This is a genomic window from Pantoea sp. ICBG 828 (assembly GCF_002928355.1).
Classification (GTDB): Bacteria; Pseudomonadota; Gammaproteobacteria; order Enterobacterales; family Enterobacteriaceae; genus Pantoea; species Pantoea dispersa.
Window position 1 is genome coordinate 110,768 of record NZ_POWN01000006.1, and the last position, 205,191, is coordinate 315,958.

Genomic DNA, 205,191 nt, shown 5'->3' on the forward strand with positions numbered 1-205,191 from the left:
AAGGTTGGTCTGCACGGTAAGGAAGAGAGTTTTCCACGCCGGCTTTCCGGCGGTCAGCAGCAGCGCGTCGCAATTGCCCGGGCGCTGGCGATGCGTCCGCAGGTGATTCTGTTCGATGAGCCAACCTCGGCGCTGGATCCTGAACTGGTGGGCGAGGTGCTCAGCACCATCCGCGCGCTGGCGCAGGAGAAACGCACTATGGTGATCGTCACGCATGAGATGAGCTTCGCGCGTGACGTCGCCGATCGCGCCATCTTTATGGATCAGGGGCGCATTGTGGAGCAGGGCCCGGCTAAAGCGCTGTTCAGCAATCCGCAGCAGGCACGCACCCGGCAATTTCTCGACAAGTTTCTTAATCAATAATTTCTCCGGGCCGGTTCGCTGGCCCGAATTATTTTTCCTCTAGCAAAATATTAAATACCACGCTTACCTTTTTGACGCATTAATAAATTTATTTCCCGGCGATATAATTAATGCTGGTTTACTCCGCTGCGGAATGTTCTTAATTTCCACGCGGCATTACGTGCGCGGCGCACCGTCAATTTATGCCATGAAGGCTTAAATAACAGCTATTCACGGCTAACCCGCCGGGCGGTCAATTTATCTCTGGTACTGTAAAGTATTGTTATATCAGGACCAGCGAAAAAGTTTTAGGAGTTTCGCTAGAGTCAGCCCCTGCTGCTTGTTGAATAATCGTTGAATAACCATAAAGGCTTCACTGCCTGTTTCTTCATTCTTCTCCTTTAAGACCTACACCGCAGCAGGAGTCAAAAATATGAATAACGCCAGGAAAGAAGATATTGCATGGGTGAATACCCTGAAAGGGGTGTGCATATTGCTGGTGGTGCTGTATCACACCGTATTACCCGGCTTTGAAGGCACGGTTAAATATCTCAGCGCCGGCTGGATCCCGGCGGAAATATGGGTGCAGTTTAATACGGTGTTATCACCGTTGCGTATGCCCGCCTTTTTCTTCGTCTCCGGCCTGCTTGCCACCAACGGCATTCTCAACCGGCCGTGGAAACAGGTATTTACCAGCCGCATTACTAATCTGTTCTATCTCTATGTGCTGTGGGGCTTTATTCAGTGGTGGTCGATTGTCGGCATTTCGACTGAAATCACCGGCCAGCGTATCTCGCAGAACCTCAACGCGGCTTACGCCGGTTCGCTGCTGGAGTTCCTTAAGCTGACCTTCCTGGCGATGAGTACCTCGTGGTACCTGTACGGTCTGGCGATCTACTTCCTGTGCGCCAAAATCTTCCGCCAGCACAAAGTGGCGCTGCTGGTGGCGGCGGTGGTGCTGAATTATCTGGCGGTGGAGAAGATCATTCCCTACTGGGGACCGCAGAGCGTGGCGCAGTATTTCCTGTTCTTCCTGCTGGGCGCGTTCTGGAGCCCGCTGATGTTGCGCCTGAGTCAGCTGCGCCGCGAGAACCTTCTGCCGTGGGCCGCGCTGGCCGCGCTGTCCGGCCTGCACGTGATTTTTGGCCTCGATAAGAGCCTGTTCATGTGCATCATCGCGGTGCTGGTGAGCGTGGCGGCGTGCCGCTGGCTCAACGCGCACTTCAGCATGCGTTACTTCAACTGGATTGGCCGCAACACGCTACAAATCTACGTTATCCACCGCATTTTTATTGAGTTCTTCGGCATGTCAGCGATTCTGTTTGCGCAGCGCCATCATCTGTTTGAACAGGCGTGGTTTGCGCTGCTGTGGGCATGCTTCTATCCGCTGGCGATTGTCGGTATCTGTTCGCTATGTTCGGTAGCGGTGTGGTCGCTGACCAACCGCGGGCTGGGGCAGTCGCTGTTTGTGTTCCCGACGCTGATTGGTTTGAAACGCAGTAAGTCGGTGGCGTGATGTGCGCAGGTAAGTTTTACAGTGGTACAAAAACGAGGGCACGTTTCGTAGCGGCGCGATTCTTCGCACAATGAATAGCGCCGCTACGGCCTTATTGCAACTTGCGGTGTCCTTCACCGATCTCCATTACGCCATCCATGGCGATCCTGCTTTACTTAACCAATGGTCATCAGGCTGGCGTTGCCGCCGGCGGCCGCGGTATTGACGCTCAGCGAGCGCTCAATCAGCAGACGTTCCAGCAGCAGATTGGTCTCGCCGCGGGCAAAGCCCTGCACTGACACAATCGCGCCTTCGCGGGCGGCAATCTGTTCGCACAGGCTGCGCAGCTGATCGGCATCGCCGTGATAGATCACCGCATCAAACTCCGCCGCCAGCATATCTTTCGCCAGCGTGATGCGTGCCTGCACCGCGGCCGGCAGCGACTGGCGCAGGGTCCGATGCAGTTCGTCATCCTGCCACAGTGCCTGGCTACCGACGCTGGTGACCGCCGCCAGCTGAATCAGCGCATCCTGCTGGTTATCTGCGATACACAGCACCCGATCGCGCGGCAGCAGCGTAAAGGTGTTGCGCTCACCGGTCGGGCCCGGCAGCAGTCGCACGGTCCCGGCCTGGCTCAGTGCATCGTAGCGCTGACATAGCGCCAGCAGCTCCGGCTTATCCTGTGCCCAGCTCTGCAATGCCTGATGCGCGCTCAGCAGCGTGGTGCGCACGCTGCTGTCCACCGGCCGTTCGGCATCCTGACGATCAAAGGTGATGCGCAGGGCGCCATCCGGACGATGGGCCAGCAGGCGGTAGAGATAGAGCGGACCGCCGGCTTTCGGACCGGTGCCCGACAGCCCTTCGCCGCCGAACGGCTGCACGCCGACCACCGCGCCCACCATGTTACGGTTAACGTACAGGTTGCCGACTTTCGCCCCGGCTGTTACCTGCGCAATGGTTTCATCGATTCGGGTATGCACGCCGAGCGTCAGGCCATAGCCCGAGGCGTTGATCTGCTCAATCAGCTGCGGCAGGTTGTTGCGCGCATAGCGCACTACGTGCAGCACCGGACCGAACACCTCTTTATCCAGATCGCTGACCTGATCGAGCTCAATCAGCGTCGGTTTGATAAAGGTGCCGCTGTGCCACTCTTTGCTGTCCTGCGGATGCTCCTGCACCGCCTGATACACGGTAAAGCCTTTATTGCGCATCGCCTGGATATGGCGCTCGATGTTGGATTTGGCTTCAGCGTCGATCACCGGACCGACGTCGGTCGACAGACGCTCCGGATTGCCCATGCGGCATTCGGCCATGGCACCACGCAGCATCTTCAGCGTGTGGTCAGCCACATCGTCCTGGATGCACAGCAGACGCAGCGCCGAGCAGCGCTGACCGGCGCTGTCAAAGGCGGACGCCACGATATCCACCACCACCTGTTCGGTGAGCGCTGAAGAGTCGACGATCATGGCATTCATGCCGCCGGTTTCGGCGATCAGCGGCGTCGGGCGACCCTGCGGATCGAGGCGGCCAGCCAGGTTGCGCTGCAGCAGGGTGGCGACTGCGGTTGAGCCGGTGAACATCACGCCGCGCACCCGCTCGTCGCCGGTCAGCTGCGCACCCACCGTTTCGCCCTGGCCGGGCAGCAGTTGCAGCACGCCGGCCGGTACGCCGGCATCCAGCATGATCTGCACCGCCTGCGCGGCAATCAGCGGCGTCTGCTCGGCGGGTTTCGCCAGCACGCTGTTGCCGGCCGCCAGGGCGGCGGCAATCTGGCCGGTGAAGATCGCCAGCGGGAAGTTCCACGGGCTGATGCACACTACCGGACCGAGCGGGCGATGGGTTTCGTTATCGAAATCGTCACGCACCATGCCGGCGTAGTAATAGAGGAAGTCCACCGCTTCGCGCACTTCGGCAATGGCGTTGTTGTAGGTTTTACCCGCCTCACGCACCAGCAAACCAATCAGCTGCTGCATCTGATCTTCCATCGTCTGGGCGGCACGTTCGAGGATCGCGGCGCGCTCCTGCGGCGGCGTGGCGAACCAGATCGGTCCGGCATTCACCGCGGCATCCAGCGCACAGGAGACCTCTTCAGGAGTGGCTTCCCGCACGCTACCGACGATATCCGCCGGCGTGGCCGGGTTGATCACCGCGCGGCTGCTGCCGGTGCCCAGCTCGCCATCAATGATCGGCTGAGCCTGCCACGGCTGGCTGGCGCTGGAGAGCAGGGCGCTGGAGAGCGACGCCAGGCGGTGTTCGTTGGCCAGATCCAGACCGGCAGAGTTAACACGCTTGTCGCCATACAGATCGCGCGGCAGCGGAATCTTCGGATGCGGCAGGCCAGTTGCGCCTTCTGCGACAGCCATTTTCTCCACCGCAGCCACCGGATCGGCCACCAGCTCGTCAATCGGCAGCGTGTTGTCAGCGATGCGGTTGACGAACGAGGTATTGGCGCCGTTTTCCAGCAGGCGACGCACCAGGTAGGCCAGCAGCGTTTCGTGGGTACCGACCGGCGCATAAATCCGGCACGGCCGGTTCAGCTTGCCATCGGCCACTTTGCCCACCACCTGCTCGTACAGCGGTTCACCCATGCCGTGCAGGCACTGGAACTCGTACTGGCCAGGATAGTAGTTGTTGCCCGCCAGCTGGTAGATCGCCGCCAGGGTGTGGGCGTTGTGGGTGGCAAACTGAGGATAAATCAGGTTAGGCACCGCCAGCAGTTTACGCGCACAGGCGAGGTAGGAGATGTCGGTGTATACCTTGCGGGTGTAAACCGGATAGCCTTCAAGGCCTTCCATCTGCGCGCGCTTGATTTCGCTATCCCAGTAAGCGCCTTTCACCAGACGGATCATCAGACGGCGGCGGCTGCGCTGCGCCAGATCCACCAGCGCATCAATCACAAACGGACAGCGCTTCTGATAAGCCTGAATCACGAAACCGATGCCGTTCCAGCCTTCCAGCTCCGGCTCAAAACAGAGTTTTTCCAGCAGATCGAGCGACAGCTCCAGGCGATCGGCTTCTTCGGCATCGATGTTGATGCCGATGTCATACGAGCGCGCCAGCAGCGTCAGCGATTTCAGGATCGGATAAAGCTCTTCCATCACCCGCTCATACTGCGCGCGGCTGTAGCGCGGATGCAGCGCCGACAGCTTGATGGAAATGCCCGGACCTTCATAAATGCCGCGCCCGTTGGAGGCTTTACCTATGGCGTGAATCGCCTGCTGATAGGAGATCAGATAGGTTTTGGCATCGCTGGCGGTGAGTGCCGCTTCACCCAGCATGTCATACGAATAGCGGAAGCCTTTCTCTTCCAGCTTGCGCGCGTTGGCCAGCGCCTCGGCGATGGTTTCGCCGGTGACGAACTGTTCGCCCATCAGGCGCATCGCCATATCCACGCCTTTGCGGATCAGCGGTTCGCCACTCTTGCCGATGATGCGGTTCAGCGATTTAGACAGGTTAGCTTCATTGTGCGTAGAGACCAGACGACCGGTAAACAGCAGGCCCCAGGTGGCGGCGTTGACGAACATCGACGGGCTGCGGCCCAGATGGGACTGCCAGTTGCCGTTGCTGATTTTATCGCGGATCAGCGCATCGCGGGTGGGCTTGTCAGGAATACGCAGCAGCGCTTCCGCCAGACACATCAGCGCTACGCCTTCCTGAGACGAGAGCGAGAACTCCTGCAGCAGGCTTTGCACCATACCGGCGCGTCCGGTTGCCCCTTTTTGGTGCCGTAGCTTGTCCGCCAGGCTGTATGCCAGCTGGTGGGTTTTCTCTGCCAGCGGGGCAGGGAGACGCGCCTGCTCCAGCAGCATCGGCACCGCATCGGTCTCCGGACGACGCCACGCGGCGGTGATGGCCGAGCGGCTGACCGACTGCGGCAAAATATGTTCGGCGAAGTCGAGGAAAGGCTGGAAACTTTCTTCCGGCACGCGCTCATCGTCTGCGGCATCATTCAGCTGCAGCGGGATCTCCGCCAGCGTTTCTCCCGCTTCCAGCTGGCCGAGATAGTTAAAAATTGCCTGCTTGATCAGCCAGTGCGGCGTGCGGTCAATCTTTTGCGCCGCCAGTTTAATGCGATCGCGGGTGGCTTCATCCAGCTTCACCCCCATGGTGGTGGTTCCCATGATTTCCTCGTCCTCAAAGTGTGAATCAACTTCAGCGTGGGCTGCACTATCACTCATGTTGCAACTTTGTGCAACCGTGTTAAATGTGACCTCGGTTGCACGTTTTTAACCGGCTTTTTTGTTAACGCAGCAAAAGCGGCACAGAAGTTGCTGCAAGAATCTCGCCAGAGTTGCAACCCACCGCAACGGGACGCATCCTGGCTGACATCAGGTGCAACTTAAAATGTGAACAGGCGCAACCTGTGAGCATGAAAAATGCAAAGTCAGGTGAAACCCAGGTAACAGCTGTGTTAAATGCATTGTGCGCGTCGCACCTTTGCGGCAGGATACCGCGCCTTATGAGAAATCGCTTTCTCTGGATGCGGTAAAGCCCTGACGTTATCCCGTTCCGGTAACGCAGGAAAAAAGATTTCTCTTAAGAGATCAAATAATAAGTGGAGAGACAGATGACAGTAAGTACACCGATGCTGGTGACATTTATCATTTACATCCTCGGGATGGTGTTGATTGGTTTTATCGCGTACCGCTCAACCAAAAACTTTGACGACTATATTCTGGGCGGTCGCAGCCTGGGCAGTGTGGTGACCGCGCTGTCGGCCGGGGCCTCGGACATGAGCGGCTGGCTGCTGATGGGACTGCCGGGCGCGATTTTTCTCTCAGGGATCTCTGAGAGCTGGATTGCCATCGGCCTGACGATTGGCGCGTGGCTGAACTGGAAAATTGTTGCGGGTCGCCTGCGCGTGCAGACCGAGCATCACAATAACGCCTTAACCCTGCCGGACTTTTTCACCAGCCGCTTCGAAGACCACAGCAAAATTCTGCGCGTCATCTCGGCACTGGTAATCCTGATCTTCTTCACCATTTATTGTGCCTCGGGCGTCGTGGCGGGTGCGCGCCTGTTTGAAAGCACCTTCGGCATGAGTTATGAAACCGCACTGTGGGCCGGCGCGGCAGCAACCATTCTTTATACGCTGGTGGGCGGCTTCCTTGCGGTGAGCTGGACCGATACCGTGCAGGCCAGCCTGATGATTTTTGCCCTGATTCTGACGCCGGTGATTGTGATTATCGCCGTCGGCGGACTGGATGATTCGCTGGCGGTGATTGAAGCGAAAAGCCTGGAAAACCTCGATATGCTGAAGGGCCTGAACTTCGTGGCGGTGATTTCACTGCTCGGCTGGGGCCTCGGCTACTTCGGCCAGCCGCACATTCTGGCGCGCTTCATGGCCGCAGACTCGCACCGTTCTATTCGCACCGCGCGCCGCATCGGCATGGCCTGGATGATCCTGTGCCTGGCCGGTGCTGTTGCGGTGGGCTTCTTCGGTATCGCCTATTTCCAGAACCATCCGGAGCAGGCGGCGGGCGTAAGCGAAAACGGCGAGCGCGTGTTTATCGAGCTGGCGCGCATTCTGTTCAACCCGTGGATCGCCGGTATTCTGCTGTCGGCCATTCTGGCGGCGGTGATGTCGACCCTGAGCTGTCAGCTGCTGGTGTGCTCGAGCGCGCTGACTGAGGATCTGTATAAAGGGTTTCTGCGTAAAAATGCCAGCCAGAAAGAGCTGGTGTGGGTTGGCCGTTTAATGGTGCTGGTGATTGCGCTGGTGGCAATTGCGCTGGCCTCCAACCCGGAGAACCGCGTGCTGGGGCTGGTGAGCTACGCCTGGGCAGGCTTTGGTGCCGCATTCGGTCCGGTGGTGCTGTTCGGCGTGTGCTGGAAGCGTATGACGCGCAACGGCGCGCTGGCCGGCATGATTATCGGGGCCGTTACGGTGCTGATCTGGAAGCAGTACGCCTGGCTCAACCTGTATGAAATCATCCCGGGCTTCCTGTTTGCCAGCATCGCGATTGTCGTGGTGAGCCTGGCCGGCCGCGAACCGTCGGCTGAAGCGCAGCAGCGTTTCGATGCCGCCGAAGCGGAATACAACACCAAATAACGGTGATGGTCTGAGTAAAGCGGGGAGCGCGAGTGCCGTGCTCCCCGCAGTTTTCATGTCTCGTCCTCTGCGCACGATTTATCGCGCAATCTGTCACTCCGCCCTGACTTTCCCGCATCTCTACCTGACCCGCAAAAGCAAAATTAATTTCGCGCGGTGACTTGTATTTTCATCCGCGATAATGATAATCGATATCGTTCGCACTTTACGTATTTTTACCTTAGGTTTACCCTCCTTAACATTCAAGAGGTTGGTGATGTTCGTTCCCTTTCTCATTATGCTGCGCGAAGGTCTCGAGGCAGCGCTCATCGTCAGCCTGATTGCCAGCTATCTCAAACGCACCCAGCGCAGCCAGTGGTTCCCCGCGATGTGGGCCGGCGTGTTTATTGCTGCGGCGCTGTGCCTCGCGCTCGGTATTTTCATCAACGAAACCACCGGTGAGTTCCCGCAGAAACAGCAGGAGCTGTTCGAGGGCATCGTGGCGGTGATTGCCGTGGTGATCCTCACCTCAATGGTGTTCTGGATGCGCAAGGTGTCGCGCAATATCAAAGCTACGCTGGAAAAATCCGTCGATCAGGCGCTGCAGAAGCCGGGCGGCAGCGGGTTGCCGCTGGTGCTGATGGTGTTTCTCGCCGTGGCGCGTGAAGGGCTGGAGTCGGTGTTCTTTCTGCTGGCGGCCTTCACCCAGGATGTCGGCTATGCGCCACCGATTGGCGCAGTGCTGGGTCTGGCGACCGCCATCGTGCTGGGCATGCTGATTTACTACGGCGGCGTGCGTCTTAACATGGCGCACTTCTTCCGCTGGACCAGCCTGTTCATCCTGCTTGTGGCGGCCGGACTGGCAGCGGGGGCGATCCGCGCCTTCCACGAGGCGGGACTGTGGAACCACTTCCAGGCGACCGCGTTTGACTTCAGCAACACGCTCTCTACCCATTCGATCTTTGGCACGCTGCTGGAAGGCATTCTGGGTTATCAGGAAGCGCCGAGCGTCAGCGAAGTGGCGGTATGGCTGATTTACCTGATCCCGGCGCTGCTGCTGTTTTTCTTCCCGGCGCGTCCGGCACCCAGCGCCGCACGGTCGGTGCGCTAACTTTTCGCAGGCGCGCGTGCGCCTGTACCTTCATGTAACAGGGATATGACTATGACGATTCGCTTCCGCCGTAAGGCGCTGTTGCTCTCCATGCTGGCGCTGTCCGGTGCCGCTTCTGCCGCTGCCGTACCGCAGGTCACGGTGACGGTCACTGACAAGCAGTGCGAGCCGATGTCGCTCAACGTGCAGGCCGGTAAAACCCAGTTCATCATCAAAAACAACAGCCAGAAAGCGCTGGAGTGGGAAATCCTCAAAGGCGTGATGGTGGTGGAAGAGCGCGAAAACATCGCGCCTGGCTTCAGCCAGAAGCTCACCGCCAACCTGGAAGCGGGTGAATATGACATGACCTGCGGCCTGCTCACCAATCCGAAAGGCAAGCTGGTGGTCAGCGGTGACAGCCAAACCGCCAGCAATGGCAAGCCAGACGTGCTGCAGCTGGTCGGGCCGATTGCCGATTACAAAGTCTACGTGATGGCAGAAGTGAGCGCGCTGGTGGCCGGCACCAAAGCCTTTACCGACGCGGTAAAAGCCGGTGACGTGGAAAAAGCCAAAGCGCTGTATGCGCCGACGCGTGTGCACTATGAGCGCATCGAGCCGATTGCCGAACTGTTCTCTGATCTCGACGGCAGTATTGACGCGCGTGAAGATGACTTCGAGAAAAAAGCGGAAGATCCGAAATTTACCGGCTTCCACCGGCTGGAAAAACTGCTGTTCGCCGACAACACCACCAAAGGCGCGGACGCGTTCGCTGACCAGCTGTATAAGGATGTGCAGGATCTGCAAACCCGCGTCAGCGAGCTGGCCTTCCCGCCAGCGAAAGTGGTCGGTGGCGCGGCAGGCCTGATTGAAGAGGTAGCGTCCAGCAAAATCTCCGGTGAGGAAGATCGTTACAGCCGTACCGATCTGTCCGATTTTCAGGCCAACATCGACGGCGCACAGAAAATCGTTGATCTGCTGCGTCCTCTGCTGCAAAAAGCCAATCCGCAGCTGCTGGCGAAAGTGGACGCGAACTTTAAGAAGGTGGATGGCATTCTCAGCAAATACCGCACCAAAGACGGTTTTGCCTCCTATGAAAAGCTGACCACCAGCGACCGTAATGCGCTGAAAGGGCCCATCACCACGCTGGCGGAAGATCTCTCCCTGCTGCGCGGCACTTTAGGTCTTGATTAATCATGAGTAAAAAAAATGACGCGGCGCAACCGTCGCGTCGTCGTCTGTTACAGGGATTAGGCATGCTGGGTGGCGCGGCGGCACTGGGCGGCGGCTGTCCGTTCCATGCCGCCAGCGCGGCAGAGAGTTTCTCACCCGGCACGGTTGCACCCGACGCGCGCCAGCAGGCGCAACCGTTTTACGGCGCTCATCAGGCCGGCATCCTGACGCCGCAGCAGGCATCTATGATGCTGGTGGCGTTTGATGTGCTGGCCGGTGATAAAGCCGAACTGGAACGCCTGCTGCGGCTGCTGACGCAGCGCTTTGCCTTTCTCACCCACGGCGGACCGGCGCCGGCGGTGCCCAATCCGCAGCTGCCGCCGCTCGACTCCGGCATCCTGGGTGCGGACATTGCGCCCGATAACCTGACCCTGACGCTGTCGGTGGGGCATTCACTGTTCGACGAGCGCTTCGGGCTGGCCGCGCATAAGCCCAGCCAGCTGCAGACGATGACACGCTTTCCCAACGATTCGCTCGACGCCGCACAGTGTCATGGCGACCTGCTGATTCAGATCTGCGCCAATACCCAGGATACGGTGATTCACGCGCTGCGCGATATCATCAAGCACACGCCGGATCTGCTGGCGGTGCGCTGGCGGCGCGACGGCTTCATCGCCGATCACGCTGCACGCAGCAAAGGGCGCGAAACGCCGATCAACCTGCTGGGTTTCAAAGATGGCACCGCCAATCCGGATACCCACAATGCGCAGTTGATGGACCAGCTGCTGTGGGTGACACCGGAACAGCAGGAACCGGCGTGGACGCACGGCGGCAGCTATCAGGCGGTGCGCATCATCCGTTTTCACGTTGAAATGTGGGACCGCACGCCGCTGGGCGAGCAGCAAACCATTTTTGGTCGTGAGAAGTTGTCCGGCGCGCCGCTGGGCATGCAGCACGAGCACGACGTGCCGGATTACGCCCGCGATCCGGACGGCGAGATTATCGCGCTGGATGCGCATATCCGGCTCGCCAATCCGCGCACGCCGCAAACCGACAGCAGCCTGATGCTGCGGCGCGGCTACAGCTATTCCTCGGGGATTACCGGGGCAGGGCAGCTGGATATGGGGCTGCTGTTCGTCTGTTATCAGCACGATTTAAGCAAAGGCTTTATTACCGTGCAGAAACGGCTGAACGGCGAAGCGCTGGAAGAATATATTCGTCCCATCGGCGGCGGATACTTTTTTGTCTTGCCCGGTGTGGCGGACAAAAATCATTATCTGGGGCAGCCGTTGCTCGAAGCCTGATTAATTAATATACAGCGCTTGTCCGCCGTTTGCGGTGCCAGGCGCTGCTGTTAAGCCCGCCTTAAATTTCTCCTGTCTCGCTGTAATGTCCGAATTTTCTGAAACAGTTTGTTAAGTGCTGAATTACCTATCTTACTGAATATTAATATTAATTTAATTTAAGCGCACCGGGCTGATGCAGCGCCACGCGGGTTTTCTTTGCCGTAAAGTAAAAATAGTGTTGCAAATCGGCGGAAATATGATGAACTTTAGTCATAGCGTCGTCAGTTGTGTGGCTAAGTCCACTGGAGTTCGCGCATGGCCCGGTCCTTATACGGACAGTTAAATACACTTCAGCTAGCGCAGTACGCTGCGGGGGATTGCCTCCCGCGTGAGAATCCTCTTCACTTTTCTTTTATCGCCTTCGAATTCTTTTCCGATGTTTACCGGTGCGCGGCAGCGTTTCGGCGTTGTTGCACACTTTTCTCACTGGCTCGATACGGCTTACAAGGAAGCCAACAAAACCTCTAAAGCGTTCAAATCATCGCCGCGGGTGATCCGCCGCGATAAATGAAACCAACTGTAAGGTGCCACTATGGGAAGACAGAAAGCAGTGATCAAAGCGCGTCGTGAAGCCCGCCGAGTGCTTCGCAGTGACTCTCGCAGTCATCGTCAGCGTGAAGAAGAATCGGTCACTTCGCTGGTGCAGATGGGTGGGCTGGATGCAATTGGCATGGCGCGCGATGTGCGTGACCGGTCACCAATTGAGGCCAGAAACGATGCTCAGGCGCACTATCTTAACGCCATAGAAACGAAACAGCTGATATTCGCGACCGGTGAAGCCGGCTGCGGTAAAACCTGGATCAGCGCTGCGAAAGCAGCCGAGGCCCTGATCAATAAGGACATCGAAAGGATCATTGTGACGCGCCCGGTTTTACAGGCGGATGAAGATCTCGGTTTCCTGCCAGGAGACATCTCCGAGAAATTCGCTCCCTATTTCCGACCGGTTTACGACGTTCTGGTTAAACGTCTCGGCGCTTCCTTTATGCAGTACTGCCTGCGACCCGAAATCGCCAAGGTAGAGATTGCGCCCTTCGCTTATATGCGCGGACGTACCTTTGAGAATGCGGTGGTGATTCTGGATGAGGCGCAAAACGTCACCGCTGCGCAGATGAAGATGTTCCTGACCCGCCTGGGCGAAAACGTCACCGTGATTGTCAACGGTGATGTCACCCAGTGCGACCTGCCCGCCAGCGTCAAATCTGGCCTTGCCGATGCGCTGGCGCGCTTCGAAGAGGATGAGATGATTGGCGTGGTGCGTTTCGGTAAAGACGACTGCGTTCGCTCGGCACTGTGCCAGCGCACGCTGCATGCTTACAGTTAACCTTGAAAAAATAGCTAATCTCAACCCGGCTGCGGCCGGGTTTTTCATTGCTATGCTTACGGGACGAAAAAGGGCGGAAACGATGAGCGGAGAAAGTCATGCACTCTCTTGATGTGCAGGTGGTAAGGATGGCGCAGCAGTGGGCGGAAGCGCAGCCGGTGTGGCTGTGTACCGTGCTCAGCACGTACGGATCATCGCCGCGCCCGCCGGGCGCGATGATGGTGATTCGCGCCGATGGGCGCTACAGCGGTTCCCTTTCCGGCGGCTGCGTCGAGGAGAATTTTATCACCCGCGTTCAGCAGCAGGCGTTCTCTGCCGCCAGTCAACGGGTGCGCTACGGTGAGGGGGGCGACATGCCTGACCGCGCGCTGCCGTGCGGCGGCGTATTGGATATTCTGGTCGAACGGTTGCCTGCCGGTGCCGCCACGCTGGGCTACTTACAGCAGCTGGAGGATGCGCTGACCGGCGCGCGAGCCATCACCAAACGCCTGACGCTGCCGCAGCCGTGTCACGCGCTCGAACCGGCGCCTTATACCCGGCGCACCCGTACCCAGGTCACTGACAGCGAAATCGTTCTGACCCTGAGTGCCGCGCCGCGCCTGATCCTTGCCGGACTCTCCAGCGTCGCCGTTTACTGTGCCAACTTCGCGCTGGCGCTGGGATTCGAAACCATTGTCTGTGAACACCGTGAAGAGGTGCTGAGCAATATGGCGGCCGAACTGGCACCGGACGTCAAACTGGTGCAGCAGTTTCCGGCGGTTTATCTGGAACGCGAGGGCTGTCATGCCGCCACGGCGATCCTCTCGCTGACGCATGATGCGCGTATTGATGATCTCACCATGATGGAAGCGGTCAATCTGCCGGCATTTTATCTCGGTGCGATGGGCTCGCAGCGTAACAGCGCAAAACGCAAAGCGCGCCTGAGCGCGATTGCGGAGCTGACGCCGGCGCAGTTGCAGCGCATCCACGCTCCGGTTGGGCTGGATATCGGCAGCAAAACCCCGGCGGAAATCGCGCTGGCAATCATGGCGGATATTGTGCGTCACAAAAATGGGTTAGCGGCAACGGATGTGCTCAGCCCGGTGCACGCGGCGTCTGAATGATCACATCACTCACCCCACGAAAAACCCGGATGCACCAGGATGCCAGCAGACGGGCAAACGGCTATGCTAAATTTTCGCGCCGCAAATAATCAATAAGCTGTGCTTTATGTTTCATGATGTGATCAACGCTTGCGCTTTACCGGTAACATCTTATCTTCAGAGAAGCGTGTACAAACACCTGAACTGAGAAGGGGTATTTATGGCTAAGCGTTATTTGATTAAATCAATTGAAATTACAGCAATTATTGTCTTCGCGCTGGTGATCGCCTGGCTGGCCGTCACGGGCATCCTGTCATCAACCGGCCTCGATCATGCGTGGCCTTATCCACATCAATAACTGAGTCCAGCACCAGGGAAATCAATTACGCTTAAATATAAACAGAATAAATTATCTAACCTGTACACCCGTATCAGCGGCGATACCGTATCACCACACAGGGTTTCGGTGTCAGATTTGCCGCGTATAAATCAGCGACGTTCGGGAAAAGCGTTATGCTGTTATTCGAAATCCGCATGGCGGCTGAACATGCTCTCGCTGGTTTCACCGCACTGATGCATGATTTCAAGCACCATGGCGTCACAGGTGATGAAGCAAAGCTGCTCAAAGGCCGAGCCCATTGGCTGCGAGAATCGTCCGGCGCTGCGTGCGTTATCGGTTTTAACGTTGCCGGGTAACACCAACACGCATTTGGCCAGTCTGCCGATGCCTGAATCTGCTTTCAGGGTAATCAGCGCCACATCGACACCGCGCTCAACGGCGTTCAGCGCCAGCGCTTTCAGGCTCGCGGTTTCGCCACTGCCAGAACCAATAATCAATAAATCGCCAGGTCTGGAGTGGGGTGACGAGATTTCACCCACCATGCTGACAGAGAAACCCAGATGCAACAGGCGGTTAGCGAACGCGCGGATAGCAATGCCGCTGCGCCCGGCGCCCTGCAGGAAAATGTGTTTCGCGCTGCGAATATGTGCGATCAATGCCTGCGCCTGGCTCTCGTCTATCTGCCGGGCGTTGTGCGCGAGTTCGGTAAGAATATGGGATACGTTTGACTGAACGGCCATATCAACGCTCTCCCGTCAAGTGAGCGTTCGTCCGTCTCATTAAACAGCGAAAAGAGTGGCCGGAACATGGCCGGTGCTTTTTCAGTCTGGTCATAGCGCATTCCCTCTTAATTCAAAGACATCATCAGTGGATGAAAAGGATACCCTGCAGAATTTCCGCTAAGAGTACACGGTCCGCTGCCCACGCGATATTGCAGCGAAAGGGGATCTTTCGATTATGCGTCCTGTGGCACAAAAGCACCTGGAGAACAGACAAATAAAAACACCCAGCTGTTAAACGGGCACTTTTATATAAATGATGGCGGTGAGGGGGGATTGATGTCACCCGGCACATCCCTGTGCCTCGCCCTCCGGGTGGCTTGCAGCCATGCAAAACGGCTATCCTGCCGTTTTGTCGCTTCGCTCACCCTGCGGGCAGCGTCGCAGGCTCCGCTGTCCAACTGGCATGCGCCAGTTGTCGAACCCCCATCGGGGATTCTCATCCCCCCACGCGTGGAGAATATAAATGAAAAAAGCCCGTACTTGCGTACAGGCTCTTCTCTGAATGATGGCGGTGAGGGGGGGATTGATGAGCTTCGCTCACCCTGCGGGCAGCGTCGCAGGCTCCGCTGTCCAACTGGCATGCGCCAGTTGTCGAACCCCCAATCGGGGATTCTCATCCCCCCCACGTCTGGAGAATATAAAAGAAAAAAGCCCGTACTTGCGTACAGGCTCTTCTCTGAATGATGGCGGTGAGGGGGGGATTCGAACCCCCGATACGTTGCCGTATACACACTTTCCAGGCGTGCTCCTTCAGCCACTCGGACACCTCACCACATTTTGTTTGCTGACCGCACTGGGTCAACGGGGCGCTACTATAGGGAGTTCAGCGATAAGGGTCAAGGGCTATTTTCTCCTTTTTTTCTATTCGCTTAACCTCTGCGCAGATTGCCTTAAGCCTCTCCACTTTGCCGGCTTTGTCATCAAAATATTCCTTAACTGACACAAAAGTGTCACCGCACTGTCGCAGACTTGTCGGCGGAAACATTTGGTTATATCTACGGATAAGGATGCTGATAAATGAAACGCTTACCTCTTTTCACGCTCTCTCTGCTGGCTTCACTCACCACCACGTCCGCGCTGGCAGAGAGCGCCAGCTATCAACGCGCCGCCATTGGCGATATTACCCAACACGGCGGCGCGCGTCGCCTGAGCGGTGACCAGACCGAGGCGCTGAAAGCCTCATTGAGCAATAGCACGGCGAAGAATGTCATCCTGCTGATTGGCGATGGCATGGGCGATTCCGAAATCACCGCGGCGCGCAATCAGGCGATGGGGGCCGGCGGCTTCTTTCCCGGTATTGATGCGCTGCCGCTCACCGGCCAGTACACCCATTACTCGCTGGACAAGAAAACGCACAAGCCAAACTACGTAACGGATTCTGCCGCGTCGGCCACCGCCTGGGCCACCGGCACGAAAACTTATAACGGCGCGATTGGCGTCGATGTCAACGGCACAGATCAGGTCACGCTGCTTGAGCTGGCCAAAGCAGCCGGCAAAGCCACCGGCAACGTCTCCACCGCAGAACTGCAGGATGCCACGCCGGCCGCGCTGATGGCGCACGTTACCTCGCGCAAATGCTACGGCCCGGAAAAAACCACTGAGCTGTGTCCGGGTAACGCGCTGGAGCAGGGCGGGAAAGGATCGATCAGCGAGCAGCTGCTGCAAACCCGTCCCGACGTCACGCTGGGCGGCGGCGCCAAATCCTTCGCTGAGCGAGCTAAAGCGGGCGACTACCAGGGTAAAACCCTGCGCGAGCAGGCCGAAGTACGGGGATTCCAGCTGGTCGATAATCTCGCCGCGCTGAATGCGGTACAGCAGGCTAATCAACAGACGCCACTGCTGGGGCTGTTCTCGGAGGGCAACATGCCGGTGCGCTGGCAGGGGCCAAAAGCCAGCTATCACGGTAATCTGGATAAACCGGTGGTGACCTGTGAGGTCAACAAAGATCGTCCGGCATCAATGCCAACCCTGGCGCAGATGACGCAAAAAGCCATCGACCTGCTCAGCCACAACAGTAAAGGTTTCTTCCTGCAGGTGGAAGGCGCATCGATCGATAAGCAGGATCACGCCGCAAACCCGTGCGGTCAGATTGGTGAAACCGTCGATTTAGATGAGGCGGTGCAGGTGGCGCTGGCGTATGCGCGCGAGCACGGCGATACGCTGGTGGTGGTAACCGCCGATCACGCGCACAGCAGCCAGATCGTCGAAAACGGCACTAAAGCGCCGGGTCTGACTCAGGCGCTCAACACCAAAGATGGCGCGGTGATGACCATCAGCTACGGTAACTCGGAAGAGGATTCCCAGGATCACACCGGCACCCAGCTGCGCACCGCGGCCTACGGTCCACACGCGGCGAATGTGGTCGGCCTCACCGATCAGACCGACCTGTTCTTCACGCTGAAGCAGGCGATGGCGCTGAAGTAAGCGCGTCAGTGCGGGCGGATGCGCAGCACCAGCAGCCCGCCCAGCACCAGTCCGCCAGCGGCCAGCAGCAGCGCGGGGTGCAGGGAAGCAAAAATCTGCACGCTGGCGGCGGATATCAGCGGCCCGATCAGCTGGCCAGTGGCATAGCCTGACGTCAATATCGCCACGGTTTTTGCCACGCTGATATTGGAGACGGCGCGCGCCAGCTGCATCGACAGCTGCATAATCGAAAGAAACCCCAGCCCGACTATCACCGTTGAGATCAGCAGCCCGTTCACGCCCGGGATGAGCACGCCGCTGGCCACGCCCAGCCCCTGCAGGATCATAATCCACGCCAGGCTGAGGCGCGTATTCAGGCGCGCTGAAAACAGCATAATTAGCACCACACCAGCCACTGCGCAAAGTCCAAACAGCGGCCAGAAAAGCGCTGCCAGCTGACCCTGAGCAAACAGGCTATGCGCCATTTGTGACAGAAACGTCGCGGGCAAAATGTAGCCGAAACCGGCCAGCGTATAGGCCAGCCATAGCCGTTTCACCTCGTGACCCGGAGCCGCCGACGCACTTTCCCGCTGCCGGGCTGGGAGCGACGCGGGCAGCGCGCGCCACACCAGCAGCACACCAGCCAGCGCGACCACGCCGTAGAGTTGCCAGGCGCGATCGTCATTCAGGTGTAACCGGGTGATAAGCCACGCCAGCACGCCGCTCAGGGTGATGCCAGCTCCCGGGCCGGCAAATACCGCGGCGGACATGCGCGGGGCCTGCTGCTGTGCCAGCACCATCTGCGTCCAGGAGGTGACGATAATCAGGGCCCAGGCACCACCGATACCCGCCACCACACGGAACAGGCACTGCAGCACCCAGGCATGACTAAAGCCGGAGAGCAGGGTCACCAGCGCGGTGGCCAGCAAACCGGCCTTCAGGTAGCGCGCGTGATGGGCAGTGATCCGGCTCACGTGCAGTGCGCCCAGCAGATAGCCGATATAATTCATCGCCGCCAGCACGCCAGCGCTGGAGAGCGTCAGGTGACCGTTGGCGATCATCAGCGGGATCTGCGGCGTGAGTGAAAAGCGGCCGATACCCATTACCACAATCAGGGTCACTATGCCGGTGAGCATGGTGATCAGGCTCACCCGGGTGTGCCGGACTGCTTGCCGTCCGGCGGAAACTGAATCTGCTGACATACTTTGCTTTACTCCGCTGAGATACCTTACTCTGTCCGGTGATAGTAAATGTCAATCAGTCAGTGAAAAATGGGGTGGTTTATCCTATGACTACAGGTCATACCCAGGCCGTAAAATCGCGTGGTGAAGATGTGAAAAACTTCCTTACCCGCCAGCGCGCGCGTATTGATCCGCAGATCTATGGCTTCAGCCGGCAAAACCGGCGCGTCAGCGGACTGCGGCGCGAAGAAGTGGCACAGCTGGCGGCGGTCAGCGTCAGCTGGTACACCTGGCTCGAGCAGGGCCGCGACATTAGTATTTCGCCCGCCGCGCTGCAGCGTATCGGCAAAGTGCTACAACTCTCGGTCACCGAGCAGGAGTATCTTGAAGCGCTGGTGTTTGGTAACGCACATTCGCAACCTTTCAGTCATGAATTGCCGCCTGAGGTGAGGGCGATGGTGGATGCGCTGGACCCACATCCGGCGTTTGTGCGCCGCGCCAACATGGATATTGTCTACTGGAATCCGGCAGCGCAGTCGCTGATTGTCGACTGGGCGGCCCTGCCTCCGGCGGATCGCAACTCGCTCAAGCTAATGTTCATCAGTGAAGCCTACCAGCAGCGCATTCATGGCTGGGAAGAGGCGGCGCGCCATACGCTGTCGGCGTTTCGCGCCGGTTATGCCGCCAGCAATCAGGCGCAGGAATTCGAGGTGGTGATCGAGGATTTGCTGGCGCGCAGTGCTGGGTTTCGCACGCTGTGGAATGACCATGATGTGGGGAAAATCGGCGCGGGCAATAAAACCCTGATTGATGTCGAAGGGAGGATGCAGACATACACCTTTACCTCACTGCAAATTGAGCAGGCACCGGGAATGCATCTGATCTTCTATCTGGCGCATTAGCGCGGCGCGCGCAGGTCGGGCGCACGCCGCCGGGGAGGTTACAGACCGCGCTGTGCCATCAGGCGTGCGAGGTCAACCAGACGGTTGGAGAAGCCCCATTCGTTATCGTACCAGGCAAGGATCTTCACCAGGTTGCCACCAATCACCAGCGTCGATAAGCCGTCGATAATCGATGAGCGCGCATCGCCCTGATAATCGCTGGAGACCAGCGGCTCATCGCTGTAGCCGAGGATACCCTGCAGCGGACCCGCAGCAGCAGCGGCTTTAAAGGCGTCATTCACCTCTTCGGCCGTCACGTCGCGTTTCAGCGTCACCGTCAGATCCACCACCGACACCACCGGCACCGGCACGCGCAGCGAGTAACCGGTTAAGCGGCCTTCCAGTTCCGGAATCACCCGGCCGAGCGCTTTAGCTGCGCCGCTGGAGTAGGGCACAATCGACAGCGCCGCCGCACGCGCGCCGCGCAGATCTTTCTCTGGCTGGTCATGCAGCGCCTGGCTGTTGGTATAGGCATGGGTGGTGTTCATCAGACCGTGCTCAATACCAAACGCCTGATGCAGCACCTGCGCGGCGGGCGCCAGGCCGTTAGTGGTACAGCTGCCGTTGCTCACTACAAAGTGCTGTTGCGGATCGTAGCGCTGGTCGTTGACGCCCATCACAATCGTCAAATCATCATTTTTGCCCGGCGCAGAGATGATCACGCGTTTGGCGCCGCCGTGCGTGATATGCACCGCGGCCTTGTCACGCTCGGTAAAAAAGCCGGTGGCTTCGATGACGATATCCACGCCCACTTCACGCCAGCGAATATTGGCCGGATCGCGCTCGCTGAACACCCGCACTGGTTTGCCATCAATGCGCAGCTCGCCGTCGCCAGCGCTGACTTCTGCCGGCAGCCGACCCAGCAGGGAGTCGTGCTTCAGCAGATGCGCCAGCGTTTTGCTGTCGGTGAGATCGTTAATCGCCACAATATCGATGTCGCTGCTGCCCAGCGCGGCGCGGAATACGTTACGTCCGATACGGCCAAAACCGTTAATGCCTACCTTGATCATGACTGACTCCTTAGTGAAGTTACTGCAGTCACTTTAGGCCGGAGGCGCGCTGGCGTAAACGACAAAAAAGGATCACTTTACGCCATTTTGCGGCTGTGAAAGCGCTGGCGATATTCGTTGGGCGTGAGATGCAGCTGGCGCTCGAAGCTGCGCCGCAGGTTGATACTGCTGCCAAAGCCGGTGGCGATGGCGATGCGTTCCAGCGTCTCGCGCGTCTGCTCCAGCCGTTCGCGCGCCGCCGCCAGCCGCGCTTCAGCCACATAGCGCGCCGGTGAAACGCCGGTTTCGCGGCTGAACACGCGGGTAAAGTTACGCGGGCTCATCGCCACCTGGGCCGCCAGTTTCTCCACCGACAGGTCTTCCGCCAGATGGGCGGCGATCCAGCTCTGCAACTGAGCAATCGGCCCCGACTCGCTGACGGACTGCAGGTGAAAGCGGCTGAACTGCATCTGGCCGCCGGGACGACGCAGATACATCACCATATCCTGTGCGATGTCGCGCGCCACGCTGAAACCAAAATCTTCCTCTATCAGCGCCAGCGTCAGATCGAAGCCGGAGCTGACGCCGCCGGAGGTCCAGATTGGGCCGTCCTGAATATACAGCGGGCCGCCTTCAACCTGCACGCGCGGATAGCTGGCCTGCAGCGTGTCCAGCAGACGCCAGTGGCTGGTGGCGCGCCGGCCATCCAGCAATCCCGCCTCCGCCAGCAGCATTGCCGCCCCGCAAATCGACACCACGCGGCGCGCCTGCGGGGCAGCCAGCTTAATCCAGTCCACCACCATGTTGCGTTCTTCGGGGTTATCACCGCGGCCGGTAATCATGATGGTGTCCCAGCGTTCGCGCGGATCGAGTTCAGCCAGTTTGAGATCGGCGAGCAGATTGAGGCCGGACTGGCCGTGGATCACCTGGTGCGGCTGCGTGGTCGCAATGCTGATACGATAGCGTGCGCCAGCGACGCCCACCGGCAGGTGCAGGTTGGCGTGCATCAGGATGTCGGCGATACCCGCCGCCTCGAACAGCATGCCGCCGTCCGGGACAATAATCAGAAAGGTTTTCATGGCGTAAAATGTACCTGCGCCACGAAAGAAGTCAATGCAGCAAGGGCTATCAGGCGCGCGAGCTGAATACCCGGCCGCGGCCATCAGACGGGGCGCTTCCGGCAGCACCGTACAGGCGCTGGTCGGCACCGGCCTGTTGCACCAGCTGATTGAGCTGCTGCGTTTTGCTGCGGTGCATCTCCAGCAGCTGATGGACACGCTGGTTATGCTGGTTGTTAGCGTGCACCTGTTCAAGCACCTTGCGCCACTGCGCCGCCAGCGCGCTGTCGGTTGCGTAAGGCGCCGCGACACCCTCAGCCTGTTCACCGGCACGGCGGCAGTCGTCATAGTGCTGTAGCGTCGCCAGCAGCTGACTTTTGCTGTCGGTGAGTAATTGCAGCGAGACCGGATTGATCTGGCTGCGGTTAAGCTGCGCCACTTCCTCTTTTAATACCAGCGCCAGTTCGGCCAGTGCGGTCTGCATCTGCTGCAGCACGCTGCTCAGGGTGTCCCCGGTGGTCGTCATCGTACTTATCCGTTAAACATTTCATCGACCAGCGCGGCAGCGATCTGGTCGGTATCAAGGGTATAGCTGCCGTCATTCAGCGCGGCACGCAGCGCATCCAGACGGGCGCTGTTGATATCGCGGCTGTCATCTGCGGTGGCCTGCCGGGCGTAGCTGCTCAGGCTGACGTGATCGTCACTGCTGCGCACGCTGCGGGGTTCGGCACGCTCGCGCGCTGACGGTGCGGTGCGCAGGTCGGCCAGCGTGCTGATGCTCTGCACCGGCGACGTGGTTTGCGTTCTGTCAATGCTCATAGATAGGTCCTGTTTTTTCGCGGCTTTACTGTTTCTATCGGGACAAACGAAAAAATCTAAAATTTATTACGGCAGGCTGAGTAAAATTTTTCCGTCCGCACTCACCACGCCCTGCAAGCGCTGACCGGCGGCGGTTTTCACCGCCAGCGTCTGGCCGATCGCCGCGTTATTCAGCGCCTTGCCTTTGCTGCGCAGGCGAAAGCCCTGGCCCTGCGCCACGATATCGACCTCTTCTCCCTGACGTATACGCCAGCTGCGGCGCAGCTGGCCCTGGGTCAGAACCTGTCCCGCAGCCAGCGCGCGCAGCGTGACCTGACCGATTAGCGCCTGCTGCCGTAACAGCGCGCCGGGCGGCAGCGCGGCGAGATCGCCGGAGACGCGGCGCAGATCGTCCGCGCGCAGCGTTTCCCCCGGAGCCAGCGTGCGCTGCGCCACATACCAGCTGCCGGTGGCGCTGACCTCAACCTGCAGAAAATAGCGCCGGCTGCCGCACTGTGCGGTCAGCGTGCGGTTACCCACCATCCGCGCCGGCTGGCCGGCTGCGCTGAACTGCGGCGCGGCGCACAGCGTATCCAGCGCCTTACCGCGCGACAGCAGCCGTACCTGCTGGTGTACCGCCACGTCTGCGGCAATCGGCTGATGCTGCTGCACCCAGGCGCTGAGCTGGTTTTCCAGCGTGCTTTGTGCTGAAACCAGCGGGGCGCAGCACAGCAGCGCCACCGTCAGCGCCAGAGGTGGTGAAGGAAACGCATTCATCGCGAAATAACCTGAAAAAAGAGGACGCCAGTATAAAGCAACCGCCGCTTAATGAATGGCGGAATATGGTCGCACTTCTGCGGTTGATTAACTGCTTTACACGCGGCTGGCGTAGCGGGAAAAGTTATCCGGCTAATTGCGGATATTTGTGCGATTTCTTCGCAGTATAAAAATTGTTAGCGGGGCCACTAGAATGCACGCGTCAATTTTTAACGGCGGAAAGGTGAGCGATGCTGGATAAGCTAAGTAATGCGCTGCATTTTCAACAGCAGGCGCTGGGTTTACTCAATCAACGGCAGCAAATCCTGGCGGGTAATATCGCCAATGCCGATACGCCCGGCTATCAGGCGCGTGATATTGATTTTACGCAACAATTAAAGGCGCGCCTACAGGCGGATAGCGTAAATAACAGCAGCCTGACGCTGGCGATCACCGCGAAAGGACATATTGCCGCGCAGACCAGCGTGCTGCCGGATGCCAGACTCTTATACCGCGTGCCGGATCAACCCAGCGCCGACGGTAATACCGTAGACATGGATCGTGAACGCGTGCAATTCGCCGACAACAATGTGAAATATCAGTCATCGCTGACCTTTCTCAACGGGGAAATTAAAAAAATGATGAGCGTGCTGCAAGGATAATTTGTTCCATGTCAATTTTCTCTATTTTTGATATCACCGGTAGCGCCATGTCGGCGCAAAGCAAACGCATTAACGTTAGCGCCAGTAATATCGCCAATGCCGACAGTATCGCCGGACCCGACGGCGAAGCCTACCGCGCGCGCAGCGTAGTGTTTCGCGTCAAACCGCAGGCCGGCCAGCAGACTGGCGGCGTGGAGGTGACGGAGGTGCTGGAAGACAGCACGCCGGACCGGCTGCACTACGAGCCGGACCACCCGCTGGCCGACGACGCCGGTTATGTGCACATGCCGAACGTCAACGTGGTCAATGAAATGGTGAACAGTATTGCCGCCTCGCGCAGTTATCAGGCCAACGTTGAAGTGATGAATTCGGCAAAGTCCCTGCTGTTAAAAACCCTGACTATCGGTCAGTAAGGAACGAAGATGGCCGTCAATCCGGTGATGAACGGAAATAACAATGTCAACGGGACGCGCGGCGGCACCAGCGCGGATGATTTGACGCAAAGCTTTATGACGCTGCTGGTGGCGCAAATGCAAAACCAGGATCCCACTAATCCGATGGATAATAACCAGCTGACTTCACAACTGGCGCAGTTTAATACCGCCGCCGGCGTCGAGAAATTAAACAGCACGCTGGAGAGCGTCGGCATGTTAGTGGGCAGCATGCAGCAGTTAAATGTGGCGGAGTGGGTCGGACGCGACGTCTATATCGAAGGCGACACCCGCGTCGGATTCGGCGATGACGCAAATCATGACTTTGCTTTTGCGCTGGGCAGCGATGCCGAAACGGTAAAAGTGAATCTGCAGGATGCCAATGGCAATACCTATACCGCCGAACTGAAAAATGTCAAAGCCGGCGTCAATAAATATACGCTGGACGATTTAACCAACTTCCAGCCCGCCACTCCGCCGGCTGACGGCGAATATAGCGTGACCTATTCCGCGTCTACCACCGAAGGGGACGCACCGGAAATTCAGTCGCTGAAAAAAGCCAAAGTAGAGGGCGTTTCTTTTACCCCGACCGGCGCATTAATTCAGCTGGGCAAAGATGGCGCGGTAGGCATTGGCGACATCGTGCAAATTCTTTAATTTCTTTCGCGATTATACGAGTTATTCATTATGGGCTTTTCTCAGGGTTTAAGCGGTCTGAATGCCGCCTCGCAGGCGCTGGATGTGGTCGGCAACAATATTGCCAACTCACAAACCGTCGGCTTTAAATCGGGTTCGATCACCTTCGGCGATGTGTTTGCCGGTTCGCAGGTCGGCATGGGCGTGCAGGTGCTGGGCGTCAACCAGAACTTCGGCGACGGCATTCTCAGCCAGGGCAACAGCAATCTGTCGATGGGCATTCAGGGCAACGGCTTTTTTCGCCTGACCGATGCCGCGGGCAAAATTTTCTACAGCCGCAACGGTGAGTTCACCAAAGACGCCGACGGCTTTATCACCAACAACGGCCTGTACCTGACTGGCTATCAGGCCACCGGCACGCCACCCAGCATTCAGCCGGGCTCGCCGCTCGGACCGATCCAGATCCCGGATACGCAGATGCCGGCCAAAGCCTCCACCAGCGGTAGCCTGCAGGGCAACCTCAACTCCAGCGACGACAACAAAGTGCTGGCCGACTTCGACGCCAGCGATGCCAGCACCTACAACTTCGCCAGCGTGGTGGAAGCCTACGACAGCCTCGGCAACAAGCACACCGTGGATGTTTATTACATCAAAACCGCCGACAACCAGTGGACAGTGAAAACCCGCGATACCTCAGCGCCCGGCAACCCCGAGTTCCAGGAAACTACGCTGCAGTTCAACAGCGCAGGGGAGCTGACCACCACGCCGGCGGAAGTGGACATCATTGGCGCGGCCTTTAAGGGCGGCGATCCGCTTAACTTCAAACTGGATCTGAGCGGCATGACGCAGCAGGCCAGCGACACCGCGATGGAGCCGGCAAAAACTGACGGCTATGAGCCAGGCAAACAGAATGGCTACACCGTCGGCGATAACGGCCAGATCATCGCCTCCTACAGCAACGGCCAGCAGCAGCTGATTGGTCAGGTGGTGCTGTCGAATTTCACCAATCCGGGCGGACTGGCGTCGCAGGGCAATAACACCTGGTCGGCAACGCCGGAATCGGGCCAGGCCACCAACGGTCTCTCCGGTACCGGCAACCTCGGCAAGCTGCACGGCAGCGTGCTGGAGGCGTCCAACGTCGATTTGGGCAAAGAGATGGTCAACATGATCGTCTACCAGCGTAACTACCAGTCCAACTCGCAAACCATCAAAACCCAGTCTGAGCTGCTGCAGACGCTCTCGACGCTGCGGTAAGGGCGGCTATGGATCGCGCGATTTATACCGCCATGGGGGCCGCCAGTGCCGCCATGGATCGCCAGTCGGTTACCGCCGGCAATCTGGCCAACAGCAGCACGCCGGGCTTCCGCGCCCAGCTCAGCGCCACGCGCGCGGTGCCGGTCACCGGTCACGGTGTGCTGACACGCACGCTGGCTACCGCCACCACGCCGTGGCATGCCAGCCAGCAGGGGCCGGTGCAGCAAACCGGCCGCGAGCTGGATGTGGTGCTGCCGGCCGAAGGCTGGCTGGCGGTGCAGCGTGCGGACGGCAGCGAAGCCTACACCCGCAACGGCAGCATTGAGGTCGACAGCGAAGGGCAGCTGCGCATTGCCGGTCTGGCGCTGCTGGGTGACGGCGGACCGCTAACGGTGCCGCCGCAGGCCACGCTGACCGTCGCTGCCGATGGCACCGTCACCGCCCGCGGCGCGGGCGATCAGGCCAATGTGCTGACGCCGGCAGGCCGGCTCAAACTGGTCAGTGCGCCAATCAACAGCCTGCGCCGCAGCGATGACGGCCTGTTTCTCGCGGATAGCGGCGAACTGCCGGCCGATGCGGCGCTGCGGCTGACCAGCGGCGCGCTGGAGGGCAGCAACGTCAGCCCGGCACAGGCGATGGTCGAGATGATCGCCACCGCGCGCGGCTTCGACATGAACATGAAACTGATCGGCAGCGTGGATGAAAACGCGCGCGCCGCTAACCAATTACTGAGCGCGGGCTAAACCGCGCTTCCGGGAGTCAACTGATGATTCGCTCGTTATGGATTGCGAAAACCGGCCTCGAAGCCCAGCAAACCAACATGGACGTGATCTCCAATAACCTGGCCAACGTCTCGACCACCGCCTTTAAGCGCCAGCGGGCGATGTTTGAGGATCTGCATTATCAGACGCTGCGCCAGCCTGGCGCGCAGTCTTCCGAGCAGACCACCATCCCGACCGGCCTGCAGCTTGGCACCGGCGTGCGTCCGGTGGCGACGCAGCGCATTCACAGTCAGGGCAACCTGAGCCAGACCAATAACGCCCACGAAGTGGCGATTGAAGGTCAGGGCTTTTTCCAGGTGCAGATGCCGGATGGCACGCTGGCTTACACCCGCGACGGCTCGTTCCAGCAGGATCAGAATGGTCAGATGGTCACCGCCAGCGGCTACACGCTGATGCCGGGCATTACGCTGCCGGCCGAAGCGGACAAGCTCACCATTGGCGTAGACGGCATGGTCAGCGTCACGGTGCCGGGCCAGACCGCACCGGTGGTGGTCGGGCAGATCTCGCTGGTGACCTTCACCAACGATGCCGGACTGGAGAGCATCGGCGAAAACCTGTATCGCGAAACCCAGTCTTCCGGTGCGCCGAATGAGTCGACGCCTGGTCTGAACGGCGCGGGCAAGCTGAAACAGGGCTATATCGAGGGATCGAACGTCAACGTCGCTGAAGAGCTGGTGAACATGATCCAGACGCAGCGCGCCTACGAGGTCAACAGCAAAGCGGTCTCCACTTCAGACCAGATGCTGCAACGCCTGACGCAACTTTAATGTGCTGGCCGCAGCGCGCGGCCGCCTGACGATCCGCTATGAAACCGTACTCAACAACTTTTTCCGTCGCGCTGGCGCTGTGTCTGGTACTCAGCGGCTGCAGCGTGATGCCGCACGCGCCGTTGGTGCAGGGCGCGACCTCGGCGGCGCCGGTGGTCACACCGGTCAGTGTCACCAATGGCGCTATTTTCCAGACCGGCCAGGCGATGAATTACGGCTATCAGCCGATGTTTGAAGATCGCCGGCCGCGCAACGTCGGCGATACGCTGACCATCCTGTTGCAGGAGAACGTCAGCGCCAGCAAGAGTTCTTCCGCCAGCGCCAACCGTAACGGCAGCGCCGGGCTGGGATTTGATGCGGTGCCGCACGCACTGAGCGGTTTGCTGGGCGGCGATCGCGCCCGGGCGGAGATGAGCGGCAAAAATGATTTCAGCGGCAAAGGTGGCGCGGCGGCGCGTAACACTTTCAGCGGCACGCTCACCGTCACCGTTACCGAACTGCTGGCCAACGGTAACCTGCGCGTGGTGGGCGAAAAGCAGATTGCCATCAATCAGGGCACTGAATTTATCCGTTTCTCCGGCGTGGTGAATCCGCGCACCATCAGCAGCGGCAACACCGTGCCGTCCACTCAGGTGGCGGACGCGCGTATTGAGTACGTCGGCAACGGCTACATCAATGAGGCGCAGCAGATGGGCTGGTTGCAGCGGCTGTTCCTTTCTCTCTCTCCGCTATAGGCACCGACCAATGAACACCTTTCTGATGCGCTGTCTGCTGCTGATGCTGCTGTGCAGCGCCACAGTTCACGCCGAACGCATTCGTGATATCGCCAGCATTCAGGGCGTGCGCAGTAATGCGCTGATGGGCTATGGCTTAGTGGTCGGTCTGGATGGCACCGGCGACCAGACCATGCAGGCACCGTTCACCGGTCAGAGCCTGAATAACATGCTGTCGCAGCTCGGCATTACCGTGCCGCCCGGCGTCAATATGCAGCTGAAAAACATCGCGGCGGTGATGGTGACCGCTGAGCTGCCGCCGTTTGCGCGCAGCGGTGAGAAGATCGACGTAGTGGTTTCATCGCTCGGCAATGCAAAGAGCCTGCGCGGCGGCACGCTGCTGATGACGCCACTGAAAGGTGCCGACAACCAGATTTACGCGCTGGCGCAGGGCAACCTGCTGGTGAGCGGTGCCGGCGCACAGAGCGGCGGTAACCGGGTACAGGTCAATCAGCTCAACGGCGCGCGTATTGACAACGGCGCGACGGTCGAACGCGAAGTGCCGCTGGATTTTGCCGGCCAGGGCGAGCTGCGCCTGCAGCTGCACGAGGAAGATTTCAGCGTGGCGCAGCAGGTCAGTGACGTCATTAACCGTCGCTTTAGCGGCGCGGCACAGGCCGAAGACGCGCGCAGCGTGCGGCTGTATGTACCTGCCACACCGGCGGCCAAAGTGCGTTTCCTCGCCGAGGTGCAGAACCTGCCGCTGCGGGTGGCGGTGATGGATGCCAGAGTCATCGTCAATTCGCGCACCGGTACGGTAGTGATGAACCGGCACGTCACGCTGGATGCCTGCGCGGTGGCGCAGGGCGATCTCACGGTAGAAGTGTTCAATAACCGCGAAGTCAGTCAGCCCGATACGCCCTTCGCCGGCGGCGAAACCGTGGTGACCAATAACACCGAAATCTCAGTGCGCGAGCAGGGCGGTTCGCTGCAGCAGGTTAATACCAGCACCGATTTGAACAACGTGGTGCGCGCCTTAAACCGTCTCGGCGCGACGCCGAATGACCTGATGTCAATTCTGCAGTCAATGAAAAACGCCGGCTGCCTGCGCGCCCGGCTGGAGACCAACTGATGACCGCGCCACACCGTTACGCCGCGTTTGATGTGCAGGGGCTGAGTGCGCTGAAAGGCCAGATGCGCACCGACGGTCGCGGAGCGATGCAGAGCGCCGCGCGGGAAATGGAAGGTCTGTTTGTGCAGGTGATGCTGAAAAGCATGCGTCAGGCCAGCTTCGGCGGCGGTTTGCTGCAGAGCCAGGCGGGCGACATGATGACCTCCCTGTACGATCAGCAGCTGGCGCAGCAGGTGGCGGGACGCGGCGAGCTGGGGCTGGCGCAGATGATGCTAAAGCAGATGGGCGAGCTACCGCAGACGGTGAAGCAGACTGCAGGCACCCGTGTGCCGGAGGTGATGCAGCGCCTGAGTCACAGCCTGGCGCCACAGCCGGCGCAACCGGCGGTGACCTTGCTGCCCGCGCTGGTGGCACCGCTCAACAGCGCGCCGGGCGGCGATCGCCACGACTTTATCCGTCAGCTGATGCAGCCGGCGCTGGCGGTGGCACAGCGTACCGGCATCGATCACCATCTGATTATTGCTCAGGCGGCGCTGGAGTCCGGCTGGGGCCGGGGCGAAATCCGCACCGCCAGCGGCGAGCGCAGCTACAACCTGTTTGGCATCAAAGCCTCTCCCGACTGGCAGGGCAAAACCACCGACATCACCACCACCGAGTTTATCGATGGCGTCGCGACCAAAACCCGCGCCGCGTTCCGCGTCTATGACTCTTTCAGCGAGGCGCTGAGCGATTACGCGCGCTTCATCGCTGACAACCCGCGCTACCGGGCGGTCACCGACGCCGCCAGCGGCGAGCAGGCGGCGCAGGCGTTGCAGCACAGCGGCTACGCCACCGATCCGCACTACGCCAGCAAACTGATCAGCATTATGCAGCGGGTAAAAAGCACGGTGAGCGCCAGCGTCAGCGCTTATCAAACCGATCTCTCAACGCTGTTCTGATTTTTTATTTCAGAAATTTCTGTAATCACCGATGGGTTGAGTAGGGATTTGTCTCAATTTGACCGATTGTACGGGGAAACCATGAATCTGATGTATCTGGCCAGAAATGGTCTGGGCGCCGCGCAGACGGCACTGCACGTTGTCGGCAATAACCTGAGCAATGCCATGACCCCCGGCTACAGCCGCCAGAGCGCGCAGTTCGGCGAAGCCGGTGGCCGTACCACCGCCAACGGTTTTTTTGGTTACGGCACGCAGATCAACGGCATCGAACGCGCTTACAGCGGGTTTGCCAATCAGCAGCTGCGCGACGCCAACAGCAGCTTTATGCAGCATGACGGCCGGCTGTCGCAGCTCAGCCAGATTGACAAGCTGTTCGGTGACGACAGCGCTAACTTCTCGGTTTCCCTGAATAATCTGTTTAAAGGGCTGGAGACGCTGAATGGCGATGCCTCCAGCGCGTCGGCGCGCCAGGCGGCTTATCTGCAATTCACCGCGCTGACCTCGCAGCTTAACACTCAGGGCCAGGCGCTGAACGGCCTGCAGAAAAGCAGTAACAGCCAGATTGAACAGAGTGTCACCGACATCAACGACGTCACGCGTCAGCTGGCCAGCCTGAATGAAGAGATTGGCAAGATTCACGGCCAGACCGGCAATCTGCCGGCCGACCTGCTCGACCTGCGCGACGGCCTGCTGAATAAACTCAGCGGCCAGGTGGGGATTCGCGTCAGTGAAAACAGCGCTACCGGGCGGGTCGACGTCACGCTGGAAAACGGCTTCCCGCTGGTCAACGGCCACAGCGCTTATACGCTGTCGACCGCGCCGTCGGCGGAAGATCCGCTGAAAACCGTGGTGATGTACCGCGATTCCGCCGGTAACGAGCAGCGGCTGGATGAGAGCAAGTTGTCGCACGGCAAACTCGGCGGCCTGTTTACCTTCCGCAATAACGATCTGCTGCAGGCGCGTGATGAACTGAACCAGCTGGCGCTGCAGATGGCGCAGCGTTTCAACACGGTGAACCGTGACGGTTACGACGCGGCGGGCAAGCCCGGCGGCGATATCTTCACCATTCCGCAGCCGGTGGCGCAGGCCAACCGCAACAACCGCGGCAGCGCCACGCTGGACGTCGGCTTCAGCGATATCAGCCAGGTGCAAACCGGCGGCTACACCCTGAGCATGACCGACAGCGGTGACTGGCAGGTGAAAAGCCGCGATGGCCGCGTGGTGCCGCACACGGTGGATGCCAATACCGGGGCGCTGCAGTTTGACGGCCTGAGCATCAGCGTGACGCCGGGGGCCAGTCCGGGCGACAGCTTTAGCCTCAACCCGCTGGATAACGTGGCGGCGCGCCTGCAGGTGGCGCTGAGCAACGGTGACGGCATTGCCGCCTCGGGATCCGCCGATGCCGACGACAAAACCAACAATGAAAACCTCAAAAAAATGCTGGCGATCCAGACCGAAGCGCTGGTGGGCAAAGCAACGCTGAGCGAAGCCTATTCCAGCCTCGTCGGGCGCGTCGGCGCCACCGCCTCGGCAGCAGAAAGCGATGCCACCCAGAGCGCCAAAGCGCTGGAAGCGGCGGCGATGGAGCAGCAGGCGATCGCCGGCGTCGATCTCAACGAAGAGTACATCAGCCTGCAGATGTACACCCAGTACTACCAGGCCAACAGTCAGGTGTTGCAAACCGCGAACACATTGTTTGACGCGCTGTTAAGCCTGTGCTGAAGCGCAATCATTTAAGGGAGGCGGAAATGCGTCTGAGCACACTTTTCCAGTATCAAAACAATCTCAACAGCTTTTCGCGCGGCGTCAGCGCCGGTAACGAGATCTACAACCGGCTGGCCAGCAATAAAAGCGTGCTGACGCCGTCGGACGATCCGGCCGCGGCGGCGCAGGCGGTGCTGTTACAGGACGCGCTGGCGCAAATCGGCCGTTTCGACAGCGCCCGCCAGTCGGCGCGCGCGGCGCTGGAGCTGGAGGACCACACGCTGGGTTCCATCGGCAACGTGCTGACCAAAAACCTGACGGAAAAACTGGTGCAGGCGGGCAACGATGGCGTGTCAGATGCCGACCGCGCCGCGCTGGCCACCGAACTGGAAGGCATTCGCAACAGCCTGCGCGATCTGGGCAACGCGCGCGACGGCCAGGGGAATCCGATCTTTGCCGGCTACAAAACCGGTCAGGCACCGTTTGACGACAGCGGCAACTATCGCGGCGGCGACACTGCGCTGTCAGGCCAGGTGGCGGACAACGTGGAGATGGCGCTGGGCCATACCGGGCGCGAGCTGTTTATGAGTGGCAGCGCCGACGATCTGTTGCAGCAGCTGGATAAAGCTATCGCAGCACTGAAACAGCCGGTTAACGATGACGCGGACCGCAGCGCGCTGCGCAGCACGCTGGAGGAGGTCAGCGGCTCGGTGCGCAAAGGCATCGATAACCTCGGCAAGCTGCAGGCGGAAGTCGGTACCCGACTGCAGCAGCTGGACGCGCTGGATCAGTCGGCGGCCACCCAGCAGCTGGATCTTACCGCGCGGCTGGAGCAGACCGTGGGCTCGGATTACGACACTCTGATCGGTCTGATTGGCCAGTCGAAAATGTCAGAATTCTCGCTGAACGCCTCGATGATGGTGTTTCAGAGCATGCAAAAAATGTCGCTGTTCAACATGACGCGCTAAGGCTTCATCTTTCACCAGACGCCGGAGCGGCGTCAGAGGACACTATGTTTAAGAATCTCAAAATTGCTACCGCGATCACCAGTATCATTGCCTTTTTCACCGCCATGCTGGTAGTGGCGCTGGCGTTCAGCGTGCTGAAAGCGGTCTCCAACAAAGCCAACTTCGAAGAGGCGCAGGTCTCGACCGTCAACAATAACGCGATGCAGGACGCGATGTTCAACCTCAACGGCTCGCTGGCGCAGATCCACAGCATGCTGTTGCAGAAGGCGCTCGAGCGGCCGGTCAGCCAGCAGGCGGTTGAGCAGGTACGTGAACGCCTGGTACTGGCGCGTCGCGGCATGGATACCTACATCGGCACGCCGTTTAACAGTGACGAAGAGCAGGCTGCAGCCAATGCGCTGGATAAGCAGTTTGATCTGGTGATGGCGATTGCGCAGAACAACCTCAACTCGCTGGATAATCCGCTCAGCGTGATTGAGGGGCTGCGTCATGAAATCGACAACCGTAATCTGATGCGTGAAAGACTGGCGCAGTACAGTGAAATTAATGATCGCTACAACCGCCAGCTGATCGAAACGGCTGAAGGTGATTATCGTCAGATGGTCGGCATGGCCATCGTGATGCTGCTGATCTCGGCGCTGCTGCTGCTGCTGGCGCGCATCTGGGTGAAGCGCGTGCTGGTGACGCGCATGGCGGAAACAACCGTTTCTATTCAGCGCATCGCACAGGGCGATCTGACGCAGCGCATCGACGCCGGTAATGAAAACGAGCTGGGCCTGATGCTGAAAGAGCTGGAGGCGATGCGCCTGTCATTAATCAGTACCGTCTCCGGTATCCGTGAAGGGGTAGGGCGCATTTACGCCAATGCGCAGGAGATCGCCAACGGCAACAATAACCTCTCGTCGCGCACCGAAGAGCAGGCCTCGGCGCTGCAGCAGACTGCCGCCAGCATGGAAGAGATCAAAACCACCGTGCGCCAGAATGCTGATAACGCGCATAACGCGCGTCAGCTGGCCGACAGCGCCAGCAAAAACGCGCGCAGCGGCGGCGAAGTGATGACGCGACTGGAAGAGATCATGCAGCAGATCAGCAAGAGCTCGCGCCAGATCGCTGACATCAACGGCGTGATTGACAGCATCGCCAACCAGACTAACATCCTGTCGCTTAACGCCGCGGTGGAAGCGGCGCGGGCCGGTGAGCAGGGACGCGGCTTTGCGGTGGTAGCGGAAGAGGTGCGTAACCTGGCGCGCCGCAGTGCCGACGCGGCGAAAGAGATCAATGAGCTTATCGTCAACACCGTGGCAATAATGGAGACCGGTACGCTGCAGGTCAGCAATGCCAGCTCGGTGATGCGCGACATCGTCAGTTCGGTCAGCCAGGTCACCGATATCATGGGTGAAATCACCCTTGCGTCAGACGAGCAGAGCGCCGGTATCAATCAGATCGCCCAGGCCGTGAATGAGATGGATCTGGTGACGCAGCAGAACGCCACGCTGGTGGAAGAGGCGGCGGCGGCGGCCAGCAATCTGGAGAGCCAGTCGGAAACGCTGGAGAATATTGTCAGCCAGTTTGCGCTGGATAATCAGCCAGCGGCGTTTAGCGCCAGCAAACCGCTGCCGGCGCTGCGTCCGGTAAAACATCAGGAAGCCGAGTGGGAAACATTTTAATTTATTCCTGCTAACTATGTTATTCCCGCCCCGATAAAGCAGCGGAATGCGCAATATTATAACGCCTTATCACGCTTTGTAATATTGCGCCTCTCCGCAATAATGGCTCTCCGGTTTACAGGAGAATCAGACATTGTGAACGGTATTTACACCTCCAGTGGCGTTGAAAATAAAAATGACCTGTGGAAGCGTTACGGACATTTAGTCCGTCAGGAAGCGCTGCGTTTGCAGGTGCGCCTGCCGGCCAGCGTGGAACTCGACGATTTAATTCAGGCCGGCTCGCTGGGTTTTTTATCCGCCATTGACAGCTTCGATCCGAAAAAAGGCGTGGCAATAAGTGCCTATATTATTCAGCGCGTGCGCTGGGCGCTGATGGATGAATTACGCGAGCGTGACTGGGTGCCGCGCCGTGTACGCACCCATGCCAGAGAAATGGCCGCGGTCATTCAGCGGCTGGAACAACAAACCGGGGCCGCGGCGGAAGAAAAAGAGATTGCGCGGGAAATGGGTATCAGCCTGCAGGAATATCACGCCATGCTGCATGATACCAATCTCAGCCAGATCTATTCGCTGGACGAACTGCAGGAAGAGTTTGCCGATGCCTTTGAAAAGCCGGAAGCCGAGCACGAGCAGCTCAATCCACTGCATGGCCTGCTGCAGCAGAATATGGCGGCGCGTATCAGTGCGGAAATTAAATTCCTGCCGCAGCGCGAGCAGCTGTTGCTGAGCCTCTATTATCAGCAGGAACTGAATATGCGTGAGGTCGCATCGCTGCTGGATCTCACTGAAACGCGGGTGAGCCAGTTGCACAGCCAGGCTATCAAGCGTTTACGCGCCAGACTGGATGCCCGCGAGGCGCGGTAATCGGGTAAGAAAAGACCTTTTCCCCGATTAATCCTAAAGAGTTAGGGCGCCATTTTGCAGCCGGGATTAATGCTTTAATAATGCTATCTTTGACAAATTAATCTTACATTAAGCTTGGTAATCATAAGGTTAGAGCGGTATTTAAGGTTTGTCTTATTTCTTGTTTTTGACAGAATCGATGCGCTACCATTTGCTCAGACATTCAGCTGAACCGATTCATTTTATAACTGCATCATTCAGCCGCTGTCACAGTACGAATACGGTACGATGGGGTTTGCGCAACGTGAAATGTTATTAAATTGGGATGTTTGTAACGTTTCTTCGAATCATCGGCATAACGCATTTACATGTCAGAGCACGTTTTCACCGTGAGCATTATTCTGCTCAGGACGCACTGCATCTGAATGCCTGGAATAAGACCTTAGCGCCGGATTAATCACCTGGCCTGTCAGGAAATCGTCATGACTCACGATAACGAACATATTCAAAGCATCCACGATATTAATCTTTCCTATTTATTACTGGCACAACAACTGATTCGTCAGGACAAAGTCGCAGCAGGTTTTCGCCTCGGCCTGAATGACGCTACCATCGATATGCTGAAAAATCTGCCGCTGCCCAAGCTGATTAAACTGGCTTCTACCAATCAGCTTATTTGCCGCCTGCGGGTCGATGATGATGTGGTGATTGATAACCTGACCAAAGATTCGCGTATTGAAGCGCTGCAGCAGATTCACACCGGTATTATTCTGTCGACCAATTTACTGAACTCACTGAGTGAAACCAGTGCCGCGGCACAATAAGGCAATCGTCATGAACGAGAAAAGTATTCTTAATGAAGTGCGTGAAGTGAATATTGCCATGGAGCTGATTTCACTGGGTGCACGCATGCAGGTGCTGGAGAGTGAAACCCAGCTGAGCCGTCGTCGTTTACTGAAACTCTATAAAGAACTGCGCGGCGAGCCGCCGCCGAAAGGCATGCTGCCCTTCTCCGAAGACTGGTTTATGGCGTGGGAACAGAATATTCATTCGTCGATGTTTTACAATATTTACCTCTATCTGCAAAAAACCGAACATTTCCGGCCGATTGAGGCCACGTTAAAAGCCTACCGTCTTTATCTCGAACAGTGTCCGGCCACGCCCGGGGAAAAACAGGTGCTGGGGCTGACCCGCGCCTGGACGCTGCTGCGTTTCATTGACTGCGGCATTATCCAGTACAAGCAGTGCGACTGCTGCGGCGGCGGCTTTGTGGTGACCAAAGACAGCGCGCGCGATCCCTTTGTTTGCAGCCTGTGTTCTCCGCCGTCACGTGCGGTAAAAAAATATCCTGACGTGGTGCACAACCAGTGCAGCGCGCCGTTTGCCGCCCTGCAATGGCACGCCGGCTAATCCCGGCGGCGCGGCAGTTACTTTGAAGGAAGTCACGTGTTAGTTCTTCTCGGTTATCTGGTGGTTCTGCTCACGGTGTTTGGCGGCTTTGCCCTGACCGGTGGCCAGCTCGGCGCGCTGTATCAGCCCACCGAGCTGTTAATTATCGGCGGTGCCGGTGTCGGTGCCTTTATCGTTGGCAACAATGGCAAGGCGCTGAAAGCGGTGCTTAAAGCCGTTCCCTCGCTGCTGCGCGGCTCACGCTATAACAAAGCCATCTACATGGATTTGATGGCGATGATGTTCCTGCTGCTGAGCAAAAGCCGGCGCGGCGGATTAATGGCGCTGGAAAAAGACATCGAAGATCCGGCCAACAGTCAGATCTTTTCCGCCTATCCGCGCCTGCTGGCCGACAAAACGCTGCTGAATTTTCTGGTCGATTATCTGCGCCTGATGGTGAGCGGCAACATGAATGCCTTTGAGATCGAAGCGCTGATGGACGTCGAGATTGAAACGCTGGAGCACGAGCATGAAGTGCCGGCGCACAGCCTTAACAGCATCGGCGACGCCTTTCCGGCGTTTGGCATCGTGGCGGCGGTCATGGGCGTGGTCAACGCGCTGGCTGCGGCGGATCGTCCGGCGGCTGAGCTGGGCATCCTGATTGCGCACGCCATGGTCGGTACCTTCCTCGGCATTCTGCTGGCCTACGGTTTTATCCTGCCGCTGGCTTCACTGCTGCGGCAGAAGAGCGCCGAGCACATCAAAATGCTGCAGTGTATTAAGGTGATGCTGCTCTCCAGCCTGAACGGCTATGCGCCGCAAATCGCCGTCGAGTTTGGCCGCAAGACGCTGTTCTCCACCGAGCGTCCGGATTTTGTCGAGCTGGAAGAACATGTCCAGCAGGTGAAGTTTAACGATAGCGGCAGTGCGGAAGAGAAATCATGAATTCCCCGCCTCCCATCATTGTGGTGCGCAAGCGCAAACCGAAGAAACACGCCCATCACGGTGGCTCCTGGAAAATCGCCTACGCCGACTTTATGACGGTGGTGATGGCGTTTTTTATGGTGATGTGGCTGCTCTCCACCGCGACGCCGGAGCAGCGTCAGGGCATCGCCGACTATTTCAAGACGCCGCTGAAAGTGGCGCTGTCGCACGGCGACAAAGCCAGCCTGAGCAGCAGTGCCATCCCCGGCGGCGGCGAGGATCCGATGAAGCAGGAGGGCGAGGCGCTGCGTTATAAGCTGGAGCAGATTGATCAGCAGCAACAACAGCAGGCGCTGCAGCACAGCCTTGAGCAGCTGCAGGCGCTGATGCAGCAGGACCCGCGCCTGACGCCCTATACCTCCAACTTACGTCTCTCGCTGACGACGGATGGCCTGCTGATTCAGATTGTCGATACCCGCGATCGGCCGATGTTTCGCATTGGCCAGGCGCAGGTTGAACCCTGGATGCGCGGCATTCTGCAGGCGATTGTGCCGGTGCTGAATGCCATTCCCAACCAGATTAGCGTGACCGGTCATACCGATTCACTGCCCTACAGCGGCGGCGAGGCCGGTTACAGCAACTGGGAGCTCTCCAGCGATCGCGCCAACGCCTCGCGCCGGGTGATGGTAGCCGCCGGCCTGGCCAGTCAGAAATTTTTACGCGTGATTGGCAGCGCCAGCATGCTGAGCCTGAGCGATCTGCCGCCGGATGATCCGACCAACCGGCGCATCAGCCTGCTGGTGCTCAGCGCGCTCAAAGCGCGCGCCATCGTGGCGGAAGACAGCGCGGCTGCGGTAGATCCGCAGGTCGCTGCCACGCTGCGCACGCTATCACCCGCGATTTCACCGCAACCCATGCCCGCCTCTGAACAGTAAACAGGTTACCCCGAATGGACGTCAGTGATTTTTACCAAACCTTCTTTGAAGAAGCCGACGAGCTGCTGGCAGATATGGAACAACATCTGCTGCGGCTCGACGTGGCGGCGCCTGACAAAGAGATGCTTAACGCGATTTTCCGTGCCGCGCACTCCATCAAGGGCGGCGCCGGCACCTTTGGTTTTATCGTGTTGCAGGAAACCACGCACATTATGGAAAACCTGCTGGATGACGCGCGGCAGGGCAAGCTGTCGCTCACCAGCAACATCATCAATCTGTTTCTGGAAAGCAAAGACATTATGCAAAGTCAGCTCGATGCGTATAAAGCCTCGCAACAACCCGATCAGGCCAGTTTTCACGCCATCTGCGAAGCGCTGCGCCAGATTGCGCTGGCGGATAAACAGCCGCCGGCCGAAGTGGTTGAGCCGCAGCCGGTCGCGGTTGTGGTTCCGTCCGGCGCTGATGAGCAGACGCTGATGGTGACGCTGCGCGAGGTGGCGCAACACGAACAGGCGCTGCTGCTGGAAGAGCTGGCGCACCTCGGTGCGGTGGTGCAGCAGGCGAGTAGTGACACGCAGTTGCAGGTTGAATTGCGCAGCACGGCGTCGGCGGAGGAGATCAGCGCGGTGCTGTGCTTTGTGCTGGACGCCGGACAAATCAGCGTCAGCGTGAAAGCGGAACCGGTTGCTCCGGTGCTGAGCGCGCCGGCCAGCGCGGTGGCGGAGACGGTCAGCGCGCGCCAGGCAACAGCCGCACCGCGCGCCGCTGCAGCGGAATCGGGCAGTATTCGCGTCGCGGTGGAGAAGGTCGATCAAATCATCAATCAGGTCGGCGAGCTGATCATTACCCAGGCGATGCTGTCGCAGCTGTCCGGGGTGCTCGATCCGGCGCATCATCATGCGCTACTCAGCAGTATCGGCCAGCTGGAGCGCAACGCGCGCGATCTGCAGGAGTCGGTGATGTCGGTGCGCATGATGCCGATGGAGTACGTGTTCAGCCGTTTTCCGCGTCTGGTGCACGACCTCGGCGGCAAGCTGCAGAAAGAGATTGAGCTGACGCTGAAGGGCGGTTCTGCCGAGCTGGATAAAAGCCTGATTGAACGCATCATCGATCCGCTCACGCATCTGGTGCGTAACAGCCTCGATCACGGCATCGAGCCGGTTGAGGTGCGCGTGCAGAAGGGTAAACCGGCGAAAGGCAACCTGACGCTGTCGGCGGAGCATCACGGCGGCAATATCGTCATTGAGGTGACCGATGACGGCGCCGGGCTGAACCGCGAGAAGATCCTGGCGCGCGCCCACAAGCAGGGGTTAAGCATCAGTGATAACGCCAGCGATGAAGAGGTGTGGATGCTGATTTTTGCCGCCGGCTTCTCGACCGCCGAGCAAGTGACCGATGTCTCCGGACGCGGCGTCGGCATGGACGTGGTGCGCCGTAACATTCTGGCGATGGGCGGGCACGTCGAGGTACATTCCGAAGCCGATCGCGGTACCACCATCCGCATTATTTTGCCGCTGACGCTGGCGATCCTCGACGGTATGTCGGTGATGGTTGGCGATGAAGTCTATGTGCTGCCGCTCAGCAGCGTGATGGAGTCACTGCGTCCGTCTGACAGCATGCTCAACCGCCTGGCGGGCGATGAGCAGCTGCTGCAGGTGCGCGGTGAGTACCTGACGCTGATTGAGCTGAAGCAGGTGTTTGCGATCCCCGGTGCGCCGCGCCAGACGCGCGACAAGATTGCGGTGATAGTGCAGAGCGCCGGCTGCCGCTATGCGCTGCTGGTGGACCAGCTGATTGGCCAGCATCAGGTGGTGGTGAAGAACCTGGAAATGAACTATCGCAAAGTGCCGGGTGTTTCCGCCGCCACCATTCTCGGCGACGGCAGCGTGGCGCTAATCCTCGATGTCGTCGGTCTGTCGACGCTGGCAAAAAGTCAGAAACTCGAACACAAACACGGTTAAGCCTGAATGAAAAATGAATGCGGGAGCACGCAATGAATCTGGTCGGTACAGATAAGCTGGTGGTCGATAATAAGATGGGTCACGAATATCTGATTTTTACCCTCGGCAATGAAGAGTACGGTATTGAAATTTTAAAGGTGCAGGAGATTCGCGGTTACGATCGCGTCACGCGCATTCCTAACGCACCGGAGTTTATTACTGGCGTGACTAATCTGCGCGGTGTGATTGTGCCGATTGTCGATCTGCGGGTGAAATTCCAGCTCGGTGCGGCGGATATTAATCAGGATACGGTGATCATCGTGCTGAATTTGCACGAGCGTATTGTCGGCATTGTGGTTGATGGCGTGTCGGACGTGCTGGCGTTAAATGATGAGCAGATTCGTCCGGCACCGGATTTCTCTGCCACGCTGTCGACCAAATATTTGCTGGGTCTCGGTTTGCTTAATGAGCGCATGCTGATTCTGGTGGATATCGAGAAGCTGTTAAATAGCGAAGAGATGCAGATTATTGCGCGCCTGGCAGAAAACGCGCAGGCCTGAGTTGTTTGTTCTGACCCTGATGCCGCATCGTGATAGTACGGTGCGGCTTTTTTTATGTCTGGCGTATTGCGTGTCGGGATCGGCTACCCGTGCGCTTGCCGGGCAACTCCTCGCGCCGCTGCGCGGTACCTGCGGTTTTCCCGCCACGCCGGACGGACCGGCCGGTATCGGTCATCCTGACCGGCCCGGCCTGATTCCCGCGTCCTGCGGGAATCTCCTGGCGTGACGTAAAAACCTCAGCGCTGCGGCGCCCTTGCAACCGCACGGGTAGTCGCTCCCCCATCATTCCGTGCAGTTTGCGGCATAAAATAATGTTGCCGGCGGATTATCGCGGGCAGCATTTTTTAAGCCGGTCAGACGGGTGTTTGACGGTCGCCATAAATGGCGATCCTACAGCGTATTGCGGTGTTTATTAGGGGATTGCGGTGTGTATTGACGGTCACCATAGATGGCGAGCCTACAGAGGATTGCGTTGTGTATTGACGGTCACCATAGATGGCGAGCCTACAGGGGATTGCGTTGTGTATTGACGGTCGCCATAAATGGCGACCCTACAGGGGATTACGGTGTTTATTGATGGTCGCCATAAATGGCGACCCAACGGCGGATTGCCGTGTTTTTGGTGATCACCAGAATGGCGACCCAACGGCGGCTGGCCGTGTTTTTTGTAGGGTGCGCATTCATGCGCACCGTCAGGCAGGTCAGTGATTAACGCAGCAGAGACAGCACGTTCTGCGGTACCTGGTTGGCCTGCGCCAGCACTGAGGTACCTGCCTGCTGCAGGATGTTGGCGCGGTTCATGGTGGAAACTTCTGAAGCGAAGTCCGCATCCAGAATACGTGAACGGGATTCCGCCAGGTTCGTCACGGTGCTGTCGAGGTTGGTGATCACCGAGGCAAAACGGTTCTGAGTCGCACCCAGGTGTGAGCGCAGGGTATCAACCTGTGCCAGCGCGTCATCCAGATCTTTCAGCGTGCTTGGTGCAGCCAGCTGAATTTGCTCTTCAGTTGCATCGGCGCCTTTCGCGAAGGTCACGGTGCCCGCGGCATCAAACGTTGGCGTCATGACAGTGGCCACATCAGCGCCTTTATCATCTTTACCAATCGCCACAAATACATCTTTACCCGCATCGTCGGTGTATTTATAGATATCACCTGAGCCGGTGGCGGTGAAGGCTGCATCTTTCGCCGCTTTCAGCGTGGCGTCATCCAGCTTCACTTCCACGTCGTCAGCGCCCGCTTTGCCTTTCAGCGTGGTACCCGCCGCCAGTTTGGTCGAATTAGAAATATTCGAGATATCCAGCTTGTCCAGGCCCAGGGTTTCGGTGTTCATTTTGCTCAGGTTGATCTCGATGGTTTCGCCATCGTTTTTGCCTACCTGGAACTTCAGAGACTGATCTTCGCCCAGCACTTTCACGCCGTTGAATTCGGTCTGCTCAGAGATACGGTTGATTTCTGACAGGCGCGAGCTGATCTCTTCCTGGATTGACTTACGGTCAGACTCAGAGTTGGTGCCGTTCTGCGCCTGCAGCGCCAGACGACGGATATTCTGCAGGTTATCGTTCACCTCATTCAGCGCACCTTCGGTGGTCTGCGCGATGGAGATACCGTCGTTGGCGTTACGTGATGCCTGTGACAGACCGGTGATGCTGGCGGTGAAACGGTTGCTGATGGCCTGACCGGCGGCATCGTCTTTGGCGCTGTTAATACGCAGGCCGGAAGAGAGGCGCTGGATCGCGGTGCCCAGAGAGCCCTGAGATTTGTTCAGGTTGTTCTGAGCAACCATGCTGAGTGCGTTGGTATTAATGACCTGGGCCATGATGTTTCCTTATTGAATTAAAATAACCACAACGTGCTGAGAAAATACAATGCGTCGCGCTGACGCTTACCTATTCCATCGGTGCCGGATGAATTCCCTAAAATATTTTTTCAGCAAAAAATTGCACGCTGTATCAAAGCCGGGAAATGCGCGCACTTCTGGCGCTAATTAAGCGCTTTGTTTTTGGTGGTGAGAAATTAATAGCCGGATAAGCGCGCGACTCTGCGGCGGCGGTGAATTTTTATGTCCAGGCGAAAGGGAAAAAATTAAACTTATTGGCGCAATCCCCGATGTCCTTAATAGACACAGCGAATTGCTGCACACCTCGATTATAGGGAGAATCATATGGCAGGCTTCTCATCGCTCGGTATCGGCTCCGGCATTGATACCGGCGCAATGCTGGAACAGATCCAGCAGGCAGAGCTGACCCGATTAAAACCTTACGCCACTCTGCAAACCAATTATCAGGGCAAAATATCCGCGTGGGGGCAAATCAGCAGCGCGCTGGATAAATTAAAAGACAGCGTAAAGGGATTGACCGATAACGGCTTCAGCACGCTGACGCCGGGCAAAAACGACGCCTTCACCGTGACCCTCGGGAAAGGCGCCAGCGCCAATACTCATAAAGTGGTGGTCCACGAGCTGGCCGCCGCGCACAAACTGGCGACGGCGGGACAGGAGAAAAAGGATCAGCTGCTGGGCGGTGATGAGGCAACACGCACCCTGACCATCACCACCGGTGACGGTGAAAAGCTGGATATCGAGCTGAGCAAAGATGAAACTTCGCTGGAGCAGATCGCCAAAAAAATCAACAAGGCCGATGGCGACGTCACGGCCTCGGTGCAGCGCACCGATTATGGCTACCAGCTGGTGCTCACCGCGAAGAAATCCGGAGAAGACGGCAGGATGTCAGTTGCGGTGACCGGCGACGATAAGCTGGATGGCCTGCTCAATACCGACCCAAACATTGGCACCATCGAAGAGAAAGTCGCGGCGAAAAATGCCGAACTGAGCGTCGACGGCATCAAATACACCCGCTCCAGCAACAATATCTCCGACATCATCGATGGCGTGACGCTGGAGCTCAAGGCCAAATCCAAAGATCAGACGGAAGGCGAACAGCTCACCCTGACCAAAGATAACAGCGCCATCAAAACCACGCTGAAGAGCTTCGTCGAGCAGTACAACGCGCTGCAAAAACTGGTGGGCACTGCCAGCAAGTTTGACCAGGACGGCGCGAAAAAAGACGGCGGCGGCAGCAACGGCGTGCTGATGGGTGACATCATGCTGCGCGGCATGATGAGTGAAATCCGCACCTCGATTAACGGCGTGGTGGGTGAGGGCACGGCAGATGTGTCGTCGCTGGCCGATATTGGCATCACTATCGACACCGCCAGCGGCGAAATGCGCCTCGACGAGAAAAAACTCGATGCGGCAGTGGCCGATCATCCCGAAGCGATCGGCGAAATGTTCATGGGGCGGGGCGAAAAAACCGGCATCGCCGGCCAGCTCAACGCCATCTTCGATCAGTACCTCGGCGATGGCACCTCAAAGGATAAAGGCGCGATCAAGCTGGCCACTGATGGGCTGGATGAGCAGGTCAAGCGCATGCAGGAGCAGATTGATCGTACCCAGGCGCTGATCGACAAAAACGTCGAGCGCTATCGGCAGCAGTTTATCGCGCTGGAAAAGACCATGGCGCAGATGAACAGCATGAGTAACCAGCTCTCCTCGGTGATTGCCACCCTGTGATAGCTTCCGCGGCGGCGCACAGCGCCGTCGGTCAGATAACGGAGTCATTATGTATTCACCGGCCGGACGGCACAGCTATGCGCGACTGGATCTGGAAACCCAGCTGGCGGGCGCGTCACCGCATCAGCTGATTACCATGCTGCTGGATGGCGCGCTCAACGCCATGCAGCGCGCGCGCATCTACTTTGAGAAAGGCAACGTGGCGCGGCGCGGCGAAATGCTGTCGCGCGCCATCAATATCATCGATAACGGTCTGCGCCCGGCGCTGGATCATGAGGTCGGTGGTGAAATCGCACAGCAGCTGGAGAGCCTGTACGACTATGTCTCGCGCACCCTGCTGAAAGCCAATCTTACCCATTCAGCGGCAGAACTGCCCGCCGCGATTGACGTTATCGCCACGCTTTCCCGCACCTGGAAAGAGATTGAACCCAAGGTAAAAGCGACCCGCCATGGCTAATTCCCGACTGACATCTGAATATGAACAGATTTTTTTACTGAACCTGTCGCTGCTGGAGATGGCGCGTCAGGGCAGCTGGCAGGACTTCTCCCGGCTGGCAGAAAATTATGTGGTGCAGCTCAATCAGCTGATGCAGCACCAGCCGGCGCTGGAAGCGTGCGAGCGTGAAGAGCTGAAGCAGATTCTGCAAACGCTGCTGGATAATGAAAACGAGATGATGCAGGCGCTGAGCCAGCGGCTGACGACGCTGAAGCAGGAGATGGTGACGCTGGGACGCGGCAAACAGTGTACCCAGGCGTATGCCAGCCTGTTGCCCACACGCATGCACTAACGCGCAGGGCGTTTTATCTGCCGTTTAAAGCGGCTGATAAAGCGTCTTGCTCCTTAACGATAATTCACCGTCAGCTGATTACTGACGATCTGCACCTGCGGTAACAGCGCGCCCTTAGTGGCCACGCTATAAACAAAGCGAAACGGACCGGCCGCCGCAAAGTGCGCACCGGGCCGCAGCGTGCCCTGTAATCCCTCCAGCCTGAGACAGCGATCCACGCTGCACAGCTTAATACCCAGTCCCGGCGGTGCCGCGCGCAGTAGCGTAATCCGCCAGCTGAGCTGCGTGACGCTAGCCGCAGGCGGCAGCGCGCGCGGTGCGCGCAGTTCGGGCGTGGTCAGCAGCTGACCGCCGACCTGCAGCTGACCACCCGCCCGCGTGGCCTGCCACGACCCGGCGGCCTGCGCGCCGAACGGCAGCGCGCTGATCAGCAGCAGCAGGGCGCGCTTTTTCACTCCGGACCGCCAATCAGATAGGTCATGCGCACGCTGCGGTTACTGCTGATCTCCTGGCTGGCCAGTACCGCCAGCTGCGGAAACACGCGGCGCAAAAAGCGCGACAGCATCAGACGCAGCGGCTGATTCACCAGCAGCACCGGCGGTGCCCCAATCGCTTCCTGTTGCAGGATGGCTTTCTCCGTATGTTTGATCAGCTTTTCCGTGATGCCGGGCTCAATCGGGCTGCCGTTCTGCGTAGCCTGAATCAGCAGGCGCTCAAGATTGAGATCCAGGCCAATCACCTGCAGTTCATCATTCCCCGGGAACCACTGCTGGGTAATGGCGCGGCCGAGCCGCACCCGCACCTGGGCAGTTAAGTCGTCGGCATCGCTCAGCTGCGGCGCAAATTCAGCCAGCGTGTCGATGATGGTGCGCATGTCGCGAATCGACAGCTGTTCGGTCAGCAGATTCTGCAGCACTTTATGGAAGGTGGTGAGTGAGATCACACCGGGGATCAGATCCTCAACCAGCTTTGGCATCTCTTTGGTCAGGCGGTCCAGCAGCTGTTGCGCCTCCTGTCGGCCAAACAGCTCCTCGACGTGGGTGGCGATCAGCTGGTTAAGGTGAGTGGCGATCACCGAACTGGGATCGACCACGGTGTAGCCAAGCGTCTGCGCCTGCTCGCGCATCACTTCATCAATCCATACCGCCGGCAGACCAAACGCCGGTTCCTGGCACGGCGTCCCGGCGATGTCACCTTCGGCGCAGCCGGGATCGATCGCCATCCAGCGATCCGGGAAGCTTTCGCTGCGGCCAATTTCAACGCCTTTGAGCAGAATGCGGTAGTGCGTCGGCGGTAAATCGAGGTTGTCCTTCACGTGCACCGACGGCGGCAGAAAACCGCGTTCCTGGGCAAATTTCTTGCGGATGCCGCGAATACGCGTCAGCAGCTGGCCCTGCTGGTCACTGTCGACCATCGGGATCAGCCGGTAGCCGACCTCCAGCGCCAGCGTATCTTCGATCTCCACATCCGACCAGGAGGCTTCACTCACCTGCGCGGCCTCGGCACTTTTCGCCTCGGCGGCGCGCTGCGCTTTATCCTGGGCGGCTGCATCCGGCTGGCCCTCTTTGCCGCGCAGCCACCACGCCAGCGCCAGCAGCGCGGCGGTAAACAGCAGAAACACCAGGTTCGGCATGCCGGGAATCATTCCCAGCAGGCCAATTACCCCGGCCGCCAGCACCATTACGCGCGGATTGCGGAACAGCTGGCTGACCATCTGTTCGCCGACATCCTGCTCGCTGGCCACGCGCGTCACAATCACGCCGGCTGCGGTAGAGATGATCAGCCCGGGGATCTGCGCCACCAGGCCGTCGCCGATGGTCAGCAGGGTATAAGTCGTGGCGGCATCGCCGAAGCTCATGTCGTGCTGGCCGACGCCAATCACCAGCCCGCCGAGAATATTGATGGCCATGATCAGCAGCCCGGCGATGGCGTCGCCGCGCACAAATTTGCTGGCACCGTCCATCGAACCGTAAAAATCCGACTCCTGCGTGACGTCCTGGCGACGGCGGCGCGCCTCCTCTTCGCCGATAATGCCGGCGTTCAGGTCGGCATCAATCGCCATCTGCTTGCCGGGCATGCCGTCCAGCACAAAGCGCGCGCCGACTTCGGCAATACGTCCGGCGCCTTTGGTGATCACCATAAAGTTAATGATGATCAGAATGACGAACACGATAATGCCGATGGCAAAATTGCCGCCCACCAGAAAGTGGCCGAACGCTTCCACTACCTGACCGGCCGCACTGTCGCCGGTATGGCCGTTCATCAGAATCACGCGCGTCGAGGCGATATTCAGCGCCAGCCGCAGCAGCGTGGAAAACAGCAGCACGGTGGGGAAGGCGGAAAAATCCAGCGTGTTCTGGGTGAACATCGCCACCAGCAGAATCATCAGTGACAGCACGATGTTAAAGGTAAACAGCAGATCCAGCACAAACGGCGGCAACGGCAGAATCATCATCGCCATGATGGTCATGATCAGCACCGGACCGGCGAGGATCTGCCACTGCGTCTGGCGCAGATTGGGCAGGCGAAGTTTGGTGGTTAAACTGGACATCACTCAGGGTTCTCACGGGCAAAATCCAGCGCCGCGGGCACCGGAAGATTAGCAGGGGTTTGCGGCGCCAGGCCGTAGCCTTTACGCCAGCGGCGCAGGCTATAGACCCAGGCCAGCACTTCCGCCACGGCGGTATACAGACTGGCGGGGATGGCTTCACCGATTTCGCAGTGGCGATAGAGCGCCCGCGCCAGCGGTGGCGCTTCCAGCATCGGGATGGCATGTGCGCTGGCTGCTTCGCGGATGCGCAGCGCAATCTCGCCCGCGCCTTTTGCCAGCACCACCGGCGCGGCCATCTTGTCTTCGCTGTAGGCGAGGGCCACCGAATAGTGCGTCGGGTTGTTGACGATTACGTCGGCTTTCGGCACATCGGCCATCATGCGGCTGCGCGCGGCGTTGCGCTGGATCTGGCGAATGCGTCCTTTCACGTGCGGGTCGCCTTCGCTCTGTTTGAATTCGTCGCGAATCTCCTGGCGGCTCATGCGCAGCTTTTTCAGGTGGCTGATTAGCTGCCAGAAGATGTCGTAGCCGACCATCGGCAGCGCGGCCAGCACCACCAGCAGCAGGCAGCGCGACAGCAGGCGCAGGCCGTCGTGCACGCCGCTGCCGAGCGGCTGCCACAGCAAATGGATAAAGGCGTTTTTGTTGGCCAGCAGAAACACGCCGCAGGCCACCGCCGCCAGCGTCACTTTCAGCACGCCTTTCAGCAGTTCGCTCAGCGTTTGCGCCGACAGCATGCGCTTCAGGCCTTTCAGCGGCGACAGGCGGGTGACATCCAGCCTGATGGCTTTCGCGCTCAGCGTTACGCCGCCGAGCAGGGCCGGGGCGCACAGGGCGGTGAGCAACAGACCGGCCGCCAGCGGCAGCATGGCCAGCAGCGCCAGCTTAAGTAGCGCACCAGCCTGCAGCAGCATCTGCTGCGGGTCGAACGCACTGGCGCGCTCAATCTGCAAACCCTGCTGTAACAGCGCCAGCAGCTGATGCGCCAGCCGCTCGCCACCCAACAGCAACAAGCCCCAGCCCACCAGCAGCAACAGCACCGAGGTCAGCTCGCGCGAACGCGGGATCTGTCCTTCTTCCCGTGCCTTTGCCAGCCGCTGGGGCGTGGGGTCTTCGGTTTTTTCGACGTCGCTCTCGTCTGCCATGTTTCAATCCGGACGCTTAAAACCCGAGGGAATCCAGCAGGTCATCCACCTGCTCCTGGGTCGCCACGACGCCGGCGCGTGACTGATCGATCTGCGGGCCATTCTTCAGGCTGGTGTTGTGCAGCATGGCGCTCGGCAGAATCTCCGGCATGTTCTCAATCAGCACCTGAATCAGTTCGTTCTCAACGCTCTCAATCAGCGTCATCATGTTCTGAATCACCTGACCGGTGAGATCCTGGAAATCCTGCGCCATCATGATCGCCATCAGCTGCTCGTTGGTTTGCCGGGTAATTTCCGGCGTAGCGGCGAGAAACGCGCGGGTGTCGATCACCAGTTCGCGCGCCTGCGACAGCGGCTGCGGCTCGTCAAACCAGGCATCCCAGCGCGCGGTCAGGGCGCTGGCACGCTCGCCGAGCTCGACCTGCAGCGGGCGGGCGATCTCGACGCTGGTCAGCGCGCGATCCGCCGCCTGCGAGGTTTTGCCCACCACATAGTTGAGACGCTCGCGCGTGTCCGGAATCGCTTCGGCCACCTCCATGATGGCGCGATCGAGACCGAGGTTGGCCACGCTGTCGCGCAGCTGGCGCGTCAGTTGTCCGATACGGGAAAAAATCTCTTTGAAGTTATCGGTGGCTTCTTTGTTTTGTGCCCCTTCCATCGTTACCACCCAAGTTTTTCGAAGATTTTGCCGAGTTTTTCCTCGAGCGTGGCGGCGGTGAACGGTTTCACCACGTAACCGCTGGCACCGGCCTGCGCGGCGGCGATGATGTTCTCTTTCTTGGCTTCGGCGGTCACCATCAGCACCGGCATGGTGCGCATGGCGGCGTCGTTACGGATAGCGGTCAGCAGCTCCAGACCGTCGAGGTTGGGCATGTTCCAGTCGGTGATGACGAAATCGATATTGCCGCCGCGCAGCTTGTTCAGCGCATCCTGGCCATCTTCCGCCTCGTCAATATTGCTGTAGCCCAGCTCCTGCAGCAGGTTGCGCACAATGCGGCGCATGGTGGCAAAATCATCTACCACTAAAAAACGCAGGTGGGGGTTGGCCATGAAATCATTCCTCTTAATCAATTAACGGGTTATCGCGCCTGCGGCACAGCGCCGGCACGGTTAAGCAGCTGTTGTCCAATCTGCGGCAGGTCAACGACTTCGCAGGCAGCATTAAGGGCAATTGCTTCGCGCGGCATGCCGAACACCACGCAGGTTTTTTCACTCTGTGCCAGCGTCCAGGCGCCGGCCTGACGCATCGCCAGCAGGCCGCGCGCGCCGTCCGATCCCATGCCGGTAAGAATGGCACCGACGGCGCGTTTGCCAGCCACGCTGGCCACCGAGTGAAACAGCACATCCACCGACGGGCGATGGCGGTTGATCGCCGGCTGCTGATTCAGGGCAAGCTGATAGTGGCCGTTGCTGCGCGCCAGCGTCAGGTGATAATCACCCGGTGCGATGTAGGCATGGCCCGGCCGCACCGTTTCGCCATCCTCGGCCTCTTTCACCGTGATGTGGCACAGCAGGTTGAGCCGCTGGGCAAACGAGCGGGTAAAACCGGGCGGCATGTGCTGGGCGATGACGATGCCGGGGCAGTCGGCGGGCAGGGTGGTCAGCACGCGGCGCAGCGCTTCAGTGCCGCCGGTGGAGGAGCCAATGGCAAACAGCGTGTCGCGCGCGGCGCGTGACGGCATGGTCACCGGCGCGGCGGGCGGCAGCGATTCCTGGCGGCGCAGCCGCACCTGAGCGGCCGCGCGGATTTTCTCGCACACCAGCTCGCTGTACAGCGCCATGCTTCCCGGCTGGCGCAGTTCCGGCTTGGCGATAAAATCGACTGCACCGAGTTCCAGTGCCGTCAGCGTGGTTTCTGACCCCTGCGTGGTGAGCGAGGAGATCATGATCACCGGCATGGGGCGCAGGCGCATCAGGCGCTGCAGAAACTCCAGTCCGTTCATGTGCGGCATCTCAACGTCGAGCGTCAGCACATCCGGGTTGTACTGCTTGATTAGCTCGCGGGCGATCAGCGGATTGGCGGCGGTGGCCACCATCTCCATGTCCGGCTGCTGGTCGACGATGCGCGTCATCAGGTTGCGAATCAGCGTGGAGTCATCCACGCACAACACTTTGATTTTGTTCATCCGCGCGCTCCGGCGAGGCAATACACCGACTGACCGCGCAGGCGGAACGGGCCGTTGAGCTGGTTAAAATGTTCGGAGTGGCCGGCAAACAGCAAACCCCCCGGTTTCAGCAGGGTGGCGAAGCGCCGCATCAGCGTTTCCTGCGTCGGCTGATCAAAATAGATCATCACGTTGCGGCAGAAGATGGCGTCGAACGGGCCGGGAATCTCCCACTGCGCGCTCAGCAGATTAAGCGGCTGATAGTGAATCTGGCTCAGCAGCTCCTGGCGTATCTTCACCTGTTGCGCATTGATGCCGGTACCGCGCAGCAGATAACGCTTTTTTTGCTCCGCGGTCAGACTGTGGATATCGGCGAGACGGTAAATGCCCGCCTGGGCGCGCTGCAGGACTTCGGTGTCGATATCGGTGGCCCACACGCGCGGCCCGGCCAGCGGACGGCCCAGCACGCCGTCCAGTGTCATGGCGATGGAGCAGGGCTCTTCGCCGGTGGACGCCGCGGTACACCACACGTTGTAGCTGCTGCCGCGCTGGCGGGCGTGCTCGGCCAGCAGCGGAAAATGGTAGGCTTCACGGAAAAAGGAGGTCAGGTTGGTGGTCAGCGCATTAATAAACACCTGCCACTCGTCGCTGTGGCTGTCCGCTTCCAGCCGGTCGGTATAGGCGGTGAAAGAGGCGAGACGCAGCTCGCGCAGTCGCCGCGACAGCCGGTTATACACCATGTCACGCTTCTGCGGGCTCAGCACAATGCCAGCGCGCTGGTAAATCAGCGCGCTAATCTTAGACAGTTCCCGGTCGGTCAGTGCGGTCTTAACCTGATGCTGAACCGGACTGGGTTTCAGGGTATTTATATCGGTCATGAAAAACCTATCCGCAGGCGGAGAATATCAGCCTCGGCTAATAAGCTGCTGCGTTAAAAGTGGAGAATGAATAAGCGTGCCTGGGTGACATTACTGGCGAAATAATGACGGTGAATTACACCGCCATATTCATTATTTCCTGGTAAGCGCTGACCATCTTATTGCGCATTTGTATACCAAAGGTTAATGCCATCGCGGCTTTTTGCCCGCTGATCATCACATCGTTTAATTCCACACCGGCATCGCCCAGCATAAAGCGCTGACTCTGCTGCTTTGCCTCAACCTGTAAATGATTAAGCTGCTGCAGGCTGCTGGCGAGCGCGTCGCCAAAGGCCGGCACACCGCTGGCGGGCGCGTCCGGCGCGCGACGCGACGGTTCAGCCAGCTGTGCTGCCTGGCTTTGAATTTGACTGACTACCGATTGCATTGCTGAAAAGGACATGCCTTTAATTCCTGTATGCCGGAAATAAACCTTTTATTTGACGATAAAATCCTAACACCGCGTTGTCGAATGGGAAAAATGCGATAAGCCGACAGAAGTTTCAGCTTATTACTGCTTAAAAAAACACGCGCTTAAACCATAATAGGCACCAGATTATTTCCCTTCACCGGACTTACGCTGAATTGTGGTGCTGTTACGCAATACCGCAATGGTTTGCGTTGTTTTACACAGGGTTTCGGCATGAATGCCAATATAAAAGCACATACACCTCCTGCCATTAGCGCGCTGCTGGCCCGCCTGCGTACCAGCCCGAAACTGGTGCTGGCGTTCAGCGTGGCGCTGGCGATAACGCTCACCATGGCGACCTTTTTCTGGGCGCAGGCCCCGCAGTATCACGTGGTGTTCAGCCAGGTCAGCGATGAGGACGGCGGCGCGATTATCAGCGAGCTGAGCAAGATGAACGTGCCTTACCAGTTCAGCCGTGAAGGCGGGGCGATCATGGTGCCGGAAGCGCAGGTGCATGAAGTGCGTCTTAAACTGGCGCAGCTCGGCCTGCCCAAAGGTGGCGCGGTCGGCTTTGAGCTGCTGGATCAGGAGAAGTTTGGCATCAGCCAGTTCAGCGAGCAGGTGAATTTCCAGCGCGCGCTGGAGGGCGAACTGGCGCGCACCATCGAAGCGCTGGGGCCGGTGCGCAGCGCGCGCGTGCACCTGGCGATCCCTAAACCGTCGCTGTTTCTGCATGAGCAAACGCCGCCGTCTGCCGCCGTCACGGTGCATCTGAACAATGGCCGCACGCTGGACGATAGCCAGGTCAGCGCCATCACCCATTTGATTGCCAGTGCAGTGCCGGCGCTCAACGTTGAGCAGGTGACGGTGGTCGATCAGCGCGGCAAGCTGCTGACGCAGAGCGGCAGCGAGGCGGTGCAGACCTCGCAGCGTCAGTTCACGCAGGCGATCGAAGCCGACTATCAGCAGCGCATCCAGACCATTCTGGCCCCGCTGGTGGGCAGCAGCAACGTGCGCGCGCAGGTGACCGCCCAGCTGGATTTCACCACGCATGAGCAGACCAACGAGCAGTATCAGCCGAACAGCGCACCGGAAAAAATGGCGATCCGCAGCCGTCAGAGCAGCCGTGCCGAGCAGGGCAATGGCCAGCCGGTGGGCGGCGTACCGGGCGCGTTAAGTAACCAGCCGCCGCCGCCGGTCAGTCTGCCAATCAACAATCCACCGGCAAAAGAGAATAAAAGCGGCGACAAAAAAGAGAGCAGCAGCACCGCCACCGTGCTGCCGGCGCAGCCGTACAACAATCGCCACGACGATACCACCAACTTTGAACTCGACCGCACCTTGACCCATACGCGCAGCAACGCCGCGCGCATTGAGCGGCTGTCGGCGGCGGTAGTGGTGAACTTTCTGCCGGCCAAAAACGGTGAGGCAGAGAGCGTGGCGCTGAGCGACGCGCAGGTGGCGCAGATTACCGCGCTGGTGAAAGAAGCGATGGGCTTCTCGGCAACGCGCGGCGACAGCGTCAATATCGTGAACTCCCCGTTCAGCGAGCAGGATGACGCACAGCGCGTACCGCTGTGGCAGGAGCCGGCGTTGATCAATCTGCTGATCTCAGCCGGACGTTATCTGCTGGTGGCGCTGGTGGCGTGGCTGCTGTGGCGGAAAGCGGTGCAGCCCGCTCTGCAGCGTCATCACGATGTGCAGCAGCAGCGGCTGGCGCTGGAACAGCAAGCGCGCCATGAGCAGGAGCATGCCGCGCAGCGGCGGGCTGAACGCGACGAACAGCAGAAAAGCGCGCAGCGCGTCGAGACCGAAATTACCGCTCAGCAGCTGCGCGATCTGGCGCAGCAGGAGCCGCGCGTGATCGCGCTGGTGATCCGCCAGTGGATGAATAAGGAACGCACCCCGTCATGAATGCCTCAGAAAAAAGCGCCATTGTGATGCTCACCCTCGGTGACGAACTGGCGGCCAACGTCTTTAAATATCTCAATACCCATGAGGTGAAGCAGATCAGCAGCGCGATGCTCAATCTCGGCGGGTTTACTCATGAGCAGATCGCGCAGGTGCTGCGCGAATTCAGCCAGGAGTCGAGCGAATACGCGGCGCTGAGCCTCAACACCAGCGAATATCTGCGCAACGTGCTGATCAAAGCGCTGGGTGTCGAACGCGCCTCCAGCCTGCTGGATGACATCCTCGACTCGTCCGACAGCGGTAACGGCATCGAAACCCTCAATATCATGGAGCCGCAGGGCGTATGGGAGCTGATCCGCGACGAACATCCGCAAATCATCGCCACCATTCTGGTGCACCTCAACCGCAGCCAGGCGGCCGATGTGCTGAGCAAGTTCGATGAACGCGCGCGCAATGACATCATGCTGCGTATCGCCACCTTTGGCGGCGTGCAGCCGGCGGCGCTGCAGGAGCTGACCGAAGTGCTCAACAACCTGCTGCACGGCCAGAGCCTGAAGCGCAGCAAGCTGGGCGGCGTGCGCCCGGCGGCGGAGATTCTGAACCTGATGAAAGCCCAGCAGGAAGAGGCGGCGATCGATGCGGTGCGCGACTTCGACCAGGAGCTGGCACAGAAAATCATCGACGAAATGTTCCTGTTCGAAAATCTGGTGGACGTGGAAGACCGCAGCATCCAGCGCATCGTGCAGGAAGTGGATCACGAATCGCTGATTGTCGCGCTGAAAGGCGCCGACGCGCCGCTGCGCGAGAAGTTCTTCCGCAATATGTCGAAACGTCAGTCCGATATCATGCGCGACGACCTCAAATCACGCGGGCCGGTGCGCATGTCGAAAGTGGAAGCCGAGCAGAAAAATATTCTGCTGATTGTGCGCCGCCTCGCCGAGTCAGGCGAAATCATGCTGGGAGGCAACGACGATGCCTACGTCTGATAGAGCGACGTGGACGCGCTGGCAGCCGGACAATCTGCTGGCGGATCTGACGCCGGAGAGCGTGAGCGCGCCGCTGCAGCCTCCCGCCGATGCGCCCGCCACTGAACATCTTGAAGCCGAGCTGCGCCAGCTGCGGCAGCAGGCGCAGCAGCAGGGCCTGAGTGACGGTCAGCGGCGCGGGCGCGAAGAGGGTCACGCGCAGGGCTATGAGGCCGGTTTCCTCGAGGGGCAGCAAGCCGGTTACGCGCAGGGGCTGGCAAAGGCGCAGGCGGATCTGCAGGCGCAGGGCGAGCAGGCGCGCGCGCTGCTGGCCAGTTTTCAGGCCACGCTGGAACAGATCAACAAACTGATTCCGGCCCGCCTGCTGCAGCACGCGCTGGCGGCGGCGCGCCAGATTGTCGGCGACAGTCTGGTAGCCAATCCGGCATTGCTGAGCGACCAGCTGCGCCGCTATTTACAGGAAGATCGCTGGCTGCAGCAGGATGCCGTGCTGGCGATCCATCCGCAGGATTTGCCGTGGGTGCAGGAGTACCTTGCCGCGTCGTGCCAGGCGCTGCGCTGGGAGATCCGCACGGACGACAGCATGTTGCCGGGGGGCTGTCGCCTTACCTGGGCCGAAGGCGAACTGGATGCCACGCTGGAGCGGCGCTGGCAGGCGCTGTGTCAGTTAAGCCGTGAGGATCTGGTGCCATGAGTGCGTACATTAGCCAGTGGCTGGAGGTGCTGGACCGGCGCGAGGCGCAGCTGCAGCAGCTCACCCCGGTGCGCCAGTGCGGCCGGCTGACGCGTGCTACCGGGCTGGTGATGGAAGCGGTCGGCCTGCAACTGCCGATTGGCGCAGTGTGCCAGGTTGAACGCCGCAGCGCCAGCGGCACTGAAAGCGTCGCCTGTGAGGTGGTGGGCTTTAAAGAAAAACTGCTTTACCTGATGCCGCTGGAGCAGGTGGACGGCATCGTGCCGGGTGCCGCGCTGTGGCCAGCGGAGAACGGCACCAGCGCGTTTGACGGCAAACAGCTGCCGCTGGGCCCGGCGCTGCTGGGCCGGGTGCTGGATGCCAGCGGTCAGCCGCTCGACGGCTTGCCTGCGCCACGGGATGCGCCGCGCGGCGCACTCTATACGCCGCCGTTCAATCCGCTGCTGCGCGACCCGATTAAGACCGTACTCGATGTCGGCGTCTGCGCCATTAACGCGCTGCTTACCGTCGGGCGCGGCCAGCGCATGGGGCTGTTTGCCGGCTCCGGCGTCGGGAAAAGCGTGCTGCTCGGCATGATGGCGCGTTTTACCACCGCTGATGTGATCGTGGTCGGGCTGATCGGCGAGCGCGGCCGCGAAGTCAAAGACTTCATCGAAAATATTCTCGGTGCCGACGGTCGTCAGCGTGCGGTGGTGATCGCCGCGCCGGCCGACGTGTCGCCGATTCTGCGTATGCAGGGTGCCACCTACGCCACGCGCATCGCCGAAGATTTTCGCGATCGCGGCCTCAACGTGCTGCTGATCATGGATTCCCTGACGCGCTATGCCATGGCGCAGCGCGAGATTGCGCTGGCCATCGGCGAACCGCCAGCCACCAAAGGCTATCCGCCGTCGGTGTTTGCCCGTTTGCCAGCGCTGGTGGAGCGCACCGGTAACGGTCTGGCAGGCGGCGGATCGATCACCGCGTTCTATACCGTGCTGACCGAGGGCGACGATCAGCAGGACCCGATCGCCGACTCGGCGCGCGCCATTCTCGACGGCCATATCGTGCTGTCGCGGCGGCTGGCGGAGGCCGGCCACTATCCGGCGATTGATATTGAAGCGTCAATCAGCCGCGCGATGACCGACCTGATTTCGCCGCAGCGTTTTCAGCAGGTGCGGCGCTTTAAGCAGATGCTGTCCAGCTGGCAGCGTAATCGCGACCTGGTAAGCGTCGGCGCTTACGTCAGCGGCAGCGATGCGCTGCTCGACCAGACCATTGCGCTCTATCCGCAGATGGAAGCGCTGCTGCATCAGGGTATCGATCAGCGCTGCGATCTGGCCAGCGCCCGCGCGCAGCTTGACCAGCTTTTCCCGGACCTTCCGGTGCATGATGAGGTAACACCATGAGTACGCTCAATCCGATGGATTTTCTGCGTGAGCAGGCGGAGAAAAAAGTGCAGCAGCGGGTGCAGGCGCTGGGCGAAGCGCAGCAGCACTGGCAGCAGGCGACGCAGCAATTAACCCAGCTGGAGACCTACGAACGCGAATACCAGCAGGCGCTGCAGCAGCAGGTTACCGGTGCCGGCATGTGTATCGCCGATCTGATCAATCACCAGTCGTTTATCCATTCGCTTAACCAGGTGGTGGGGCAGCAGGTGCAGCAGGTGACCCACTGCCAGCATCGGGTAAGCCAGAGCCGCGTGCTGTGGAGCCAGGAAAAACGGCGCCTTAACGCTTATGAAACCCTGCAGGCGCGCGCGACGCAACGTGAGGCGCAGCGGCTGCAGCGGCAGGAGCAGAAACTGATGGATGAGTTTGCCCAGCGCGCCGGCAATAAAGGCGGTGAAACATGCCTGTGATGCCGCTGCTTACGCTGCTGACGCCGGGTAATCTGGCCGGTCGCGGCACAACCGGCAAAACGCCTGATGCGGCGTTTTCCGCCCTCCTGACGCAACGGCTGGGCAGCCCGGAGACGACAGTGTTGCCGCAGGCGCTGCCTGAAGTCGCGTCGTCTTTAACGCCTGCGCGCATCGCGGAAGAGGGTGCCGAAGCGGAAGACGCACCGCTGCCAGTACCAGCCCAGCTGGATGCCAGCGTACTGCAACAGCTGGTAGCGCAGCTGCCTGTGGCCTCAGCCGTCACCGAACACCCGACGCCAGCGACCACCGAAGCGTCAGTGTCGGCGCCACAGAGCATGCGACTGCCGGTGGCGACGCGCGCGACGCCGGATATGAATCCTGACAGCGCAGCCGCACACCCGCTGGCAGCAGACAGTACGCCAGCACCGCCCACGACGCCGTGGTCGCCTGACCCGATGACGGTAACTGACACCCGTGACGCAGTGCCGCTGCGCGACATGGGCAGCCCGGACAGCGCGCCTGCGCTGACGGCGCTGCCCGGCGCGGCGCGCGCCACCAGTGACAGTGCGCCTGCGGCGGAACCGGTGCTGCGTGCTCAGCTGCAGGATGCGCCGGGCAGCGAACCCTGGCAGCAGGCCATCGGCCAGCAGCTGAAGGTGATGGTGCAGCAGGGCGTCCACCGCGCCGAGCTGAAGCTGCACCCGGAAGACCTCGGTACCGTGCAGGTGTCGCTGCGATTGCAGCAGGATCAGGCGCAACTGCTGGTGCTCAGCGATCATCCGCAGGTACGCGCCGCGCTGGAGGCGACGTTGCCGCAGCTGCGCCATGCGCTGGCGGAGAGCGGTATTCAGCTCGGTGAGAGCAGCGTCAGCACCGGCAACTTTGAGCAGCAGTCACAGCGGCACACCACCGCTTCGCCAGATTCCGCGCGCCCGTCCGACGGTGACGCGGACAGCGCCGGGGTAACGTCCGCGACGCTGAGCGTTAATCGCGTCGCGACAGGCGCAATCAGCACCTTCGTCTAGCGGCGTTATCAAACGGCGAATAGCGCTCAGGAATGAAATTTTATCCCGGTATAAGCCGCGACGGTCGCTGTAATACAATAGCGGCCGCACTGATTCATATTCTGACCGCTATTTCAAAAGGCACTTTTATTCATGGTTAACCCTAAAACGCCGGCAGCCGGCCGTAAAAGCTCGCCCGTCATGATTATTGCGCTGATTGCGGCGCTGGCTGCCTGTGGCATGGCGGGTTATTTGCTGGTGGAATTTAAACAGCTTAGCGGCACGCTGGCCGGACAAAATAATCGCGCGCCGGCGGAAAAAAATCTTCCGCCCGCCGAACCGCTGTATGTGCCGCTGAAAACCTTTACCGTAAGCCTGAAGCCGGTTACGCCAAATGATAATCGGGTGATATATATAGGCCTGACCATGCGGGTGGAAAATAAAGAGTCCAAAAGCCTGGCGGAAAAAGTGCTGCCGGAGATTCGCAGCCGCATTAATTTATTACTGACCCAGCACAGTGCCGACCAGCTGGTCAGCGCCGAAGGCAAACAGTCGCTGTTAAACAGTATTGCGCAGTCGCTGGCGCAGCCCATTACATCCGGCCAGCAGTTACAGGTCAGCGATATTTTATTAAATGAATTTATTATCCGGTAATGTCCATGTCTGACAGTTTGCTCTCTCAGGCTGAAATTGACCGTCTGCTCAACGGCGGCGGCAGTGAGGACGATGACCGCGCTGCCCAGACCCGCGACGATGGCATTAAGCCGTACGATCCCAATAAACAGCGTCGGGTAATCCGCGAACGTTTACAGTCGCTGGAGATGATTAACGAGCGCTTTGCCCGCCAGTTTCGCATGGGATTATTTAATCTGCTGCGGCGCAGCCTCGATATTACCGTCGGCGCAATCACTTTACAGCCTTATCTGGAATTTGCGCGTAACCTGCCGGTGCCGACCAATCTTAATCTGGTGCATTTGCATCCGCTGCGCGGCTCGGCGCTGTTTGTCTTTTCACCCAGCCTGGTGTTTATGGCGGTGGATAATCTGTTCGGCGGCGATGGGCGTTTTCCCACCAAAGCCGACGGCCGGGAATTCACCCCGACCGAACAGCGGGTGATTTCACGCCTGCTGAATATGGCGCTGAGCGGTTATGAGAGTGCGTGGAGTACGCTGTTTAATATCAAAACCGAATATATTCGTACCGAAATGCAGGTCAAGTTCACCAATATCACCTCTTCACCCAACGATATTGTGGTGACCACGCCGTTCCATGTGGAAATTGGGTCCCTGCACGGCAGCTTCGATATTTGTATTCCGTTCAGCATGATTGAGCCGCTGCGCGAATTGCTCACCAACCCGCCGCTGGATAACTCGGTGATGGAAGATGCGCAGTGGCGCACGCTGCTGGCCTCGCAGGTGCGGGAATCGGCGCTGGAGCTGGTGGTGAACATGGCGGAGATTCCGACCCGCCTGTCGGCCGTGATGAATATGCAGGTGGGCGATGTGATTCCGTTTGAACGCCGCAACAGCGTCGAGGCCAGCGTGGATAACGTGCCGGTGTTCAGCGCCCGCTATGGCTGCATCGAACAGCACTATGCGCTGCAGATCGAACAGATGCTGAACTCGCGTTTTACCGTTTTGAAGAAAGGATAACCGTCCCATGAATGACAGCCTCAATGTGCCTGGCGCTGACCTCTCCGCCGACGATCTCTGGGCGGCGGCGATGAACGAGCAGGCGTTGGCCGACGCGCCGGCAGGCAAAAGCAGCGCGACCGTTTCCGATGAGCTCCAGCTGATCCACGATATTCCGGTCAAAATGACCGTGGAGCTGGGGCGCACCAAAATGACCATTAAAGAGCTGCTGCGCCTGAGTCAGGGCTCGGTGGTAACGCTGGAAGGGCTGGCGGGGGAACCGCTGGATATTTTAATTAATGGCTATCTGATCGCACAGGGCGAAGTGGTGGTGGTGTCCGATAATTTCGGCATCCGCATCACCGAGATCATCACGCCATCCGAACGCATGAACAGGCTGAGCCGCTGATGAACGCGAGTGAACCTCTGGCGGGTAATTTAATTATGCAGGTGGGCGGCACGCTGGCGCTGATCGTACTGCTGATCATCGGCGCAGGCTGGATTTTGCGCCGCAGCGGTGCGCTGCGCCGTCTGCCGCAGGCCAGCGCCACGTTGCAGATTACAGAACGCCATACCGTCGGCCAGCGCGAAAGGCTGCTGGTGGTGGAGATGCACGACCGTCAGCTGCTGATTGGCGTCAGCGCCGGTCAGATCAGCTGCCTCGCCAGCTTTGACAAACCACAGGCAGAGGTGCAGCCGTCGCGCACCGCGGCGGATTTTCGCAGCACGCTCGGTGACCTGCTGAAAGGGCGCAAGGCGTGACACGCTGGGGCACGCGCGCGCTGGCGTTAAGTTTACTCCTGGCCTCGCGCCCGCTGCTGGCGGCGAATGGCGATCTGGTGCTGACGCGCGCCGGCGAGCAGAGCTGGTCGCTGCCGGTGGAAACGCTGGTGCTGCTGAGCGGCATCACCTTCCTGCCGGCGATGCTGCTGCTGATGACCGGTTTTACCCGCATCATTATCGTGCTCGGCCTGCTGCGCAACGCGCTCGGTACCCAGTCGGCACCGCCCAATCAGGTGCTACTCGGGCTGGCGCTGTTTCTCACTTTTTATGTGATGTCGCCGGTGTTCAATCGTATCTACGATGAAGCCTGGCAGCCGCTCTCCGCCAGCCAAATCAGCATGGAAACCGCGCTGCAAAAGGGCGTACAGCCGCTGCGTGAATTTATGCTGCAGCAGACGCGGCAGTCCGATCTGGCGCTCTACGCCAACATGGCGAAGCAAAGCCATTTTGCCAGCCGCGAAGATGTGCCGCTGCGTATGCTGCTGCCGGCATTTGTCACCAGCGAGCTGAAAACCGCCTTTCAGATTGGCTTTACGGTCTTCATTCCGTTTCTGATTATCGACCTGGTGGTGGCCAGCGTGCTGATGGCGCTGGGCATGATGATGGTGCCACCGGCCACTATTTCGCTGCCGTTTAAGCTGATGCTGTTTGTGCTGGTGGATGGCTGGCCGCTGCTGCTGGGCTCGCTGGCGAAAAGTTTTTTTAGTTGAGGAACGCATGACGCCCGAAAGTATTATGAGTCTTGGCCACGAGGCGATCAAAGTGGCGCTGCTGATTGCCGCGCCGCTGATGCTGGTGGCGCTGTTCACTGGTCTGCTGGTGAGCATCTTTCAGGCCTCGACGCAGATCAACGAGATGACGCTGTCGTTTATCCCCAAAATCCTCGCAATCGTTGCCACCGGTATCGCGCTCGGTCCGTGGATGCTGAATCTGTTTCTCGATTATACCCGCACCCTGTTTGGCAGCCTGCCGTATCTGATTGGTTGACCATGCTGACGCTGCCGATGGAGAGCCTCACGGACGCGGTCAATATCTATTTCTGGCCGTTTGTGCGCCTGCTGGCGCTGTTTCACGCCGCGCCGGTATTCAGCGAAAAGGGCATCGATCGCAAAACCAAAATCGGCCTGGCGCTGCTGATCACCTTATTGGTGGCGGGTGAGCTGCCGCCGCAGCCGGTGCCGCTGTTTTCGCTAAACGGCCTGTGGCTGGCGCTGCGCCAGCTGGTGATCGGGGTCGCGATGGGATTCAGCATTCAGTTTATGTTTGTGGCGGTGCGCATCGCCGGTGAAGTCATCGGCCTGCAGATGGGCCTGTCGTTTGCCACCTTCTTCGATCCTTCCAGCGGCAGCATGCCGATCATCGCCCGGTTGCTGAATGTGCTGGTGACGCTGCTGTTTCTGACGTTCAACGGCCACCTGTGGATGCTGCGTATCGTGACCGATAGCTTTGTTGCTCTGCCGATCAGCGATGCCCCGTTCAACGGCCAGATCTTTCTCTGGCTCAGCACCTCGGCCGCCGCCATCTTTGCCTCCGCGCTGATGCTGTGCCTGCCGGTGATGATGGTGCTGCTGTGTATCAACCTGACGCTCGGCGTGCTCAACCGCTTTACGCCACAGCTGTCGATCTTTGTAGTGGGTTTTCCGCTCACGCTGACCAGCGGCCTGGTGGCGCTGTGGGTGATCACTGGCGCTATCGGTCCGTGGTTCGAGGCGCTGATGGGCGAGAACTTCGCCCGGCTGGTGCTGCTGGTGCAGGGATTGCGCTAATCAAGGCCTCAGCATACACGCACCGGACGTAAAGTTAACCGTTAGATATAACTGTGCGGTAATATATTTGTTCAGTCATAGGTAAAATAAAACAGTGCGTTACCACTAAATTTACCGGATGCATCGTTACCGCTGTAATTTAATACTGAGCTCAGGGTAAAAGGCACCGGCACGCCACCCTGTGGAATAACGAGCGGGATATCCTTGTTACCATCCTGATTATTAATCAGAATACGTGATTTAAGGCCTGGGATATCTTTGAATTCAATTACATTGCTGGATGTGTCTTCCATGTTCGCTGCCCGCAATCGCACTGAATAGGGGGCGGTACAGGTTACCGAGCCGGTAACGCTGGCCGTATTGCCATTAATTTGCGAGCTGGAAATAGCGCCATGCTGGAGATGGTAATTCGTTGTATCAAGCTTACATTTAATTTCCGGATGTTCATTACCTATGCAGGTATTTGATAGAAACGTACCATGCTGAAGGTTATATCCGTTATGTGTTAATTCTGTTGAATAAATTAATTGTGCGCAACGATAATCTGGGTTGTACATATCGCTAGAAGCAAGTGCGATTTCCGGTGTAGAAAATGGTATAGGGAGAGTGTGCAATACTGCGCTACGTACATCGCCATAAGTTTTTACCTTCTTTAGCTCAGGAACATCATAAGAATCAAAAATTCTATATGCAGAAAAGCCTACCATTTGATTATTTTGAGACATTTTGACAACAAAATAAATAGCACATTGCGCTGTGCAATCATCATATACTGGTTGGTTATCCTGTGCGCTTGGGGACCAGGCCTCAATGTGCGCCCTTCCATAAAGACCGAATGGATATTCTATTCGGACGTCACTCATCCGCACAATTGCTTCAGCTTGTACGGTGTTGCTAAATAACATTGCCAATAAAAATGGGAGGATGATGATTTTTTTTCATATATACCAGCTTTACCTTTTAATTCAGGGTAACACGATGTTCATGGTTGCCGTGGCATTGAACTCGCCGGCGGTAAGCGTTTTATCAGGCGCGCCCGCAGGTTCCACTAACAGATCTGGGTAATCAGGATAGGTAAAACGCAGCTTTTCACTCAGCGCCAGCGGCTGCAGCGTCGATTTCCTGACATAAAACCGTAGACCCAGGTTTTCATTGGTGGTAGCCAGCAAACTGGCAGAAAAAGCGGCTGATTTACCGCTGATAAAAAAATCCGGTGTCACATTACTTTCGCATTGTAAGCTGTATTTCACCGGCACCAGGTTTTTACCCGGCTGCAGCTGTGAAATCAGAATCTCGCCCATCTCGACAATCACCGGCTGATTATTGTTAATCACGCAGGCTGCGGACTTCAGAATCTCACCGCTCACGGTGATTTGCGCCAGATCATTCTCAGCGACTGCGGGTGTCAGCAGAAAAAACCAGAGGAGACAACCTGAGTAGCCAGAAGCAGGGAATTTCCTGAGCGAATACAGCATGAATAATTTTCTCAACGACGAACAGTGGCAAGTTGCAGGCAGACTAGCGACACCACGAGGTTAACTCAACGATTAAACGAATAATTCACAACTTCTCTATTATGAATTAAGAATTTAACTGAGGTGAAATTGTTTCAGGCTATGAAAGCGACGTGAAAGGTTATGAAATTAAGTGAATTGTCGTAAAATTGCCAGCAGGCTGGCGCAGCGTCTCATCAGGCACTGCGCCGGTGAACCAGTAACGGACGGGTATTCAGTTATATTCAACCACCAGGAAGTTCAGGCCGCGTTGGCGGGTAATCTGCGCTGTGCCTAATGCGTAAGGCAGCTTTCGTGTCGCCTGATTAACCTGCAGGGTTTCGCTCTTTTTAATCCCTTCGCGCGTGCAGTTCAGCGAGACGCTGCGCGTCACGGCATACTCACAGGAGGGTTCAACGATCGCGCCGACGAAGGTGATTTGACCGTCGGCGGCAAGGGTGGCGTGGCTGGCAAGTAAAGCTATCATCGGTAACAGCAATCTTTTCATCACAGAGGCCCTTTTATTCGTAAAGAAATAATCCGATTTGCATCGTCTTACAGATTCATAGTGCGGCACAGCCACCTGTTTCTTAAATCGCAGCGTGCCCTTCGCCCGCGAAATTTAGTCAGTTGAATATTAGTTTCATCTGGCCAGCGCGGGATATCGGTACCCATCAGCGTAAGCAGATAAAGGCTATTTCTGCATTAAGCACCGCTATTATATTAGTAAGCAACCAGGATTAATCAGACGAGTAGATGGGAAAAACGCTTCATAATGGCAGGATTGAGTACTGTTGCGTGACACTGATTATCCTGCTTCCCGCAGTAATAAGAAATTTGAAACAGCCGTGTTGCAGCAACGCGCGCTGAATGAAACAGTATGATACAGTGAATTTTCTTCCCCGATGGACATGACTCTCCCTGTTCGGCCGTTACGGATATCTCGCTTTTAAGTTAAATCATATTTGATCACTGGCTTTTACTGGACGATTATGGTTGGTTTTAGCAGGGGCATCCAACCACAAAGGAGAGATTAATAGCAGAATGTGATTTATTGCCACCTGAATGGCTTGATGTTTTTTTTGTGTCAATGATGTGACCATTGTTAATGGGGAATATTGCCGGCGTTTGTTATTTTTTTAATCAAAGTAAGGAGCAATCGATGAAAAATATTACGCTAAAAGAGGATGTTCTGGGATCTTATCTTCCGGGGTATTTTGCTATCACGATAAACTCGGATACAGATTTCAGGACCGTGAGCGAAGAGGACGCTTCAACATTAGTACATGAGTACATTCACTTTTTACAAAATATTTCCACAGTTAGCGGTTTAACAATACTCAGTTGTGTCGGCTCCTGGGTAGGTCATCTTACACATGGCATCTATCATAATAATAAACATGGAGAGCTTGTACGCAAGTTCCCCTACTATGGTGATGATAACCATTCGGCACAATTTATTGAGACATTTGACGCCATTATTATTTCTTTATATGGAGATAGGGAGAAGCCGGTACTGGACATACTGGCTGATAAGTATGCCGTGAGTAACGTCTCGCTATCCCCTTTTAGCGATAACGACGTATTTGATGAAATCACCCCTATGCCGGCTCGTTTTAAACATTCTGGCCGGTGTCTTGTTGAATATTCATATGTGGGAGCGACGAAAGGTGCAACACAGTTCCCAACTCTGACAGTCGATGTGGGAGCTATCTGTATCTATGAGTTCATGGCACATTCGATCCAAAAAAAACTGTATGAAAAAACCGCTGAACCGCCTAAAGTGCCCTATCTGGTAGTGAAAGATGTGGCTAATTTTATTTCAGGCTATGTGGTGAATGATGATATTCTGGTGGCAATTTGTGAACTGACGCTACAGTCACCGTTCCCCGGAGAAGAACTCTACAAAATCCTCAATGGTTTCAATGATCAAAATATTGACCTGAATACGATTAGTAAAGAACAGCTGATGACGCTTTGCAATTCAACTTATTTCATACAGGAAGATTATGATTTGATTGAAAATAATGTAGCCAATTCAGCTGGCGAAATGAAAAAATATACCAGAAAAATGCTGTTAGAACGACAAATCGAAGAGGTGAAAAAAGACTTCAGAGTATTTCTACAAGGTAATGACGATTTAGAAAAAGCTTATGGTGCGTTAGTTTATCTGCTGGACACCATACATTCTTTTCGGGGTGATGATTTACTGCCGATTTCAGAATTAATGTTTCTTGAGAAAGATGAAGCCTTTACTTATCTAAATGGAATAATCAAAAAAATCGGTATGCCATTGCTATTTAACAACAACGGTTATGTTGGCCAGGGCATTGCGACAAAGGATTGTGATGAGCAATTCTTCCTGTTTTACACTTTATATCAATACATCCGGGTTTTCATGTATGGTAAAAAGACTTGTGACCTGATAAATAGCTGTAAAAATTATCAAAACAATTGTGTTAATGAGAATTGTTCATCAAACCCTCATTTGAAAGGACGTGAAAAATGGCTGTGTACACTTGGTCAGCTAATAAAATTTTGGGGATTGAGCAAGTATCAATTTGAATAATTTTTTATGACTGATAGTAATAAAAATCCACGCAATTGCGTGGATTTTATTTTTTGCGGGTTCATGAGATAAGTGGAACCTCATGACACCCTGGAAGCCAATCAGACGTTAAACAGGAAGTTCATCACATCGCCATCTTTCACGATGTACTCTTTACCTTCTGAACGCATTTTGCCGGCTTCTTTCGCGCCCTGTTCACCTTTGTATGTGATGAAATCTTCGAACGCGATGGTCTGAGCGCGGATAAAGCCTTTTTCGAAGTCGGTGTGGATTTTACCGGCTGCCTGCGGTGCGGTCGCGCCAACCGGGATGGTCCAGGCACGCACTTCTTTCACGCCTGCGGTGAAGTAAGTCTGCAGGTTGAGCAGGGCATAACCGGCGCGGATCACGCGGTTGAGGCCCGGCTCTTCCAGACCCAGCTCGGCCATGAATTCGTCGCGCTCTTCATCTTCCAGCTCGGCGATGTCCGATTCCACTGCCGCACAGACCGGCACCACCACTGAGCCTTCGGCTTCAGCAATCGCGCGCACCTGGTCGAGATATGGGTTGTTCTCGAAACCGTCTTCATTGACGTTGGCGATGTACATGGTCGGCTTCAGCGTCAGGAAGCTGAGATAACGGATCGCTGCTTTCTCATCGGCGTCCAGAGCCAGCGAGCGCAGCATACCGGCGTTTTCCAGATGCGGCAGGCACTTCTCCAGCGCGGCCAGTTCCGCCTTAGCATCTTTGTCGCCGCCTTTGGCTTTCTTCTGGCAGCGCTGAATGGCACGTTCGCAGGTGTCGAGATCCGACAGCGCCAGCTCGGTGTTGATGACATCAATATCTTCCGCCGGGTTTACTTTACCGGAGACGTGGATGATGTTGTCGTTTTCAAAGCAGCGTACCACGTGGCCGATAGCTTCAGTTTCGCGGATGTTGGTCAGGAACTGGTTGCCCAGGCCTTCACCTTTGGACGCGCCTTTTACCAGACCGGCGATGTCCACGAACTCCATGGTGGTTGGCACCACGCGCTGTGGCTTAACAATCTCGCTCAGCTGATCGAGGCGCAGGTCAGGCATCGGCACCACGCCGGTGTTGGGTTCGATGGTGCAGAACGGAAAGTTGGCTGCTTCGATACCCGCTTTGGTCAGCGCGTTGAACAGGGTGGATTTACCGACGTTCGGCAGGCCCACAATACCGCATTTAAATCCCATGATCTTACCTTTCTCACTGAGTGTGCAGCGCTGGCAGACAGCGCCGACTGATTCAAAAATTTTCGCGCATTATACACAGAATTCCCTGCGGCGGCGCGGGAATTGGCTTAGCTGGCTTTGAAGGCGTGCAGGCGGTTCATCGCCTTAATCTTGTCTTCTTTTAGCCACAGCTCGGTGCAGCGCACCGCTTCGTCGACCGCCTCGTCAATCAGCTTCTGCTCGCTGGCCGGTGCCTTGCCGAGTACAAATCCGGTGACCTTGTTACGATCGCCCGGATGGCCGATACCGACGCGCAGGCGATGAAAATTGTTGTTATTACCGAGCTTGCTGATGATGTCTTTCAGGCCGTTATGACCGCCATGGCCGCCGCCCTGTTTGAATTTCGCCACGCCTGGCGGCAGGTCCATTTCATCGTGTGCCACCAGAATCTCTTCCGGCGTAATGCGATAGAACGTTGCCATCGCCGCCACCGCTTTGCCGCTCAGGTTCATAAAGGTGGTGGGCACCAGCAGGCGCACATCCTCGCCGGCCAGCGACAGGCGCGCGGTGTAGCCGAAAAATTTCGGCTCCTCTTTGAGGGACTGATTATGGCGCGAGCAAAGTAAATCCACATACCAGGCGCCAGCGTTATGGCGCGTTGCCGCGTATTCAGCGCCGGGATTGGCCAGCCCCACAATCAGTTTAATGCTGCTCACGATGTTTATCCTGTCTCGCTACGAAAGGGCGATAGTTTACTGCCTGCCGGCAGGGATGACAAAGGGCGCAATGACAGATTAATGACCAAAGGTGACTAATCAATTTCTATCGAAATCAAGGTGCTGGCGGTAAAGTTTTGTCAGACATTGTGAAGGATGTGTGATCCTGTACGCATCTTAACCGCCAGCCATTGCCTAAACTTATGGCCAGTTAACCAAACGTGCTGTTTTCTGCGTTGCTGAAAAGGATGGAGGTGAATCATGAAACGTCAACACTGCCGCACCGTCGGTAATGGTTTGATGTGTCTCGGCTTGTTAACCATGGTGCTCGGGGTGGGGTATTCCATCATTAACCAGCTACCGTCGGTCAACCTGCCACAGTTCCTCGCGCATGGAGCGATGTTCAGTATTTTCGTGGGTGCGCTACTGTGGCTGGTCGGCGCACGCGTCAGCGGGCGGGAGAGGGTGGAAGACCGCTATTACTGGCTGCGTCACTACGGTGACAAACGCTGCCGTCGCGATCACCACTCAACGCACTAACCGGCTTCCGCCATTGCCGCCTGCGGCGTCTGATAACCTTCGACGCGGTTACGTCCGGCGGCTTTAGCGCGATACAAGGCTTCATCAGCCAGCGCCAGCAGGGCGGGAAACGCCTGATGCCGCTGGCTGGCAGTGGCAAAGCCAATGCTCACCGTATAGCCGATGTCGTTGGGTAGCGACAGCTGTGTCGCCAGCCGGATACGCTCACATATGCGCTGCGCCTGCTCACTGTCGCCAGGAAGCAACGCGGCAAACTCCTCACCGCCCAGCCGGGCAAACTGACCTTCAACCGGTATTAACGCTTTTACCACCTGACAAAAATCGACCAGCACCCGATCCCCCTGCTGATGGCCATAGCGATCGTTGATGCTTTTGAAATGATCGAGGTCGAATAGCACAGCACTGTAAATATAAGGCTGCGGCAAACGTGCGTGGCGCAGCAGCAGTTTTTCTGCGGCTTCAAATAGCGCGCGCCGGTTCCAGACGCCGGTAAGCGGATCGTGTAGCGACGCCAGCTTATGGGCGATCTGCGTGCGCTCATTGACCATCGCCAGGATAGTGAATGTCAGGCCGATGACGAAGAGGATCGACTCCAGAATCACATACACCGAAAAGCCGGAACCGCCAATGGCACCCGGTACCGGGGTAGCCACCGCATCGTCAAGGAAAATGCGTGCCAGATGGAACAGTAAGTGGATCCACAGCAGTATCTGCGCGGGCCAGAAAGTGACGGTCAGCGTGGCGCGCGCCTGCCACAGCAGACGAATCAGCGCGGCGGTAAAGATGATGCACAGCAGGCACATGACCAGCACGCGTTTCGGCTGGCCGTGATAGAACTGCGGAAAGGCACAAAGCAGCGCCCACAACAGCGCGCCAGTGATCCAGCAAAAACCGAGCGGAAGGCGGCAAAAAGTACGAAAGGCGTTGAGCAGGGTGCCGTAGGCCAGCAGCATGATGACATTCCCGACCGCCACCGGCAAAAAGTGCAAACCGGCGCTGCGCAGGCTGCTGAGCAGCACGGCGGCAAGCGTCAGTATTAGCGTCAGGGTGGTAAAACCCAGCACCCGGTGGTACTGCGCCCCGACCCAGGCAAAAATCAAAATAATGCTCAGAAACCCCAGCACGTAGAGCTCGCAAATAAACAACGTATAAATGTCGAGTGGCATGGTGGTCGGAGTTCTCAGCAAAAGTGTGGTGAAAAATATCACTAATCACTGGACCGCTAAAGCCCGGATGCGCTTGTCTGATAAAAAGAGTGGAAGGCGGGGAGATTGGCGTATTTTGAGGCCATTTATCGCGCAAATAGTGGCGGCGGAAGCGGCTTTATCGGGATGTTACTCCGCGCACACGCAATAAAAAACCGGGCAGGGCGCCCGGTTTTTTGCGAACAATTAATGTTCGAACATCGCCGAAATCGATTCTTCGTTGCTGATACGACGAATGGCTTCGGCCAGCATGCCAGACAGCGTCAGCGTACGCACGTTAGGCAGTGACTTCATCTCTTCCGACAGCGGAATGGTGTCGCAAACAATCACCTGATCAATCACTGACTTGCGCAGATTTTCCACCGCGTTGCCAGAGAAGATTGGGTGGGTGGCGTAAGCGAACACGCGTTTCGCGCCGCGCTCTTTCAGTGCTTCAGCCGCTTTGCACAGCGTACCGCCGGTGTCGATCATATCGTCGACCAGTACGCAGTCACGACCGGCAACGTCACCGATGATGTGCATCACCTGCGACACGTTCGCACGCGGGCGACGTTTGTCGATGATGGCCATGTCGGTGTCGTTGAGCAGTTTGGCGATAGCGCGAGCGCGCACTACGCCACCGATGTCCGGCGAAACCACAATCGGGTTTTCCAGACCAATCTGCAGCATATCTTCCAGCAGAATCGGGCTACCGAACACGTTATCCACCGGGACATCAAAGAAGCCCTGGATCTGTTCAGCGTGCAGGTCAACCGTCAGTACACGGTCCACGCCGACGCTGGAGAGGAAATCAGCCACAACTTTGGCGGTAATTGGCACGCGGGCAGAACGCACGCGGCGGTCCTGACGGGCATAGCCAAAGTAAGGGATTACAGCAGTAATACGACCAGCAGAAGCCCGACGCAGTGCGTCGACCATCACAACCAGCTCCATCAAGTTATCATTGGTGGGGGCACAGGTGGACTGGATGATGAAAATATCACCACCGCGTACATTTTCATTAATCTGTACACTTACTTCGCCATCGCTGAAACGGCCGACAGCGGCGTCTCCGAGGCTGGTGTAAAGGCGGTTGGCAATACGTTGTGCTAGTTCCGGGGTGGCGTTACCAGCAAATAGCTTCATATCAGGCACGAGAAGAACCTCAGGCTTGGCGTCCAGAGAATGAACCGCTCAAAAATAACCGGCGAATACATTTGAGCCTGTTCATACGGGTGTGTTAATGCGTCACGTGCAGTGTCTGGAACAGGGTGACACTGTCACGTTTACGCTTAGAGCCCGGAAAGGGTACGCTGTAACGGCGAGAGATTAAGCCCACGCGCCACAAATCCGCACATCCATTTCGGGGCAAGCTCCAGCACCTGACGAGCAGCGGACTCGGTGTCAAATTCAGCAAACACGCAAGCGCCGGTCCCTGTCAGGCGCGACGGCGCGTATTCTAGCAGCCAGGAAAGCAGCGCATCAACCTCACGAAAACGTTTTCTTGCTACCGCTTCACAATCATTGTGAAAAGGACGCTGCAACAGTTCATCTAATGTGCGTATTGGTGAATCGCGCGTCAGTTCAGGATCGCGAAACAGATCCGGGGTAGCGATGCTGACACCAGGATGCGCCACCAGATACCATTTTTCCGCAGGATTTGCGGGCTGCAATTGCTCGCCGACCCCTTCGGCAAACGCCGCGTGGCCGCGCACGAATACCGGCACATCGGCACCGAGACGCACGCCAAGCGTAGCCAGCTCATCCACGCTGAGCTGGGTGCGCCACAGATGGTTCAGCGCCACCAGCACCGTCGCTGCATCAGACGAACCACCGCCCAGACCACCGCCCATCGGCAGGCGCTTCTCCAGCGCGATCCGGGCACCGGCCTGCGGCGGCAGCGTGCCTTTGTCCGCCGCTGCGGCGCGCAGCGCCAGCGCCGCCCGCACGATCAGGTTGTCTTCATCGGCCACGCCGTCGAGCGGCGTCAGCAGGGTGATACTGCCGCTGTTATCCGGGATAATCTCCAGGGTGTCGCCAACATCGAGAAACTGAAACAGCGTCTGCAAATTGTGGTAGCCGTCTGCACGACGGCCGGTAATGTAGAGAAACAGGTTGAGCTTTGCCGGCGCGGGCCAGGTGGTGATCATTGTGTGGTCCAGCTATCCATGCGCAGTTTGATGCGCTGACCGCCTTCGGTCAGTTCGAGGTTGGCCGGCAGCGGCGGGTTCACCTTGCTGTCGTAATCGCTGATATTCACCTTCCACTGCTGGCCGTTGCGGCTGTAGGTCAGGCTTTGCAGCTGATAATTGTTGTTCAGCTGATAGTCGCTGGCGTCGCCAGGCAGACCCATCATCCACTGACGCAGGTTCGCCAGCGGAATATCCATGCCGGTGAGCTGGGAAATCATCTTCTCCGCGTCGTTGCTGACGTAGCGTTTGCCTTTGTTATCGACAATCTGCACCACCGAACCCTGCGCGTCGAGCTGCAGTTCTGTGCTGCCGAGCGGGTTAGTCAGCAGCAGACGGTAACGGTCTGCAGCAGTTTGCTGCCAGTTGAAGCGGGCATAAACCTTCTGCTTATCCGACAGATAGGCAAACGCGCCGCGCGTCTGGTACTGGGTAATTTTCGCTACCGCCTGCTGATGTTGCTGCCACTGCGGCGATGTCGTGCTGGGACCGGGACCTTGCTGGGGTTTGTTGATGCTACAGGCAGCCAGCAACACGCTGGCAAGGGGCAAAAGGCGCAACAGCTGGCGCGGGGGCAAATGCATCACGTGGTCGTCTCCTCAGACACGTTTTTACGTCGTAACCGGTAACGCTAACCATCCGTCTCTGTGCCGTCAATGGCGATGTCAGGATAATTGCGCACGATCAGTTTAATCTTATTACAGTCATAGGCTTTGTATGGCTTTTCTTGATCTGTTGCATCTTGTAGAATGCGCAGCACAAAACCTGACAATTATTGGGACTTCCCAACCCGAATCACCATGACGCTGCTTGCTCTCGGAATCAACCACAAAACCGCACCTGTTGCGCTGCGCGAACGTGTTTCGTTCACGCCAGACACGCTGGACCAGGCGCTGAACAGCTTGCTGTCTCAGCCGATGGTGCAGAGCGGGGTGGTGCTTTCTACCTGTAACCGGACGGAACTCTACCTCAGCGTAGAGCAGCAGACCGATCTGCAGGAGCAGTTGGTGCGCTGGTTGTGCGAGTATCACGACTTACGTGAAGAGGACGTGCGCAACAGCCTGTACTGGCATCAGGACAACGCGGCAGTCAGCCACCTGATGCGCGTGGCCAGCGGGCTCGACTCGCTGGTGCTGGGCGAGCCACAGATTCTCGGTCAGGTCAAAAAAGCCCATGCTGACTCCTCGCGCGACCATGCGCTGAGCAGCGAGCTGGAACGCATGTTCCAGAAAACCTTCTCGGTGGCCAAGCGCGTGCGCACCGAAACCGAAATCGGCGCCAGCGCGGTGTCGGTCGCCTTCGCTGCCTGCTCCTTAGCCCGTCAGATTTTCGAATCACTCAGCAGCGTTAACGTGCTGCTGGTTGGTGCCGGTGAAACCATCGAACTGGTGGCGCGTCACCTGCGCGAACACAGCGTGCGCAAACTGATGATCGCCAACCGCACGCGCGAACGCGCACAGCTGCTGGCGGACGAAGTCGGCGCCGAAGTGATTGGCCTTGCCGATATCGAAACCCGCCTGGCCGATGCCGATATCATTATCTCCTCCACCGCCAGTCCGCTGCCGATTATTGGTAAAGGCATGGTGGAACGGGCGCTGAAGGCGCGCCGCAACCAGCCTATGCTGCTGGTCGATATCGCCGTGCCGCGCGATGTCGAGCCGGAAGTGGGCAAGCTGGCTAACGCCTACCTGTACAGCGTGGATGATCTGCAGGCGATCATCGAGCAGAACATGGCGCAGCGCAAAGCGGCGGCGGTGCAGGCGGAAAGCATTGTGGTGCAGGAGAGCGGTGAATTCATGGCCTGGCTGCGCGCGCAAAGTGCCGGTGAGACCATCCGCGAATACCGCGCGCAGGCTGACGACGTGCGCGCCGAGCTGCAGGAGCGCGCGCTGGCGGCGTTGCGTCAGGGTGCTGATGCCGAAAAAGTCTTGCAGGAGCTGGCACACAAGCTCACCAACCGTTTAATTCATGCACCAACCAAATCACTGCAGCAGGCCGCGCGCGACGGCGACAGCGAACGCCTGCAGATCTTACGTGACAGCCTCGGTTTAGAGTAATCTGGTCTGTCACGACCTATCACTGGGATACCCTCTATTAGATGAAGAGCTCGATTGTTGCCAAGCTGGAAGCGCTGCAGGAACGCCATGAAGAAGTTGAAGCGTTACTGGGCGATGCCGGCGTGATTGGCGATCAGGACCGTTTCCGCGCGTTATCACGTGAATATGCCCAGCTGAGCGACGTCACCCGTTGTTTCCGCGAATGGCAGCAGGTGCAGGAAGATGTCGAAACGGCTGAAATGCTGCTCGACGATGCGGAAATGCGCGACATGGCGCAGGAAGAGTTGAAACTATCGCGCGACAAGCGCGAGGTGCTGGAACAGCAGCTTCAGGTGCTGCTGCTGCCGAAAGATCCCGACGATGAACGTCCGTGTTTTATCGAAGTGCGTGCCGGTACCGGTGGCGACGAAGCGGCGATTTTCGCCGGCGATCTGTTCCGCATGTACAGTCGCTATGCCGAAGCGCGTCGCTGGCAGGTGGAGATCATGAGCGCCAACGATGGCGAGCATGGCGGCTACAAAGAAGTCATTGCGCGTATCACCGGTGATGGCGCCTATGGCCGCATGAAGTTTGAATCCGGCGGCCATCGCGTGCAGCGCGTGCCGGAAACCGAATCGCAGGGGCGCATTCACACCTCCGCCTGTACCGTGGCGGTGATGCCGGAGCTGCCGGAAGCCGAACTGCCGGACATCAATCCGGGCGATCTGAAAATTGATACCTTCCGCTCTTCCGGCGCGGGCGGTCAGCACGTTAACACCACCGATTCGGCGATCCGTATCACCCACCTGCCAACCGGCATCGTGGTGGAGTGCCAGGATGAGCGTTCGCAGCACAAAAACAAAGCCAAAGCGCTGGCGGTGCTGGGCGCACGTATTCATGCGGCGGAAATGGCAAAGCGCCAGGCGGCGGAAGCCTCGACGCGGCGTAACCTGCTAGGCAGCGGCGACCGTTCCGACCGTATTCGTACCTATAACTTTCCGCAGGGGCGCGTCACCGATCACCGCATCAACCTGACGCTCTACCGCCTCGACGAAACCATGGAAGGCAAGCTGGATACGCTGATCGAGCCGATTGTGCAGGAGTATCAGGCTGACCAGCTGGCCGCACTGGCCGGGCAGGAGTGATGAACGTCCGGCGCTGGCTGCAGCAGGCGCAGGCTGCGTTGTGCGGAGGCGATAGCCCGAAGCGCGACGCGGAAATTCTGCTGGGTTTTGTCACCGGCAAGTCGCGCAGCTGGCTGGTTGCGTTTGATGACAGCCCGCTCGATGATGCGCAACTGGCCCAGCTGGAGACGTTACTGGCACGCCGCGTGCGCGGTGAGCCGATTGCGCATCTGGTGGGCGAACGCGAGTTCTGGTCGCTGCCGCTGCGCGTCAGTGATGCCACGCTGATTCCGCGTCCGGATACCGAAGTGCTGGTGGAGCAGGCGCTGCTGCGGCTGCCCGCGACGCCCTCCGCGGTGCTCGATCTCGGTACCGGCACCGGCGCCATTGCGCTGGCGCTGGCCAGCGAGCGGCCCGATTGTCAGATTACCGGCTGCGACCGCATCGCCGCCGCGGTTGCGCTGGCGCAGGACAACGCCCAGCGCCTGCACCTCACCAACGCCGGATTTGTGCTCAGCCACTGGTTCGACGATCTGCCCGCCCAACGTTTCGATCTGATTGTCAGCAATCCGCCTTACATTGATGCCGCCGATGAACATCTGCAGCAGGGCGACGTGCGTTTTGAGCCGCTCAGCGCGCTGGTGGCGGAGGAGGCCGGGCTGGCCGATTTACGATTAATCATTGAACGCGCGCCGCACTGGTTGCAGCCGCAGGGTTGGCTGCTGCTGGAACACGGCTGGCAGCAGGGCGAGGCTGTACGCGCGCTGCTAACCCGTAATGGCTTTCAGGCGGTCACCACCGTTGAGGATTACGGCGGCAATCCGCGCGTCACGCTTGGACAACTTACTTAAGGAAGCACTATGGCCAGCTGGTATCCGCTGATAAAAAATTTCCATCTGCTGACAGTCGCGATCACCATCACACTGTTTCTGCTGCGTTTTTACTGGCTGACCACCGGATCTGCCCTGCTGCAGCGCCGCTGGGTGCGCATTGCGCCGCACATCAACGATACATTCCTGCTGCTCAGCGGTGCACTGCTGGTGCTGATTACCCACTTTTATCCGTTTACCCCACAAGGAAGCTGGCTGACGGAGAAGCTGTTAGCGGTTATCATCTACATCGCCTTAGGTTCCGTGGCATTGAGTCGTCGCCCGCGCAGCATGGCGACCCGCTGGGTCGCCTGTTTAGTCGCCGTGGTCGCATTATTACTGGTGATTAAACTGGCGATGACCAAAATGCCGTTATTGGGGATAGTATGACCTCGCCAGTGCAACTTGATTACAGTGAAACACCGTTAAGTGAAGCGGTGATTGGCGCGACCTGCGCCATACGCAATGATTTTTCCGCGCCTTCCGTCCAGCAGCAGCTGGCTGACCTGGTTGAAGAGGCGCGGCGCTATGTCAGTAGCGAACAGGATGCGGATCTGCAGCTGGAGAAGCTGCTCGATCTGTTTTACCAGCAGTGGGGCTTTGGCGGTGCCAGCGGCGTCTACAATCTGTCAGACGCGCTGTGGATCGATAAAGTGCTGAAGAGCCGGCAGGGGACGGCGGTATCGCTCGGCGTGATTCTGCTGCACATTGCGGATGAGCTAGAGCTGCCGCTGATGCCGGTGATTTTCCCGACGCAGCTTATTCTGCGTGCTGACTGGCTCGACGGTGAAATGTGGCTGATCAATCCGTTTAACGGTGAGACGCTCGACACCCACACGCTGGAAGTGTGGCTGAAGGGCAACATCAGCCCGACGGCAAAGCTCTACTCTGACGACCTCGACGAAGCAAAAACCGTCAGCGTGATGCGCAAAATGCTCGACACGCTGAAAGCGGCGCTGATGGATGAGAAGCAGATGGAGCTGGCGCTCAACGTCAGCCAGGTGCTGTTGCAAATCGACCCGGACGATCCCTATGAGATTCGCGACCGCGGTTTGATTTACGCCCAGCTGGAGTGTGAGCATATCGCACTGACCGATTTGACCTATTTCGTTGAACAGTGTCCTGAAGACCCGGTCAGCGAGATGATTAAAGTGCAGATCCACGCAATTGAACAGAAACAGGTGACGCTGCACTAAGCGTCCCCCGACATTTAAGGAAAGGGCATGACACAGAAAGTAGTGAGTATCGGCGATATCAAGGTCGCAAACGATCTGCCATTTGTTCTCTTCGGCGGCATGAACGTGCTGGAATCCCAGGATCTCGCCATGCGCATCTGCGAACATTACGTGAAGGTAACCGACAAGCTCGGCATTCCGTATGTGTTCAAAGCCTCTTTTGACAAAGCCAACCGCTCTTCCATCAAGTCTTACCGTGGTCCCGGCCTCGACGAAGGCATGAAAATTTTCCAGGCGCTGAAGCAGGCGTTCGGCGTGAAAATTATCACTGACGTGCACGAAAGCTGGCAGGCGCAGCCGGTCGCCGATGTGGTGGACGTGATTCAGCTGCCGGCCTTCCTGGCGCGTCAGACCGATCTGGTGGAAGCGATGGCGAAAACCGGTGCCGTGATCAACGTGAAGAAGCCGCAGTTCGTCAGCCCAGGCCAGATGGGCAATATCGTCGATAAGTTTGCCGAAGGCGGCAACGACAAGGTGATTCTGTGCGACCGCGGCAGTAACTTCGGGTATGACAACCTGGTGGTTGATATGCTCGGTTTCAACGTGATGAAGAAAGTCACTAACAACAGCCCGGTGATTTTTGACGTTACCCATGCGCTGCAGACGCGCGATCCGTTTGGCGCGGCTTCCGGTGGTCGTCGTGCGCAGGTTGCCGAACTGGCGCGTGCGGGCATGGCGGTAGGCATCGCCGGTCTGTTCATCGAAGCGCACCCGGAACCGAACAGCGCCAAATGCGACGGCCCGTCCGCGCTGCCGCTCGATAAGCTGGAACCGTTCCTGGCGCAGATGAAAGCGATTGACGATCTGGTCAAAAGCTTCCCGGAGCTGGATACCAGTAACTGATTTGTCATAGCAACAGCAAAGGCACCCGCGGGTGCCTTTGTAATAGAATGGTAAATTCTGTCGCAGGCGCTTAACAACGAAGGGATTACATAAAGTATCAACTGAAATTGACCGTCAAAACCATCTAAAATATTTCACGTAGATAGCACCCATGGCAATGACCCAGAGTAGAGTCAATAACAGCCCATAATGAGGGAAAAGCGCTGTCAAAAGTATTCCACCTGCTACTGCCGCAATCACCGGTATTAGTGAAAAAAAAGACTGACTTAACCATGCATAGAACCAGGAAAAGATTCGTTTCATTTTGTCAGTAACCGTTCTACTAATGCCAATATTTGCTCATCATTTGTTGAGCCGGATTTGTTTAAGTAAATAATTTTAGACATTTCAGGTTCTATGAGATAATAAAGCATTTCTAATTTCTGTTGATACAGATCGAAATAATACTCCGGATCCGCAAATTTCAAATGCTGAGCTGCTGTTGCAGCGATTTGTATTTTCCCATAAAATTTTAAAACTGTGACACTATAAAGCGATGTCCGGTCAATCACATCAACCAGCGAGCTCTTAAAAACTTTAGATTCGGTAACTATGCGCGCGATAAGAAATGAAATGGTGAGTTTTGAAGCTTTACCGCTTGTATAATTAGCCGCCTTTTCAGCAAGTTGGCGCACCAGATTTTGAACATTATGTTCACTGAGACGCGCAAGTTTTTTCTAAAGTAGATTTCAACCATATCAAGGATGACATCATGTCGTGAAAAAACCTGTGGCAGAGCTGAAAACATACGAACATCTTCACTTCTCAGTCGTTTACATACATCTTTGTAATCATCAAAAACGCAGGAACTATACCAGCTAGCTCTTTCAATTCCCGAGGCAACCGTAGTACTGACGGTTCGCGTTTCTTCACGCAGTTGCACCAGTGCTTTTTCAAAATTGAGTGCAATTGTACGATCAGCCTGAAGCTTCAATTTCAGATACGACATGGTTAATCATCCCTTACTGTAAAAATCCTTAATAAACGATTATATACTCATCACATCTTGTTGCAAGGAGCATGCATGGAAATGAAACGGATACTATTACTAATTGTCTTAACATTAGGCTACGCAATTGTTATTCCTGAGATCATGTTCAGGTTCCTTTCCGAATCATCGTATATGCTGTCAGGTAAATTAGTGAACCCTTTTCATGTTTTTTTATCGACCATTGATGCGTTGATTATCGCAACTATTTTATTATCTGCTTTTCTCTCATGGTTGACATTAAAGCTGATAGCGTCCATCGCTAAGCGGTAAGGTTTTAATGTACAAGCAGCATTTTGATACGGTGTCGGGGCTGAAAATAATGTAAGTCAATTGACGTATGGATTGTTTACAGGCAATCATAAACAATGACTGGCAGCCAGAGTAAATGCAGTGAACATTTTAACTTCTTCGGGTAAACAGAATATTAGCAATAAACTATTCGATTTAAGGCTTAATTTTTAGCAAATAGCTGGCAGGGCCAGATGTGCTAACGGCTGTTATTAAGCCGTAAAGATATCTTTATCCAGGTGCGCATAAATGCGCACCCTACATTGTACGGTCGCCGCTCATGGCGACCGATTCACCTGATGCGCACCCTGCGCTGTAGGGTCGCCATTTATGGCGACCGTTTCACCTGATGAGCATCAAGGCGCACCCTGCGCTGTAGGGTCGCCATTTATGGCGACCACTTCATTCCACGTTACAGCATAATCGTCAGCAGATAGCCGGCAAACAGGGCCAGATGCGCTGCGCCGTTGAGCACGTTGGTGCGGCCAGTGGAGAACGAGATGTGGCACAAAATCAGCACCGCGCTCATCACCACCATATGCGGCGGCTCAAGGCCGAAAATCAATTGCTGACCGGTCAGGGTGGCGATAATGGTCACCGTCGGCACCGTCAATGAAATGGTGGCCAGCACCGAACCGAAAAACAGGTTCATCGCGCGCTGCACCTGATTCATCAGCACCGCCTTGATTGCGCCCAGACCTTCCGGCGACAGAATCAGCAGCGCGACGAGGAAACCGGTAAACTGCTCCGGCGCGTTCATTTCAGTGAGCAGCATTTCCAGCGAGTTGGCGTTCATCTTCGTCACGCTGATCACCGCGATCAGATGCACAATCAGCCACGCGGTGTGCCACAGCGAGCTGTGCGCGGAAGGCTTACCGTGGTGCGGGTCGCCATCATCGCTCTCGTCTTCATGCTCGTAAACAAACAGGCTCTGGTGGGTTTTGGTCTGAATCAGCAGGAACACGCCGTACATCGCCGCAGAGATCGCCGCAATAATCAGCGCCTGCGCGGTGGTGAAATTGCCGCCGGGCAGGGCATTGGGAAACACCAGCACCAGAATCGCCAGCGGGAAAATGGCGATCATGTACTGCTTCACGCCGGCCAGGTTAACGTACTGGGTGGCAAATTTACGCCCGCCAAGCAGCAGGGCACAGCCCACCAGTCCGGCGGTAACGATCATGATGATGGAGTAGAGCGTATCGCGCATCAGCGCGGGCGCTGCATCGCCGGTCGCCATCAGCGCCGAAATCAGGCTCACTTCCAGAATGACCACTGACAGGCTGAGGATCAGCGAGCCGTAAGGTTCACCTAACCGGTGCGCCAGAACGTCGGCGTGACGTACTACGCTGAAGGCGCTGCTTAAAATCGCTACCAGCGCCAGCAGATTGATGCCAATTACCGGCAGAAGCGCTGTCTGGCCGCCAAAAAAGCTCAGCACCGCCAGCGCCAGAATCGGGAAAATCAGCGAATACTCGCTGTGTCGGGTCTTCTCATGTCCAGCCATGCGCCATCCTCTTCGGCAAAAAGAACAAAAACAGGCAATTGCTGCCTGATAAATATAGTGACTCATCTGACGAAGCGCAGTGTAACTTTTCACCACTGCTGACGCAGATTTTTTACGCGTTTTTACTTTTTGTCATTTTTCTCTGAACGAAGAGAAATTCGCGTTAATCAGCGAATTAGCCCTTTTCATCAGCAGGTTAATAGTGCGTGTTTCTCATCTATCCTGCGTGAAAGGAGGAAGAACAGAACTGAATCATCTGGCCTTATCCTCACTACCTGTCTTTTTTGCTGGCAGAAGTATGAAATAGCAGGTTTGCGTTTTTGCCGTTCTCTTCCAGACTTATACAGGGAACCTGAAACAGGAGGAACTATGCCTTATTCATCGAACCGGGAACTGCCGGACAGCGTGCGCCACGTGCTGCCGGGCCATGCGCAAACCATCTACCAAAAGGCGTTTAACAGCGCCTGGGATCAGTATAAAGATGAAGACGATCGTCGCGGTGATGAATCGCGCGAGCAGGTGGCACACAAAGTCGCCTGGGCAGCGGTCAAAAAAGAGTACGCCAAAGGCGAGGACGACAAGTGGCATCCTAAACACTAGCTCCCGCGCGGGCCACTGCGGCCCGCTTCACACTTCTCCGCGCTTCGTTCAAGAATCCTGCCAGGCAGCCGATGCTATTTACAGATAATTTCCCCTTTGTGATCGGGGTCAATCTTGAAACGTTTATGGCAAATGCATTACTGTCTTGTCTTAAGTCGACGCCGCGGGCGCCGCCTGTAAAATCGCAGATTCAGGGAGCCATAACGACAGGAAGGTCAGCGCAGTAGAGGAGATCGCAGTGTTAACCCGGGAATTCTTACTAAAAGCGGATTGCAAAACTTCATTTGGTGATATTGACGAAGCGCTGCTGTGGAGCTGTGAGAAGCGCGCCGCGTCGCTCTGCGCCACGCTTGCCTGTCGTCCCGATCAAAGCCCGGTGTGGATCTTCGGCTACGGTTCCCTGATGTGGAACCCGGTCTTTGAAGCGGAAGAGGTGGCGACCGGACGGCTTGAGGGCTGGCATCGTGCCTTTTGCCTGCGACTGACCGCCGGACGCGGCACCGTTGCCGCACCGGGACGGATGCTGGCGCTGAAAGAGGGCGGTTCTACCAGCGGTCTGGCGTTTCGCCTGCCGGAAGCGCGCCTGCATGAAGAGCTTGAGCTGCTGTGGAAACGGGAAATGATCACCGGCTGCTATCTGCCCACCTGGTGTGAACTGACGCTGGAGGATGGCCGCACGGTTACGGCGCTGGTGTTTATCATGGATCCGCGTCATCCGCTGTATGAAGCCGACTCCTGCCGCAGCACCATTGCTCCGCTGATCGCTCAGGCTAGCGGTCCGCTCGGCAGCAACGCGCAGTATCTGTTCTCGCTGGAACAGGAATTGGGCAAACGCGGCATGCAGGAAGAGGCGTTAACGCGCCTTGCGGCCGAAGTGCGCGCGCTGCAGCAGAGCGCCGCGCGCGGCTAACCTCAATTACCCGGATTAATCAGCCAGGTGCCCGGCTGGTTAATCGTCAGCATCTGGCTGCGCACCTGGCTGCCGTGATGCACTTCAATACGATAGCTGCCTGCCGCCAGATTCAGCGAGGCGAAACCGCTGCTGGCGGGTTTCACATCCTTCGCTTCGCCGTTCAGTACGATATTTTCCCCTGCCTGCAACTGCAGATAAACCGTCGCCATGGTTGGTGCGCTGCTGGCGGGCGCGCTGCCCGCTGATGGGGTCGCCGCCGGGGCGCTGCTGGCCGCCACCGGCGGTGCGTCGCTCGGGCGATTGGCTTTCCACACTACGACCACCACGGCAAGCAACGCCACGGCAGCGGCGGCGAGCAGGGCAGGCGACAAACGGCGCACATTGCGCGGCGTTACCGGTTCAATCGCGGCGGCGGCATGATTAACCGCCATTACCTGCGGTTCCGGCACGGCCGCTACCGGCTCCGGCACGGGCTGGCTCTCCGCGGTCACCGGGAAGGTCGTCACCAGCGCTTCGACATCGCTCACCGGCAGATCGATCAGCCGGGCAAAAGCATCAATACTCTGTGGACGGTCTTCCGGCTTCATCGCCAGCGCGCAGTCGATCGCGTGCAGCAGCGGCAGCGAATACCCCTCAGGCTTGCGCTCCACCAGCGGCTGGTAGTTATCTTCAATGCAGCGCACCACGCTGACCGGCGGCGCGTGGCCGGTGATCAGCGTATGCAGCACCGCGCCCAGCGCGTAGATATCGGTCCACGGTCCCTGTTCGACTTCTCCCTCTTCGCTGTACTGCTCAATTGGCGCGAAGCCCGGCTTGAGCATGATCTCGGTTTCATCCGACAGGTTGCCAATCTCTTTGCGCGCCGAGCCAAAGTCGAGCAGCACCGGCAGTTGGTTTTCCTGAATCTGAATGTTATCGAGCGAAATATCACGATGCAGGTAACCGGCGGTGTGAATGGTGTTGATGGCACCAAACAGCGGCGGCAACAGACGGCGAATCCACGCTTCGTCAATGCTGTCCGGGCTGGTGAGCTGCCACTCTTTCAGCGTCATGCCGCTGTAGTAGAGCGTGCCCATGTAAGCCGTGCCGTTCTCTTCCCAGAAGCGCAGGACGTGCAGCAGACCGGGATGATTGAAACGCGCCAGCAGCCGTGCCTCCTGAATAAAGCTGTTGCGTCCGGCATTAAACAGTTTCTGGAAGCGCTCGCCGCGCAGTTCCAGCGCCAGATCCGCACCGCGTACCGCCAGTGACACCGGCATGTACTCTTTGATGGCGATGGTGCGTTCCAGCTGATGATCCCAGGCGCGATAGACAATGCCAAAGCCGCCGCCGCCGATCACTTCCTTGATTTCAAACTCGTTAAACCGGTAGCCCGCAGGCAGGGCATTGGGGGTATGATTTTCGTTTGCCGACATAGTGAGCTCTCTGAACACGTCCTGTAGCGCCCCGTCACGCCGGTGACGGCGGGCAACAACCGCTAATTAATTAATGTTACGCCAGGCACCAATTGCCGGATCGGCCAGATCGGCGTGCAGGGTGTCAATCAGTAACACAGTCACTTTTTGCTGTGGCATAAACTGCGGCGACCAGATGCCGCGTAAGCTATCAACCCGCGATTTCACCGCTTCGCTATCCGTGCCGGTGTTTTTATCCATTTTAATCAGCAGCGTGCCGCTGAAACGCCAGACGTGCTGCTGAGCATCAAACGGCAGCACCAGCCAGCTATCACTGGCATCGGGCCGCGTGACAATCATGCGCTGTTTGTTCACCGCTACCACCTCCAGCGGCGTGCGGGTCAGCGTAAGATCGGCGATGGGATAACCCTGCAGGAAGGTTACCGTCTGGCTGCGCGTTTTGCCGTCACTCAGCAGCGTCATCGCCGCCGGACCTTCCAGCCAGCCCTCGGTTGAGCAATGCTGCTGCGGGTTCTCAGGGATAAACAGCGAACCGCCGTTTTCATCCCACCAGGTACGGAAATGGCAGCCGCCGGGCAGGGCGAAGTGCTGCAGCGGCGTGCTGTCGGCCGGACGCGATAAATCCAGCGGCGCTGCGGTATTGGCGCTGGCGCTGGCGGTCGCGTCATTAAGGATGATTGGCCGCCAGTTCTGCAGTTTTGCCGCGCTGCCATTAGCCAGCACGCTGCCCTCTTTGCTGGTCATCTGCCAGGGGATCTCATCCAGCAGGCCGCACTGGTTCGCCAGCAGCGTACCGACGCGCGGCAGGAAGCTGGTAAGAATGCTGGTGTCGCTGCTTTTACCGGACACGATGCGCAGCGGCAGCGTCTCTTTACACCAGTCGTCGGGCGCATTACTGGCAACGTTATCGATATAGACTTCCAGCGACAGGCTGGGCGAGTAGACCACCCGGTAATCTTCCGCCTGCGCATTCAGGGCCAGTAACAGGGCGGCAACGCCCGGCAACCACAGTTTCATAATGATCCTTGCAATCAATAACGTGACGGCAGAAAACGTGCCGCATCAGCCTGGGAATAAAGCAGCGTCGCGTCCTGCGGTTCGCCAATCCAGATTGCCAGAGCGCTGAGATTGTCGCTTTTAACACTGCGGTTTACGGCCTGTTCCATCAATGCCAGCCACTCTTCGCAGGCGTTCACCATGCGCAGTGCCTGTTCCATTTCGTCGGTGGTGAGGTTGAGCCAGAAACCGTCGGTACAAACCAGAAATGCGTCACCATCGGTCAGCTCAATCACCTCGCTGAAGGTGGCCGGTCGGGCCGGCTCAATACCCAGCGCATTATAAAGTAAATTACTGTTAATGCCGGTATTTTCATAGCCGGCTTCGCGCAGCTGCTGCGCCAGACTGTGGTCACGCGTCACCTGATGCAGCACCCCGTGGCGGAAGTGATAAACCCGGCTATCACCAGCGTGCGCCCACCATGCGCGCTGCGTTGTGCGGTCAATAAACAGGGCGGCAAGGGTGGTGCTCATGCGCGAAAAATTCGGATTGTTCCCCTGGGCGCTGACCAGCGTTTGCTGACACTTTTCTATCGCCGCGCGTGTACTCTCCGGCGTGAACGTGTCGTTTTGCTGCAGCTGCGTCAGCAGGGTATCGCGCACCAGCTGGGCCGCATAATCGCCGCCGGGCAGACCGGCCACGCCGTCGCACACCAGAAAACAGGCTTTCTGTTCATCGACTTCGGCACCGGTGCGATCCTGGTTTTCGTCACGCATACCCTGCTGGCAGCGGCTGGCAAACTTCATCTTCATGCGTCTTCGGTCCGCGTCTGGGAATCTTTGTACTGATTCACTTCCATGTCGTAGGCATGCAGAAAGGCTTCACCAAACAGGGTGTGGAAGTCATCTTCAATCTCGCCCGCGGTGCGCTGATAGTGACGGAGAAAATAGTCCCACAGCGCCGCTTTGCGTCCGCCGCTGAACGGCATCTTAGGCAGCACGCCGTCTTTGCGCGCTTCCTCTTCCAGACGCTGCGGATTAAACGACTGCAGCATCGCGGCAATGATGGCGCGAATGCCGGCAATCATCCCCAGCTGATGCGCCTGTAAATCCACCAGCGCATCGCGCACCGCCGCTTCCGGCGGCATAAAGCCAGGCATCTGGCTCTGGTACATCTGCATCAGCACGGTTTTGCCGGAGGGCAGAATTTTAAACGGGTTGTTGGCTTCGTTAAGGATCATCGTCATGTCGGCTTTCACGCCGCGTTTGAGGATGGAGCGCGAAGAGAGCAGGGCAACCGTACCCTGCGAAAACAGGCTGAGCATGCGGCCGGTGACGCGCATCTGCTCTTCGGTGATCGGCGTCTGGTGACCATTATTCAGGCCCATACCTTCCAGTAGCGCGGCGATCAGTTTGTCCTGATCGGCGTCTGCCAGCACGGCTGGCATCACGGGCGCATCGCTTTGCGGATCGATCGCCAGGCGCGCGTCCGGGCGGCGTTCGTGACGCGGACTGTCGCTCTGCGGCAGGACTTCCGGTTCCGGCACGTTTTCGTCCTGCTGCATACCCAGCGGATCGGCGGCGCTGTCAGCAAAAAACGCCAGCGGATCATCCTGCGGTGCGTTCTGACACGCCGGGTCGCGCACTTCCAGGCCATATTCGCCAATCTGCAGCGTATCGCCGTGGCGCAGCCGCACCTGCGAGCCGCGTTGTAGCGCCACGCCGTTCAGCACCACCGAAGTGACGCTGCCCTGGTTGGTCAGGCGGCACTCGCCGTCTGGCGACAGGTGCACCAGCGCCTGCAGGCGCGAGATAGCGCGCGATTCGTCGGGCAGCACCAGGTCGTTATCCTGGCTGCGGCCGATAGTCCCGCCAGGCGGGCTAAACGCGACGGTTTTGGCGGGCACATCCGTATTGCACTGCACAATGGTAAATTGCATGAGTCATCCCGTTAACAAGGCAAGCGCACTGGCCTACTCAAACATCGGTGGATAGAGGCCATTACGTCCCGGCTGGGCACCCGCCGCCGGGTTAAACAATAACGAAAAAAGTTGCGCGGTGAGCGGGCCACTGTGTTTATGCGTGGCGTGGGCAAAGCCGTCACTGCGATTACTCCACCAGTAGCTAATGTGCTGTTGGGGATCAAAACGGTCGGCCACTTCACGCCAGCTCAGGGTGCAGGGCAAATCGTCAAAACCAATCACATCCATGATGTCGCTGCGCTGCTTATCCGGCAGCAGCAGCGGAGCCAGCTGCTGAATCTGCGTCTCCAGCGCGTCCGGGCTGTGGCGATCGCGCACCGCCTGCCACAGCAGCGCGCCGAGTTCCTGATACCAGTCGCCGGAGATCGCCAGCTGTGAAGCATGCCACGCGCTGAGCGGGATGCTGTGCAGCGCCAGCAGCGGCCACGCACGGCCGACGCGATCGCACGAGGGCAGCAGACAGCCCAGCTGCACCTGCTGGCGCAGCGGCGATAGCGGCAGGACAAAATTCCATACCGGCGCGCGTAAAAACTGTTGCGTACTGGCCTCTTCCTGCTGATGCCAGTGGATTAAGCCTTGTTGAAACCAGTGGCTCCACGGCGTCACCGTGGCTTCACTGAGCCGCTGGCGCAGAAAATCACCGGTGGCCGGTAATTTGCCATACCAGCCCGGCGCGGTGTAACTCGCCATGGTTACCTCACCATTACTCACTGTGTCCGGTCAATCGCTGCGATACGGTGTGTGGCGCAACCGCCAGCATACGGCCATTCTGACCGGCATTTTTCAGATTTTCCGCAAGCTTACGCATCATCAGCGCATTGTCGCGCGCATAAGGCGACGACTGAATCTGCTGATCGAGCAGCTGGCTAAGGTGCCAGTCAAGCTGCTGCAGATCGCGCGCGCTGACATTGTCCGGCAGCGTGCGCTGCAGATTTTGCATCAGCCAGCCGCGCAGAAATTCGCCGTCATAGTTACGCGGCTGATACAGCATCTGATAAGCGCGCAGCGCATTGCGGCTGTAGTCATTGTCGGTGCCGGGATCGTCACGCAGCAGGTTGGTAATTTGCTGGGCCACGCGCGGCAGCAGTAAAGACTTAAGCGCATTTTGATAAAGCACCCATGCGGCATCGCTCACCTGGTTACCGCGATACAGTCCAGCGCGCATGGTAAGCGGTGGATTGTCGAGAGAAAAATGCGCCGACAGCGGCAGTTTCACCAGGTTATTTAAGAAGGGTAGCAGATCAAAAATATTATCGGCTGGCTGATGAATAACCTGCTGACTTTGCGCGGTAATCGGCCCGATACGCGCCGCGACCTGATCGAGATAACGCTGATTCTGTACGTAGCTGGTGAGCCACAAACCGGAGAGCAGCACCAGCGCGCCGGTGAGCGCGCCGTAACCGATCCAGTGCAGCAGCCGGTTACGATACTCCCAGTGACGGTTGCTGCCGGCAAGGCCGCTTTCGCGGAACACCAGGTCGCTTAACAGGTCGCGAATAAAGAAGCTCTGGCCTTTGGTACCCGGAATCGGATTGCTGCGGTTAACGCTGTCCCATGCGGCAAGGCTCGACTCGCCGGTGTGTGGCAGCTGTAGCTTACGGTTGAGTTCGCCCATGATGCGGTCAAACGGCAGGCCTTCCTGGGTACCGCTGGTAAAGAACAGGCCGCGCGCCGACCAGGCAATCTCATCCTGATGGCGGGAAAATACCACGTCGAGATATTCGTTGAGTAACGGACGCAGCGAACTGAACTCCTGCGGGAACAGAAAGCTGTCGGCACGCTGGGTGAGATCGCGCTCGCCGGCCATCACGTCGGCCAGCTGCTGCTGCAGACGCTGCTCCAGCTGCTGAAAGCGCTCGCTAAAGCTGCGGTGCCAGTCATCTTTATGCGGCTTGCCCGGTTCCCACGGGAAGGTGAAGCCCCAGATGGCATCGCGCTGCGGCTTACTCAGGTTGCCGTAAAAGCTCATAAACCCTTTCAGCAGGTCGGTTTTGGTGACCATCACATACACCGGGAAATGAATGCCGGTTTGCTGATGCAGCTCGACCATGCGGCTGCGCAGCGCGCTGGCCTGGGCGTGACGTGCCTCGGCGGAATCGGTCAGCAGGTCGGCCACGCTGATGGTCATGATCACGCCGTTGATTGGCTGGCGCGTGCGGTAGCGCTTAAGCAGTTTTATGAAGTTATGCCACTCGGCGCCGTCGCGCGCGCGCTGGCTCTCCTGCAGTGCGTAACGGCCTGCGGTGTCGATTAAGACGGCGCTGTCGGTGAACCACCAGTCGCAGTGACGCGTGCCGCCGACGCCGCGTACCGCCTCTTTGCCGAGGCTGTCGGTTAACGGAAACTCCAGGCCAGCATTCAGCAGCGCGGTGGTTTTACCGGCACCGGGCGCGCCAATCATCACGTACCACGGCAGCTGATACAGATAGTGACTCTGAAAACGCGCCAGCCAGCTTTTCTGATGCCGGCGACCAAACTGGGTGCGTTTCAGCCGCAGCGCAGCTTCACTGAAGCGCTGGGTCAGCAGCGTCTCGGTCGCCTGGCGATCGGACGCTTCTTCGTGACTCATTTCCTGCAGGCGATTGAGCAGTTTGCTGTTAAACCAGCCGCGCCAGATGGCAGGAATAAACTGGAACAGCACCCAGCAGAAATAGAGCAGGCCGACCGCCAGCTGGCGCGGGAATACCGGCTCCAGTGGACGGGTGTCACCCCAGCTCCACAGCGGACCGAGCATCCACAGCACGCAGCTCAGCGCCGTGACGCCAATCAGGCCCCACAGCAGGCGATGGGTTAACAGATGTTGGAGTGATGCGCGCATCACTGGCCTCCCTGATGATTGCCGAGGGTTTCCGGTGCCGCAAACAGGGTGATCTCCACCCGGCGATTGCGGGCGCGGTTTTCATTGCTGTCATTGGGTAAGAGCGGATTGCTGTCGCCGCGGCCTTCGGCTTTAACGCTGTGACCGTCCGCCAGCTGCGTATTCAGCAGTTGCGTAACGGCACGGGCGCGGGCGAAGGAGAATTCATAGCTGGAGGCGAACCGACCATCCACCGGACGATTATCGGTATAGACCGATACCAGCACCGTGCCTTTTACCGTCTTCATCGCGCTGGCCACGTGCGCCAGCAGCGCGCGGCCAACCTGGTTCACCACCGTACCGTCCGGCGCAAACAGCTTGTCCGCAGGGATGATCACTTTGCTGCCAAAGGCACCGTCGCTCACTTCCAGCTGGCCTGCGGCAATCACATCGTTAAGACGCTGATGCAGATCGAGCAGCGCCTGCGGTGAGGTGGGGCGGCGCCCCGGCATGATTTGTGGCAGCGGGGTTTGATAGATGGCGCGCAGCAGCGGTTCGGCCGCATTGCCCAGCCGCCAGTTGAGCCCGCTGTAGATCAGACAGGCAATCAACGTAGCCAGCGTGACGCAGGCCCACAGTGGCACCATTGGTCGCGTCAGGGTGCTGACCAGCGGATGGACTTCCACCAGCGGCGCGCGCGGTGGTGGTGCCGGGCGGATTTCCGCAATCAGCTGCGCCAGCCGTTTACGGATGCCTTCACACTGCGCGCGTCCGCTGTCGCTGGCGCGATAGCGCCCTTCGTAGCCCAGCAGCAGGCAGTAGTGAATCACTTCCAGCAGCCATAAATGCTGCTGCGGGCTTTGCGACACGCGCGATAGCAGCTGGAACACTTTTTCGCCGCCCCAGCTTTCGTTATGAAAGGTCACCAGCATGCCGTTGCCGGACCAGACGCCGCGCGTGCCCCAGGGGGTTTGCGCCGCCGCTTCGTCCAGCACGCTACACAGGCAGTAGCGTGCACCGATGATCATCTCAAACGGCAAACCCGCCTGCTTGCAGCGTTGCTCGAACTGGCGGATCTCTTCAATCAGTAGCTGACGCAGGCCAGCGGGATCGTCGTGCGTCGCCGCCTGCCGTATACGCACGACGGCATTCAGAATCGGGGCTGCGGCATTCAGCAAAAGGTTATCGTTGCCCGCGACAATGCCATCGCGGGCAAGGGAGTCCTGAGTCATTAAATCTCGATTATCCTGGCAATAACGGAACGGTTAGCCCGCAAAGCAGCGGTGTGCTGCGGGCAATATGCGCCGGATTGCATCATCAGTCTAAGATCCAGGTCGCGGTATCATTTGTGCGGCATGCTTTACTAGCGCCGCCCACGGCCACGCAGACCTGTTTAGTACGACGGGGACGCGGCCGGTCGCTGCGCAGCGTGGCGTCATAGCGGCTGCTCTCCACGCCAGCTTTGGGGGGCACATAGCCAATCAGCTGACCGCTGGGTTCTTCTGCAATCGCCAGCCAGTTGTGCTCGACGCGACCCAGCACCTCAAAGGTTTGGGCGTTATCCAGATAACGCACCACTTTGCCGCCGTAATCCGGCAGGGTCATCACAGAGGCGGCATACAGCGCGCGAAAGCTCTCATTCACCGGGGTAAATTCACCGGGTGCTGCCACTGCATGACGATGAACCAGTTTTACGCCGTTCACTTCGCTGGTGACCAGGGTGTCATCCGTCACGGGCGGTGGAGGCGCTTTACATCCCGCCAGCGTTAAAGCCGCCAGCAGCGTTAGCAAGAGACTCTTATTCACCATGATCCTCAAATTTTCATCAGTATCGCTGCAGAGTTGTATCCGGCACGCACTCAGCGGGCGGGCAGATTATGCAGTGAGAAGGCCACTAAAAAACAGTCAAATTACAGAAAGATAGTGCTGACTTAAGTCTACCTAAGACTTTTGAGAATTCAAACCATTGCACCGCGGCAAATCCCGTGCTACCGGGCGAAAAAACGCCTTAACGGCACGCCGCGATCGTTCTGGCTGGGACGATAGATAAGCTGCATTAATTTATTTGCGTAAGCAAGCGCGGCTGGCGTGCGGCGCGACATTTGCCCCCTGATGGTGCTTAGGGGAATTGGTAAATAAGATTTATCTATTTTTTTGGGTAAAAAAAGATTGCGCGGCGAAACAATTTTATGATTTTCAGAATTTCCGGGCGCAGCTGCGTTAGTAACCCAGCCAGTCCGGCACGGCTTTTGCTTGGCTGCGCCACTTAACCCGTATTACGCAGCAAAGGTCGCGGAACCGTTCGCTGGTGATTGGCCCGCACCAGGTTAGCGCAGGTTCTGATTTCACTTATGGCTAAATAAACCCATCTTTTTCTCGCTTAATCCGCGCTTTAGACCCGAAGGGTTTTGGCATCCTATGCTCAGAATTCCTGCCAGCTGAGGTATGTCGTGGCTGAAGAGAGCAACGAGGACAAAACAGAATCGCCCACCCCCCACCGACTTGAGAAAGCACGGCAGGAGGGGCAGATTCCGCGTTCGCGCGAGCTGACTTCGGTACTGATGCTGCTGGCCGGGCTGCTGATCATCTGGCTGGGCGGCCACAATATGGCGCAACGGCTGGCCAGCATGGTGGCCACCGGCTTCCGCTTCGACCACGGCATGGTCAACGACGATAAAATTATCGTCTCGCACATCGGCAACCTGGTGATGCAGGCGGTGATCGCGCTGCTGCCGCTGATGGCCGGGCTGGTGATCGTTGCCATCGCCGCGCCGATGATTCTTGGCGGAATCAACATCAGCGGAAAATCCATCAAATTCGATTTCAAAAAGCTCAACCCGTTACCGGGCATTGCGCGCATGTTCTCCGGTCAGACGTGGGCGGAACTGGTGAAGGCGATCCTCAAAGCGGTGCTGGTGGCGCTGGTGGCTGGCTGGTATCTGTGGAGTCACTGGCAGGAGATGCTGCGTCTGATGAGCGAATCGCCGGTGAATGCGCTGCAGCATGGCCTGTCGATGACCGCCATCAGCTGCGCGCTGGTGATGCTGGGTCTGATCCCGATGGTTGGCTTTGATGTGTTCTGGCAGCTCTACAGCTACTTCAAAAAGCTGCGCATGACGCGCCAGGAAATTCGCGATGAACACAAGCAGAACGAAGGCGACCCGCACGTGAAAGGGCGTATCCGCCAGGCGATGCGTGCCGCCGCCCGCCGCCGCATGATGGCCGACGTGCCGAAGGCGGACGTCATCGTGACTAACCCGACGCACTACTCGGTGGCGCTGCAGTATCAGGAAGGCAAGATGAGTGCGCCGAAAGTGATTGCCAAAGGCGCCGGTGACATTGCCCTGCGCATTCGGGAAATCGCTAAAGAGCATCGCGTACCGATTCTGGAAGCACCGCCGCTGGCGCGTGCGCTCTATCGTCATACGGAAATTGGCCAGTTTATTCCCGGCGCGCTCTATGCCGCCGTGGCAGAAGTGCTGGCGTGGGTCTGGCAGCTGCGACGCTGGAAGCGTGAAGGCGGCCTGATTCCAAACAAACCAAAACATCTGCCGGTCCCGGCAGAGATGGACTTTGCAGGAGAGAACACCAACCATGGCTAATCTGGCCGAAAAGCTGCGTTTACCGGGCAATTTTAAAGACACGCAATGGCAGGTGCTGGCTGGTCCGGTGCTGATCATGCTGATCCTGTCAATGATGGTATTGCCGCTGCCGGCGTTCATCCTTGACCTGCTGTTTACCTTCAACATTGCGCTGTCCATCATGGTGCTGCTGGTGGCGATGTTCACCCAGCGCACGCTGGAATTCGCTGCCTTCCCGACCATTTTGCTGTTCTCAACGCTGCTGCGTCTGGCGCTGAACGTCGCCTCAACGCGTATCATCCTGCTGGAAGGGCATACGGGTGCTGATGCCGCCGGGCGCGTGGTTGAAGCCTTTGGTCACTTCCTCGTGGGCGGTAATTTCGCCATTGGTATCGTGGTGTTCATCATCCTCGTAATCATCAACTTCATGGTCATCACCAAAGGTGCCGGACGTATCGCCGAAGTGGGCGCGCGTTTCGTGCTGGATGGTATGCCCGGCAAGCAGATGGCGATCGATGCCGATTTGAACGCCGGCCTGATTGGTGAAGACGAAGCCAAACGCCGGCGCACCGAGGTGACCCAGGAAGCAGATTTCTACGGCTCAATGGATGGTGCCAGTAAGTTTGTGCGCGGCGACGCCATCGCCGGCATCCTGATCATGGTGATTAACGTGATCGGCGGCCTGCTGGTGGGCGTGGTGCAGCACGGTATGGATCTCGGCCACGCCGGGGAAACCTATACGCTGCTGACCATCGGTGACGGCCTGGTGGCGCAGATTCCGGCGCTGGTGATCTCGACCGCTGCCGGTGTCATCGTTACCCGCGTCAGCACCGATCAGGACGTCGGCGAACAGATGGTGGGCCAGCTGTTTAACAATCCGCGCGTGCTGATGCTGAGCGCCGGCGTGATTGGCCTGCTGGGCCTGGTGCCCGGCATGCCGAACTTTGTGTTCCTGCTGTTCACCGCGGCGCTGCTCGGCCTGGCCTGGTGGCTGCGCGGCCGCGAAATGCAGCCGAAGAAGCAAAGTGAAGCCTCCAGCGTGGTGAAAACGCAGGAGACGCCGGCCACGGTCGAAGCCTCGTGGACCGACGTCCAGCTGGAAGATTCGCTTGGCATGGAAGTGGGCTATCGCCTGATTCCGATGGTCGATCATCTGCAAAACGGCGAGCTGCTCGGGCGTATCCGCAGTATCCGTAAAAAGGTGGCGCAGGAGGTTGGCTTCCTGCCACCGGTGGTGCACATTCGTGACAACATGGAGCTGCCGCCGGCGCGCTATCGCATCCTGATGAAGGGCGTGGAGATTGGCAGCGGCGATGCTTATCCGGGACGCTGGATGGCGATCAACCCGGGCACGGCGGCGGGCACGCTGCCGGGTGAAGCGACGGTGGACCCGGCGTTTGGGCTCGCGGCCATCTGGATCGACAGCGCGCTGAAAGAGCAGGCACAGATTCAGGGCTACACTGTAGTGGAAGCCAGTACCGTGGTGGCGACCCACCTTAATCACCTGATCGGCCAGTACGCCAGCGAGCTGTTTGGGCGTCAGGAAGCGCAGCAGCTGCTGGACCGCGTCACCCAGGAGATGCCAAAGCTGACGGAAGATCTGGTGCCGGGCGTGATTACCCTGACCACGCTGCACAAAGTGCTGCAAAATCTGCTGACCGAGCGCGTCTCGATCCGCGACATGCGCACCATTATCGAAACGCTGGCCGAACATGCGCCGGTGCAGAACGATCCGCAGGAACTGACCAGCGTGGTACGCGTCGCGCTGGGCCGCGCGATTACCCAGCAGTGGTTCCCGGGCAACGGCGAAGTGCAGGTGATTGGACTGGATGCCACACTGGAACGTCTTCTATTGCAGGCGCTGCAGGGTGGTGGCGGTCTGGAACCGGGTCTTGCCGATCGACTGCTGATGCAGGCGCAGGCCGCGCTGCAGCAGCAGGAGATGACCGGTGCGCCGCCGGTGCTGCTGGTTAACCATCCGCTGCGGGCGCTGCTGGCGCGCTTCCTGCGCCGCAACCTGCCGCAGCTGGTGGTGCTGTCCAATATGGAGCTGACCGATAACCGGCAGATCCGCATGACTGCTACCATAGGCGGCAAATAATGCGCGGCGTGACGCTCTCATGGCTGCTGGCAGCGCTGCTGGCGCTGCCGCTAACGGGCAAAGCCGCCAGCGGTGCGTGGCAGGCCAGCGCCAGCGGCCCGAGCCTTGGCGTGCGCGGCAACTGGCTGCTGTCGCCGGCGCTCAAAGCGCCCTCGGCGGCTCCAGGGACTATTTCGCTGGTGAACTGGCGCTACACGCTGAGCCGCCCGGCGCCATCTGGTCTGGTGGTGCGGCTGTGCGCCAGCCAGCGCTGCGTGGAGCTCGACGGCGCCAGCGGCAGCACACGCGGTCTCGCCAACGTGGCAGCCGATGAAACGCTGCATCTGGCTTTCGGCTTTCAGGGGCAGGGCGCGTTGCCGCCCGGCCTGCGGGTGGTGAGCAGTGAAGTGATGGTCAATTACCAATAGCAAATAGCCAATAGCCAATAAAAAACCCGCCGCAGCGGGTTTTTTTAAGCTTACATTCGCTCGACGGTTTTGATGCCCAGCGTATCCAGCCCCTGCTTCAGGGTTTTCGCCGTCAGCGCCGCCAGCTGCAGACGGCTATTGCGTACGTTTTCCTCTTCGGCGGAGAGAATCGGGCAGTGCTCATAGAAGCCCGAGAACAGACCGGCCAGATCGTACAGATAAGCACACATCACGTGCGGCGTGCCGTCGCGCGCGACCTGGGTGATGGTCTCTTCAAACTGCAGCAGACGGGTCGCCAGCAGCGCTTCGCGCTCGTCAGTCAGGATGATATCACCGTGCAGGCTGTCTGCCTCAATGCCCGCTTTACGGAATACCGAGAGCACACGCGTGTAGGCATACTGCATGTACGGCGCGGTGTTGCCTTCAAACGCCAGCATGTTGTCCCAGTCGAAGATGTAATCGGTGGTGCGGCTTTTCGACAGGTCGGCGTATTTCACCGCGCCAATGCCGACCACTTCCGCCAGCTCTTTCAGCTCTGCCGCGCTCATCTCCGGATTCTTCTCGCTGACCAGCGCATGGGCGCGCTCAACGGCTTCATCCAGCAGATCGGAGAGTTTGATGGTACCACCGCTGCGCGTCTTGAACGGACGGCCATCTTTGCCCAGCATCATGCCGAACGCATGGTGCTCCAGCGGCACTGACTCCGGCACGTAGCCCGCTTTGCGCACGATGGTCCACGCCTGCTGCAGATGCTGATGCTGGCGGGAATCGATGTAGTACAGCACGCGATCGGCATGCAGCGTTTCGTAGCGATATTTGGCGCAGGCGATATCGGTGGTGGTGTAGAGATAGCCGCCATCCTTCTTCTGGATGATCACGCCCATCGGTTCACCTTCCTTGTTTTTGAACTCATCAAGGAAGACCACGGTGGCGCCTTCGCTGGTCACTGCCAGCCCTTTTTCGCGCAGATCGGCGACGATGCCCGGCAGCATGTCGTTATACAGGCTTTCACCCATCACATCCTTACGCGTCAGGGTGACGTTAAGGCGGTCATACACCTGCTGGTTCTGACTCATGGTGATATCCACCAGCTTTTTCCACATGGCGCGGCAATATTCGTCGCCACCCTGCAGTTTCACCACGTAACCGCGGGCGCGCTCGGCGAAGGCTTCGTCTTCGTCATAGGTGCGTTTCGCTTCGCGGTAGAAGGCTTCCAGGTCGGCCAGCGCGATATCTTCATGATGCTCGTTCTGCTGCTTCTCCAGATAGGCGATCAGCATGCCAAACTGTGTGCCCCAGTCACCGACGTGGTTAGCGCGGATGACGTGATGACCGAGAAACTCCTGGGTGCGCACTGCGGCATCACCGATGATGGTGGATCGCACGTGACCGACGTGCATCTCTTTCGCCACGTTAGGCGCCGAGTAGTCAATCACGATAGTCTGAGGTGTCACTTCGCTGACGCCCAGGCGTGGCAGCTGTAGCGCCTGCGCGGCCTGCTGTGCCAGCCACTGGCGGTCGAGGAAGATGTTGATAAAGCCGGGACCGGCGATGTCGACTTTGCTGGCGATGCCAGCCAGATCCAGATGCTGAACTACCTGTTCAGCCAGCTGGCGCGGCACCTGACCGAGCTTTTTCGCCACGGCCATGATACCGTTCGCCTGGTAATCGCCGAACTGCACTTTTGCAGACTGACGAACCTGCGGTTCGCAATCGGCCGGTGCGCCTGCCGCCACCATCGCCTGACTGACTTTATCGGAAAGAAGAGCCTGAATATTCACCGCGTTACCTTCATATGCTGAAAAGGCCCGCCAGCTGAGGGCGAGCCGATGTCGTCATCCCGCGTGCATGTCGGGACGGAAAAAATAAGAGGGGAAGTATACGTGAAATGTTGGGGTGCGTCAGCAATCGGTTATGGCTGCCGGTGGACGCAGGCCCGCGCGCCGGTTAACGGCGGCGCGGGTGGCGACGGGGATTTTTAACGCTTTTGTCTTCACGCACCTTCCAGTGGCGGGAAATTGCAAATCCCATCAAGGCTATCAGGACCGCGACAACAATGAGCATAGACATAGGGCCATTCCTTGTAGTTGTGAAACCCAAATTTATAAGAAAGGGTCAGCTACTGCAATTGATTGACGGGTAAATAAGAGTTATCTCATTGTATTAACTATTGTTAATAATAACAGTTGGTTAAGGCACTTTTATAAAGTAACGTGTGGACCTGATTACGCGATTAATCCGAAAGAGAGGGGCGGTTTATGCGGTTTTTGAAGGTTTTTGGCGTGAAATCGGATGAATCCGAGCATTTTGTCAAGCGAAAGCTGCGGCAGCCCTGTTTTTTTATTGATTAAAAGATCTGAACTGAGTTTGAGGTATTTAACGTATGAATCTGGATTTTCCTTCAGAACTGAGTGACTTAAAACAAGACCTGTCCCGATTTGAACAGGCTTTGCAACATTTTGCGGCACGCCTCGGCCTGGATCTCACGCAGCATGAGGCGGACCACGTGGCAGTGCGCTGTCACCAGTTCGCCACGGCAGAACGCTGGAAAGCCGGGTTACTGCAAATCGGCGATCAGTTTTCCGAAGCGATGATTAATGGACGGCCGATCTGCCTGTTTAAGCTGCATCATCCGCTGCGCATTGCGGGCTGGCAGGTGGATGTGATCGAGCTGCCGTGGCCCGGTGAGAAGCTGTATCGCCATGAAGGCTGGGAGCATGTGGAAATTGTGTTGCGCGGCGAGCCGGAAACGCTGGGCATGCGTGCGATGGCGTTGCTGGCAGACGAGGCGCTGACGCAGCCGGGCATCGCGTTTAAAACCAGCACGCCGCAGGGCGAAAATGAACGTTTGCCCAATCCGACCTTAGCGGTGACGGACGGGCAAACTACCATCAAGTTTCATCCGTGGCGGCTGGAGGAAATCGTTGCCAGCGAACAGGCTTAGCGCCGCGCTGCCACCGCCTGCTGCAGGCGCGATACCGCCTGCTGCAGGGTGGCGTGCGTGCAGCCAAAGTTGAAGCGCACGAAGCGATCGTCGCCAAAATCACGGCCCGGCGAGAAACCGAGACCGTGTTTTTCGAAATACAGCGCCGGGCTGGCAACATCCAGCTGGCTGGCGTCAATCCAGCCGAGGTAGCTGGCCTCTGGCGCGACCATGCTGAGTTCCGGCAGCGCATTCACCTGCTGCACCAGCCAGTCACGATTGGCGCGCAGGTAAGCCAGCTGGTCTGCCAGCCACGCATCACCGCCGCGCCATGCGGCTTCCGCCGCCACCAGCGCCAGAATATCCACGCCCGGTACGATGCCTTCACGCACCTGCTTAAAGCGTTTCCGCAGTTCGGGATGAGGGATAATGGCCATGGACGCACCCAGCCCGGCGATGTTGAAGGTTTTAGACGGCGAAATCAGGGTAATGCTGCGCTGGGCGGCGTCTTCGCTCAGCGAGGCAAACGGAATGTGCTGTACGCCAGGCGTTAACAGCAAGTCACAATGGATTTCATCGGAGCACACCAGCAAATCGTGGCGTTGGGCAAAGGCCAGCTGCGCCTCCAGCTCATCACGGCGGTAGACGGTGCCGCCCGGATTCTGCGGATTGCACAGCATGAGCAGGCGCTCGTTGCCCTGCATCTGGCTGTCATCCAGCTGCATCACCCAGCGATCCTGCTGTAACTGCAATGGCAGATTGACCTGAGCGCGCTGCGCCAGCCGCGCCGCCGCGCGAAACGGCGGATAAATTGGCGTCGGTGCCACGGTGCTTTGCGACGACTCGGTAAATGCCCGGACCGATAAATTAAGTCCGCTCACCACGCCCGGCAGCAACACAATCCATTCCGGCTCAATCTGCCAGCCATAGCGCTGGGCTAAGCGGGAAATAGTGATATCAATCAAACCGTGCGGCGTCGCGCCATAGCCGAAAACACCGTGGTCGGCACGCTGTTTAATGGCCTCAATGATGCACGGCGGCGAGCGAAAATCGGTGTCGGCAACCCACAAAGGCAGCACATCGCGATCAACATATTTGTGCCATTTCAAACTATCGCTGTGACGACGGTCTATCCCTTGATCAAAATCGAATGCCATAGTGCGCTTTCCACGTAAACTGTCTGAATGAGCAGACTAACTGATGCACTCCTCCCGAGCCAGCAGTCATGAAAAGGAGCAAGATATGACGAAACTGGAAATTTGTTGCTATGGCATCGACTGCGCAATGACTGCGCAGGCGTCCGGTGCCGATCGCGTGGAGCTGTGCAGTGCTCCGCGTGAAGGCGGACTGACACCTTCGGCGGGTATGCTGGAAGCCGCACAGCGTGAACTGACCATTCCGGTCCACCCGATCGTGCGGCCGCGCGGCGGCGATTTTTGTTACACCGCACGCGAATTTGAGGTGATGAAATCGGACGTGGCGCGCATTCGCGAGCTGGGTTTTCCTGGCCTGGTGATTGGCATGCTGGACGAAGATGCGCACGTCGACACGGTACGCATGCAGCAGATTATGGCGCTGTGCGACGGCATGGCGGTGACTTTCCATCGCGCCTTTGATTTGTGCCACAGCCCGAAGCGTTCGCTGGAGGTGCTGACTGATTTAGGGGTCGCCCGCATTCTGACTTCCGGTCAGCAGCAGAGCGCTGAAACCGGAATTGCATTATTACGGGAACTAAATGAATACAGCACCGGTCCAATCATTATGGCAGGGGCAGGCGTGCGCCTCAGCAATCTGCAAAAGTTCCTCGACAGCGGATTGCAGGAAGTCCACAGCTCCGCCAGCCGTGCCGTCGCGTCACCGATGCGCTACCGTAAAGCCGGTGTCTCGATGTGTTCTGAAGCGGAAACCGATGAATTCAGCCGCTCCTGTGTCGATGGCGATGTCGTCGAAGCCATGAAGAGCATGATGCAGATGAGCGTTGACCGGGTCGCCTGACCCGTACCAATTTTGCCGCGCAGCACGCCGAAAACCTGACGTGATGTTTGCAAGTACCAAACCCCAGTTCCTTGCTGGGGTTCTTTTTGTCTGCCGCTTCGCCATGAATAGCGCATTGGTGAAAAAGATGCTTTGATTACTCTATGGCTTAACGCGCGGATAACGCTGATGAAATCCCTCCCTTATGCTGTTGTGATTCTGCTGTTCCCCGTTGCCGGCGCGGCGCTGGCCGCCAGCAGCACCTGCCCGCCGCTGAGCAAAAACATCACCAGCAGCAACAACTGGATTATGCTGGGCGGCGATGCCAAAGGCGCGGTGCGCCAGGTGGTGGCCGGGGAGTTTGGTAAAGACGTCAACTCGCAGAAGCGCGTGCTCGGGCAGTTTGACCAGTGCGGCGATCTGATGGTGGCTGACATCACCTATGACAAAAGCGAAGGCAACGTGGTGCTGAGCATGGAGCAGCATATCGCGCGCGTGCAGCGCGGCTGGGTGGCTGACTATGCTTATCTGGTTAAAGTTACCCGCGCGGGCAAAGAGGAAGTGGTGGATAACCGGCAAGGCACCATCAGCTGGCAGATGGGGCAACACGGCAACATCATCAGCGCCTCGGACAAATTCACCAGCATGGGGAAAGAGGGCTTTACTGATACCACTTACCGCTACGATAAACACTTCCGGCTGGAAAAAAGTATTGCGCGCGGCAGCGATGAACTGACCAACGGCGAGAATACCTGGCGCTGGAATCCGCAGGGGCTGGTGGTGGCATCCACCAGCGCGCGCAGTAAAGATACCTACAGCTACGATAATCAGTGGCGCGAACTGCGGCTGCACGGCACCTCGACCACGCCGGTCAGCACTTTGCGCTCGGTGGATGAGTGCCAGCTGTGGGACGAGGTGGGCAATTGCACGCTGAGCTATTTGCATGAGACCGAAGTGTTTGCCAAAGGCACCATTGAGCGGCATCTGAGTTCGGCCTACAAATATCAGTACTGGGATCGTCCGGCGACGGACAATTGATGCGCCGTCGCGTATGCTGTTCTGTGCACAACCCGGGAGCCCATCATGACACTGATTATTTCATTCCTTTTCGCCATTACCCTGCTTACGCTGACGCCCGGCTTCGATACCGCGCTGGTGCTGCGTTCGGCGGCTGCGCAGGGCTGGCAGCGTGCCTCGGCGACGGCATTGGGCGTTACGCTCGGCTGTCTGGTGTGGGGCGTGGCGGTCGGGCTGGGCTTAGGCGCGCTGCTGCTGGCTTCGGAAATGGCTTATAACCTGCTGAAAGGCATCGGTGCCGTGTACCTGCTGTATCTCGGCGTCAGACTGCTGCTTAACCCGCGCAGCACGGTGGCCAGCGGGCAGGAGGGGCAAAAGCGGGAAGAGCGCTATCTGACCTGCTTTGCGCGTGGCCTGACCGGTAACCTGCTCAATCCCAAAGTCGGGGTCTTTTACGTCACTTTCCTGCCGCAGTTTATCCCGGCCGGCGGATCGGTGGCGCTGTGGTGCACACTGATGGCGCTCACCCACATGGTGATTGGCTTAGTGTGGAACGCGGTATTGATTAGCGGCAGCCAGTACTTTGCTGGTCATCTGCGCCATCCGGCAGTGTTAAAAGTGATGGATCGCCTGACCGGCTGCGTGTTTATTGGTTTCGCCGCGAAGCTGGCGCTGTCGCGGCGTTAAGCGTTACGGTTTACGCGCCACCAGCACGGCACGTAGCGGGGCGGGATAGCCTTCAATCGTTTTGCTGCTGTCGTGCGGATCGAGGAACTCCGCCAGCGATTCGCTGGTCATCCAATCGGTGCGACGCTGCTCTTCCACCGAGGTGATGGCGTAATCGGCGATGCGCACATCAACAAAACCGCACTTCTCCAGCCAGTTTTTCAGCGCCGCCGCAGACGGAATGAAGTAAACGTTGCGCATCTGCGCGTAGCGTTCACCCGGCACCAGCACCGCGTTTTCATCGCCTTCAATCACCAGTGTTTCCAGTACCAGTTCGCCGTCGCTGACCAGCTGATTTTTCAGCTGCAGCAGATGGTCGAGCGGCGAACGTCGGTGATAGAGCACGCCCATGGAGAACACGGTATCGAACGCCTGCAGCGCCGGTAGCTGCTCAATGCCCAGCGGCAGCAGATGCGCACGGCGATCGTCACCCAGCAGCTTACGCACCGCTTCGAACTGGCACAGGAACAGCTGCATCGGATCGATACCGACCACCAGCTGTGCGCCGGCACCAATCATACGCCACATGTGATAACCGCTGCCGCAGCCCACATCCAGCACGGTTCGACCGGCCAGCGAAGAGATATGCGGCAGCACGCGGTCCCACTTCCAGTCGGAGCGCCATTCGGTGTCGATGTCGCAGCCGTAGAGCGAAAACGGTCCTTTGCGCCACGGCATCAGGTTACGCAGCAGCTTTTCGATGCCGGCGCGCTGGCGATCGGTTAACGCGTCATGCTGCGCGCTGACGCTGTGCAGCAGATCGAGCTGCTGCGGCACCAGCAGCGGCAGATTGTCGACCGACTTCTCCCAGTTGCGAAAATGTCCGTGCAGGTTTTCACGCTGCCAGGCGGCGACCTGCGCCGGCAACACTTCCAGCCAGCTGGCGAGCGGACCGGTGGCGATTTGCTGATAAAAACGGCCAAAATCAATCATTTCAACGCCACCAGTGAGCCAAAGTTAAAGCACTGGAACCACAGCTCGGCGTGGGCAAAGCCAGCGCTTTTCAGACGGGCTTTATGCGTTTCCACGCTGTCCGTCAGCATCACGTTCTCCAGCATGCTGCGCTTCTGGCTGATCTCCAGCTCGCTGTAGCCGTTGGCGCGCTTAAAGTCGTGGTGCATGTTGAACAGCAGTTCGCCGACGTCGGCATCTTCAAAGCTGAACTTTTCCGACAGCACCAGCGCACCGCCCGGATTGAGGCCGGCGGCGATTTTCTGCAGCAGCGTCAGGCGCGCGTCCGGCTCAAGGAACTGCAGGGTAAAGTTGAGCACCACCAGTGAGGCGTTTTCGATGTGGATATCGCGGATATCCGCTTCCAGCACCTGCACCGGCGTAGCGGCGCGGAAGGCGTCGATGTGACGGCGGCAGCGTTCCACCATCGCCGGCGAATTATCGACGGCAATAATCTGGCAACCCGGTGCCTGAATATTGCGGCGCACCGCCAGCGTGGCCGCGCCCAGCGAGCAGCCGAGATCGTAAACCTGGCTGTTGGGCTGCACAAAGCGTTCTGCCAGCATGCCAATCATCGAAATGATGTTGGAGTAACCCGGCACCGAGCGCTGAATCATATCGGGAAAGACTTCAGCCACGCGCTCGTCAAAGGTCCAGTCGCCCAGTTTATCGATGGGCGCGGAGAATAGCGTATCGCGGTCAGACATAATGAATTATCCGGAGAGAAAACGGAAAGGGCGCTATTCTGGCAGAAACTGCTGCAGGCTGCACCCGTTTCCCTGCTTTTAGAACAGGCTGGATTGCTGTGGCCAGGCGGGCAGCGGGCGCAGCGTCGGCTCCAGCTGTTGCAGCTGCGGCCACAGCGCCTGCAGCAGCGGAAACACCGCGCCCATATCCGGCGTGTGGATGAACAGCAGCGGGTCGCTGTCGTGCTGCCAGTCCGCCAGTTTTTGCTGCCAGACATCAAACAGCGGCAGGCTCTCCTCCACGCTGTCGCTGCCGATAAAGCGCACCATCGGCTGTCCGGCAGTGCGCACCGCGTGCGTCGGCACGCGCGGCTTTTGCGCGCGCGCATGCACGGCGGCCGGGCTGAGCGAGGCAGAGGCGTGCACCGGACGGCTGTCGAGAATCACCCGATTTACCCCGCGCTGATGCAGGCCGCGATTCAGCGCGCGCTCGGCTTCGCCTTTAGCAAAAAAGGCCGCATGGCGCACTTCCACGCCATAGTGAAAGCTGCGCGGCAGGCGATCAAGAAACGCCCATAAATCTGTCAGCTGCGCCGGTGAAAAAGCGGCGGGCAGCTGCAGCCAGTACTGGCCGATGCGCTGGCTGAGCGGATCCAGCAGGCGCAGAAATTCATTCACCAGCTCATCGCAGTTCTTCAGCGCCGCTTTGTGGCTGATGGTGTCAGGAAATTTAAAGCAGAAGCGAAAGGCGTCGTCAGTCATGTCATACCAGCGCTGCACCACTTCCGGTTTGGGCAGCGCGTAAAGCGTGGTGTTGCCTTCGACGCAGCCGAACAGCCGGGCGTAATCCGCCAGGGTTTCGATACCCAATACTCTCCAGTTGGCGTGCTGCCACTGCGGTAATCCAATACGAAGTGTCAAAACTGCTCCTGCCTGCTGTGGCGCAGAAAATGCGCCGTACGTTACCCGGTTTTGCCACGGGCAGGAACCGATCGCGCGGCAAACGCTGACGATTTGTCCGCTTTGCGCGGGATCTGCTTATCCTGCCTGCCATTTTCCATTATAATAGCCGCCTTTTTTGCGGCAGCATCTCAGAAGGTTACGCGGCCTGATGCTGTCTGGCAGCAGCGGCGAAGTTAAAAGGATACGTTATGCGTACAGAATATTGCGGACAGCTCAATCTGTCTCATGTGGGTCAGCAAGTTACTCTCTGCGGCTGGGTCAATCGCCGTCGCGATCTCGGCAGCCTGATTTTTATCGATATGCGTGACCGCGAAGGCATCGCGCAGGTGTTTTTCGATGCCGATCATCAACAGGCTTTCCAGCTGGCGTCTGAACTGCGTAATGAATTCTGTATCCAGATCACCGGTACTGTGCGTGCGCGTGAAGAGAAAAACCGCAACAGCGACATGGCCACCGGTGACATCGAAGTGTTCGCCCATGAGCTGAACATCATCAACCGCGCAGAACCGCTGCCGCTGGACTCTAACCAGACCAACAGCGAAGAAGCGCGTCTGACCTATCGCTACCTTGACCTGCGTCGTCCGGAAATGGCGCAGCGTCTGAAAACCCGTGCCAGAATTACCAGCTTTGTGCGCCGCTTTATGGACGGTGAAGGCTTCCTCGACATCGAAACCCCGATGCTGACCAAAGCCACGCCGGAAGGCGCGCGTGACTACCTGGTGCCGAGCCGGGTGCACAAAGGTAAATTCTACGCGCTGCCGCAGTCACCGCAGCTGTTTAAACAGCTGCTGATGATGTCTGGTTTTGACCGCTACTATCAGATCGTCAAATGCTTCCGTGACGAAGACCTGCGTGCAGACCGTCAGCCGGAGTTCACCCAGATCGACGTGGAAACCTCGTTCATGAGCGCTGAGCAGGTGCGCAGCGTGATGGAGCAGATGATCCGTGAACTGTGGCTGGACATCAAAGGCGTCGACCTCGGTGACTTCCCGCAGATGACCTTCGCCGAAGCGATGAATCGTTACGGCTCCGATAAGCCAGACCTGCGTAACCCAATGGAGCTGGTAGACGTTGCTGACCTGCTGAAAAGCGTTGAATTCCAGGTGTTCGCCGGCCCGGCAAACGACCCGAAAGGGCGCGTTGCGGCGCTGCGCGTGCCGGGCGGTGCCGCGCTGACGCGTAAGCAAATCGACGAATACGGCAGCTTTGTCGGCATTTACGGTGCCAAAGGTCTGGCGTGGATGAAGATCAATGCGCGCGCCAGCGGTTTCGATGGCGTACAGAGCCCGGTGGCCAAATTCCTGACGCCGGAGATCGTTGAAGCTATTCTGCAGCGTACCGACGCGCAGGACGGCGACCTGATCTTCTTCGGCGCCGACCGCGCCAAAGTGGTGGCGGATGCGCTGGGTGCACTGCGCCTGAAAGTGGGCCGTGATCTGCAAATCACCAATGATAAAGCCTGGGCCCCGCTGTGGGTGGTCGACTTCCCGATGTTCGAAGAGGACGACGAGGGCGGCCTGGCGGCGATGCACCATCCGTTCACCTCGCCAAAAGCGCTGACGGCGGAACAGCTGGCGGCCGATCCGACGCAGGCGGTGGCGAACGCCTACGATATGGTGATCAACGGTTATGAAGTGGGCGGCGGTTCGGTGCGTATCCACAGCGGCAATATGCAGCAGACGGTGTTTAGCATTCTGGGCATCAGCGAAGAAGAGCAGCGTGAGAAGTTTGGCTTCCTGCTGGATGCGCTGAAGTTCGGTACCCCGCCGCACGCAGGTCTGGCATTCGGTCTTGACCGTCTGACCATGCTGCTGACCGGCACCGATAATATCCGCGATGTGATTGCGTTCCCGAAAACCACCGCGGCGGCCTGTCTGATGACCGAAGCACCAAGCGAAGCCAATCCGGCGGCGCTGGCGGACCTCGGTATCCAGATCGCGCCGAAGAAAGTCACTCCAGAGACGAAATAATGGGCTATAAACACCCGGTATCGGTGCTGGTGGTGATTTTTGCGCAAGATACCGGCCGGGTGTTAATGCTGCAGCGGCGCGATGACCCCAGCTTCTGGCAGTCGGTTACCGGCAGCCTGGAGCCGGGCGAAACGCCGGCGCAAACGGCGCAGCGCGAAGTGGCTGAAGAGCTGGCGATTGATATCGCCGCAGAGGGGCTGGTGCTGGAAGATTGCCACAAACAGATTGAGTTTGAGATCTTTCCGCACTATCGCCATCGTTATGCGCCGGGCATCACGCATAACCGGGAACACTGGTTCCGGCTGGCGCTGCCCGCCGAACGCCAGCCAGTGCTGAGCGAGCACCTCGCCGCACAGTGGCTGACACCGGCCGCCGCCGCCGCACTAACCCGCTCGTGGAGTAATCGTCAGGCAATCGACGAATTTATCTGAATGCCCGCCACCGCGCGTTTTACCGGTGGTTTTTCGTTAAATTACAGACATACGGTGTAAGTCGAAAGATTTGCACCGCTAAAATAGAACAGTCAGGCGTCATCAGCGCAGCAAGGTTGTTCACCGCCAGCGCACAGCAACCGGAGCGTACATGAGTACGTGAGGATTGCGCGCACTGCCGGGGAACAAGATTGCCAGCAAGATAGCCTGCACCCTGTTAAAGATCGGAGAATATGTAAGATGGCTGGACACAGTAAATGGGCGAATACAAAGCACCGCAAAGCGGCTCAGGACGCCAAGCGCGGTAAAATCTTCACCAAAATCATTCGCGAGCTGGTGACAGCGGCCAAGCTGGGCGGTGGCGATGCCGGCTCCAACCCGCGTCTGCGCGCAGCGATGGACAAAGCCCTGTCCAACAACATGACGCGTGACACCATGAACCGTGCTATCGCGCGCGGCGTCGGCGGTGAAGATGACAGCAACATGGAAACCATCATCTATGAAGGTTACGGTCCGGGCGGCTCTGCGGTCATGGTGGAGTGTCTGAGTGATAACCGTAACCGTACCGTGGGCGAAGTGCGTCACGCCTTCAGCAAAACCGGCGGTAACCTCGGCACCGACGGTTCGGTATCTTACCTGTTCAGCAAGAAAGGCGTGATCTCCTTCGCACCAGGCCAGGACGAAGATGCCGTGATGGAAGCGGCGCTGGAAGCGGGTGCAGAAGATGTCGTGAGCTATGACGATGGCGCGATTGACGTCTTTACCGCGTGGGAAGAGCTGGGCAGCGTGCGCGATGCACTGGAAGCCACTGGTCTGAAAGCCGACAGTGCTGAAGTGTCGATGATTCCATCAACCAAAGCGGAACTGGATGCCGAGACGGCACCTAAACTGCTGCGTCTGATCGACATGCTGGAAGATTGTGATGATGTGCAGGAAGTTTACCATAACGGTGAAATTTCTGATGAGGTAGCGGAAACGCTGTAATGGCGTTACGCACCCCCCTGCAATACGGAGACGCGCTATGGCGATAATACTCGGGATTGACCCCGGCTCGCGCGTCACCGGCTACGGTGTCATCCGCCAGACCGGCCGCCAGCTCAGCTATCTGGGCAGCGGCTGTATCCGCACTAACGTCACCGATCTGCCTTCCCGCCTCAAACTGATTTACGCTGGCGTCAGCGAAATCATCACCCAGTTCGCGCCGGATTACTTCGCCATTGAGCAGGTGTTTATGGCGAAGAACGCGGATTCGGCGCTCAAGCTGGGGCAGGCGCGTGGCGCGGCGATTGTCGCAGCAGTCAACCTTGATCTGCCGGTGTTTGAGTATGCGGCCCGTCAGGTGAAGCAGACGGTAACCGGCATCGGTAGCGCGGAAAAAAGCCAGGTGCAGCACATGGTGCGCACGCTGCTCAAACTGCCGGCCAATCCGCAGGCGGATGCCGCCGATGCGCTGGCCATCGCCATCACCCATTGCCACGTCAGCCAGAATGCGGCGCGCATGAGCGACAGCAAACTGGTGCTGACGCGCGGACGTTTGCGATCCGGTTAGCAAAAGCGTGGCCATTCAATAGGCTGGATATGCATCCAGCCTTTTTTATGATATACATAGCCGACATTTTACCTCCAGCAGGCGCGCGGTTGAGCGCGGTGTGGCAGGAGGTCGATGATTCAGACGCTTACACATACACTAAGGAATTGCTCAGGTGATTGGTCGTTTACGAGGCATTATTCTGGAAAAACAGCCACCGCTGGTGCTGATTGAGGCGCACGGTGTGGGTTACGAAGTGCACCTGCCAATGACCTGCTTTTACGAGCTGCCGGACATCAACCAGGAAGCAATTATCTTCACCCAGTTTGTGGTGCGGGAAGATGCGCAGCTGCTGTTCGGGTTTAACAGTAAGCAGGAGCGGGCGCTGTTCCGTGAGCTGATCAAAGTCAACGGCGTCGGGCCCAAACTGGCGCTGGCGATTCTTTCCGGCATGTCAGCGCAGCAGTTTGTCACGGCGGTGGAGCGCGAAGAGATCGCCTCGCTGGTGAAGCTGCCGGGCGTGGGCAAGAAAACCGCTGAGCGTCTGGTGGTTGAGATGAAAGATCGCTTCAAAGGCATGCACGGCGACCTGTTTGGCGGCGACTCGGCGTTTACCCTGACCACGCCGTCGGCACAGCAGGATAACAACGACGCCGAGGCTGAAGCAGTTGCGGCGCTGGTAGCGCTGGGTTATAAACCGCAGGAAGCCAGCCGTATGGTCAGCAAGGTTGGCAAACCAGATGCGGATTGTGAAACCCTGATTCGCGAAGCCCTGCGCGCTGCTATTTGAGGTAATGCATGATTGAAGCCGACCGCCTGGTCTCGGGCAGTTCTTTCACTGAGGAAGAGAGCCTCGACCGCGCTATTCGCCCCAAACTGCTGACGGAATATGTCGGGCAGCCGCAGGTGCGCGAGCAGATGGAGATTTTCATCCAGGCCGCCAAACTGCGCGGCGATGCGCTGGACCACCTGCTGATCTTTGGTCCGCCCGGGCTGGGCAAAACCACGCTGGCCAACATCGTGGCTAATGAGATGGGCGTCAATCTGCGCACCACATCCGGACCGGTGCTGGAAAAGGCCGGTGACCTGGCGGCGATGCTCACCAACCTTGAACCGCACGACGTCCTGTTTATCGATGAAATTCATCGCCTGTCGCCGGTAGTGGAAGAGGTGCTGTATCCGGCGATGGAAGATTATCAGCTGGATATCATGATCGGTGACGGACCTGCAGCGCGCTCGATCAAACTGGATTTGCCGCCGTTCACCCTGATTGGCGCTACCACCCGCGCAGGCTCACTCACCTCACCGCTGCGCGATCGCTTTGGGATTGTGCAGCGCCTGGAGTTCTACAATGTGCCGGATCTGCAGCACATCGTCGGACGCAGCGCCGCCTGCCTGGGACTGACCCTGAGCGAAGAGGGCGCGCTGGAAGTGGCGCGTCGTGCGCGCGGCACACCGCGTATCGCCAACCGCCTGCTGCGCCGTGTACGTGACTTCGCCGAAGTGCGCGCCAGCGGCAACATGAGTGGCGAAGTGGCCGCCAGCGCGCTGGATATGCTCAATGTGGACAATCAGGGCTTCGACTATATGGACCGCAAGCTGCTGCTGGCGATCATTGACAAGTTCATGGGCGGTCCGGTGGGGCTGGATAATCTGGCGGCGGCGATTGGTGAGGAGCGTGAAACCATCGAGGACGTTATCGAACCGTTCCTAATCCAGCAGGGCTTTATTCAGCGCACGCCACGCGGCCGGATGGCCACGCAGCACGCCTATAAGCATTTCGGCATCAGCCGCGAAGAGTAACCGGCGTCACGCCGCCGGTTTTTTTGCCATGCTGATAATGAACAGTACCGCAGCACACAGCACCACCGACGGACCGGCCGGAGTGTCGTAGCTGGCAGAGAAGGTCAGGCCACCGGTGACGGCAATGATGCCGATGAGCACCGCAAAGCCGGCCATCTGTTCTGGCGAACGCGAGAAGCGTCGCGCCGTGGCGGCCGGAATGATCAGCAGTGAAGTAATGATTAGTGCGCCAACAAATTTCATCGCCACGCCAATGGTCAGTGCGGTTACCAGCATCAGCATCAGGCGGGTACGCTGAATGTTTACGCCGTCCACCTGCGCCAGCTCCGGACTGATGGTCATCGACAGTAGCGAACGCCATTGCCACGCCATCACCACCAGCACGATTGCCACGCCGCCCGCCATCAGCGACAAATCATCCGGGGTGATCGCCAGCAAATCGCCAAACAGATAGGCCATCAAATCAACGCGAACGCCCTGCATCAGACTGACCACCACCAGACCCAGCGACAGCGCGCTGTGCGCCATAATCCCTAACAGCGTATCGATCGCCAGATGCGGGCGTCGCTCCAGCCACACCAGCCCGAGCGCCAGACAGACGGTGACCAGAATCACCGCATAATAGGGGTTCACGTTGAGCAGCAGACCAAACGCCACGCCGAGCAGAGAGGCGTGGGCGAGGGTATCGCCAAAATAGGACATGCGGCGCCAGACGACAAAAGAGCCGAGCGGACCGGCCGCCAGGGCCAGCAATACGCCGCCCAGCCAGCCGGGTAATAACAGTTCAATCATGACGGGCCGTTTCCTTTGCGCAGAACAATGCGTCCCTGTAAATCGTGACGGTGATTATGGTGATGGCGGTAAATCGCCAGCTGCTGTGCGCCGCGCGGGCCAAACATGGCGATAAATTCCGGATGCTGCGAAACGGCTTCCGGCGTGCCGGAACAGCAGATGTGATGGTTGAGGCACAGCACTTCGTCGGTCTTTGCCATCACCAGATGCAGGTCGTGCGACACCATCAGCACGCCGCAGTTGAGCTCGCGTCGCAGTTGATCGATCAAATCGTAGAGCGCCACCTGACCGTTAACATCCACGCCCTGCGTCGGTTCGTCCAGCACCAGCAGCTGCGGCTGGTTGAGCAGGGCGCGCGCCAGCAGCACGCGCTGCGTTTCGCCGCCAGACAGTTTTTGCAGCGGTGACTGCAGCAGATGGCCGGCCTGAACCCGCTTCAGCGCCGGCAGAATATCGTCACGGCGACTGCCGCGCGTCAGACGCATAAAGCGCTCAACGCTGATCGGCAGCGTCGGATCGATGTGCAGCTTTTGCGGCACATAGCCAATACGCAGCCCCGGCGCGCGGCGGACGCTGCCGCTGTCTGGCGTGAGCAGGCCGAGTACCGTGCGCACCAGCGTGGACTTGCCGGCTCCATTGGGACCCAGCAGGGTGAGAATTTTGCCCGGCTGCAGCGACAGGCTGATGCCTGCCAGCACCGCGCGCTGGCCAAACTTCACCGAAATGTTTTCGAGTGTAACAAGTGACGACATGATATTTACGGGTTGCATTGAATTTCGAATGTTATAATATCACATTCCATCACCTGGTCACGATGGAATGACGCATTATGTTACACAATAAAAAGCGCCTGGCTTTTACCCTTTCTGCGGCGACGTTAAGCCTCGCCACCACGTTTTCCGCGCAGTCTGCGGTGGTGGCTTCAATCAAGCCTCTCGGATTTATCGCAGCCGCCATTGCCGATGGCATTACGCCGGTTGAAGTATTGCTGCCGGACGGTGCCTCAGAGCACGATTATGCCTTACGTCCATCCGATGTAAAACGTATTAAAAACGCTGACTTAGTCGTATGGACCGGTCCGGAGATGGAAGCCTTTCTGACGAAGTCCGCCGGAGAGTTACCGGCCAGTAAGAACCTCGAAATTGCCGCCTTGCCTGGCGTAAAACCGCTATTGATTAGCGGCGGTGAAGATGAGGACGAACATGAGCACGGTCACGATCACGACCATGACTCAGACAATTCTGAGAACCAGGACCCGTCTCATTCTCATCATCACCACGGCGAGTTTAATATGCACCTGTGGATGTCGCCGGAGATTGCGAAACAATCTGCTGTTGCAATCCATGGAAAATTATTGGAACTTATGCCGCAAAGCAAAGCCAAACTTGACGCCAACCTGCAGCAGTTTGAGGCACAATTGGCGGACACAGACAAACGGATTGGCGCACAACTCGCGCCGGTACGGAACAAGGGTTATTTCGTTTTTCACGACGCTTACAGCTACTTTGAGAAACATTACGGTTTATCACCATTAGGTCATTTTACCGTCAATCCTGAGATCCAGCCGGGCGCCCAGCGTTTACATCAAATACGAACACAGTTGGTTGAGCAGAAAGCAGTCTGCGTTTTTGCTGAACCACAATTCAGGCCGGCGGTCATCGATGCCGTGTCTCGCGGAACCAGCGTGCGTAAAGGCACCCTCGACCCGTTAGGCATGGGAATCAGCTTAACCAAAGACAGCTACGTGAAATTCCTCTCACAGCTGTCAAGCCAGTATGCGAGCTGCCTGAATGGAGCATAGAGGAATAGGTAAAAGTGCAGCAGATAGCCCGCTCTGTCGCCCTCGCATTTAATAATTTGCCGCGCCCCCACCGCGTTATGCTGGGGTCACTCACCGTTGTTACACTGGCCGTCGCTGTCTGGCGGCCTTACGTCTATCATCCCCGCGATGTTGCGCCCATCGTGAAAGACATCACGCTGGACAAAAACGAGCTGCGCACGCTGCTGCCGGAAGCCAGTGAACCGATCGATCAAACCACGGCGGAACCGGAAGACGAGATACCGTCGGATGACATCGACAAAGACGTACCGGTCAATCCCGATCAGCATGACTACACCGTTTCCTCAGGCGATACGCTGAGCAGCGCGCTTAATCAGTACGGTATCGATCTCGGTGACATCAACGCGCTGGTCAGCAGCGACAAGAGTTTGCGTAATCTGCGCGTGGGACAGCAGCTGAGCTGGACGCTGGATGCTGATGGCGCGCTGCAGGATTTCACCTGGGAGATCGATCGGCGTGAAACCCGCACCTATGCGCGTCAGCCGAATGGCAGCTTTAAGATGCAGCAGGAGATGCAGAAGGGTGAATGGCAGAACAGCGTCCTGAAAGGCGAAGTGCGCGGCAGTTTCGCCGCCAGCGCCCAGCGCGCCGGCCTGACCAGCGCCGAAACCAGCAGCGTGATTAAAGCCATGCAGTGGCAGATGGATTTCCGCAAACTGCGCGCCGGCGATGACTTTAGCGTACTGATGTCGCGCGAGATGCTGGACGGTAAAAGTGCGCAGAGCCAGCTGCTCGGCGTGCGGCTGCGCACCGGCGGTAAAGATTACTACGCGTTCCGCGCGGAAGACGGCAAGTTCTACGACCGCAACGGCTCCGGTCTTGCGCGTGGCTTCATGCGCTTCCCGACGGTGAAACAGTACCGCGTCTCGTCAAACTTCAATCCGCGCCGTCTCAATCCGGTAACCGGGCGCATCGCGCCGCACAAAGGCGTCGATTTTGCGCTGCCGATTGGTACGCCTGTACTGGCCGTCGGCGATGGCGAAGTGGTGATCGCGAAAAACGGCGGAGCCGCTGGCAACTACGTCGCGATCCGTCACGGTCGTCAGTACATGACCCGCTACATGCATCTCAGCAAAGCGCTGGTGAAACCGGGACAGAAAGTGAAACGCGGCGATCGCATCGCGCTGTCCGGTAACACCGGCCGCTCCACCGGACCGCATCTGCATTATGAAGTGTGGATCAACAACCAGGCGGTCAACCCGCTGACGGCGAAGCTGCCGCGCATGGAAGGGCTGACTGGTAAAGATCGCAGCACCTATCTGGCGCAGGTGAAGAGTTATCTGCCACAGCTGACGCTGAAATAACGTTAATTTCCGGGCAAACGCGCAAAAACCGACGGATTCTTCGTCGGTTTTTTGCTATCTGGCCTGTGAAGATTGCAAAATTACCTGCCGTCACTATTATTGAGCCGTCATTGTCAGAGGCGAGTGCATGGAAACCCGAAAAAAAAATAACAGTGAGTTTATTCCCGTTTTTCAACGTTCTTTTTTAAAGCCGAAATACTGGGGCAGCTGGCTGGCGATTGGTGCGCTGGCCGGTATGGCGATGCTGCCGGCAAAGGTGCGCGATCCGGTGCTGGGCGGGCTGGGTAAGTTTGCCGGCAAGCTGGCGAAAAGTGCGCGCCGCCGTGCGCTGATCAATCTCTACTATTGCCTGCCGGAGCTCAGCGAAGCGCAGCGCGAAGAGATTGCTGATCGTATGTTTGCCACCGCGCCGCAGGCGATGGTGATGATGGCCGAGCTGGGGATGCGTAATCCTGAACGCGTGCGCCAGCGCGTTGAGTGGCACGGCCGCGAGATCATCACGGCGCTGCAGGAGAATCATGAGAACGTGATTTTCCTCGTGCCACACGGCTGGGGCGTGGATATTCCGGCGATGCTGCTGGCCTCGGAAGGCCAGATGATGGCGGCGATGTTCCACAATCAAAGCGATCCGCTGATGGATTATATCTGGAACACCGTCCGTCGCCGTTTCGGCGGCCGCATGCACGCGCGCAACGACGGCATCAAACCGTTTATCGCCTCGGTGCGTCAGGGCTATTACGGCTACTATCTGCCGGACCAGGACCACGGTGCTGAGCACAGCGAGTTTGTCGATTTCTTTGCTACCTATAAAGCGACATTGCCGGCGGTCGGGCGTCTGATGAAAGTGTGCCGCGCGCGCGTAGTGCCGCTGTTCCCGGTGTATAACAGCGCGACGCACAAGCTGGAGATTTATGTGCGCCCGCCGATGGACGATTTGCTGGATGCCGATGACACTACGCTGGCGCGGCGCATGAACGAAGAGGTGGAAATCTTCGTGCGCCCGCATCCGGAGCAGTACACATGGATTCTCAAACTGCTGAAGACGCGTAAAGAAGGGGATATTGAGCCTTACGCGCGTAAGGATTTGTACCCGCGTAAATAGCTAACGCGTGCTGAACCGTGCCGCCCGGCACGGTTCATCATCACTCATTCGACGCTTGTCAGGCAACTGCGCCGCTTGCGCTCGCGCAGGAACAGCGTCACCAGGCCAAACCACAACACGCCGGCGACGAAGTTGATTGCGCTGAACCACGGCGTACCGCCGCTGAAATAACCGCTTTTTGCCACTTCAATCCCTGCCGCCAGCGTCAGAATGCTGATCATCCCCAGCATCGCGGCGATGCTGCCTTTGCCTTCGCTGCTGGAATAGAGCGTCAACCGGTACAGCCCGGCGTTGACCATCCCGGCACCAAACGCATACAGGCTAAGGCCGGCGGTGAGCAGCAGGTAACTGTGGCTGTTGAGCAGGTTCGCCACCAGCGCGATGCTCAGGCCGAGCAGAATCGGCCAGGCGGCAAATTTTACCGGTTGCTCGATGGCCACGCGTCCCGCCAGTTTACCCAGCGTCAGGTTACCGGCAATCATCGCCAGAAACACCGGTAATTGCAGTAATGCATACTGCAGGCGGGATAAGCCCTCTTCATGCATCAGAATCACCGGCGACAGCGCCACCCAGGTAAGAATCGGGATGAACACCAGGCCGATAGCGAAGGAGCCGTACATCACCTGCTTATCGCGTGCCAGCCGTCCATAGCCGCGCGCCAGGTTCGGTAACGCAATGGAGTGGCTGCGATCGCCGGCGGTTTCCGGCATGATGCGCCACAGCACCACAAACGCCAGCAGGCTGCAAACCGCAAACAGCCAGAACATGCTGCGCCATTCGCCCACCGTGAGCCAGGCGGCACCGGCCAGCGGACCCGCCAGCGGTGCCAGCAGTGCCACGTTAGCCATCAGCGCCATCATGCGCACAGCTAACGCCTCGTCAAACGCCTCCTGCACTGCGGCATAGCTTACTGCGCCAATGAAGCACAGGCTGATGCCCTGGATAAAGCGCAGCGTGACGAACTGCTCGATGTTGCTCACCCAGGTGGTGAGAACACAGGCAACGGCAAAGAACAGAATGCCGAACAGCAACACCGGACGTCGGCCATATTTATCCGACAGCGGACCGAGCAGCCACTGCAGCACCACGCCGCCCATCAGATAGGCAGTGAGTGAGGTGGATACCCATTCCGGGCCGACGTTAAACTCGGCGGTGACCAGCAGCATGCCGGGCTGAATCATGTCATGGGCGATGTAGGTCGCGAACTCAAACAGCACCAGCGCGAGCGGAAACAGCAGCACGCGCCCGGTGAGTTGACTGATGGGTTGATAGCGGGCCATCTGGCCTCCTTGTCAGTGAAAAATAAAACGCGACTGCCAGGCAGTCGCGTTTGTCCATGTTGTTACAGCCGCTGTCAGGAGGTGCGTAAAACTCAGTCTACGCGCAGGACACGGCTGGTGTTGGTGGTGCCGGTTGTCGCCATCACGTCGCCCTGGGTGACAATCACCAGATCGCCGGAGACGAGGAACCCTTTGTCGCGCAGCAGATTAACTGCATCGTGCGCGGCGGCGACACCATCGTTGTTGCTGTCAAAGAACACCGGCGTCACGCCACGGTACAGCGCGGTCAGGTTCAGGGTACGTTCATGACGTGACATTGCGAAGATCGGCAGACCCGAAGTGATGCGCGACGTCATCAGTGCGGTACGGCCAGATTCGGTCATGGTAATGATGGCCGACACGCCCTGCAAATGGTTAGCGGCGTACATCGCCGACATGGCAATCGCTTCTTCGATGTTGTCGAACTGCACGTCCAGGCGGTGTTTGGATACGTTCACGCTTGGAATTTTTTCCGCGCCAAGACACACCTTCGCCATCGCCGACACGGTTTCCGCCGGATACTGACCGGCCGCCGTTTCCGCCGACAGCATCACCGCATCGGTGCCGTCCAGCACGGCGTTTGCCACATCCATCACTTCCGCGCGGGTCGGCATCGGATTTGTGATCATCGACTCCATCATCTGGGTAGCAGTAATGATGGTGCGGTTCAGCTGACGCGCACGACGAATCAATGCTTTCTGAATGCCCACCAGCTCCGGATCGCCAATTTCCACGCCGAGATCGCCACGCGCCACCATCACCACGTCGGAGGCGAGGATGATGTCATCCATCGCTTCCTGCGTTGCCACCGCTTCAGCGCGCTCCACTTTCGCCACCAGTTTGGCGTCGCAGCCGGCATCGCGTGCCAGACGGCGCGCGTAGTTCATGTCTTCGCCGTTACGCGGGAAGGAGACCGCCAGATAGTCGACGCCAATTTTCGCCGCGGTAATGATATCCAGCTTATCTTTTTCAGTCAGCGCTTCGGCTGACAGGCCGCCGCCGAGCTTGTTGATGCCTTTATTGTTGGAGAGCGGGCCGCCGACAGTCACTTCGGTGAAGACTTTCACCCCCTGAACTTCCAGCACCTTCAGCTGCACACGACCGTCGTCCAGCAGCAGGATATCGCCCGGCACCACATCTTCCGGCAGGCCTTTATAGTCGATACCGACTTTCTCTTTGTCGCCTTCGCCTTTGCTCAGGTTGGCATCCAGCAGGAAGCGGTCACCGACATTGAGGAAAACTTTGCCTTCTTTGAAGGTTGATACGCGAATTTTAGGGCCTTGCAGATCGCCGAGAATGGCGACGTGACGACCGAGTTTGGCCGCAATCTGCCGCACTTTATCGGCGCGCAGTTGATGATCTTCCGGGGTGCCGTGGGAGAAATTGAGTCGCACAACGTTAGCGCCCGCCGCGATGATTTTTTCGAGGTTGTTGTCGCGATCGGTGGCGGGGCCGAGGGTTGTAACGATCTTGGTTCTTCTGAGACGTCTGGACATGAAGGACTCCGTTGACAAAGTATCGTGTCGATCACAAGTGACACGCAATGGTCACTCATTCTATATGATCGAGGGGCTGTGATTCGACTCACATTGTGAATGTGATGTTAATTATTTTGCTGTGCGCGTGATTCCGTCGCCGGCTTTTCGAGGCGCGACGCTTTCAGCGCCTCTTTTACCCGTTTGAGATTCTCGCGGAAAGCGGTACCGCGCTCCAGGGTAAAACCGGTTGCCAGCACGTCAACCACGGTGAGCTGCGCCAGGCGGGAAACCATCGGCAGATAGATGTCGGTATCTTCCGGTACATCCAGCGTCAGCGCCAGCGTGGCTTCATCTGCCAGCGGCGATCCGGGCGAGGTGATAGCCAGCACGGTGGAAGCGTTTACACGCGCCAGGCGAGCCAGTTCTATCATATTTTTGGTGCGGCCAGTATGCGATATCAGAACAAACACGTCATTTGGTCCACTATTTATGCAACTCATGCGCTGGATCACAATATCCTCGGACCAGATGACCGGCAGATTAAAACGCAGAAATTTATTGGTGGCATCATGCGCCACCACCGCCGAGGCGCCCAGACCAAAGAAGGCTACTTTATGCGCCTGCGACAATGCCTGCACCGCCTGAGCCACCACCTGCATATCCAGTTGCTGACGCACGCGGCTGAGTCCCGCCAGCGCGGAATCAAAAATCTTGTGGCTGTAGCGTTCTACGCTGTCATTTTCTTCGACATCGCGACTGACCCAGCTCGGTCCTTTGGCCAGACTCTGTGCCAGCTGCAGCTTGAAATCGGGAAAGCCGCGCGTGCCCATGCGGTGACAGAAGCGGTTCACCGTCGGTTCGCTGACCTGCGCCGCCTGTGCCAGCGTGGCAATGCTCGAGTGCATCGCCTGCTGCGGCGCGGCCAGAATCTGTTCTGCCACTTTGCGTTCTGATTTGCTCAGCGCGGCCAGCTGCGCCTGTATTTGATCCAGCATGTTGTTAACCCGATGACCATCAATCACTTTTTTTGCGTTCACCCGTGCGTGAAATCGCTGCCAATTATGCGGAATATACCGTGTAATAGCCTGACGTACGCAGCGGCGGACAAATGTAACCGCGCTTTTTTTGTCATACTTTGATCGCTGCCGGGTTTTCGCCCGACAAACATCGAAACAGAAAAAGGCGCGTTAGCGCACTTCGCAACACGTTAAATGCGCCCCGGCGGTGCAGGATAATCACCTGTAACCGACCGCAGCCGGGTTGTCCTGGCGCGGTGAAAAAAGTACATTGTGCTGTAAGAAAATTACAATAAGGACCCGGCAGGATGAGGACGCTCAGGCCGGGTATATCCTGCAACGAGGAGAGGAAAATGGCGGTAACACAAACAGCCCAGGCATGCGATCTGGTGATTTTCGGTGCCAAAGGCGATCTTGCACGCCGGAAACTGTTGCCTTCACTGTATCAGCTGGAGAAAGCCGGTCAGATTCACGATACCACGCGCATTATTGGCGTGGGTCGCGCGGAGTGGGACAAAGAGGCCTACACCAAAGTGGTGCGTGAAGCGCTGGAAACCTTCATGAAGGAGAAGATTGACGAAGCGCTGTGGGACAAACTCAGCGGCCGTCTCGACTTCTGCAACCTCGACGTTAACGACACCTCGCACTTCTCGAAACTGGGCAAGATGCTGGATCAGAAAAACCGCGTCACCATCAACTACTTTGCCATGCCGCCGAGCACCTTTGGCGCCATCTGTGAAGGCCTGGGCGCCGCTAAACTCAACGCCAAACCGGCACGCGTGGTGATGGAGAAGCCGCTTGGCACCTCGCTGGAGACCTCGCAGGAGATTAACGACAGCGTCGGTAAATTCTTTGATGAAAGCCAGGTGTTCCGTATCGACCATTATCTTGGTAAAGAGACGGTGCTCAACCTGCTGGCGCTGCGTTTTGCCAACTCGATTTTCGTCAATAACTGGGACAACCGCACCATCGACCACGTGCAGATTACCGTGGCGGAAGAGGTAGGTATCGAAGGCCGCTGGGGTTACTTCGACAAAGCCGGCCAGATGCGTGACATGATCCAGAACCACCTGCTGCAGATCCTGACCATGATCGCCATGTCGCCGCCGTCCGATCTCAGTGCTGACGCGATTCGTGATGAGAAGGTGAAAGTGCTGCGCTCGCTGCGCCGCATTGACCAGACCAACGTGCGCGAGAAAACCGTACGCGGTCAGTACACTGCCGGTTTTGTGCAGGGCAAAAAAGTGCCGGGCTACCTGGAAGAAGAGGGGGCTAACAAGCAGAGCAGCACCGAAACCTTCGTCGCCATCCGCGTGGATATCGATAACTGGCGCTGGGCGGGCGTGCCTTTCTACCTGCGCACCGGTAAGCGTCTGCCGACCAAGTGCTCAGAAGTGGTGGTGTACTTCAAAAACCCGGAAATGAACCTGTTTAAGGACTCTTACGCCGAGTTGCCGCAGAACAAGCTGACGATTCGTCTGCAGCCGGACGAGGGCGTGGATATTGAGATCCTCAACAAGGTGCCGGGTCTCGATCACAAGCACAAGCTGCAGACCACCAAGCTGGATCTGAGCTACTCCGAAACCTTCAATCAGTCGCATCTGGCGGATGCCTACGAGCGTTTGCTGCTGGAAACCATGCGCGGCATTCAGGCACTGTTTGTGCGCCGCGATGAAGTTGAAGCGGCGTGGACCTATGTCGATTCGATTATTGAAGCGTGGAATGCGGATGGCGACGCCTCCAAACCGTATCAGGCCGGCACCTGGGGCCCGGTCGCCTCGGTGGCGATGATCACCCGCGACGGCCGCTCGTGGAACGAGTTTGAATAACCACCCCTGCATCGCTGACTGAGAAGTTTATATTTACGCCCCTGCGCTGTTCGCCAGGGGCGTTTTGTTTTCAGTCAGCAGGGTTTATCCTGGTTGCCATTAATGGCAACCCTACAGAATGGTGCGCAATGATGCGCAAATGATAATGCTAAGGAAACGTATGGAAACGCTATTGCGCAATAAATGGAGTTCTGTCGGTATGCTGCTGGGGGCCATAGCATTCATGCTGGTTGCAGTTCACTTTACATTCGGCCCGTTCCAACATCGTCCCTCAATTGAGCAGGTGGTAGCAGAACAGGTTGCCGCAGTGAAGAAAGGTGTTCTTGCCGGACTAAAAGGGGAGAACGTGCAAAGTTCTACATCGAAAGCCAGCAAGATGGACATCGATGGGCTGCTTACCATTACGGATGTCGTGCTGGCGGCTATTGCCCTGCTGCTGGCCGCGTTTGGTGGTATGCGCAAAGAGAGCCGCTGGAGTATTTACGGCGCGCTGTTTTTCGCAGGTGCCACTCTGACGTTCCATGCCATCGTGGCTGGTATGGCTCTGGTCAGTGCACTGGTGTTTTTATTAATTGTTTTAGCGGTTGTCTCACTGGTGCTGGGTTAAAACTGCAGACGCAGGCATCAGGCTCAACTTGCGAGCGGATACAGGTCATCACAAAAATGAACCGCGGTTTCAAAAATTGATGATATCCAATAGACGTCCGTCCGGCCAATCTTGTATGGTAGAGCTCACTTTCTGACAGCTGGACCGCGCGTCGGGCTGTCTCTCCTGAGGAAACGTAATGAAGAACTGGAAAACGAGTGCGGAACAGATCCTGACTACCGGCCCGGTTGTGCCGGTGATTGTCATCAACAAGCTGGAACATGCGGTGCCGATGGCCAAAGCGCTGGTCGCAGGTGGCGTACGCGTGCTGGAAGTGACGCTGCGCACGCCGGTAGCAATGGATGCGCTGCGGGCAATGATCAAAGAAGTTCCGGAAGCGATTGTGGGTGCCGGCACGGTGATCAATACCCAGCAGCTGAAAGAAGTGACCGACGCCGGTGCGCAGTTTGTCATTAGCCCGGGGCTCACCGAACCGCTGCTCAAGGCGGCGGTGGAAGGCCCGGTGCCGCTGATTCCAGGCATCAGCACCGTGTCGGAACTGATGGTCGGCATGGATTATGGTTTGCGCGAGTTCAAGTTCTTCCCGGCAGAGGCGAACGGTGGCGTCAAAGCGCTGGCGGCGATTGGTGGTCCATTCCCGCAGGTGCGTTTCTGCCCGACCGGCGGCATTTCACCGGCCAACTATCGTGACTATCTGGCGCTGAAAAGCGTGCTGTGTATTGGCGGCTCGTGGCTGGTGCCAAACGATGCGCTGGAGAGCGGCGACTGGGATCGCATTACGCAGCTGGCGCGTGAGGCTGTGGCAGGCACGGCTTCACCCCGCTGATCGCGATTAGCGCTGCCGCGTAACTGCAACGCGGCAGCGGTCAAATTTTGCGGGTGGTGATGGCGCTGCGTCACCACCCGGTCAATCATCCCTGAACCTGCACGGCTGCGGCGCTGGCAATGGCGCGGGCCACGGCATCATCGGTGCTGTCACCGGTCGCCAGCGCGACACCCAGACGGCGCTGCCCCGCAATTTCCGGCTTACCAAACAGACGCAGCTGCAAACCGGCGCCAAGTGCGGCTTCCACATTCACAAACTGCACGTTGTGGCTATCGAGCTGTGGCAGGATCACCGCCGAAGCAGCCGGTCCATACTGGCGAATGCCGCCAATCGGCAGGCCGAGGAAGGCGCGCACGTGCAGCGCGAACTCAGAGAGATCCTGCGAAATCAGTGTCACCATACCGGTATCGTGCGGACGCGGAGAGACTTCGCTGAACACCACCTCGTCGCCGCACACAAACAGCTCCACGCCAAACAGGCCGTAACCGCCGAGCGCTTTCACCACGTTAGCGGCGATATCCTGCGCGCGCTGCAGGGCCAGTTCGCTCATCTGCTGCGGCTGCCAGGATTCCCGATAATCACCGTCTTCCTGACGATGGCCAATTGGCACGCAGAAATGGATGCCGTCCACCGCGCTGATGGTCAGCAGGGTGATTTCAAAATCGAACTTCACGACGCCCTCAACGATCACCCGGCCCGCGCCCGCGCGTCCGCCTTGCTGCGCGTAATCCCAGGCGTGATCCAGCTGGCTGGCTTCGCGAATGAAGCTCTGGCCTTTACCGGAGGAGCTCATTACCGGTTTCACGATGCAGGGAAAACCGATCTCGTGCGCGGCCGCGACGAAACGCGCTTTGCTGTCCGCAAACTGATAGGTTGAGGTTGGTAACGCCAGCTCTTCGGCCGCCAGACGGCGAATGCCTTCGCGATTCATGGTCAGACGTGCAGCACGGGCCGTCGGCACCACTTTTTGCCCCTGTGCTTCCAGCTCCAGCAGTTTTTCGGTGGCGATGGCTTCGATTTCCGGCACCACAAAGTGGGGCTGCTCCTGCGCAATCAGCGCCGCCAGTGCGTCACCGTCCAGCATGTTAATGACGTGGCTGCGATGCGCAACGTGCATCGCCGGGGCATCGGCATAGCGATCAACGGCGATCACTTCCACCCCGAGACGCTGACACTCCAGCGCCACCTCTTTGCCCAATTCACCTGAACCTAACAGCATGACACGCGTTGCGGCAGGACGCAGCGCGGTTCCGAGAGTCGTCATAATTTCACCTTAGCAGTCAAAATGCGCGCGCAGTATAAACGAAAACGTTTGCGTACTCACGCATTGCGCACGTCCGGCTTTGCCATACTTTGCCGGCTCTGACGTTAACTGACACAGCGTGCGGCAGCATAGTGAGCGGAAACTTAAACAGGAGTTAAACGATGAGTAACTGGCTGCAGCAAATTCAATCGGTTCTGGCAAAGAAGGGCGGTGACGGCAAATCAGGCGGCCTGAGCGATATGCTGGCACCCGGCGCGCTGGGTGGCCTGGCGGGTTTACTGGTTGCCAGCAAATCGTCGCGCAAGCTGTTAACCAAATACGGCGGCACCGCGCTGCTGGTCGGCGGCGGGGCGGCGGCAGGCGCGGTGCTGTGGAATAAATACAAGCAGCGCGTGCGGGAAACCCATCAGGATGAGCCTGCGTTTGGCCAGTTGCAGACGCCGCTCGACCAGCGCGCGGAGCGACTGGTAACCGCGCTGGTGTTTGCTGCGAAAAGCGACGGGCACATTGACGATCGCGAGCGCACGGCCATCGAGCAGAATATCCATCAGGCCGGTTACGGTGCGCAGGCGGAAGCGCTGATTCAGCAGGCAATGAACCGTCCGCTCGATCCGCAGTGGCTGGCCGCCGACGTGAAAAACGAAGAGGAAGCGCTGGAACTCTATTTCCTTAGCTGCGCGGCGATCGATGTCGATCATTTCATGGAGCGCAGTTACCTCTCCGCGCTCGGCGATGCGCTGAAAATCCCGCAGGACGTGCGCGACGGTATTCAGCGCGACATCGCGGCGGAAAAAGCGGCCTGAGTCACGCCGGAGGCGGTTGCGGCGGCCTCCGGTTACACTTCGCGTGCGTTTCCGGCTTGGCTTCCTCTGCCAGAAGTGCCACGCTTGCAGGATGTCGTCTTTCAGGGAGAAACTCTGTAATGAATCAGCCGCAAGCGAAAAAAATCCCCCACCACATGACGTTACACGGCGAAACGCGCACCGATAACTATTTCTGGCTGCGTGATGATGACCGGCAAAATCCCGAGGTACTGGCTTATCTGGAGGCGGAAAACCGCTACGGTAAAGCGATGATGGCTTCTCAGGATGCGCTGCAGGATCGGGTGCTGAAGGAGATTATTGACCGGCTGCCGGCGCAGGACCATTCGGTACCGTATGTGAGAAACGGCTACCGCTATCAAAGCCGTTACGAAGCCGGCAATGAGTACGCGGCCTATTTCCGCCAGCCGGTGGATGCGCCCGCCGACCAGCCGTGGCAACTGCTGCTGGATGGCAACCAGCGCGCCGCGCACAGTGACTTTTACACCATGGGCACGCTGGATATCAGCCCGGATAACCAGGTGATGGCGCTGGCGGAAGATTTTTTATCGCGCCGCCAGTACGGCATCCGCTTTCGTAACCTCAACAGCGGCAGCTGGTATCCGGAGGTGCTGCGCGACGCGTCCTCCAGCGTGGCGTGGGCCAACGACTCACGCACCCTCTACTACGTACGCAAGCATCCGAAAACGCTGCTGGCTTATCAGGTGTGGCGTCACGAACTGGGGCATCCGCAGTCGGAAGATCAGCTGGTGTATGAAGAGCAGGATGAGTCTTTCCACCTCAGCGTGCATAAAACCACCTCGGAACACTTCATCCTGATCGCGCTGTTCAGCACAACTACCAGTGAAATTCTGCTGATTGACGCGGAATATCCGGACGCACAGCCGCAGGTGTTTTGTCCGCGGCGGCGCGATCATGAATACAGCATCGATCACTATGATCACCAGTTCTTCATTCGCTCCAACCGCGACGGCAAAAATTTCGGCCTGTACCGCAGCGCGTGGCTGGCTGAAGATCGCTGGCAAACCCTGATTCCGCCGCGCGACCACGTAGTGATGGAAGATTTCCAGCTGTTTCGTAACTGGCTGGTGGTCGAAGAGCGCCAGCGCGGAGTAAATACCCTGCGCCAGATTAACTGGGCGAGCGGCGAGAGTTACGGTATTGCCTTTGACGATCCGGCCTATGTCACCTGGCTGGCCTACAACCCCACGCCGGAAAGTGACACGCTGCGCTACGGCTACTCGTCGATGACGACGCCGACCACGCTGTTCGAACTGAACATGGAGACCGGCGAGCGGCGCATCCTCAAGCAAACCCCGGTGCCGGGCTTTGATTCTGCCGACTACAAAAGTGAACACCTGTGGATCACGGTGCGCGATGGCACGGAAGTCCCGGTTTCGCTGGTTTATCACCGCAAACATTTTCAGCGCGGTGCCAATCCACTGCTCGCCTACGGCTACGGCGCGTATGGCAGCAGCATGGAGGCCAGTTTCGGCACCAGCCGCATCAGTTTGCTGGAGCGCGGTTTCATCTACGCGATTATCCACGTGCGCGGCGGCGGCGAGCTGGGCCAGCAGTGGTATGACGATGGCCGGCTGCAACATAAAATGAACAGCTTCACCGACTTCATTGATGTCACTGAAGCGCTGGTGGCGAAAGGCTACGGCAACCCGCAGCAGCTATACGCGATGGGCGGCAGTGCCGGGGGCTTACTGATGGGCGGTGTGCTGAATATGGCGCCGCAGCTGTTTCACGGCGTGATCGCTCAGGTGCCGTTTGTCGATGTGGTCACGACCATGCTCGATCCGTCGATTCCGCTGACCACCGGTGAATATGATGAGTGGGGCAATCCGGAGCAGGCGGAATTCTATCGCTACATCCGCCAGTACAGCCCGTATGACAACGTGACGGCGCAGGCGTATCCGCACCTGCTGGTGACCACCGGGCTGCACGATTCGCAGGTACAGTACTGGGAGCCGGCGAAGTGGGTGGCAAAGCTGCGTGAGCTGCGCACCAACGATGCACTGCTGTTACTCTGCACCGATATGGATTCCGGCCACGGCGGCAAATCAGGACGTTATAAATCCTATGAAGGCGTGGCGCAGGAGTTCACTTTCCTGATCGCCCTGGCGCAGGGCACGCTGCCGCCGCGCAGCGATTATTGAGTATCCTTAACGTATTTGCGCAGCGTCTGCCGCAGCGGCGCGCGCAAATCACGTACGTTTTCCAGTACCCAGCGCAGATAGCCCGGATCTTTACGCGCGATGCTGCCGATGCTCTGACCGCGATACTTACCAAACGGGAACACCTCGTCACTGACCGGCGCCGGCTGGCAGCGACTCACCATCTCGCTGGCGCTCCAGCCGGAGGTTTCCATAATGCGGATCAGCAGCGCGGCGGTGACGTAGCAATCGTACAGCGCGCGGTGCGCGTGCAGATCATCCGGCGGCGACACCTCGAGTTTGAGGCTGTGGCGCAGCGCCTGATTACCGTATTTAATGCCCGGCCACAGCTGGCGCGCCAGCGTCATGGTGCAGATCCATTCGCCCGGCATCGTCGGCAGCATGCGCCGGTCAAAGCTGGCGTTATGCGCCACATAGTGCGGGCTACCGTGATAGCGGCCAATCGCCTCTTCGATGGTCGGTTTGCCTACCACCATGGCTTCAGTGATGCGGTGCACCGCCATCGCCTGACGACTGATGGGCCGGTCCGGGCAGATCAGATCGCTCATCGGATTGACGATCTGGCCGTCAATGACATCCACTGACGCCACTTCCACCACGCCGCCCTGCAGGCCACAGGTTTCCGTATCGATTACGCGTAACATAAATTATTTCTGCTTAGGTTCGTAGGGCAGGCGGGAGAGGCTGAGCGATGCCTGGCGATAGGCCATCAGGCGCTGACGGAACCAGTCGCGCAGCGCTTCCGGCTGCTCGCGCTCCACCATCTCGGCGATCACCGGCATGTTGTAGCGCTCTTTAAACGCCACGCCAGCGGCGGCGAGATCGACGTTTACTTTGTCTTTCTCTTCCTGCGACAGCAGGGCAAGGTTTTGGCTCATGCTTTTCTCCTGATAAACAGGGGCAAAAATAATGGTTTCGCCCTGCTGGATCAAGGGAATTGGATCGCACCGCAAGTCTCGACAGCCTAAAAGCAGCGGCGTATCCTGCTGCCACATTTGCGGCGCAGTGCCGCAGTTAAAAGGGAAGACGTGATGATGAAAACTGCATCCAGGCGCGTTATCGTGCTACTGCTGGCGGGCGCGACGCTGGGCTTCAGCCAGCTGGCTCTGGCGCATGCCCACCTGAAAGCCCCGGTGCCGGCGGATAACGCCGTGGTGGAGCGCGCGCCGCAGCAACTCACCCTGACATTCACCGAAGATATTGAACCGGCATTCAGCGGCGTGGAAATGATCAACGCGCAGCAGCGACCGGTGGCGCTGAAGAAAGCCCAGCTGAATCCGCAGCAGCACGATCAGCTGATTGTGCCGATCGCCCAGCCGCTGGCGTCGGGCCATTATCAGGTCAACTGGCACGTGCTGTCAGTGGACGGCCACAAAACCAAAGGTAGCTACAGCTTCAGCGTGAAGTAATGAGTCTTAGCGCGTTCTGGATCGGCCTGCGGGCGCTGCATTTTCTGGCGCTGTTTCTGCTGACCGGCAGTGCATTTTATACCGCGCTGCTGGCGCCGGCGCGCTACCGACCGCTGCTGGCCCAGCGCTGGCGGCGGCTGATGGGATACAGCGCCGTGCTGAGTTTACTCAGTGCGCTGTTGATGCTGGCGGCGCAGACCGGGCTGATGAGCGGCGACTGGCGCAGTATCGCCAGCATCGACGTCTGGCTGGCGGTGCTGGGCACGCGCTTCGGCGCGGTGTGGCGCTGGGTTATCCTGTTTGCCCTGCTCAGCACGCTGGCGCTGCGCCTGCGTGGTAATTTGCGCCAGCAGGCATTACTGGCGACTGCGCTGTTGCAGCTGGTGGCACTGGCGGGCGTCGGCCATGCGGCGATGCGCGACAGCATGCCGGGACTGCTGCAGCAGGGGAATCACGCGCTGCACCTGATCGCGGCCGCCTTCTGGGCCGGTGGTCTGCTGCCGCTACTGCTATTGATGCGCGAGGCGCGTAACATTGCCTGGCGCACCGATGCCATTCGCAGCATGATGCGCTTTTCACGCTATGGTCATCTGGCCGTGGCGATGGCGATTGTTACCGGCACGGTCAACAGCCTGCTAATTGCCGGTACGCCGCTCAACTGGACCGCCACGCTGTGGAGCGAGCTGCTGGTGAGTAAAGCGTTGCTAGTGGCACTGATGGTGCTGATTGCGCTGCTTAATCGCTATCTGCTGGTGCCGCGTTTTCGCCTGGCCGCAAGCCGGGCACCGAAACTTTTTATCCGTCTGACGCAGCTCGAGCTGCTGCTGGCGTTGATTGTTATCGGGCTGGTGAGCGTGTTTGCCACGCTTTCGCCGGCCTGAGTCTGTTAAAAGATGAGATGAGGTCGAGATTTTGCTGAAGAAACTGATTCCAGCTGGGTTACTGATGGCGTTGTGCAGCCAGGCGTTCGCCGGGCAGATTATCACCATCAGCCGTTTTGAAATGGGCAAAGATAAATGGCCGTTCACCCGTGAAGAGGTGATGCTGACTTGCGAGAAAGATGGCGCGCTGTTTGCCATTAACCCCAGCACGCTGCTGCAGTATCCGCTCAATGATAAAGCGCTGGCGCGCGGCAATGCCGGGCAGGGCACATTGCAGTCCATCGATACCATCCTTGCCGCCGATAAAGCGCATCCCGGACAAAAGATGAGCCTGCAGCCGATCGTCGATCGCGCCCAGCAGCTGTGCGGTAAATAATCCCTGCATTTTCAGGCGTAGCGCACATTTTTGCCGCTGCGCCTGCCAGCCGTTAGTGCCAGCCCGATCACAGAGTTGGCAGCTTTTGCCGGCGGCGAAGCCCGCTGGCTGGAAAATCACCGATGCTGGTCTACCTTTAAAAGGCAAGGCGTCCTCGCCTGCAAAAATGCCAACTTTTAGCGCACGGCTCTCAACGAGCCATTTCCCTGGACCCGATACAGGAATCGTATTGGGTCTTTTTTTATCTATATGTTATTAAAGGATATTTTTCAGGCCTGTGCGAAGATGTCCGAAAATTTTCCGAAATATTCATACTCAGGTTAAATCATCACGTATTCCTGACCGCGTCAATCCCGATACTTTTTGGTCCTGGACATGTTCTTATAGCCTGGCAACCTTTGCGCAAAATTTCCCTAATTCTCCGCTGCGTATAAGCGGCATGTATTTTACTGGCACCAGACTTTTAAACGCTACTTATCGCTCCTGAATGCCAACCATTCTGCCCAGCAATTTTTAGGGTCTATATCCCGATAGCCGCGGCTCTCCGCCATCGCCAACGCAGTTTCACTATCCAGACTGAGAGCTGTCGCATCGTCTCTGATGCTATTTACTTCATCCTCAGTCAGTGGGCTGCCTTTCTTACTCTCCCTGCTAAGCAGAAGCGTGATAAGCGGGGGAACAAAAATTATGCTCATTTATACGCATCCTTATGATAAATCGGGTTGGTGTGCAGATTCTGTGTTTTTCTTAGCTTCATAATTTCGTTGTATATTTATCATCCTGATGTAAAAGTCGTACAGCTCCTTAAGCGTCTTCCGGTTCATTTCATCAGGCAACGGTTCCTGCAACTTAAAGATAAAACGGGTCAATGCCGCGCGGACACAGCAGCGCGATACTTCTGTAATGCTCCGGGTAAAGCATGGCATGAAAGATTGCATTGAAGTAAGTTTTTTATTGTCTCAAGCTACATTATTTCTGTGCTAAGCGATTGTTGCAATTCAAAATTGCTTTCAGGCAAGCGGTGAAACGCGACGTTGCCGGTCGCTATAGCATCAGCACCTTCAACCTCATCAAAGAACTTGACCGCCTGAGCTGGCATTAAACACTGCGGGCTGCCAATCAGTGGATCGAGATGCACACCACGGTGCTCCGAGACATCATCACCACAGTAAAACTCTGAACGTCATGGACATCTGCTCTTTATCAGATAAAATGACAGTCGTGGCCGCAGCAAAATAATTATTTTAAATGCCTGAGGCTTTCAGAGATTAAAATAGTGACTGATTCTATCCACTTAAAACTTTAAACGCAGAGCATTCACCGTTTCGTTACGCCTTTAATTGGCCATTAAATTTTATTAGCGCTTGTGTTTACCCGCCAGACGTGCGTTAATACATCTCCGGTCTGATAAGCAGACAGTCCCATAGTTAGTTCGTTTTGTATCTCTCATCTGTGTTAGTGCCTTTCCTGTGCCTTTCTCTTTGAGTTTTATCTCAGGTTCTGATGTGTCGCTGCGGTTCAGCCTCTAATGCCATATGGCTCATTATCAAGGTATAAACATGTCAAATAAAATGCTCGGTACAGTAAAATGGTTCAACGCTGAGAAAGGTTTCGGCTTCATTTCTCCGGAAGACGGCAGCAAAGACGTTTTCGTCCATTTCTCTGCCATTCAGGGAACTGACTTCCGCTCACTCGATGACGGTCAGAAAGTTGAATTCTCTGTGGAAAACGGCCCTAAAGGTCCGTCAGCTGTTAACGTTACAGGTCTCTGATTATTACAGTAATTAATGCTATGAGATGCCCACAATGTCAGGGCTCTCAGTATCGCCAGTCCGTTTTTGACAGGAACAGGCAAAACCCACTCGGCGCAAAATGTATTTTTTGTAAGTCGATTATGATTGCCATTGCCTCGTCGTTGTATGTGATGAAAGAAGCGAATTAATTCAGTTGTGTTATTCATGTGGCGAAATAAATTAATAACCACATCTGATGACTAACGCAGCGAGTACCCTATTATTGGTCACCTTCGGGTGGCCTTTTTTATGGTTACTAGCTGAAGCCTGGCGATAAGCAAAGCGTAAATCGCTGACTAATTTACTTCTTACGCTTAATTCACAGATGCGTGATAAACCCGCCGGGCTGAAGGATAACGCTACTAAAATAGTTATTACCCAATGTGGGGTATGGAGGTGCTTATGTCAGAACGACCCGATGATGTCACTCCGCTGCCTGATGATGCGCAGGTGCCCGGCGAAGAGCCGCTTGATGACGATGATGATACCGGCACCGGATTGCCTGAAGACGATGGGCAAAAACCGATCTAATCGATAAACCTCCCGCGGGAGGTTTTTTTATCATGTGGGTATTGGCTGTGGTGGAATCAATAGCTTCCCCAATCATCCACATTTCCATTCAGCGCGGTGGTTTATGCTGTTTACGTTGAGGCGTTTTTCTTCGCGCGCCGGGTACGCAGATATTCTTCCAGATAAGGCAGCAGTTCAAACACCACGATTGCGCACAGTACGCCAATAATATAACCCTGCGGCAGCGGATCGGCACGCAGCGTAAGAGTAAGCCGGGGCGTTTCATTGCCAGCCCCAAACAGCGCGAGAAATTGCGGCCAGTGACGGGAGATCACCAGTAGCAGCGCCATCAGCGGCACCATTTCGAGAAAACTGTGGATGTGTTGTTCGACCGGCGTCACTTTTCTGCTTTTCACTGCATAGCTGACGTCCCATAACGCAGTGGCTTCATGACAAAAAAACAGCACGATCATTAGCGCAATAATCAGCGCATTCACCTCAAGAAATAATGCCAGCAGCAGCGGAGTGCCCATCTCCAGAAACATTAAAATATGTATCCACGTCTCTTTAACGCCGGAGGTGTGCTCTATTTCGGTTGCGCGATGACAAAGCCAGTCGGCAAAACCAGCAATAAGCCAAACCGGTAAGACAAAATAGAGTAACAGCAACATCTGTGGATCAAGACTGTGCATCAGCATATCCTATATTTCAGCGTAATAACCAAGCATAGCCATGAAAAGTTAATAAGGATAATGGTGGTGAGCGTTAATTAAGCCAGACGTAAAAAAGCCGCCGGAAATAATACCCGGCGGCGATAAGGACAATAAATTTCAGGGCAGGGCGCGGTAAGTACTGATGCCGCTAACAGTCAGGCCTGCGGCTGACCTACCGGCCCCTTACTCATTGGGCCGCCGGGCACCGGTTGTTCTGCAGGGATATTAGGGCGTCCGTCCGGACCAATTGGCCGTTCAGGTTGCTGACAGCCAGCCAGCGCGGTCAGGGTGGAGAGGATTAACAGACTGGCAAACAGGCTCTTCATGCAATGATTTCCTGCGAAGGGGATGATAATGTCCGCCGCACACGCGACGGCGGACCGGACAATAATGCATTAAGGTTCTTCGATACGTGCAACATCCACACGGGTATTCTCGCCCCGGCCATACACTTTGCCGCTTACCCGTACCTGATCCTCGGCGTTATAGGTTTTGCCTTTGAAGGTATCGGCTGCAGCCTTAATGGTCACGGTGCCGGTGCTGTCGCGAAACTGATAATTATCACCGCTTAACTTTTTAACGATATAACCTTCCAGCGTGACATAGCCGCCCTGACGAAAATCCCGAATCTGTTCGATATGTGTCTGGCCGGTATCTTCAGACCCTTTATAACCGGCGTCCTGTTGTTTCTGCGGCGGCGGGGTTTTACCGCCCTCAAAGCCGCCCTGTTCAGCGATAGCGCCCAGACTAAACACCATCAGCAGTGACGCCAGTACCGTTTTTTTCATCATAATCATTCCCTCTTGATTGCAACATTCCACAATGACTTAAGCCTGGCACAGGATCGCGCATCGCGGGAGCCGTTACGCTGAATCGTTATTTAGCACGCTGGCCGGAATGTCGATGCGATCGCCCAGCGACCAGCGTTTCTGCCCTAGCACGCGCTGCGGCGTGGTGTCCGGTACGTTGAAATAGTAACCGGCGGCGCCGTTATCGTCGGGCTGCGCTTCGAACAGCGTGTCCGGACGGATGCCCATCTCATTGAGGTCGTCGTCGCTTAACGCAAGGTAGGTGGCTAATGCAGACTGGCTCATGGCTTTCCTCCTGTCTTATGGGTACGTATTCAGTTAAGCATCGATTGGTATTTATGCCATCGGCTGCGCTTATTGCAGGCGGTGATGATTTGACGAACGCCAGATGCTGTTCTTGACTGAGTCGTACAGGCATTAAATTGAGGTCGCTACCATGACTGAGCTATTCCATATTATTTCCGTCGGTACCCTTGTTGCCGGACTTTATTTGCTCAATTAGCGCATTTATTAAGCGCGATAACATTGCGTGAGATAATACACAAGTGACGTTGTCACATATTACGCATCGTCATGCTGAGCGCAACGCAGCGGATATTTGCAGCAGCCAGCCACAGCGAAAAATGGTATAACAGGGCGCATTGATTGATGGCCGCTTAACAGGATTTCGCATGGCAGCAAATACACACTATCTTCTTTGGGTGATGATTGGCACGCTCACCATTCTGAGCATTTTTATCGGCGCGATTGTCGGTCAGGCCAAAACGCCGCGCACCGGATTGCTGACCTTTGCCGGTTTGTTTGTCGGTTTTATGCTGGCGATCTTTTTAATCACGCGTTAGCCGGGGATTCGTCATAGCCAACCTATGATTTTCAGCTGCGCCGTTACCAACTGCTGCCGTTGCGAATATGGCCCCAGCGCGGGGTGATATTCTGCTCCAGCTGATATATCAGCGCCAGAATCAGGTTGAGGTTATAGCGGGTCACCTCATTATGTTGCGTGATACAGGGTGATGACGATTCAATCAGATTGAAATTACTGTATTTTTCCAGCAGCCCGAGGTGCGGTAACACTTCCTGCTCGCGCTGATGATCGGCCAGAGCAGTAAACAGATAAATATTTTTCTGTGTCTGGCGATCGCGTCGCAGGGCATTGGGCAGGTATTTATTTAGCAACGCGACCGCAGCCGGGCTTATCTCTCCCATCATCGCTTTCCCCACACTGGGCCAAATCTGGCTTGCATATTCACCGAGAAAAAACTGCGGTACTGCAGTAATAATGTTTCTGATGTTGTGGCGGATACCAAAGTAGAGCGCGGCACTGCCGCCTTTCGACGCGCCGAGAATGGTCACGTCAGAAGGTTGGGTTAGCTCAATCACCGCCCGGATGAGCTGGCTGACGCCGTGCTCGATGTTGAACTGAAGATTGTTACACAGGTAATACGCTGGCAAACCGTTGAAATCGTCTTTGATCCATAACACGGCTGCGCGGGTGTGCTCCAGCAAAGTAAAATCATACACGGTAGGATCGGGCAGGTTAAACCCGGACATGACAATCAACAGATGCTGATTATCCAGACTGGCCGGTTTATAGCGGTAGTGCACATCCAGGCCATTCAGATAGTTAAAGGTGTAGTCAGTGATCATGCGGGCTCCTGTGGGATTCAGCAGACAGAAGCGACACAAACGCAACGGGCATTAACAGCGCGCCAGATCAATAGTTGAGAATGATAGTTAATATCATTTAACTTGTTCGGAATAATCTTAAGCGTTACAGTAGGTGCCGTCCCTTACAGAGCTAACACCTTGATTGAGTGCCGGAGATAAGCGCCGGGGGGAATTTTCACAGGGCTGCAGGATGCAGCCACTGCTGAAAACCTTACAGCGGCCTGCGCGCCGCCAGCAAAAACAGCATCGGACGCTCGCGCTCCTCGTCCAGCGCCGGATTCTCCGCTACCTGCTGTACATCCGGACCCCACTCATCCAGCCGTTCAATCACCAGACCGGCGGCAATCAGCGCGTTTATCCACGTTGCCAGCTTGCGGTGCTGCTTCTTCACGCCAGCGGCAAACCAGTTGCTGACCCGTTCCCCTTCCTGCTGATACTGATTGACTGGCCAGCTGCGCTGCCCGGCATCATCAATGAACCACTCCTGCTGACGCGGAGCGGTATAAATTGGGTGCTCGCATGAAAACACCAGCGCGCCGCCGGGACGTAACGCATGAAAGATCGTGGCAAACAGGGCGTCGATATGGCTGAGATAGTGCAGCGCCAGCGAACTGTACACCACATCAAAGGTGCTGCTGAGCTGCAGGGTTTCGAGATCAGCGCGCTGGTAAGTGATGCCAGGCCGATCGGTCATGGCAGCGGCCTGCGCCAGCATTTTTTCTGACACATCCAGCCCCAGCACTTCACGCGCGCCTTGCTGCTGCGCGTAACGACAAAACCAGCCGTAGCCGCAGCCCAAATCCAGCACGCGCTGGTCGCGCAGTTCAGGCAGCATGGCCCGCAGCGCGGGCCACTCGGGCGCGCCGTCCAGTCCGTTGACCGAACGCGGTAGGGTGGCGTAGCCAGCAAAAAAATCGGGGTTATCGTAGATATTCTGACTCATGGCGACTCCTTTCAGTGATACGCAAAGGAGTGTAAGCGTTTAGCGCGGTATGAAACACCGCTCAGCCGACAAAAAGCAGATGCACCAGGCGCGCGAGCGACTCCAGCAGCAGCAGGCTGCCAATAAAAATCATCACGAGGATGCCAACAAACTGTTTCCGACTGCTCACGCTGATGCCTCCGCGGCTACCCCTCACCGGACTATACTTTATGCCGGGTTTACTAAACTTCCAGTCAACCGGGGCAGATTACATGTTTTATCAGACGCTGCGTGCAAATAACTGGCGCAATATTTGGGTGGTCGGTGATTTGCACGGCTGCCGCGCGCAGCTTGATGCGCAGCTGCTGCGGCAGGGCTTTGATCGGCAACAGGATCTGCTGCTATCGGTCGGGGATTTAATCGACCGCGGGCCGGACAGCCTCGGCTGTCTGCAACTGCTGGAAGAGCCGTGGTTCCGCTGCGTGCGCGGTAATCACGAGCAGATGGCGCTCGATGCGCTGCAGGGCGACGATCCGATGCTGTGGATGATGAACGGCGGGGACTGGTTCTGGCAGCTGAGCGGTGCGCGGCTGATTGCCGCGCGTCATGCGCTGAAGCGCTGTGCCGATCTGCCGCTGATTTTACATCTGCAATTCGAGGAGCGCGTCATCGTCATTGCTCATGCTGACTATCCTGCCAGTGCCTATGCACTGGGACAGGATGTCGACTGGCATCAGGTCGTCTGGAGCCGCGACCGGCTCGCTCGCCATCAGCGCGGCCGTTCGCAGCCGATCGCCGGTGCCAGTGCGTTCTACTTTGGCCATACGCCGCTGGAGCAGCCGCTTAACGCCGCTAATCAGCATTACATTGATACCGGCGCGGTATTTGGCAACCGGCTGACGCTGGTGCAATTGCAGTAATGCTTGTTAACGGAACAGCCGGCCGTCGCGCACCAGTTCGCGCGGGTAGCTGTTTTTGATGCGGTTTCCAACGCGTTTCGCCAGGCCCAGCGGCTGCTGCTGGTGGGTAACAATCACTTCATCGCGCGCGGGCAGCGTGTCGGGATAGATATCCTGACCACGATACCAGCTTTCCGCCTGCGCTTCGTCCAGTTCGAACGCCAGCGCGCTGTCCGGTTGCGCCAGCGCCACCACCGCTTCATGCTGCCAGCGAAAACCTTTCGGGAAGGTTTCTGCCAGTTTGAGACCGATACGCGAGAAACGCACTTTGCTGAGCCAGCTCTCCAGCGCCGCCGGGAACAGCCACAGCTCTTTGTCGCGCTGCCACAGTGTCAGGCTCTCATCCCAGTGCAGTCCCACCTTGTGCGCGGCCTGCGCCACCTCCGCCACCAGCTTGCGGCTGGCGGGCGAGAAGGGCAGCTTGCCGAGTTTGTAGGTCGGCGCCGGCAATGGCGGCACGCTGGCAGTTTTGCGCAGCCGCGCGACGAAAAAGCCTTCGCTGTCGAAGATATGCGGAAACACGTGCAGGAAGCCTTCCGGCGTCAGCGCGCGTTCGGCGCCAGCGAACAAATCGTTGAGCGGCACAATTTCCAGCGCCTGCGGATAGCGCTGCTGCAGCCAGGCAATCACCTGCTGGTTTTCGATGGTATTGAGCGTACAGGTCGAGTAAATCAGCGTGCCGCCCGGTTGCAGCGCGTGAAAAGCGCTGTCGAGTAAATCGCGCTGGGTGGCGGCGATGGCCTCGGTGCTGGCCAGCGTCCAGTTGCGCAGCGCGTCAGCATCTTTCCGTACCACGCCTTCGCCGGAGCAGGGCGCATCCAGCAGTATGGCATCGAACAGTTCCGGCAGCGCGGCACCAAAGACGCGCCCGTCAAAATGGGTCAGCGCCACATTGCTGACGCCGCAGCGGCTGATATTGGCATGCAGCACTTTCACCCGGCTGGCGGAGTATTCATTGGCGAGGATCGCGCCCTGATTGCGCATCAGTGCGGCCATCTGCGTGGTTTTAGAGCCTGGCGCAGCGGCCACATCCATCACCTGGCGGGCATCCGGCGCGGCGTCAAACAGCGCGCTGACCGGCAGCATTGAGCTGGCTTCCTGAATATAGAACAGACCGCTGAGGTGTTCCGCGACGCTGCCGAGCGGCAGCGATTCGTCAGCACGCGCAATCCAGAAGCCTTCCCGACACCACGGAATCGGCGTCAGCTGCCAGCCGTAGCCCGCCACGCGCGTGAGAAAATCCTCCACGCTGATTTTCAGCGTGTTGACGCGCAGGCTGCGGCGCAGCGGCTGCTGACTGATGGTGAGAAAGCGTTCGAGTTCGGCCTCGTCGGCCAGGCTGGCGCGCATCAGCGCGAGAAAATCTTCAGGAAAACGATCGGACACGGATATCTACCGGACTAACAAAGTGAGGGCGAAGTGTAACGCCGAGCCCGGCTCAGGTACAGCCGTGCGCAATATCCCCGGCGCAAATAAGTCGGGCAGCCCGCAGGCTGCCCGTTGTCTTAGTTTGGCGACGGAATCGCCGTGCCCCAGTTGCGCCACTCTTTTGGCGCTTCATCCTGCAGCAGGAAGTGCTTGTCGGCACCGGCCTGTGGCGCCAGCGGCACCGTCGGTGGTGTGGCAAACTGGATGCCGCCGCGAATGAACTGCTGGAAGGTGCCGGTTTTCACCACGCCGCCAATCAGGCCAAAGTCGAGGTTATAACCGGAAGCCAGCCAGAACACCGAGTTGTTACGCACCAGATGCTGATACTTTTTGCTGATGCGCAGCGCGATTTGCACGCGGTCGGCCATGTTACCCAGCGAAGTGCCGGTGACCGTGCCAACTTCTACACCGCGGAACAGCACCGGCGTGCCAATCGACAGCGAACCGGCTTCGGTGGTATCCACATAGATGTTCAGCCCGTTGAGGTAACGCGAGTCGGTAATGGTGCTCTCCTGCAGCTCAAAGCTGCGCGCCAGCGCGCCTTTGCCCGGGTCCACGTTCACATACGGCTGCAGCAGCGTTTCCAGGTGATTAACGCCGGCGGGCGAAATCTCCGGCGAGACGACAGAGAAGCGGCTGCCGATGCGCGCGAAGTCCTGCACATACTCCGGATAGAGCACCGCTTTCGCCACCACCTGGTTGTTATCCTGGCTCAGCGCCAGCGACTCCACCTGACCGACGTTGATGCCGAGGTAGCGGATTGGCATGCCGGCCGACAGTTTGCTGGCATCAAAGGTGTGCAGGGTAATCTGGCTGCCCACCGCACGTGCGGCGGTTTCTGACGGATAGAGTACGCGCTTAACGCCTTTCGCTGCCTGCGCGCCCGTCAGGTTATCAAAGCTGATTGCGCCTTTCAGCGCGCGGTTCAGCGGCGAAGCCTGTACGGTCAGACCGCTGCCGTTAAGCTGGACTTTGGCACCGCCTTCGGCCCAGAACACGCTTTCGCTGGTCAGCAGCTTGCGATACTGCGGCTGGATATGGACCGAAATCTCAAACGCATCGGCGCGCGGCACCACATCCACCACTTCACCGACCTGGAACTTGCGGTACAGCACCACCGAGCCGGCCTGTACATCCGGCAGGCTGTTAGCGGTGAGTTTGAGCGTGGTTGGCGGCTGATCGCCGGTAATGCCTTCCGCCGCGCGCTCGGAGTCGGCGTACAGCGGATAGCGGCTGGACGGCTGACCTTTCGCACCCGGCACCAGCCGGATACCGCCGTCGACCCATTCGCGCGCGCTGGCGCCCAGCACCTGCATGCCGTCGAGGCCAAATTTAACGTCGAGACGGCTGTTAACGATGAACTTACTGTCGGCGTGTACCAGCTGGCGGTGCTCCGGATTGATGGCTGCCACAAAGCTGATGCCGTTTTCATCCAGCCGGCGCGAAATTACCTGGCCGATCTTCACGCCATACAGCATCACCGGCTGCCCGGCGTCGATACCGTAGGTTTCCGGCGCGCTGAGCTGAACGGTGAGCACATCCGGCTTCTGCAACAGCGTTTCGCTGGCCGGCAGCACGCTGAAGTGATCCTGCGGCTCACCTTCGCCCGGGACCAGTTCCAGCGTATTGCCGGTCAGCAGGCTGCTCAGGCTGGTGTCGGTCAGGCTGAGTTTCGGCGCGCGCATCTCAATCCGCGTGCCGCTGCGCATCAGGCCGGTAACGGAGGGATCGATCGTCAGCTCGCCGGACACTTTACCGCCCGGCAGCAGCGTCAGTTTGGTCAGAGTGCCCACTTCCAGCCCCTGATACATCAGCGGTGTGCTGTCGGCTTTCAGGTTGTCGCCGTTGGGCAGATCGAGCGAAATCAGCACGCCGCGCTGGCTGTGTGCCAGATCCGAATAGAGCTGATAGTTTTGATCGCTGTTGGCCTGTTCGCCGCTGTCCGGCGAGTCAAAGGCAATCGCGCCATTCACCAGCGCGGCCAGGCTCTCCAGCTTCACTTTGGCGCCGCTCAGGCTGACATCGGCGTCAACGCCCGAGACATTCCAGAAGCGGCTCTGTTTTTTCACCAGGTTGGTGAAGCGCCGCTCAATCAGCACGTCGATGGTCACGCCATCGGTATTACCGTTGATGCTGTAGTCATAGACGCGGCCGACCGGAATTTTACGGTAATAGACCAGCGAACCGGTGTTGAGCGAGCCGAGATCGGGCGCGTGCAGGTGAATCAGCAGTTCGCCGGTGTTTACCCGGTATTTTGGCTGGGTATCCAGCGCGGTAAAGTGATCGCGCTCTTTGCCGTCGCCGGGCATCATGCCGATGTAGTTACCGCCCACCAGCGCATCCAGCCCGGAGACGCCCGCCAGCGAGGCTTTTGGCGTCACCAGCCAGAACTGGGTGTTCTCCCGCAGCGCATCGCGCATGTCGCTCTTGATGCTGGCTTTGATCTGAATGCTGCGGTAGTCATCGCTCAGCACAATGCCCTGCACGGTGCCCACTTCCACGCCCTGATAGCGAATCGGCGTGCGGCCCGGCACGATGCCGTCCGCGGTCTGGAAGTTGATGGTGATGGTGGTGCCGCGCTCCTGATAGTTGGTCCATAACAGCCAGCCGGCAATCAGCAGGGCGATAATGGGCAAAAGCCAGAACGGCGAAATCTTGCGTTTATTACGCAGATTAGCGCTAGTCGGTGTAGTCGGCGTTTCCTGTTGCATGTGCATCCCAGATCAGGCGGCTATCGAGCCACTCAACGGCCATAATGGTCAGGATGACTGCCGCGCCAAAGTAGAAGGCGGCAGGTCCCATGGTAAAAGCCAGCAGCTGGTCACGATTGACCAGCGACATGGTTAAAGCAATGACGAACAGATCCAGCATCGACCAGCGGCCCACCCAGGTGACGGCACGCAGCAGACGGATGCGGGTTTTCAAACCCTGTTCACACTTAAAATGGATGCTAAGCAACAGCGTCAGCATCACTAACACCTTGGTAAACGGCACCAGAATACTGGCGATAAACACCACCGCGGCCACCGGCACGTTACCGGAGGCGAGGCCAAGAATACCGGAGAAAATGGTGTCTTCGCGCCGCGCACCGTTGACGTACACCACCGAAATCGGCAGCAGGTTAGCCGGGATCAACAGCACAATCGAGGCGATCAGCGCCGCCCAGGATTTTTGCAGGCTGTGGCGGCGGCGAAAATCGAGCGGCGTATGGCAGCGCGTGCAGCGTCCGCGTTCATCGGGCATACCGGTATGGTGGCAGTTCAGGCAAACCTGCCACCGCTCGGGCGGTTCGTGCGGCACCGACTGCGGGTAATAATGTTCCCACAGCTCCTCCACGTTGAGATGAATCAGCGTCAGCAGGCTCATAATTGTTAGCGCGATATAGGCGACCAGCCCGTAGCCGACCTCCAGCGCGGCATAATCCTGCACCTTAATCGACGCCACCGCCACGCCGACCAGATAGATATCCAGCATGACCCACTCTTTGAGTTTCTCCAGCATCAGCAGGACCGGGCGCAGGTTCATGCCGAGCGCGTGGCCAATCCACAAATAGCAGATGCCGGCCACCAGCGTCACCGGCGCGCCAATCGTGCAAAACGCCACCATGGCGGCCGTCAATACGTTGCCCTGTTGCGCCATCTGCAGCACGCCCTCCAGCAGGCTGGCGTTGATGCGCATGCCAAGCAGGCGGATATCCACCAGCGGCAGGCTGAAGGCGAAGGGCATCAGTACGATCATCGTGACGGCCATGGCGGTGAGCCGCGTCATTGACCAGTCGCGACCGTTCTGAATACGGGCATGACAGCGCGGGCAATAAGCCGACTGATGCGATTTCACATCCGGTAAGGAAAAAAGGGTATCGCATTGCGGGCAACGCTGATAACGTGCGTGGGGCAACGTCTGGCTGATGGCGTGAATTTTCATAAATGACGCAAGGGGCCCATTGTTCGTTACAGTTACCGGCATGCGGAGCAGAGCACGTCTGTCTGCATCAATCTATGGTACGAGAATAGTCTCAAGCATAGCGTGCTAAGGGTATAGTAACTAACACAATGATTCACCTTGTGGGGTTGGATTATTAGTGCTTATTTTAACAACTGAGTGACAACAAGGTCACGCCAGTGATGAGTTATGGTTAAACAATGAACAAAAAAGCCTTTTACGAGGATTTAAATCGCGATGTCCGCGCACTGTTAGCGGGCGAAACTTCTTTCCTGGCGGCGCTGGGCAACTGCAGTGCGCTGCTGTTTGAACGCCTGGAAGGGGTTAACTGGGCAGGCTTCTATTTGCTGACCGAGCCGGAGACGCTGGTGCTGGGGCCGTTCCAGGGCAAAATCGCCTGCGTACGCATTCCGGTGGGTAAAGGAGTATGTGGCACCGCGGTTGCGGAGGATAGCGTGCAGCGGGTTGAAGACGTGCACGCTTTCCCGGGGCACATTGCCTGCGACGCCGCCAGCAACGCGGAAATCGTGATTCCTCTGAAAGTGAATGGCACGATGGTCGGTGTTCTCGACATCGACAGTACGGTTTATTCTCGCTTCGATAGCGAGGATGAAGCGGGGCTGGTAGCCCTTACCGACGGGCTTTGTGCAGTGCTGGCGAACAGCGACATTGAAAAATTTCTTCAGCTGACGCGCAGCTAATCGACTGGATCACATAGCATTTGGCGATGTTGTCATTATAATGTCGCCTGTTCATGCCTGCTCTGGTCGGCAAACCCGTTGTAATCAGGAAATTTCATGGAAAATCAACCTAAGTTGAACAGCAGTAAAGAAGTCATCGCCTTTCTGGCGCAGCGTTTTCCGCACTGCTTTAGCGCCGAAGGTGAAGCGCGTCCGCTCAAAATCGGTATCTTTCAGGATCTGGTGGAGCGCGTTCAGGGCGAAAACAGCCTGAGCAAGACGCAACTGCGTTCGGCCTTACGCCTTTATACCTCAAGCTGGCGTTATCTTTACGGCATTAAAGCCGGTGCCACCCGTGTCGATCTCGACGGCAACGCCTGTGGCGTGCTGGATGAGCAGCACGTAGAACATGCGCGCAAGCAGCTGGAAGAAGCCAAAGCGCGCGTGCAGGCGCAGCGCGAGCAGCAAAAAGCGAAAAAACGTGAAGCCGGTGAAGAGACCGCTGAGCGTCGTCCGCGCAAGCCTGCTGCCCGTAAAGCGGCTGACGGCGACGCACCGCGTAAGCCACGTCCACAGGCCCCGCGTGCTGCGGCCGGTGAGCGTCAGGCTGCTCCGCGTCCACCGCGGGCAAAACCCGTCACTGACACTTCAACGTTGCAAGCGGGTCAAAACATCAAAGTCAAAGCAGGCAAAAGTGCAATGGACGCTACCATCCTGGAAATTACCAAAGATGGCGTCCGGGTACAGCTCGCTTCCGGCCTGGCAATGATTGTGCGCGCAGAACACTTGCAGTTCTGAAACGGAGGCCCGACCCTGGCATGAACAGCATTTTTAAGATCGGTATGATCGCGGGCCTGCTGCTGGCAGGCCCCACCTTTGGCGCGGACAACATTACCCGCGCCGACCAGATTCCCCAGTTACACGAAGAAGCACAGCATCCTACCGTCAGTGAACGCGTCACTTCGCGTTTCACCCGCTCTCACTATCGTCAGTTCGATCTGAATCAGGATTTTTCGGCGAAAATTTTTGACCGCTACCTGAATCTGCTCGATTACAGCCATAACGTGCTGCTGGCGTCGGACGTGGCACAATTCGCCGACAAGAAAACCACGCTCGGTGATGAGTTGCGCAGCGGCAAGCTGGATGTGTTTTACGATCTTTATAATCTGGCGCAGAAGCGCCGCTTCGAGCGCTATCAGTATGCGCTCAGCGTGCTGAACCGCCCGATGAACTTCACCGGCAATGACACCATCGATATCGATCGTGCCAAAGCACCGTGGCCGAAAAGCACGGATGAGCTAAACGCGCTGTGGGATGCCAAGGTGAAGTATGACGAGCTGAGCCTGAAGCTGGCCGGGAAAGATGACAAAGAGATTCGCGAGACGCTGACCAAGCGCTACAACTTTGCCATCCGTCGTCTGGCACAAAGCAACAGCGAAGATGTGTTCCAGCTGGCGATGACCGCGTTCGCGCATGAAATCGACCCGCATACGAACTATCTGTCACCGCGCAACACCGAGCAGTTCAACACCGAAATGAGCCTGTCGCTGGAAGGTATCGGTGCCGTGCTGCAGATGGATGATGACTACACGGTGATCAACTCGATGGTGGCCGGTGGTCCGGCGGCCAAGAGCAAATCCATCAGCGTGGGCGACCGCATTGTGGGCGTCGGCCAGCCGGGCAAGCCAATGGAAGATGTGATTGGCTGGCGTCTGGATGACGTGGTGTCCAAAATTAAAGGGCCGAAGGGCAGCAAAGTGCGCCTCGAGATCCTGCCAGCCGGCAAGGGCACCAAAACCCGTACCGTGACGCTGACGCGTGAGAAAATCCGTCTGGAAGATCGTGCGGTGAAGGGCACTGTGCACAACGTCGGCAAAGAGAAAGTCGGCGTGCTGGATATCCCGGGCTTCTACGTTGGCCTGACCGATGATGTGAAAGTGCAGCTGCAGAAACTGCAGAAGCAGAACGTCGACAGTATCGTCATCGATCTGCGTACCAACGGCGGCGGCGCGCTGACCGAAGCGGTATCGCTCTCCGGCCTGTTTATTCCGAGTGGCCCGGTGGTGCAGGTGCGTGACAATAATGGTCGCGTGCGTGAGGACAGCGACAACGACGGCATCGTTTACTACAAAGGTCCGCTGGTGGTGCTGGTCGATCGCTTCAGCGCCTCGGCGTCGGAAATCTTTGCCGCGGCGATGCAGGATTACGGCCGCGCGCTGATTGTCGGCGAACCGACCTTTGGTAAGGGCACGGTGCAGCAGTATCGCTCACTCAACCGCATCTACGATCAGATGCTGCGTCCGGAATGGCCAGCGCTGGGCTCAGTCCAGTACACCATTCAGAAGTTCTACCGCATCAACGGCGGCAGTACTCAGCGGAAAGGCGTCACGCCAGACCTGCTGATGCCGACCGGTGTGGAAGCAGCAGAGACCGGCGAGAAGTTTGAGGATAACGCGCTGCCGTGGGACAGCATCAACGCAGCGACCTACACCAAAACCGGCGATATCACGCCGCTGGTGCCGCAGCTGACCAAAGAGCACGCCGATCGCATCGCCAAAGATCGCGAGTTCCAGTACATCATGAAAGACATCGCGCGTTTCAACGCGATGAAGGACAAGCGTAACATCGTGTCGCTCAATCTGGCTCAGCGCGAGAAAGAGAACCACGAAGAAGATGCGCTGCGTCTGGAACGTATCAATGCGCGCTACCAGGCGGAAGGCAAAGCGCCGCTGAAGAGCCTGGACGATCTGCCGAAAGACTACAAAGAGCCGGATCCGTATCTGGATGAAACGGTGAAAATCGCTAACGATTTGGCCCAGCTGGAAAAAGATCAGCCAGCGCCGGCGGCAGCGAAGTAACCCTTCGGCCTGAAATCACAGCACCGCTGCGGCGGTGCTTTTTTTTGCCTGCAAATCGCCGCCCGGCAGGCTGCAGCCGCTACCATTACCAAATGTAAAGTTATGTCTTTTTAGGCACTTAAAGATTAAGGTCGCTTGAAAAGCGCCACAATGGACATAGGATGTATATCCGCGCATGAGCGCGAGCACAACTGAGGAAGATTAACGTTTATGATGCGTATTGCGCTTTTCCTGGTCACCAACCTGGCGGTGATGTTGGTATTCGGACTGATTCTGAGTCTGACAGGAATCCAGTCAAGCAGTGTTCAGGGTCTGATGATTATGGCAGGTCTGTTTGGCTTTGGCGGTGCGTTTGTTTCACTGCTGATGTCCAAATGGATGGCGTTACGCTCGGTCGGCGGTGAAGTGATTGAACAACCCCGTAACGAGACGGAACGCTGGCTGATGGAAACCGTCGGCCGCCAGGCTCAGCAGGTCGGCATTGCGATGCCGCAGGTGGCGATTTACCACGCGCCCGATATCAACGCCTTTGCCACCGGCGCACGCCGTGACGCCTCGCTGGTAGCGGTCTCCACCGGTTTGCTGCAGAATATGAGCCGCGACGAAGCGGAGGCGGTGCTGGCGCACGAGATCGCCCATATCGCGAACGGTGACATGGTCACCATGACGCTGATTCAGGGTATCGTGAACACCTTCGTGATCTTCATTTCGCGTATCATTGCGCAGGTGGCGTCTGGCTTCCTGTCCGGCAACCGCGACGGCGAAGAGAGCAGCAACGGCAATCCGCTGGTCTATTTTGCCGTGGCGACGGTGCTGGAACTGGTGTTTGGTATTCTCGCCAGCATCATCACCATGTGGTTCTCGCGCCATCGCGAATTCCACGCCGACGCCGGTTCTGCGAAGCTGGTGGGGCGTGAAAAGATGATTGCCGCGCTGCAGCGCCTGAAAACCAGCTACGAACCGCAGGAACCCAGCAGCATGATGGCGTTCTGTATTAACGGAAAAGGTAAATCGCTGAGCGAGCTGTTTATGTCGCACCCGCCGCTCGACAAGCGTATCGAAGCGCTGCGCAGCGGTGCCTACCTTAAGTAAGCCACATAGAAAATGAACAGGGCGCCTGCGGGCGCCCTTTTTTATGACTCTGCCGGCTGACGGCTTTGCGTCATGCGCAGCATACTGACGATCGCCGCCACGCTGGCAAAGGTCCCGGCCAGCAGCAGCGAAGCATGCGTGCCGCTGTCGTTGAACAGGTTAAACATCAGCGCCACCAGCGCGGCGCCGGTGCTTTGCCCGACCAGTCGCGCGGTGCCGAGCATGCCGCTGGCACCGCCGCTGCGCTGGCGCGGAGCCGACGAGATGATGGTGTGATTGTTGGGTGACTGGAACAGCCCGAAGCCGGCACCGCACAGCATCATACGCCAGATAATATCGGCATCCGTGGGTTGTGCAGGCAGCAGCGCCAGCAGAAACAGCCCGGCGGCAAACAGCGCCAGCCCCAGCCCACCCAGCAGCCCGGCATGAAACTTCTCGATCAGGCGGCCGGCAATCGGTGCCATCACCATGGTAGCCAGCGGCCACGGCGTCAGCAGCAGGCCGGTTGCGACTTCATCCCGGCCCAGTACGTTTTGCAGGAAAAACGGCAGCGACACCATCGCCAGCATTTGTGCGCAGAAAGAACAGATCGAGGTGCCGATCGACAACGAAAACACCGGAATGCGCAGCAAATCCACCGGCAACAGCGGCACCGGCATCGCCAGCTGACGCCGCACAAACACCACGCCGATCAGCAGCAGCGCCAGCAGCATACCCGCAATCAGCCAGCCATTTTCTCCCTGCGCGAAGCCGGTCAGCGCTGAAATCAGCAGGCCAAAAAACAGTGCATTCATGATGGCGCTCGGCACATCAAATTTCTGCTGCTTCGCTTTCTGCGTGTTATCCGGCAGGAAGCGCAGCGCCAGCCACAGCGCCACCACACCGAGCGGCACGTTGATCAGGAACAGCCATTTCCAGCTGGCGATGGAGAGAATCGCGGCCGCCACCGTGGGACCGGCGGCGCTGGAGACCGCCACGATCAGCGAGTTGATGGCCATGCCGCGTCCCAGAAAGCGCTGCGGGTAAATAATACGGATTAGCGCAGTGTTGACGCTCATCAGCGCCGCACCGCCGAAGCCCTGCAGCACGCGCGCCACGGTGAGCATATTCAGCGAAGAGGAAAGGGCACAGAACAGCGAGGTGAACACAAACAGCACCAGCCCGACCTGATAGACGCGCCGGTAGCCGAACATATCGCCAAGAAACGACAGCGACAGCAGCGAAATCACGATAGCGATTTGATAGGCGTTGACGATCCAGATCGATTCCGCCGGGCTGGCGTTCAGCTCACGCGCAATGGTCGGCAGCGCCACGTTGGCAATCGCGCCGTCCAGCACCGCCATCATGATGCCAAGCGCAATGGTAATTATTGCGCCGTAGCGCTGTGGAACGGGTAATCCATCCTGAGACACGGTAGGAGACATAAACAGGGAGAAGTGAAGTAAGTGAATATCATCATGCTAATCAATTTTCTGCCTGAAATCACCGCATTAATGGACAAAAATTACAAGTGGATGTGTCGTTGCCGCCGTCCGGCTGTAACCTCTATACTGGCGTTTTTTGCAAAAGCGTTAAGGAAGTCCCGCATGGCGAGCCGCGATAACGATAAACAGCCGGATGCCGTATCATCAGTGATGAAAGTGTTTGGCATTCTGCAGGCGCTGGGTGAAGAGCGCGATCACGGCATCACCGAGCTTTCGCAGCGGGTTATGATGTCGAAAAGCACGGTCTACCGCTTTCTGCAGACCATGAAATCACTCGGCTACGTGGCGCAGGAGGGCGAGAGCGAAAAATATTCGCTGACGCTCAAACTGTTTGAACTTGGCGCGCACGCGCTGCAGAACGTGGATTTGATTCGCAGCGCCGATGTGGAGATGCGCGAACTGTCGCGCCAGACCAAAGAGACCATTCATCTCGGCGCGCTGGAAGAAGACAGCATCATCTATATCCATAAGATTGACTCGCTGTATAACCTGCGCATGTATTCGCGCATCGGCCGGCGTAATCCGCTGCACAGTACCGCCATCGGCAAAGTGCTGCTGGCGTGGCGTGAGCGCGCGGAGGTGAACGACATTCTGCGTGAAGTGGAATTCCGTCGCAGCACCGCTAACACTATCGTCAACGCGCAGGCGCTACTGCCGGTGCTGGAGCAGGTCAGGCAACAGGGCTTTGGTGAGGATAATGAAGAGCAGGAAGCGGGAATTCGCTGTCTGGCGGTACCGGTGTTTGATCGCTTCGGCGTGGTGATTGCCGGCATGGGCCTCTCGTTCCCGACGGTGCGCTTCTTCGAACCGGCAAAAAAAGAGTATGTGGCGATGCTGCACCGTGCCGCGCGTAAGGTGTCGGAGCAAATGGGCTATTACGACTATCCGTTCTGAATCCTGCCGGGCTGACGCGCAGCCCGGCAGGCGGCTTAACTTAGTTATCGACCACTTCGCCGCTTTTCTTCAGCAGTGGACAATCGGTAACGCCAACAATGCCGCTGTCGGTGTGCAGATACTGTGCGGTAATCATGCCGCGCGCGGTCAGGTAGCTACACTGTAAGCCCAGCCCGGCTGCGTTTTTATTGCTGCCGGTTAACACGCCGTAGCCGGTAAACAGCATCGCCAGCCACAAGACAGCCAGCACCATCACCGCACGAATCAGTAGTTTCATTTTTATCTCCTTGTGTTACATAACGCAGCTGTTCCCGCATTGCTGCGAACTCTATAGTAGCAGCATGCCTCGCTTTTCTCGCCGGATCGATCAGAGATAACTGAAAGCGGCACGCAGGCGGGATAATCTGCTTTATCTCCGCCACCATATCTTTTCCGCACGCAACGAGTAGAATCAGCGGCGATGTACCTGAATGATGTTTGAGGATTGATGCAGTTATGAACGAATTAGCCGCCAGTACCGGTCCGCTGTTTAACTATGGCGTGCTGGCCATCATTGTGATTGTGGCGTTTATTGCCTGGTTTTTTGTTAACCGGGCCAGCGTGCGCGCCAGTGAACAGCTTCAGCTGCTGGAAGCGCTGCTGGAAGAGCAAAAGAAACAGAACGCGCTGCTGCGCCGTATCGCTGAGGCGCAGCCGGTGGCCGAAAAAGCGCAGGATGAGCAGGATGCCGGGGACAAGCGCGACTTTATTCGCCTGATTCCGGAACGTTAAGCCCACAACGGAGAGGCCATGGCCTGGCAAAATCCCTGGTATGACGCTTCGCTGGCCCATCATACGCCGCACGGCTTTCGTAACCCGGAAGAGGAGTTGCGTCAGCCTGGCGATCTTCAGCGCTGGCGGCGCGAGCGTAAGCAGCAGAATCTGCCGCTGCCACCGAAGTCCGGCTATGCGGCCTTTACCGCCAGCTGGTGCCAGCAGGCCGACCTGAGCGGTGAAGATGACCGTGTCTGGTGGCTGGGCCATGCCGCGCTGATGCTGCGTCTCAATCAGCGCTATATTTTGATCGATCCGGCGCTGTCGGCACGCGCTTCGCCGTTGCCGTTTGCCGGGCCGCAGCGTAAAACCCCGGCGCCGATCAGCGTGGCCCAGCTGCCGCATCTTGATTATGTGCTGATCTCGCATAACCATTACGACCACCTTGATCGGCCTACAGTGAAACGCATCGCCCGCCGCTTTCCTGCCGCGCACTTTCTGGTGCCGCTGGGGATGGCCGACTGGTGTCGCCGGCGTGGCGTGCGCACCGTCACCGAACTGGACTGGTGGCAGCAGGTGCACCTGGACGACATCAGTTTCACAGCCGTTCCCGCGCGCCACTGGAGCATGCGTACCTTCTGGGATCGCAACCGGTCGCTGTGGTGCGGCTGGGTAGTGCGTAATGCGCAGCTCAATTTCTGGTTCTCCGGCGATAGCGGCTACAGCGATAATCTCTCAGCCATCGCGCAGCGTCTGGGGCCGTTTAATCTGGCTGCGTTACCGATAGGTGCCTATGCACCAAAATGGTTCATGCGCGGCCAGCACATGGACCCGGATCAGGCGGTACAACTCTGGCAGCAGATAGGGCGACCGCTGGCAATTCCTATTCACTGGGGCGTGTTTGAGCTGGCGGACGAGTCGCTTGACGATCCGCCGACGGTGCTGGCGCAAGCATTGCAGCAGGCGGGCGAGGTCGATGCGCCTTTTGCCCCATGGCGAATTGGCGAGAGCCGCAGCCTGATGAATTACGATTAAGATTTATCCTAATCCCTTTTTGTTAAATGCCAGCGGCTTCCGCGCTTTTTAACATTTAATTGTTGGGTGTTTAGAAAAAAATGAGATAAATGCCAGCGTACAGTCTGCCTATATTTGGGGCAACGGCGATTATATTTTCCTGATTTTGGTGCAAAACTATTATTAACTTGTACTGTCAGGAATTTATTGTACAAGATTTAAGCGCTGCGCAGTTATGTTGCTCATTGCACAACGGCCAGTGAAATAGCTTATCTGTGCCATATTAATGCAATATTTTTTGCCTAGAATTATTCGGTTTAAATGTGAAAAAGCAGCGTTTGCCGCTGCGCTTGACGAAACGCAAGTCTGGCGCTAACTATACTGACGCATAGACTTTTTTGCACACGCCGAGGCGTTGCTGTCAATAACGTTATCCACCTTTCGCTGCCGGTTTCAGGCAATTATGTGCGGCATGTCGATCACTGTTTAAAAATGGCTTGCCATTAATTAGCGGATATGTGATAACGAATCGTGGGTCAAACGAGGTACAGTTCTGTTTATGTATGGCATCTTCAGTAAAGAAGTTACGAGTAAAGACGTTGACGTTGAATACCGCTTCCTTGCCGAACCTTAAATTAGTGCCTCATTCAGTAATGTCTCTGGTTTCTCTGTAAGACTGCCTGCGGGCAATATAAACACTCTAAGGAATTTGCAAAAATGGCAAAGATTAAAGGTCAGGTTAAGTGGTTCAACGAGTCTAAAGGTTTTGGTTTTATTACTCCTGCTGACGGCAGCAAAGACGTGTTCGTTCACTTCTCTGCTATCCAGGGCAACGGTTTTAAAACCCTGGCCGAAGGTCAACAAGTTGAGTTTGAAATTCAGGACGGCCAGAAAGGCCCGGCAGCAGTTAACGTTACTGCTATCTGATTTCGCTCTCAGGCTCGGTGTCATGCACCGCTGAATCGAATCTTAAAAGCCCTGCTCAATGAGCGGGGCTTTTCTTTACCCTTTCTGTTACCGGATGATCAGGGTAAACTGCGCCGCGAATCGCTAACCCGGAGTTATCTATGTCGTTGATTTGCCCACTTTGCCACCTCGCTTTGCACCTGCACGCCAGCAGTTATCGCTGTGCATCCGGTCATCAGTTCGATCGGGCGAAAGAGGGATACGTCAACCTGCTGCCGGTGCAGCACAAAGGTTCACGGGAACCGGGCGACAGCGCAGAGATGCTTCAGGCGCGCCGGGCCTTTCTGGATGCCGGACACTATCAGCCGCTGCGCGATCGGGTGGCGCAACGTCTGGCTCAGCCGCTCACGAACCGGCCCGCGCAGCTGCTGGATATCGGCTGTGGCGAAGGCTATTACACCGCCGCCCTGGCTGCCGCGTTGCCCGACAGCCATCTGTACGGTCTGGATGTGGCCAAAGCCGCGGTGCGCATGGCGGCAAAGCGCTATCGCGCGGTTAACTTTTGTGTCGCCTCCAGCCAGCGCCTGCCGTTTGCCGATGGTTCACTGGACGCCATCGTGCGCATTTACGCGCCCTGTAACGAGCAGGAGCTGAGCCGCGTTATCAGGCCCGGCGGCTATTTGCTGACGGTGACGCCGGGGCCGCACCATCTGCAGCAGTTTAAGGCGTTGATCTATCGTGAAGTGCAGCTGCATACGGCGGAAGAGAAAAACTATGCGGGATTTGAACAGATCGATCAGCAAAACCTTCACTACTCGATGACGCTGAACGGGGCGGAAGCGGTGAGCCTGCTGCAGATGACCCCTTTTGCCTGGCGTGCGCGTGAAGCGGTGTGGCAGCAGCTGGCTTCCAGCGCCAGCTTTAGCTGTGACGCGGATTTCACCCTGACGCTGTGGCAGCGCGTTTAACGCGCCTCCACCAGCGTATGATAGATTTTCTCCAGATCGTCGAGCTGTTTCACCGCAATCAGCAGGCGACGCTGCTCCAGCTGCATCACCAGAATGCCATCCTCTGACAGGTTCATACTCTGAATACGCCGGTAATCAATCCACACGCTGGCAAAAAACAGGCCGTCATTTTTCATCAGCAGCCGCGGGCTGCGGATCCAGAACAGCCAGATAGCCATAAAGCACAGCACCATCAGCAGGGTAGTGGTGCGCTGCGGGCCATGATGGCTGACGTTGTTCCACAGCAGAATCAGTAGCAGCACGATAAAGATGCCGCTGTCGATTTTATGGCGGCGACGCAGGGTGACGCGCAGTCGGGTCGGTCCATTGCGGCGGGGCAGGATGACATCGTCGTAAATCGCAAACAGGGCGAGAGCGGCGATCAGCAGGGCAATCAGGGCGTCAGTCAGTGACATACAGGCTTCTTCCTCAACCGAAGTGACCTCAGCGTTGGCGCTCAGGTCACACCGTTCAAAAAACGCCGGGAGTCTGACTCCCGGCGGTGAGATTACAGACCGAGCAGGCCGATCCAGTAACCAAAGATACCGATGGCAAAGAAGCCAACGATGATCCACAGCGCGTTAACTTTACGGCGCAGCAGCCACATACAGCCAAAGGTCAGCAGCAGTGGAATCAGGCCGGGCATCAGCTGGTCGAGAATCGACTGCACGGTGGTGACCGTGGTTTTGCCGGTCTGGTCGGTGATGCGGGATACCACCAGCGGCACGTTGACGTGCGTCCATTTGTTGACCAGCGCCCCCATGACAAACAGGCCGAGTATCGATGCCCCCTCGGTAAGTTTTTGCAGGAAGCCGCCGCCCATATCGCTGACGATATCCACCCCTTTGCGATAGCCATAAGCCACGCCGTAATAGCGGGTCAGCATGCGCGCAATGTTAAACAGGAAGAAGAACAGCAGCGGACCAAGCAGGCTGCCGCTCATCGCGATACCGGCACCCAGTGCGGCGAACACCGGACGCACGGTCCCCCAGAAAATCGGGTCGCCCACGCCAGCCAGCGGACCCATCAGACCCACTTTGATGCCGTTAATGGCACCGTCATCGATCGCCGCACCGTTGGCGCGCTGCTCTTCCATTGCCATGGTCACGCCGAGCACCGGCGCCGCCACGTAAGGATGGGTGTTGAAGAACTCAAGGTGACGCTTAATCGCCTGCTTGCGCTCGTCGTTGTTTTCCGGATACAGGCGACGGATCACCGGCACCATTGAGAAGCAGAAGCCCAGCGCCTGCATGCGTTCAAAGTTCCACGAACCCTGAAACAGGTTGGAGCGCAGGAACACACCGCGCACGTCACCGGGGGTGAGTTTCTTTGGAGTATTGGTTGTATCTACCATGATGTCACCTGTTCCTAGTCGAGTTCGTTGTCGAGGTCGTTGTTAGCCGGGCCCGCCGAGGCAGCGCCTGCAACGCGGTTGTATTTTGGCGCCAGCTGGATATACAGCACCGCCATTACCACGCCAATCACGCCCAGCGCCACCAGGTTAAAGTTGGTGAACGCGGCGGTGACAAAGCCAAGATAGAAGAACGGCATCAGGTAACCGGCACGCATCATGTTGATCACCATCGCGTAACCGACCACCACGATCATGCCGCCGGCGATGTTCAGACCATTGGTGACCACTTCCGGAATTGAACTCAGCAGGCTGTGTACCGCGCTGGTACCGACCGAGACCGCCACAATCAGCGCCGGGATAGCGATACGCATCGCCTGCAGCAGCAGGGCAGAGACGTGGATCCACGAAATCGCCGTCAGGTTGCCTTTCTCCGCAGCTTTATCCGCGGCGTGCTGGAAGGCGACAGTGATAGTACGCACGATGATGGTCAGCACCTGACCGGCTGCGGCCAGCGGGATGGCCAGCGCAATACCGGCACCGACGCTTTGACCGCCGGCAATGACCAGAATGGTAGAGATGATGGAAGCCAGCGCCGCATCCGGTGCCACTGCCGCACCGATGTTCATCCAGCCCAGCGCGATCATCTCCAGCGTACCGCCGATGATGATGCCGGTTTTCATATCACCCAGCACTGCACCAATCAGGGTACAGGCCACCAGCGGCCGGTGGAACTGGAACTCATCGAGAATCGATCCCATCCCGGCAATACAGGCCACAATAAATATCAACACTATTTGTAGCGAGGTTATTTCCATTGCATTTTTCCTCAGCAAGATCAGAACTTTTTGCCCACGCGCGCAGGCTCAGGCGAATCAGGCATTGACCTTCGCAATCAGGTCCATCATTTTCAGTTTCGGGTCGTTGGAGACTTTACGCACTTCCAGTTCGATACCGCGCTCATTCAGCTTGCGGAAGGCAGCGATGTCCTTCTCATCCACCGACACCGCGTTATTAACCTGCGTTTTCCCCTGACGGAAGGCCATGCCGCCGACATTCACCGACTTGATATCCACGCCTTGCTCTACCACGCGCTCAACATCGGTCGGATTGGTAAACAGCAGCATCACGCGATCGGAACCGTACTTCGGGTTGTTCCACACGCGGATCATCTTGGCGATATCCACCACGTGGGCGGTCACGCCCGGCGGCGCCACCTGAGTCAGCAGGGTTTTGCGTACATGATCGTTGGCCACTTCATCACTGACGACGATGATGCGCGTCACGTTGGTCTCTTTGGTCCAGCGCGTGGCCACCTGGCCGTGGATCAGACGGTCATCGATACGGGCCAGGCCAATTTTCATGTGCTCGCCCGGTGCCAGCGGCTTCTGCGGCTGGGCAGGGGCTTTCGGGGCGGGTGCGGCCGCTGCCGGCGCGGCGGATTCGGTTTTGAGCGCTTTCACCCCCTCGCGGCCGGCCTCGACGGCGATATGGATCAGCTCTTCCAGCGATGGATCGTCATCGCGCCCCATCAGGGTTTCCACCAGCATCGGGATGTTAACCCCGGCGATCACGTCATAGCCCGGTTTATCCACCACGATGCGGCTGGCGGCGTTAAACGGGCTGCCGCCCCAGGTGTCCACCAGAAACAGCACGCCTTTCGACGTGTCGAGTCGGGCGAGCTGCGCCTGATATTTTTCGATTAGCGTTTCTGCATTTTCGCCGGGAACGAAATCAATCCATCCGACATTTTCCTGCTCGCCCAACAGCATTTCTGCTGTTTTCAGCAGCTGTTCTGCCGCCCAGCCATGTGTACCAATTACAAGCGCAATGGTCACTTGCTACCTCCGTTCGCATGAGAGTTCCCGACCATGGCCGGGAATCATTGAGAATTACCGTTGTTATTTTCTGTGGATCGCCCGGGACTAAATTGAAGAAAGTCATCAGGAAAAGGCCCAAAACATTCCGCGATACAGCAGTAAGGTCGCGATTTATTTTAGTGAGCGAAAAAATAAAATATGTGACGTTGCTCTGCTATTCAGAGCGTACCGGCGGCAACGGGCATTTTTATGGCAGTTTCTTGCGCTGGCGCAGTTATTTGTAAATGTAAGAAAATTTTTTGACGTTGTTGATGTAACTGATACATTAGCTTTCTGTTTATTACTCAGGAGTACCGGGCTTTAGCTCACCTATATGGACCGTCACCGACGTCGCTTCACTTGTTCCCCGCGCTGCTCAGCGCGCACCCTGACACCTGCCGGTGTTGCCTCATCCGTTAACGCTCTCTCGTCTCGCCTTCCGGCGCAGGCTCAGTCGCGTTCGCCCTTACGTTTAGCAAGGAGTCATTGATGGAATTTCTCTTCGACCCCTCAATCTGGGCGGGTTTACTGACGCTGATCGTGCTGGAGATTGTGCTCGGCATCGACAACCTGGTGTTTATCGCCATTCTTGCCGACAAGCTGCCACCGAAACAGCGTGATAAAGCGCGCCTGATTGGTCTGTCGCTGGCGCTGGTGATGCGCCTCGGCCTGCTGTCGCTGATCTCCTGGATGGTGACGCTGACGCGACCCCTCTTCAGCGTAGGCGATTTCAGCTTTTCCGGACGAGATTTAATTCTGTTGATTGGTGGTTTGTTCCTGTTGTTTAAGGCCACCATGGAACTGCACGAGCGGCTGGAAAACCGTGGCATGGAGCATCAGGGCAATAAAGCCTATGCCAGCTTCTGGGCGGTCGTGACGCAGATTGTGGTGCTGGACGCGGTGTTCTCCCTGGATGCGGTGATTACCGCCGTCGGTATGGTGAACCATCTGCCGGTGATGATGACGGCGGTGGTGATTGCCATGGGCGTGATGCTGCTGGCCTCAAAACCGCTGACCCGCTTCGTCAACGCGCACCCAACGGTGGTGGTGCTGTGTCTGAGCTTCCTGCTGATGATCGGTCTGTCGCTGGTGGCGGAAGGCTTTGGTTTCCATATTCCGAAAGGCTATCTGTACGCGGCAATTGGCTTCTCGATTCTGATCGAGCTGTTCAACCAGATTGCGCGCCGGAACTTTATCCGTCATCAGGCGCACCGCCCGATGCGTGAACGTACCGCCGAAGCGATTCTGCGTCTGATGGGCGGGCGTCAGCGTAACCAGCCGGCGCATACTGAAGAAGCGTCGCTGACCGAAGCGATGCCGCAGGAAGCGTTTAAAGACGAAGAGCGTTACATGATTAACGGCGTGCTGACGCTGTCACAGCGTTCGATTCGCAGCATCATGACGCCGCGCGGCGATATCTCGTGGGTCGACGTCTCGCGTCCGCTGGATGAGATCCGCATTCAGCTGCTGGATACGCCTCACAGTCTGTTCCCGGTGTGTCGTGGCGAGCTGGATGAGATCATCGGCGTGGTGCGCGCGAAAGAGCTGCTGGTGGCGCTGGAGCACGGTATGGATGTCGCGACCTTCGCGGCCAACACGCCGCCGATTGTGGTGCCGGAAACGCTGGATCCGATCAACCTGCTGGGCGTATTGCGTCGCGCTAAAGGGAGCTTCGTCATCGTTACCAACGAATTTGGTGTGGTGCAGGGCCTGATTACGCCGCTGGACGTGCTGGAAGCGATTGCCGGTGAATTCCCGGACGAAGACGAAACGCCGGATGTGGTGGCGGATGGCGACGGCTGGCTGGTGAAGGGCGGTACCGATCTGCACTCGCTGCAGCAGCTGCTCGACCACCATGAGCTGGTCGATCCGGATGAAGATCACGCGTCGCTGGCCGGCCTGTTGATTGAGCAGAAGGGGCAGCTGCCGCTGCCGGGCGAGATTATCGATTTGCCACCGCTGCACTTCCAGATTATCGAAGCCACGGATTACCGTATCGATCTGGTGCGCGTCACCAAAGACAAGCCGCACCATGACGAGGAAGAGGGCGACGCCTGATGTCGTCCGGCATCAGGCGCCCAGCTGCGCCTGATGCTGCGCCAGCCATTGCGGAAAGTCCTCAATCGGCATCGGGCGCGCATAGTAGTAACCCTGCAGATGATCCACGCCGCGCTCGCGCAGATAATGCGCCTGCTCGGCGGTTTCCACACCCTCCGCGACCAGCGCGATATTCAGCCGCTGCGCCAGTGAAATCACCATATCGGTCACCGTGGCGTTGATCGCGTCAGTACCAATCGCGGCGGTAAAAATTTTATCGATTTTCAGTACGTCCGGCTTCAGGTCCTTCAGATAGGCCAGCGAACTGTGGCCGGTGCCGAAATCGTCAATCGCCAGCCGCACGCCAATTTCATGCAGCTGCGCCACGACCGTCTGGTCGATGACCGGCAGCGCATCGCGCTCGGTCAGCTCCACCACCAGTTTTGGCAGGGGATTGGCGGGCCACCAGTAGCGCTGTAAATCCTCAACAATCAGGCGATCGCGGAAGTGGCTGGCCGCGACGTTAATCGCGATATGAAATGTCGGGCACTGTGGCAGATTAGGCAACTCCGCGACGACTCTGGCAATCACAAAGCGCGTCAGCGGTGCAATCAGATTCTGGCGTTCGGCCAGCGGAATAAATACGTCCGGGGCAATCCAGCCCTGACGCGGATTGTGCCAGCGCAGCAGCAGCTCGATACCATCGCAGTCGCCGCTGCGGGCATTGATCAGCGGCTGGCAGTAGACCATAAATTCGTTAGCGGTGATGCCATAGCTGATTTGCCAGCTCAGACTCATGCGATTGGCGGTGGCCAGCCAGACGATATAGCCCAGCAGCAGGCTCAGCAGTACCGCCAGCGGCAGCTGAGACGGCAGCGTGTTGAGCGCCAGCCGCGCCGGAGAGGGACCGTACAGCGTAATGCTGTAGGGATAACGCAGCGAGGCCTGATCGTAGGCCACTTCGTCATCGGACGGCACGGTATGCTCGATCAGCGGATTACCGTACTCGAGGCTCTGTCCGCCTACGTTAAAGATCGCGCGCTCCACCCACGGCAGCTGCGGCTCCAGCAGATAGTTGGTCATCAGTTCAATGTTGATGATCTGCAGCAGGCCGTCCTGGTTATCCAGCGATTTTGGCGTCCACAGCAGCAGCACCGGCGAACCTTTCAGCAGGTAGTCGTCGGTGGACAGCATCATGCGCTGATTGTTGATCGCCAGCTCGGGATAGGTCTGGCTGAACGAGATGTGGCGCGGGCCATAAATACTCGAACAGTAGATGGTATCGTCCTGCACCAGCAGCACGGTGCGCACGGTTTGCAGCGCGGCGATCTTCTCAATCAGCGGGTAGCGCACCTGCGTGCAGGGCACGCCCACCAGCCCCAGCGTGTTGTTGGCGGAGACGTCCAGCGGCGAAAACATGCGGTCAAAGCGCTCAATCGCGCGGGTGGCAAAGTTAAGGGACTGCTGCTCAATGCGTGACTTCTCTTCGATGTAGCGAAAAGTCAGCGTAAGAATGAGAACCAGCGACGCGATCACCAACGCAATAAGCAGGCGCTTACGGCGAAATTGACCCACAAATTGCTGGGGAAGGAGCATCAGTAACCACCTTGCTAAGACAAAGAATGAGACCAAATTAACGTGAAAGTTATCGGCATGGCGGCGGCCAAATTTAGCGCGGCTGGAGAAAAAAAGCGGCACTAAAAAATCGCGCGACCATTAGAGGTCGCGCGCAAAAATAATGTATCTGGTTTGATAACGCGGAGGTAGAGGCCATTGCAGAAATAATGGCCGATCGCTGCAATTGTCAGCAGCGAAACGCGACGTTGCCGGTCAGTCGCACTGCACCTTGATCGCCAGACCGCCGCGCGAGGTCTCACGATATTTAGCGTTCATGTCTTTGCCGGTCTCGTACATAGTCTCGATCACCTTATCCAGCGATACGCGCGGCTCGCTGGTGCGGCGCAGCGCCATTCGCGCGGCGTTGATCGCTTTCACCGAAGCAATGGCGTTACGCTCAATGCATGGCACCTGTACCTGACCGGCGACCGGATCGCAGGTCAGTCCGAGGTTGTGTTCCATGCCGATTTCAGCGGCAACGCACACCTGCTCCGGGCTGGCTCCCAGCAGTTCAGCGAGGCCGGCGGCGGCCATTGAGCAGGCCACGCCCACTTCTCCCTGGCAGCCGACTTCGGCACCGGAAATCGAGGCGTTCATTTTATACAACACGCCAATCGCGCCCGAGGCGAGGAAGTAGCGGATAAAAATATCCGGCGTGACCGTTTCGATGAAGTGATCGTAATACGCCAGCACCGCCGGCACGATACCGCAGGCACCGTTGGTCGGTGCAGTGACCACCCGACCACCGGCTGCATTCTCTTCATTCACCGCCAGCGCAAACATATTGACCCAGTCGATGACGTTCATCGGATCGTTGGAGTGTTTGGTCGAGGAGACCAGCAGACGTCGCAGCGACGCCGCCCGGCGCGGCACGCGCAGCGGGCCCGGCAGCACGCCTTCGGTATTCAGGCCACGATCGATACACGCCTGCATGGTTTGCCAGATGTTGCCAAAATAGGCGTAAATCTCGTCACGGCTGTGCAGCGCCAGCTCGTTTTTCATCACCAGCCCGGAAAGCGACATGCCGGTATCGCGGCAATGACTGAGCAACTCTTTGGCTGAATGGAACGGGTAGGGTACGGCGACCTCATCCAGCACTGACTGACCAAAGTGCGCTTCGTCGACAATAAAGCCACCGCCAATCGAGTAATAGGTTTTGCGCTCAAGCAGACGATCGCCGGCAAAAGCGTACAGGGTCATGCCGTTTTCATGCAGCGACAGGTTTTCGCTGCGGAAGACCATGCCGCCGTCACGCGGGAAGTCGACCTCGCGCGCGCCCTGTGCCAGCAGCAGGCGCTCACGCGTTTCGACATCTTTGATAAACGCCGGAATGCTGTCGATGTCGACGCTGGCAGGCTCAAAGCCGGCCAGCCCCATAATGATGGCAATGTCAGTGTGGTGTCCTTTCCCGGTGAGCGACAGTGAGCCGTAGACGTCCACCGCCACGCGCGTCACGTCCTGCAGCTTGCCCTGTTCGATCAGCAGGTCAACAAACTGTTTGCCCGCTTTCATCGGGCCAACGGTATGCGAACTGGATGGGCCGATACCCACTTTGAACATGTCAAAAACACTTATCACCGGTGACGCTCCTCACAAATCTTCTTTTCTACGGCGCAGGCCGTTAATGCGGCTAATAGTAATCGCCAGCGGGCGGCAGCGAGCAGCTTTTCGCATGAAATAAACTAATTATAAACCACAGAAATAGTTATCCGTATCCCCGGATGTGAACGGGATCAATTTTTCGGCCAGGGTGAAACGGGACGGGGGATCAGGGCAGGGCGATCTGCTGGCCGAGCGCGCGCAGGATACCGGCGGTCATGCCCCAGATAAAATAATCTTCATACCATGACAGCCACACCTGGTGCTGGCGATGACCGCGGCGCAGCGTCAGTCCGCTGTAGCGCCCCAGCCGCAGCGCCTCTGCGAGCGGCATGGAAAAGGCGCTTTCAACTTCATCCGGGTTGAGCTGCAGCGGCAGGTGCGGCGGGATGATACCGACCACGGGCGTGACGGCGAAACCGGTACTGCTGGTGACCGGCGGTAGCACGCCGACCACCCGCACCTGCTGCGGTGCGATGCCCACTTCTTCCTGCGCTTCACGCAGCGCGGTGGCGATCAGCGAATCGTCAGTGGCATCCATCATGCCGCCGGGGAACGCCACCTGCCCGGCATGTTTGCGCAGCAGCGCGGAGCGGCGGGTCAGCAGCAGTTCGGGCTGGTCGCCATCAATCACCGGTACCAGCACCGCGGCACGGCGTCCGCTGATCACGCTGTGCGCGGTCGCCAGCGGCGGCTGCAGCACAAAGCGACTGAGAAACTGCGCCAGCGTCAGCTCCATATCACGCCTCATCACGCAGACAGGGCAGAATACGGTTGAGCTTGTGCAGCGTCTCCTGATATTCCGCCTCAGCATCGCTGTCAGCCACCAGGCCGCCGCCCGCCGCGCAGTACAGCTGCTGGTTTTCGGCAATCAGCGTGCGGATGGTAATGCTGCTGTCCATACGCCCGCACAGGCTGATGTAGCCGATACTGCCACACCACGCATTGCGCCGCTGCGGTTCGAGTTCCTCGATGATCTCCATGGCGCGGATCTTGGGCGCGCCGGTAATGGAGCCGCCGGGGAAACAGGCGCGCAGCAAATCGGTAGCGGAGAGCGCGTCTGGCAGTCTGGCCCGCACCGTGCTCACCAGGTGATGCACCGCCGGGAACGGCTCCACCACAAACAGCTCCGGCACGCTGACGCTGCCCGGCTCGGCGACGCGGCCAATATCATTACGCAGCAGGTCGACAATCATCAGGTTTTCCGCCCGATCTTTTTCGGCGCTGGCCAGTTTCTCCGCCTGCAGCCGATCGGCCTGCGGATCGGCCAGGCGCGGCAGCGTGCCTTTAATCGGGCGGGTTTCAATCTGCTGTTGCTGCAGCGAGAGAAAACGCTCGGGCGACAAGCTCAGCACGGCACTGTGCGGCAGACGAATGAAGGCACTGAACGGCGCGCGGTTGGCGCGGTTGAGACGTAAAAACGCCTGCCACTCATCGCCGCGATAGCTGGCCTGGAAACGCTGCGCCAGATTAACCTGGTAGCAATCGCCCGCCTGAATGTAGGCCTGCACCGCCTGGAAACGCGCGGCGTACTGCGCATAGCTCATATTGGCCTGCCAGTCGCTGGTCAGGGCAAAGGGTTTGGGCTGCGGCACCGCCAGCGCCTGTAGCCACTGCCAGCGCTGCTCCGCGTCGTGGAGGGCAATCAGCGTCAGCGTCTGGCGATGATGATCGGCAATCAGCGCCCAGTCATAAATGCCGACCGCCATATCCGGCGTGTGTAAATCCTGCTGCGCCCGCTGCGGCAGCGTTTCGAAACGGCGACCGAGGTCATAACCAAACAGACCCAGCGCGCCGCCCTGAAACGGCAGATTTGCATCAAACGCCGGCCGGATGCCCAGCGCGTCCAGCTGCTGCTGCACCAGCTGCAGCGGATCGGCGTTAGAGTGGCTGATGCCTGTGCCATCGTCGATGACGGTGCTGTCACCGCGCGTCGTCAGGGTCACCCGCGGGTCGGCGGTGAGAATATCGAAACGGTTATCCGCGTGCTCGGCATGACCAGAGGTCAGCAGCATCGCCCAAGGGCGGTGCGCCAGCGTGGAAAAACGGTGTAAAAGTGTATCGGGCGTATACTGTAGCGAGAGGGTTTTCACGTTCGTTTGGCTAAATCAGTTCAGCAGGCAGGCGCGTAGCCTGGCATATTTTTTTGCTGCTGGCACCTGTTTGTTCAGCGTGGAATAATGCGTCCCCCCATTACAGGAGTGCATCATGTTTTCAGGTCTTCCGGCTTTATCGCACGAACAGCAGCAGCAGGCAGTGGAACGTATTCAGGAACTGATGGCCGGCGGCATGTCCAGCGGGCAGGCGATTGCGCAGGTGGCGCAGGAAATTCGCCAGAACCATCAGGGCGAAGCGATTCGGGCGCGCTTCGAAGAGGACGAAGACGACGAATAGCGCCCGGCGAGCGTTATAGCGCGGCGATGATTTTGATTTCCACTTTATAGCGCGGATTCATCAGGCCGGCCTGCACCGTGCAGCGTACCGGCGCATTACCCGGCGAGACCCACGCATCCCAGGCGCGGTTCATCGCGGCAAAGTCCTCTTTGTCTACCAGGAAAATGGTGGCGTCGAGAATTTTGCTTTTATCCGAACCCACGCGCGTCAGGATGCGGTCAATCACCGCCAGCGCGTTGGCGGTCTGCGCTTCCGCATCGTCATCCAGATTCTCCGGCACGCTGGTGTAATACACGGTCTGGTCATGTACAACCGCTTCGGACATGCGGTGCTCGGCATCAATACGCGTAATGGTCATGCTGCTCTCCTTTATTTTTGCTGCGTTAGCCTGCCATATCCCATGGCCGGCTGTCATCTGTTGTGGTCGCCTGCGGTGAATCCTGACATAATTACAGTAGTTTTAAGAGCAATCGGTGAGGATGTGTGGCAGACGATTTTGCAGCGGATGGCGCGTTAGCGCAGGCGATTCCCGGCTTTAAGCCGCGCGAGGCACAGCGCGAAATGGCGCAGGCAGTGAGCGAAGCGGTGCAGCAGGCGGGCGAGCTGGTGGTCGAGGCCGGCACCGGCACCGGTAAAACTTATGCTTATCTGGCACCGGCGTTGCGGGCGAAGAAAAAAGTCATTGTGTCGACCGGTTCCAAAGCGTTGCAGGATCAGCTCTACAACCGCGATCTGCCGACCATTGCCCGCGCCCTGGCGTTCAGCGGCAAAACCGCGCTGCTGAAAGGGCGCTCCAACTATCTGTGCCTGGAACGGCTGGAGCAGCAAAATCAGACCGGCGGCGATCTCAGCGTGCAGGCGCTCGGTGATTTGATTAACGTGCGCAGCTGGTCATCGGAGACCGTTGATGGCGACGTCAGCAGCTGCGCCGGCGTCGCGGAAGACAGCCCGATCTGGCCTTACGTCACCAGCACCAACGATAACTGCCTCGGCAGCGATTGCCCGCTGTATAAAGATTGCTTCGTGGTGAAGGCGCGCAAAAAAGCGATGGATGCGGATGTGGTGGTGGTGAACCATCACCTGTTTCTCGCTGACCTGGTGGTCAAAGAGGGGGGATTTGGCGAGCTGATCCCGGAAGCCGACGTGATGATCTTCGACGAAGCGCACCAGCTGCCGGATATTGCCAGCCAGTATTTTGGCCAGCAGCTGTCGAGCCGGCAACTGCAGGATCTCGCCAAAGACATTATCCTTGCCTACCGCACCGAGGTGCGCGATGTGCAGCAGCTGCAGAAATCCGCCGACCGGCTGGCGCAGTGCGCACAGGATTTCCGCCTGACGCTGGGCGAGCCCGGTTTTCGCGGCAATCTGCGTGACCTGCTGAGCGACAACAACATCATGCGCATGTTTACGCTGCTGGATGATGCGCTCGAGCTGTGTTACGACGTGATTAAGCTGTCGCTGGGCCGTTCCGCGCTGCTGGACGCCGCCTTCGAGCGTGCCGCGCTGTATCGCACCCGGCTCAAGCGTTTACGCGCGATTGATGAACCGGGCTTCAGCTACTGGTACGAATGCAGCAGCCGGCACTTTACGCTGGCGCTGACGCCGCTGTCGGTCGCGGAGCGCTTCCGCGAAGTGATGGACGGACGCAAAGCGGCGTGGGTGTTTACCTCAGCGACGCTGGCGGTCAACGAACAGATGAGCCACTTCGCCAGCCGGCTCGGCGTGGATAATGCCCGCACCCTGATCCTCGAAAGTCCGTTTAATTATGCGCAGCAGGCCTTGCTGTGCGTGCCGCGCAACATGCCGGAACCCAACTATCCTGGCGGTGCGCGTCAGCTGGCACGCATGATGAAACCGCTGATTGAAGCCAACAAAGGGCGCTGTTTCTTCCTGTGCACCTCGCACAAAATGATGCGTGAGCTGGCGGCGGAGTTCCGCGCCTCCATGACCCTGCCGGTGCTGTTGCAGGGCGAAACCAGCAAAGGGCAGCTGCTCAAACAGTTTCTTGATGCCGGCAATGCACTGCTGGTGGCCACCAGCAGCTTCTGGGAAGGCGTTGACGTGCGCGGTGATGCGCTGTCGCTAGTGATCATCGACAAGCTGCCGTTTACCTCGCCGGAAGATCCGCTGCTGAAGGCGCGCATGGAGGATTGCCGTCTGCGCGGCGGCGATCCGTTCAACGATGTGCAGCTGCCGGACGCAGTGATCACCCTCAAGCAGGGCGTGGGCCGTCTGATTCGCGATACCGACGATCGCGGCGTGCTGGTGATTTGTGACCAGCGGCTGGTGTCGCGTCCGTATGGCGGACTGTTCCTTAATAGCCTGCCGCCGACACCGCGCACCCGCGATTTACAACGTGCGATTGACTTTGTGCGTCCGCCAGAGCAGCACTAATTTGTGCCAGGCTATGGTAAGATGCGCGCCATTTTGATTCTCTGAGGTTGTTATGTCCGCCCGAATTTTAGCCCTGGACACCGCGACAGAAGCCTGTTCTGCCGCGCTGCTGAATCAGCAGCAGATCGATGCCCGCTTCGAAATCGCGCCCCGCGATCATACTCAACGTATTCTGCCGCTGGTGCAGGAATTGCTGCAGGCGCAGTCGCTGGCGCTGGACGCGCTGGACGCGCTGGCGTTTGGCCGCGGGCCTGGCAGTTTTACCGGCGTGCGCATCGGCATTGGCATCGCGCAGGGCCTGGCGCTGGGCGCAAATCTGCCGATGATTGGCGTATCCTCGCTGGCCACCATGGCGCAGGGCGCCTGGCGTTTGACCGGGGCAACGCGCGTGCTGGCGGCGATTGATGCGCGCATGGGTGAAGTCTACTGGGCAGAGTATCAGCGTGATGAGCAGGGCGAGTGGCAGGGCGCTGAGAGCGAAGCCGTACTCAAGCCGGAAGCGGCACAGGCGCGCATCGCGCATCTGAGCGGCGAGTGGGCCACCGTCGGCACCGGCTGGCAGGCTTATCCGCAGCTGCTGGCTGGAACGAGCGGGGCACAACTGCTGACCACCACGGTCACGCTGCCTGCTGCAGAAGATATGCTGCCGCTGGCGCTCAGCGCCTGGCAGCGCGGCGACAGCGTGGCAGTGGAAAATGCTGAGCCGGTTTATCTGCGCAATGAAGTGGCATGGAAAAAATTGCCGGGACGCTAGGCGCCCACGCAACTTATTTTTGCGCCTTCAGTCTAACGGAGAAATAACAGGAGAAGTGCTATGCCAATTAGTCGTAAAGGGATGTCTGGCGCTCTGTTAGCCTGTGCGCTGTTGCTCAGCGGCTGCGTGTCAGTGCCGGATGCCATTAAAGGGAGTTCTCAGCTTCCACAGCAGGATTTATTACGCGTGATGAATGCGCCGCAGCTGTATGTCGGCCAGGAGTCGCGCTTCGGCGGCAAAGTCGTGAAGGTGACCAACCTCAACGGCCTGACCCGGCTGGAAATTGCTACTCAGCCGCTGGATGACAGCGCGCGACCGCGCCTCGGTGCTGCCTCAATTGGCCGCATTTACGCTGACATTCATGGTTTTGTTGATCCGATCGACGTCAATAATCAGTACGTCACGGTGTTGGGCAATATCAAAGGCACCGAGAAAGGGGAAATTGGCAAAGCCAGTTACAACTTTGTGGTGATTGATGTGCGCGGTTATCAGCGCTGGCATCTGACTCAGCAGGTGATGACGCCGCCGCAGCCGATCGATCCGTGGATTTGGTACGGGCCGACGCGTCGCCATCCCGGCTATTGGGGGCCTAACCCCTACTGGGGCATGAACACCGGCGGTCCGGCGCAGGTCGAGACAATTCTTACCGAATAGCGCTAAACAGGTTTTTTTACGGCCCGGTCGCGGTGCTCGCGAACGGGCCTTTTTATTGGGCGCGCAACCGATGCGCGAAATTTAGTGATGCGCCTCGCAACCTGAAAATGCCGGAACAGGCAAACTGGTACAATCAGTTAAAATATTGTTAACAACACTGATTGCAGAGGCGGCGATGACTACGCAACAAGAATATCGGGGTGAATCTTTGAACAAGGTTTGGCTGAAACGCTATCCGCCAGATGTACCAGCGGAAATTAACGCAGACCGTTATCCCTCTTTGGTCGATCTTTTCGAACACGCAGCGCAACGTTATGCCGATCAGGTGGCTTTCATTAACATGGGCCAGCCAATGACTTACCGCCAGCTGGAGCAGCAGAGCCGTGCTTTTGCGGCCTGGCTGCAACAGGGATTAGGCTTGCAGCAGGGCGATCGCGTCGCGCTGATGATGCCGAATCTGCTGCAGTATCCGGTGGCGCTGTTTGGTGTGCTGCGTGCCGGTATGGTGGTGGTGAATGTTAACCCGTTGTACACGCCGCGCGAGCTGAAGCACCAGCTTAATGACAGCGGTGCCAGTGCAATTGTCATTGTCTCCAACTTCGCCCATACGCTGGAAAAAGTGGTCGCGGAAACCCCGGTTAAGCACGTGATGCTGACGCGCATGGGCGATCAGCTGGCGCCGGTAAAAGCCACGCTGGTGAACTTCGTCGTTAAATATGTGAAAAAGCTGGTACCGAAATACCATCTGCCAGGGGCGGTACCGTTCCGTCATGCGCTGCAGCAGGGCGAGCAGATGAGCTATCATCGTCCTGTGATCAATAATCAGGATCTGGCATTTCTGCAGTACACCGGTGGCACTACCGGCGTGGCGAAAGGCGCCATGCTGACCCACGGCAACATGCAGGCTAATCTGGAGCAGACCAAAGCCACCTACGGTAAACTGCTGCGCGCCGGTCAGGAGCAGGTGGTAACCGCGCTGCCGCTTTATCACATCTTTGCCCTGACGGTGAACTGTCTGCTGTTCCTCGACCTGGGCGGCACCAACCTGCTGATTACCAACCCGCGCGATATTCCCGGCTTCGTTAAAGAGCTGAGTAAATTTCCTTTTACCGCCATCACCGGTGTTAATACGTTGTTCAACGCCCTGCTGAACGATGCCAATTTTAACCAGCTGGATTTCTCCACGCTGCGTCTGTCTGCCGGTGGCGGCATGGCGGTGCAGAAAGCGGTGGCCGAGCGCTGGGAGAAACTCACCGGGCACTATCTGCTGGAGGGCTACGGACTCACCGAATGCTCACCGCTGGTGTCGGTTAATCCGTATGATATTACCTGCCACACCGGCAGCATCGGTTTGCCGGTTCCGTCGACGGACGTGCGTATTGTCGATGATGAAGATCGCGACGTACCGCCAGGCGAACCGGGTGAACTGTGCATCCGCGGGCCGCAGGTCATGATTGGCTACTGGCAGCGACCGGATGCCAGCGAGGAAGTGCTGAAAAATGGCTGGCTGCACACCGGTGATATTGTTACCGTGGACGCGGAAGGGTTTATCCGCATCGTCGATCGTAAAAAAGACATGATTCTGGTGTCCGGCTTTAACGTGTATCCTAACGAAATCGAAGATGTGCTGATGCAGCACGCCAAGGTGCGCGAAGCGGCGGCCATTGGCGTGCCGAGCGATCTCTCCGGCGAAGCGGTGAAAGTGTGCATCGTGAAAAAAGATCCGTCACTGACGAAAGAGGAAGTGCTGGATCATTGTCGCCGTCAGCTCACCGGCTATAAAGTGCCGAAGATTATCGAGTTTCGTGATGAGCTGCCGAAGACCAACGTCGGTAAAATTTTACGTCGCGAATTGCGCGACGAGGCGAAGCGCGAAGCGTAGTACTGGCTTCCGCTGAATGCTCAGGTTAACGCCGGCACCGTCCGGCGTTTTTATTGCTTTTAACATGGAGCGCTGTGCGAGGTTTGTCGCAGCGAGAAAGACAACGTGAATTACACCCTGATCGACCACAATGACCAGCTGGCCGCCGTATGCCAGCAGGCCCGCCAGCATCGCGCCGTGGCGCTGGATACCGAATTCGTGCGCACCCGCACGTACTATCCGCAGCTTGGCCTGATCCAGCTCTTCGATGGCGAGCAACTGGTTCTGATCGATCCGTTAACCATCAGCGACTGGGCACCGTTTGTTGCGCTGCTGCAGGATCGTCAGCTGACCAAGTTCCTGCACGCCGGCGGGGAAGACCTTGAAGTCTTCCTGCATCGTTTCGGCTGCCTGCCGGAGCCGATGATCGATACACAGATTCTGGCCGCTTTCGCCGGGCAGCCGCTGTCGTGGGGCTTTGCCGCGATGGTCAATCATTTCAACCAGATTGAGCTGGATAAGAGCGAAGCGCGCACCGACTGGCTGGCGCGTCCGCTTACCGAGCGGCAGTGCCAGTACGCTGCGGCCGATGTGGCTTATCTGCTGCCGATCGCCCATCAGCTGGTGGCGCAAACCGAAGCGGCAGGCAACATGGCGGCGGCGCTGAGTGAGTGCGCTACGCTGTGTCAGCGCCGTCTTGACGTACTGCAGCCGGAAGAGGCGTGGCGCGATATCACCAACGCGTGGCAGCTGCGTCCGCGCCAGCTGGCGGTGCTGCAGCGCCTGGCCGCGTGGCGTCTCAACCTCGCCCGGCAGAAAGACATGGCGGTGAATTTTGTGGTGCGCGAAGAGAACCTGTGGAAAGTCGCGCGCTTTATGCCCGGCAGCCTTGGCGAGCTGGATCATCTCGGCCTGAACGGTCACGAAATTCGCTTCCACGGTAAGGCGCTGGTGGCGATGGTGGCAGAAGCGCAGGCGCTGGATGAGGCCGCATTACCGCCGCCGTTGCCTAATCTGATTGACCACGCGCATTACAAGCAGGCGTTTAAAGCGATTAAAGCGCTGGTACAGCAGGTGAGTGAGCAGACCGGTTACAGTCAGGAGCTGTTAGCATCACGGCGCCAGATTAACCAGGTGCTGAGCGTGCACTGGGGACTGAAAAGCGCCACGCGTCCGCCGGAACTGCTGGCAGGCTGGCGGGGTGAGGTGTTGAAAGCCGGTATCGACGAGATTTTACACACGCTGTAAGCGGAACGTTTTCCCCTGCGCAACCACGCAGGGGAAAATCAGGAACCCGCTACAATCATTTAGGAACGTCTTCCGTCTCCGGCAGCGTCACGTTGAGCTCGAGGATAGAGATGTCATCCCCTTTCTGATCCAGCTGCACCGTGACCATGTCCGGGTCAATTTTCACGTATTTACAGATCACTTCCAGGATATCGCGCTTCAGCTGCGGCAGATAGTGGGGCTCACTGTCGCCCCTTCTGCGTTCGGCCACGATAATCTGCAGCCTTTCCTTGGCTATGTTGGCTGTGTTCTTCTTACGGGATAAAAAGAAATCAAGTAATGCCATTGGTTATCCCCCGAACAGGCGTTTCAGGAAACCCTTCTTCTCTTCTTCGATAAAGCGGAAGGGGCGTTCTTCGCCAAGCAGGCGATCTACGGTATCAGCGTAAGCTTTACCGGCGTCAGAGTTTGCATCGAGGATCACGGGCTCACCCTGGTTAGACGCGCGCAGCACCGACTGATCTTCCGGAATCACGCCGACCAGAGGAATGCGCAGGATTTCCAGCACGTCTTCCATGCTCAGCATGTCGCCACGCGTTACGCGTCCCGGGTTATAGCGGGTCAGTAACAGGTGCTCTTTTACCGGCTCTTCGCTGTTTTCAGCGCGACGTGATTTCGACGAGATGATGCCGAGAATACGGTCTGAGTCACGCACGGAAGAGACTTCCGGATTGGTGGTAATGATCGCTTCATCCGCGAAGTACAGCGCCATCAGCGCACCGGTTTCGATACCGGCCGGCGAGTCGCAGACGATAAAATCGAAGTCCATTGCCGCCAGGTCGTTCAGCACTTTTTCCACGCCTTCGCGGGTCAGGGCATCTTTATCACGGGTTTGTGAGGCGGGCAGAATGTAAAGCTGCTCGGTGCGCTTGTCGCGAATCAGTGCCTGATTCAGCGTCGCATCGCCCTGGATAACGTTGACAAAGTCATACACCACGCGGCGTTCACAGCCCATGATCAGGTCGAGGTTACGCAGACCGATATCGAAATCGATCACCACGGTTTTTTTGCCTTTCTGCGCTAACCCTGTGGCGATGGCCGCGCTTGACGTGGTCTTGCCAACGCCCCCTTTACCCGATGTAACTACAATGATGCGTGCCATAAATGTTGATTTCCTTAACGAAAGAAAAGGGGCCTAATTAAGTGTCTGGATGGTGAGCGCGCCCTCTTTAAGGCACAGGCGCGCGGCTTTACCAAAGAATTCCGCCGGGATCTGGTCCATGATCCAGTATTCGCCGGCAATGGAGACCAACTCTGCTGACAGGTTGGTACAAAAAATCTGGCAGTCGCGATCGCCGCTGGCACCGGCCAGGGCGCGGCCGCGCATCATGCCGTAAATATGAATGTTGCCGTCAGCCACCAGTTCGGCACCGGCGCTGACGCTGCTGGTGACGATCAAATCGGCGTTGCGCGCGTAAATCTGCTGACCGGAACGCACTGGCGTATTGATGATACGCGTTTTGCTGGCCGGTTCGCTGACCGGCGGCGCGACCGCTTCCGGCTCCGGCGCGGGCGCATCAGCGCGTTTGCGGTTCTCTTTACCCTCTGACAGCACCGGCAGGCCAGCGCGGGCAATCATCTTTTTCAGGGCTTCATCTTTACAGCCGCTCACGCCCACAATGCGTAAGCCGGTGGCGCTAACGGCCTGCTGCATCTGCTTCCAGTTGATGTCACCGTTCAGGGCTGACACGTTCAGCACCACCGGCGCGTTGTGCAGAAAAGCCGGGGCCTGGTCGATTTTGTCCTGCAGCGCCTGACGAATCACCTCGGGTTGCGAATGGTGCAGATGAACAACTGACAGGGTAAAACTGCTGCCCTTGAATTCGATTGGCGATTGCGACATCTGTCCTGACTCAGTCCTGTTTTACGACCCTGAAGTAAACGCCGATAAAATCGTCATTAACACCCGCGGGTCAATATTCGAAGTTCTGCAAGCATGTTATAGTTACTGCTATATTCAGGCAAGTGACGCCCTTAGTTAATTCGAGTAAAAAATATGTTTTGTGTGATCTATAGAAGCCCGCAACGCGACCAGACTTATCTGTATGTAGAAAAAAAAGACGATTTTTCGCGCGTCCCGGAAGAACTGCTGCGCGGCTTTGGTAAGCCGCAGCTGGCGATGGTGCTGTCGCTCGACCAGCGCGACAGGCTGGCCAACGCTGACATCAATAAAGTGAAGCAGGGTTTAAGCGAACAAGGTTATTATTTGCAGATCCCACCACCGGTTGAAAGTCTGCTCAACATTCACCTTGAACAGGGTAAAAAAGTTTAATTCAGATTCATCTGTAAAAATATATCCTGTAAATATAATCAGTGCTTCGGCATTAATTTAACTGCTCACCTTAACCCATTATTGTGGGCAATAATCGTTGTCTTAAGCGGCGGACCTGATGAACTGGGGAACGGCTTTTGCCGCTTTTCGTCACGTGCTCCGCGATAAACCCGCTAATATAGTGCTCAGCAGCCTGCCACGCTCCGGCGGCTGATGAGACATCTTCGCCAGCGCGGCTGGCACCAAACACAACTCAAGCAGGGGATTAGCATGTATCAGCATCGTAACTGGCAGGGCGCGCTGTTGGATTATCCGGTCAGCAAAGTGGTGTGCGTCGGCAGCAACTATGCAAAGCATATTAAAGAGATGGGCAGTGCCACCCCGAGTGAGCCGGTGGTGTTTATCAAACCGGAAACCGCGGTGTGTGATTTGCGGCAGCCACTGTCGATCCCGGCCAGCTTTGGTGAGGTGCATCATGAAGTGGAGCTGGCGGTGCTGATTGGCGCCACTCTGAAGCAGGCCAGTGAGGAGCACGTGGCGAAAGCGATTGCCGGTTATGGCGTCGCGCTGGATTTAACGCTGCGCGATCTGCAGGCCGGGTTTAAGAAAGCCGGTCAGCCATGGGAGCGCGCCAAGAGTTTCGATAACTCCTGTCCGCTGTCCGGGTTTATTCCGGCGGCTGAATTCAGCGTCGATCCGCAGGACGCCGAACTCAAGCTGGTCATTAACGGCGAGGTGCGCCAGCACGGCACTACGGCAGATATGATCCACAAAATTCTGCCGCTGATTGCTTACATGAGCCAGTACTTCACGCTGCGCGCCGGTGACGTGGTGCTGACCGGTACGCCTGAAGGCGTGGGCCCGCTGCGCTCCGGCGATAAGCTGGAAGTGTCGCTGGCCGGTCACGGTATCAGCACCCGCGTACTGTAATACTTGCATCACCGCACCTGAAGCTTTATAAGGTGCGGTCTTGTTGCTCAACCCGGACCGCTATCATGACCGACCAACCTTTCTGGCAGACCAAACGCCTGGACCAAATGAACGACGCAGAGTGGGAATCGCTGTGCGACGGCTGTGGACAGTGCTGTCTGAATAAGTTGCAGGATGCGGATACCGATGAGATTTACTTCACCAACGTCGCCTGCAATCAGCTCAACATCAAGACCTGTCAGTGCCGCAATTATGAGCGTCGCTTCGAGTACGAAGAAGATTGCATCAAGCTGACGCGCGAGAATCTCACGACCTTTAACTGGCTGCCGCGCACCTGCGCTTACCGGCTGTTAGGGGAGGGCAAAACGCTGCCGGCGTGGCACCCGCTGATTGCCGGGTCGAAGAAGGCGATGCATGCTCAGCGTATTTCGGTGCGATACATCGCGGTGCGCGAGAGTGAAGTGCGCGACTGGGAAGAACACATTATTGACCGGCCGGATCGGAACGGCTGATAACGCAACAGGCAGCCGCGGCTGCCTGTTTTGTCTGAGACTTAGTTTGACTGGTATTCAGCGACCAAACAGATCGCGACGTTTTGCTTTGAACGGTTGCGCAATCAATACCAGAATGCCCACCAGCAGATAAGCGGCAAAAATCACGATCATCCACTGCGGCATGCTCCAGGTCAGGAAAGTCCATCCGCGTTCGGCGCAGTCACCGCTGGCGACAAATACCGCCGGCAGCCATTTATCCAGCGGCAGCCAGCTCGGGAAGCGAGCAGCAAAATCGCAGGTCACAAACGGGTTGGGATGCAACTGAATCATGGTGTGCTCATAAGAGAGGCGTACCCCTTCATAAGCGCTGTAGAGCCAGATGGCGATGGCGGCCCAGCGCAGCGGCGTTTTAGGCGCAATTGCACCGACCAGGCCGGCGCCCATGACGCCAAACAGCGCACAACGCTCATAGATACACATTACGCAGGGTTGCAGTCCCATCACGTGCTGAAAGAACAGCGCAACCAGTTCAAAAACCAGGGCGGTCAGGGCCATTAATAACCAGGCACCGCGTCCGCGTGAGCATTGATTCAAGTATCGCAACATATTGCTTTTCCCGTAGCCGTTAATGCATCGCAGTGTAAACCAAAAGCGTACCCGTGCCAGCCAGGCAGGCGGAAAAAATCATGTATAAAAATGACTTATCCCTGATCCACGCCAAAAAATCGTGGCTTTTAGCACACGGCATCAAAAGCGCCCACGCAAGCGCAGCGTAACCCACGGCTTTTTTCGCTGCGCAGCTGCTGAATTTTGCGCCAGCGCGCGCTTTTAATCCGCTGGCAGGCTATTTCCGCTATGACCCCTCTGGTATGATGAGTGCTATTACGACAAAGAAAGCAACGAGAAATAAATGCTATGGTGATTAAGGCACAGAGCCCTGCAGGATTCGCTGAAGAGTACATAATTGAAAGCATCTGGAACAGCCGTTTTCCGCCGGGATCGATTCTTCCTGCCGAACGTGAGCTTTCTGAACTGATCGGCGTGACCCGCACCACTCTGCGTGAAGTGCTGCAGCGGCTGGCTCGTGATGGCTGGCTGACCATTCAGCATGGTAAACCCACCCGCGTCAATGATTTCTGGGAAACGTCTGGTCTTAATATCCTCGAAACGCTCGCCCGTCTTGACCACGACAGTGTGCCGCAGTTAATTGATAACCTGCTGTCAGTGCGTACCAATATCGCGTCAATCTTTATCAGCCGCGCGCTGCGCCATCATCCGGATAAGGCGCGTGAAGTGCTGGAGAGTGCGCTGAGCGAGGAAGATCAGGCTGAAGCCTATACCGAGCTGGATTACCGCGTGTTTCGCGGCCTGGCCTTTGCTTCCGGCAACCCGATTTACGGCCTGATTCTCAACGGTCTGAAAGGGCTGTACACCCGCGTTGGCCGCCATTACTTCTCGAATCCGGAAGCGCGTGAACTGGCGCGTAACTTCTATCGTCAGCTGGCGGATCTGTGTGGCAAACAGCCGACGCAGGATCAGATCGTCGACAGCGTGCGTAACTACGGCCGCCGCAGCGGTGAAATCTGGCACAGTATGCAGAAAAGCATGCCGGATGATTTGAGCAGTAAGCGTTAAGTTTGCCCTGCCAGGTACGGTTTTAGCCGGGCACAATTTTGACTGACCTGACGCGTCGGCTGATGGAAGGGCAATCCGCAGCGCTGAGGCTTTTACGTTGCGCCAGGAGATTCCCGTGGGAAGCGGGAATCAGGCCGGGCCGGTCAGGATGACCGATACCGGCCGGTCCGTAAGGCGTAACGTAAACGCCGCAGGTACCGCGTAGCGGCGCGAGGACCTGGCCCGGCAGCAGCCGATGCGGCAGGTCCAGCGCAACCCTGCGCGTTTTATCTTCCTCTCAAAGCGCCGGTCCGCGCGCCGGACAGCGATCCAGCAGCTCCACGCTGCCATCTTCGTTCTGCTGTTCCAGATTGACATCAAAACCCCACAGCCGATGCACATGCTTCAGCACATCGCGACGGCTCTTATCGAGCGGGGCGCGCTGCTGCGGCACATAGCGTAGCGTCAGCGAACGGTCACCGCGCAGGTCAACGTTGTACACCTGAATATTCGGCTCCAGATTGCTCAGATTGTACTGCGCTGACAGCTGCTGACGAATCGCACGATATCCCGCCTCATCATGAATGGCGGCAATCTCAAGATAGTTATTGCGATCGTCGTCCATCACCGTAAACAGACGGAAATCCCGCATCACTTTCGGCGACAGGAACTGGCTGATGAAGCTCTCGTCTTTAAATTCGCGCATGGCGAAATGCAGCGTCTTCAGCCAGTCGGAGCCGGCGATGTCCGGGAACCAGTAGCGATCTTCCTCGGTTGGCGACTGACAGATGCGCTTGATATCCTGGAACATGGCAAAGCCCAGCGCATACGGGTTGATGCCGTTATACCACTGGCTGTTATACGGCGGCTGATACACCACGTTGGTATGACTGTGCAGGAACTCCATCATAAAGCGCTCCGACACTTTGCCCTCATCGTACAGGTGATTCAGGATGGTGTAGTGCCAGAAGGTCGCCCAGCCTTCATTCATCACCTGGGTCTGTTTCTGCGGGTAAAAATACTGGCTGACTTTACGCACAATGCGCAGCACTTCACGCTGCCACGACTCCAGCAGTGGCGCGTTCTTTTCCATAAAGTACAGCAGGTTTTCCTGCGGCTCAGAGGGATAGCGCGCCGCCTCGACCTGAGTAAACTCTTTCTCTTTGCGTGGCAGGGTGCGCCACAGCGTATTGACCTGGCTCTGCAGATACTCTTCCCGGCTTTTCTGCCGCGCTTTCTCTTCCTGCAGCGAAATCTTTTGCGGGCGTTTATAGCGATCGACGCCATAGTTCATCAGCGCATGACAGGAGTCCAGCAGCCGCTCGACCTCTTCCACGCCATAACGCTCTTCGCAATCAGAGATGTAGTTACGCGCGAACAGCAGGTAATCGACAATCGAGCTGGCATCGGTCCAGCTGCGGAACAGGTAGTTGTTTTTGAAGAAAGAGTTGTGGCCATAGCAGGCATGCGCCATCACCAGCGCCTGCATGGTCATGGTGTTCTCTTCCATCAGATAAGCGATACAGGGATTCGAGTTAATAACGATCTCGTACGCCAGTCCCTGCTGGCCATGTTTGTAGCGCTGCTCGGTTTCGATGAATTTCTTGCCGAACGACCAGTGGGCATAATTGATGGGCATCCCCACGCTGGAGTACGCATCCATCATCTGCTCGGAGGTGATCACTTCAATTTGGTGCGGGTAGGTATCGAGCCCATAGCTTTTGGCCACGCGGTCGATCTCCGCCAGGTAGACATCAAGCAGTTCAAAGGTCCAGTCGGGACCGTCACTGAGTCGTTTGCTGTTGCGGGTTGGCTCGTCAAACATTGTCGTCATAGCGCACCTCTGTTTTGCAAGCGGCAGGCAACAGAGTGTCACCTGTCACGATCGTTTAAGGCTTCATCCTGAGAAAGACAGCCCAAAAAAACTGAGCGAACACTTCAATGATAGTCCACTGTCGCTTATCCGATGCGGGAACTCAATCGAATTCTTTTGGTACAAAATCATCATAATAGGCGTGCTTTGGTAGCTAATAAGGTGATGTGTTATCTGAGTGATAAATTGCAGCATTAAATCCTGTTTATAAGCGCGCGATATGACTGCGGCGCTTTCTCCTGAAAAAAGTGAGATGCTCTGCCTTTCGCATAATAATTCGCTGGTTAACGCTTTTAAGGCACAAAAAACTCTGATTTTGGCGCGACCGCATGATTTCAGTGTGCAGTTAAGTGAAAAACATGTGAAATGAAAGGGTCGAATGTAATATCAGTTCAGCCATGGGTTATGCTAAACCCGATGGTGATACCAGTTAATTATGCTTTTCTCGATGAGGGGCTTATGCGCGTAGTCATTCTGGGTAGTGGTGTCGTAGGGGTAGCCAGTGCGTGGTATCTGGCGCAGGCGGGGCATGACGTCACCGTAATCGATCGCCAGCCCGGCGCGGCGCTGGAAACCAGTGCCGGCAATGCCGGGCAGATTTCGCCCGGCTATGCGGCACCCTGGGCGGCGCCCGGTGTACCGCTCAAGGCGGTAAAGTGGATGTTTCAGAAACACGCACCGCTGGCGGTGCGACTTGACGGCAGCAAGTTCCAGCTGGAGTGGATGTGGAATATGCTGCGCAACTGCGACATGCGTCACTACCAGGAAAACAAGGGACGTATGGTGCGCATCGCCGAATACAGCCGCGATTGCCTGAAAGCACTGCGCAGCAGCACCGGCATCGCCTATGAAGGGCGCCAGGGCGGCACTTTGCAGCTGTTCCGCACGCAGCAACAGTTTGACAGCGCCAGCAAAGACATCGCGGTGCTGCGTGAAGCGGGTGTGCCTTATGAGCTGCTGGAAGCGCATCAGCTGCACAGTGTGGAGCCGGCGCTGGCGGGTACCGCGCACAAGCTGACCGGCGGCTTGCGCCTGCCGAATGACGAAACCGGTGATTGCCAGCTGTTTACCCAGCGTCTGGCGGCGATGGCAGCCGCAGCCGGTGTCACTTTCCGTTATGACACGTCGGTGGATCAGCTATTGCGCGAAGGCAATCGCATCTATGGCGTGAAGTGCGGCGATGAAGTCATCAAAGCCGATGCTTACGTCGTGGCGTGTGGCTCTTACTCCACGGCGCTGCTGAAAGACATCGTGTCGATTCCGGTCTATCCGCTGAAAGGCTATTCCCTCACTATCCCGATCAAAGATCCGCAGGGCGCGCCGGTCTCCACCATCCTGGATGAGACCTATAAAGTGGCGGTGACACGCTTCGATGACCGCATTCGCGTCGGTGGCATGGCCGAAATCGTTGGTTTTAACACCAAACTGTTGCCGGCACGACGTGAAACGCTGGAGATGGTGGTCCGCGATCTCTATCCTGAAGGCGGGTATGTTGAACAGGCTACGTTCTGGACCGGACTGCGCCCGATGACGCCGGATGGCACGCCCATTGTCGGGCGCACGCCGCTGACCAATCTCTGGCTGAACACCGGGCACGGTACGCTGGGCTGGACGATGGCCTGTGGTTCCGGCCAGTTGCTGGCCGATCTGATTTCGGGACGTAAACCGGCCATCGCCGCCGACGACTTGTCTGTGCTGCGTTATCTGCCGGGCTTTGCGGCCCCGGCATCGCCGCTGCGTAATGCCAGCGCGACGCGCTGATACTTCAGGGAGAGTAAAAACATGTCACGTCCTACGGGTGCCACCATTAATCAACAGGCGCTGCGCCACAATCTGGCGATTGTGCGTCAGGCGGCACCGCACGCGCGCGTCTGGTCGGTGGTGAAGGCCAATGCCTACGGCCACGGCATTGCCCGCGTATGGCAGAGTCTGGCGGAGACCGACGGTTTCGCGCTGCTGAATATGGAAGAGGCGATCCTGCTGCGCGAGCAGGGCTGGAAAAAGCCAATTCTGCTGCTGGAAGGCTTCTTTCACGCCGATGACCTGACGCTGATCGATCGCTATCGCCTGACCACCAGCGTACATAGTAACTGGCAGATTCAGGCGCTGGCGAAGGCGCAGCTGTCGGCGCCAGTCGATGTTTATCTGAAGATCAACAGCGGCATGAACCGTCTCGGTTTTCGTCCGGAACAGGCGCAGGCGGCCTGGCACAAGCTGCGTGCGTTGCCCAACGTGGGGGAAATGACGCTGATGGCGCACTTTGCCGATGCGGAAAACCCGCAGGGGCTGGTGGAACCGATGCAGCGCGTGGAACAGGCGGCGGAAGGACTGAACTGCCCGCGTTCGCTTGCCAACTCCGCGACCACGCTGTGGCATCCGCAGGCGCATTTTGACTGGGTGCGGCCCGGCATTATTCTCTACGGCGCGTCACCGAGTGGCGACTGGCAGGATATCGCCAGTACCGGTCTGCAGCCGGTAATGACACTCAGCAGTGAAATTATTGGCGTACAGCAGATCGGTGCCGGCGAGGGCGTTGGCTACGGTTATCGCTACCACGCGGCCGCGCCGCAGCGTATCGGTATTGTGGCCTGTGGCTATGCTGACGGCTATCCGCGCCATGCGCCGACCGGTACGCCGGTCAGCGTTGACGGCATCCGCACGCAAACGCTTGGGGCGATCTCGATGGACATGATGATGATTGACCTCGAACCCTGCCCGCAGGCGGGTATCGGTTCGCGCGTGGAGCTGTGGGGCAACGAGGTGAAAATTGATGAGGTGGCGAAAGCCGCCGGAACGGTAGGCTACGAGCTGATGTGTGCACTCGCGCCGCGCGTCCCGGTCACGCTTAGTTAAGCGCCGTCACTGTACCACGCATGTTCTTACTGCAGCGCCAGGCGATCAGCGCCAGCGCTGCACCCACCAGCATCATCAGCGCTAACGCTGATTTCTCTGCCACCGGCAGCGCCACCATCGCCAGGCTGCCACCCGCACCGCCCGCCATCTGAATAAATCCCTGCAGCGCCGCCGCCACACCCGCCTGCTGCTGATACGGCTCCAGCGCATAGCTGGTGGCCGGCCCGACGGTGAAGGCCAGGCCGGCTACCGAGATCGCCACCGGAATCATGTACAGCGACCAGTGGGTTTGCCAGGCCGCAGGTAACAGCGTCATCCCCGCCACCAGCAGCAGCGCACCGAGCAGCATGGTGACAAACCCCATGGCGAGACAAAATGGGCGGCCCGCCTTGCGAATGGTTTTATTAACAAAGGCACTCACCAGCATGATCCAGAAACCGTTGGCGCCAAAGGCAAAGGAGAACTGCAGCGGCGTCAGGCCACCTTCGGTCATCAACACGTGCGGCGCCAGCGAAACGTAGGTCAGCACCATGCCGAGCGCGCCCGCGTTGGCAAAGGCGAAAGCGAGAAAGCGCGGCTGCCGGGCGATGGCAGCATACTGCGCCAGCGGCAGCCCTTTAACGCGCAGCGTGTCCGCCGGACGCGTTTCCGGCAGCGCGACTACCACAATAATGGCAATCACCAGCGCATAACCGCACAGGAACCAGAAGGGCGCACGCCAGCCATAGGCTTCCGCCAGAATACCGCCGAGCAGCGGTGCCAGCGCCGGCACGATGTTCAGCGCGCCATTGAGGAAACCATAAGCGCGCGCCGCGGCATCGCCGCTCAGCCGATCGCGCACGCCGCTAAATGCCACCACCGCGCTACAGCATACCGCGCAGCCCTGAATCAGGCGCGCCAGGAAGAACACCGGCCAGACGGTGGCGGTTGCAGCCACTGCGCTGCCGATGATGTAGAGCGCGAGGCCGATCAGCGCGATCGGCTTACGGCCAAAATTATCCACCAGCGGACCGGTGACCAGCTGACCGATACCCATCACCAGCAAAAACAGCGGAATGGTGGTCTGGATCAGACTGACCGGGCTATGAAGACCGTCGGCAATCTGCGGCAGCGTCGGGAGGTAGAGATCAATGCCCAGCGGTGCCAGCAGCACCAGGCTCAAAAGGAGTAGGGTAAACTTTTGCATTACGAACCAGTAACGTCCTGTTAAACAGGCGAGAAGGGTAATGAGTCTGCGGCCAAAAAGAAAGGGCTAAAACGAAAAGGCGATGTCTGCCGGGACGGCGCAGACATCGCGTCGAGGGTATCAGTAAGCACCGTCGCGGCGCAGCACCACGCCAGCGGTTTTGAACAGAATGGCGATGTCGGTCCACAGCGCCCAGTTCTTCACGTACCAGGAGTCAAAATAGACGCGCGTGTCGTAGTCGATATCGTTACGCCCGCTGACCTGCCACAGGCCGGTCATGCCCGGTTTGGCCATCAGATAGTAGTCGACATCGCCCGCGTAGCGTTCCAGCTCAGCTTCAATCACCGGACGCGGTCCCACCAGACTCATTTCGCCGCGAATCACGTTCCACAGCTGGGGCAGTTCATCCAGGCTGGTTTTCCGCAGGAAGCCACCGATTTTGGTGATGCGCGGATCGTTCTTCAGTTTGAAATCACGATCCCATTCAGCGCGCGCTTCGGCACTGGTGGCCAGCAGATTCTGCAGCACTTCCTGCGAGTTAGTCACCATTGAACGGAACTTCAGGCACTTAAACTTCACGCCATCCTGACCGACGCGTTCGTGGCCATAAATGGCATTGCCGCCATCGCGTTTTACCATCCAGCACAGCAGACCGAACACCGGGGCAAGAAACAGCAGCAGCAGGGAGGCAACCACCACGTCGAAAGTGCGCTTGAGGAAACGCGAGGAGCGTTTCGCCAGGTTGTTACTGACGCGCAGGATCATCACTTCATGGCTGAAGATAAACGACATATCGGTGCCATACAGCGGCACACCGCGCAGCGTAGGGATAACCGAAATTGAGCGGCATTTCATCTTGGACAGAAACTTCAGCCATTTATCGCGCACCACCTGCTGTTCAAATTCGGTGGCGACGATAAATTGCGTGTTGTCACGGTCCATGGTTTGCCAGTTGATGTCTTTCCAGGTAATAACCGGCACGCGGTTAACATTTTCCTGGTGAGGCTCATCGTCCAGCGAGATAAACGCCTGCACGTTATAGCCGAGGATCTCCTCGCTCTGCAGCGCTGCGTAGGCTTCCATGGCGTTTTTACCGGAGCCGATGATAATGGTCTCTTTTTGCCACTGACCAGCGCGGTTGATGGCACGCTTCACGCCGGCGCGCATTAGCGGCAGCAGCAGCAGGGCATAGGTCCAGCTAAACACCCACACCATGCGCGAGAAGTCCCATTTGGAAAAGGCAATCAGCGCCAGATCCAGCAGCGAAAACACAAAGAGCGTTTTGACGATTTCTTTCAGCTCAAACCAGAACGGTTTGCGGTAGGTGTAGTGGCGCATACGCACCCAGAACCAGGCTGTGCACAGCACTGACAGACCTAACTGTGCGACAAAGCGGTATTCAATTTGCTGCGGCGGAATAAAACTGTCCAGTTCTCCCCAAATACCCTGGACGGTGGCCGCGGATAAAAATAATGCCAGGTTCAGTGCAATTAAATCCGAAAAGCTGAGTGCCACTTTCGCGATGAGATTTTTGCGCAGTCCGCTCCACGAGCGGGTTGCATCGTTCATTACCAATGTACTTGCCATAAAACCTGCTCTCTTTTCTTAAGTAAAAGATGGCCTGACCAGAATCAAGTACGCGCTCAGGAGTCGTCCGCTGAAAGCAGAAATAAAATAATATTCAGCGAGATATGAGTCAGTGCTGCCATAAGCGCTGCATGGAAAGGGCCGTTTGAGACGTGATTTACGTCACGAAAAGCTGCAGCAACGTTTAAGAGTATGCAGGAGTTATTTGACAGAGTTAATATGGAAAGAGTCTGAAAAAACAATATTTGATTAAAGTACAGGCCAGCTAATTTCTTGAAAAATAATAATAAAAGTAAAAGGTGCCGTGAAATCACAGACTATTTTAAGACTACTTTTCGGAATGACCGCCAGTCAAAGTGAATGGCGGTGAGGAAAATATCAGGCCGGTTTTTTCAATACCCAGCGGTCTTGCTGCTTGTCATAGTGGCCGATTTGCAGATCAACCGGTTCGCCATCAATCCACGCCGGTACGCTGGTTTCATGATCCCAGCCGTCGAGCTGATAACTCAGGCCGGGGTTGGTATGGCAGGGGATGCCGACGGTATCCAGCTTCTCCACATCCATTACTGCATCGACGATCTCGTAACGACCAATCTTCACCACGTGTCCCATCATCTTCTCCCGTTTGCTGGGTGGAATAGTGATCATAGACGCTGACACGCAGTTTACGAGCGATACGGCCTCGGATTATTCCTTCTCTTCCCGCACGCGCACCCCGATTTTGACGATCTGGTTATCCTCTTTTTCCGCCACCGTCCACGTCAGCTGGTTCCACTCGACCTGATCTCCCACCACCGGCGTGCTGCCGAGCAGACCCATAATCAACTGGCCGAGCGACTGCTGATCGTTAGTCTCTTCATCGAGCTCCAGGCCATAGATCTGCGCGACATCGCGCAGGCGCGCCTCGGCATCAAGGATAAAGTCACCAAAGAAGCGCTGATCCAGCGCCACCGGCGGCGTCTGGCTGAACATCTTGCCCAGCGCCGGCAAATCGCGCTCACGGCCAATAACGCACAGCACGTCACCCTCTTTCAGACGCGTATTGCCGTTGGGGTGCATCAGCGCGTTATCGCGGAACAGGGCGGCAATGCGCGTTTCGCGCGGCATTTGCAAATCGCGCAGCGCGGCGCCAACGCACCATTTGTCGGCGCTGAGCTGATAAACGAACTGCTCCCACGGATTTTCCGGATGGATATCCAGCCCGACGCGGCTGATGGGCGACGCGGTCGGCGGTACCACCACCTTAGCCCGTTTAGCGGCATAGCCCAGCGACGTGCCCTGCAGCATCAGAGATACCAGAACCACGAAGAAGGCGATATTGAAGTAGAGTTTTGAATTCTCCAGCCCGGCCATCATCGGGAACACCGCGAGGATAATCGGCACCGCACCGCGCAGGCCTACCCAGCTGATAAAGATGCGTTCACGTCCGGTAAAGCCTTTAAACGGCAGCAGCCCGACCAGAATCGACAGCGGACGCGCCACCAGAATCAGCCACAGTGAGAGAATCATCGCCGGCAGCGCGATATGCCACAGGTCAGACGGCGTCACCAGCAGGCCGAGCACGATAAACATACCAATCTGGCTCAGCCAGGCCATGCCGTCGAAAGTCTGCAGAATGCCGTGGCGGTTACGAATCGGGCTGTTGCCCAGCAGAAAACCACACAGATACACCGCCAGAATGCCGCTGCCTTCCATCACCGTGGTCAGGGCAAACACAATGATGCCGCCGCTCAGCGCCAGCAGCGGATAGAGCCCTTGTGCCAGGCTGATGCGGTTGATCAGTTGCTGCAGCGCCCAGCCGCCGCCCAGTCCGAGCACAATGCCAAGGCCGAACTGCTGCACCAGATGCACCACAAACATCCAGCTCAGGCCGCTCTGCCCCTGCTGGATCATGTCGATTAGCGTAATGGTAAGAAACACCGCCATCGGATCGTTGCTGCCTGATTCAATCTCCAGCGTGGAACTGACGCGCTCGTTAAGCCCTTTGTCGCCCAGCAGTGAAAACACCGCTGCGGCGTCGGTCGAGCCGATAATGGCGCCAATCAGGAAGCCCTGCATCAGATCGAGCTTAAACAGCCAGGCGGCAGCCAGACCGGTGAGGCCGGCGGTAATCATCACGCCAACGGTGGCCAGCGACAGCGCCGGACCAAGCGCCACCTTGAACGAGCTGGCCTTGGTGCGCATGCCGCCGTCGAGCAGAATAATCGCCAGCGCCAGGTTGGACACCAGATAGGCCACCGGATAGTTATCAAAGGCAATACCGCCGATGCCGTCCACGCCGGTCAGCATCCCCAGCGCCAGGAAGATCACCAGAATCGGGATACCGAGACGCGACGAGAAGGAACTCAGCAGAATACTTGCTGCGACCAGCACGGAACCAATAATGAACAAACTGTAAATCATGCTGGCATTCAACGGCGTTCTCCTGCGGCGGGGCATAAAAAAGCAAATTGCGGGCAATTCACACAGACAAGGTGAAAAGATAATGCCTTATCAATAGCTTGTCAGCGGTTAATTGCACATTTTTTCATTCTGTGGCGTGCTATCCCATAGAAGGTTAAATCCGCACAGAAAAACAGCAGAGTTTTCAGAGGGGTTAAGCCGGGCGGGGTAAAGAAAAAGCCGGTCGGTGACCGGCTGGTAAACTCAGGCTTCAGCGACCTGTTTATGGAAAAGCTCACGAAATACCGGGTAGATGTCTTCCGGCTCGCGGATGTGCTGAATGGCAAAGTTATCAAACATCGCCTGCAGATGCTCATACTCGCGCCACAGGGTCTGGTGCGCCCGTCGGGTAATCTCAATGTAGCTGTAGTAGCGCACCACCGGCAGAATATGCTTCGCCAGAATTTCATGACACAACGGTGAGTCATCCGCCCAATTATCGCCGTCCGAGGCCTGCGCCGCATAGATATTCCACTGCGACGGGTCATAACGCTCTTTCACCACTTCGTCCATCAGCTTAAGCGCGCTGGAGACGATGGTGCCGCCGGTCTCCTGCGAGTAGAAGAACTCCTGTTCATCGACTTCTTTCGCCTGAGTATGGTGACGGATATACACCACATCGACGTTTTTGTAAGTCCGGCTGAGGAAAAGATAGAGCAGGATATAAAAGCGTTTCGCCATGTCCTTGGTTGCCTGGTCCATCGAACCGGAAACGTCCATTAAGCAGAACATTACCGCCTGGCTGGACGGTTCAGGCCGCTTCTCGAAATTCTTGTAGCGCAGGTCAAAGGTGTCGATAAACGGCACGCGCTCAATGCGTGCCCGCAGTTCCGCAATCTCCTTGCGCAATCGCTCCTCTTCCAGCAGTTGCGCCGGCTCGCTGTTTTCGACTTCGCTCAGTGTGGCTTCCAGTTCATGCAACATACGACGTTTGCCTGCGGTCATGGCGGTTCGTCGCGCCAGCGAGTTTTGCAGCGAGCGTACCACGCTGATGTTGGCCGGCACGCCATTAGAGGTGAAGCCCGCGCGGTGAGTTTTGTACTCATTGAGCTGGCGATGCTGATTTTTGCGCAGGTTAGGCAGTGCTAAATCTTCAAACAGCAGATCGAGGTATTCATCCTTCGAAATCTGAAACACGAACTCGTCCTGACCTTCTCCGTCCTGGCTGGCATTGCCCTGACCGCTGCCGCTGCCACCGCCGCCCTGCGGCCGCTCAATGCGGTCGTTTTGCACAAAGTGGTCGTTCCCCGGATGCACGCGATGGCGGCTGCCGCCGCGCCCCTGATGGAAAATCGGCTCGTTGATGTCGTCGATAGGAATCGACACCGATTCGCCACTCTCCACGTCGGTGACCGAACGCTTGTTGATGGCCTCGGAGATCGACTGTTTGATTTGCGACTTATAACGGCGCAAAAAGCGCTGCCGGTTGACCGCACTTTTATTCTTACCGTTAAGACGCCGATCGATGAAATAGGCCATAAATTCCCCCAAACTACGCTGTAAGCCAGGCCGGAACGGGTCCGGCCTCCTCAGGCGGCATGTGGATGCCGCGTAGCTTACCGCTGTCGATTATGACGATTTGCGCACGCGCAGATACCATTCGCACAGCAGACGCACCTGCTTGCGGGTATAGCCTTTTTCCATCATGCGATCGACAAAATCGTCGTGTTTTTTCTGTTCGTCCGTGGATGTTTTAGTGTTGAACGAAATCACCGGCAGCAACTCCTCGGTGTTGGAGAACATTTTCTTCTCGATCACCGTGCGCAGTTTTTCGTAGCTGGTCCAGTTTGGATTGCGTCCGTTATTCTGTGCCCGTGCGCGCAGCACAAAGTTAACAATCTCGTTACGGAAATCTTTCGGATTACTGATCCCGGCAGGTTTCTCGATCTTTTCCAGCTCGGCGTTGAGTGATTCACGATCGAACAGCTGGCCGGTATCCGGATCGCGGTACTCCTGATCCTGAATCCAGAAATCCGCGTAAGTGACGTAGCGGTCGAAGATATTCTGACCATACTCCGAATAGGATTCGAGGTAAGCGGTCTGAATCTCTTTGCCAATGAACTCCGCATATTTCGGAATCAGATAGCCTTTCAGGTGTTCCAGATACTTCTCCGCCTGATCCTGCGGGAACTGCTCGCGCTCGATCTGCTGTTCCAGCACGTAAAACAGGTGCACCGGGTTAGCCGCTACTTCGGCATGGTCGAAGTTAAACACGCGTGACAGAATCTTAAAGGCGAAGCGGGTCGACAGGCCGTTCATGCCTTCATCCACACCGGCGTAATCGTGATACTCCTGCCACGATTTCGCTTTCGGATCGGTGTCTTTCAGGCTTTCACCGTCATAGACGCGCATCTTCGAGTAGATACTGGAGTTTTCCGGCTCTTTCAGGCGCGACAGAATCGAGAAGCGCGCCAGCGTTTCCAGCGTGCCGGGTGCGCAAGGCGCGGTGGTCAGCTCACTGTGGTTGAGCAGTTTTTCATAAATTTTGATCTCCTCGGATACGCGCAGGCAGTAAGGCACCTTCACGATGTATACACGGTCAAGGAAAGCTTCGTTGTTCTTGTTGTTACGGAATGTCACCCATTCTGACTCGTTGGAGTGCGCCAGAATAATGCCGTTAAACGGCAGGGCGGAAATCCCTTCGGTACCGTTATAGTTACCTTCCTGAGTAGCGGTCAGCAGCGGATGCAGCACTTTAATGGGTGCTTTGAACATCTCCACGAATTCCATGATGCCCTGGTTGGCGCGGCACAGCGCACCCGAATAACCGTAGGCATCCGGATCGTTTTGCGCGTGGTTTTCCAGCTTACGGATATCCACTTTACCCACCAGCGCTGAAATATCCTGGTTGTTCTCATCACCCGGTTCGGTTTTGGCGATAGCCAGCTGTTCCAGAATCGACGGCCACACTTTCACCACTTTGAAGCGGGTGATGTCGCCGCCAAAGTCATGCAACCGTTTTGCCGCCCACGGCGACATAATGGTGCCAAGGTAACGCCGCGGCACGCCGTACTCTTTTTCCAGAATATTGGCGTCTTCCTGCGGATTAAACAGGCACAGCGGATGGTCATTGACCGGGCTGCGTTCACCGTCGGCACTCAGCACATAGATTGGCACGCGCTGCATCAGCGCTTTAAGCCGTTCGGCCAGCGAGGATTTACCGCCGCCCACCGGGCCGAGCAGGTACAGAATCTGTTTCTTCTCCTCCAGCCCCTGCGCGGCGTGTTTCAGGTAGGAGACGATCTGCTCAATCGCTTCCTCCATACCGTAAAACTCTTCAAAGGCCGGATAGCGTCCGATGACGCGGTTAGAGAAGATACGGGAAAGGCGAGGCTCCTGGGCAGTATCGACCATCACAGGCTCACCGATGGCCATCAATAGTCGTTCTGCCGCGTTGGCGTATGCACTGCGATCCTGCTTACAGATGGTGAGGAATTCCTGCAGTGTGAACTCTTCGTCCTTGGCAGCTTCATAACGCTGACGATAGTGATCGAATATATTCATAGCGATGCCCGTCCTTTCGTTTTTAGCACAGGTAAAGGAGCGTAATAAGATGCTCTTGCAGCTCCCGGAAGATATTCTTTATTGAGTACAGCAACCCTTATGCCAACCTGACGATTTTTTATCGGGATTCACAATTCTTATGGTTACTCTGCTCGTACAAAAAATTCTCGTCTTACTTTTACTGTAGAAGGCAATCAGAAAAATTGCTCCGTCTTTTCTCCTTATTTAGCGATATATCAATAACAAAGTCTCATAAGCGCTAAGGCCGTCACGCCCTTGCGGCAACAGGTGCGCTGCGTCTCAGACGCTTCTGACAAGATAAAAAGGAAATCAACATTAAAAGTTAAACCAGTGGCAAAATTTGGTTAGACTCTGCGTGTGATTGTTATATTAATGGAATGAATAAATTGTGAACCATTTCAAACTTAAAGCGCTTGCTCTGATGTGTCCTTGCTATTTTGCGGCGTTCAGCACTTACGCTGAACCCGTGTCACTTGGGGCTTCGGTTATTTATGCCCAGTCGCCGTACCGCGGCGGCCAGGACCGATATCGGCCGATCCCGGTCATCAATTATGAGGGGGAAAACTTTTGGTTCCGCAGCCTGCAGGGTGGTTATTACCTGTGGAAAGACCCGCAAAATCAGCTGTCGTTAACGCTGCTGGGCTCGCCGCAGCAGTATGACCCGAAAGATAACGATCTGGGCGATATGAAAGGGCTGGACAAGCGTCGCATGACGCTGATGGCCGGCGCGACTTATCGTCACGTCGCTGACTGGGGGATTGTGCGTACCGCGCTGCTGGGCGATGTGCTGAATAACAGCAACGGCATGATCTGGGACCTGACCTATCTGTACCGCTTTGATTTCGGCGCGTTCAGCCTGACGCCGGGCATTGGCGCAATGTGGAACAGTGCCAACCAAAACCGCTATTACTACGGCGTTTCCGGCCACGAAAGCGCGCGTACCGGCATCGATCGCTATCACCCTGACGACAGCTGGTCGCCTTACGTCGAGATGAACGCCAGCTATCAGATTAGCGAGAGCTGGAACGCCAGCCTGTCAGGCCGTTACACCCGCTTCGCCAGCGAAATTAAAGACAGTCCGATGGTGGATAAAGACGGTCAGTTTACGCTGTGGACCGGCGTCAGCTACAGCTTCTGATGACCGCACGAACGCCTCATAATGAGGCGTTTTTGTTACCTTGCACCAATATTGCGCCCCGTAATGGCGCAACGGGAGGTGAGATGAAGACGATTCAGTTTAACGACGATACGCCGTTACCGGCTATCGGCCAGGGCACCTGGTATATGGGCGAGAATCCGGCACAGCGGGCGCAGGAAATCGCTGCGCTGCAGGCTGGACTGGACGCCGGACTGAAACTGATCGATACCGCTGAGATGTATGCCGAAGGCGGCGCGGAAGAGGTGGTCGGCGCTGCGCTGCGCGGCCGGCGCGATCAAGCCTGGCTGGTATCAAAAGTTTACCCGTGGAATGCCGGTGAGGTCGATGCGATTGACGCCTGTGAGCGCAGTCTGCGCCGTCTGCAGACGGACTATCTCGATCTTTATCTGTTGCACTGGCGCGGTAATGTACCGCTGGAAGAGACCGTGCGCGCCATGCAAACGCTGCAGCAGCAGGGCAAAATCCGCCACTGGGGCGTCTCCAATTTTGATAGCGACGATCTGCAGGAGCTGTGGAGTGAAGCCGGAGGGATGGGCTGCGCGACTAATCAGGTGCTGTACCATCTGGCTTCGCGCGGCATTGAATTTGATTTACTGCCGCTCTGTCAGCAGCACCATACGCCCGTCATGGCTTACTGTCCGCTGGCGCAGGCCGGACGGCTGCGTCAGGCGCTGTTTGACGATGCGACTCTGCAGCAGATTGCACAACAGAAGGGCATCAGCATCGCTCAGTTGCTGTTGAGCTGGGTGATTCGCCAGCCGGGCGTAATGGCCATTCCCAAGGCGGGCAGCGTGGCGCACGTGCAGGAGAATGCGGCGGGCCTGAATATCACCCTGACCAGCGATGAGCTGGCGCTGCTGGATCGCGCCTTTCCGCCGCCGCAGCACAAACTGGCGCTGGATGTGGTGTAAACGGCGCGTGCGCGCCGTTCAGCATTACTTATTGCGGATTCTCAGCGTGACGCCAAGGCGGGCAGGGGTTTCTCCGGCACTTTTCATCGGTTTGCTAATCCGCGCCGTCTCCACGCATACCATGGTTTTATAACCATCATTAGGCATATCGGCCATGCTGCAGGACAGTTCCGGGCCAGGATTCCAAGTGACAACGTCACTTTGATAATGGTGATAGACTTCAATCTGGCGTTTACCGGCGCGATCGTGGATCACGCTGCAGTCTTCCGCTGCGGTATGAATGCGATCAACCCGATCGGGATAAGTTTGTTTCCCGTCCGCTGCGCTGCCGATGGCACTGTCCTGCACCTTATCGATGTAGCTGTTGCCGAGCCCGCTGACTTCAACCTGCGCAATGTCCGCCACCTGAAAATAGCTGTGCAGCGCGGCAGTGGCTTCATAATCGCCCCAGGCTTCCAGCTCAATCTCACAGTGTTCAGCAATGCGGAAGCGCGCCAGCAGTGTGAAGTCGTGCGGCCACAGTTTTTTCGTTTGTGCATTACTTTCCAGCGTGAACGTCAGCATGACCGCATCTTCGTTCTCATCATGCGCCGTCAGCGTCCACGGCTGATTGCGGGCAAAGCCATGCGCAGGTTCACCTGCCGGACCAAACCACGGCCAGCAGACCGGCACGCCGCCGCGAATGGCTTTTCCGCTGACGAATGGCGTCTTGTCGCTGAGCCAGATGGCGGGCTGCTGACCGGCCGGCTGCCATGCCAGCAGGTGCGCACCCTGCAGTGCAATGGCGGCGCGCACTTTCGGATGGCTGATCACCAGAATTGGCAATTCACCCATCTGACGCTGCGACAGGTAAGGGGTGATCTGCGTCACCACGGGCAAGTTAAAGAGCGAATTGTGCATTGTCAGACCTTCTCTCATCCAATCGAAAAAAAAGGGGCGACCGAAGTCACCCCTTGTCTGTTTAGCCGGTTAGCTTACTTAGCAGCAACCAGTGCAATCAGATCCAGAACCTTGTTGGAGTAACCGGTTTCGTTATCGTACCAGGAAACCAGTTTCACAAAGTTGTCGTTCAGAGCGATACCGGCTTTCGCGTCGAACACGGAAGTCAGGGTTTCGCCGTTGAAGTCGGTAGAAACCACGTCGTCTTCGATGTAGCCCAGCACGTCTTTCATGTCACCTTCAGCAGCGGCTTTGATGGCTGCACAGATGTCTTTGTAAGACGCTGGTTTTTCCAGACGAACGGTCAGGTCAACCACAGACACGTTTGGTGTTGGTACGCGGAACGCCATACCGGTCAGTTTACCGTTCAGCTCTGGCAGAACTTTGCCTACTGCTTTTGCTGCGCCGGTAGAAGATGGGATGATGTTCTGCGCTGCACCGCGGCCGCCGCGCCAGTCTTTGTGAGACGGGCCATCAACGGTTTTCTGAGTGGCGGTGGTGGCGTGAACAGTGGTCATCAGACCTTCAACGATACCGAACTTGTCGTTGATTACTTTAGCCAGCGGTGCCAGGCAGTTGGTGGTGCAGGAAGCGTTAGACACGATGTCCTGGCCGGCATATTTGTCGAAGTTGGCACCACGAACGAACATTGGGGTGTCATCTTTAGACGGGCCAGTCAGAACCACTTTCTTCGCGCCGGCAGTGATGTGTTTACGTGCGGTTTCGTCGGTCAGGAAGATACCGGTTGCTTCAGCAACAACGTCAACGCCCACTTCGTCCCATTTCAGGTTAGCCGGGTCTTTCTCAGCGGTAACACGGATTTTTTTACCGTTAACGATCAGCGCGCCATCTTTCACTTCTACGGTGCCGTCGAAACGACCGTGTGTAGAGTCATACTTCAGCATGTAAGCCATGTAATCGGCGTCGAGCAGGTCGTTGATCGCGACGATTTCGATGTCAGAACGCTGCTGAGCAGCACGGAAAACGATGCGACCGATACGGCCAAAACCGTTGATACCTACTTTGATAGTCATATATTCCACCAGCTATTTGTTAGTGAATAAAAGGTTGGCTGTAAAATTACAAAAACCTTACCAGGCGTCAAGCGGAATCGTGTCAATTGTTGCGACAGGTCAATTCCAGCGCCAGGAATAATTGGGTGCGCAAACGCTTGCGCAGCGCCCTTATTGCGCACCTATCTTACGCCGAATGCAGACTAAAAAGGGATGACTGTTGCAAAGAGTGATCGTCATCACAAAATTGCGCAGTGCTGGTCGGGGCAAAAGCATCCGCACGAAAAAAGACCCGGAAGATGTTGTTCGTTTGTTAGAATACTAGACGATTTTTACAGAATGACACTCCGGAACTCAAAATGGCTAAAGACACCGCACCCGAGGCAAAAATTGCCCAGCTGTCGGAAATGCAGCGCTACGTCACTCAGCATCGTGGAACCGAACCGCCTTTCACCGGCGCGCTGTTGCACAACAAGCAGGAGGGTATCTATCACTGCCTGGTCTGCAACGCACCGCTGTTTCTCTCCGAAACCAAGTATGACTCCGGCTGCGGCTGGCCGAGCTTTTACCAGCCGTATAACGATGAAGCTATCCGCTATCTGGAAGATGACTCGCACGGTATGCACCGCGTCGAAATCCGCTGCGGTAACTGCGACGCCCATCTGGGCCACGTCTTCCCGGATGGCCCGCAGCCAACCGGTGAGCGCTATTGTGTCAACTCAGCGTCGCTGAACTTTACCGACGAGCAGGGCAATCAGCACGAGGGCTGAGCATGAAGCAGGAACTGGAAGCAATGCTGGCGGCGATGACGCCGGAAGTCTACGAGCGCCTCGCCACCGCGGTGGAAACCGGCAAGTGGCCAGACGGCGTGGCGCTGACGCAGGATCAGAAAGATAACTGTCTGCAGCTGGTGATGCTGTGGCAGGCGCGGCACAACGACGAACCGCAGCACATGACCATCGGTAAAGGCGGCGAGATGGTGATGAAGTCGAAAAAACAGCTGAAGGAAGAGTGGGGAATCGAGTCCGACGTGACGCGCATCAACCTGCATTAACCGGCTGCAGGGCTGGAGAGCTCCAGCCCTGATTTTCAGATAATGACCGCACCCTGCGCCTGCATCTGCGCGATCGCGATCTCGCTGTCGTCCGGATTGAGATTGACGCCCCGGCAGCCTTCCTGCACCACCTCAACGTGATATCCCAGTTCCAGCGCATCCAGCACGCTGTACTTGACGCAGTAATCGGTCGCCAGGCCCAGCATCACCAGGTGAGTAATGCCGCGCTCGCGCAGCCAGCTGTCGAGCTCGGTTTTGCGGCGGTGCCCGTTATCGAAAAAGGCGCTGTAGCTATCCACATCCACATCGCCGCCTTTATGAAACACCGCATCAATCAGACTGCGATCAAGATCCGGATGGAAATCCGCGCCCTGTGAGTGCTGCACGCCGTGATCCGGCCACCAGATCTGCGCCAGACCATTCAGTTCACCGAGGGTATACACCGGCTCGCCAGAGACCGAGGCAAAGCTGCCGTGATTGGCCGGATGCCAGTCCTGCAACGCCACCACGCATTCACCGCGCGCGCGGAATTCGCGTGCATAGCGATTAGCAACGGCAACCGTCTGGTCACCTTCACGCACGGCCATCGGGCCGCCGGGGCAAAAATCGTTCTGAATATCGATGATTATCAATGCCCGCTTCATGGGATTTTGCTCCGTATCAGTCTTCGGTCAGTTCGCCACGTAAATTCTGCTGCATTTTGGCACGAATTTCAGCGCTGGTGAGGTTCTGGCTTAACAAAAAGTGCAGTTTAGTCAGGGTGGCCTCGACGGTCAGATCAAAACCACTGATCACGCCGGCGTGTTCCAGTGCGTTGCCGGTGGCGTAACCGCCCATGTTGACCTTGCCGGACATGCACTGCGTCAGGTTCACCACCACAATGCCGCGCTCGCTGGCCTGCTGCAGTTCGGCAAGAAACTCGGCGTTTTGTGGCGCGTTGCCCACACCGTAAGAGCGCAGAATCAGCGCCTTCACCGGCTGACGCAGGAAATTGCGCACCACGTCGGCAGAGATGCCTGGATAGATGGTCACCACGCCAATCGGCTGAGGCGTGATCGGATGGACGATCAGCTCACCGCTGCCGCGCGGTGCTGGTGGCGTATTGAGACGGCGAATATGGATGCCTGCTTCCAGCAGCGGCGACAGGTTCGGTGACGCAAACGCATTAAAGCCGTCGGCGTGGGCTTTGGTGGTGCGGTTACCGCGGAATAGCGTGTTGTTGAAGAACAGCGCCACTTCATTAATCGGATAGTTAGCCGCGACGTACAGCGAGTTCAGCAGGTTCTGCTGACCGTCTGAGCGCAACTCGGCCAGCGGGATCTGCGACCCGGTGACGATCACCGGCTTGGCCAGGTTCTCCAGCATGAACGACAGCGCCGACGCGGTGAACGCCATGGTATCGGTGCCATGCAGAATGACGAAACCGTCATAGCGATCGTAGTTCAGCTGGATGTCGTCAGCGATTGACTGCCAGTCCTGCGGCGTCATATCCGAGGAGTCAATCAGCGGATGGTATTCGTGGATGGTGAAATCCGGCATTTCCGGACGGTGAAACTCTGGCATCATCGCCAGCTGCTGCTGCAGATGGCCAGAGACCGGAATGTAACCCTGCGCGGAGCGTTGCATACCGATGGTCCCGCCCGTGTAGGCTACATAGATATTTTTCTTTTGCATGAATGGACTCAGACTTGCCGTAAAACGCGCAGTATAAGGGGATTAGCGGGGAAAAGCAGCCCGACCAGCGGCCGGGCTGTAAAGATTAGCGTACGTTGCCGCAGGTCAGGCAGAACGCGTAACGGTTTTGCGGATCGTTGAGATTATTCATCAGGCCCGGCTGCGCCTGCAGCGTTCCCATCACTTCGCTGACCGGTGCCGGCAGCCACACTTTCAGCGCGGCCGGCAGTACGGCCTGCACTGACGCGTTCATCTGGTTCAGCAGCAGGTCGATCATTCCCGGATCGTCCTGATACCAGCTCAGTTCAGGTTTCGCGACCTTCGCCAGCTCGGCGGCTTTGGCCACCGCATCGTCGAAGTCGCCCAGCGCATCCACCAGCCCATTGGCTTTAGCATCGCTACCGGTCCAGACGTGACCCTGCGCAATGGCATCAATCTGCTGTGGCGTTTTATGGCGTGACACCGCCACCAGTCCAACAAAGTTGCGATAACCGTTTTCAATGGTCAGCTGCATCAGCTGCTGCACTTCAGCCGGCAGCGCTTTGGTGGTCGACACATCCGCCAGCGGCGAGGTGGCAACGCCATCGCTGTGCACGCCGATGCTGCTCAGGCTATTCTCCACCGTATTGATCACGCCAAAGATGCCGATCGATCCGGTCAGGGTGCTCGGCGCAGCGACGATGTAGTCGGCCGGTGTGGAGATCCAGTAGCCGCCCGATGCCGCCATGCCGCCCATCGACACCACCACCGGCTTGCCGGCGTCGTGCGCCGCCGCCAGCTCTTCGCGGATGGCTTCAGAGGCCGTTACGCTGCCGCCCGGGCTGTTGACGCGCAGCACGATGGCTTTGATTTTGTCGTCGAGGCGGGCGTCACGGATTTGCGCAGCGGTGGTGTCGCCACCGACGTTACCGGCGCTCTCTTCGCCGTCCATGATGGCGCCACTGGCGAGAATCACCGCAATGTTGCCATCCTGCTGCGTAGGTTGTTTGACGTTGTAGTCATAGATGCTGACGTTGCGGTAGTCATTGCTGGCTTTATCCCAACCGAAGGTTTTCACCAGCTCGCGATCGGCGGCAGCGCGCGAATCCAGCACATCCACCAGTTTGTTATCCAGGGCATATTTAGCGGTATCGCCCTGAACGGCCTGCAGACCGCTGATGATGCCCGCCGCCCCCGGGAACAGCTGCTGCGGCGTGATTTGCCGGTTGGCGGACACCGTGTTGAGGTAGTTCTGCCACAGCTGGCCGACCCAGCGGCCGTCAGCATCGCGCGCTTCCGGCGACATATCATCACGCAGGAAAGGTTCAACTGCGGACTTATAGGTGCCGACACGGAACACGTGTGAACTGACTTTCAGCTTGTCCAGCAGGGATTTGTAATACAGGCCGTTGGTGGCGAAACCGTGCAGATCTACCGTGCCCTGCGGCGACAGGTACACCTTCGTGGCGTAGCTGGCGAGATAATATTGCGCCTGGCTATAGCTGTCGCCGAGGGCAAAAATGGGTTTGCCTGCGTCGCGGAATTCGCGCAGCGCCTTACCCACGTACTGCAGCGAAGGCTGATCGCCGCCGGCAAAATCGCGCAGATCCAGCACCATGCCGGTGATATTTTTATCGCTCTTTGCCTGACGAATCGCATCGACCACATCAAACAACGAGTTTTCCTGCAAACGATCGCTGCTGGCACCCAGTAGCTGGCGGCTGATACGGCTCAGACGATTGCTGACCGACGGTTTGTCCACCAGCACGCCGCTCAGATCGACTTTCAGCGCACCCTGCTGCACCGGTTCACTGCTGCTGGCGCTGGATAGCTGCAGCCAGATGCCGACGCCGGCCAGAATTAACACAATCAGGAACAGATTCAGGATAAATTCCCGGATAAAATTCAGCACCCGCCAGCTCCAGCGGAACAGGCCAGCAATAATTCGCCACAATGTGCGCATAAACTCTCCATATTCACGTAGCCAGGGCAGCCGGTATGCGGTCTGCCCCGATGTCGGGTTCATCCTAAAGAGCAGCGTGCGAAAAGTCAGCAGGAAATCGCGCCAGACTGTTACAAAAGATCGCGCTGTGCCAGGATTAGCCCACGCTTTGTTAATCACGGGAGAATCAAGATGGATGCACTGGAATTACTGGTAAACCGTCGTTCAGCGTCGCGCCTGACCGAGCCGGCACCCGCCGGTGAAGTGCTGCGGAATATTCTGCACGCGGGTATGCGCGCACCGGATCACGGCACGCTGCAGCCGTGGCGCTTCATCATCATTGAAAATGAGGGGCGCGAACGCTTCAGCCATCTGCTGGAGCAGGCCGCACGCGACAGCCAGCTGGATGACAAAGCTATCGAGAAGGCCCGGACGTCACCATTCCGCGCGCCAATGATCATCACCGTTGTCGCGCACTGCGAAGCCTCCGCCAAAGTGCCGCGCTGGGAGCAGGTCGTGTCCGCGGGTTGCGCGGTGATGGCGATGCAAATGGCGGCCGTCGCGCAGGGCTTTAACGGCATCTGGCGCAGCGGGCCGTGGACCGATCATCCGCAGGTACGCGCCTCCTTTGGCTGCCGCGAGCAGGATGCGATTGTGGGTTTCCTCTACCTCGGAACGCCGCAGCTGAAAGCGAATACCACCGTGGTTGCGCCCGATAGCGAGGCTTTTGTCAGTTATTTCTGACAGACAGCAGCGGGTTTCTGCGGCAAGGTGCATGCAACGACACTGATTGCACAGTCGCTGTGCGAAAGATCGCGCTTAGCTGCGACAGCGCTTACCAGCAGCGGGCTGCCAGGCTAACATAGCCCTCTCTGTTCAGCGCACAAGGAACCCGCCATGAGCGAACCGCTTCGTTTGACGCAATACAGCCACGGCGCTGGCTGCGGCTGTAAAATTTCACCTCAGGTGCTTGAGACCATTCTGCACAGCGAACTGGCTGCCTTTCACGATCCGCAACTGCTGGTCGGCAATGAAACCCGTGACGATGCTGCCGTGTACGATCTTGGCAACGGCACGGCGGTGGTCAGCACCACTGACTTCTTTATGCCCATCGTTGACGATCCGCACACCTTTGGCCGTATCGCGGCCACCAACGCCATCAGTGATATTTACGCCATGGGCGGCAAACCGATCATGGCCATCGCTATTCTCGGCTGGCCGGTTAATGTGCTGGATGCGAAGGTGGCACAGCAGGTGATTGAAGGCGGTCGCGCGGCCTGCCAGGCGGCCGGCATCGCGCTGGCGGGTGGTCACTCAATTGATGCGCCGGAACCGATTTTTGGCCTTGCCGTTACCGGCATCGTTGACGTAGCGCGCGTGAAAAAGAACAGCGCTGCGCAGGCGGGCTGCGAGTTGTTCCTCACCAAACCGCTCGGCATCGGTATTCTGACTACCGCAGAGAAAAAAGGGCTGCTGCGTGCGGAGCATCAGACGCTGGCGGCGCAGGTGATGTGCCAGCTCAATAGCGCAGGGGCGGAATTTGCTAAACTGCCCGGCGTCAGCGCCATGACCGATGTCACCGGCTTTGGTCTGCTGGGGCACCTGAGTGAAATCTGTCTGGGCTCCGGCCTGCGCGCGCACGTGCAGGCCGCACAGGTACCGCGTCTGCCCGGCGTGGACCAGTACATTGCGGCAGGCGCGGTGCCGGGCGGCACCAGCCGCAACTTCGCCAGCTACGGCGAGCACATTTCTGCCATGGATGAGGCCACGCGCGCACTGCTGTGCGATCCGCAAACTTCCGGCGGGCTGCTGGTGGCGGTACAGCCTGACGCTATTGCGGCGTTTCACGCGTGCGCCGCGCAGGCTGGCGTTGAGGCCACGGCGATTGGCACACTGCTGCCGGCCGACCGCGCCCATCCACTGATTACTGTAGTCACCTGACGTAAAGGAACGACGCCATTCATGCGTTTGTTTATTGCTGAAAAACCCAGTCTGGCACGCGCTATCGCCGATGTGCTACCCAAACCGCATCGACGTGGCGACGGCTATATTGCCTGTGGTAATGACCAGGTTGTGACCTGGTGTGTCGGGCATCTGCTGGAGCAGGCGCAGCCTGACAGCTATGACAGCCGCTATGCGCGCTGGAATCTGGCGGATTTACCCATCATCCCGGATAAATGGCGCCTGCAGCCGCGCCCGTCGGTGGCGAAGCAGCTCAAAGTGATCGAGGGCTTACTGCAGCAGGCCAGCGTGGTGGTGCACGCCGGTGACCCGGATCGCGAAGGACAACTGCTGGTCGACGAAGTGCTCGATTATCTGCAGCTGCCGGCTGAAAAGCGCCAGCAGGTGCAGCGCTGCCTGATTAACGACCTCAACCCTGCGGCGGTCGAGCGCGCGGTGAGCCGTTTGCGCGAGAACCGTGAATTCATTCCGCTGTGCGTCTCGGCGCTGGCCCGGGCGCGCGCTGACTGGCTGTATGGCATCAACATGACCCGCGCCTGGACGCTGCTGGGCCGCAACGCCGGTTACGACGGCGTGCTCTCGGTGGGACGCGTTCAGACGCCGGTGCTGGGGCTGGTGGTGAGGCGCGATGAAGAGATCGAAAACTTTGTGCCGAAAGATTACTTCGAAGTTAAAGCGCACATCGTCACCCCGAAAGAGGAGCGCTTCGTTGCCAGCTGGATCCCCAGCGATGCCTGTGAACCGTGGCAGGATGACGAGGGCCGTTTGCTGCATCGTCCTCTCGCTGACCACGTGCTTGAACGTATCAACGGCAAACCGGCGTGGGTTACCGGCTACAACGATAAGCGGGAGTCAGAAACGGCGCCGCTGCCATTTTCCCTCTCCAGCCTGCAAATCGAGGCGGCAAAGCGTTTTGGCCTGAGTGCCCAGACGGTTCTGGACTGCTGTCAGCGTTTGTATGAAACCCATAAGCTGATTACGTATCCGCGTTCGGACAGCCGCTATCTGCCGGATGAACATTTTGCCGGACGCCATGCGGTGCTGAACGCTATTCAGGCGCATCAGCCGGACGTGTCGCTGCCAGCGGATTTCAATGCGGATCAGAAAAATCGCTGCTGGGACGATAAAAAAGTGGATGCGCACCATGCCATCGTTCCTACGGCGCGCGCCAGCAAGGTGAACCTGAGCGACAATGAAGCCAATATTTACGGTCTGATTGCGCGCCAGTATCTGATGCAGTTTTGTCCCGACGCGGTATTTCGCAAATGCGTCATCGACCTCGATATCGGCGGTGGCAGGTTCGTCGCCAAAGCACGTTTTCTTGCCGAAGCCGGCTGGCGTGCGCTGCTGGGCAGTAAAGAGCGCGATGAAGAGAATGATGGCACGCCGCTGCCGGTGGTGAGTAAAGGCGATGAGCTGTTGTGTGAGCGTGGTGAGGTGCTGGCGAAGCAGACTCAGCCGCCGCGGCCGTTCACCGACGCCACGCTGCTGTCGGCCATGACCGGTATTGCCCGCTTTGTGCAGGATAAAGAATTAAAGAAAGTGCTGCGTGCGACCGATGGTTTAGGAACGGAAGCGACGCGTGCCGGCATCATAGAATTGCTGTTCCGCCGTACATTTCTGGTGAAAAAAGGTCGCTATATTCACTCAACCGAGGCGGGCAGGGCGCTGATTCATGCGTTACCTGAGATGGCCGCGCGGCCGGATATGACGGCGCACTGGGAGTCAACGCTTACCCGCATCAGTGAAAAAGCCTGTCGCTATGATGAGTTTATGCAGCCGCTGGTCAGTACCTTGATCGGACTGATCGGTGAGGCGCGCCAGAGGCCGTCGCTGCAGGCTTTTCGTGGATTAGCCGCGACCGGAGCGAAGACGCGCAGTAAAGGCAAAACGCCCCGGCGCAAAACGAAGGAGACGGAATAATGCGTTACGCAACGCTGTTGCTGAGTGGGCTGCTGCTGTGCAGCCATGCCGCGCTGGCTAATCGCCAGCCGGAGCCCGCGCGAATGGGCAATACCGATGTGGTGGTGGATATGCCGCCGGAAGTGTGGACGCAGGGGCAGAATCGTCAGCAGAACAACTGCCTGCAGTGCTGTATCTATGAAAACCGCAGCTACTCCGAAGGCGCCGTGGTGAAAGCAGAGGGCGTACTGCTGCAGTGTGCGCGTGACGAAAAAGTGCTGGGCACCAATCCGCTGATTTGGAAAATCATTAAATAAGCGGGCGTGGCGCGCAGGCGCCACGCTGTTCAGTTACAGCTTGAAACTGGACCACACTGGCGCGTGATCGGACGGTTTGTCCATACTGCGAATGTCGTAGTCGATGCCGCTGTCGATGCAGCGCGACGCCAGAGGTGGGCTGGCCAGCAGCAGATCGATGCGCAGACCGCGGTTGTCATCAAATCCTTTTGAGCGATAGTCGAACCACGAGAAGCGATCTGCGGTCTCCGGGTTTTTCTCACGCCACGTATCGACCAGTCCCCACTGCAGCAAACGGTCCATCCACTCGCGCTCTTCCGGCAGGAAAGAGCATTTGCCGGTGCGCAGCCAGCGCTTGCGGTTCTCTTCACCAATACCAATGTCCAGGTCAGTACTGCTGATGTTCATATCGCCCATGATCAGCACCGGCTTGTCGGCTGCCAGTTGCTGCTCGAGATAGCTTTGCAGGTCGCGATAAAACTTCTCTTTGGCCGGGAACTTGATGGGATGGTCACGGCTTTCCCCCTGCGGGAAGTAACCGTTGATGACGGTGATATCGCCAATCGGGCTGGGAATTTCTGCCATGATCAGACGTCGCTGGGAATCTTCGCCGTCATCAGGAAAACCGCGTCGAACTGCTACCGGCTGCGTCTTGGTCAGCAGCGCCACGCCGTAATGGCCTTTCTGGCCGTGATAAAACACGTTGTAACCGAGTTTGCTGACCTCTTCCAGCGGGAACATGTCATCGTGCACTTTGGTTTCCTGGAGGCCGATGACATCCGGTTGATGCTGTTCAACCAGCGCCGCCAGCTGATGAGGGCGTGCGCGCAAACCGTTGATGTTAAAAGAGACAAATTTCATTTCGCTGCCATTTTTCGTCGCAAAAGGTTGCGGCGATGGTAACCAGGTTTGCGGCAAAAGTCATGGCTTGCGTCATAAGAGCGTGACGATAAGAGCGAGAGGCAGAACGCAGGTGATTTGTGGTGGGAGACGCAGGAGAGCGGGGTAAGACAGGCGGTGCCGTTCAGCTGGGGGCGTTGATGTGAATATCCAGGTGCGCATTAATGCGCACCCTACAATCCAGGCGACAACTGGGACGATGAGAATATAAACCGGTCACATGGGTAACACTTGAGGCCGTATCATTGTAGATACCGTCTTGCCGGTTACCTGGCAAGACATATTTCGGCATCGAACGGACGACCCGATTTCAGCACGCCATAAGCCAGCTGCAGCAGCTTCTTCATCGCCGCGCACACCACGACTTTTCCCG

204 protein-coding genes, 1 tRNA gene and 1 pseudogene (1 of these 206 running past the window's edge) are annotated in these 205,191 nt (G+C 57.7%); 117 read left to right on the forward strand and 89 right to left on the reverse strand.

The features are described from left to right. Both tcyN and C1Y43_RS15955 read left to right on the forward strand, forming a co-directional pair. Positions 1-363, forward strand: the 3' end of a protein-coding gene (gene tcyN / locus C1Y43_RS15950) for an L-cystine ABC transporter ATP-binding protein TcyN (protein WP_058780700.1). It extends 390 nt beyond the left edge of the window; 363 of the gene's 753 nt are visible here — the last part of the coding sequence; its start codon lies beyond the left edge, outside the window; the stop codon is at positions 361-363. Between the two features lie 412 nt (positions 364-775). Then, positions 776-1,858, forward strand: coding sequence for an acyltransferase family protein (locus C1Y43_RS15955; RefSeq protein ID WP_058774543.1), 1,083 nt, complete (start codon positions 776-778; stop codon positions 1,856-1,858). A 155-nt stretch (positions 1,859-2,013) separates the two neighbouring features. Here C1Y43_RS15955 and putA read toward each other — a convergent pair whose 3' ends face one another. Further along, positions 2,014-5,958: a trifunctional transcriptional regulator/proline dehydrogenase/L-glutamate gamma-semialdehyde dehydrogenase gene (putA, locus tag C1Y43_RS15960; protein WP_104188874.1), complete on the reverse strand. Its 3,945-nt coding sequence runs from the start codon at positions 5,956-5,958 to the stop codon at positions 2,014-2,016. A gap of 446 nt (positions 5,959-6,404) precedes the next feature. Here putA and putP point away from each other — a divergent pair, with 446 nt between their 5' ends. The 7 genes from putP (at position 6,405) to C1Y43_RS23980 (ending at position 14,235) form a co-directional block, all read left to right on the forward strand. Then, the gene (gene putP / locus C1Y43_RS15965; protein WP_059009589.1) at positions 6,405-7,889 is read left to right on the forward strand and encodes a sodium/proline symporter PutP; all 1,485 of its coding nucleotides are present in this window, start codon (positions 6,405-6,407) and stop codon (positions 7,887-7,889) included. Positions 7,890-8,145: 256 nt separating this feature from the next. After that, positions 8,146-8,979, forward strand: coding sequence for an iron uptake transporter permease EfeU (efeU, locus tag C1Y43_RS15970; protein ID WP_021509909.1), 834 nt, complete (start codon positions 8,146-8,148; stop codon positions 8,977-8,979). Between the two features lie 51 nt (positions 8,980-9,030). Beyond that, complete coding sequence (gene efeO, locus C1Y43_RS15975; RefSeq protein WP_104188876.1) at positions 9,031-10,149, forward strand: iron uptake system protein EfeO; 1,119 nt, start codon at positions 9,031-9,033, stop codon at positions 10,147-10,149. Positions 10,150-10,151: 2 nt separating this feature from the next. Then, complete coding sequence (gene efeB, locus C1Y43_RS15980) at positions 10,152-11,432, forward strand: iron uptake transporter deferrochelatase/peroxidase subunit (protein WP_104188878.1); 1,281 nt, start codon at positions 10,152-10,154, stop codon at positions 11,430-11,432. Between the two features lie 574 nt (positions 11,433-12,006). Then, positions 12,007-12,795, forward strand: a complete 789-nt coding sequence (phoH, locus tag C1Y43_RS15990) for a phosphate starvation-inducible protein PhoH (protein WP_021509913.1) — start codon at positions 12,007-12,009, stop codon at positions 12,793-12,795. Positions 12,796-12,893: 98 nt separating this feature from the next. After that, the gene (locus tag C1Y43_RS15995) at positions 12,894-13,898 is read left to right on the forward strand and encodes an XdhC family protein (RefSeq protein WP_166718441.1); all 1,005 of its coding nucleotides are present in this window, start codon (positions 12,894-12,896) and stop codon (positions 13,896-13,898) included. Between the two features lie 199 nt (positions 13,899-14,097). After that, positions 14,098-14,235 carry a hypothetical protein gene (locus tag C1Y43_RS23980; protein ID WP_166718442.1) on the forward strand — a complete coding sequence of 46 codons (138 nt, stop codon included), beginning with the start codon at positions 14,098-14,100 and terminating at the stop codon, positions 14,233-14,235. Positions 14,236-14,396: 161 nt separating this feature from the next. Here the strand turns inward: C1Y43_RS23980 and hxlB are convergent, their stop codons facing one another. Both hxlB and C1Y43_RS16005 read right to left on the reverse strand, forming a co-directional pair. Then, on the reverse strand, positions 14,397-14,957 hold the full coding sequence (gene hxlB / locus C1Y43_RS16000; RefSeq protein WP_104188882.1) for a 6-phospho-3-hexuloisomerase: 561 nt from the start codon (positions 14,955-14,957) through the stop codon (positions 14,397-14,399). Between the two features lie 726 nt (positions 14,958-15,683). Next, positions 15,684-15,771 (reverse strand) — tRNA-Ser (locus tag C1Y43_RS16005). A gap of 245 nt (positions 15,772-16,016) precedes the next feature. Between C1Y43_RS16005 and phoA the strand changes: the two genes are divergently transcribed. Beyond that, positions 16,017-17,423 (forward strand): alkaline phosphatase, encoded by a 1,407-nt coding sequence (phoA, locus tag C1Y43_RS16010; RefSeq protein ID WP_104188884.1) that lies wholly within the window; start codon positions 16,017-16,019, stop codon positions 17,421-17,423. A gap of 5 nt (positions 17,424-17,428) precedes the next feature. Here phoA and C1Y43_RS16015 read toward each other — a convergent pair whose 3' ends face one another. Next, positions 17,429-18,604: a YbfB/YjiJ family MFS transporter gene (locus tag C1Y43_RS16015; protein ID WP_104188886.1), complete on the reverse strand. Its 1,176-nt coding sequence runs from the start codon at positions 18,602-18,604 to the stop codon at positions 17,429-17,431. Between the two features lie 86 nt (positions 18,605-18,690). Between C1Y43_RS16015 and C1Y43_RS16020 the strand changes: the two genes are divergently transcribed. After that, positions 18,691-19,485, forward strand: a complete 795-nt coding sequence (locus C1Y43_RS16020) for a helix-turn-helix transcriptional regulator (RefSeq protein WP_058757432.1) — start codon at positions 18,691-18,693, stop codon at positions 19,483-19,485. 38 nt (positions 19,486-19,523) lie between these two features. On the opposite strand, the gene gap is transcribed toward C1Y43_RS16020, so the two are convergent. The 5 genes from gap to flgA all read right to left on the reverse strand — a co-directional run bounded on the left by gap (position 19,524) and on the right by flgA (position 23,146). Beyond that, positions 19,524-20,534: a type I glyceraldehyde-3-phosphate dehydrogenase gene (gene gap / locus C1Y43_RS16025; protein WP_021509920.1), complete on the reverse strand. Its 1,011-nt coding sequence runs from the start codon at positions 20,532-20,534 to the stop codon at positions 19,524-19,526. A 77-nt stretch (positions 20,535-20,611) separates the two neighbouring features. Continuing rightward, positions 20,612-21,592, reverse strand: a complete 981-nt coding sequence (locus tag C1Y43_RS16030) for a GlxA family transcriptional regulator (RefSeq protein WP_104188888.1) — start codon at positions 21,590-21,592, stop codon at positions 20,612-20,614. 49 nt (positions 21,593-21,641) lie between these two features. Then, on the reverse strand, positions 21,642-22,097 hold the full coding sequence (locus tag C1Y43_RS16035; protein ID WP_088517760.1) for a flagella synthesis protein FlgN: 456 nt from the start codon (positions 22,095-22,097) through the stop codon (positions 21,642-21,644). Positions 22,098-22,102: 5 nt separating this feature from the next. After that, entirely contained in the window at positions 22,103-22,390 is a 288-nt protein-coding gene (flgM, locus tag C1Y43_RS16040) for a flagellar biosynthesis anti-sigma factor FlgM (RefSeq protein WP_058757435.1), read from the reverse strand. Between the two features lie 66 nt (positions 22,391-22,456). Beyond that, on the reverse strand, positions 22,457-23,146 hold the full coding sequence (flgA, locus tag C1Y43_RS16045) for a flagellar basal body P-ring formation chaperone FlgA (protein ID WP_104188890.1): 690 nt from the start codon (positions 23,144-23,146) through the stop codon (positions 22,457-22,459). Positions 23,147-23,376: 230 nt separating this feature from the next. On the opposite strand from flgA, the gene flgB reads away from it, so the two are divergent. The 20 genes from flgB (at position 23,377) to C1Y43_RS23835 (ending at position 41,596) form a co-directional block, all read left to right on the forward strand. Beyond that, complete coding sequence (flgB, locus tag C1Y43_RS16050; protein WP_104188892.1) at positions 23,377-23,787, forward strand: flagellar basal body rod protein FlgB; 411 nt, start codon at positions 23,377-23,379, stop codon at positions 23,785-23,787. A gap of 8 nt (positions 23,788-23,795) precedes the next feature. Beyond that, positions 23,796-24,200 carry a flagellar basal body rod protein FlgC gene (gene flgC / locus C1Y43_RS16055; RefSeq protein ID WP_104188894.1) on the forward strand — a complete coding sequence of 135 codons (405 nt, stop codon included), beginning with the start codon at positions 23,796-23,798 and terminating at the stop codon, positions 24,198-24,200. Between the two features lie 9 nt (positions 24,201-24,209). Beyond that, positions 24,210-24,875 carry a flagellar hook assembly protein FlgD gene (locus C1Y43_RS16060; protein ID WP_058757439.1) on the forward strand — a complete coding sequence of 222 codons (666 nt, stop codon included), beginning with the start codon at positions 24,210-24,212 and terminating at the stop codon, positions 24,873-24,875. A 30-nt stretch (positions 24,876-24,905) separates the two neighbouring features. After that, complete coding sequence (gene flgE / locus C1Y43_RS16065; protein WP_088517764.1) at positions 24,906-26,108, forward strand: flagellar hook protein FlgE; 1,203 nt, start codon at positions 24,906-24,908, stop codon at positions 26,106-26,108. A gap of 8 nt (positions 26,109-26,116) precedes the next feature. Beyond that, positions 26,117-26,851, forward strand: coding sequence for a flagellar basal body rod protein FlgF (locus C1Y43_RS16070; protein WP_058757441.1), 735 nt, complete (start codon positions 26,117-26,119; stop codon positions 26,849-26,851). A gap of 23 nt (positions 26,852-26,874) precedes the next feature. After that, entirely contained in the window at positions 26,875-27,657 is a 783-nt protein-coding gene (gene flgG / locus C1Y43_RS16075; protein WP_058757442.1) for a flagellar basal-body rod protein FlgG, read from the forward strand. 38 nt (positions 27,658-27,695) lie between these two features. Beyond that, a complete protein-coding gene (locus C1Y43_RS16080; protein WP_104188896.1) occupies positions 27,696-28,391 on the forward strand; it encodes a flagellar basal body L-ring protein FlgH in 696 nt (231 codons plus the stop codon). A gap of 10 nt (positions 28,392-28,401) precedes the next feature. After that, complete coding sequence (locus tag C1Y43_RS16085; protein ID WP_058757444.1) at positions 28,402-29,502, forward strand: flagellar basal body P-ring protein FlgI; 1,101 nt, start codon at positions 28,402-28,404, stop codon at positions 29,500-29,502. Continuing rightward, on the forward strand, positions 29,502-30,440 hold the full coding sequence (flgJ, locus tag C1Y43_RS16090) for a flagellar assembly peptidoglycan hydrolase FlgJ (protein ID WP_104188898.1): 939 nt from the start codon (positions 29,502-29,504) through the stop codon (positions 30,438-30,440). The genes C1Y43_RS16085 and flgJ overlap by 1 nt, the downstream gene beginning before the upstream one ends. An 81-nt stretch (positions 30,441-30,521) precedes the next feature. After that, complete coding sequence (flgK, locus tag C1Y43_RS16095; protein WP_104188900.1) at positions 30,522-32,162, forward strand: flagellar hook-associated protein FlgK; 1,641 nt, start codon at positions 30,522-30,524, stop codon at positions 32,160-32,162. 26 nt (positions 32,163-32,188) lie between these two features. After that, positions 32,189-33,112: a flagellar hook-associated protein FlgL gene (flgL, locus tag C1Y43_RS16100; RefSeq protein WP_104188902.1), complete on the forward strand. Its 924-nt coding sequence runs from the start codon at positions 32,189-32,191 to the stop codon at positions 33,110-33,112. Between the two features lie 44 nt (positions 33,113-33,156). Next, on the forward strand, positions 33,157-34,779 hold the full coding sequence (locus C1Y43_RS16105) for a methyl-accepting chemotaxis protein (RefSeq protein WP_104188904.1): 1,623 nt from the start codon (positions 33,157-33,159) through the stop codon (positions 34,777-34,779). A gap of 135 nt (positions 34,780-34,914) precedes the next feature. Beyond that, positions 34,915-35,643 carry an RNA polymerase sigma factor FliA gene (locus C1Y43_RS16110; protein WP_088517770.1) on the forward strand — a complete coding sequence of 243 codons (729 nt, stop codon included), beginning with the start codon at positions 34,915-34,917 and terminating at the stop codon, positions 35,641-35,643. A gap of 461 nt (positions 35,644-36,104) precedes the next feature. Then, positions 36,105-36,446, forward strand: coding sequence for a flagellar transcriptional regulator FlhD (flhD, locus tag C1Y43_RS16115; RefSeq protein WP_058757450.1), 342 nt, complete (start codon positions 36,105-36,107; stop codon positions 36,444-36,446). A gap of 10 nt (positions 36,447-36,456) precedes the next feature. Continuing rightward, complete coding sequence (gene flhC / locus C1Y43_RS16120) at positions 36,457-37,032, forward strand: flagellar transcriptional regulator FlhC (protein ID WP_058757451.1); 576 nt, start codon at positions 36,457-36,459, stop codon at positions 37,030-37,032. 36 nt (positions 37,033-37,068) lie between these two features. Continuing rightward, positions 37,069-37,956, forward strand: a complete 888-nt coding sequence (gene motA, locus C1Y43_RS16125) for a flagellar motor stator protein MotA (protein WP_104188906.1) — start codon at positions 37,069-37,071, stop codon at positions 37,954-37,956. Next, on the forward strand, positions 37,953-38,870 hold the full coding sequence (motB, locus tag C1Y43_RS16130; protein ID WP_088517773.1) for a flagellar motor protein MotB: 918 nt from the start codon (positions 37,953-37,955) through the stop codon (positions 38,868-38,870). Before motA ends, motB begins: the two co-directional genes overlap by 4 nt. A 14-nt stretch (positions 38,871-38,884) precedes the next feature. Then, positions 38,885-40,831 carry a chemotaxis protein CheA gene (gene cheA / locus C1Y43_RS16135; protein ID WP_104188907.1) on the forward strand — a complete coding sequence of 649 codons (1,947 nt, stop codon included), beginning with the start codon at positions 38,885-38,887 and terminating at the stop codon, positions 40,829-40,831. 32 nt (positions 40,832-40,863) lie between these two features. After that, the gene (locus tag C1Y43_RS16140; RefSeq protein WP_104188909.1) at positions 40,864-41,370 is read left to right on the forward strand and encodes a chemotaxis protein CheW; all 507 of its coding nucleotides are present in this window, start codon (positions 40,864-40,866) and stop codon (positions 41,368-41,370) included. A gap of 70 nt (positions 41,371-41,440) precedes the next feature. Then, complete coding sequence (locus C1Y43_RS23835; RefSeq protein ID WP_158252669.1) at positions 41,441-41,596, forward strand: hypothetical protein; 156 nt, start codon at positions 41,441-41,443, stop codon at positions 41,594-41,596. 482 nt (positions 41,597-42,078) lie between these two features. Here the strand turns inward: C1Y43_RS23835 and C1Y43_RS16145 are convergent, their stop codons facing one another. After that, positions 42,079-43,188, reverse strand: a complete 1,110-nt coding sequence (locus C1Y43_RS16145) for a FliC/FljB family flagellin (RefSeq protein ID WP_104188911.1) — start codon at positions 43,186-43,188, stop codon at positions 42,079-42,081. A gap of 345 nt (positions 43,189-43,533) precedes the next feature. Here C1Y43_RS16145 and fliD point away from each other — a divergent pair, with 345 nt between their 5' ends. From fliD to C1Y43_RS16160, 3 genes are read left to right on the forward strand one after another with little or no spacing between them, the layout of a single operon-like run. Further along, on the forward strand, positions 43,534-44,940 hold the full coding sequence (gene fliD, locus C1Y43_RS16150; protein ID WP_104188913.1) for a flagellar filament capping protein FliD: 1,407 nt from the start codon (positions 43,534-43,536) through the stop codon (positions 44,938-44,940). Positions 44,941-44,989: 49 nt separating this feature from the next. Continuing rightward, positions 44,990-45,397 carry a flagellar export chaperone FliS gene (fliS, locus tag C1Y43_RS16155; RefSeq protein WP_058757458.1) on the forward strand — a complete coding sequence of 136 codons (408 nt, stop codon included), beginning with the start codon at positions 44,990-44,992 and terminating at the stop codon, positions 45,395-45,397. Next, positions 45,390-45,728 carry a flagellar protein FliT gene (locus C1Y43_RS16160; RefSeq protein WP_104188915.1) on the forward strand — a complete coding sequence of 113 codons (339 nt, stop codon included), beginning with the start codon at positions 45,390-45,392 and terminating at the stop codon, positions 45,726-45,728. Before fliS ends, C1Y43_RS16160 begins: the two co-directional genes overlap by 8 nt. A 53-nt stretch (positions 45,729-45,781) precedes the next feature. On the opposite strand, the gene C1Y43_RS16165 is transcribed toward C1Y43_RS16160, so the two are convergent. The 8 genes from C1Y43_RS16165 to fliE all read right to left on the reverse strand — a co-directional run bounded on the left by C1Y43_RS16165 (position 45,782) and on the right by fliE (position 52,849). Then, the gene (locus C1Y43_RS16165; RefSeq protein ID WP_233209846.1) at positions 45,782-46,183 is read right to left on the reverse strand and encodes a flagellar protein FlhE; all 402 of its coding nucleotides are present in this window, start codon (positions 46,181-46,183) and stop codon (positions 45,782-45,784) included. Beyond that, entirely contained in the window at positions 46,180-48,279 is a 2,100-nt protein-coding gene (gene flhA, locus C1Y43_RS16170; RefSeq protein WP_088517778.1) for a flagellar biosynthesis protein FlhA, read from the reverse strand. Before flhA (C1Y43_RS16170) ends, C1Y43_RS16165 begins: the two co-directional genes overlap by 4 nt. Next, complete coding sequence (flhB, locus tag C1Y43_RS16175; RefSeq protein ID WP_104188917.1) at positions 48,279-49,424, reverse strand: flagellar biosynthesis protein FlhB; 1,146 nt, start codon at positions 49,422-49,424, stop codon at positions 48,279-48,281. The genes flhA (C1Y43_RS16170) and flhB (C1Y43_RS16175) overlap by 1 nt, the downstream gene beginning before the upstream one ends. A 16-nt stretch (positions 49,425-49,440) precedes the next feature. Then, positions 49,441-50,082 carry a protein phosphatase CheZ gene (gene cheZ / locus C1Y43_RS16180; RefSeq protein ID WP_058757463.1) on the reverse strand — a complete coding sequence of 214 codons (642 nt, stop codon included), beginning with the start codon at positions 50,080-50,082 and terminating at the stop codon, positions 49,441-49,443. A gap of 2 nt (positions 50,083-50,084) precedes the next feature. Beyond that, positions 50,085-50,474, reverse strand: coding sequence for a chemotaxis response regulator CheY (gene cheY / locus C1Y43_RS16185; RefSeq protein ID WP_058757464.1), 390 nt, complete (start codon positions 50,472-50,474; stop codon positions 50,085-50,087). 29 nt (positions 50,475-50,503) lie between these two features. Beyond that, positions 50,504-51,550, reverse strand: coding sequence for a chemotaxis response regulator protein-glutamate methylesterase (locus C1Y43_RS16190; RefSeq protein ID WP_104188919.1), 1,047 nt, complete (start codon positions 51,548-51,550; stop codon positions 50,504-50,506). Beyond that, on the reverse strand, positions 51,547-52,407 hold the full coding sequence (locus C1Y43_RS16195; protein WP_104188921.1) for a CheR family methyltransferase: 861 nt from the start codon (positions 52,405-52,407) through the stop codon (positions 51,547-51,549). The genes C1Y43_RS16190 and C1Y43_RS16195 overlap by 4 nt, the downstream gene beginning before the upstream one ends. Before the next feature lie 115 nt (positions 52,408-52,522). Continuing rightward, entirely contained in the window at positions 52,523-52,849 is a 327-nt protein-coding gene (gene fliE / locus C1Y43_RS16200) for a flagellar hook-basal body complex protein FliE (RefSeq protein ID WP_104188923.1), read from the reverse strand. A 240-nt stretch (positions 52,850-53,089) separates the two neighbouring features. On the opposite strand from fliE, the gene fliF reads away from it, so the two are divergent. The 13 genes from fliF to fliR all read left to right on the forward strand — a co-directional run bounded on the left by fliF (position 53,090) and on the right by fliR (position 63,470). After that, entirely contained in the window at positions 53,090-54,769 is a 1,680-nt protein-coding gene (gene fliF, locus C1Y43_RS16205; RefSeq protein ID WP_104188924.1) for a flagellar basal-body MS-ring/collar protein FliF, read from the forward strand. Next, positions 54,766-55,752, forward strand: a complete 987-nt coding sequence (fliG, locus tag C1Y43_RS16210; RefSeq protein WP_058757469.1) for a flagellar motor switch protein FliG — start codon at positions 54,766-54,768, stop codon at positions 55,750-55,752. Before fliF ends, fliG begins: the two co-directional genes overlap by 4 nt. Next, positions 55,739-56,446, forward strand: coding sequence for a flagellar assembly protein FliH (locus C1Y43_RS16215; protein ID WP_104188926.1), 708 nt, complete (start codon positions 55,739-55,741; stop codon positions 56,444-56,446). The genes fliG and C1Y43_RS16215 overlap by 14 nt, the downstream gene beginning before the upstream one ends. Further along, positions 56,443-57,834, forward strand: a complete 1,392-nt coding sequence (fliI, locus tag C1Y43_RS16220) for a flagellar protein export ATPase FliI (RefSeq protein WP_104188928.1) — start codon at positions 56,443-56,445, stop codon at positions 57,832-57,834. The genes C1Y43_RS16215 and fliI overlap by 4 nt, the downstream gene beginning before the upstream one ends. After that, positions 57,831-58,286, forward strand: a complete 456-nt coding sequence (gene fliJ / locus C1Y43_RS16225; protein ID WP_058757472.1) for a flagellar export protein FliJ — start codon at positions 57,831-57,833, stop codon at positions 58,284-58,286. Before fliI ends, fliJ begins: the two co-directional genes overlap by 4 nt. Next, positions 58,277-59,311 (forward strand): flagellar hook-length control protein FliK, encoded by a 1,035-nt coding sequence (locus C1Y43_RS16230; protein WP_104188930.1) that lies wholly within the window; start codon positions 58,277-58,279, stop codon positions 59,309-59,311. Before fliJ ends, C1Y43_RS16230 begins: the two co-directional genes overlap by 10 nt. A 132-nt stretch (positions 59,312-59,443) precedes the next feature. Then, on the forward strand, positions 59,444-59,944 hold the full coding sequence (locus tag C1Y43_RS16235) for a flagellar basal body-associated FliL family protein (protein WP_088517788.1): 501 nt from the start codon (positions 59,444-59,446) through the stop codon (positions 59,942-59,944). Positions 59,945-59,949: 5 nt separating this feature from the next. Continuing rightward, positions 59,950-60,942, forward strand: coding sequence for a flagellar motor switch protein FliM (fliM, locus tag C1Y43_RS16240; protein ID WP_088517818.1), 993 nt, complete (start codon positions 59,950-59,952; stop codon positions 60,940-60,942). Positions 60,943-60,949: 7 nt separating this feature from the next. After that, entirely contained in the window at positions 60,950-61,330 is a 381-nt protein-coding gene (gene fliN / locus C1Y43_RS16245; RefSeq protein ID WP_104188932.1) for a flagellar motor switch protein FliN, read from the forward strand. Beyond that, positions 61,330-61,683 carry a flagellar biosynthetic protein FliO gene (gene fliO / locus C1Y43_RS16250; RefSeq protein WP_104188934.1) on the forward strand — a complete coding sequence of 118 codons (354 nt, stop codon included), beginning with the start codon at positions 61,330-61,332 and terminating at the stop codon, positions 61,681-61,683. The genes fliN and fliO overlap by 1 nt, the downstream gene beginning before the upstream one ends. A gap of 38 nt (positions 61,684-61,721) precedes the next feature. Continuing rightward, positions 61,722-62,414 (forward strand): flagellar type III secretion system pore protein FliP, encoded by a 693-nt coding sequence (gene fliP, locus C1Y43_RS16255; RefSeq protein WP_233209850.1) that lies wholly within the window; start codon positions 61,722-61,724, stop codon positions 62,412-62,414. Between the two features lie 7 nt (positions 62,415-62,421). Further along, positions 62,422-62,691 (forward strand): flagellar biosynthesis protein FliQ, encoded by a 270-nt coding sequence (gene fliQ, locus C1Y43_RS16260; RefSeq protein WP_058757477.1) that lies wholly within the window; start codon positions 62,422-62,424, stop codon positions 62,689-62,691. Between the two features lie 2 nt (positions 62,692-62,693). After that, positions 62,694-63,470, forward strand: a complete 777-nt coding sequence (gene fliR / locus C1Y43_RS16265; protein ID WP_088517792.1) for a flagellar biosynthetic protein FliR — start codon at positions 62,694-62,696, stop codon at positions 63,468-63,470. 71 nt (positions 63,471-63,541) lie between these two features. Here the strand turns inward: fliR and C1Y43_RS23665 are convergent, their stop codons facing one another. The 3 genes from C1Y43_RS23665 to C1Y43_RS16280 all read right to left on the reverse strand — a co-directional run bounded on the left by C1Y43_RS23665 (position 63,542) and on the right by C1Y43_RS16280 (position 65,450). Continuing rightward, complete coding sequence (locus C1Y43_RS23665; RefSeq protein WP_146068666.1) at positions 63,542-64,333, reverse strand: hypothetical protein; 792 nt, start codon at positions 64,331-64,333, stop codon at positions 63,542-63,544. A gap of 102 nt (positions 64,334-64,435) precedes the next feature. Further along, on the reverse strand, positions 64,436-64,945 hold the full coding sequence (locus C1Y43_RS16275; RefSeq protein WP_104188938.1) for a fimbrial protein: 510 nt from the start codon (positions 64,943-64,945) through the stop codon (positions 64,436-64,438). A gap of 253 nt (positions 64,946-65,198) precedes the next feature. After that, entirely contained in the window at positions 65,199-65,450 is a 252-nt protein-coding gene (locus C1Y43_RS16280; RefSeq protein WP_158252671.1) for a hypothetical protein, read from the reverse strand. Between the two features lie 675 nt (positions 65,451-66,125). Here C1Y43_RS16280 and C1Y43_RS16285 point away from each other — a divergent pair. Then, positions 66,126-67,532: a hypothetical protein gene (locus C1Y43_RS16285; protein ID WP_104188942.1), complete on the forward strand. Its 1,407-nt coding sequence runs from the start codon at positions 66,126-66,128 to the stop codon at positions 67,530-67,532. Positions 67,533-67,633: 101 nt separating this feature from the next. Here C1Y43_RS16285 and ychF read toward each other — a convergent pair whose 3' ends face one another. Then, positions 67,634-68,725: a redox-regulated ATPase YchF gene (gene ychF, locus C1Y43_RS16290; RefSeq protein ID WP_021509931.1), complete on the reverse strand. Its 1,092-nt coding sequence runs from the start codon at positions 68,723-68,725 to the stop codon at positions 67,634-67,636. Between the two features lie 107 nt (positions 68,726-68,832). Further along, on the reverse strand, positions 68,833-69,420 hold the full coding sequence (pth, locus tag C1Y43_RS16295; protein WP_021509932.1) for an aminoacyl-tRNA hydrolase: 588 nt from the start codon (positions 69,418-69,420) through the stop codon (positions 68,833-68,835). 261 nt (positions 69,421-69,681) lie between these two features. On the opposite strand from pth, the gene ychH reads away from it, so the two are divergent. Then, complete coding sequence (ychH, locus tag C1Y43_RS16300) at positions 69,682-69,960, forward strand: stress-induced protein YchH (protein ID WP_021509933.1); 279 nt, start codon at positions 69,682-69,684, stop codon at positions 69,958-69,960. Here ychH and C1Y43_RS16305 read toward each other — a convergent pair. From C1Y43_RS16305 to lolB, 4 genes are all read right to left on the reverse strand, one after another. Beyond that, entirely contained in the window at positions 69,957-71,126 is a 1,170-nt protein-coding gene (locus C1Y43_RS16305; RefSeq protein ID WP_104188944.1) for a diguanylate cyclase, read from the reverse strand. The genes ychH and C1Y43_RS16305 overlap by 4 nt on opposite strands. 225 nt (positions 71,127-71,351) lie before the next feature. After that, a complete protein-coding gene (prs, locus tag C1Y43_RS16310; RefSeq protein ID WP_006118899.1) occupies positions 71,352-72,299 on the reverse strand; it encodes a ribose-phosphate diphosphokinase in 948 nt (315 codons plus the stop codon). A 137-nt stretch (positions 72,300-72,436) separates the two neighbouring features. Then, the gene (ispE, locus tag C1Y43_RS16315) at positions 72,437-73,294 is read right to left on the reverse strand and encodes a 4-(cytidine 5'-diphospho)-2-C-methyl-D-erythritol kinase (protein WP_104188946.1); all 858 of its coding nucleotides are present in this window, start codon (positions 73,292-73,294) and stop codon (positions 72,437-72,439) included. Beyond that, complete coding sequence (gene lolB / locus C1Y43_RS16320; protein WP_021509937.1) at positions 73,291-73,917, reverse strand: lipoprotein insertase outer membrane protein LolB; 627 nt, start codon at positions 73,915-73,917, stop codon at positions 73,291-73,293. The genes ispE and lolB overlap by 4 nt, the downstream gene beginning before the upstream one ends. A gap of 216 nt (positions 73,918-74,133) precedes the next feature. Between lolB and hemA the strand changes: the two genes are divergently transcribed. Genes hemA through kdsA form a run of 6 tightly spaced genes read left to right on the forward strand, consistent with a single transcriptional unit; the run spans position 74,134 to position 79,440 of the window. Continuing rightward, positions 74,134-75,390, forward strand: coding sequence for a glutamyl-tRNA reductase (gene hemA, locus C1Y43_RS16325; RefSeq protein ID WP_104188948.1), 1,257 nt, complete (start codon positions 74,134-74,136; stop codon positions 75,388-75,390). Between the two features lie 41 nt (positions 75,391-75,431). Next, positions 75,432-76,514 carry a peptide chain release factor 1 gene (gene prfA, locus C1Y43_RS16330; protein WP_058780680.1) on the forward strand — a complete coding sequence of 361 codons (1,083 nt, stop codon included), beginning with the start codon at positions 75,432-75,434 and terminating at the stop codon, positions 76,512-76,514. Then, on the forward strand, positions 76,514-77,344 hold the full coding sequence (prmC, locus tag C1Y43_RS16335) for a peptide chain release factor N(5)-glutamine methyltransferase (protein WP_104188950.1): 831 nt from the start codon (positions 76,514-76,516) through the stop codon (positions 77,342-77,344). Before prfA ends, prmC begins: the two co-directional genes overlap by 1 nt. A gap of 9 nt (positions 77,345-77,353) precedes the next feature. Beyond that, positions 77,354-77,752 (forward strand): SirB2 family protein, encoded by a 399-nt coding sequence (locus tag C1Y43_RS16340; protein WP_058757490.1) that lies wholly within the window; start codon positions 77,354-77,356, stop codon positions 77,750-77,752. Next, positions 77,749-78,558, forward strand: coding sequence for an invasion regulator SirB1 (sirB1, locus tag C1Y43_RS16345; RefSeq protein ID WP_021509943.1), 810 nt, complete (start codon positions 77,749-77,751; stop codon positions 78,556-78,558). Before C1Y43_RS16340 ends, sirB1 begins: the two co-directional genes overlap by 4 nt. A 27-nt stretch (positions 78,559-78,585) precedes the next feature. After that, on the forward strand, positions 78,586-79,440 hold the full coding sequence (gene kdsA / locus C1Y43_RS16350) for a 3-deoxy-8-phosphooctulonate synthase (protein ID WP_021509944.1): 855 nt from the start codon (positions 78,586-78,588) through the stop codon (positions 79,438-79,440). A 299-nt stretch (positions 79,441-79,739) separates the two neighbouring features. Here kdsA and C1Y43_RS24150 read toward each other — a convergent pair whose 3' ends face one another. Together C1Y43_RS24150 and chaA are read right to left on the reverse strand one after the other, a co-directional pair. Then, a complete protein-coding gene (locus C1Y43_RS24150) occupies positions 79,740-80,114 on the reverse strand; it encodes a hypothetical protein (protein ID WP_233209847.1) in 375 nt (124 codons plus the stop codon). Between the two features lie 1,056 nt (positions 80,115-81,170). Further along, positions 81,171-82,262: a sodium-potassium/proton antiporter ChaA gene (gene chaA / locus C1Y43_RS16370; RefSeq protein WP_021508693.1), complete on the reverse strand. Its 1,092-nt coding sequence runs from the start codon at positions 82,260-82,262 to the stop codon at positions 81,171-81,173. A 369-nt stretch (positions 82,263-82,631) separates the two neighbouring features. On the opposite strand from chaA, the gene chaB reads away from it, so the two are divergent. After that, positions 82,632-82,862, forward strand: a complete 231-nt coding sequence (chaB, locus tag C1Y43_RS16375) for a putative cation transport regulator ChaB (protein WP_021313035.1) — start codon at positions 82,632-82,634, stop codon at positions 82,860-82,862. Positions 82,863-83,100: 238 nt separating this feature from the next. Then, a complete protein-coding gene (locus C1Y43_RS16380) occupies positions 83,101-83,772 on the forward strand; it encodes a gamma-glutamylcyclotransferase (RefSeq protein ID WP_021508695.1) in 672 nt (223 codons plus the stop codon). A gap of 2 nt (positions 83,773-83,774) precedes the next feature. On the opposite strand, the gene C1Y43_RS16385 is transcribed toward C1Y43_RS16380, so the two are convergent. The 8 genes from C1Y43_RS16385 to C1Y43_RS16420 all read right to left on the reverse strand — a co-directional run bounded on the left by C1Y43_RS16385 (position 83,775) and on the right by C1Y43_RS16420 (position 92,773). Further along, the gene (locus C1Y43_RS16385; RefSeq protein ID WP_058771211.1) at positions 83,775-85,190 is read right to left on the reverse strand and encodes a serine/threonine-protein kinase; all 1,416 of its coding nucleotides are present in this window, start codon (positions 85,188-85,190) and stop codon (positions 83,775-83,777) included. A 66-nt stretch (positions 85,191-85,256) separates the two neighbouring features. Next, entirely contained in the window at positions 85,257-86,207 is a 951-nt protein-coding gene (locus tag C1Y43_RS16390; protein WP_058757494.1) for a hypothetical protein, read from the reverse strand. Positions 86,208-86,221: 14 nt separating this feature from the next. After that, on the reverse strand, positions 86,222-86,998 hold the full coding sequence (locus C1Y43_RS16395; protein ID WP_058757495.1) for a PP2C family serine/threonine-protein phosphatase: 777 nt from the start codon (positions 86,996-86,998) through the stop codon (positions 86,222-86,224). Further along, positions 86,995-88,125: a type VI secretion system-associated FHA domain protein TagH gene (gene tagH / locus C1Y43_RS16400; protein WP_058757496.1), complete on the reverse strand. Its 1,131-nt coding sequence runs from the start codon at positions 88,123-88,125 to the stop codon at positions 86,995-86,997. Before tagH ends, C1Y43_RS16395 begins: the two co-directional genes overlap by 4 nt. Before the next feature lie 33 nt (positions 88,126-88,158). Then, the gene (gene tagF / locus C1Y43_RS16405; RefSeq protein WP_058771215.1) at positions 88,159-88,857 is read right to left on the reverse strand and encodes a type VI secretion system-associated protein TagF; all 699 of its coding nucleotides are present in this window, start codon (positions 88,855-88,857) and stop codon (positions 88,159-88,161) included. A gap of 13 nt (positions 88,858-88,870) precedes the next feature. Next, positions 88,871-90,985, reverse strand: a complete 2,115-nt coding sequence (tssM, locus tag C1Y43_RS16410; protein ID WP_021509950.1) for a type VI secretion system membrane subunit TssM — start codon at positions 90,983-90,985, stop codon at positions 88,871-88,873. Next, positions 90,985-92,196, reverse strand: a complete 1,212-nt coding sequence (gene icmH, locus C1Y43_RS16415; protein ID WP_104188952.1) for a type IVB secretion system protein IcmH/DotU — start codon at positions 92,194-92,196, stop codon at positions 90,985-90,987. Before icmH ends, tssM begins: the two co-directional genes overlap by 1 nt. A gap of 85 nt (positions 92,197-92,281) precedes the next feature. Next, positions 92,282-92,773, reverse strand: coding sequence for a hypothetical protein (locus C1Y43_RS16420; RefSeq protein WP_021509952.1), 492 nt, complete (start codon positions 92,771-92,773; stop codon positions 92,282-92,284). Between the two features lie 641 nt (positions 92,774-93,414). Between C1Y43_RS16420 and flhB (C1Y43_RS16425) the strand changes: the two genes are divergently transcribed. Genes flhB (C1Y43_RS16425) through C1Y43_RS16435 form a run of 3 tightly spaced genes read left to right on the forward strand, consistent with a single transcriptional unit; the run spans position 93,415 to position 97,053 of the window. Continuing rightward, positions 93,415-94,566 (forward strand): flagellar biosynthesis protein FlhB, encoded by a 1,152-nt coding sequence (flhB, locus tag C1Y43_RS16425; protein ID WP_021509953.1) that lies wholly within the window; start codon positions 93,415-93,417, stop codon positions 94,564-94,566. Then, positions 94,559-96,646, forward strand: coding sequence for a flagellar biosynthesis protein FlhA (flhA, locus tag C1Y43_RS16430; protein WP_021509954.1), 2,088 nt, complete (start codon positions 94,559-94,561; stop codon positions 96,644-96,646). The genes flhB (C1Y43_RS16425) and flhA (C1Y43_RS16430) overlap by 8 nt, the downstream gene beginning before the upstream one ends. Next, a complete protein-coding gene (locus tag C1Y43_RS16435; protein ID WP_104188954.1) occupies positions 96,646-97,053 on the forward strand; it encodes a flagellar protein FlhE in 408 nt (135 codons plus the stop codon). The genes flhA (C1Y43_RS16430) and C1Y43_RS16435 overlap by 1 nt, the downstream gene beginning before the upstream one ends. A 50-nt stretch (positions 97,054-97,103) precedes the next feature. Here the strand turns inward: C1Y43_RS16435 and argS are convergent, their stop codons facing one another. Continuing rightward, the gene (gene argS / locus C1Y43_RS16440) at positions 97,104-98,834 is read right to left on the reverse strand and encodes an arginine--tRNA ligase (protein WP_031280190.1); all 1,731 of its coding nucleotides are present in this window, start codon (positions 98,832-98,834) and stop codon (positions 97,104-97,106) included. A gap of 166 nt (positions 98,835-99,000) precedes the next feature. Then, the gene (locus C1Y43_RS24260) at positions 99,001-99,123 is read right to left on the reverse strand and encodes a hypothetical protein (RefSeq protein WP_007889544.1); all 123 of its coding nucleotides are present in this window, start codon (positions 99,121-99,123) and stop codon (positions 99,001-99,003) included. Between the two features lie 313 nt (positions 99,124-99,436). Between C1Y43_RS24260 and C1Y43_RS16445 the strand changes: the two genes are divergently transcribed. Further along, positions 99,437-99,997, forward strand: a complete 561-nt coding sequence (locus tag C1Y43_RS16445) for a VOC family protein (protein ID WP_104188956.1) — start codon at positions 99,437-99,439, stop codon at positions 99,995-99,997. Here C1Y43_RS16445 and C1Y43_RS16450 read toward each other — a convergent pair. Continuing rightward, positions 99,994-101,133: a MalY/PatB family protein gene (locus C1Y43_RS16450; protein WP_104188958.1), complete on the reverse strand. Its 1,140-nt coding sequence runs from the start codon at positions 101,131-101,133 to the stop codon at positions 99,994-99,996. The two genes, C1Y43_RS16445 and C1Y43_RS16450, sit on opposite strands and share 4 nt — an antisense overlap. 85 nt (positions 101,134-101,218) lie before the next feature. On the opposite strand from C1Y43_RS16450, the gene cutC reads away from it, so the two are divergent. From cutC to C1Y43_RS16465, 3 genes are all read left to right on the forward strand, one after another. Continuing rightward, entirely contained in the window at positions 101,219-101,971 is a 753-nt protein-coding gene (cutC, locus tag C1Y43_RS16455) for a copper homeostasis protein CutC (RefSeq protein WP_104188960.1), read from the forward strand. A 168-nt stretch (positions 101,972-102,139) separates the two neighbouring features. Continuing rightward, the gene (locus C1Y43_RS16460) at positions 102,140-102,988 is read left to right on the forward strand and encodes a hypothetical protein (protein ID WP_021509960.1); all 849 of its coding nucleotides are present in this window, start codon (positions 102,140-102,142) and stop codon (positions 102,986-102,988) included. Positions 102,989-103,033: 45 nt separating this feature from the next. Next, positions 103,034-103,654, forward strand: coding sequence for a LysE family translocator (locus C1Y43_RS16465; RefSeq protein WP_104188962.1), 621 nt, complete (start codon positions 103,034-103,036; stop codon positions 103,652-103,654). Between the two features lie 3 nt (positions 103,655-103,657). On the opposite strand, the gene cmoB is transcribed toward C1Y43_RS16465, so the two are convergent. The 3 genes from cmoB to C1Y43_RS16480 all read right to left on the reverse strand — a co-directional run bounded on the left by cmoB (position 103,658) and on the right by C1Y43_RS16480 (position 106,251). Next, a complete protein-coding gene (gene cmoB, locus C1Y43_RS16470) occupies positions 103,658-104,626 on the reverse strand; it encodes a tRNA 5-methoxyuridine(34)/uridine 5-oxyacetic acid(34) synthase CmoB (RefSeq protein WP_021509962.1) in 969 nt (322 codons plus the stop codon). Beyond that, on the reverse strand, positions 104,623-105,351 hold the full coding sequence (gene cmoA / locus C1Y43_RS16475) for a carboxy-S-adenosyl-L-methionine synthase CmoA (RefSeq protein ID WP_058757507.1): 729 nt from the start codon (positions 105,349-105,351) through the stop codon (positions 104,623-104,625). The genes cmoB and cmoA overlap by 4 nt, the downstream gene beginning before the upstream one ends. 78 nt (positions 105,352-105,429) lie before the next feature. Next, complete coding sequence (locus C1Y43_RS16480; protein WP_104188964.1) at positions 105,430-106,251, reverse strand: DUF72 domain-containing protein; 822 nt, start codon at positions 106,249-106,251, stop codon at positions 105,430-105,432. 230 nt (positions 106,252-106,481) lie between these two features. Between C1Y43_RS16480 and aspS the strand changes: the two genes are divergently transcribed. The 6 genes from aspS to ruvB all read left to right on the forward strand — a co-directional run bounded on the left by aspS (position 106,482) and on the right by ruvB (position 112,025). Then, positions 106,482-108,263 carry an aspartate--tRNA ligase gene (aspS, locus tag C1Y43_RS16485; RefSeq protein ID WP_058757509.1) on the forward strand — a complete coding sequence of 594 codons (1,782 nt, stop codon included), beginning with the start codon at positions 106,482-106,484 and terminating at the stop codon, positions 108,261-108,263. Continuing rightward, positions 108,263-108,694 (forward strand): dihydroneopterin triphosphate diphosphatase, encoded by a 432-nt coding sequence (gene nudB / locus C1Y43_RS16490; RefSeq protein ID WP_059009760.1) that lies wholly within the window; start codon positions 108,263-108,265, stop codon positions 108,692-108,694. The genes aspS and nudB overlap by 1 nt, the downstream gene beginning before the upstream one ends. Positions 108,695-108,934: 240 nt before the next feature. Then, entirely contained in the window at positions 108,935-109,678 is a 744-nt protein-coding gene (locus tag C1Y43_RS16495; RefSeq protein WP_021509967.1) for a YebC/PmpR family DNA-binding transcriptional regulator, read from the forward strand. A gap of 37 nt (positions 109,679-109,715) precedes the next feature. Then, positions 109,716-110,243, forward strand: a complete 528-nt coding sequence (gene ruvC, locus C1Y43_RS16500) for a crossover junction endodeoxyribonuclease RuvC (protein WP_021509968.1) — start codon at positions 109,716-109,718, stop codon at positions 110,241-110,243. A 154-nt stretch (positions 110,244-110,397) separates the two neighbouring features. Next, on the forward strand, positions 110,398-111,012 hold the full coding sequence (ruvA, locus tag C1Y43_RS16505) for a Holliday junction branch migration protein RuvA (protein WP_021509969.1): 615 nt from the start codon (positions 110,398-110,400) through the stop codon (positions 111,010-111,012). Positions 111,013-111,020: 8 nt separating this feature from the next. After that, on the forward strand, positions 111,021-112,025 hold the full coding sequence (ruvB, locus tag C1Y43_RS16510; RefSeq protein ID WP_021509970.1) for a Holliday junction branch migration DNA helicase RuvB: 1,005 nt from the start codon (positions 111,021-111,023) through the stop codon (positions 112,023-112,025). A 6-nt stretch (positions 112,026-112,031) separates the two neighbouring features. On the opposite strand, the gene znuB is transcribed toward ruvB, so the two are convergent. Continuing rightward, a complete protein-coding gene (gene znuB, locus C1Y43_RS16515; protein ID WP_021509971.1) occupies positions 112,032-112,817 on the reverse strand; it encodes a zinc ABC transporter permease subunit ZnuB in 786 nt (261 codons plus the stop codon). After that, entirely contained in the window at positions 112,814-113,569 is a 756-nt protein-coding gene (znuC, locus tag C1Y43_RS16520) for a zinc ABC transporter ATP-binding protein ZnuC (RefSeq protein WP_058774752.1), read from the reverse strand. Before znuC ends, znuB begins: the two co-directional genes overlap by 4 nt. A 77-nt stretch (positions 113,570-113,646) precedes the next feature. Here znuC and znuA point away from each other — a divergent pair, with 77 nt between their 5' ends. The 3 genes from znuA (at position 113,647) to lpxM (ending at position 117,063) form a co-directional block, all read left to right on the forward strand. Then, on the forward strand, positions 113,647-114,618 hold the full coding sequence (gene znuA / locus C1Y43_RS16525) for a zinc ABC transporter substrate-binding protein ZnuA (RefSeq protein WP_104188966.1): 972 nt from the start codon (positions 113,647-113,649) through the stop codon (positions 114,616-114,618). 14 nt (positions 114,619-114,632) lie between these two features. Then, entirely contained in the window at positions 114,633-115,961 is a 1,329-nt protein-coding gene (gene mepM, locus C1Y43_RS16530) for a murein DD-endopeptidase MepM (protein ID WP_031280193.1), read from the forward strand. 127 nt (positions 115,962-116,088) lie between these two features. Next, positions 116,089-117,063, forward strand: a complete 975-nt coding sequence (lpxM, locus tag C1Y43_RS16535; RefSeq protein ID WP_058771224.1) for a lauroyl-Kdo(2)-lipid IV(A) myristoyltransferase — start codon at positions 116,089-116,091, stop codon at positions 117,061-117,063. Positions 117,064-117,107: 44 nt separating this feature from the next. Here lpxM and C1Y43_RS16540 read toward each other — a convergent pair whose 3' ends face one another. The 3 genes from C1Y43_RS16540 to C1Y43_RS16550 form a co-directional block, all read right to left on the reverse strand. Then, positions 117,108-118,343, reverse strand: a complete 1,236-nt coding sequence (locus C1Y43_RS16540; RefSeq protein ID WP_104188968.1) for an MFS transporter — start codon at positions 118,341-118,343, stop codon at positions 117,108-117,110. 92 nt (positions 118,344-118,435) lie between these two features. Beyond that, positions 118,436-119,878 (reverse strand): pyruvate kinase, encoded by a 1,443-nt coding sequence (gene pyk, locus C1Y43_RS16545; protein ID WP_021509977.1) that lies wholly within the window; start codon positions 119,876-119,878, stop codon positions 118,436-118,438. A gap of 107 nt (positions 119,879-119,985) precedes the next feature. Then, positions 119,986-120,855 (reverse strand): MurR/RpiR family transcriptional regulator, encoded by an 870-nt coding sequence (locus tag C1Y43_RS16550; protein ID WP_104189036.1) that lies wholly within the window; start codon positions 120,853-120,855, stop codon positions 119,986-119,988. A 374-nt stretch (positions 120,856-121,229) separates the two neighbouring features. On the opposite strand from C1Y43_RS16550, the gene zwf reads away from it, so the two are divergent. The 3 genes from zwf to C1Y43_RS16565 all read left to right on the forward strand — a co-directional run bounded on the left by zwf (position 121,230) and on the right by C1Y43_RS16565 (position 124,138). Then, positions 121,230-122,705 carry a glucose-6-phosphate dehydrogenase gene (zwf, locus tag C1Y43_RS16555; protein WP_021509979.1) on the forward strand — a complete coding sequence of 492 codons (1,476 nt, stop codon included), beginning with the start codon at positions 121,230-121,232 and terminating at the stop codon, positions 122,703-122,705. 160 nt (positions 122,706-122,865) lie between these two features. Further along, positions 122,866-123,312: a hypothetical protein gene (locus C1Y43_RS16560; protein WP_104188970.1), complete on the forward strand. Its 447-nt coding sequence runs from the start codon at positions 122,866-122,868 to the stop codon at positions 123,310-123,312. 178 nt (positions 123,313-123,490) lie between these two features. Next, positions 123,491-124,138: a bifunctional 4-hydroxy-2-oxoglutarate aldolase/2-dehydro-3-deoxy-phosphogluconate aldolase gene (locus tag C1Y43_RS16565; protein ID WP_104188972.1), complete on the forward strand. Its 648-nt coding sequence runs from the start codon at positions 123,491-123,493 to the stop codon at positions 124,136-124,138. Positions 124,139-124,223: 85 nt separating this feature from the next. Here C1Y43_RS16565 and purT read toward each other — a convergent pair whose 3' ends face one another. After that, the gene (gene purT / locus C1Y43_RS16570) at positions 124,224-125,402 is read right to left on the reverse strand and encodes a formate-dependent phosphoribosylglycinamide formyltransferase (protein ID WP_104188974.1); all 1,179 of its coding nucleotides are present in this window, start codon (positions 125,400-125,402) and stop codon (positions 124,224-124,226) included. Positions 125,403-125,563: 161 nt separating this feature from the next. On the opposite strand from purT, the gene C1Y43_RS16575 reads away from it, so the two are divergent. Together C1Y43_RS16575 and C1Y43_RS16580 are read left to right on the forward strand one after the other, a co-directional pair. After that, positions 125,564-126,205: a tellurite resistance TerB family protein gene (locus C1Y43_RS16575; protein WP_058757517.1), complete on the forward strand. Its 642-nt coding sequence runs from the start codon at positions 125,564-125,566 to the stop codon at positions 126,203-126,205. 119 nt (positions 126,206-126,324) lie between these two features. Further along, positions 126,325-128,388, forward strand: a complete 2,064-nt coding sequence (locus tag C1Y43_RS16580; RefSeq protein ID WP_104188976.1) for a prolyl oligopeptidase family serine peptidase — start codon at positions 126,325-126,327, stop codon at positions 128,386-128,388. Here the strand turns inward: C1Y43_RS16580 and exoX are convergent. Further along, positions 128,382-129,050, reverse strand: a complete 669-nt coding sequence (exoX, locus tag C1Y43_RS16585) for an exodeoxyribonuclease X (RefSeq protein WP_021509985.1) — start codon at positions 129,048-129,050, stop codon at positions 128,382-128,384. The genes C1Y43_RS16580 and exoX overlap by 7 nt on opposite strands. 3 nt (positions 129,051-129,053) lie before the next feature. Beyond that, complete coding sequence (locus tag C1Y43_RS16590; RefSeq protein WP_010616356.1) at positions 129,054-129,284, reverse strand: DNA polymerase III subunit theta; 231 nt, start codon at positions 129,282-129,284, stop codon at positions 129,054-129,056. A 153-nt stretch (positions 129,285-129,437) separates the two neighbouring features. Between C1Y43_RS16590 and copC the strand changes: the two genes are divergently transcribed. The 6 genes from copC to C1Y43_RS24265 all read left to right on the forward strand — a co-directional run bounded on the left by copC (position 129,438) and on the right by C1Y43_RS24265 (position 133,396). Beyond that, complete coding sequence (gene copC, locus C1Y43_RS16595; RefSeq protein ID WP_104188978.1) at positions 129,438-129,815, forward strand: copper homeostasis periplasmic binding protein CopC; 378 nt, start codon at positions 129,438-129,440, stop codon at positions 129,813-129,815. Then, positions 129,815-130,696, forward strand: coding sequence for a copper homeostasis membrane protein CopD (gene copD, locus C1Y43_RS16600; RefSeq protein ID WP_104188980.1), 882 nt, complete (start codon positions 129,815-129,817; stop codon positions 130,694-130,696). Before copC ends, copD begins: the two co-directional genes overlap by 1 nt. Before the next feature lie 28 nt (positions 130,697-130,724). Further along, on the forward strand, positions 130,725-131,072 hold the full coding sequence (locus C1Y43_RS16605; RefSeq protein WP_104188982.1) for a YebY family protein: 348 nt from the start codon (positions 130,725-130,727) through the stop codon (positions 131,070-131,072). A 1,559-nt stretch (positions 131,073-132,631) separates the two neighbouring features. After that, positions 132,632-132,844: a cold shock domain-containing protein gene (locus C1Y43_RS16625; protein ID WP_021510003.1), complete on the forward strand. Its 213-nt coding sequence runs from the start codon at positions 132,632-132,634 to the stop codon at positions 132,842-132,844. A 20-nt stretch (positions 132,845-132,864) separates the two neighbouring features. Beyond that, positions 132,865-133,014: a hypothetical protein gene (locus tag C1Y43_RS24155; protein ID WP_223815600.1), complete on the forward strand. Its 150-nt coding sequence runs from the start codon at positions 132,865-132,867 to the stop codon at positions 133,012-133,014. Positions 133,015-133,267: 253 nt separating this feature from the next. After that, positions 133,268-133,396 (forward strand): hypothetical protein, encoded by a 129-nt coding sequence (locus C1Y43_RS24265; protein ID WP_021510004.1) that lies wholly within the window; start codon positions 133,268-133,270, stop codon positions 133,394-133,396. Positions 133,397-133,506: 110 nt separating this feature from the next. Here the strand turns inward: C1Y43_RS24265 and C1Y43_RS16630 are convergent, their stop codons facing one another. The 4 genes from C1Y43_RS16630 to C1Y43_RS16640 form a co-directional block, all read right to left on the reverse strand. Continuing rightward, positions 133,507-134,067 (reverse strand): diguanylate cyclase, encoded by a 561-nt coding sequence (locus C1Y43_RS16630; RefSeq protein ID WP_199189155.1) that lies wholly within the window; start codon positions 134,065-134,067, stop codon positions 133,507-133,509. 176 nt (positions 134,068-134,243) lie between these two features. Next, on the reverse strand, positions 134,244-134,414 hold the full coding sequence (locus tag C1Y43_RS23985) for a hypothetical protein (RefSeq protein WP_166718444.1): 171 nt from the start codon (positions 134,412-134,414) through the stop codon (positions 134,244-134,246). A gap of 69 nt (positions 134,415-134,483) precedes the next feature. Beyond that, positions 134,484-134,876 (reverse strand): YgiW/YdeI family stress tolerance OB fold protein, encoded by a 393-nt coding sequence (locus C1Y43_RS16635; protein ID WP_058757753.1) that lies wholly within the window; start codon positions 134,874-134,876, stop codon positions 134,484-134,486. A 75-nt stretch (positions 134,877-134,951) separates the two neighbouring features. Next, positions 134,952-135,182, reverse strand: coding sequence for a hypothetical protein (locus C1Y43_RS16640; protein WP_021510007.1), 231 nt, complete (start codon positions 135,180-135,182; stop codon positions 134,952-134,954). A 386-nt stretch (positions 135,183-135,568) separates the two neighbouring features. Here C1Y43_RS16640 and C1Y43_RS23990 point away from each other — a divergent pair, with 386 nt between their 5' ends. Next, complete coding sequence (locus C1Y43_RS23990) at positions 135,569-135,739, forward strand: hypothetical protein (protein ID WP_165899336.1); 171 nt, start codon at positions 135,569-135,571, stop codon at positions 135,737-135,739. A 43-nt stretch (positions 135,740-135,782) separates the two neighbouring features. On the opposite strand, the gene C1Y43_RS16645 is transcribed toward C1Y43_RS23990, so the two are convergent. Both C1Y43_RS16645 and C1Y43_RS16650 read right to left on the reverse strand, forming a co-directional pair. After that, complete coding sequence (locus tag C1Y43_RS16645) at positions 135,783-136,544, reverse strand: hypothetical protein (RefSeq protein ID WP_168715110.1); 762 nt, start codon at positions 136,542-136,544, stop codon at positions 135,783-135,785. A gap of 232 nt (positions 136,545-136,776) precedes the next feature. Continuing rightward, positions 136,777-137,508, reverse strand: a complete 732-nt coding sequence (locus tag C1Y43_RS16650) for a trans-aconitate 2-methyltransferase (protein ID WP_059009737.1) — start codon at positions 137,506-137,508, stop codon at positions 136,777-136,779. Positions 137,509-137,759: 251 nt separating this feature from the next. Between C1Y43_RS16650 and C1Y43_RS16655 the strand changes: the two genes are divergently transcribed. Next, positions 137,760-138,407: a metallophosphoesterase gene (locus C1Y43_RS16655; protein WP_058757749.1), complete on the forward strand. Its 648-nt coding sequence runs from the start codon at positions 137,760-137,762 to the stop codon at positions 138,405-138,407. Positions 138,408-138,413: 6 nt separating this feature from the next. Here the strand turns inward: C1Y43_RS16655 and rsmF are convergent, their stop codons facing one another. The 3 genes from rsmF to yebS form a co-directional block, all read right to left on the reverse strand. Next, the gene (gene rsmF / locus C1Y43_RS16660; protein ID WP_104188988.1) at positions 138,414-139,838 is read right to left on the reverse strand and encodes a 16S rRNA (cytosine(1407)-C(5))-methyltransferase RsmF; all 1,425 of its coding nucleotides are present in this window, start codon (positions 139,836-139,838) and stop codon (positions 138,414-138,416) included. A gap of 113 nt (positions 139,839-139,951) precedes the next feature. Next, positions 139,952-142,585, reverse strand: coding sequence for a PqiB family protein (locus tag C1Y43_RS16665; protein WP_058771299.1), 2,634 nt, complete (start codon positions 142,583-142,585; stop codon positions 139,952-139,954). Beyond that, positions 142,554-143,798, reverse strand: coding sequence for a membrane integrity lipid transport subunit YebS (gene yebS, locus C1Y43_RS16670; protein WP_058771236.1), 1,245 nt, complete (start codon positions 143,796-143,798; stop codon positions 142,554-142,556). The genes C1Y43_RS16665 and yebS overlap by 32 nt, the downstream gene beginning before the upstream one ends. A 218-nt stretch (positions 143,799-144,016) precedes the next feature. Between yebS and C1Y43_RS16675 the strand changes: the two genes are divergently transcribed. The 4 genes from C1Y43_RS16675 to htpX all read left to right on the forward strand — a co-directional run bounded on the left by C1Y43_RS16675 (position 144,017) and on the right by htpX (position 148,446). Beyond that, on the forward strand, positions 144,017-144,517 hold the full coding sequence (locus C1Y43_RS16675) for a GAF domain-containing protein (protein ID WP_058774590.1): 501 nt from the start codon (positions 144,017-144,019) through the stop codon (positions 144,515-144,517). A 96-nt stretch (positions 144,518-144,613) separates the two neighbouring features. Next, entirely contained in the window at positions 144,614-145,294 is a 681-nt protein-coding gene (gene proQ, locus C1Y43_RS16680; RefSeq protein ID WP_088518134.1) for an RNA chaperone ProQ, read from the forward strand. A gap of 20 nt (positions 145,295-145,314) precedes the next feature. Continuing rightward, entirely contained in the window at positions 145,315-147,354 is a 2,040-nt protein-coding gene (prc, locus tag C1Y43_RS16685; RefSeq protein ID WP_021510017.1) for a carboxy terminal-processing peptidase, read from the forward strand. A 210-nt stretch (positions 147,355-147,564) separates the two neighbouring features. After that, positions 147,565-148,446, forward strand: a complete 882-nt coding sequence (gene htpX, locus C1Y43_RS16690; protein WP_021510018.1) for a protease HtpX — start codon at positions 147,565-147,567, stop codon at positions 148,444-148,446. 41 nt (positions 148,447-148,487) lie between these two features. Here the strand turns inward: htpX and C1Y43_RS16695 are convergent, their stop codons facing one another. Continuing rightward, entirely contained in the window at positions 148,488-149,870 is a 1,383-nt protein-coding gene (locus C1Y43_RS16695) for an MFS transporter (RefSeq protein ID WP_058774591.1), read from the reverse strand. 162 nt (positions 149,871-150,032) lie between these two features. Here C1Y43_RS16695 and kdgR point away from each other — a divergent pair, with 162 nt between their 5' ends. Continuing rightward, positions 150,033-150,824 (forward strand): DNA-binding transcriptional regulator KdgR, encoded by a 792-nt coding sequence (gene kdgR, locus C1Y43_RS16700; protein WP_104188990.1) that lies wholly within the window; start codon positions 150,033-150,035, stop codon positions 150,822-150,824. Positions 150,825-150,864: 40 nt separating this feature from the next. Here the strand turns inward: kdgR and C1Y43_RS16705 are convergent, their stop codons facing one another. Beyond that, positions 150,865-151,101, reverse strand: a complete 237-nt coding sequence (locus C1Y43_RS16705; RefSeq protein ID WP_021510021.1) for a YobH family protein — start codon at positions 151,099-151,101, stop codon at positions 150,865-150,867. 218 nt (positions 151,102-151,319) lie between these two features. Here C1Y43_RS16705 and C1Y43_RS16710 point away from each other — a divergent pair, with 218 nt between their 5' ends. The 5 genes from C1Y43_RS16710 (at position 151,320) to rlmA (ending at position 154,465) form a co-directional block, all read left to right on the forward strand. Further along, positions 151,320-151,595 carry a YebO family protein gene (locus C1Y43_RS16710; protein WP_058781833.1) on the forward strand — a complete coding sequence of 92 codons (276 nt, stop codon included), beginning with the start codon at positions 151,320-151,322 and terminating at the stop codon, positions 151,593-151,595. Positions 151,596-151,613: 18 nt separating this feature from the next. Then, entirely contained in the window at positions 151,614-152,612 is a 999-nt protein-coding gene (locus tag C1Y43_RS16715; protein ID WP_104188992.1) for an MBL fold metallo-hydrolase, read from the forward strand. Between the two features lie 538 nt (positions 152,613-153,150). Then, a complete protein-coding gene (locus C1Y43_RS23670) occupies positions 153,151-153,225 on the forward strand; it encodes a DUF2627 domain-containing protein (protein ID WP_110866451.1) in 75 nt (24 codons plus the stop codon). 83 nt (positions 153,226-153,308) lie between these two features. Then, the gene (cspE, locus tag C1Y43_RS16720; RefSeq protein WP_021510024.1) at positions 153,309-153,518 is read left to right on the forward strand and encodes a transcription antiterminator/RNA stability regulator CspE; all 210 of its coding nucleotides are present in this window, start codon (positions 153,309-153,311) and stop codon (positions 153,516-153,518) included. 140 nt (positions 153,519-153,658) lie between these two features. After that, positions 153,659-154,465, forward strand: a complete 807-nt coding sequence (gene rlmA, locus C1Y43_RS16725; protein WP_104188994.1) for a 23S rRNA (guanine(745)-N(1))-methyltransferase — start codon at positions 153,659-153,661, stop codon at positions 154,463-154,465. On the opposite strand, the gene C1Y43_RS16730 is transcribed toward rlmA, so the two are convergent. The 4 genes from C1Y43_RS16730 to manX form a co-directional block, all read right to left on the reverse strand. Then, positions 154,462-154,920: a DUF986 family protein gene (locus tag C1Y43_RS16730; RefSeq protein WP_104188996.1), complete on the reverse strand. Its 459-nt coding sequence runs from the start codon at positions 154,918-154,920 to the stop codon at positions 154,462-154,464. The two genes, rlmA and C1Y43_RS16730, sit on opposite strands and share 4 nt — an antisense overlap. A 92-nt stretch (positions 154,921-155,012) precedes the next feature. After that, entirely contained in the window at positions 155,013-155,858 is an 846-nt protein-coding gene (locus C1Y43_RS16735; protein ID WP_021510027.1) for a PTS mannose transporter subunit IID, read from the reverse strand. 14 nt (positions 155,859-155,872) lie between these two features. Further along, entirely contained in the window at positions 155,873-156,673 is an 801-nt protein-coding gene (locus C1Y43_RS16740) for a PTS mannose/fructose/sorbose transporter subunit IIC (RefSeq protein ID WP_031280203.1), read from the reverse strand. 57 nt (positions 156,674-156,730) lie between these two features. After that, positions 156,731-157,693: a PTS mannose transporter subunit IIAB gene (gene manX, locus C1Y43_RS16745; RefSeq protein WP_104188998.1), complete on the reverse strand. Its 963-nt coding sequence runs from the start codon at positions 157,691-157,693 to the stop codon at positions 156,731-156,733. 510 nt (positions 157,694-158,203) lie between these two features. On the opposite strand from manX, the gene C1Y43_RS16750 reads away from it, so the two are divergent. After that, positions 158,204-159,772: a TerC family protein gene (locus C1Y43_RS16750; RefSeq protein WP_021510030.1), complete on the forward strand. Its 1,569-nt coding sequence runs from the start codon at positions 158,204-158,206 to the stop codon at positions 159,770-159,772. Between the two features lie 12 nt (positions 159,773-159,784). Here the strand turns inward: C1Y43_RS16750 and C1Y43_RS16755 are convergent, their stop codons facing one another. From C1Y43_RS16755 to pabB, 4 genes are all read right to left on the reverse strand, one after another. Further along, complete coding sequence (locus C1Y43_RS16755; protein ID WP_058771241.1) at positions 159,785-161,347, reverse strand: EAL domain-containing protein; 1,563 nt, start codon at positions 161,345-161,347, stop codon at positions 159,785-159,787. 234 nt (positions 161,348-161,581) lie between these two features. Next, on the reverse strand, positions 161,582-162,946 hold the full coding sequence (locus tag C1Y43_RS16760; protein WP_058774595.1) for an L-serine ammonia-lyase: 1,365 nt from the start codon (positions 162,944-162,946) through the stop codon (positions 161,582-161,584). A gap of 190 nt (positions 162,947-163,136) precedes the next feature. After that, the gene (locus C1Y43_RS16765; RefSeq protein WP_104189000.1) at positions 163,137-163,706 is read right to left on the reverse strand and encodes a CoA pyrophosphatase; all 570 of its coding nucleotides are present in this window, start codon (positions 163,704-163,706) and stop codon (positions 163,137-163,139) included. A 1-nt stretch (position 163,707) separates the two neighbouring features. Continuing rightward, entirely contained in the window at positions 163,708-165,060 is a 1,353-nt protein-coding gene (pabB, locus tag C1Y43_RS16770; RefSeq protein WP_104189002.1) for an aminodeoxychorismate synthase component 1, read from the reverse strand. A gap of 115 nt (positions 165,061-165,175) precedes the next feature. On the opposite strand from pabB, the gene C1Y43_RS16775 reads away from it, so the two are divergent. Continuing rightward, complete coding sequence (locus tag C1Y43_RS16775) at positions 165,176-165,361, forward strand: YoaH family protein (RefSeq protein WP_021510035.1); 186 nt, start codon at positions 165,176-165,178, stop codon at positions 165,359-165,361. Positions 165,362-165,374: 13 nt separating this feature from the next. Here the strand turns inward: C1Y43_RS16775 and C1Y43_RS16780 are convergent, their stop codons facing one another. Continuing rightward, entirely contained in the window at positions 165,375-165,719 is a 345-nt protein-coding gene (locus C1Y43_RS16780; RefSeq protein WP_058757734.1) for a RidA family protein, read from the reverse strand. Between the two features lie 125 nt (positions 165,720-165,844). Here C1Y43_RS16780 and C1Y43_RS16785 point away from each other — a divergent pair, with 125 nt between their 5' ends. The 5 genes from C1Y43_RS16785 (at position 165,845) to rnd (ending at position 172,272) form a co-directional block, all read left to right on the forward strand. Next, a complete protein-coding gene (locus C1Y43_RS16785) occupies positions 165,845-167,755 on the forward strand; it encodes an ATP-dependent DNA helicase (protein WP_104189004.1) in 1,911 nt (636 codons plus the stop codon). A 52-nt stretch (positions 167,756-167,807) separates the two neighbouring features. Continuing rightward, a complete protein-coding gene (gene tsaB / locus C1Y43_RS16790) occupies positions 167,808-168,509 on the forward strand; it encodes a tRNA (adenosine(37)-N6)-threonylcarbamoyltransferase complex dimerization subunit type 1 TsaB (RefSeq protein ID WP_104189006.1) in 702 nt (233 codons plus the stop codon). 60 nt (positions 168,510-168,569) lie between these two features. Further along, positions 168,570-169,163, forward strand: a complete 594-nt coding sequence (locus C1Y43_RS16795; RefSeq protein ID WP_010616392.1) for a Slp family lipoprotein — start codon at positions 168,570-168,572, stop codon at positions 169,161-169,163. 208 nt (positions 169,164-169,371) lie between these two features. After that, the gene (gene fadD, locus C1Y43_RS16800) at positions 169,372-171,045 is read left to right on the forward strand and encodes a long-chain-fatty-acid--CoA ligase FadD (RefSeq protein ID WP_132462411.1); all 1,674 of its coding nucleotides are present in this window, start codon (positions 169,372-169,374) and stop codon (positions 171,043-171,045) included. A 105-nt stretch (positions 171,046-171,150) separates the two neighbouring features. Then, a complete protein-coding gene (rnd, locus tag C1Y43_RS16805; protein WP_021510041.1) occupies positions 171,151-172,272 on the forward strand; it encodes a ribonuclease D in 1,122 nt (373 codons plus the stop codon). A 55-nt stretch (positions 172,273-172,327) separates the two neighbouring features. On the opposite strand, the gene minE is transcribed toward rnd, so the two are convergent. From minE to minC, 3 genes are read right to left on the reverse strand one after another with little or no spacing between them, the layout of a single operon-like run. Next, positions 172,328-172,597, reverse strand: coding sequence for a cell division topological specificity factor MinE (gene minE, locus C1Y43_RS16810; protein ID WP_010616394.1), 270 nt, complete (start codon positions 172,595-172,597; stop codon positions 172,328-172,330). Between the two features lie 3 nt (positions 172,598-172,600). Continuing rightward, positions 172,601-173,413, reverse strand: a complete 813-nt coding sequence (gene minD, locus C1Y43_RS16815) for a septum site-determining protein MinD (RefSeq protein WP_021510042.1) — start codon at positions 173,411-173,413, stop codon at positions 172,601-172,603. 33 nt (positions 173,414-173,446) lie between these two features. Further along, positions 173,447-174,154, reverse strand: a complete 708-nt coding sequence (gene minC / locus C1Y43_RS16820) for a septum site-determining protein MinC (RefSeq protein WP_021510043.1) — start codon at positions 174,152-174,154, stop codon at positions 173,447-173,449. A 153-nt stretch (positions 174,155-174,307) separates the two neighbouring features. Here minC and C1Y43_RS16825 point away from each other — a divergent pair, with 153 nt between their 5' ends. The 3 genes from C1Y43_RS16825 to C1Y43_RS16835 all read left to right on the forward strand — a co-directional run bounded on the left by C1Y43_RS16825 (position 174,308) and on the right by C1Y43_RS16835 (position 176,025). Beyond that, positions 174,308-174,583 carry a YcgL domain-containing protein gene (locus C1Y43_RS16825; RefSeq protein ID WP_021510044.1) on the forward strand — a complete coding sequence of 92 codons (276 nt, stop codon included), beginning with the start codon at positions 174,308-174,310 and terminating at the stop codon, positions 174,581-174,583. Positions 174,584-174,853: 270 nt separating this feature from the next. Continuing rightward, positions 174,854-175,513, forward strand: coding sequence for a fumarylacetoacetate hydrolase family protein (locus C1Y43_RS16830; RefSeq protein ID WP_021510045.1), 660 nt, complete (start codon positions 174,854-174,856; stop codon positions 175,511-175,513). 65 nt (positions 175,514-175,578) lie between these two features. Further along, on the forward strand, positions 175,579-176,025 hold the full coding sequence (locus C1Y43_RS16835) for a YcgN family cysteine cluster protein (protein ID WP_021510046.1): 447 nt from the start codon (positions 175,579-175,581) through the stop codon (positions 176,023-176,025). A 57-nt stretch (positions 176,026-176,082) separates the two neighbouring features. Here C1Y43_RS16835 and dsbB read toward each other — a convergent pair whose 3' ends face one another. Next, positions 176,083-176,613, reverse strand: a complete 531-nt coding sequence (dsbB, locus tag C1Y43_RS16840; RefSeq protein ID WP_040679952.1) for a disulfide bond formation protein DsbB — start codon at positions 176,611-176,613, stop codon at positions 176,083-176,085. A 309-nt stretch (positions 176,614-176,922) separates the two neighbouring features. Here dsbB and fadR point away from each other — a divergent pair, with 309 nt between their 5' ends. Further along, positions 176,923-177,642 carry a fatty acid metabolism transcriptional regulator FadR gene (gene fadR, locus C1Y43_RS16845; RefSeq protein ID WP_058757728.1) on the forward strand — a complete coding sequence of 240 codons (720 nt, stop codon included), beginning with the start codon at positions 176,923-176,925 and terminating at the stop codon, positions 177,640-177,642. A gap of 277 nt (positions 177,643-177,919) precedes the next feature. Here the strand turns inward: fadR and C1Y43_RS16850 are convergent, their stop codons facing one another. After that, positions 177,920-179,455, reverse strand: a complete 1,536-nt coding sequence (locus C1Y43_RS16850) for a SpoVR family protein (protein ID WP_031280208.1) — start codon at positions 179,453-179,455, stop codon at positions 177,920-177,922. A 498-nt stretch (positions 179,456-179,953) separates the two neighbouring features. Here C1Y43_RS16850 and C1Y43_RS16855 point away from each other — a divergent pair, with 498 nt between their 5' ends. After that, a complete protein-coding gene (locus tag C1Y43_RS16855) occupies positions 179,954-181,255 on the forward strand; it encodes a D-amino acid dehydrogenase (RefSeq protein WP_104189010.1) in 1,302 nt (433 codons plus the stop codon). A 21-nt stretch (positions 181,256-181,276) separates the two neighbouring features. Beyond that, positions 181,277-182,347: a catabolic alanine racemase DadX gene (gene dadX / locus C1Y43_RS16860; RefSeq protein WP_104189012.1), complete on the forward strand. Its 1,071-nt coding sequence runs from the start codon at positions 181,277-181,279 to the stop codon at positions 182,345-182,347. Here the strand turns inward: dadX and C1Y43_RS16865 are convergent. The 6 genes from C1Y43_RS16865 to yeaG form a co-directional block, all read right to left on the reverse strand. Then, the gene (locus tag C1Y43_RS16865; protein WP_104189014.1) at positions 182,340-183,533 is read right to left on the reverse strand and encodes a multidrug effflux MFS transporter; all 1,194 of its coding nucleotides are present in this window, start codon (positions 183,531-183,533) and stop codon (positions 182,340-182,342) included. The genes dadX and C1Y43_RS16865 overlap by 8 nt on opposite strands. A gap of 120 nt (positions 183,534-183,653) precedes the next feature. Then, positions 183,654-185,120: an undecaprenyl-phosphate galactose phosphotransferase WbaP gene (gene wbaP, locus C1Y43_RS16870; protein WP_104189016.1), complete on the reverse strand. Its 1,467-nt coding sequence runs from the start codon at positions 185,118-185,120 to the stop codon at positions 183,654-183,656. A 378-nt stretch (positions 185,121-185,498) separates the two neighbouring features. Further along, positions 185,499-185,732 carry a DUF1480 family protein gene (locus C1Y43_RS16875; RefSeq protein ID WP_021510054.1) on the reverse strand — a complete coding sequence of 78 codons (234 nt, stop codon included), beginning with the start codon at positions 185,730-185,732 and terminating at the stop codon, positions 185,499-185,501. 75 nt (positions 185,733-185,807) lie between these two features. Then, positions 185,808-187,535, reverse strand: coding sequence for a potassium/proton antiporter (locus C1Y43_RS16880; protein WP_021510055.1), 1,728 nt, complete (start codon positions 187,533-187,535; stop codon positions 185,808-185,810). A gap of 231 nt (positions 187,536-187,766) precedes the next feature. Next, entirely contained in the window at positions 187,767-189,041 is a 1,275-nt protein-coding gene (locus tag C1Y43_RS16885) for a YeaH/YhbH family protein (RefSeq protein ID WP_104189040.1), read from the reverse strand. Positions 189,042-189,131: 90 nt separating this feature from the next. Continuing rightward, a complete protein-coding gene (gene yeaG / locus C1Y43_RS16890) occupies positions 189,132-191,066 on the reverse strand; it encodes a protein kinase YeaG (RefSeq protein WP_021510057.1) in 1,935 nt (644 codons plus the stop codon). Between the two features lie 409 nt (positions 191,067-191,475). Between yeaG and C1Y43_RS16895 the strand changes: the two genes are divergently transcribed. Beyond that, positions 191,476-192,225 (forward strand): MipA/OmpV family protein, encoded by a 750-nt coding sequence (locus tag C1Y43_RS16895; protein ID WP_104189017.1) that lies wholly within the window; start codon positions 191,476-191,478, stop codon positions 192,223-192,225. Between the two features lie 83 nt (positions 192,226-192,308). Continuing rightward, entirely contained in the window at positions 192,309-193,157 is an 849-nt protein-coding gene (locus C1Y43_RS16900; RefSeq protein WP_104189019.1) for an aldo/keto reductase, read from the forward strand. A 24-nt stretch (positions 193,158-193,181) separates the two neighbouring features. Here C1Y43_RS16900 and C1Y43_RS16905 read toward each other — a convergent pair whose 3' ends face one another. Together C1Y43_RS16905 and gapA are read right to left on the reverse strand one after the other, a co-directional pair. Next, positions 193,182-194,057: a D-hexose-6-phosphate mutarotase gene (locus C1Y43_RS16905; protein WP_104189021.1), complete on the reverse strand. Its 876-nt coding sequence runs from the start codon at positions 194,055-194,057 to the stop codon at positions 193,182-193,184. 74 nt (positions 194,058-194,131) lie between these two features. Beyond that, positions 194,132-195,130, reverse strand: a complete 999-nt coding sequence (gene gapA / locus C1Y43_RS16910; RefSeq protein ID WP_021510061.1) for a glyceraldehyde-3-phosphate dehydrogenase — start codon at positions 195,128-195,130, stop codon at positions 194,132-194,134. A 338-nt stretch (positions 195,131-195,468) separates the two neighbouring features. Between gapA and msrB the strand changes: the two genes are divergently transcribed. Beyond that, the gene (gene msrB / locus C1Y43_RS16915) at positions 195,469-195,879 is read left to right on the forward strand and encodes a peptide-methionine (R)-S-oxide reductase MsrB (RefSeq protein ID WP_021510062.1); all 411 of its coding nucleotides are present in this window, start codon (positions 195,469-195,471) and stop codon (positions 195,877-195,879) included. 2 nt (positions 195,880-195,881) lie between these two features. Next, the gene (locus C1Y43_RS16920) at positions 195,882-196,163 is read left to right on the forward strand and encodes a YeaC family protein (protein ID WP_104189023.1); all 282 of its coding nucleotides are present in this window, start codon (positions 195,882-195,884) and stop codon (positions 196,161-196,163) included. 35 nt (positions 196,164-196,198) lie between these two features. Here the strand turns inward: C1Y43_RS16920 and pncA are convergent, their stop codons facing one another. From pncA to sppA, 3 genes are all read right to left on the reverse strand, one after another. Beyond that, the gene (gene pncA, locus C1Y43_RS16925) at positions 196,199-196,807 is read right to left on the reverse strand and encodes a bifunctional nicotinamidase/pyrazinamidase (RefSeq protein WP_031280213.1); all 609 of its coding nucleotides are present in this window, start codon (positions 196,805-196,807) and stop codon (positions 196,199-196,201) included. Between the two features lie 16 nt (positions 196,808-196,823). After that, the gene (gene ansA / locus C1Y43_RS16930) at positions 196,824-197,837 is read right to left on the reverse strand and encodes an asparaginase (RefSeq protein ID WP_058757717.1); all 1,014 of its coding nucleotides are present in this window, start codon (positions 197,835-197,837) and stop codon (positions 196,824-196,826) included. Between the two features lie 85 nt (positions 197,838-197,922). Then, on the reverse strand, positions 197,923-199,779 hold the full coding sequence (sppA, locus tag C1Y43_RS16935) for a signal peptide peptidase SppA (RefSeq protein ID WP_104189025.1): 1,857 nt from the start codon (positions 199,777-199,779) through the stop codon (positions 197,923-197,925). Between the two features lie 171 nt (positions 199,780-199,950). On the opposite strand from sppA, the gene C1Y43_RS16940 reads away from it, so the two are divergent. The 4 genes from C1Y43_RS16940 to C1Y43_RS16955 all read left to right on the forward strand — a co-directional run bounded on the left by C1Y43_RS16940 (position 199,951) and on the right by C1Y43_RS16955 (position 203,939). Next, positions 199,951-200,502, forward strand: a complete 552-nt coding sequence (locus C1Y43_RS16940) for an NAD(P)H nitroreductase (protein WP_104189026.1) — start codon at positions 199,951-199,953, stop codon at positions 200,500-200,502. 153 nt (positions 200,503-200,655) lie between these two features. Beyond that, entirely contained in the window at positions 200,656-201,699 is a 1,044-nt protein-coding gene (gene selD / locus C1Y43_RS16945) for a selenide, water dikinase SelD (RefSeq protein ID WP_104189028.1), read from the forward strand. A gap of 21 nt (positions 201,700-201,720) precedes the next feature. Continuing rightward, on the forward strand, positions 201,721-203,643 hold the full coding sequence (locus C1Y43_RS16950) for a DNA topoisomerase III (protein WP_104189030.1): 1,923 nt from the start codon (positions 201,721-201,723) through the stop codon (positions 203,641-203,643). Continuing rightward, positions 203,643-203,939: a YnjH family protein gene (locus tag C1Y43_RS16955; RefSeq protein WP_021510070.1), complete on the forward strand. Its 297-nt coding sequence runs from the start codon at positions 203,643-203,645 to the stop codon at positions 203,937-203,939. The genes C1Y43_RS16950 and C1Y43_RS16955 overlap by 1 nt, the downstream gene beginning before the upstream one ends. A 33-nt stretch (positions 203,940-203,972) precedes the next feature. On the opposite strand, the gene xthA is transcribed toward C1Y43_RS16955, so the two are convergent. Together xthA and C1Y43_RS16965 are read right to left on the reverse strand one after the other, a co-directional pair. Then, positions 203,973-204,779, reverse strand: coding sequence for an exodeoxyribonuclease III (gene xthA, locus C1Y43_RS16960; protein WP_104189042.1), 807 nt, complete (start codon positions 204,777-204,779; stop codon positions 203,973-203,975). Between the two features lie 305 nt (positions 204,780-205,084). Then, positions 205,085-205,191 (reverse strand): annotated as a pseudogene (locus C1Y43_RS16965) (IS110 family transposase); the annotation flags it as partial.

Bases quoted from the DNA above. Each gene is read 5' to 3' on its own strand.
- tssM (WP_021509950.1), bottom strand. From the start codon at position 90,985: ATGCGCGCATCACTCCAACATCTGTTAACCCATCGCCTGCTGTGGGGC.
- C1Y43_RS16710 (WP_058781833.1), top strand. From the start codon at position 151,320: ATGAACGAATTAGCCGCCAGTACCGGTCCGCTGTTTAACTATGGCGTG.
- C1Y43_RS16705 (WP_021510021.1), bottom strand. From the start codon at position 151,101: ATGAAACTACTGATTCGTGCGGTGATGGTGCTGGCTGTCTTGTGGCTG.
- zwf (WP_021509979.1), top strand. From the start codon at position 121,230: ATGGCGGTAACACAAACAGCCCAGGCATGCGATCTGGTGATTTTCGGT.
- C1Y43_RS16230 (WP_104188930.1), top strand. From the start codon at position 58,277: ATGCCTGTGATGCCGCTGCTTACGCTGCTGACGCCGGGTAATCTGGCC.
- C1Y43_RS16795 (WP_010616392.1), top strand. From the start codon at position 168,570: ATGCCAATTAGTCGTAAAGGGATGTCTGGCGCTCTGTTAGCCTGTGCG.
- C1Y43_RS16765 (WP_104189000.1), bottom strand. From the start codon at position 163,706: ATGGAGCTGACGCTGGCGCAGTTTCTCAGTCGCTTTGTGCTGCAGCCG.
- C1Y43_RS24265 (WP_021510004.1), top strand. From the start codon at position 133,268: ATGTCAGAACGACCCGATGATGTCACTCCGCTGCCTGATGATGCGCAG.
- flhA (WP_088517778.1), bottom strand. From the start codon at position 48,279: ATGTCCAGTTTAACCACCAAACTTCGCCTGCCCAATCTGCGCCAGACG.
- fliM (WP_088517818.1), top strand. From the start codon at position 59,950: ATGTCTGACAGTTTGCTCTCTCAGGCTGAAATTGACCGTCTGCTCAAC.
- C1Y43_RS16385 (WP_058771211.1), bottom strand. From the start codon at position 85,190: ATGTCGGCAAACGAAAATCATACCCCCAATGCCCTGCCTGCGGGCTAC.
- C1Y43_RS16885 (WP_104189040.1), bottom strand. From the start codon at position 189,041: ATGGCCTATTTCATCGATCGGCGTCTTAACGGTAAGAATAAAAGTGCG.
- putA (WP_104188874.1), bottom strand. From the start codon at position 5,958: ATGGGAACCACCACCATGGGGGTGAAGCTGGATGAAGCCACCCGCGAT.
- pyk (WP_021509977.1), bottom strand. From the start codon at position 119,878: ATGTCCAGACGTCTCAGAAGAACCAAGATCGTTACAACCCTCGGCCCC.
- lpxM (WP_058771224.1), top strand. From the start codon at position 116,089: ATGGAAACCCGAAAAAAAAATAACAGTGAGTTTATTCCCGTTTTTCAA.
- flgC (WP_104188894.1), top strand. From the start codon at position 23,796: ATGTCAATTTTCTCTATTTTTGATATCACCGGTAGCGCCATGTCGGCG.
- cheY (WP_058757464.1), bottom strand. From the start codon at position 50,474: ATGGCCAACCCCCACCTGCGTTTTTTAGTGGTAGATGATTTTGCCACC.
- C1Y43_RS16665 (WP_058771299.1), bottom strand. From the start codon at position 142,585: ATGCAACAGGAAACGCCGACTACACCGACTAGCGCTAATCTGCGTAAT.
- C1Y43_RS16645 (WP_168715110.1), bottom strand. From the start codon at position 136,544: ATGATCACTGACTACACCTTTAACTATCTGAATGGCCTGGATGTGCAC.
- C1Y43_RS16735 (WP_021510027.1), bottom strand. From the start codon at position 155,858: ATGGTAGATACAACCAATACTCCAAAGAAACTCACCCCCGGTGACGTG.
- efeU (WP_021509909.1), top strand. From the start codon at position 8,146: ATGTTCGTTCCCTTTCTCATTATGCTGCGCGAAGGTCTCGAGGCAGCG.
- C1Y43_RS16865 (WP_104189014.1), bottom strand. From the start codon at position 183,533: ATGCAAAAGTTTACCCTACTCCTTTTGAGCCTGGTGCTGCTGGCACCG.
- C1Y43_RS16190 (WP_104188919.1), bottom strand. From the start codon at position 51,550: ATGAACAAAATCAAAGTGTTGTGCGTGGATGACTCCACGCTGATTCGC.
- hxlB (WP_104188882.1), bottom strand. From the start codon at position 14,957: ATGGCCGTTCAGTCAAACGTATCCCATATTCTTACCGAACTCGCGCAC.
- efeO (WP_104188876.1), top strand. From the start codon at position 9,031: ATGACGATTCGCTTCCGCCGTAAGGCGCTGTTGCTCTCCATGCTGGCG.
- ansA (WP_058757717.1), bottom strand. From the start codon at position 197,837: ATGCAAAAGAAAAATATCTATGTAGCCTACACGGGCGGGACCATCGGT.
- C1Y43_RS16215 (WP_104188926.1), top strand. From the start codon at position 55,739: ATGCCTACGTCTGATAGAGCGACGTGGACGCGCTGGCAGCCGGACAAT.
- gapA (WP_021510061.1), bottom strand. From the start codon at position 195,130: ATGACTATCAAAGTAGGTATCAACGGTTTTGGCCGTATCGGTCGCATC.
- C1Y43_RS16145 (WP_104188911.1), bottom strand. From the start codon at position 43,188: ATGGCCCAGGTCATTAATACCAACGCACTCAGCATGGTTGCTCAGAAC.
- C1Y43_RS16305 (WP_104188944.1), bottom strand. From the start codon at position 71,126: ATGCCACTCGACATTTATACGTTGTTTATTTGCGAGCTCTACGTGCTG.
- C1Y43_RS16905 (WP_104189021.1), bottom strand. From the start codon at position 194,057: ATGCACAATTCGCTCTTTAACTTGCCCGTGGTGACGCAGATCACCCCT.
- flgL (WP_104188902.1), top strand. From the start codon at position 32,189: ATGCGTCTGAGCACACTTTTCCAGTATCAAAACAATCTCAACAGCTTT.
- minE (WP_010616394.1), bottom strand. From the start codon at position 172,597: ATGGCATTACTTGATTTCTTTTTATCCCGTAAGAAGAACACAGCCAAC.
- hemA (WP_104188948.1), top strand. From the start codon at position 74,134: ATGACGCTGCTTGCTCTCGGAATCAACCACAAAACCGCACCTGTTGCG.
- flhD (WP_058757450.1), top strand. From the start codon at position 36,105: ATGACTCACGATAACGAACATATTCAAAGCATCCACGATATTAATCTT.
- C1Y43_RS24155 (WP_223815600.1), top strand. From the start codon at position 132,865: ATGAGATGCCCACAATGTCAGGGCTCTCAGTATCGCCAGTCCGTTTTT.
- C1Y43_RS16235 (WP_088517788.1), top strand. From the start codon at position 59,444: ATGGTTAACCCTAAAACGCCGGCAGCCGGCCGTAAAAGCTCGCCCGTC.
- C1Y43_RS16675 (WP_058774590.1), top strand. From the start codon at position 144,017: ATGAACAAAAAAGCCTTTTACGAGGATTTAAATCGCGATGTCCGCGCA.
- C1Y43_RS16070 (WP_058757441.1), top strand. From the start codon at position 26,117: ATGGATCGCGCGATTTATACCGCCATGGGGGCCGCCAGTGCCGCCATG.
- phoH (WP_021509913.1), top strand. From the start codon at position 12,007: ATGGGAAGACAGAAAGCAGTGATCAAAGCGCGTCGTGAAGCCCGCCGA.
- flgA (WP_104188890.1), bottom strand. From the start codon at position 23,146: ATGAATGCGTTTCCTTCACCACCTCTGGCGCTGACGGTGGCGCTGCTG.
- C1Y43_RS16565 (WP_104188972.1), top strand. From the start codon at position 123,491: ATGAAGAACTGGAAAACGAGTGCGGAACAGATCCTGACTACCGGCCCG.
- yebS (WP_058771236.1), bottom strand. From the start codon at position 143,798: ATGAAAATTCACGCCATCAGCCAGACGTTGCCCCACGCACGTTATCAG.
- kdsA (WP_021509944.1), top strand. From the start codon at position 78,586: ATGACACAGAAAGTAGTGAGTATCGGCGATATCAAGGTCGCAAACGAT.
- znuB (WP_021509971.1), bottom strand. From the start codon at position 112,817: ATGATTGAACTGTTATTACCCGGCTGGCTGGGCGGCGTATTGCTGGCC.
- C1Y43_RS16420 (WP_021509952.1), bottom strand. From the start codon at position 92,773: ATGGTGAATAAGAGTCTCTTGCTAACGCTGCTGGCGGCTTTAACGCTG.
- C1Y43_RS16640 (WP_021510007.1), bottom strand. From the start codon at position 135,182: ATGAGCCAGTCTGCATTAGCCACCTACCTTGCGTTAAGCGACGACGAC.
- C1Y43_RS24260 (WP_007889544.1), bottom strand. From the start codon at position 99,123: ATGTCTATGCTCATTGTTGTCGCGGTCCTGATAGCCTTGATGGGATTT.
- flgJ (WP_104188898.1), top strand. From the start codon at position 29,502: ATGACCGCGCCACACCGTTACGCCGCGTTTGATGTGCAGGGGCTGAGT.
- purT (WP_104188974.1), bottom strand. From the start codon at position 125,402: ATGACGACTCTCGGAACCGCGCTGCGTCCTGCCGCAACGCGTGTCATG.
- C1Y43_RS16445 (WP_104188956.1), top strand. From the start codon at position 99,437: ATGAATCTGGATTTTCCTTCAGAACTGAGTGACTTAAAACAAGACCTG.
- ruvB (WP_021509970.1), top strand. From the start codon at position 111,021: ATGATTGAAGCCGACCGCCTGGTCTCGGGCAGTTCTTTCACTGAGGAA.
- C1Y43_RS16495 (WP_021509967.1), top strand. From the start codon at position 108,935: ATGGCTGGACACAGTAAATGGGCGAATACAAAGCACCGCAAAGCGGCT.
- flgB (WP_104188892.1), top strand. From the start codon at position 23,377: ATGCTGGATAAGCTAAGTAATGCGCTGCATTTTCAACAGCAGGCGCTG.
- znuA (WP_104188966.1), top strand. From the start codon at position 113,647: ATGTTACACAATAAAAAGCGCCTGGCTTTTACCCTTTCTGCGGCGACG.
- C1Y43_RS16340 (WP_058757490.1), top strand. From the start codon at position 77,354: ATGGCCAGCTGGTATCCGCTGATAAAAAATTTCCATCTGCTGACAGTC.
- tsaB (WP_104189006.1), top strand. From the start codon at position 167,808: ATGTCCGCCCGAATTTTAGCCCTGGACACCGCGACAGAAGCCTGTTCT.
- C1Y43_RS16140 (WP_104188909.1), top strand. From the start codon at position 40,864: ATGAATCTGGTCGGTACAGATAAGCTGGTGGTCGATAATAAGATGGGT.
- fliG (WP_058757469.1), top strand. From the start codon at position 54,766: ATGAATGCCTCAGAAAAAAGCGCCATTGTGATGCTCACCCTCGGTGAC.
- C1Y43_RS16730 (WP_104188996.1), bottom strand. From the start codon at position 154,920: ATGTCACTGACTGACGCCCTGATTGCCCTGCTGATCGCCGCTCTCGCC.
- C1Y43_RS16755 (WP_058771241.1), bottom strand. From the start codon at position 161,347: ATGCTCCTTCCCCAGCAATTTGTGGGTCAATTTCGCCGTAAGCGCCTG.
- fliS (WP_058757458.1), top strand. From the start codon at position 44,990: ATGTATTCACCGGCCGGACGGCACAGCTATGCGCGACTGGATCTGGAA.
- C1Y43_RS16105 (WP_104188904.1), top strand. From the start codon at position 33,157: ATGTTTAAGAATCTCAAAATTGCTACCGCGATCACCAGTATCATTGCC.
- C1Y43_RS16750 (WP_021510030.1), top strand. From the start codon at position 158,204: ATGGAATTTCTCTTCGACCCCTCAATCTGGGCGGGTTTACTGACGCTG.
- msrB (WP_021510062.1), top strand. From the start codon at position 195,469: ATGGCTAAAGACACCGCACCCGAGGCAAAAATTGCCCAGCTGTCGGAA.
- htpX (WP_021510018.1), top strand. From the start codon at position 147,565: ATGATGCGTATTGCGCTTTTCCTGGTCACCAACCTGGCGGTGATGTTG.
- prc (WP_021510017.1), top strand. From the start codon at position 145,315: ATGAACAGCATTTTTAAGATCGGTATGATCGCGGGCCTGCTGCTGGCA.
- C1Y43_RS23665 (WP_146068666.1), bottom strand. From the start codon at position 64,333: ATGAGTGACGTCCGAATAGAATATCCATTCGGTCTTTATGGAAGGGCG.
- exoX (WP_021509985.1), bottom strand. From the start codon at position 129,050: ATGTTACGCGTAATCGATACGGAAACCTGTGGCCTGCAGGGCGGCGTG.
- C1Y43_RS16450 (WP_104188958.1), bottom strand. From the start codon at position 101,133: ATGGCATTCGATTTTGATCAAGGGATAGACCGTCGTCACAGCGATAGT.
- C1Y43_RS23980 (WP_166718442.1), top strand. From the start codon at position 14,098: ATGGCTAAGCGTTATTTGATTAAATCAATTGAAATTACAGCAATTATT.
- C1Y43_RS16855 (WP_104189010.1), top strand. From the start codon at position 179,954: ATGCGCGTAGTCATTCTGGGTAGTGGTGTCGTAGGGGTAGCCAGTGCG.
- C1Y43_RS16900 (WP_104189019.1), top strand. From the start codon at position 192,309: ATGAAGACGATTCAGTTTAACGACGATACGCCGTTACCGGCTATCGGC.
- copC (WP_104188978.1), top strand. From the start codon at position 129,438: ATGATGAAAACTGCATCCAGGCGCGTTATCGTGCTACTGCTGGCGGGC.
- C1Y43_RS16625 (WP_021510003.1), top strand. From the start codon at position 132,632: ATGTCAAATAAAATGCTCGGTACAGTAAAATGGTTCAACGCTGAGAAA.
- chaB (WP_021313035.1), top strand. From the start codon at position 82,632: ATGCCTTATTCATCGAACCGGGAACTGCCGGACAGCGTGCGCCACGTG.
- lolB (WP_021509937.1), bottom strand. From the start codon at position 73,917: ATGCATTTGCCCCCGCGCCAGCTGTTGCGCCTTTTGCCCCTTGCCAGC.
- C1Y43_RS16085 (WP_058757444.1), top strand. From the start codon at position 28,402: ATGAACACCTTTCTGATGCGCTGTCTGCTGCTGATGCTGCTGTGCAGC.
- chaA (WP_021508693.1), bottom strand. From the start codon at position 82,262: ATGGCTGGACATGAGAAGACCCGACACAGCGAGTATTCGCTGATTTTC.
- C1Y43_RS16940 (WP_104189026.1), top strand. From the start codon at position 199,951: ATGGATGCACTGGAATTACTGGTAAACCGTCGTTCAGCGTCGCGCCTG.
- fliR (WP_088517792.1), top strand. From the start codon at position 62,694: ATGCTGACGCTGCCGATGGAGAGCCTCACGGACGCGGTCAATATCTAT.
- sirB1 (WP_021509943.1), top strand. From the start codon at position 77,749: ATGACCTCGCCAGTGCAACTTGATTACAGTGAAACACCGTTAAGTGAA.
- tagF (WP_058771215.1), bottom strand. From the start codon at position 88,857: ATGGCGAGTTACACCGCGCCGGGCTGGTATGGCAAATTACCGGCCACC.
- fliF (WP_104188924.1), top strand. From the start codon at position 53,090: ATGAATGCCAATATAAAAGCACATACACCTCCTGCCATTAGCGCGCTG.
- znuC (WP_058774752.1), bottom strand. From the start codon at position 113,569: ATGTCGTCACTTGTTACACTCGAAAACATTTCGGTGAAGTTTGGCCAG.
- C1Y43_RS16020 (WP_058757432.1), top strand. From the start codon at position 18,691: ATGACTACAGGTCATACCCAGGCCGTAAAATCGCGTGGTGAAGATGTG.
- C1Y43_RS16560 (WP_104188970.1), top strand. From the start codon at position 122,866: ATGGAAACGCTATTGCGCAATAAATGGAGTTCTGTCGGTATGCTGCTG.
- minC (WP_021510043.1), bottom strand. From the start codon at position 174,154: ATGTCGCAATCGCCAATCGAATTCAAGGGCAGCAGTTTTACCCTGTCA.
- minD (WP_021510042.1), bottom strand. From the start codon at position 173,413: ATGGCACGCATCATTGTAGTTACATCGGGTAAAGGGGGCGTTGGCAAG.
- selD (WP_104189028.1), top strand. From the start codon at position 200,656: ATGAGCGAACCGCTTCGTTTGACGCAATACAGCCACGGCGCTGGCTGC.
- C1Y43_RS16275 (WP_104188938.1), bottom strand. From the start codon at position 64,945: ATGCTGTATTCGCTCAGGAAATTCCCTGCTTCTGGCTACTCAGGTTGT.
- C1Y43_RS16575 (WP_058757517.1), top strand. From the start codon at position 125,564: ATGAGTAACTGGCTGCAGCAAATTCAATCGGTTCTGGCAAAGAAGGGC.
- dadX (WP_104189012.1), top strand. From the start codon at position 181,277: ATGTCACGTCCTACGGGTGCCACCATTAATCAACAGGCGCTGCGCCAC.
- flgM (WP_058757435.1), bottom strand. From the start codon at position 22,390: ATGAGCATTGACAGAACGCAAACCACGTCGCCGGTGCAGAGCATCAGC.
- flhB (WP_104188917.1), bottom strand. From the start codon at position 49,424: ATGGCAGACGAGAGCGACGTCGAAAAAACCGAAGACCCCACGCCCCAG.
- C1Y43_RS16835 (WP_021510046.1), top strand. From the start codon at position 175,579: ATGACCGACCAACCTTTCTGGCAGACCAAACGCCTGGACCAAATGAAC.
- C1Y43_RS16830 (WP_021510045.1), top strand. From the start codon at position 174,854: ATGTATCAGCATCGTAACTGGCAGGGCGCGCTGTTGGATTATCCGGTC.
- C1Y43_RS16580 (WP_104188976.1), top strand. From the start codon at position 126,325: ATGAATCAGCCGCAAGCGAAAAAAATCCCCCACCACATGACGTTACAC.
- C1Y43_RS23990 (WP_165899336.1), top strand. From the start codon at position 135,569: ATGGCAGCAAATACACACTATCTTCTTTGGGTGATGATTGGCACGCTC.
- C1Y43_RS16015 (WP_104188886.1), bottom strand. From the start codon at position 18,604: ATGTCAGCAGATTCAGTTTCCGCCGGACGGCAAGCAGTCCGGCACACC.
- C1Y43_RS16035 (WP_088517760.1), bottom strand. From the start codon at position 22,097: ATGACGACCACCGGGGACACCCTGAGCAGCGTGCTGCAGCAGATGCAG.
- cspE (WP_021510024.1), top strand. From the start codon at position 153,309: ATGGCAAAGATTAAAGGTCAGGTTAAGTGGTTCAACGAGTCTAAAGGT.
- C1Y43_RS16695 (WP_058774591.1), bottom strand. From the start codon at position 149,870: ATGTCTCCTACCGTGTCTCAGGATGGATTACCCGTTCCACAGCGCTAC.
- proQ (WP_088518134.1), top strand. From the start codon at position 144,614: ATGGAAAATCAACCTAAGTTGAACAGCAGTAAAGAAGTCATCGCCTTT.
- C1Y43_RS16950 (WP_104189030.1), top strand. From the start codon at position 201,721: ATGCGTTTGTTTATTGCTGAAAAACCCAGTCTGGCACGCGCTATCGCC.
- C1Y43_RS16435 (WP_104188954.1), top strand. From the start codon at position 96,646: ATGCGCGGCGTGACGCTCTCATGGCTGCTGGCAGCGCTGCTGGCGCTG.
- icmH (WP_104188952.1), bottom strand. From the start codon at position 92,196: ATGACTCAGGACTCCCTTGCCCGCGATGGCATTGTCGCGGGCAACGAT.
- aspS (WP_058757509.1), top strand. From the start codon at position 106,482: ATGCGTACAGAATATTGCGGACAGCTCAATCTGTCTCATGTGGGTCAG.
- xthA (WP_104189042.1), bottom strand. From the start codon at position 204,779: ATGAAATTTGTCTCTTTTAACATCAACGGTTTGCGCGCACGCCCTCAT.
- C1Y43_RS16850 (WP_031280208.1), bottom strand. From the start codon at position 179,455: ATGACGACAATGTTTGACGAGCCAACCCGCAACAGCAAACGACTCAGT.
- C1Y43_RS16540 (WP_104188968.1), bottom strand. From the start codon at position 118,343: ATGGCCCGCTATCAACCCATCAGTCAACTCACCGGGCGCGTGCTGCTG.
- C1Y43_RS16080 (WP_104188896.1), top strand. From the start codon at position 27,696: ATGAAACCGTACTCAACAACTTTTTCCGTCGCGCTGGCGCTGTGTCTG.
- ychF (WP_021509931.1), bottom strand. From the start codon at position 68,725: ATGGGATTTAAATGCGGTATTGTGGGCCTGCCGAACGTCGGTAAATCC.
- prfA (WP_058780680.1), top strand. From the start codon at position 75,432: ATGAAGAGCTCGATTGTTGCCAAGCTGGAAGCGCTGCAGGAACGCCAT.
- C1Y43_RS16285 (WP_104188942.1), top strand. From the start codon at position 66,126: ATGAAAAATATTACGCTAAAAGAGGATGTTCTGGGATCTTATCTTCCG.
- phoA (WP_104188884.1), top strand. From the start codon at position 16,017: ATGAAACGCTTACCTCTTTTCACGCTCTCTCTGCTGGCTTCACTCACC.
- C1Y43_RS16635 (WP_058757753.1), bottom strand. From the start codon at position 134,876: ATGAAAAAAACGGTACTGGCGTCACTGCTGATGGTGTTTAGTCTGGGC.
- C1Y43_RS15995 (WP_166718441.1), top strand. From the start codon at position 12,894: ATGCACTCTCTTGATGTGCAGGTGGTAAGGATGGCGCAGCAGTGGGCG.
- C1Y43_RS16550 (WP_104189036.1), bottom strand. From the start codon at position 120,855: ATGCTGGATCAAATACAGGCGCAGCTGGCCGCGCTGAGCAAATCAGAA.
- copD (WP_104188980.1), top strand. From the start codon at position 129,815: ATGAGTCTTAGCGCGTTCTGGATCGGCCTGCGGGCGCTGCATTTTCTG.
- gap (WP_021509920.1), bottom strand. From the start codon at position 20,534: ATGATCAAGGTAGGCATTAACGGTTTTGGCCGTATCGGACGTAACGTA.
- flhC (WP_058757451.1), top strand. From the start codon at position 36,457: ATGAACGAGAAAAGTATTCTTAATGAAGTGCGTGAAGTGAATATTGCC.
- fliN (WP_104188932.1), top strand. From the start codon at position 60,950: ATGAATGACAGCCTCAATGTGCCTGGCGCTGACCTCTCCGCCGACGAT.
- C1Y43_RS16655 (WP_058757749.1), top strand. From the start codon at position 137,760: ATGTTTTATCAGACGCTGCGTGCAAATAACTGGCGCAATATTTGGGTG.
- cmoB (WP_021509962.1), bottom strand. From the start codon at position 104,626: ATGATTGATTTTGGCCGTTTTTATCAGCAAATCGCCACCGGTCCGCTC.
- C1Y43_RS16780 (WP_058757734.1), bottom strand. From the start codon at position 165,719: ATGACCATTACGCGTATTGATGCCGAGCACCGCATGTCCGAAGCGGTT.
- C1Y43_RS16195 (WP_104188921.1), bottom strand. From the start codon at position 52,407: ATGACCGATATAAATACCCTGAAACCCAGTCCGGTTCAGCATCAGGTT.
- ispE (WP_104188946.1), bottom strand. From the start codon at position 73,294: ATGATCACCACCTGGCCCGCGCCGGCAAAGCTCAACCTGTTTCTCTAC.
- efeB (WP_104188878.1), top strand. From the start codon at position 10,152: ATGAGTAAAAAAAATGACGCGGCGCAACCGTCGCGTCGTCGTCTGTTA.
- C1Y43_RS16390 (WP_058757494.1), bottom strand. From the start codon at position 86,207: ATGAAACTGTGGTTGCCGGGCGTTGCCGCCCTGTTACTGGCCCTGAAT.
- flgG (WP_058757442.1), top strand. From the start codon at position 26,875: ATGATTCGCTCGTTATGGATTGCGAAAACCGGCCTCGAAGCCCAGCAA.
- dsbB (WP_040679952.1), bottom strand. From the start codon at position 176,613: ATGTTGCGATACTTGAATCAATGCTCACGCGGACGCGGTGCCTGGTTA.
- C1Y43_RS16630 (WP_199189155.1), bottom strand. From the start codon at position 134,067: ATGCACAGTCTTGATCCACAGATGTTGCTGTTACTCTATTTTGTCTTA.
- C1Y43_RS16395 (WP_058757495.1), bottom strand. From the start codon at position 86,998: ATGAAGATGAAGTTTGCCAGCCGCTGCCAGCAGGGTATGCGTGACGAA.
- fliD (WP_104188913.1), top strand. From the start codon at position 43,534: ATGGCAGGCTTCTCATCGCTCGGTATCGGCTCCGGCATTGATACCGGC.
- cutC (WP_104188960.1), top strand. From the start codon at position 101,219: ATGACGAAACTGGAAATTTGTTGCTATGGCATCGACTGCGCAATGACT.
- prmC (WP_104188950.1), top strand. From the start codon at position 76,514: ATGAACGTCCGGCGCTGGCTGCAGCAGGCGCAGGCTGCGTTGTGCGGA.
- C1Y43_RS16280 (WP_158252671.1), bottom strand. From the start codon at position 65,450: ATGATAGCTTTACTTGCCAGCCACGCCACCCTTGCCGCCGACGGTCAA.
- C1Y43_RS16775 (WP_021510035.1), top strand. From the start codon at position 165,176: ATGTTTTCAGGTCTTCCGGCTTTATCGCACGAACAGCAGCAGCAGGCA.
- fliO (WP_104188934.1), top strand. From the start codon at position 61,330: ATGAACGCGAGTGAACCTCTGGCGGGTAATTTAATTATGCAGGTGGGC.
- fliQ (WP_058757477.1), top strand. From the start codon at position 62,422: ATGACGCCCGAAAGTATTATGAGTCTTGGCCACGAGGCGATCAAAGTG.
- flhA (WP_021509954.1), top strand. From the start codon at position 94,559: ATGGCTAATCTGGCCGAAAAGCTGCGTTTACCGGGCAATTTTAAAGAC.
- C1Y43_RS16030 (WP_104188888.1), bottom strand. From the start codon at position 21,592: ATGAAAACCTTTCTGATTATTGTCCCGGACGGCGGCATGCTGTTCGAG.
- yeaG (WP_021510057.1), bottom strand. From the start codon at position 191,066: ATGAATATATTCGATCACTATCGTCAGCGTTATGAAGCTGCCAAGGAC.
- C1Y43_RS16825 (WP_021510044.1), top strand. From the start codon at position 174,308: ATGTTTTGTGTGATCTATAGAAGCCCGCAACGCGACCAGACTTATCTG.
- wbaP (WP_104189016.1), bottom strand. From the start codon at position 185,120: ATGGCAAGTACATTGGTAATGAACGATGCAACCCGCTCGTGGAGCGGA.
- ychH (WP_021509933.1), top strand. From the start codon at position 69,682: ATGAAACGTCAACACTGCCGCACCGTCGGTAATGGTTTGATGTGTCTC.
- fliE (WP_104188923.1), bottom strand. From the start codon at position 52,849: ATGTCCTTTTCAGCAATGCAATCGGTAGTCAGTCAAATTCAAAGCCAG.
- motB (WP_088517773.1), top strand. From the start codon at position 37,953: ATGAATTCCCCGCCTCCCATCATTGTGGTGCGCAAGCGCAAACCGAAG.
- pncA (WP_031280213.1), bottom strand. From the start codon at position 196,807: ATGAAGCGGGCATTGATAATCATCGATATTCAGAACGATTTTTGCCCC.
- fliJ (WP_058757472.1), top strand. From the start codon at position 57,831: ATGAGTACGCTCAATCCGATGGATTTTCTGCGTGAGCAGGCGGAGAAA.
- putP (WP_059009589.1), top strand. From the start codon at position 6,405: ATGACAGTAAGTACACCGATGCTGGTGACATTTATCATTTACATCCTC.
- C1Y43_RS16920 (WP_104189023.1), top strand. From the start codon at position 195,882: ATGAAGCAGGAACTGGAAGCAATGCTGGCGGCGATGACGCCGGAAGTC.
- ruvC (WP_021509968.1), top strand. From the start codon at position 109,716: ATGGCGATAATACTCGGGATTGACCCCGGCTCGCGCGTCACCGGCTAC.
- fadR (WP_058757728.1), top strand. From the start codon at position 176,923: ATGGTGATTAAGGCACAGAGCCCTGCAGGATTCGCTGAAGAGTACATA.
- C1Y43_RS16650 (WP_059009737.1), bottom strand. From the start codon at position 137,508: ATGAGTCAGAATATCTACGATAACCCCGATTTTTTTGCTGGCTACGCC.
- nudB (WP_059009760.1), top strand. From the start codon at position 108,263: ATGGGCTATAAACACCCGGTATCGGTGCTGGTGGTGATTTTTGCGCAA.
- C1Y43_RS16715 (WP_104188992.1), top strand. From the start codon at position 151,614: ATGGCCTGGCAAAATCCCTGGTATGACGCTTCGCTGGCCCATCATACG.
- C1Y43_RS15955 (WP_058774543.1), top strand. From the start codon at position 776: ATGAATAACGCCAGGAAAGAAGATATTGCATGGGTGAATACCCTGAAA.
- C1Y43_RS16590 (WP_010616356.1), bottom strand. From the start codon at position 129,284: ATGAGCCAAAACCTTGCCCTGCTGTCGCAGGAAGAGAAAGACAAAGTA.
- C1Y43_RS16160 (WP_104188915.1), top strand. From the start codon at position 45,390: ATGGCTAATTCCCGACTGACATCTGAATATGAACAGATTTTTTTACTG.
- C1Y43_RS16955 (WP_021510070.1), top strand. From the start codon at position 203,643: ATGCGTTACGCAACGCTGTTGCTGAGTGGGCTGCTGCTGTGCAGCCAT.
- flgE (WP_088517764.1), top strand. From the start codon at position 24,906: ATGGGCTTTTCTCAGGGTTTAAGCGGTCTGAATGCCGCCTCGCAGGCG.
- C1Y43_RS16060 (WP_058757439.1), top strand. From the start codon at position 24,210: ATGGCCGTCAATCCGGTGATGAACGGAAATAACAATGTCAACGGGACG.
- fliI (WP_104188928.1), top strand. From the start codon at position 56,443: ATGAGTGCGTACATTAGCCAGTGGCTGGAGGTGCTGGACCGGCGCGAG.
- C1Y43_RS16460 (WP_021509960.1), top strand. From the start codon at position 102,140: ATGAAATCCCTCCCTTATGCTGTTGTGATTCTGCTGTTCCCCGTTGCC.
- cheZ (WP_058757463.1), bottom strand. From the start codon at position 50,082: ATGGAAGGGGCACAAAACAAAGAAGCCACCGATAACTTCAAAGAGATT.
- C1Y43_RS23985 (WP_166718444.1), bottom strand. From the start codon at position 134,414: ATGAAGAGCCTGTTTGCCAGTCTGTTAATCCTCTCCACCCTGACCGCG.
- C1Y43_RS16465 (WP_104188962.1), top strand. From the start codon at position 103,034: ATGACACTGATTATTTCATTCCTTTTCGCCATTACCCTGCTTACGCTG.
- rlmA (WP_104188994.1), top strand. From the start codon at position 153,659: ATGTCGTTGATTTGCCCACTTTGCCACCTCGCTTTGCACCTGCACGCC.
- cmoA (WP_058757507.1), bottom strand. From the start codon at position 105,351: ATGTCTGACCGCGATACGCTATTCTCCGCGCCCATCGATAAACTGGGC.
- tagH (WP_058757496.1), bottom strand. From the start codon at position 88,125: ATGCAATTTACCATTGTGCAGTGCAATACGGATGTGCCCGCCAAAACC.
- flgK (WP_104188900.1), top strand. From the start codon at position 30,522: ATGAATCTGATGTATCTGGCCAGAAATGGTCTGGGCGCCGCGCAGACG.
- sppA (WP_104189025.1), bottom strand. From the start codon at position 199,779: ATGCGCACATTGTGGCGAATTATTGCTGGCCTGTTCCGCTGGAGCTGG.
- cheA (WP_104188907.1), top strand. From the start codon at position 38,885: ATGGACGTCAGTGATTTTTACCAAACCTTCTTTGAAGAAGCCGACGAG.
- C1Y43_RS16875 (WP_021510054.1), bottom strand. From the start codon at position 185,732: ATGGGACACGTGGTGAAGATTGGTCGTTACGAGATCGTCGATGCAGTA.
- C1Y43_RS16740 (WP_031280203.1), bottom strand. From the start codon at position 156,673: ATGGAAATAACCTCGCTACAAATAGTGTTGATATTTATTGTGGCCTGT.
- kdgR (WP_104188990.1), top strand. From the start codon at position 150,033: ATGGCGAGCCGCGATAACGATAAACAGCCGGATGCCGTATCATCAGTG.